Genomic DNA, 196793 nt, shown 5'->3' on the forward strand with positions numbered 1-196793 from the left:
GCCAGCAGGCGCGCATCACAAGGGTCGGTTTTCGCCCGCTGGCCAATGCTTTCGCGGTAGTGGCTCAGCCGATAAGCATCCACAACGTAAACCCGATGTCCCATTTCATGGGCCAGTTCGACCGTGTCCAAGTGGTAAATGCTGGTGGCTTCCAAAGCAATTGAGCTTTGCGCAGGCAGCGCCTTGAGCCAACGCCCAAGAGTCTCTCGGTCGTTGTTGATGTGTTGAGTGGTTTGCATGTCTTCGCGGTAAGCGACGATTTCGGCCTTGGCCACATCGATACCGATTACCGTTGGCGAGGTAAGGATTGTCATGACGAATCCTCGGAGCTAGGGTTTAAGGGCTTGTCGGGGTTTACCCTTGCGCTGGCTTGCCTCTATCGTCGGTTTTACCGATGAATTCCTTATCGGCGCTTCGGGTAGAAAGGGCGGGACGAGAAGTCTCCCACGGTCCGTACTGGCTAGAGTCGGAATCGAGCTTTTAGTCCCGCCCACCCCTTCAAGTCTAAACATACAAGCGAGCCTGCTCGCGATGGCGGTGCGTCAGTCACCAGTAATGGCAACTGATCCACCGCCATCGCGAGCAGGCTCGCTCCCACAGGGGTGAAGTTATGCAGGTTCCTTGGTGTCGGGTTTGGCCAGCAAGGTATAGATGCACGGCAACACGAACAGGGTGAACAGCGTCCCGATCGACATGCCTGTGGCAATCACCGTCCCGATATCAAACCGGCTGACCGCCCCCGCACCGGTGGCGATGATCAATGGGACCATGCCGAACACCATCGCTGCCGTGGTCATCAGTACAGGACGAAGCCGAATGGCCGCCGCTTCCTCCACCGCCTCGCGGGCCGTCAGGCCCTTTTCCTTGCGGAGCAGGTTGGCAAATTCGACGATCAGAATCCCGTGTTTGCTGATCAGCCCGATCAGCGTCACCAGCCCGACCTGGGTGTAGATGTTCATGCTCGACCAGCCGAGGAACAGCGGGATCAACGCACCGCAAATCGACAGCGGTACGGTCACCAGAATCACCAGCGGGTCGCGAAAGCTTTCAAACTGCGCGGCCAGTACCAGGAAAATGATTGCCAGTGCGAGGGCGAAGGTCACCCACAGCGCACTGCCTTCCTGAACGTATTGCCGTGATGCGCCGGCATAGTCGACGGCGAAGCCCGCCGGGGCTTCCTCCCGGGCGATCTGGCGCACGACATCGAGGGCTTCGCCCATGCTGACCAGCGGCACCCCTGAAAGAATGGCCGAATTGAGTTGCTGGAACTGGTTCAACTGCCGTGGTCGGGCACGGTCGGTCACGGTGATCAGGGTCGATAGGGCCAACAATTCGCCTTGGGTGTTCTTCACGTAATAGTTGTTGAGCCAGTCCGGGTTATCCCGGAACGGGCGTTCAACCTGCGCAATGACCTTGTAACTGCGGCCCTCGATGGTGAAACGGTTGATTTCCGCCTCACCCAGCAAGGTTGCCAGCGTTCCGCCCAGGTCTTGCATCGACACACCCATCTGCGCGGCTTTGGCGCGGTCGATATCGACCACCACTTCCGGTTTGTCGAAGGCCAGGTCGACGTCGACGAAGGCAAACTTGCCGGACTCCATTGCGCGCTTTTTCACCCGGTCCATCACCTGCAGCAGCAACGGGTAATCGTTGGCCGTATTGATGACGAACTGAAACGGCAGACCTTCGCCGGTGCCGGGCAGGGAGGGCAGGTTGAAACCGAAAACCTGCAACCCCGGGATGCTTTCCAGTTTTGCCTGGACTTCGGGGAGTATCTGCATTTGAGTGCGCTCGCGCTGGTTCCACGGCTTGAGCAAGAAGCCGCCGATCCCCGATTGCACGCCGTTGAAACCGTTGATCTGGAACGAAGAGTAATACTCGGGAAACGCCTTGAAGATCGAGATGAACTCGTCGGTGTAGGTGTTCAGGTAGTTGAGGTTGGTCGGTTGCGGGGCGTTGGCCAACATGAAGATGATGCCCTGGTCCTCGTCCGGTGCCAGTTCCGACTTGGTGAACTTGAGCAGCACCGGAATCAGGCACAACACAATGACCGCGAACACCAGCACCACCGGCCGGGTGTTGAGGGTGCCGTGGAGCATGCTCTGATAGCGGCGCTTGAGGCTTTCAAAAATCATGTCCAGGCGATGAGCCAGGCCGCTGGGGTTTTCATCGTGACGCAGCAGCAGCGCGCACATCATCGGTGACAGGGTCAGAGCAACGACCCCGGAGATCACCACCGCCCCGGCCAGCGTCAGGGCAAACTCCTTGAACAACGCCCCCGTCAGCCCCGTCAGGAAGCCAATCGGCGCGTAGACCGCCGCCAGGGTGATGGTCATGGACACCACCGGCATGGCGATTTCCCGGGCGCCTTCGATGGCCGCGTCAAAAGGCGTCTTGCCTTCCTCAATGTGCCGGTGAATGTTTTCCACCACCACGATGGCGTCGTCCACCACCAGGCCGATGGCCAACACCATCGCCAGCAGCGTCAGCAGGTTGATCGAGTACCCCATCATCTGCATGAAAAACATCACGCCGATCATCGACAACGGAATCGTGACCACCGGGATCAACACCGAGCGAAAGGCGCCGAGGAACAGGAACACCACCACAATCACGATCAGCACCGCCTCGAACAGGGTTTTCACCACTTCGTCGATCGAGGCCTGGATGAACAGAGTGGCGTCGTAGGCAATTTCACCTTTGAGGTTGGGCGGCAACTGGGCATCCAGGTCCGGCATGATCTTGCGCACTTCCTTGATCACGTCCAGCGGGTTGGCGGCGGGCGTGGCCTTGATGCCGATGTACACCGAAGGCGTGCCGCCAAAGGAGCTGATGGTGTCGTAGTTTTCCGCGCCCATTTCCACCCGCGCGACATCACGCAACAACACCCGACTGTCGCCATCGATCTTCAGTGGAATCGCCGCAAAGGCCTCGGCGGATTTGAGCTCGGTGTTGGCGTTGATGCTGGTCACCACGTACTCGCCTTTCACCTCGCCGGCGGCGGACAGGAAGTTGTACCGGCGTACTGCGTTGGTCACGTCGCTGGCGCTCAAGCCGAAACCGGCGAGCTTGACCGGGTCCAGCCACAGGCGCATGGCAAACACCTGATTGCCGAGAATCTCGGCTTCGGCCATGCCCGGCAGGGTCGCCAGTTTCGGCTGAATGACCCGTGACAGGTAGTCGGTGATCTGCGGGTTGCTCAGTTCCTTACTGAAGTAACTGATGTACATCAGTGCCGAGGCGTCGGCCGATTCCTTGCTCAGTACCGGGTCTTCGGCGTCCTGAGGCAGTTGGTTCTTCACCTCGTTGGCTTTGGCCAGCAGTTCGGTGAACAAACGGTCGCTGTTGGCGCCGATACGCGCGTAGATCGAGATCACCGAAAAGTTCTGGCGACTGACCGAGGTCATGTAGTCAATACCCTCGGCACTGGCCAGACTCTGCTGCATCGGTTGGGTGATGTAGCCCTGAATGGTTTCGGCGTTGGCCCCGGGGTACGCGGTCGTCACCGTGATCAGGGCGTTCTCCATGACCGGGTATTGGCGCAGCGGCAGTTTGCTCCAGGCCTGAAAGCCCAGCAGCACTATCAACAGGCTGACCACGGTCGCGAGGACCGGGCGGCGGATGAACGGGTCGGTAAAAGCCATGGGGGTTCCTTGATCAGTCCGCGCGCGGCTGACTGTTCTTCTCGGCTAGGGTCTTGTCGTCGCTGATCGCGATGTGAGCACCGTTGTCCAGTTTGATCTGGCCGGCTGTGACCACTTTTTCGCCGTCCTGCACACCTTTGGTAATGATCACCAGGCCTTCACGACGTTCACCGGTTTCAATGAAACGCCGTTCGGCGATCAGGATCGGCTCGCCCTTGTCGTTCTTTTCGACGCTACCGTCTTCGGCTTTTTTCTGCGCGACCACGTAAACCGAATTGCCGTAGAGGGTGTAGGTAATCGCACTTTCCGGTACGACGACGCGCGGCTGCGGGTTGGGCAACAGCACTTGCAGGCTGGCGAACATGCCGGGCAACAGTTTGCCGTCGGGGTTGGCCAGGGTGGCGCGCACCTGCATGTTGCGCGTACTGCTCTCGAGTTTCGGGTTGATCGCGCTGATGGTGCCGGGGAAGGTTTGGGACGGATAGGCCGCGACAATGATTTCAATCGGTTGGCCAATGGCGATTTTCGGCACCGACTGCTCGGGCACGAAGAAGTCGACATAGAGACTGCTGAGGTCTTGCAGGGTGGCAATCATGGTGCCGGTGGCAACATAGTCACCGACGTCCACCTGACGAATACCGATGGTCCCGCTGAACGGCGCCAGGATGCTTTTCTTGCCGAGCGCAGCCCTGAGCTGATTGACCGTGGCCCTGTTCTTTTTCTGCACGGCCGAGAGTCGGTCGAATTCGCCTTTGGAAATAGCCTGGCTGCCGACCAGTTGGCTACCGCGACCGTAATCGAGTTGGGCCAGCCCAAGGTCGGCCAGCGCCGTTTCCAGCAAGGCACTTTCCACGGCGCTGTCGAGCCGCAGGAGCGGTTGACCGGCCTTGACCTTCTGACCTGACTCGAATTGCAAATCGATGACGGTGCCGTCGGTCTCCAGGCTCAGATCCACGCCTTGCAAGGCCTTGAGCGTGCCGACCGTAGGCAGGCGGATTTGCCACGGACGTTCGGTAGCCGTGGCCACAGCAACACTGATTGGCGGTTTTGGCGCAGAGAAACCTTGAATCATCGTGTAGATGGAGAAGGCTTTATAACCGGCCAGGACCAGCACGATCAGCAGAACAACACCCAACATGATCAGCATGCGGCGACGCAGCATATTTCCAGTTCCTTGGAGAAATCAGGTGAGACAGAGAGGCACATTACCCTGAGTGCGCAGGTGATTCCACCTGGCACTTACAGCACTATCCCTGTAGCAGCTGGCGAAGCCTGCGTCCGGCGGCGCAGCCGTCGTAAAACCATGCACCTCGGTGTGTCAGATGCAACCGGGTGTCCGGAACGACGACTGCTGCGCCCGAGCGCGGACCGGCCGACGCAGGCTGCGCCAGCTGCTACACATGACGGTGTTTAGATAAGGTGCAGGTGGTTGTCCCAGAGCCCCGCTGGTAGTTCAAGGGGTTTTGCCACAAGGTTTGTCTGGCGGCAATCGTAGTAGCGGCAGCGACCCTGGCCTGAGGTCACGACAAAACCATCAGCGACGGTGCCGACTCCGGCGCAATCGGGCAGTGGTGCATCCAGGCGCACTTCACCGCTGTTCAGGTCCCAGATAAAAAAGCGGTTGCCCCGGGGGGCGGTCAAAGCCACCAGGCGCAGTTCACTGTGCACCGCGACACTGGCGGTGTAATGGCCCATCGCCTGCAACTGATGCTCGGGCACCGGGAACGCCACGAAGGGCTGACCGGGACGCTTGATCGCCAGCAGCTCCGAAGATTCGTGCGACGGCCCCATGAATTGCTGGCCGGCAACGATGGTGCCATCACTGGCGATCCCCAGATGCCGCACGCTGTTCATCTGCTGGGCGAGGGTTTCCTTGCTCAACAAGGTGCCGTCGCGCTGCATCAGCACCAGGCTTGGCTCCATGGCGTTGAGGTTCATCTCGACCCGGCTTTCGGCCTCCGTGCGAATGCCGCCGTTGGCCACGACCAGGGTTTCACCATCGGGCATCCACGACACCTGATGCGGGCCAATGCCATGGGTGGAAATCTCGCCGCTATGCACCAGCCGCTCACCCTCGAACTTATACACACCGAGCAAGCCGCGGCCGGGGTCGGAGGTATCATTCTCGGTGGCGTACAGCCAATTGCCACTCTTGTGAATCACCGCATGGCCGTAGAAATGCCGGTTCGGTTGCGAGGTCACGGTTTGCAGCAACGCGCCGTCCCGCAGGTCGATCAAGTAGCTCTCGGTGCCCGGACGACGGGCGACGAACAGCGCGATCGGCTGTGTCGGGTGGTTGATGATGTCGTGGCAGCGCTGGCCGACCTGGGTGGCGAACACCCGGGTGCCATCCAGCCGATAGCCGACGGCGTAATGCTTGCCATCGGTATCGTCCCGCGCCGACAGCAGCAACGGGCTTTTGTCCTTTTGCTTGAACAGCGTCCAGCCGCCCAGTGTCACTGCTCCCAGCAGCAAACTACCTAAAGTCAGAGCCTGACGTCGCAGCATGGCACTTGCCCTCATCAGTCACCGTCGTTGGCGTTGAAGCCCAGTTGAATGCCCAGCGCCTTGGCCAGTTCGCCTTCGTGCAGGCGATGGACGACGTTGAGGCTGTCGTAGAGATCGTTGAGTTGCTGGCGACCGGCATCGTCGTTGAGCATTTCGGTCAGCGAGCGCTGGTTGCTTGCGAACAGCTTCAGTGAGGCGGCGTAGGCGGCATCGATCTTGTCGGCCAACGGCTTTTGCTCGCTCGGCAACAGACCGCGCAGCCCTTTGTTGTCGACGCCTTCCCACACCGTTTTGGCGGCGGCAAGGCTAGCCTCCAGGCCTGCCAGGGACGACTGGCTGCGCCATGCATCGGCCTGGAACGGTTGCGGCACACCCTTCGACTGACGGCCCATCGGCGTGCCGAGTTTTTTCTTCAGGCTGTCGAGGGCGGTGACCTGCACGCGCAGCAGATCGGCGATGGCTTCGTGGGAGTCGGCGTAGCGCTGGTTCGGGAACTTGCTCATTTGCGCGAGCATGCCGTCGGTGTTGTTCCAGCTCTGCAGGATCTCTTCGGCCAGTTGTTTCTGGCGCTCGCCAATGGCCTTCAGCAGTGGGCAGTATTTGGCTTTTTGCGCGTCGTTGGCCACGTCTGGCTTGCTGTCGAACAGGATGTATTCATAGGCCGAGAGGCCCTGAACCACAACGCTGGACTTGGCCAGGGCGACGGCATCGATCTGCGGCTGAGCCGTCACCAGTTGCTCGACCTGACGGCCGACCAGGTTTTTCTTGTCCGGCCAGAACTGCACCTGCCACGAACGGTTGCCCTCGGCCAGCGGACCGATCAGCAGCGGTTGCAGCTCGGCCCAGGCTTTCTGCGCGTGCAGGAAGTCGGCGCGGGCGGTGTCGAGGTTTTCCTTGCCTTCGCAATAGGCGAGGGCGCTGACGGCCAATTGGCGGTCGGCTTCAACCCAGCGGGTGTACGTCGGCAGAATCACCGATTTGGCGATGGCGGCCGATGTCACGGCTTGCGGGTCCTGCGGTGAACAGGCGCCCAGTGCGAGTGCGGCAAGGCTGGTGAACAACAATTTGGGACGGAACATGTCGGGCTCCCGATTCTTTATACGTGTTTAAAGAGAATTCAAAAACGCCAGCAACGCAGCGCGCTGCTCGGCATTGAAAGACAAAACCTGCTCACGCGCAGCCTGAGCTTCGCCGCCATGCCAGAGCACGGCTTCGAGCAGATTGCGTGCACGGCCATCATGCAGAAACTGGGTGTGGCCACTGACCGCTTGCGTCAGGCCGATACCCCACAACGGCGGGGTGCGCCAGTCGCGGCCACTGGCCTGGAATTCAGTGCGGTTGTCGGCCAGGCCGTCGCCCATGTCATGCAGCAGCAGATCGCTGTAAGGACGAATCACTTGATTGGCCAGTTCAGGTTCGGCGGCATTGGCAGCGGTGGTGTATTTGGGCGTGTGGCAGGACTGACATCCCGCCTGGAAAAAAAGATTCTTGCCGGCCAGCACTTGCGGCGCACTGACATCGCGGCGGGCCGGTACGGCAAGGTTGCGGCTGTAGAACAGCACCAGACGCAGGATGTTGTCACTGACTTCCGGTTCGCCCTCGGGGCCGTTGCCATTCGGTGCCTGTTTGCAGGCGGTTTGCGCGTCTGTGCAGTCATCGAACGGTCTCAAGCTGGTCGTGAGACCCATATCGCCGGAAAACGCGTGAACATTCTGTTGATTAAGGTTCGGTTGCCCGGCTTTCCAGCCAAATCGGCCGAGGACAGTCTTCTGTTGCACGTCATCCCAGACCCGGTTCGGGCGTCCAGCAATGCTGTTTTTATCCTTCGCCTGCGCCTCGGCATTGGCCAGGATCGCCTCGTCGGGGATCGCTTCGAGCAGGCCCAGGCCAATCATGGGCGGGGCGACACGCGCCGAGAACCGGGTATCGGGGTGCATCGGGCCGTAGCCCAGTTGGGTGATGTTCAAGCTCGGCTTGCGCAGTTCGACTTCGGTGCCGTCCTTGAAACGCACCGGAACGGGCGTGTAATCGACACGCACTTTACCTTCCGGGGTTACGCCGGGCACGGCCATGTCCTGGAACTGGCCACCGTAGACCGGTTCCGGCACTACGCCGAGCTGTTCGATGACCTTGGCATAAGCCGGCGCGTCGGGGATCGACAGGCGCACCAGCATCGACACGGCATTCGGTGCGTCAGGCGCCGGCGGATGGCCGCGTCCGTCCTTGATGTGGCAGCCCTGGCAGGCGTTGGTGTTGAACAGCGGGCCGAGGCCGTCACGAGCGGTGGTGGTCGACGGGGCGATCACCCAGGGGTTGCGGAAGAAACTGTTGCCGACGCTGAAGTCCACGCGCCGTGACGGCGACAGGTTGGCGGAGGGCAGGGAAAACGAGTTCTGATCAGTCTTGCGCACGGTCGCGCTGCCACCGGACCGGGCTTCACCGGGTTCGGATTTGGTAAAACGCGGGGCGTCATCGCAGGCACTCAGGCACAGGGCCAGCAACAGTGCGGACAAGCGAAGAAGCAGCGGGGGCATCAGACATCCTGCAAGACGAGCAAAACAAAGGCGCAAAGTCTAACAGGGCAGGAGAGTTTGAATAAGAGGAATTATCGTTTACTTGATGTGGGGCAGGTGATCGTTCCCACGCTCTGCGTGGGAATGCAGCCCGTGACGCTCCGCGTCACATCAACAGCCGGACGCAGAGCGTCCGTTGAGGCATTCCCACGCAGAGCGTGGGAACGATCGGCGACCCAAAGGTCGCCTTCTTGTTCAGCCAGCGTTGATCAGAATTCGTGATCAGCGTTGTCCGGGTTCAGGTCGCTGATGCCCAGTTTTCCAGCGGCGGCTTCGATCGAACCGGTCTGCTTGACCAGGGATGCGATGGCGTCGCGGACGATCTGGTTGCCAGCGGTGTTGCCGGCAGCGATCAGCTGGTCGTAGTGCTCACCCTTGTTGGCGTGATCGACGATGACCTGCATCTTGGCTTCGGTTGCAGCCAGGTCGGCTTTCAGCGCGGTGTCGGCAGCCGGGTCGGCCTTGGCCACCAGGGACGACAGGCTGGCGCCGGTCATTTTGGTGCCGTCGACGCGGGTGTACTCACCCAGGTACACGTTACGAATGCCTTTGGCATCGTAGAACTGCGAGTTGTGGGTGTTGTCGCTGAAGCAGTCGTGTTCGTCTTCCGGGGAGTTGGCTTCCAGGGAAACCTTCATACGCTCGCCCGCCAGTTCGCCCAGGGACAGACTGCCCATGCCGAACAGCATTTTGCGCAGGCCCGAATCAACCGGTTCGGCTTCCAGGGTGGCGCGGTAGTTGTCGGCCACGTTTGGCTTCCAGTTAGCGACCATTTCTTCCAGGTCGCTGACCAGCAGTTGGGTCACGGCCTTCAGGTAAGCGCGACGACGATCATTGTGACCGCCGGTGGCGCCTTTGCCTTCCAGGTAGTCGGACGCAGGACGGTTGCCGGCGCCAGGGCCGGTGCCGTTCAGGTCCTGGCCCCACAGCAGGAATTCGATGGCGTGGTAGCCGGTGGCGACGTTGGCCTCGGAACCGCCCAGCTCGTTCAGGCTGGCGAGTTTGGCCGGGGTAATGTCTTTCACGTCGATCTTGTCTTCGCCGACCTGAACCTGGGTGTTGGCGATGATGTTGGCCGTGGCACCCGGGTTACCCAGTGCGTGTTCGTAGGATTTGTCGACGTAGTCGATCAGGCCTTCGTCCAGTGGCCAGGCGTTAACCTGACCTTCCCAATCGTCGATGATGGTGTTGCCGAAGCGGAACACTTCGCTCTGCAGGTAAGGAACGCGGGCAGCAATCCAGGCAGCCTTGGCGGCTTTCAGGGTGTCGGCGTTCGGCTTGGCAAGGAAGGCGTCAACGGCGGTTTGCAGGGTCTTCGCGGTGGATTCGGCATCGCTGTAAACGGCGAAGACGATGTCGGCGTAATGCGCGACAACGGCTTTGGCGGCAGCTTCATCGACCTTGCTGACAGCGGCCGGGGCGACAGCAGGTGCCGGTGCAGCAGCGGCAGTGCTGGCGGCCGGAGCAGGCGCAGCGGCGGTCTTGTCTTTGCCTTCGCCGCAACCGGCGAGGGAAATAGCGATGGCCAACAGACTGGCGGTAGCCAGAGGCATACGAATCATGGCGAACATCCTGCTTCAAGAGGGTGGACTGGCGCTTCACGTGCGCAAAACTGCGACATAATGCAAATCTTTCGCATTCTGTGTAAAGGGTTGCAGGTGGAAATATTTCTTATTCACGCAGGCGTTGTGTCGTATATCCGAAAATCGCAGCCTCGTTTCACTCGACAGCTCCTACAGAGTGAAACGAGGCTGCGATTTTCAAAGACCTACAAAATTGCCGCGTTACTACGCTGGGCCTGTTTCAGGTAGGCGCTTAGTTCCCGTGCCGGCAACGGTTTGCTGTAGAAGTAGCCCTGACCTTCGTGGCAGCCTTCGGAGATGATGTAGGCCTCCTGCTCGGCGGTCTCCACGCCTTCGGCAATCACTTGCATGCCCAGGCTCTTGCCCAGCTGAATGATCGCCCGAACGATGGTTGCATCGTCGTCGTCATCGAGCAGGTCTTGTACGAAGCTCTTGTCGATCTTGATCTTGTCCAGCGGCAGGCTTTTCAGATAACTCAGTGACGAATAGCCGGTGCCGAAGTCATCGATGGCGATCAACGCGCCTGAACGACGCAGGCTCAGCAGGTGCTGGGCGGCGGTGCTGATGTCTTCCATCAGGCCGGTTTCGGTGACTTCCAGTTCCAGGCTACGGGGGGGCAAGCGGTACATTTGCAGCAGGTTGTTCACCACTCGCGGCAGCTCGGCGTGGTGCAGCTGCACGGTAGACAGGTTCACCGCCATGCGCAGGTCGGGGAAGCCCTGATCGTGCCAGTCGCGCAATTGCTTGCAGGCCTGATCCAGCACCCACTCACCGATGGCGATGATGGTGCCGTTTTGTTCGGCCAGCGGGATGAACAGATCTGGCGGCACCAGCCCATGCTCGGGATGTTGCCAGCGAATCAACGCCTCGACGCCCACCACCCGGTGATCGCGGTAGCTGATTTGGGGTTGGTAGACGAGGTAGAACTGATCGCGGGTCAGTGCATCGCGCAGGTCCTTCTCCAGTTCGCGACGGCGGCGCATCTCGGTGTCGACACTGGCGATGTAGAACTGATAACGATTGCGCGAGCGGGTTTTGGCCAGGGTCATGGTCTGCTCGGCTTTTTGCAGCAGCTTCTCGGTGCTGTCACCGTCCTCGGGGAACAAGGTGATACCGATGGTCGCGCGCAGACGGATCTCCTGATGATCGAGGGCAAACGCCGCTTCCAGGTCATCGAGAATGTTTTGCGCCAGTTCGGCTGCTTCGTAAGGTTGTTCGATATCGGCCTGGACCAGGGCGAACTGATCGCCGCCAAGGCGGGCGAGGGCGCCGAGCCGGCCACTGTGGGCCCGTAGCCTGTCAGCCAATGCCAGGAGCAATTGGTCGCCGGTCTGATAGCTGAACTGTTCGTTGATGCCTTTGAAGTCGTCCAGGCCCACCACCAGCACCGCGACCCGGCGTTGCAATTTGCCGGCGTCGACCAGGATCTTGTCCAGTTGTTGTTGCAATTGCTGGCGGTTCGGCAAGCCGGTCAGGAAGTCGTACTGAGCCATGCGCAACAGGCTGTTTTCCGCTTCGTGACGCAGGTGGGTGTTGCGTTCGATGGATTCGAGCAACTGGTTGGCGGTGTTGATCCAGATGCCCAGTTCGTTCTTTTCGTGGCCCTTGAGCAGCGGGATTTTGTGTTCGCTGGGGCGATCCGGGTTGATTTCGGTCAGGTGCTGGATAATCCGCGACAACGGTTTGGTCAGCAGCCAGTGATACACCAGATACAGCACCAGGCCCATGGCCAGGGCGCGCAATACGCCGGAGATGAAGATGATGACCGAGCTGACAATGAACCCTTGCCCGTAGGTGGCGGTGTCGAGGGTGATGCTCAGGTCGCCGTAATATTCACTGTAAGGGCCGCGACCGACCAGTTGAGTGGTAAAGGTGCGTTCCTTGCCGAGGATCAGGTCGGTCAGCCAGCGGCTGTCGGAATGCTGCAGCTCGCGGGATTTTTGCGCGAGCATGGCTTCGCTGGGATGGCCGATGGAGGCCTGGCGCACGGCGTCGTCCTGGAACAGGCCTTCGATCACTTGCATGCCCATTTCCCGGTCGAGGCTGTAGACAGCCTGGGTCGAGGGGTCGCGGAACATGTCGAGGATACGTTCGGCATCGTTGGCTACGGCCTGGCGCGTCTTATAGGCGTCGAAAACGATTTGCGCGCAGCTCAAGACCACGCCAACGATCAATGCCGACAGGAGGACGACCCGAAGCAACTTCACCGACAAGCTGTTCTTGAGTTCCAGCTTCAAAGGGGGATTCCTTGTTCCGTGCGGGTAGCATCAAGTTGCCATGAGTATTGGCAATCCCGTGATGGCAGTCAAAGGGACAATCCATCACAGGAGGTTTTGCCTGTGGGCTTGGCCGATATGCTGTTGTCTGGGGTATTTGTCCTATTAGTACTGTGTCGGTTGTGGGGGCCTTCAACTTGAGGGGCGGGAGATAATTTTTCCTACGGGGTTGATGGTAGTCGGCTATGGCGTGGGGGCAAGGGGTCAAGTCTGGTTCTATTGTCAGAAATTGACCTGTTTTTACGGATGTATGTACGCCGTTTGTACTGTGGGAGCTGGCTTGTCGAGGGCCTGAATTCTGTGTAAACCGCTCCCACAAAGTCTGCACGGAACCTGTGGGAGCGAGCCTGCTGGCGATGCTTTTAATGCTTGAACATCACATGCCGAATGACGGTGTAGTCCTCCAGCCCGTACATCGACATATCCTTGCCGTAGCCGGACAATTTCTGACCGCCATGCGGCATTTCGCTGACGAGCATGAAGTGCGTATTCACCCAGGTGCAGCCGTACTGCAAGCGGGCAGACAAGCGATGCGCGCGACCGACATCCGAGGTCCAGACCGACGACGCCAGGCCGTAGTCCGAATCGTTGGCCCAGCCCAGCACCTGTGCTTCATCCGTGAATTTAGTCACCGACACCACCGGCCCGAACACCTCGCGGCGAACGATTTCGTCATCTTGCTGAGCGTCGGCCAATACGGTCGGTTCGAAGAAGTAACCGTTGCCGTCCACGGCTTTGCCACCGGTGATCAAGCGAATGTGCGGTTGCGCGATGGCGCGCTCGACAAACCCGGCCACCCGGTCGCGGTGTTGCGCGGTGATCAGCGGCCCCAGTTCGGTCGACGGATCATCCTGCACACCGTACTTGATGCTGCTGACCGCCTCGCCGAGCTTCTCGACGAACTTTTCGTAGATGCCGGCCTGCGCATAGATACGGCACGCGGCGGTGCAGTCCTGGCCGGCGTTGTAGAAGCCGAAGGTACGGATGCCTTCCACGGCAGCGTCGATGTCGGCGTCGTCGAAGATGATCACCGGGGCTTTGCCGCCCAGTTCCATGTGCATGCGCTTGACGCTGTCGGCGGTGCTGGAAATGATGTTGGAGCCGGTGGCAATGGAGCCTGTCAGCGACACCATGCGTACTTTCGGGTGTGTGACCAATGGGCTGCCGACGCTAGGGCCACGGCCAAACACCAGGTTGAGTACGCCGGCCGGGAAAATCTCCGACGCCAGTTCGGCCAGGCGCAGGGCGGTCAGCGGGGTTTGTTCCGACGGCTTGAGCACCACGGTATTACCGGCGGCCAGGGCGGGGGCGATTTTCCAGGCGACCATCATCAGCGGGTAGTTCCACGGCGCGATGGAGGCGATCACGCCCACCGGGTCGCGGCGGATCATCGAGGTGTGGCCCGGCAGGTACTCACCGCCCGCCGAACCGCTCATGCAACGGCTGGCGCCGGCGAAGAAACGGAACACGTCGGCAATCGCCGGGATCTCGTCGTTCAGCGCGGCGCTGTAGGGTTTACCGCAGTTGTCCGATTCCAGTTTGGCCAACTCTTCGCCGTGGGCTTCGATGGCGTCGGCGAGTTTGAGCAGCAGCAGCGAGCGCTCTTTTGGCGGGGTGTGCGACCAGCTGTCGAAAGCGGCATCGGCGGCGCGCACCGCGGCATCGACCTGCGCTTCGCTGGCTTCATTGATTTCGACCAGCACGCGACCGAGGGCCGGGTTGAACACAGGTTGGGCGGGGCCTTCGCCGTCGATCAGTTGGCCGTTGATCAAGAGTTTGGTTTGCATGGCATTGTCCTCTTCAAATCTGTTCTTGTTTTGAAACTGGCCCCTGTGGGAGCGTGCCTGCTCGCGAAAGCGGTTTAACATTCAACATTGATGCTGGCTGACACACCGCTTTCGCGAGCAGGCTCGCTCCCACAGGGGTAGTCGTTGTCCGTGAGTTAGTTATTTCCCGCCACTGCCCGCCACACTCTCGCCACCCCGGGTCAGGTAATAGGCGCCGAGGATCGGCAGCATGGTCACGATCATTACCAGCATCGCGACGACGTTGGTCACCGGCACGTCCCGTGGGCGACTGAGCTGGTTGAGAAGCCACAGCGGCAAGGTACGTTCATGGCCGGCGGTGAAGGTGGTGACGATGATTTCGTCGAACGACAGGGCAAACGCGAGCATACCGCCGGCCAGCAGTGCCGAGCCGAGGTTCGGCAGGACGATGTAGCGGAAGGTCTGCCAGCCATCGGCGCCGAGGTCCATGGACGCTTCGATCAAACTGTGCGAAGTGCGACGCAAACGGGCGATGACGTTGTTGTAGACGATCACCACGCAGAAGGTCGCGTGACCGACGATGATGGTGAACATCCCCGGCTCGATCCCCAGCGTCTTGAACGTCGCCAGCAACGCGATCCCGGTAATGATCCCCGGCAAGGCAATTGGCAGGATCAGCATCAGCGAGATGCCTTGCTTGCCGAAGAAGTCCCGACGATACAACGCCGCGGAAGCGAGCGTGCCAAGGACCATGGCGATCAAGGTCGCGACGGAGGCGATCTGCAGCGAGAGCTTGATCGCTTCCAGCACGTCCGGCCGTGAGAACGCCACGCCAATCCACTTCAGGGTGAACCCCTTGGGCGGAAAACTGAACGCCGCGTCTTCGGTGTTGAAGGCGTAGAGGAAGATGATCAGGATCGGGAAGTGCAGAAACACCAACCCGCCCCAGGCTGCGATTTTCAGACCCCATGAAGCCTTGTCAGAGTGCATCGAAGGCCCCCAGTCGTTTGACGATAGTCAGGTAAATGGCGATCAACACAATCGGCACCAGCGTGAAGGCTGCGGCCATCGGCATGTTGCCGATCGCACCTTGCTGGGCGTACACCATGCTGCCAACGAAGTAGCCCGGCGGGCCCACCAGTTGCGGCACGATGAAGTCGCCTAGTGTCAGGGAGAAGGTGAAGATCGAACCCGCCGCGATGCCCGGAATCGACAGCGGCAGAATCACTTGCATGAACGTCTGGCGCGGCTTGGCGCCGAGGTCGGCCGAGGCTTGCAACAAGGACGGCGGCAGACGTTCCAGCGATGCCTGGATTGGCAGGATCATGAACGGCAGCCAGATGTAGACGAACACCATGAAGCGGCCCAGATGCGAAGTCGACAAGGTGCTGCCGCCCACGCCGGGAATGCCCAACACGAACTGCAACACCGGCTCCAGTCCCAAGTGCTGGACGAACCACTGCGCGACGCCGCCCTTGGCCAGCAGCAAGGTCCAGGCATACGCCTTGACGATGTAACTGGCCCACATCGGCATCATCACCGCGATGTAGAAAAACGCTTTGGTCTTGCCGGTGGTATAGCGCGCCATGTAGTAGGCAATCGGGAACGCGACGATGGCACTGGCGATGGACACGACCACGGCCATGCTCAAGGTGCGCAGGATGATGTCGAAGTTCGATGGCTGGAACAGCGCAGCAAAGTTGGCCAAGGTCAGGTCAGGCGTGACCGCCATGGTGAAGTCATCGAAGGTGTAGAAACCTTGCCACAGCAGCACCAGCAACGAGCCGAGATAAATCGCGCCGAACCACAGCATTGGCGGCACCAGCAGCATCGACAGGTACAGGTTCGGCCGGCGGTACAGCAGGTTGGAAAACCTGCGCAACGGCGAACCGCTGGACGGGGTTTGAGGGATAGCCACGGTGTTCATTTCACACCCCGCCGGCAACGGTGTCGTGCAGTGGGATCATCGCTTCCCGTGCCCAGCGCGCGCTGATGCGTTGCCCGGTCTGGTGCCGGGCGCTGACATCCAGCCATTGATTGTTGGCCTGGCTGATGTTCAGGGTCTGGCCGTTTTCCAGTTTCATCTCGTAGCGTGTGGCGCTGCCCTGGTACTGAATGTCGTGCAGCAAACCGCTGACTTCAATCTCGTGGCTGGCCAGAGGGCCTTCGGCGAAACGCACGTGTTCCGGGCGAATCGAAAACGGCTGCGGATTGCCGCTCAACTGCTTCGCCAGATCGCCGCGAATCACATTGGAGGTGCCGACGAACTCCGCGACAAAGGTCGTCGCCGGTTTCATGTAGAGATTGCGCGGCGTGTCGACCTGCTCGATGCGTCCCTTGTTGAACACGGCCACGCGGTCAGACATCGACAGCGCTTCGGTCTGGTCGTGGGTGACGAAGATGAAGGTGATGCCGAGCTGGCGTTGCAGTTTTTTCAGCTCGCTTTGCATCTGTTCGCGCAGCTTCAAATCGAGGGCACCCAACGGCTCGTCGAGCAGCAGCACACGCGGGCGATTGACCAAGGCGCGGGCCAGAGCCACACGCTGGCGCTGACCGCCAGACAATTGCACCGGTTTGCGCTCGCCGTAGCCGCCGAGGGCGACCATGTCTAGGGCTTCTTCGGCGCGTTTCTGGCGCTCGGTTTTACCGACGCCTTTGACTTTCAATCCGTAGGCGACATTGTCGAGTACGTTCATGTGCGGGAACAGGGCGTAATCCTGAAACACGGTGTTGACGTCGCGCTCATACGGCGGCAGCCCGGCGGCTTCTTCGCCATGAATGCGGATCGAGCCTGCGCTCGGTTGTTCGAAACCGGCGATCAGGCGCAAACAGGTGGTTTTACCCGAGCCGGAAGGGCCCAGCATGGAGAAAAACTCGCCGTCCTGGATATCGATAGAAACCCGGTCTACGGCTTTCACTTCGCCGAACAGACGGGAAACGTTGGTGAACTGGACTGCAAGCGTCATGGTACGGTGCTCCAAAAAGACGAGGGCCGTCACAGCGGCGGCCCTGCCTGGACTTCTGAATTCTTCAGTGATGATCGTTCCCACGCTCTGCGTGGGAATGCCGCCGGTGACGCTCTGCGTCACTTCTGCGCGAATGGACGCGGAGCGTCCAGTGATGCATTCCCACGCAGAGCGTGGGAACGATCAACCGAGTGAGGGCTTATCTGCCGCCCATAATCGCAATGTAGTCCTGTGTCCAGCGGCTGTACGGCACGAACTTGCCGCCTTCAGCTTGTGGGGTTTTCCAGAAGGCGATCTTTTCGAACTGGTCGAAACCGTTGGTCTTGCAGCCTTCAGCGCCGAGCAGCTCACTGCCGGTGCACGCCGCTGGCACTGCTGGCAACGAACCAAACCAGGCCGCCACATCCCCCTGGACTTTCGGTTGCAGCGACCAGTCCATCCACTTGTACGCGCAGTTCGGGTGCTTGGCCTCGGCGTGCAACATGGTGGTGTCGGCCCAACCGGTGGCGCCTTCTTTTGGAACGGTCGAAGCAATCGGCTGCTTCTCGTTCATCAGGCCGTTGACCTGATACGGCCAGGCACCGGACGCGACCACGCCTTCGTTTTTGAAGTCGCTCATCTGCACGGTGGTGTCATGCCAGTAGCGGTGGATCAACGGCTGCTGGGCTCGAAGCAGATCGAGTACGGCTTTGTACTGCGCTTCCGTGAGTTGGTACGGGTCTTTGATGCCCAGTTCAGGCTGGGTGGCTTTCAGGTACAGCGCCGCGTCGGCGATATAGATCGGGCCGTCATACGCCTGCACGCGTCCCTTGTTCGGCTTGCCGTCGGGCAGGTTTTGCGCATTGAACACCACGCCCCAGCTGGTCGGCGCGGTCTTGAACACGTTGGTGTTGTACATCAACACGTTCGGACCCCACTGATAGGGGGTGCCGTAGGTCTGGTTGTTGACCACGTACCAAGGCGCATCTTTCAGGCGCGGATCGAGGTTCTTCCAGTTCGGGATCAACGCGGTGTTGATCGGTTGCACACGCTTGCCGGCGATCAACCGCAGCGAGGCGTCGCCGGATGCAGTCACCAGGTCGTAACCACCCTTGGCCATCAAGCTGACCATCTCGTCGGAAGTGGCGGCGGTCTTGACGTTCACCTTGCAGCCGGTTTCCTTCTCGAAACCGGTGACCCAGTCGTAGGCCTTGTCGCTTTCGCCACGTTCGATGTAACCCGGCCAAGCCACAATATCCAGCTGACCTTCGCCGGCGCCGACTGCTTTCAGCGGTTCGGCGGCCTGGATGCTGGCACTCGCCAGCAGCGCGGTAGTGATTGCACTGAGCAGTGCGGTCTTGTGCACGAACATGGGACACACCTCTTTGTTTTTTAGGTTTTTGTTAAGAGTAGCTGCAAGCGGCAAGCTTCAAGCTGCAAGACACAGCGATCTGCTTTTGGCTTGCAACTTGAAGCTTGCCGCTCAAAGCTCCCGGCTGTGCCGGGCCATGATGTGTCGCACCACGCTGTAGTCCTGCAGCGAATCGCTGGATAAGTCTTTGCCGTAGCCCGATCGCTTCAGGCCGCCGTGGGGCATTTCGCTGACCAGCATGAAATGGCTGTTGATCCAGGTGCAGCCGTACTGCAAGCGCGCCGCGACCTGCATCGCCTTGTCCAGATTCTGGGTCCAGACCGACGAGGCAAGGCCGTATTCGGAATCATTGGCCCAGTCCACCGCCTGTTCGAGTCCATCAAAACAGGTCACGGTGACCACCGGCCCGAACACTTCGCGCTGGACGATCTCATCGGTCTGCTTGCAACCGGCCAGCAACGTTGGCTGGTAATAGAAGCCGGCACCGGAATGCACCGCCGCACCGGTCACGCGTTCGATGTGCGGCTGACCGAGGGCGCGCTCGACGAAACTGGCCACTCGGTCGCGTTGGCGGGTGCTGATCAGCGGCCCGATTTCGTTGTCGGCATCGCGTTTGCCGGCGAAGCGCAGGCTGCTGACCGCCGCGCCGAGTTCGGCCACCAAACGGTCATGAATTCCGGCCTGTGCATAAATCCGGCACGCTGCCGTGCAATCCTGGCCGGCGTTGTAATAACCGTAAGTGCGCACGCCTTCGACCACCGCTTGAATGTCCGCATCGTTGCACACGATCACCGGGGCTTTGCCGCCCAGTTCGAGGTGGGTGCGTTTCAATGTTTTGGCGGCGGCCTGGAGGATTTTTTGCCCGGTGACGATATCCCCCGTCAACGACACCATGCGCACTTTAGGATGACTGACCAAATGGCTGCCAACGCCTTCACCGCCGCCGCAGACGATGTTGATCACGCCGCGTGGAAGGATCTCGGCCAGCGCAGGCGCCAGGGCCAGGATCGACAGCGGCGTGTGTTCGGAGGGCTTGAACACCAGCGTGTTGCCGGCGGCGAGGGCCGGGGCGATTTTCCACGCGGCCATCATGATCGGGTAATTCCACGGCGCGATTGATGCGACGACCCCGATAGGGTCGCGGCGCACCATGCTGGTGTAGCCCGGCAGGTACTCGCCGCTGAGCTGGCCCGTCTGGCAGCGCACGGCCCCAGCGAAGAAACGGAACACATCAACCGTGGCGCTCAAATCGTCCTGGCGGGCCAGGTGCAGCGGTTTGCCACAGTTCAGCGATTCGAGGCGGGCGAGGAGGTCGGCTTGTTTTTCGATGGCGTTGGCAATGTCCAGCAGCAGGTTTGAACGTTGCTGCGGCGTGGTCCGTGACCAACCGGCGAAGGCGTGGTGGGCGGCGAGGATGGCGGCTTCAACTTGCTCGGTGCTGGCTTCGGCGATGTGCGTCAGCACTTCCCCGGTGGCGGGGTTGAGGATCGGTTCGACAAAACCTTGGCCTGGGACCAACTCACCATCGATCAACAACGCGGTAAACAACGGGGTCTGCGCGCCAGCCATTTTTCGGGTTCTCTTTTCTTGTGTGGCCATGCTGCTCCCTGTGACTGGGGCCCGGCCGTCTTATATAGATGCATCAAGACTAGTGCTCGGGCCCGAGGTCGACAAATTCTAAATACTGAAGGCTGCGTTCGATTAAATAGATGGCTTTCGCCCGCCGTGGGGTTGCTCGCGGGCGACAGTCAGGAACGGGTCTACCAACGCCGGCCGCGCGGTGCCTCGGCGCCAGGCCAGGCCGACGTCGAGGGTCTGGCTCAGGTCGGCAATGGGCCGTGCTTCGATAATGTCGCCCTCCAGTGACCACGGGCGATACGTCATGTCGGGCTGGATCGACACGCCCAAACCTGCGGCCACCAGGCTTCGCACCGCCTCGGTCGAAGCTGTCCTGAGGGTGATGCGTGGTTGCAGCGATGCGGCGGACCACATGCGCTGAGCGTTGCGGTCCATTTCATCGACGTTCAGTTGAATCAGCGGTTCCCGCGCCACGTCGGCGAGATTGATGCTGTCGTGTTCCAGCAGAGGATGCTGGGCCGGCAGCCATAGGCGATGAGGGGAATGCGTCAGGACTTCGGTTTGCAGGGCGTGACGGTCTTCGAGGTTGGACAGGATCAGCACGCCGACATCGATCTCGCCGCTGACCAGCAAATGCTCGATGTAGGGGCGTTCATCCTCCATTACCCGAATCTCGACATTGGGATAGGCGCGCTGGAAACGGGTGAGCAAATCCGCGAGGTAATAACCGGCAACGAGGCTGGTCACACCGATGATCAACTGGCCGGCCACCTGATCGGTGCTCTGTTGCAGGCTGCGCTTGGCGTTGTCTACGGTGGCCAGGATCAAGTGTGCCTGGCGCAGGAATTGATGCCCGTGGTGGGTCAGCGTCATGCCCTTGGCGTGACGGTTGAACAGGCCGACGCCGATTTCCTGCTCCAGTTGCTGGATCGCCAGGGTCAGGGTCGATTGCGAAATAAACGCGGTTTGCGCGGCGGCGGAAATCGAGCCGGTCTCGGCCACGGCGATGAAATGACGAATCTGACGCAAGGTCATCATGTGGAAAATACCCGGTGGGCGGTTTTTATAGATTCACTTGAGTGTATATCGTTTTAATCGATGGGCTCCTGGGCGTTACAAGAGGTGAGCAACATCTGGAAGCACTCTCGCTGGAAGGGACAGGGCACTTTCGATCTAGGCTGGTGGCCTTAGTGTCCGGACATCCCTTTCCTGGAGGCAGAAAAAATGAATACCCGTGGATTGCTCGATCAATTGCTCAAGTCCGGTCAGGATCTGTTGCAGAACAAGGCCGGTAATCATCAGAACAAGGCGTCCAGCGGTGGCTCGGGTGGCCTCGGAAGTTTGCTCTCGGGTGCGAGCGGCGGTGCGATAGCGGCAGGCGCCATGGGCTTGTTGCTCGGCAGCAAAAAGGCCCGCAGCGTCGGCGGCAAAGTCGCCGTCTACGGCGGCCTTGCGGCATTGGGAGTGGTCGCCTACAAAGCCTTTGGCAATTGGCAGGCACAGCAGGGCACCGCGCCTAAGACTGAGCCGCAAACCCTCGACCGCTTGCCTGCGGCGCAAGTTGAACAGCACAGCCAGGCGATTCTCAAGGCGCTGGTCGCCGCAGCGAAAGCCGACGGCCACGTGGATGAACGCGAGCGTGCATTGATAGAAGGCGAATTCATCAAATTCGACAATGATCAGCAATTGCAGGGGTGGCTACATGCTGAACTCAGCAAACCACTGGACCCGGCGGAAGTTGCCCGCGCCGCCAGCACGCCGGAAATGGCCGCCGAAATGTACATCGCCAGCGTGATAGTGGTGGATGAGCAGAACTTCATGGAAAAGTCCTACCTCGATGAATTGGCGCGGCAGTTGAGGCTGGAGCCTGGGTTGAAGGCCGAGTTGGAGAAGCAGGTGCGTCAGGCTTCCATGTAGACCTATCCAGAGCCAATCAATGTGGGAACGAGCCTGCTCGCGATGGCGGTTTAACATTCAACATCATGTCGACTGACTCACCGCTTTCGCGCGCAGGCTCGCTCCCACTTGGGGTTGGTGTACTGGCTAACAGGTGATGTCACCACTTATCGGAATAACGTGACTACTGTCAGATCTGACAGTAGTCAGTTTCATTTCTCAAGCATCCAATGGCTCTGTCTATTACAGGCAGGAGCCATCACCGTGACAACGAAATCATCGCCCAATATCAGCAAAGACAGATTGACTGACCCCCGCGCCGTTCCGCAAAAGTCTTCACAGATAGGAGTCAGCACCGCAGGCGCTGAAATCCCGGTGGGTGCCGGGCCAATCACTGTCATCTTGAGACTTAAGGGTGACCTTGCGTTTGTCCTGAATAACCGAGAGAGCTCGGTCACCGTCATTGATGTCAAATCGGCAAAGCCAATCAAGACTATTGAAGTCGGCGCTGGCCCGAGAGGTGCCAGCGCCAGTCCAAATGGACGTGATGTTGTTGTTTGTCATGGCGCAACGGCTTCGGTCATCGATTGCAATAGCCTTGAAGTCAGGGCCGTTATTGAGGGCGTTTCAACCACGGCGAATACACCTTTTAGTCCGGATGGAAAATACGTTTATTTCTGTGCTAACGGAGCTCCGCAAGTCATTATTGTTGATGCGGAAAGTTTGGAAGTGGTTGATGGAATTACTATAGAAGGTCCTACTGATGTATTTTCAATTGTTATTAACCCGTACAGGCCTTTGGCGTACATCAGTAATACCGAGCTTGGTGAGGTCTTGATTTTCGATACGCAGACTATGGCATTAACCAAGAAGATTAAAGTTGGTGAAGGGCCTACTGGTCTTGCCATTTCTTCGGATGGCAAGCTTCTGGCGGGGTGCAATTTTCTTGATGATACGATTTCATTCATTAATCTCAATGATGACGCGATAGTCGCAACAGTGGGCGTTGGACCTAATCCGATTGCAGCGGTATTCAGTCCGGATGGGCGCCTTGCCTACATCGCCAATGGTGGGGGAGATACGGTGTCGGTTATTGATACTGAAAACTTTCAGTACGTTGAGGACTTGTCTGTTGGGCAAAATCCGTTCGATGTGGCGATCAATCCTGAGGGCACACGGGTATATGCAGCTAATGTTGGCTCTGACTCGGTTTCAGTCCTTAATACAGGCCCTTCAGAAGTTGTCGAAGACTTTGAATCTGTCGAGGCTGCGCAAATCGGAGAAGTAGGAGAAATAATGTTGACCGATATCTTCAAGGTGACACTGCTTGAAGTATCAGATCCGGAGCAATATCTGGCGATTTCCAATGCCGAGTGGGGTCGTGAGTGGGTAAGCGGGAATGCGCTTAATAATTATGACGCTCACACTGACAAGATGATGGCGTACTCTTTGGAGTTGAATGAAGGTACTGCAAGCACAATCAGATTTTGGATGGCTAACGGCAATAACACATCGCTGATCCCCTATCTGGATGTATGGTTTATGGGTGGACCGGACAATGTGCTTGATGCCCGGCATTTTTCATGGCCGCCGGATACCGCTTTCGAAATGCAGGTTGATTCTGGTGCCCTTCAAGGTATCCAGAGCATAAAAATCAGGACGAATGGACAGTTTGTCATTGATCAGATTGAAGTCGTGCGGGAATGATGGGCTAAAGATCAAAGGTTGTCGGGGGCGGTCAGCGACACCGCGTGATCGTTATTCGCGAGCAGGCTCGCTCCCACAATGATTGACCCAGACCCTTTTCCGCCAGGATGAGAATCGAAGCACACTGTCTTATAGATGAAACACTGCCCTCGGCTATACTCCCCGGCATTTGAGCCCCCCGAGGACAGACTGTGAAGAATTGGACGTTGCGCCAACGCATTTTGGCGAGTTTTGCAGTAATCATCGCCATCATGCTGTTGATGGTGGTCGTCTCGTATTCACGGTTGTTGAAGATCGAGTCCAGCGAAGCCAGTGTTCGCGAAGATGCGCTTCCCGGGTTGTATTACAGTTCGATGGTCCGCAGTGCCTGGTCCGAAAGTTATCTACGAATGCTCGGCATGCTTGGTCTGGAGCAAGGGCAGGACCTCAGCGCTGAGGAGGCTTCGGACTTCAAGGGCTACGCCTCGCGTCTGCAAGAGCAAATGGAGCTGTATCGCGAGACGGTCACAACCGATGAAGACAAAGTCGAGTACGCCGCGTTCGAAAAACTTCATGAGGATTACCACCGGACGCTGTCAGCCGTGATCGAGCTGTACAAACGCAACCAGGGTGCCGAAGCGATCAAGATGTTCAATGAAGAGCTGACCCCGACCTGGACGGCGGGCCGGACGAAACTCACGGACATTTTGCGCCACAACAAAGGCGTGGCAGACCGAGACGTCGCAGCCATCGATGACGCCGTCGTCACCGCCAAAATAGTCATGGGCATTTCCTTGCTGATCGCCGTACTGGCGGCCGCGCTCTGCGGCCTGTTGTTGATGCGCGCGATCATGGCGCCGATGAACCGTATCGTGAAAATCCTCGAAATCATGCGCACCGGTGACCTCAGCGGTCGTTTGAACCTGGAGCGCAAGGATGAATTTGGCGCGGTGGAAACCGGCTTCAACGACATGATGACCGAGCTGACCTCCCTGGTATCACAGGCCCAGCGCTCGTCGGTGCAGGTCACCACCTCGGTCACCGAGATCGCTGCCACGTCCAAGCAACAACAAGCCACCGCCACAGAAACTGCCGCCACCACCACTGAAATCGGCGCGACGTCCCGGGAAATTGCCGCGACTTCCCGTGATCTGGTGCGCACCATGACCGAAGTGTCCACCGCCGCCGATCAGGCCTCGGTGGCCGCTGGCTCTGGACAGCAAGGCCTGGCCCGCATGGAAGAAACCATGCACTCGGTCATGGGCGCGGCCGATCTGGTCAACGCCAAACTGGCGATCCTCAACGAGAAGGCCGGCAACATCAATCAGGTCGTGGTGACCATCGTCAAAGTCGCCGACCAGACCAACCTGCTGTCGTTGAACGCCGCCATCGAAGCCGAGAAGGCCGGTGAATACGGGCGCGGGTTTGCCGTGGTGGCCACTGAAGTGCGACGTCTGGCGGATCAGACCGCCGTGGCCACTTACGACATCGAGCAAATGGTGCGCGAGATTCAGTCGGCGGTGTCGGCGGGGGTCATGGGCATGGACAAGTTCTCCGAAGAAGTGCGCCGTGGCATGTCCGAAGTGCAGCAAGTTGGCGAGCAGCTGTCGCAGATCATCCACCAGGTTCAGGCACTGGCGCCGCGGGTGTTGATGGTCAACGAAGGCATGCAGGCACAAGCCACCGGGGCCGAACAGATCAACCACGCACTGGTGCAATTGGGCGATGCCAGCAGCCAGACCGTCGAGTCGTTGCGCCAGGCCAGCTTCGCCATCGATGAGCTGAGCCAGGTGGCCGTCGGGCTGCGCAGCGGCGTTTCGCGATTCAAAGTCTGATGAACGAACTCGCGGCCAAGCGCGGTACCGGGGTGCCGGTCAAACAATCATTGTTTCTGGTTTTTCGCATCGGCAGCGAACGCTTTGCCTTGCAGGCTATCGAGGTGGCGGAAGTGCTGCCGCGCCTGCCGCTGAAGCCGATTGCCAAAGCGCCGCACTGGGTCACCGGGGTATTTGCTTATCGTGGCGCGGTGGTGCCGGTGATCGATCTCAGTGCGCTGACCTTCGGCCAACCGGCGCAGGCCCGCACCAGCACGCGGCTGGTGCTGGTCAACTACTGTCCGGATGAGACGACCCCAACCCAAAGGCTAGGGCTGATTCTGGAGCAGGCGACGGATACGTTGCGCTGCAACCCGGCGGAGTTTCAGCCGTACGGCCTCGACAATCGTCAGGCGCCGTACCTGGGGCCGGTGCGCGAAGATGCACAGGGGCTGCTGCAATGGGTGCGGGTCGCCGATTTGCTCGATGAGCACGTTCGCGCGCTGTTGTTCCCGTCGCCACCCTTCGATCCGACGCTGCTTGAGGAGCAGGCATGAGCAGCGATCAACGGTTTTTCGATTTCCTCAAGGAGCGCATCGGTCTCGACGTAACGTCGGTAGGACCGGCGATCATCGAGCGCGCCGTGCGCCAGCGCAGCCTCGCGTCCAACTCGCTGACGGCCGATGAGTATTGGCACACGCTGCAACGTTCGCAGGATGAGCAGCAGGCGCTGATTGAAGCGGTGATCGTGCCCGAGACCTGGTTTTTCCGGTACCCGGAGTCGTTCGCTACCTTGGCGAAACTGGCCACCAAACGACTGGCCGAGATCAATAACATGCGCGCGCTGCGGATTCTCAGCCTGCCGTGTTCAACCGGTGAAGAACCGTACTCCATCGCCATGGCCTTGCTTGATGCCGGGCTCAAGCCACATCAATTCAAAGTGGACGGCATGGACGTCAGCCCGCTGTCGGTGGAAAAAGCCCGGCGTGCGCTGTACGGCAAAAACTCGTTTCGCGGTCAAGACATCGCCTATCGTGAGCGGCACTTCAGCGCTGAAGGCGAAGCCTTTCGCCTCAGTGGTCGCGTGCTTGAACAGGTGCGTTTGCAAGTTGGCAACCTGCTGGATCCGGCGTTACTGGCCAGCGAGCCACCGTACGATTTTGTGTTCTGCCGCAATCTGCTGATCTATTTCGATCAACCGACCCAGCAGCAGGTATTCGAAGTGCTCAAGCGCCTGACCCATGCCGAAGGCGTGTTGTTTATCGGCCCGGCCGAGGGCGGTTTATTGGGGCGTTTTGGCATGCGCTCGATTGGCATTGCGCAGTCGTTTGCGTTCAGCCGTCGGAGTGTCCCGGAGCCAGAACCGTTTCCCGTGTTCGTGCCGGCCCCGCTGCCGATGCGCCAACCAGCGCGCAGTGCGCCACCGCCCCCCGTGCGCCTTCGTCCGTTCGCTACCGTCACGCCGCCACCCCCGACGGCAAAAGGCTCGGACGCCGCCGCATTGCTGGCGAACATCGCTGTGCTGGCCAACGAAGGCAAAAGTGTTGAAGCCCGCGCCGCGTGCGAACAGTATTTGCGCAGCCACGAACCGGTCGCCCAGGTGTTTTATTGGTTGGGATTGCTCAGCGATGTCAGCTCAAACGCCTTCGAAGCCCAAGGTTTTTATCGCAAGGCGTTGTACCTTGAACCGCAACATCCTGACGCGTTGATGCACCTGGCAGCCTTGCTGCAATCCCGGGGCGATGCGGCGGGTGCCAGACGATTGCAGGACCGCGCCGCCCGCAGCGAGCGCGCTGACAGTGAGCGTAAACGATGAGCGCCTCCGACAGCTTTAGCGTCACCCACGAAGATGCCCAGGCTATCGACGATTGCTGGAACCGCATCGGTGTCCACGGCGACAAGTCCTGCCCGCTACTGACCGAACACATTCACTGCCGCAACTGCGCGGTGTACTCGGCCGCCGCCACACGCTTGCTCGACCGTTACGCCTTGCAGCAGGACGACCGCGTACAACACTCGGCAACGGTCGAAACCGAGGTGAAAACCCGTTCGTTGCTGATGTTCCGGCTCGGTGAAGAGTGGCTGGGGCTGACCACTCGCAGCCTCGTGGAAGTGGCGCCGCTGCAAGCCATTCACTCCTTGCCGCATCAGCGCTCCCGAGCCTTGCTCGGCGTGGCGAATGTGCGCGGTGCGCTGGTAGCGTGCCTGTCGCTGGTGGAGCTGCTCGGGCTCGATGCGACTAATAACGTGGCTTCCGGCGCGCGGATCATGCCGCGTATGCTGATCATCGCGGCCCACGGTGGGCCGGTGGTGGTGCCGGTGGACGAGGTCGACGGCATTCATGCCATCGACGAGCGAATTCTCGATGCCGCATCGCAATCGGGCACTCAGGCCAGCGGCAAATACACCCGAGGCGTGTTGCCCTTCAAAGGTCGCAGCTTGCGTTGGCTGGACGAAGAACAGCTGCTGTCCGCCGTGACCCGGAGCCTCACATGACCCCCGAGCAAATGCGCGACGCTTCGTTGCTGGAGCTGTTCAGCCTGGAAGCCGAGGCCCAGACCCAGGTGCTGAGCGCAGGCCTGCTGGCGCTGGAGCGCGACCCGACCCAGGCCGATCAACTCGAATCCTGCATGCGCGCGGCACACTCGCTCAAGGGCGCCGCGCGGATCGTCGGCGTCGACGCCGGGGTCAGCGTTGCGCATGTGATGGAAGACTGTCTGGTCAGTGCTCAGGAAGGGCAACTGTACCTGCGGCCTGAACACATTGATGCCTTGTTGCAAGGCACCGACTTGCTGATGCGCATCGCCACGCCCAACAACAGCCTGACACCGGCGGATATCGACACCTATGTGGCGTTGATGGCGCAATTGCTTGATCCGCTGGCACCCGCGGCGTCGATCAGCCTGCCCGTCTTGGCCGAGCGTGAGCCAGAGCAGCCGCGCGTCGAGCTGCCAGTCCCGCTCGTTGAGCCACCACTCGCTGCGTCGGTCGAGCCTCCACGCAAGGCCAAACGCACCACCGAAAACGGTGAGCGCGTACTGCGCGTGACGGCCGAGCGCTTGAACAGCCTGCTCGACCTGTCGAGCAAATCCCTGGTGGAAACCCAGCGCCTCAAGCCGCACCTGGCAACCATGCAGCGCCTCAAACGCACGCAAAACAATGGTCTGCGGGCGCTGGAAAACCTCAATGTGCATCTCAAGGATCACGCCTTGAGTCTGGAGGCCCGGGAAGCGCTCGAAGATGCGCGGCGTTTGCTGGCGCAGGCCCAGCAACTGCTGATCGAGAAGAACGCCGAGCTGGATGAATTTGCCTGGCAGGCCAGTCAGCGGGCGCAGGTGCTGTACGACACCGCGCTGGCCTGTCGCATGCGCCCGTTTGCCGACGTGTTGAGCGGGCAGGTGCGCATGGTCCGCGATCTGGGCCGAGACCTGGGCAAACAGGTTCGGTTGGAGATCGAGGGCGAGAAAACCCAGGTCGACCGCGACGTCCTGGAAAAGCTCGAAGCGCCGCTGACGCACTTGTTGCGCAACGCCGTGGATCACGGCATCGAATCCCCGGAGCAACGGTTACTGGCCGGCAAACCGGCGCAGGGACTGATTCGCCTGCGTGCCTCCCATCAGGCCGGTCTGCTGGTGCTGGAGTTGAGCGATGACGGCAATGGCGTCGATCTGGAAAAGGTCCGCCGCACTGTCGTCGAGCGGCAGTTATCCCCAGCCGAAACCGCCGCGCAGTTGAGCGAAGAAGAGCTGCTGACGTTTTTGTTCCTGCCGGGTTTCAGCCTGCGCGACAAGGTCACCGAAGTGTCCGGGCGTGGCGTGGGGCTGGATGCGGTTCAGCACATGGTCCGCGAATTGCGCGGCGCGGTGGTGCTGGAGCAGACGGCGGGCGAGGGCAGTCGTTTCCATCTCGAAGTGCCGCTGACGTTGTCGGTGGTCCGCAGCCTGGTGGTGGAAGTCGGTGACGAGGCTTATGCGTTTCCGCTGGCCCACATCGAGCGCATGTGCGACCTGGAGCCGGCAGACATTGTGCAAGTCGAAGGGCGTCAGCATTTTTGGCACGAAGGCCGGCATGTCGGGCTGGTGGCGGCGAGTCAGCTGTTACAGCGACCGGTCAACCAGAGCAGTCAGCAAACCCTTAAAGTCGTGGTCATCCGTGAGCGCGATGCGATTTACGGCGTGGCGGTCGAGCGTTTTGTTGGCGAGCGGACGCTGGTCGTATTGCCGCTGGACGAACGATTGGGCAAGGTGCAGGACATCTCCGCCGGGGCCTTGCTCGACGACGGCTCGGTGGTGCTGATCGTCGACGTCGAGGACATGCTGCGTTCGGTGGACAAATTGCTCAACAGCGGACGCCTGGAGCGAATCGCGCGCCACAGCAATCAGGTGACCGAAGTGGCGCGTAAACGAATTCTGGTGGTTGACGACTCACTGACGGTTCGCGAGTTGCAACGCAAGCTGCTGCTCAATCGCGGCTATGAAGTGGCGGTGGCGGTTGACGGCATGGATGGCTGGAACGCCCTGCGTTCCGAGAATTTCGATCTGTTGATCACCGACATTGATATGCCGCGCATGGATGGCATCGAACTGGTGTCGTTGTTGCGTCGTGACAATCGCCTGCAATCTCTGCCGGTGATGGTGGTGTCGTACAAGGATCGTGAAGAGGACCGTCGTCGTGGGCTGGACGCCGGGGCTGACTATTACCTGGCCAAAGCCAGTTTTCATGATGATGCCCTGCTTGATGCAGTGGTTGAGCTCATCGGAGGAGCACGCGCATGAAAATCGCCATCGTCAACGATATGCCCCTGGCGGTAGAGGCTTTACGCCGGGCATTGGCGTTTGAACCGGGGCACCAGGTGATCTGGGTGGCCGGCAATGGCGCGGAGGCGGTGCAGCTTTGCGCCGAAAATACGCCGGATCTGATTTTGATGGACCTGATCATGCCCGTCATGGACGGCGTGGAGGCTACCCGGCGAATCATGGCCGAAACGCCGTGCGCCATAGTCATCGTCACTGTGGATCGCCAGCAGAACGTGCACCGGGTGTTCGAGGCCATGGGCCATGGCGCGCTGGACGTGGTCGACACCCCGGCCCTCGGTGCCGGCAATGCCCAAGAGGCGGCGGCGCCGTTGTTGCGCAAGATCATGAACATTGGCTGGCTGATCGGTGACCGCAGCAATCAAGTCCGGCAGTCACCGAGCCCACTGCGCAGTTCCGCCTCGCGCCAGCGCCTTGTCGCCATCGGTTCATCCGCTGGCGGGCCGGCAGCCCTGGAAATTCTGCTCAAGGGGTTGCCGCGAGATTTTTCGGCAGCCATCGTGCTGGTCCAGCATGTGGATCAGGTATTCGCTGCCGGTATGGCCGAATGGCTCGGCAGCGCCAGTGGCTTGAACGTGCGCCTGGCGGTGGAAGGTGAAGCGCCCCAGGCCGGCACGGTGTTGCTGGCCGGCACCAACCACCATATTCGCTTGCTGAAAAACGGCACGCTGGCCTACACCGCCGAACCGGTCAATGAAATCTACCGGCCCTCGATAGATGTGTTTTTCGAGAGCGTGGCCAATTACTGGAACGGTGATGCCGTAGGGGTCTTGCTGACGGGCATGGGACGCGATGGTGCCCAGGGGCTTAAACTCATGCGCCAACAAGGTTACCTGACCATCGCTCAGGACCAGAAAAGCAGTGCGGTATACGGAATGCCAAAGGCGGCCGCAGCCATCGATGCAGCCATGGAAATTCGCCCACTGGACAAGATAGCGCCACGATTGCTGGAGATTTTTGCGAGATGACCACCGTTAGCAGCAATCCTGGTCCAAGTAGTACTTCAGGTGACCGCACATGAATGAATTACAGCTCGACGAATTCAAAACCAACGAAAACGCCGCCATGGTGTTGTTGGTGGACGATCAGGCGATGATCGGCGAAGCCGTGCGTCGCGGGTTGTCGAACGAAGAGAACATCGACTTCCACTTCTGCTCCGACCCGCACCAGGCCATCGCCCAGGCGATCCGGATCAAGCCGACGGTGATCCTTCAGGACCTGGTGATGCCCAGCCTGGACGGGCTGAGCCTGGTGCGCGAGTACCGCAATCATCCGGCGACCAAGGACATTCCGATCATTGTCCTGTCGACCAAGGAAGACCCGCTGATCAAGAGCGCGGCGTTTGCCGCCGGCGCCAATGACTATCTGGTGAAGCTGCCGGACAACATTGAACTGGTGGCGCGGATCCGCTATCACTCGCGTTCCTACACGATGCTGTTGCAACGCGATGCGGCTTACCGTGCGTTGCGGGTCAGCCAGCAGCAACTGCTCGACACCAATCTAGTGCTGCAACGGTTGATGAACTCCGACGGCTTGACCGGGCTGTCGAACCGCCGGCATTTTGATGAGTACCTGGAACTGGAGTGGCGACGTGCGCAACGTGACCAGAGCCAACTGTCGCTGCTGATGATCGATGTCGATTACTTCAAGTCCTTCAACGACAACTTCGGTCATGTGGAGGGCGATGAAGCCCTGCGCAAGGTGGCTGACGCGATCCGCGACGCCGGTGCTCGTCCGTCCGATCTGCCGGCCCGTTATGGTGGCGAAGAGTTTGCGTTGGTGCTGCCCAATACCACGCCGGGCGGCGCACGTCTGGTGGCGGAGAAACTTCGCCAAACCGTGGCGGCGCTGAAGATTGCGCATATTGCACCGACAGAAGGTTCAAACCTGACTGTCAGCATTGGCCTGTCTACCGTGGTCCCGCAACCGGGCAGCAACTGCCGGCAATTGATCTCGGCGGCGGACAAGGGGCTGTACCGTGCGAAGAACAATGGGCGAAATCAGGTGGGGATCGAGTGAGCTAATACGCGTTCTGTAGCAGCTGCCGAGCCTGCGAGGCTGCGTCCGGCGGCGAAGCCGTCGTAAAACCACAATTCGAAATTCCAGACAAACCGCGTGCGCAGGATTGGCGAGGACTTCGGTCGAGCGCGACCCCGGCCCGGACACAGCCTCGCGGGGCTCGACCGCTGCTACAGGGATGTTCCATTGTTTCAGCCATTCGTGCCTAAAGCCGCCGGGCGGACTGCCGTTTCCAGCCGTTTGCCGTTATACTCGCCGGCTTTCAAAAGTTCGCCAACGAGTGCTGCCCGCCATGGAAATCAACCCGATCCTTAACAGTATCAAGGACCTGTCCGAGCGCTCCGAAACTATTCGGGGGTATCTTTGACTACGATCAAAAGCATGAGCGTCTGACCGAAGTCAATCGCGAGCTTGAAGATCCGTCTGTCTGGAACAACCCGGCGTACGCTCAGGAACTGGGCCGCGAGCGGTCGCTGCTGGCACAGATCGTCGAAACCCTCGACGAGATGCACTCCGGCCTGGCTGATGCCAAAGACCTGCTGCTGATGTCCGCCGAAGAAGAAGACCAGGCCGCCGTCGATGACGTCGCCGCCGAAGTCGAGCGCCTGCGCGAGTCGCTGGAAAAACTCGAATTCCGTCGCATGTTCAGCGGTGAAATGGACGCCAATAACGCCTACCTGGACATCCAGGCCGGCTCCGGTGGCACCGAGGCCCAAGACTGGGCCAACATCCTGCTGCGCATGTACCTGCGCTGGGCTGACAAACGCGGTTTCGACGCGACCATCATGGAGCTGTCGGCCGGTGAAGTGGCCGGGATCAAGGGCGCTACCGTTCACATCAAGGGCGAATACGCCTTTGGCTGGTTGCGTACCGAGATCGGCGTGCACCGTCTAGTGCGCAAGAGCCCGTTCGACTCCGGCAACCGTCGTCACACCTCGTTCTCGGCCGTGTTCGTGTCGCCGGAAATCGATGACAACATCGAAATCGACATCAACCCGTCGGACCTGCGCATCGACACCTACCGCTCCTCCGGTGCCGGTGGTCAGCACGTAAACACCACCGACTCGGCCGTGCGTATCACCCACGTACCGTCCAATACCGTGGTCAGCTGCCAGAACGAACGCTCCCAGCACGCCAACAAAGACACCGCGATGAAAATGTTGCGGGCGCGCTTGTACGAGCAGGAAGTGCAGAAACGCAACGCCGCTTCCCAGGCCCTGGAAGACACCAAGTCCGACATCGGCTGGGGTCACCAGATCCGCTCGTATGTACTCGATGCGTCGCGAATCAAGGATTTGCGCACTAACATCGAACGCAGCGACTGCGACAAGGTGCTCGACGGCGACATCGACGAATACCTGGTGGCCAGCCTGAAACAAGGCCTGTAAGCGATGCAATACCGGATCGCCTGACTACGCGCGATCCCTGTGGTAGCGGCGGTGCGGCGATCCGACTTGCCCGCGATCCCCAGCCGCAGGCTGGGGACAACGAACCTGATGGAATATTTAAAGACATGAGCGACCTAGATCTCGACCCGCAAGCCCTGCAACAGGAAGAAAACTCCCTGATCGCCCTGCGCAAGGAAAAGCTTGCTGCCGAGCGCGCCAAGGGCAATGCCTTCCCGAACGACTTCCGCCGCGACAACTACTGCAATGACTTGCAGAAACAGTACGCGGACAAGACCAAGGAAGAGCTGGCAGAGGCTGCAATCCCGGTCAAGGTTGCCGGTCGCATCATGCTCAACCGTGGCTCGTTCATGGTGATCCAGGACATGACCGGTCGCATCCAGGTTTACGTCAACCGTAAAACCCTGTCCGAAGATACCCTGGCCGCGGTGAAAACCTGGGACATGGGCGACATCATTGCCGCCGAAGGCACCCTGGCGCGTTCCGGCAAGGGCGATCTTTACGTCGAAATGACCAGCGTGCGCCTGCTGACCAAGTCGCTGCGCCCGCTGCCGGACAAGCACCATGGCCTGACCGACACCGAGCAGCGCTACCGTCAGCGTTACGTTGACCTGATCGTCAACGAAGACGTGCGTCAGACTTTCCGCGTGCGTTCGCAAGTGATTGCGCACATCCGCACCTTCCTGATGCAGCGCGACTTCCTGGAAGTCGAAACGCCGATGCTGCAAACCATCCCGGGTGGTGCAGCGGCCAAGCCGTTCGAGACTCACCACAACGCGCTGGACATGGGCATGTTCCTGCGTATCGCGCCTGAGTTGTACCTCAAGCGCCTCGTTGTTGGCGGTTTCGAGAAAGTGTTCGAGATCAACCGCAACTTCCGTAACGAGGGCGTTTCGACTCGTCACAACCCTGAATTCACCATGTTGGAGTTCTACCAGGCGTACGCCGACTACGAAGACAACATGGACCTGACCGAAGAGCTGTTCCGTGAACTGGCGCAGCTGGTTCTGGGCAGCACCGACGTGCCTTACGGCGACAAAGTGTTCCACTTCGGTGAACCGTTCGTGCGTCTGTCGGTATTCGACTCGATCCTCAAGTACAACCCTGAGCTGACCGCTGCCGACCTGCAAGACATCGACACGGCTCGCGCCATCGCCAAAAAGGCCGGCGCCAAGGTGCTGGGCTTCGAAGGTCTGGGCAAGCTGCAAGTGATGATTTTCGAAGAGCTGGTCGAGCACAAGCTGGAGCAACCGCACTTCATCACCGAGTACCCGTTCGAAGTGTCGCCGCTGGCCCGTCGCAACGATGACAACCCGAACGTCACCGACCGTTTTGAACTGTTCATCGGCGGCCGTGAAATCGCCAACGCCTACTCCGAGTTGAACGACGCGGAAGACCAGGCCGAGCGTTTCATGGCTCAGGTCGCCGACAAGGACGCGGGCGACGACGAAGCCATGCACTACGACGCCGACTTCGTTCGCGCGCTGGAATATGGCATGCCGCCAACGGCCGGTGAAGGCATCGGCATCGACCGTCTGGTGATGCTGCTGACCAACTCACCGTCGATCCGCGACGTGATCCTGTTCCCGCACATGCGGCCGCAAGCGTAAGTGTTTCAATAAAAAAGCCGCCTTTTCAGGCGGCTTTTTATTGCCTGTCTGGTACAAACGTATCAATTTGTTGCTTTCACCTGAAAGGAAAGACCTGTCGTGAATCATGCAATGGCTCAAGAAGGTGCAGCGGATATCGCCACTGCGGTCGCTGAAAGTGTTCAGTACCAAGGCCGCAAGGCCAGCCGACAGGGGAGCGAACAGCGTCGACAGGTCATTCTCGATGCGGCGATGCGTATTGTCGTGCGCGATGGCGTGCGGGCCGTGCGTCACCGCGCGGTGGCCGCCGAAGCTGGGGTGCCGCTGTCAGCGACCACCTACTATTTCAAGGATATCGATGACTTGCTCACCGATACCTTCGCTCAGTACGTGGAACGCAGTGCCGCGTTCATGGCCAAACTGTGGGTAAACAATGAAGGCCTGCTGCGCGAGATGGTGCTCAGTGGCGACGGCACCCCGCAGGCGCGTTCGAAACTGGCGGACGATATTGCACGGTTGATGACGGACTATGTGCACCGCCAACTGATCAACCGTCGTGAGCACCTGATGGCTGAACAGGCGTTCCGCCAAGAGGCTTTGTTGAACCCGCGTCTGGCGGAGTTGGTGCGCGCGCATCAGCAGATTCTTCTCCAGGGTACGCGCCAGCTTTTCGAGGTATTGGGTTCGCGTGAGCCACAAGAGGATGCCAAAGTGTTGACGGCGATTATCGGACGGATGGAATATCAGGGCCTGCTCAACGACGCCGAGCCTGTAGGTGAAGTAGAAATGCTCGGTATCCTCAATCGTTACATGCACCTGGTACTCGCGTCGGTATGAGCTTAGCTCGGTCCCTGTAGCAGCTGCCGCAGGCTGCGTCCGGCGACGAAGTCGTCGTAAACCTGCCACCGTGTTCCTTCAGTTGATTCGGGATTCAGATTTTACGACTGCTTCGCAGCCGAACGCAGCCTTCGGCAGCTGCTACAGGACTGCGTGTGTTCATAGGGAGTGTTGAATGAAAGCCTGGCGCGTCGTGGTAATCGCCTTGTCGTTCCTGCTGCTCAGTGGCTGCCTGGTGACCTTCAAGGAGCCTCTGCCCGCAAGCGACCCCGCGCCCAAAGGTTTGCTCGGCAAATGGACCAGCACCAACGCGTGGGGCGAGCCGATGAATCTGGAGCTGACGCGCATTGGCGACAATCGCTATCAGGCCGTCAGCTACTTCAAGGCCAAACCCGGTGAACGTGAAGCGTATCCCTTCACCGTCTCGCGTCATGGCAGCCGCTGGTATCTGTCGGCGAAAGTGCCCGCCAGATTCGGCGGCCATTTCACCATTGCCGGTTTCGAGATCACGGACAAAAAAGAACTGGTGGTCTACAACCTCGATGTCGAGCAGATCAACCAGGCCCGCGGACAGGAAATCTTGAGCGGCGAAGGCTTCCAGACCGACGATGGCGACGGGGTCTTGGTCAACAACGCGATGGATCAGGTCTTCAGCTACCTTGACGATCCGGCCAATTCCGATGTTTTCGTCGAAGCCGTGCGTTATCAGCGCCTGGCCAAAAGCAAATAAACCCAGCACATAACGGTTTTACTACAGGAGTTACGGGTGGACGAATACCAGCAGACGATACGCATTTTGTCCGATCGCATTGTGCTGGCACAGACGCCGATTCGCGTCCTTGATGCGGTCAAGTGGGACGACAGCATCCGCCAAGGGTTCCTCAAGGCCAAGGGCAAGGAAATGCCGGCCATTGACCGCGATTACTACCTCAATCGGCCGCTGTCGTTTGACTCCAGCAAAGTGAAGCTGGAATTCCAGAACATCGAACGCGACATCACCCGTCAGCTCGGCCAGTTCAACCCGGTCGGCCAGATCATGCGCCGCATGTGCAAGGAATACCGGATGGTGGTGCGCATGCTTGAAGCGCGTGGTACCGAGGATTTCGGCCTGATTTCCCAGGAACTGTACGGCGCCGCCTCCGACGCGTTTCACGCCGGCGACCCGACCCTGGCCGATCTTGGGTTGATGCTTTCCGATTACCTGAACAACATCGACGGCCGTGGCGATCTCAAGGATGAGCCAAAAGTCCTCACGGCCAAGGAAGCCGTGCACTTGTTGCAAACCCGATTGAACAAGGTGTTTGGCGAGGCCGAAGAAACCATTCGGGTGTTCGAGTCCGACGGGATCGTCGCCGATGCGGCGGCCGGCGCCGACTACATCAAGATACGCACCGATGCGATGTTCAACGACCGCGACGTGCGTGCCCTGGAAGTGCACGAAGGCCTGGTGCATGTCGGCACCACGCTCAACGGCTTGAACCAGCCGATCTGCACTTTCCTGTCCAAAGGCCCGCCATCGTCGACGGTGACGCAGGAAGGCCTGGCGATCCTGATGGAAATCATCACCTTTGCTTCCTACCCGAGTCGCTTGCGCAAACTGACCAACCGCACCCGCGCCATTCACATGGTGGAGGAGGGGGCCGACTTCCTGCAGATCTTCGACTTCTTCCGCGAACAAGGCTTCGAAATGGCGGAAAGCTACGGTAACGCGAGCCGGGTGTTCCGTGGATCGGTGCCCAACGGCCTGCCATTTACCAAAGACTTGTCCTATCTCAAGGGCTTTATCATGGTTTACAACTACATTCAGTTGGCCGTGCGTAAAGGCAAGCTTGAGCAGATCCCGCTGTTGTTTTGCGGCAAGACCACCCTGGAAGACATGCGCACCATGCGCCAGTTGGTGGATGAAGGGTTGGTGGTGCCGCCGAAATATCTGCCGGATCAGTTCCGCGACCTGAACGCGCTGTCGGCGTGGATGTGCTTCTCCAACTTCCTCAATCACCTGAGCCTGGACCGGATCGAAGCGGATTACTCAAACATCCTGTAGCGATCATTAGATCCCCTGTGAGAGCGAGCCTGCTCGCGAATGCGATTCACCATTCAACATGGATGTTGACTGACACACCGCTTTCGCGAGCAGGCTCGCTCCCACAGTGGGGATGTATTCCAACCCATTTCTGCGAGGTTTCAACGGATGCGATTCCTCGGCATTTTTTGCCTGCTTCTGAGCTTGAGCGGTTGCAGCTCCCTGTTGTTCTATCCCGAGCCCGGACAGCTGTTCACCCCGCAAAAAGCTCATCTGGACTACCGCGAAGTCACCCTTGTCACCGCAGATGGCCTCAAGCTGAACGCTTGGTGGTTGCCGGCCAAAAAAGGGGTCGAGGTCAAAGGCACGGTGCTGCACTTGCACGGTAACGGCGGCAATTTGCCGATGCACCTGGGTGGGAGCTATTGGTTGCCCAAGCACGGCTATCAAGTGCTGATGATCGACTATCGCGGCTACGGGTTATCCGAAGGGAAGCCGAGCCTGCCGGCGATCTATCAGGACATTGACGCCGCGTTCAAATGGCTCGATCAGGCACCTGAGGTCAAAGGCAAACCTTTGATCCTGCTCGGCCAAAGCCTCGGTGGTTCGATGGCCGTGCACTATCTGGTTCAACACCCCGAGCGCCAGAAACAACTCAACGCCATGGTTCTTGACGGGGTGCCCGGCAGCTATCGCAGTGTCGGCCAATTTGTCTTGAGTACCTCATGGCTGACCTGGCCGTTCCAGGTGCCGTTATCCTGGCTGGTGCCGGACGGTGACAGCGCAATCAACTCGATAGCGCAGCTCAAAGGTGTGCCGATACTGTTCTACTACAGCATCGACGATCCGATCGTGCCCCTTTCCAACGGCATCCGTCTGTATCAAGCTGCGCCGCCGCCACGCGTGCTGCAATTGACCCGAGGCGGTCATGTGCAGACGTTGACCAACCCGGTCTGGCAAAAAGTCATGCTGCGTTATCTCGACGACCCGCAGCATTTCAACGGCCTGCGCCGCTTGGGTGAAATCCCCAATTACCCGGCACCCCCGATTTCAGAAGATGAACCATCAGAGAGCCCGCAATGAGTGAAGAACGAAACGCCATCCCGCTGATCATCACCGGTATCTGCAGCATCCTCGGCACCGTTGGCGCCTTGTGGTTCTACGGCTACCTGCATTTCGCCAAGCCTGAGGATGCGTTGCTGCTCAGCGACTTCACCATGCTCAAGACCTTGCCGGGTGAAGACTACAAAGTCTCCCTGGAGCCGGCCGCGCAAGTCGCCCAATGCATCGATGGCGTGCTGGTGCTGTTCGACACCGAGCAAAAAGGCCTGACCGGTGTGTTGGTCAACAACAAGAAAAAAGCCGTGCGTTGCATGGGGCAGGAAACGCCGCAGAAGCTGGAGCAGTAACCCGGATTTGAGATAATTAAAGTCCCACAGGGTTTTGAGTGATCTGCAAAGATAATAAAAGCCCCGGCAGATCGACTCAGCCGGGGCTTTTGTGTTTCAGCAGCTTTTGCTTAGTTCGCACTCACCGCCGAACGCGGGATCACCGGCTGGTTGTCATTGGAGATGGTCACCTCCACCCGACGGTTCATCGCCCGGCCCGACGCGCTGGAGTTCTCCGCGACCGGGTATTCCTTGCCGTAACCCTGAGCGACGATTCGCGCCGGATCAACGCCCATTTTCACCAGCGCCGTGCGCACAGAACCGGCGCGACGCTCCGACAACGACTGGTTGTGGCTCTCGGTGCCGGTGCTGTCGGTATAACCCTCGACAATCGCTTTACGATCCGGGTTTTCCGCGAGGAATTGCGCCAGTTTGTTGATGTTCACCAGACCATTGGATTTCAGGTCAGCCCGGTCCGTGGCAAACAACACATCACCAAAGGTCACCAAGGTGCCGCGGTCGGTTTGCTTGGCGTTCAGGCTGTTCTGCAACTGCTGGATCTGTGCATCTCGTGCATCAAGACGCGCCTGGGCACGTTGTGCCGACGCGTTTTTCAGGTTGGCTTCAGCGGTGCGCAGGGCGATGGTCTGCTTGGCCACTTCAACGCGCGAATTGGTCAGGTAGGCCAGTTGGTCGACCGTGGCCTGGTCTTCCTTGTCCTGATAGGCCTTGTCGGCTTTGTCCAGGTAATCACTGGCTTCCTTGGTTTCCAGTGCCGCGACCTTGCTGGCTTGCGGGTTGGTTTGCAGGCCGCTGTAGTTGGTACGCGCCTGTTCCAGGTTCGCGTTGGGCGGGGTGGAGCAGGCGGCCAAGGCAACACTTGCGGCGAGGAGAGCGGGGATCATCAATTGGGTACGCATAGTCGTTCGTCCTTTCTATCGGTAAGAGCTTCAGGTCTGGGGTCTGGATGCGCGCTTATTGCACGGTGCGCTGACTTTCCTGACGCAGTTCCTGAACACCTTGCTGAGAGTCCTTGAGCGTCTGTTGGGCTTTCATTGCCTGAGCCTTGCGTTCGGCGACGCGAGCGTCCCACTCGGCTTGTTCGGCCAGCAGTCTGGCCTCATCGTATTTTTTGTCGTGCATGGCGATTTCGGCTTGTTTGAACTTGTCTTGCGCGGACTTCATCTCCACGGCCGCGAACTCGGTGCCACCGGCACTCACTGCGTCGTTGACGGCGGATTGGGTGACGGCGTATTGCTCGGTCGGCGGGTTGCCTGCGCAACCGGCCAGGATGAAACTGCTGCCGATGGCCAGGGCCGCCAGTTTCAGGCCGCGCAAGTGAGTGATTGAGGTATTGGCAGTTCGGGTTTTCATGGTCTTCAACTCCATTGGAATAACTCCTGAAAAACTTGAATGTCCATCCTGGTCTGGAGCCGTAGCCGACATACTTGATGCGCGAAATGAAACGACCGTACCAGGCGTGGTTACTGGGTACGACCGGTGGCATTTTTTAAAAGTTCAGAGAAATTGATCCTGCATGGAAGAAAGCAGGCAAGGCTCTAAGTCGGGAACTTTGGTGATGAGAGGCGGTATCCCCGAGCTTTTTAACGCTCGGGAGCACACCATTTTTGAAGGGGATTACAACCCCTGTGGGAGCGAGCTTGCTCGCGATAGCGGAGTGTCAGACAACAAAAATGTTGAATGTCAGACCGCAATCGCGAGCAAGCTCGCTCCCACAGTTTTAGATCGGCAGAATCAGTGTTTTTGCTTGTCGCTACCGGCCGATAAATCGTGCAAATGACGCCGGGACAATGCAAGAAAACGCGGTGTGGGACCGACGTCTTCGTACAGCGGATCACCTTCTTCGTCAGTGGCCACAACGGTCGAGCCTTTCACGTAGGGAAAGCTTTTTTCGAGCTCCTCCAGGGCGGCGCCGATCAGTTCGCCCAAAAGCTCTTCGGGTTGGCGTTTGGGGTACATGTCGGTAATGGCCGCCAGCCGTGCGGCGGCTTCCACGTCCAGATGAATGGTGTAGCCCGTTTCAGTCAGGCGACCCTTGGCGTTTTCTTCCCAATGCTGGGCAAGCTCGCGAATTTTCATAGTGACCTCAGTGCGTTCCTGCTCGTGGCAGGCCGTGTCAGTGACCGGCATTGGCCGGCGAAAGCCGTCGTGTGGCTTTCCCTTCAGACTAGCTTCTACGCACGGAGTTTAAAGTCGCTTCGTCGTTTGCTTGTAAGAACGGCTTTACGGCGGCACTCTTGGGGCCAAAGCATGATGTTCATGGCCGCCCGGATTTTTGCTGGAGAACTGCTGATGACCGATATTGATGCACGCTTGCGCGAAGACGTTCACTTGCTGGGTGAGCTGCTGGGCAACACCATTCGTGAACAGTACGGGGACGGTTTTCTCGACAAGATCGAGCAAATCCGCAAGGGCGCCAAGGCCGACCGTCGCGGTTCCATGGACGCCGAACTGAGCGCCAGCCTCAACCAATTGAGCGAAGATGAGTTGCTGCCGGTGGCGCGGGCGTTCAACCAGTTTCTCAACCTGGCCAACATTGCCGAGCAATATCAGCTGATTCACCGCCGCGAAGCCTCGCAGCCTGCACCGTTCGAGGCGCGCGTATTGCCGGAACTGCTCGCCCGCTTGCGCACCGAAGGCCACAGCGCCGACGCCTTGGCCCGGCAGTTGGGGCGACTGGAAATCGAACTGGTGTTGACCGCGCACCCAACCGAAGTCGCGCGCCGCACGCTGATCCAGAAGTACGACGCGATTGCCGCGCAACTGGCTGCGCAAGACCACCGTGACCTTATCCCGGCTGAACGCGAGCAGATCCAGGCGAAATTGCAGCGCTTGATCGCCGAAGCCTGGCACACCGAGGAAATCCGTCGCACCCGCCCGACGCCGGTAGACGAAGCCAAGTGGGGCTTCGCGGTGATCGAACATTCGCTGTGGCAGGCGATCCCCAATTACCTGCGCAAGGCCGACAAAGCCCTGTATGACGCCACCGGCCTGCACTTGCCACTGCAGGCCGCACCGATTCGTTTCGCCTCGTGGATGGGCGGCGACCGTGACGGCAATCCCAACGTGACCGCTAGCGTCACCCGCGAAGTATTGCTGCTGGCGCGCTGGATGGCCGCTGATTTGTACGTGCGAGATGTCGATCAGCTGGCGGCAGAGTTGTCGATGCAACAGGCCAGCGAGGCATTAATAGCCAAGGCCGGGGACAGCGCTGAACCGTATCGTGCCGTGCTCAAACAGTTGCGCGAACGCCTGCGGGCGACGCGTAACTGGGCGCATGCAGCCTTGACGACAACCACCCCGGCACCGGCCGATGTGCTGCAAAACAACCGCGACCTGCTGGATCCGCTGGAGCTGTGCTACCACTCGTTGCATGAGTGCGGCATGGGCGTGATCGCCGACGGCCCGCTGCTCGACTGCCTGCGGCGGGCGGTGACCTTCGGCCTGTTTCTGGTGCGCCTCGATGTGCGTCAGGATTCGTCGCGGCATACCGCGGCCATGACCGAAATCACCGATTACCTGGGCCTCGGTCGCTACGAAGACTGGAGCGAGGACGAGCGCATTGCCTTCCTGATGCGCGAGCTGAACAGCCGTCGACCCTTGTTGCCGACGTATTTCAAGCCCTCCGCCGACACCGCCGAAGTGCTCGCAACTTGTCGGGAAATCGCCGCCGCGCCAGCAGCTTCGCTCGGTTCGTATGTGATCTCCATGGCCGGTGCCGCCTCCGACGTGCTCGCCGTGCAACTGCTGCTCAAAGAAGCTGGCGTGCTGCGGCCGATGCGCGTGGTGCCGCTATTCGAAACCCTCGCGGACCTCGACAACGCCGGTCCGGTGATCGAAAAGCTATTGCTGCTGCCAGGCTATCGCTCGCGCTTGCAAGGCCCGCAGGAAGTGATGATTGGCTACTCCGACTCGGCCAAGGATGCCGGTACGACGGCGGCGGCCTGGGCGCAGTATCGGGCGCAGGAACGCTTGGTCGACATCTGTCGCGAGCAACAAGTGGAGCTGCTGTTGTTCCACGGTCGCGGTGGCACCGTGGGACGTGGTGGCGGTCCGGCGCACGCGGCAATTTTGTCGCAGCCGCCGGGTTCGGTCGCCGGGCGTTTCCGCACCACCGAGCAAGGGGAAATGATTCGTTTCAAATTCGGCCTGCCGGACATCGCCGAGCAAAACCTCAATCTGTATCTGGCTGCGGTATTGGAAGCGACCTTGCTGCCACCGCCACCACCGGAGCCGGCCTGGCGCCATTTGATGGATGAATTGGCCGCCGATGGCGTGAAGGCGTACCGCGCTGTTGTGCGTGAGAACCCGCAGTTTGTCGAGTATTTCCGCCAGTCGACGCCGGAACAGGAGCTGGGGCGCCTGCCGCTGGGCAGTCGCCCGGCCAAACGCCGCGCCGGCGGTATCGAAAGCCTGCGCGCCATTCCGTGGATCTTCGGCTGGACCCAGACACGCCTGATGTTGCCGGCCTGGTTGGGCTGGGAGGCCGCGTTGAGCAAGGCGCTGGAGCGCGGTGAAGGCGAGTTGTTGGGGCAGATGCGCGAGCAATGGCCGTTCTTCCGCACCCGCATCGACATGCTGGAGATGGTCCTGGCCAAAGCGGACGCGGATATCGCCCGATCCTACGATGAGCGCTTGGTCGAGCCGGATTTGCTTCCTTTAGGTGTGCATTTACGCGACCTATTGTCGCAGGCGTGTGCTGTGGTCCTGGGGTTGACCGGTCAGTCGCAGCTACTGGCACATAGCCCAGACACCCTGGAATTCATCCGCTTGCGCAACACCTACCTAGACCCGCTTCATCTATTGCAGGCGGAGTTGCTGGCCCGTTCCAGGCAACAGGACATGGCCCAAGGCAGCCCGGTAGAACAGGCGTTGCTGGTGTCTGTGGCGGGGATTGCCGCCGGTTTGCGCAATACCGGCTAAGGTTTTTTGGCGTGGGAAGAGGCACTCGGCGCAGGCGTTCAGTGCCTGTGGGCGAGTGCCTGAAAAGGTCGAACACGCGACAGTTAATGATGGGGTTGCGACTTGGTGCACTGCATCGAAACGCCACATAAGGCGGTGGTTTCTCCGACTTTCGGCGGCTTGTGTGGGCAGGAACTGCTGTGTATCTTGATCAGCCTTTGGCCGTTTGGGCGGCCACGACCCTATTTTGAGATTGGCCCCACGAGGCGAATCTGACGTTATCCATATAAAAATTGAGGAGCACATCGATGCGCGTCATTCTGCTGGGAGCTCCCGGGGCCGGTAAAGGTACTCAGGCACAGTTCATCACCGAGAAATTCGGCATTCCGCAAATCTCCACCGGCGACATGTTGCGTGCAGCGGTCAAGGCCGGCACCGAGCTGGGCCTGATCGCCAAGAGCGTCATGGACAGCGGTGGCCTGGTCTCCGATGACCTGATCATCAACCTGGTCAAGGAACGCATCAGCCAGGCTGATTGCGCCAACGGTTTCCTGTTCGACGGTTTCCCGCGCACCATTCCTCAGGCTGAAGCCCTGGTGAAGGCCGGCGTCGAGCTGGACCACGTATTGGAAATCGACGTTAAAGACGAAGATATCGTCCAGCGTATCGCTGGCCGTCGTGTTCACGAGGCCAGCGGTCGCGTGTACCACATCGTCTACAACCCGCCGAAAATTGCCGGTAAAGACGACATCACCGGTGATGATCTGGTACAGCGCAAAGACGACACCGAAGAAACCGTGCGTCATCGCCTGTCGGTCTACCACGCCCAGACCGAGCCTCTGGTGAAGTTTTACCAGGAGCTGTCCGCCGCTCAAGGCAAGCCGAAGTACAGCCACGTCGAAGGTGTTGGCTCGGTTGAAGAAATCACCGGCAAGGTGCTTGAAGCACTGAGCTAAAAAAACGCTTCATCTTCTACGGCCCGCTTGCGGGCCGTAGTTGTTTATACTGGCGCACTTTTTCTGACCTCTCTTACGGAAACATCGATGAGCACCTTGCTGGCCCTGGACACCGCGACTGAAGCTTGCTCCGTTGCCTTGCTGCATGACGGCAAAGTCACGAGCCATTACGAGGTGATCCCGCGCCTGCATGCGCAGAAGCTGTTACCGATGATTCAGCAATTGCTCGCCGATGCCGGGACCACCCTGCAAGCGGTCGATGCCATTGCCTTCGGGCGCGGGCCGGGCGCGTTTACCGGTGTGCGGATCGCTATCGGTGTGGTGCAAGGCTTGGCGTTTGCGCTGGATCGCCCGGTGTTGCCGGTGTCGAACCTGGCGGTGCTGGCGCAACGGGCGTATCGCGAACACGGTGTAAGCCAGGTCGCGGCCGCCATCGATGCACGGATGGATGAAGTGTATTGGGGCTGCTACCGCGAGACGGCAGGGGAGATGCGCCTGGTGGGCAAGGAAGCGGTGTTGCCACCAGAAGTGGCGGCGTTGCCGGCGGATGCCAACGGCGAGTGGTTTGGCGCGGGCACGGGGTGGGGGTATGTCGAGCGCATTGCCGTGAACCTGACCGGGCACGACGCGGGCATATTGCCGCATGCCGAAGACCTGCTCACACTCGCGCGTTTTGCCTGGGAACGCGGTGAGGCGATTGTCGCGGATGAGGCGCAGCCGGTTTACCTGCGCGATAAAGTGGCGACGCCTAAGGCTCGTTGATTTTTCGCTACCGAGTGGGTCCCATCGCGAGCAGGCTCGCTCCCACAAGGGATTTGTGAACGCCGCAGATCCAGGGTAGGAGTGAGCCTGCTCGCGATAGCGGTATGTCAGCCAGTGCCAATCGTCAGTTTATTACCCCGGCTTTTAAACCTTTTCCATTTTCTGTGTTCTAGTTATCACCGAGCGGTTTGCGAAGTGGGTAATGCGCCACTAGACTGCCATCATTGATACCGGACATGTACTCATGCGTATAGACGGCGTTTCCTCTCAGTCCTATCCCATCAATCGCAAGCCTCGCAAAGGCCCTGTGGCGGAAGACGATTACGTCGATATCGACGGTGAGCTGGAAATCCCCTCCGAGGAGCAAATGGCTGCCCGTGCTGCCAAAGCCTCTGCGCAACGCCTGAGCAATCTCCCCGCTCGCCAGCAAGACATGATCTACCAGCGCGCCATGAGCAAAAACGTGGCCACGGCACTCGCCAGCTACCTGAGCACGGCCAGTTTTGTCGATTGGGATACGGATGTGCTGGGCCTTGACCTGTATATCTGATGTTGCTGCCTTACTACCTCGGCTGCCCGTCCTGGAGTGAAAACGCCTGGCGCGATTATCTCTATCCGCCTGATGCAAAACCCTCCGAATTTCTAAATCTCTATGCCCAAATATTCAACGCCGTAGAAGGCAATACGACCTTCTACGCGAGCCCGGCTGCCACCACGGTGCAGCGTTGGAACGAGGCCATGCCCGAACACTTTCGTTTCACGGCCAAGTTCCCCGGCGACATCAGCCACGGCGGTGACCTGCGCGAGCAACTGACTGCCGCCGAAACCTTCGTGCAATTGCTCAGCCCCTTGGGTGAGAGGGTTTCACCGTTGTGGCTGCAATTGTCGAAAAGCTTCACGCCGCAACGATTGCCCGAACTGGCCGCTTTCATTGATGCGCTGGAACGGCCACTGGCCGTCGAGGTGCGCCACGATGCGTTCTTTGCCAAGGGAGATGCCGAGCGAATGCTCAATCGCCTGCTGCTGGATCGCGGCGTCGAGCGCATCTGCCTCGATCCGCGCGCGCTGTTCAGTTGCACGTCGACCGATCCCTCGGTGCTCCACGCTCAATCGAAAAAGCCCAAAGTGCCGCCGCGTCCGGCGGCATTCACCCAGTTCCCGCAAGTGCGTTTCATCGGCCATCCCCAGTTGGAAGCCAACGATCCGTTTCTGCTGCCGTGGGTCGAAAAAATCGCCGCGTGGATCGAAGAGGGCCGCACGCCTTACATCTTCCTGCATACCGCCGACAACCTCTTGGCCGCCAAACTGGCGCAACGTTTTCACGCACAGTTGATGCTGCGATTGCCTGGCCTGCCGCCGCTGCCTGAGCTATACAGAGAGCCCGCAACGGAGCAACTTGGCTTGCTCTGAGGCGGATTCGTCCCCTTTACAGGAGCCTGCCAATGGATGCGCAAACACTTCGAGCCCAAGCGTTCAAAGCCCTGCACGAACGCGCTGGCGCTTTTGTCATTCCCAATCCGTGGGACGCAGGCTCGGCGAAGATGCTCGCCAGCCTGGGGTTCGAGGCGCTGGCGACCACCAGCGCCGGTTACGCCTTTTCCAATGCGCGCCCCGACGGCGCGATGACCCTGGACGATACGCTGGCGAATGTTCGGGCGATTGTCGCGGCGACGGATCTGCCGGTGGCGGTGGATCTGGAAAACGGTTTTGCCGACGACCCCGCCGAGTGCGCGCACAGCATTTTGCGCGCAGCCGAGGCCGGTGCTGTCGGCGGCTCGATCGAAGATGCCACGGGCCGTGAAGCGGCGCCGATCTACTGCTTCGAACATGCCGTGGCGCGCGTTGAAGCAGCGGTGGCGGCGGCGCGCAGCTTGCCGTTCCCCTTCATGCTGACCGCACGGGCGGAGAACTATCTGCATGGCAATCCCGATCTTGCCGACACCATTCGCCGGTTGCAGGCGTTCGCCGAGGCGGGGGCCGACGTGCTTTATGCACCGGGGCTGCGCAGTGCTGAAGAAGTGTTGGCGGTGGTCCGTGCCGTGGCGCCCAAACCGGTCAATGTGTTGATGTCCGGCGGGCTCAAGCTCACGGTCGAGCAGTTGAGCGAAATGGGCGTCAAACGCATCAGCGTCGGTTCGGCACTGGCCCTGGCGGCGTATGGCGAGTTTTACCGCGCGGCCGAAGAGATCAAGACCTCGGGCACCTTCGGGTTTACCTCGCGGTCCATGCCTTACGCGCAGGCTAATCAACTGTTCAAAGGCTGACAATGCGGGTTCGGTGGGGGCTGTTGTTGGTGCTGTTGATCATTGGCGCATTGGGCGTGAGTGTCTGGCGCGGCTGGATCTCCCTGCCACCGCAGTGGAACCCTTGGGCGCCGCTGGATGTGAAAGCAGAACCGAACGTGCTGACCCGCTTCAAGTTGATGCGTTTGCGTGATGACCCACAGTTGTGTGATCTGGCCTTGAGCAGTTCCGGATTGCGCGTGACCCGTCAGGCCGACAGTCCCGACGCTGCCTGCCCGTTGATCAACACCTTGCGGGTGCAGGGGGGTGAGATAGCCCTGAGCAGCAACTTTCTCGCCAGTTGCCGTCTCGCAGTGTCGTTCGCGCTGTTTGATCGACATGTCCTGCAACCCACGGCGCAGGCGGTGTATGGGCAGGCGATAACGCGGGTCGACCATCTCGGCAGCTTTGCCTGTCGTAATGTTTATAACCGAGAAAACGGCAGACTCAGTCAGCATGCGTCGGCCAATGCCTTGGACATTGCCGGTTTCCGTCTGGCGGACGGCCGAACCGTCAGCGTGCTCAAGGACTGGCCCAAGGACAATCAGGACTCACGGTTTCTACGCCAGGTCCGCGACGGTGCGTGTCAGATGTTCAGTGTGGTGTTGAGCCCGGATTACAACGCCGCCCATCACAATCATTTTCATGTGGATGTCGGGCCGTGGTGGGTGTGTCGCTAAGGACCTGTTATTGAAGGTCAGGCGGCGATGCGCAGGTTTTGCAGAACGATCGGGCGCGCCCAGCCGTTATCGAAGTCGAGTTGTTTCTGTTGTTCCACCAGCTCTTGGGCAGGGAACGGCGGGAAGGGTTTGTCCAGCAGATCCATTTCGAATTCGGCGATCGGCAGGTGCAACGGACGCGGTTGCGACGCCGGGCCGGCTGCTGGCACGGGTTGACCGGCAGTGAGCACGATCGGGCGGACCCAGCCGCTTTCGAAGTCCTGTTGTTTTTGCTGAGCGACGATTTCTTCCGCCGGGAACGGTGGGGCCTGTTTGTCGGCCAGGTCCATTTCGAACTCGGCAATCGGCAAAAACAGCGGCTCGGGAGGGCGAACCACGGTTTCGGTCACGTTGCATTCGCGCTGGGAGACGATGTGCGCCAACAACTCGCTGCCAACCGTGGGTTCGACCGGGCTTTCCAGATCAACCGGTGGAAACTTGAGCGACTCCGGCACCCCATCACCCGGCTGATCGGCCAGCGCCCGGGCAAAAAAATCTTGCCACAGGTGACTGACACCGCCTAGCGCCTGGGTGTTTCGCAGGTTGTAATCGCCGTAGGGCGAGATAAAACCTGTGATTGTGGGTTGAAAGTCTGACATTTCTCTCGGTCGACGCTCAGCTCTGGCAAAATGCCCGTTAGTTTTGTTATCGGCCGTTTTTGCCGATCATTAATTTTTTGAGCGTGTTTTCCGATGATTGATCAACCGGCGGTTTGCCGCATCCATGTCGAGGCCCTGGGCACGACCTTTCAGCCACAAGCCGAGCAATGGGCCGAGCGCCTGGGCTTGCCGTTGCAGGTGGATGACGGCGAGTTTGCCTTGCAGATCGGCGAGCAGGGGTTGCAGCTGCAACAGCTCGGGGCGGATGCGCCGGGGCCGGTGCGGGTGGACTTCGTTGAAGGTGGAGCGGCGCATCGGCGGTTGTTCGGAGGCGGTACGGGTCAGATGATCGCCAAGGCCGTTGGCATCGCGCAGGGCGTGCGTCCGCGTGTTCTGGATGCCACGGCGGGGCTAGGCAAGGATGCGTTCGTGCTGGCGAGCCTGGGCTGCGAGATGAGCCTGATCGAGCGTCAGCCGCTGATTGGTGCCTTGCTCGAGGATGGCCTGGCGCGCGGCGCGGAAGATTTCGACGTGGCGCCTATCGTGGCGCGGATGAAATTACTCAAGGGCAACTCAATCGAGGTGATGCGCAATTGGGAAGGCGAGCCGCCGCAGGTGATCTACCTCGACCCGATGTTTCCCCATCGCGAGAAAACCGCGCTGGTGAAGAAGGAAATGCGCCTGTTCCGGCCGTTGGTGGGGGATGACCCGGATGCGCCAGCATTGCTCGAAGCCGCGTTGGCGTTGGCCAGCCACCGGGTAGTGGTCAAGCGCCCGCGCAAGGCACCGTGTATTGCGGGGCCCAAGCCGAGTCATGCACTGGATGGCAAATCCAGCCGGTATGACATTTACCCCAAGAAAGCACTCAAGCCCTGACTCGACGCTGATCGTGCTGATCGTTCCCACGCTCTGCGTGGGAATGCAGCCCGGGACGCTCCGCGTCCCTTCAAAGCCGAACGCGGAGCGTCCGTTGAGGCATTCCCACGCGGACGGTTCGACGCCTCGACGTGGGAACGATCCTGTCAGGCTGTCTGTGGTCGATAAGCCCGCATAAACAACTCCACCACTTCCCGCACGTGCTCCTCGGCCGCATCCCCGGTCACCGGCTCGCCGCAGCCATACAACAAGCGAAAATTCCCCGCGCCCTTGAGCAGGCAAAAGAAATGCTCGGCCGCATTGCGCGGTTTATCGATGCTCAGCACACCGCTTTGATCAATCTTGGCCAGCAACCGCTCCATGCCATGCAGCATGCGTTGCGGCCCGGCTTCGAAGAAGATCAATGAGAGTTTCGGGTCCTGGCTGCCCAGGGTCATCATCAATCGGTGCAGGTTCACCGATTCGTCACTGTTGATCAGTTGATGAAACCCGCGCGCGATGTTCAGCAGCACCGTTTCTACGGCAATGCCTTCCGGTAATTCGAAAAACAGCGGCGGCAGTTGCTCCTCACATTTGGCCACCACGGCGGCGGAGAACAGCGTCTCCTTGTCGTTGAAGTGGCTGTAGACCGTCAGCTTTGAGACCCCGGCCTCCGCTGCGACGGCATCCATGCTGGTATTGGCATACCCCTTACTCAGAAACAGAGTTTTCGCCGCATCGAGAATCGCCTGGCGCTTGGCCAAATCCTTGGGTCTGCCTGGACCAATGGGTGCTGAAAGATTGTTCGACATATTCGTTTTTATTACTGGACTGGTGAGTTTGCTATTAATAACATACTCGTCAGTATAATTATTCCAAGCACCATTAGCGAAAGGTCCTTCACCATGTTCCGCTATGCCTTGCCCCTCGCGTTGCCAGTTTCCCTGGCTTTTTTTCTGTCTGCGTGTGGTCACGAAGAGGCGCCTCAAGTCACCATTCGCCCGGCCATGGTGGTGCAGCCAGAGCCTTCGGGGCAGGCGATGGAGAGCTATCCCGGTGAAGTGCGGGCGCGTTATGAGCCAGATCTGGCGTTTCGCATTGGCGGCAAAGTCAGCCGACGACTGGTCGAGGAAGGACAACGCGTCAAGGCCGACCAACCTCTGGCCGAACTCGATCCACAAGACGTACGCCTGCAACTGGACGCCGCCCGCGCCCAGGTCGCCGCCGCCGAGGCCAATCTGAGCCTGGTCCGCGCCGAGCGGGATCGCTACAAGACGCTGATGGACCGGCAGATGGTCAGCCGTTCGCAGTACGACAACACCGAAAACCTTTACCGCTCCGGTGAGGCACGCCTCAAGCAAATCAAAGCCGAATTCAATGTCTCGACCAATCAGGCGAGTTATGCGGTGCTGCGCGCGCCTCAGGATGGCGTGGTGGCCAAGCGGGCCGTGGAAGTCGGGCAAGTGGTGGCGGCCGGGCAAACTGTGTTCACCATAGCTACTGATGGTGAACGTGAAGTGTTGATCAGCCTGCCGGAACAAAGCTTTGGCCGCTTCAAGATCGGTCAGCCGGTGTCGGTAGAACTCTGGACCCAACCGGATCAGCGCTTTGCCGGACGCATCCGCGAACTGTCGCCCGCCGCCGATCCAAAATCGCGCACCTTCGCTGCTCGCATCGCGTTCACCGCCGGCAAAGTCCCGGCGGAACTTGGCCAAAGTGCCCGGGTGTTCATCCAGACCGCAGAAGCCATCGCGCTGTCGGTGCCTTTATCGGCCGTCACGGCAGAAAACGGTGCGACCTACGTTTGGGTGCTCGGTGCCAACAACACCTTGAAAAAAGCCCCGGTCCGCGTCGGCGCCTTCGGCGAGAAAACCGTGCCCGTGCTCGAAGGCCTGAACGCCAGCGACTGGGTCGTGGCCGCCGGTGTTCATGTGCTGCATGACGGGCAGCAAGTGCGCCCGGTGGATCGCTCCAACCGCGTGGTCAATCTGGCGGACAAGGAGTAATTCCCGATGGGTTTCAATCTTTCCGAATGGGCGTTGCGTAATCGTCAGATCGTACTGTTCCTGATGCTCCTGCTGGCCGTAGTCGGCGCACTTTCCTACACCAAACTCGGTCAAAGCGAAGACCCGCCGTTTACCTTCAAGGCAATGGTGATTCGTACCAACTGGCCGGGCGCCACGGCTCAGGAAGTGTCGCGTCAGGTCACCGAGCGCATCGAGAAGAAGTTGATGGAAACCGGCGAGTACGAGCGCATCGTCTCGTTCTCGCGTCCGGGTGAGTCTCAGGTGACGTTTATCGCGCGCGATGCCATGCACTCGGTGGACATTCCCGAGCTCTGGTATCAGGTCCGCAAGAAGGTCAACGACATCCGTCACACCTTGCCACCGGGGATTCAGGGGCCGTTTTTCAACGATGAATTCGGCACCACGTTCGGCAACATCTATGCCCTGACCGGCGACGGTTTTGATTACGCGGTGTTGAAGGATTACGCCGACCGCATCCAGATCCAGCTGCAACGGGTCAAGGATGTGGGCAAGGTCGACCTGCTCGGGTTACAGGACGAGAAGATCTGGATCGAGTTGTCCAACGTCAAGCTCGCCACCCTTGGCTTGCCGTTGGCCGCCGTGCAGCAAGCGCTTGAAGAACAGAACGCGGTGTCGACGGCCGGGTTTTTCGAAACCACCAGTGAGCGATTGCAGCTACGGGTTTCGGGGAATTTTCAGACCGTCGATGAGATCGAGAACTTCCCGATCCGCGTCGGTGATCGCACCTTCCGCATTTCCGATGTGGCTGACGTTCGACGTGGCTTCAACGATCCGCCCGCGCCGCGCATGCGCTTCATGGCCGAAAACGCCATCGGTCTGGCCGTGGCGATGAAGGACGGCGGCGACATTCTGGTCCTGGGCAAGGCACTGGAAATCGAGTTCGACCGTATCCAGAACAACCTCCCGGCCGGCATGCAACTGCGCAAGGTTTCGGACCAGCCAGCCGCAGTGAAAACCGGGGTCGGCGAGTTCATACAGGTGCTGGTGGAAGCCTTGGCAATTGTGTTGCTGGTGAGCTTCTTCTCACTCGGCGTACGCACCGGCATGGTGGTGGCGCTGGCGATTCCGCTGGTCTTGGCCATGACCTTTGCCAGCATGTATTACCTGGGGATCGGCCTGCACAAGATTTCCCTTGGTGCGCTGGTATTGGCGCTGGGCTTGCTGGTGGACGACGCGATCATCGCCGTGGAAATGATGGCGATCAAAATGGAGCAGGGTTTCGACCGCGTGAAGGCAGCGAGCTACGCCTGGACCAGCACGGCGTTCCCTATGCTCACCGGTACACTGATCACGGCCGCCGGGTTTCTGCCGATTGCCACCGCGCAATCGAGCACCGGCGAATACACTCGCTCGATCTTCCAGGTGGTGACCATCGCGTTGCTGGCCTCGTGGGTGGCGGCGGTGGTTTTTGTGCCGTATCTGGGGGAGAAACTCCTGCCGGATCTGGCGAAGATTCATGCCGCCAAACATGGCACGGGTCAGCCCGACCCATATGGCACACCGTTCTATCAACGTGTCAGGCGTCTGGTGGAGTGGTGCGTGCGGCGACGCAAAACGGTGATTGTGCTGACGATCCTGATGTTTATTGCCTCGGTGGCGCTGTTCCGTTTCGTGCCGCAGCAATTCTTCCCTGCGTCGGGCCGGCTGGAGTTGATGATCGATTTGAAACTGGCCGAAGGCGCCTCCCTGAGCAACACCGCCGATGAAGTCAAACGCCTGGAAGCCTTGCTGAAGGATCGCGCCGGTATCGACAATTACGTGGCCTATGTCGGCACCGGCTCACCGCGCTTTTACCTGCCGCTCGATCAGCAATTGCCGGCAGCGAGCTTCGCGCAGGTGGTGGTTCTGGCCAAGAGCATCGAAGATCGAGAAACCCTGCGCACCTGGCTGATCGAAACCCTCAACGAACAATTCCCGGCCTTGCGTGGGCGGGTCACACGCCTGGAAAACGGGCCGCCGGTGGGCTATCCGGTGCAGTTCCGGGTGACCGGAGAGCACATCGACGAAGTCCGCGCACTGGCCCGTAAAGTGGCGGCCAAGGTGCGCGAGAATCCGCACGTGGTCAACGTGCACCTGGATTGGGAAGAGCCCAGCAAAGTGGTGTACCTGAACGTCGATCAGGACCGCGCCCGAGCACTTGGCGTGAGCACGGCGAACCTGTCGAAGTTCCTGCAAAGCTCACTGACCGGTTCCAGCGTCAGCCAGTACCGTGAAGACAACGAGTTGATCGAAATCCTGCTGCGCGGCACCTTGCACGAACGCACCGAACTGTCGTTGCTGCCAAGCCTCGCCGTGCCGACCGACAACGGCCGCAGCGTTGCGCTGTCGCAGATTGCGACGCTGGAATACGGCTTTGAAGAAGGCATCATCTGGCACCGTAATCGCCTGCCGAACGTGACCATCCGCGCCGACATTTATGGCAAGGAACAACCGGCAACGCTGGTGAAACAGATCATGCCGACGCTCGATCCGGTTCGCGCCGAATTGCCGGACGGTTACTTGCTGGACGTCGGCGGCACGGTCGAAGATTCCGCCCGCGGGCAGAACTCGGTGAAGGCCGGCGTGCCGCTGTTCATCGTGGTGGTGCTTACTCTATTGATGCTACAACTGCGCAGTTTCTCTCGCACAGTGATGGTGTTCCTGACCGCGCCGCTGGGGCTGATTGGCGTCACGTTGTTCCTGATCGTGTTCCGTCAGCCATTCGGTTTTGTCGCCATGCTCGGGACCATCGCGCTGTCCGGGATGATCATGCGCAACTCGGTAATCCTGGTGGACCAGATCGAGCAGGACATCGCCGCCGGCCTCAAGCCCTGGCAGGCGATTATCGAGGCAACCGTGCGCCGCTTCCGGCCAATCGTATTGACCGCGCTCGCGGCCGTACTGGCCATGATTCCGTTGTCACGCAGCGTGTTCTTCGGGCCGATGGCGGTGGCGATCATGGGCGGGCTGATTGTGGCGACGGCGCTGACATTGCTGTTCTTGCCGGCGCTGTATGCGGCGTGGTTCAGGGTCGAGAAAGAGCCGGTCTGACTTCCTACATGTATTTCAGATCCCTCTGATATTGAGTCAGGGGAATCTGAATGCTGTACTCAAGCCTCAGTTTCACGAGTTTTTGAGACAGCAGTCATGAAGAAGTCACCAGCTTTAACGGGGAGGGCCGATCCGGTCTTCGACCTGTTGATGAAATCACCCCACAAGGAACGCCTCCCGGACTACCTGGCTCTGCTGAAGCCTCTGGATGATCAGGGGCGTTACCTTCCATTTGATGAATTGCGTTATCGCTGGGCGCCGGGGCTGGATTCCAGGTTGTGCTGGGCCTTGGTCAAAAAGGCCCGGACAGCTCAGTACTCCTGCCTGCTCCCCTTGGGTGATCCGGTCCAGTGGGGCAACTTCATGCTGACGCCGCTGGCGCAGAAAGCCATTTCGGCGGTCGATCGGCAAGCCACCACCGCCGCGCTGGAATACATGACCAGCCAGATCGGTGAGCGCGCACATTTCAGCTATCTGCTCAATGACCTGATCGAAGACGAGGCCATCAGCAGCAGCCAGCTCGAAGGCGCCGCAACCACCACACGAGTGGCCAAGGACATGCTCAAGCGTCATCGCCTGCCGCGTACACCCGATGAGCGAATGGTCATTGGTAACTACCAAATGATGAACTTTGCCTGGGAAAGGCGTTATGAACCGCTTAGCGTGGAGCTCATTACCGCGATGCACCGCGTGGGTGTCGAGGGCATTGATGATGTGCAGTATTCGCCCGGGGAATTGCGTGGCAACGATGATGTGGTGGTGCAGGACGGCGAGGGCAACACCGTGCATACACCACCGCCCGCAGCAGGACTGGTGTCACGATTGCAGCTGCTATCGAAGTGGATCAATCAGTCCCACAACGATATCAACCGTGGGGACTACCTCCATCCACTGGTCAAAGGGATCGCCCTGCATTTTGCCTTGGGTTACGAGCATCCTTTTCGCGATGGCAATGGTCGTGTCGCTCGGGCGCTGTTTTACTGGTTCATGTTCAAAAATGACTATTCGGCGTTTCGCTATATTGCGATCAGTGTTTTGCTGCGCAACGCGCCGGTGAAATACGGGCGCTCGTATTTGAATACCGAGGCCGATGAACTGGACCTGACTTACTTCATCGATTTCCAGTGTTCGGTGATTCTGCGGGCTGTCAGTGGCTTTACCGAGGTCTATCGGAACAGACTGGCCCAGGCCGCACCCGTTGCCTTATCCATCATGGAAGCCGTTTAAATGAAAAAGCCCGCTGAACCTGTAAAGGTCAGCGGGCTTTCTGTCGTGTGGTGGTCGCTAAAAGCTACAACGTCCCAAACACTTTCTTCGCCAGACTGGTCGCTGCCGCCGCAGGGTTCTGGCGGATGGTCTCTTCCTGTTTGCCTATCATCTCGAACAATCCGTTCAGGGCCTGCTCGGTGACGTAGTTTTCGACGTTGGCGTTCTTGGCATCCAGCACACCCATGGTCGCCGCCTGACCCGCGAAGGTGTTGTATTGTTTGGCCAGGCCTACCTGGTCGGTGGCTTGTTTCACAATCGGCAGGAACTTCGCGCGGATCTGCTCGCGGCTGGTTTTGTTCAAGTATTGAGTGGCCGAGTCGTTGCCGCCGCTCAAGATGCCTTTGGCATCGTCCACGCTCATCTTCTTCACTGCGTCCACGAGGATTGGCTGGGCTTGGGTCACGGCGATTTCAGCCGCTTTGTTCATGCTGGTTTCCAGTTCGTCGACCTGATCGCCCATGCCGAACTGCTTCATTTTGCTGGCGACCTTGCCGAGTTTGCCTGGCAAACCGATTTTCACGTCCGGGTTGTTGCTGAAACCACCCGGTGTGCCAAGTTGTTTGACCGCCAGTTGTGTGCCTTGGGTCAGGGCATCCTTGAGGCCGCCAGTGGCATCTGTTTGCGACAGGTCGTTGAGCGTCAGTGCCAGCGCACTGGCGGAGATCATCAAGCCTGCGCAGAGGCCGGAAAAGCGAAGGGTAGGGCGGAGCATGGCAGCTTCCTTGTTCGGAAAGAGGAGATTAGGTGACAGTGTCGACGTCGATAAGGGTCAGTCGGCCTGTGGCGCAGGCACGAGTTGATCCGCCGCATCTTCACTGCGATGCAATGCCACCTGACGGATCGACAAGCGAATCTCTGCCGGCAACACCCGTTTGGCCGCACCTTCGGCCAGTTCGCCGAGCAATTCGCGATAGCTCAACTTGCCGGCTTCATCGCGCTTGAGTACGTCGAGGTCCAACATGGTCTGGATGAAGTGACGGAACAGGCTCTTGTCGAAGAACTCCGGGGCGTTCAGGCCATGCAGGATCGACAGGCGCTGGGCCATGACCGTGCACAGGTCTTCGAGTTCTTCGGCGCTGATGCTGTTCTGGCCGCTGTTGAGCAGCAAAGAGACGGTCATGTAGAAGCGCTGCAAGGTCTGGGCGATGCTCTTCGACAACAAGGTCAGCAACACGAAATGCCGCGAACTTGGCGCCGGGCGCAGGTAGACATTGTTTTCGAACCGCAGCAGGCCTTGTTCGACAAACGCTTCCAGCCATTGGTCAATCACGGCGTCCAGCTCATCCATGGACCAGCGAATGAACAGTTCCGATTGCAGGTACGGATACAGCGCGCGGGTGTAGCGCAGGATCTGTTCGCGGCTCATGCGCGAGGCGCTCTGGAAGAAACTCGCCAGCAGCGCCGGCAACGCAAAGATGTGCAGCACGTTGTTGCGGTAGTAGGTCATCAAGACGGCGTTTTGCTCGTCCAGATACAAGATCTTGCCCAGGGCATCGCTCTGCTCGGACAGCAAATCCATGTCCTTCACGTGCTCGATCAGCGCGCGACCGTCACCCTCCGGCAACGTGGTGTGCGGCGAGTAAGGCACCTTGCGCAACAGCGCCAGATACAAATCGAGCACCCGTGCCATGGCGCGATCATCCAGCGCCAGACGGCTGGTGGAGAGCAACGCCAAGGCCACCAGGTTGACCGGGTTGATCGCTGCCGCTTCGTTCAGATGTTGCGCGACTTTCTCGCCGAGACGGTTAGTCGTTTCGTTGAGCCAGGCCGGTTTGAATTGCGGGCCGAGGGCCTGTTGGCGCCAGTCCGGCTGCTCGCTGTCAAGGAATTCCGCCAGTTTGATCGGTTCGCCGAAGTTTACCGCCACCTGGCCGAAGCGCTGTTTGAGCGCGCCGATGACTTTGAAAATATCGAAGATCGATTCTTTCTTTTTGGTCGCGCCACGCAGTTCGCCGAGGTAAGTCCGGCCTTCGAGCACGCGTTCGTAACCGATATAAACCGGCACGAACACGATGGGCATGCGCGACGAACGCAGGAAGCTGCGCAGGGTAATCGCCAGCATCCCGGTTTTCGGTTGCAGCATGCGACCGGTGCGCGAACGGCCGCCTTCGACGAAGTACTCGACCGGGAAGCCTTTGGTGAAGAGGGTGTGCAGGTACTCGTTGAACACCGAGGTGTACAGCGGGTTGCCCTTGAAGGTACGGCGCATGAAGAACGCACCGCCGCGACGCAGCAGGCCGCCGATCCCTGGCATGTTGAGGTTGATCCCGGCGGCGATGTGCGGCGGGGTCAGGCCATTGCGAAATAGCAAATAGGACAGCAGCAGGTAGTCGATGTGGCTGCGGTGGCAGGGTACGTAGATCACTTCGTAACCCGGGGCGACCTTTTGCACGCCTTCGATGTTGTTGACCTTGATGCCGTCGTAGATCTTGTTCCAGAACCAGCTCAGCACCACTTCCATGAAGCGGATCGCGGTGTAGGTGTAGTCCGAGGCGATCTCGTTGCCGTAGCGCAGGGCCTGGGCCTTGGCTTTTTCCGGGGAAATATTCTCGCGCTCGGCTTCGTCGAGGATCGCTTGCTTGACCAGTGGTTGATTGAGCAAGCCTTTGACCAGATTACGGCGGTGGGAAATGTCCGGACCGATGACGGCGGCTTTGAGGTTGCGAAAGTGCACCCGCAGGATCCGCTGGGCCATGCGCACGGTGCGCTCGTGTCCCTTGTTTTGATCGATCAGCTCACGCAGATGGATCGGCGCGGAGAACTGCACGCGGGTCTTGCGCCCCAGCACAATGATGCTCAGCAAGCGGCGTAGACGTCCGGTGACGGCCCAGCTGTCAGCGAAGAGCAGTTTCCACGGGCTCGATTCGCTGTCCGGTGACTGACCCCAGAACACGCTGACCGGAATGATCTGCGCATCTTCGGCGGCGTTCTGGCTCAGGGCACTGACCAGACGGGTCAGGGCTGGCGGCGCGCCGCGTTTGTCCTGGCGACCGAGCCAGTCGGGGTCTGGAGTCAGATAAAAGAATGCGGCAGGTTCCACCAACGTACCCACCGATACCGGCAACACCGGGCGGGGCAGGCCAGCCTTGCGGCATTCGGTATCGACCACGGCGAGGTCGGTCAGCGAGGGGTTTTGCAGGACGTAGAACACCGGGCGACTGCGGTCGAGGTCAAGGGTGAACGACGACTGGTTGATCGTCTCCGAGCGAACCCAGAGATACAACAGTCGGCGCAAGGTGCCAAACACAAGACGGCGGAACGGGGAGCGGGTCATACGGCTTCTGCGTGAGTGAAATAAAACCGAGCAGTTGCTCGGGGGGCTCACAGTGTGCCGGATTCATGGAAAATCGGCAAAAAAGCACTTAAGTAAACTCCGTTTGAGAGTTTTAGCGCCTGACATATACTCGGCGAGCCGACACTGGCTAAATAGTGGCATTTATCAGTGCAAGCAATGTTCCCGAGGCTTTCCTGCGAAAAGCCCGATCAATAATAAAAAAGGAGTATGAACAGATGGCAACACGTGAAACCGGCAACGTGAAGTGGTTCAACGACGCCAAGGGCTACGGCTTTATTCAACGCGAGGATGGCATGGACGTGTTCGTGCACTACCGCGCGATTCGCGGCGAAGGGCACCGTTCGCTGGCTGAAGGTCAGCCGGTTGAATATGCCGTGGTGACGGGCGAGAAAGGGCTGCAGGCTGAAGACGTTGTAGGCTTTTAAACCCGATCTTCAGATCACCCAAAACCAATGTGGGAGCGAGCCTGCTCGCGAATGCGGTTTATCAGTCAACATCTAAGTTGAATGACACACCGCATTCGCGAGCAGGCTCGCTCCCACATTTGACTCGCGTCTGTCTTACGCGGTTTTCCAGGTGATTTCTTCTTCACCGTCCGCGCTGATGCGCATCCAGCGATCCGCTGTTTCTTCACCTTCTTCCTCGACCCACGTACCCGGCGCGCAACGCACTTCGACGTTCAATGCGGCAAAGGCTGCGCGGGCGCAGGCGATGTCGTCTTCCCATGGGGTCTGGTCGCTGTCCAGGAACAGGCTGTTCCATTTGCCCACGGCCTTGGGCAGCCAGGTAACCGGTACATTGCCGGCCTTGCACTTGTAGGTTTGCCCTTTCTGAACCCAGTCGGTGCACGGGCCCAAAGCAGTGCCGAGCCAGGCCGCAATGGCCTTGTAGTCGACGTCGGCGTCTTTCAGGTAAATCTCGATATCGGGTTGGCGCATGGATGTCCTCACTGCGGGTCTGAAAAATCCATTCGCGGATTTAGCCGGCCTCAAGCTGTTTGCTCAAGACCAAAATTTAAGAGTTTATTGAAGAACAAAATAATCGTAGCGCATCGACACGGTGACCTCGAACGGCTCGGCCTGTTCGATGACTGCCGCCCGGCGTTCGGCACTGGCGCGCCAGCCGTGGGGTGTCATGGCCAACAGGTTCGCCCGGTCCTGACCGTTTGAAAGCGTCAGTTTGAATTCCAGGGTTTCGCTGTGTTGCAGCGCCATGCCTTCCGGCACCAAGGCCAGATGCTTGTCGTCGGTGTATTCACGCACTTCGTCGTACAACCGCTCGCGCAATTCCATCAAGTGGCCACTGGTCGGCCCGACTTTCATCAAGCCGCCACCGGGGCTGAGCAGGCGCTTGGCTTCTTCCCAGTCGAGCGGGCTGAAGACGCTGGCGAGAAACTGGCAACTGCCCGAAGCCAACGGCACCCGCGCCATGCTGGCGATCAACCAGGTCAGTTGCGGGTTGCGTTTACAGGCGCGTTTCACCGCTTCCCGGGAGATGTCCAACGCGTAACCATCGGCGTTCGGCAAGGCCTCGGCGATTTGCGCGGTGTAGTAACCCTCGCCACAGCCGATGTCGAGCCAGCGTTGTGGTGCATATTGCGCCGCCAGTTCGGCCAGACGCTTGGCCACCGGCGCGTAATGGCCGGCGTTCAAGAAGTCGCGGCGGGCTTCGACCATGGCCAGGTTATCCCCAGGGTCGCGGCTGTTTTTGTGCTGCACCGGCAACAGGTTCAGGTAACCCTGGCGCGCGCGGTCGAAACGATGCCCGGCGGGGCACGCCACGCCGTTGTCCACCGCGTTCAGCGGTTCGCTGCAGATCGGGCAGGCGAGCATCAGGCGAGCAACTTGATCAGGGTCTGGTAGTAGATTTCGGTCAGCACATCGAGGTCAGCGGCCAGTACGCGCTCGTTGACCTGGTGGATCGTCGCGTTGACCGGCCCCAGTTCAACCACTTGCGTGCCCATGGTCGCGATGAAACGACCGTCGGAGGTGCCGCCGCTGGTGGAGGCCTTGGTTTCACGACCGGTGATGTCCTTGATGCTCGATGCGACCGCGTCCAGCAACGCACCCGGTTCGGTGAGGAATGGCAGACCGGACAGCGCCCAGTCGATGTGCCAGTCCAGGCCGTGCTTGTCGAGAATGTCGGCGACGCGCTTTTGCAGGCCTTCAACGGTGGATTCGGTGGAGAAGCGGAAATTGAACACCGCCACCAGGTCACCCGGAATCACGTTGGTCGCGCCGGTGCCGGAGTTGACGTTGGAGATCTGGAAACTGGTCGGCGGGAAGAAATCGTTGCCGTGGTCCCAATGCTCTGCGGCCAGTTCAGCCAGGGCCGGGGCGGCGAGGTGGATCGGGTTCTTGGCGAGGTGCGGATAGGCCACGTGACCTTGCACACCGCGAACGGTCAGTTTGGCACCGAGGGAGCCGCGACGGCCATTCTTGACCACGTCACCCACCAGGGTGGTGCTCGACGGCTCGCCGACGATGCACCAGTCCAGACGTTCCTTGCGCGCGGCGAGGCGTTCAACCACAGCCTTGGTACCGTGATGTGCCGGGCCTTCTTCGTCGCTGGTGATCAGGAAAGCCACTTTGCCCTTGTGATCCGGGTAGTCGGCGACAAAGCGCTCGGCGGCCACGGTCATGGACGCGAGGCTGCCTTTCATGTCCGCCGCGCCACGGCCGCAGAGCATGCCATGTTCGTCGATCAGCGCGTTGAACGGGTCGATCTGCCAGGCGGTCACCGGGCCGGTCGGCACCACGTCGGTGTGACCGGCGAAGCACAGCACCGGACCGTCGTGTTTACCGTGGGTCGCCCAGAAGTTATCCACATCTTCGATGCGCATCGGTTCCAGCATGAAACCGGCATCGCCCAGGCGCTGCATCATCTGCTTCTGGCAATCGGCGTCGAGCGGCGTCACGGACGGACGGCGGATCAGGTCGATGGCGAGTTGAAGGGTCGGCGAAAGGTCGGCGTGGGCCGTCATGGAAAACTCCGGAAAACTGTAAATGTGGGAGCGAGCCTGCTCGCGATGAACGATGACACGGTCTGTATGACAAACCTCATCGCCTGCATCGCGAGCAGGCTCGCTCCCACAGGTATTGGGTCAAGCCATTGGGCGCAAGGCCTGCAAAATGGCGGTTATCTTAAAGCAAAACGGCGACCATTGGCCGCCGTTTAGTGCATCTGTACAGATTTAGACGGCTGGTACCGGCTCAGGCTCGGCGGCCGGTTTGGGCAGCGAAGACAGAAATGCCATGACCAGCGCCGCCAGATACGGCAACGACTGCACCAGCAACATGATCACCCAGAAGCGCATGTCGTTGCTCGGCAAGCCGTTCACCAGGAAGATCCCCAGCGCCGCGCCCCACAACAGCAGCATGATGAACACCTCTTCACGCGCTTCCGAAATGGCGACCCAGAAGCCATGGTTGTCGGCGTTTTTCGGCGTGCGGAAGAATGGAATGCTGCTGGTGAAGAAACCGTACAGCACCGCTTTGGCGATGGTGTGCGACAACGCGAGCCCGGCCAGAGCCGCGCAGAACGCATCTTTCAGGTTCACACCGACGGCGCGGCGATACAGGAAAATGATCTTGCCGACCTTGAACACGAACAGCGCTAACGGCGGGATCGCGAAAATCAGCAACGGTGGATCGACCCGCTGCGGCACGATAATCATCGCCGCCGACCACAACAACGCGCCGACCGTGAAGAAGATGTTCATGCCATCCGCAACCCACGGCAACCAGCCCGCGAGGAAGTGGTAACGCTGGCCACGGGTCAGTTCAGTGTCCTTGCCGCGCAGCAGGCTGCGCGTGTGACGCTTGATGATCTGAATCGCTCCGTAGGCCCAGCGGAAACGCTGTTTCTTGAAGTCGATAAAGGTATCGGGCATCAGGCCTTTGCCATAGCTGGTGTGGTAATACGCCGCCGACAGGCCTTTTTCGAACACGCGCAGACCCAACTCGGCGTCTTCACAGATGCACCAGTCAGCCCAACCGAGTTCCTCAAGCACCGAGCGTCGGGTCATGGTCATGGTGCCGTGCTGGATGATCGCGTCACGGTCGTTACGGGTGACCATGCCGATGTGGAAAAAGCCTTTGTATTCCGCGTAGCACAGCTTCTTGAAGGTGCTTTCGTTCTGATCGCGGTAATCCTGCGGCGACTGCACCACAGCAATTTTCGGGTCGGCGAAGTGCGGAACCATGTGCTTGAGCCAGTTCGGGTCGACGCAGTAGTCCGAATCGATCACCGCGATGACTTCGGCATCCTTGGCCGTGTGCGGAATCAGGTAATTCAGTGCGCCGCCCTTGAAACCGGCCAGCGGGGCAACGTGGAAGAACTTGAAGCGCGGGCCGAGGGTTGCGCAATAATCGCGTACCGGTTCCCAGACCGCCGGGTCCTTGGTGTTGTTGTCGATGATCAGGACTTCGAAGTCCGGGTAGTCGAGGTTGGCCAGGGCATTGAGGGTCTGTTTGACCATCTCCGGCGGCTCGTTGTAGCAGGGCACGTGGATCGAGACTTTCGGTCTGTAGTCCGAATCGCCCACCACCGGCAGGAATTCACGCCGGCGCTTGTGGGTCCAGACGGCTTCGGCCAGTTCATGGGCCTCGGTCAGCAAAACAATAAAGACCCCGAGTGCACCGAGGGCCAGGAGGAATCCGACGGTCAGGCTGAACCAGGTGCTGTATTGCTGGCTGTAGTCATAGCCGATCCACACCAACACCGAGCCGCACAGAAACGCGATGAAGGTCAGGAAGGTACGGCCACGTTGGCGCAGGGCCGAGCCATCAATCATCAGCAGGGTCAGGGACAGCAACGCCAACACGGCCGAACCGATCGCCAGCACCCGCCATTGCGGGATTGCGACCACCGGGCCTTCGAAGTTGAATTTCTGCTGGCGCGCGGCGTTGAACACACCCCAATACGCGCCCACCGAACCTTCGTCGCTGGCTTTCCACGGCTGGTCAAACGCTTCGATCACGAAGTAGTTGAAGCCCTGACGGTTGAGCTTGTTGACCAAGGTACGCAGGTAAATCGCCTGATCCGCCGGGCTGGCATCGGTGCCGCCACGCATACGACCGTTGCTCGGCCAGCCAACCTCCGAGAGCAGCAGTGGTTTTTTCGGGAACATCTTTTTCAGGTCGCGGGCGCGATCGAGAACGAACTGACCGGCCTTGTCCACCGGGATAAATTCCCAGTAAGGCAGGACGTGGGCCGCGATCAGGTCGACGTGTTTGGCCAGTTCTGGGTGTTCTTCCCAGACGTGCCACTGCTCGGAGGTGGTCACCGGCACTTTCACGGCCGCGCGGACGCGATCCAGCAGTACGCTGAGTTCGGCGGCAGTAATTTCCTTACGGAAGATTGCCTCGTTGCCTACAACCACACGAACCACGCTGCGCGAGGTGTTGGCGATTTCGATGGCGCGAGTGATTTCGCGCTCATTGCGCTCCTGGTCCGGGCTGATCCAGATCCCCAGGGTGACCCGCAGGCCGAATTCTTCTGCCAGTTTGGGAATGTCTCCCAAGGTGCCATCGACTGAGTAAGTACGGATGTTGTCCGTCAGCTTGCTCATGATCTCCAAGTCGCGACGCATTTGATCGTCGGTCGGGTATTGCTCTTTTTGTGGGTACTGGCCTTGCTGGTACGGCGAGTACGAGAAACCAGCGATCTGTTCAGGCCAGTTGGGGGCGGTGACCGGGCGATTGACTAGCGCCCAGAAGCCGGTAAACAAGGCTGCGATGGCGAGCACCACGACCAGGTTGAGTCCAAATTTACGCGATGACATGGTTATTTCGGGTTCCGGAGGCAGTGGAACGAAGGAACGGTCGGCAGGACGGCTGCCAAAGGACTTTTGGGCGCGCATCCTACACCGTGCTTTCACTTGCCGTACAAGAGGCAAGGAAAAGTCTGACGTTGGGCAATCCCGTTTCACATAAGTTCTTACACTTGTAGCCGGAAGGTTAAAAGTTCTCGCGCTGTGGCCCTATAATGCGCGCCGGTTTTTGGGGTATTGGTCATGAGCACAGAAGATCCGCGGTTTGCAGGCATCGCCCGTTTGTATGGCATTGAGGGGCTGGAGCGCCTGCGCGCGGCGCATGTGGCGATTGTCGGCGTCGGTGGCGTCGGTTCCTGGGCGGCAGAAGCCGTTGCCCGTTGTGGCGTGGGCGAGATTTCGCTGTTTGACCTGGACGACGTCTGCGTTAGCAACGCCAACCGTCAGTTGCACGCGCTGGACAGCACCGTCGGCAAACCCAAGGTAGAAGTGATGGCCGAGCGCCTGCGCGGGATCAACCCGGACTGCACGGTGCACGCGGTGGCGGATTTCGTCACCCGCGATACCATGGCCGAGTACATCACGCCGAACATTGACTGCGTGATCGATTGCATCGACAGCGTTAATGCCAAGGCCGCGCTGATTGCCTGGTGCAAGCGACGCAAGATCCAGATCATCACCACCGGCGGCGCGGGCGGGCAGATCGACCCGACGCTGATTCAGGTGTGCGACTTGAACCGCACGTTCAATGATCCGTTGGCGTCGAAAGTTCGTTCTACATTGCGCCGCGATTACAATTTCTCCCGCACAGTGACGCGCCATTACAGTGTGCCGTGTGTATTTTCCACCGAGCAACTGCGCTACCCGAAACCCGATGGCAGCATTTGCTTGCAGAAAAGTTTTGTCGGAGATGGCGTGAAGCTGGACTGTGCCGGCGGGTTTGGCGCGGTGATGATGGTGACGGCGACGTTCGGCATGGTCGCGGCGACCAAGGCTGTGGATAAGATTGTGGCGGGTGTGCGGCGCCCTTCGGATCGGGTTAAACCTGAGGCTTGATCGCCGAAAACGAGAAAAGCCCTGCAAGCGTAAACCTGCAGGGCTTCTCGGTCAGGCTGACCAGTTCATTAAGCCCGGCATAAAAGCCGGGTTTTTTGACTGGCGTCGAGCTTAAGCGGTGAAGGTTTTGCCTTCGAACTGCTCAGCCACGAATTTCCAGTTGACCAGGTTCCAGAACGCTTCAACGTACTTCGGACGCAGGTTGCGGTAGTCGATGTAGTAAGCGTGTTCCCAGACGTCGCAGGTCAGCAGCGGGGTGTCGCCGCTGGTCAGCGGGTTGCCGGCGCCGATGGTGCTGGCCAGGGCCAGGGAACCGTCAGCCTTTTTCACCAGCCAGCCCCAACCGGAACCAAAGGTGCCGATGGAAGTCTTGCTGAACTCTTCCTTGAACTTGTCGAACGAACCAAAGGCAGCGTTGATGGCATCAGCCAGCGCGCCTGTTGGTTGACCGCCGGCGTTTGGTGCCAGGCAGTTCCAGTAGAAGGTGTGGTTCCAGACCTGAGCGGCGTTGTTGAAGATACCGCCCGAGGAAGATTTAACGATTTCTTCCAGGGTCTTGCCTTCGAACTCGGTGCCTGGCACCAGGTTGTTCAGGTTCACGACGTAGGTGTTGTGGTGCTTGTCGTGGTGGTATTCCAGGGTTTCCTTGGAAATGTGCGGCTGCAGGGCGTCGTGTGCGTAAGGCAGCGGCGGCAATTCGAAAGCCATGATGATTCTCCTAATCAGGTCAGTTGCGGTGAGCGCAAGGCCGATCACGGGCGGCCAGACAAGCGCCGGGGAGTTTGTACTCTTTGCGGCGCAGGGAATCGGATCATAGCACCGGGGGTGCGGCATAACCACGCAACAACTGTGTGGAATAGAGGTTCCAGAGCCATTTGGAATAATTAAGGGGCGACGATTAATTGAAAGGCCACGGCAAACATCATCACCGCCACCAGCAGATCGAGAATTCTCCAGGTGCCAGGCCGTGCGAGCCAAGGCGCCAACCATGCCGCGCCCAACGCCAAGGTGAAGAACCACAGTAACGACGCACTCGCCGCGCCCACGACATAAGCGCCAGGCTCGGTTTGCTGCGCACCGAGGGAGCCAATCAGTAAAACCGTGTCCAGATAAACGTGTGGGTTGAGCAATGTCACTGCCAACGCGCTGAGCATGACCGCCCGCAGTGAGCGAGCAGTCTGGTTTTCACCCTGTTGCAGGCTCTGTTTCGAGCAGGCCCTGCGCAATGCCTGGCTGCCATACCAAATCAGAAACACCGCGCCTCCCCAGCGGGCAACCGCCAGCAATGTCGGGTTTTGCGCGAGCACGGTCGCCAGACCGAACACGCCTGCGGCGACCAGCAGTGCATCGCACGTCACGCACAACGCTGCCACCGGCAGGTGATGTTCACGCCGAAGACTTTGCGCCAGCACAAACGCATTCTGCGTGCCGATCGCCATGATCAGCCCGGCGGCCACCAACAGGCCGTTCACATAGCTTTGCCACATAAGGTTTACTCCGCGTTGGCTGCAAGGTCGCGCAGCACGCGCAGTGCGCGTTCGGCGTCGGCTTGACCGACAAACAGGTGGTCGTGGTAGTAACCGGCGATCACGTTGCAACTGATGCCGGCCTTGCCTAACGCGGTGGCGAAGGCGGCGGTCAGGCCGACGGCTTCCAGCGCCGAGTGAACATTCAAGGTGATCCAGGCCGCGACGTAATCGAAGCTGAAACCGGCCTGTTCGGCGTGGGAACGTTCCAGAATCACGGTCAGGCCTTCCTGCTCGCGAAAGCTGCCGACAATCTCAAGGCCCGCCGGCAGCTTGCCGTCGCGCAGGGTGCAAAACACATATTCGCCGGCGTTGAGTTGGGGGCTCATGCTGCGAAGCAGGGTTGCCAATGATGTTTCGCCAGCCATGTCGGTGTTCCTTGTTCAAGAGATCTTGATGGGCATTCTCCGCTGCTAACCTGTATAAGAAAAACCAATCATGCTGATCGCTCATTAGGAAAACTGATGTTCGACTATAAATTACTGTCTGCCTTGGCCGCCGTGGTCGAGCAAGCCGGTTTCGAACGGGCCGCCCAGGTGCTCGGGTTGTCGCAATCGGCGATCTCACAGCGCATCAAGCTGCTGGAGGCGCGGGTCGGCCAGCCGGTGCTGGTGCGGGTTACGCCGCCGGCCCCGACGGACATTGGCCGTCGCCTGCTCAACCATGTGCAGCAGGTACGTTTGCTGGAGCGCGACTTGCAGTCCCTGGTGCCGGCGCTGGATGAAGAGGGCCTGCCGGAGCGCCTGCGCATCGCCTTGAATGCCGACAGCCTTGCCACTTGGTGGGCGCAAGCGGTGGGCGACTTTTGCGCCGAACAACACCTGCTGCTGGACCTGGTCGTCGAAGACCAGACCGTCGGCCTCAAACGCATGCGTGCCGGAGAAGTAGCGGGGTGTCTGTGCGCCAGCGAGCGCCCGGTGGCCGGTGCCCGCAGCGTTCTGCTGGGGGCCATGCGTTATCGGGCGTTGGCCAGTCCGGCGTTCATCGCGCGCCATTTTCCGGACGGCGTTCGCGCCGACCGACTGGCGAAAACCCCGGCGCTGGTCTTTGGCCCGGACGATTTCCTGCAACATCGCTACCTTGCTTCGCTGGGGGTGGATGGCGGTTTCCAACACCATTTATGCCCCTCGTCTGAAGGCTTCATTCGTTTGACCGAGGCCGGTCTCGGCTGGGGGCTGGTCCCGGAATTACAGGTGCGCGAGCAACTGGAGCGTGGTGTTTTGAGGGAGCTTTTGCCAGATAAGCCCATCGACGTGCCGCTGTACTGGCATCATTGGCGCAATGGCGGTCAACTTCTGGGGTTGTTGACCGACCAATTGGTGCGTTCGTCGAAGCAATGGCTGGTGCCTTGGACGCAGCCGTAAGCGTCAAGCTGCAAGCGGCAAGTGAGCGCTTGCGGATCGTTTTTAACTTGCAGCTTGTGGCTTGAAGCTTACATCTGCATTTGTGGAGCACTACATGAAAATTCTGGTCACCGGCGCAAGCGGCTTCATTGGCGGACGCTTTGCGCGTTTCGCCCTGGAGCAGGGCCTGGACGTGCGGGTCAACGGTCGCCGGGCCGAAAGTGTCGAACACTTGGTGCGCCGTGGCGCCGAGTTTATTCAGGGCGACTTGAGCGACCCGGAACTGGCGCGCGAGCTGTGTTCAGACGTCGAGGCCGTGGTCCATTGCGCGGGGGCGGTGGGGTTGTGGGGACGCTATCAGGACTTTCATCAAGGCAACGTCCAGGTCACGGAAAACGTGGTCGAGGCTTGTCTGAAGCAGCGCGTTCGCCGGTTGGTGCACCTGTCCTCGCCGTCGATCTACTTCGATGGCCGAGATCGACTGGGCTTGACCGAAGAACAGGTGCCCAAGCGTTTCAAGCATCCTTACGCCGCGACCAAATTCCTGGCCGAGCAGAAAGTCTTCGGCGCCCAGGAGTTCGGTCTGGAAACCCTGGCCCTGCGCCCGCGTTTCGTCACAGGTGCCGGTGACATGAGCATTTTTCCGCGACTGCTGAAAATGCAGCGCAAAGGACGCTTGGCGATCATCGGTAATGGCCTGAACAAGGTCGATTTCACCAGTGTGCAAAACCTCAACGAGGCGTTGCTCAGCAGTTTGCTCGCCAGCGGCTCGGCCTTGGGCAAGGCCTACAACATCAGTAACGGAACGCCGATTCCCTTGTGGGATGTCGTCAATTACGTCATGCGCAACATGGAAGTCCCACAAGTGACGCGCTACCGTTCCTACGGTTTGGGCTACGCCGCCGCAGCGCTCAACGAAGGGGTGTGCAAGCTATGGCCGGGGCGTCCCGAGCCGACCTTGTCGCGACTGGGGATGCAGGTCATGAACAAAAACTTCACCCTGGACATCAGCCGCGCCCGGCATTACCTGGACTACGATCCGAAAGTCAGCCTCTGGGCCGCCCTCGATGAATTTTGCAGTTGGTGGAAGGCTCAGGACATCCGCTGACCTGCCAGCCTGGCCTGCCGGCACTGAACCGAGTCGGGTGTAGAGAGTCAATCGGTGCGGCTGTGGGGGTTATACTCGCCGCATAAAGCCATCACCTCGTTCTACAAAGGTTGATTCAATGTCCATGCGTAACGATGCCAACGACGATTTCGATGTACCGAGTCTGCGTGCTGACAGCCTCGACGATGATTACCCGCCTACCGTTCGTACTCGCGTGCATTCGCGGCCGGCGCCGGTGGTAAAAGTCAAAAGCGCCAGCACAGGCCCACTGTGGGCGTTGGTCGGAGCGTTGTTTTTTGCGTTTGCCGGCCTTGCCTGGTGGAGTTTTCAGCAGATCTCGCTGATGGAACAACAACTGGTGGCCACCCAGGAAAGTTTCGCGCGTATCAGCGAGGAAGCCGCAGGGCGCTTGCAGGACATTTCCGGCAAGGTCGTCGCCAGCCAGACCAACGTCACCAGCGACAGCGAAGCGCTGAAGCTGCAAATCAAAGTCCTGGAATCCAAACTGCTGGATCAAGGCAAACAGCAAGAAGGCGTTGTTGGGCAGGCCTCGGATCTGGACAAGCGTCTGGCGCAGATGACGGCACAAACCAGTGAACTGGATAAGCGACTGGCGCAACTCACCGCCCAGGACACAGAGCATCAGGCGGCCAATACGCAATTGCAGGCCCAGGTCAAAGCCTTGAGCGCTGAACTCACCGCCCTGAAAAGCGCGCCGGACGACAGCAGCAAATTCGACGCTCAGCTCAAGAGCCTGGGCGCCGACATTGCCGCGCTGAAAAAACAAGGCAACCCAAGCGCCGCTATCGAGCGTCTGGAGGAAGAGATAATTGTGCTCAAAAGCGTGCAGGACAACCGTCCGGCCGCTGCGCAAGGTTCCACCAATACCGCCGAGTTTGACGCGTTTCGCGGCCAGGTCACCCGTAATATCAACACTCTTCAGGCGCAGATCCAGAATTTGCAGCAACAACTTCGCGCACGGCAGTAGAGCCGCCACACCGCTCCTGTAGCAACTGGCGCAGCCTGCGTCGGCCGGTCCGCGCTCGGGCGAAGCAGTCGTGAAATCAGTCCACGCGTTTATCAGACAAATTGCGGGGTCGGGACACAGCCTCGCTGGGGCTCGACAGCTGCTACAAATTCGTAGATATCCAACGGCCGTCTACGCTCTTGAAACACCAATAAGATTGAGGGATGCACTATGGGGGTTCTGCAAAAACTGGCATTGCTGGGCGCGATGCTACTCCTGTGCCTCGGGCAGGCTCAGGCCGCCGGTACGGAAAAGGAAGACAGTCAGGCCGCCAAAGCCTTGCTGGAGAAGGCCCTGGCCTATTACCACGACAATGGCGACAAGGCTTTCGCGGCATTCAGTCGTCAGGGCGAGTTTGTCGACAAGGATCGCTACGTCTTTGTGGTCGACACCAAAGGTGTGATGCTCGCGAGCGGCGGGCCGTCTGCGGCGTTGATCGGACGTGATGTCACCGAAACCCTCGGGCCGGACTTGCAGAAAGCCTTCAAGGACGCGGTTAACGTGCCGGAGAGCAATGGTATTCAGGAGGCGGAATACCGCTGGCAGAACTGGGAGGACGGCAAAGTCGAGCGCAAACATGTGTACTTCCAGCGCGTCGGTCAACGGATTCTGGCGGTCGGTTACTACCTGCCACGGGCATCGGCGGAACAGGCAATGGCGCTGCTGAACAAAGCCGCGACCGATCTGGCCAAGGACGAGAAGGGTACGCTGACCGCGATCAACTCCCTCAAGGGCGGTTACTTGCAGGATGATCTGTATGTGTTCGTTGTCGACCTGAACACCCAACGTTACGTGGCCCACGGCACCAACCTGCGGCTGGTCAACACCGACTTTGGCGCGATCAAGGACCCGGAAGGCAATCCGGTGGGTGAGCCGATCCTGGCTTTGATGGCCAAGAAGGATTATGGCGATTACAAGTACCGCTGGAAAAACCCGGTGACCAACAAGATTGAAGACAAGCATGCCTACCTGAAAAAGGTCGGGCATTTCCTGGTGGCTGTCGGGTATTACAGCCCTTGATTTTCAGTGACTGACAGACCGATTTCGCGAGCAGGCTCGCTCCCACAGTAGATCGCCGGTTATCACAAAATTTGTGTACGCCAGAGATCAGGGTGGGAGCGAGCCTGCTCGCGATGGCCACAATTCGGTCCAACTATCGAACCTTATCCTCCCGCCCCCGCAACAACCTGTTTGGCATCGCAACCGCCGCCGCCAACCCCAGCAGCGACACCGCCGCGCTCACCATCAGCAAATGCCTGAACGTCAGCAACAACTCGGCGCGCAAAGCGTTTTGTGCATCCCCCGGTGCAGCGTTCAAGCCGTCGAGCAGGACATTGCCCGAACTGCCCTCGGCGATCAGCGACGAACCGGCCATGTGGGCAAAGTTCGAGTCCTGCAGCAACGCCAGCAACAGCGCCGACATCAACGCCACTCCCACCGCGCCGCCCAGCGAGCGAAACAGGTTGGTGGTGCTGGTCGCTACGCCGATATCACGCTGTTCCACCGCGTTCTGCGTGCCGACCAATGACGTCGGGAATTGCATGCCGCCAGCGATCCCGCACAACAACATGAACAGGCTACTGAGCCAAAAAGCCTGCGGCGGGCTGAACGCCATGCCCAGAATCGAGATCGGCATCAACGCCGCCCCGGTCAGGATCATCGGCTTGTAGCGACCGGTCACCGAAGTCCGACGGCCGGCAAAGTACGCACCGATCGGCAACCCCATGGCCAGTGGCAACAAGTGCAGCGCGGCGCTGTCGGCCCCGGCGCCGGTGACGCTCTGGAAGCGCAGCGGCATCAGCACGATCAGCGAGATCGCCTGGAAGCTGGTGAAGAAAATCGTGCACCAGCACAGGATCGCGTTGCGGTTGGCGAACAGATGCATCGGCAGCAACGGTTCCCGTGCCCGGCGTTCATGCCAGACGAACACCCCAAGCACCAGTACCGCACAGGCAAACAGTCCCAGCACCTCAGGGCCGCGCCACGAATGACCCTGGCCGACCTGAGTGATGCCCAGCAACAACGCGGTCAATCCGATGATCATCAGTAACGTGCCGAGGTAGTCGATGATCGGTTTGCGCTGCGGCACCGGCAGCCCGACCAGGGTGCGATTGGCCACTAGCCAGGCACCGACGCCCAGCGGCAGATTGATCAAAAACACCCAGCGCCAGGACAAGTACTCGGTCATGTAGCCGCCGAGCACCGGGCCGGCCACGCTGGCAACAGCGTACATGCTGCTGAAATAACCCTGATAACGCCCGCGTTCCCGGGGCGGGACGATGTCACCGATGATCGCCTGGCTGACCGAAATCATCCCGCCTGCACCGATGCCTTGAAGGATCCGCGCCAGGACCAATTGCTCCATGCTCTGGGCCATGCCGCAGAACAACGAGGCCAGGGTGAACAGCCCCATGCCGAACAGCATCAGCTTGCGCCGACCATACAAATCGCCGAGCTTGCCGTAGATCGGCACCGCCACCGTCATCGCCACCATGTACCCGGAAATCACCCAGGCCAGCAGGCTGACGTCCTTGAACTGAGCGGAAATCGCCGGCATCGAAACCGCGACGATGGTCTGGTCCAGCGCTCCAAGAAAGATCGCCAGCATCAGGGCGATCAGTACGCTGCGAATCGCTGGTTTGGGTAGGTCAGGCTGGTGGAGAGTGGTCACGGTAAAACCTGCGGGCAAAGATAGGCTCGCAGAAGCAAGGCGAGCAGGGATGCTCGCCAGTGTAAGTCGGTAGCTAGCTATTCGATAGCCTCATACGGAAGCCCGACGTAATTTTCTGCAATGGTTTTTCGACCGGCTTCAGAGCTGACAAAGTAGTCCAGCTCCGACTCGCTGATGCGCTGACTGAACGCGTCATGGTCATCGAAGCGGTGCAGCATCGAGGTCATCCACCAGGAAAACCGCTCGGCTTTCCACACGCGGCGCAGACAGATTTCGGAGTATTTCTCCAGCAAGTCCACGCGTCCTTCCCGGTAAACCTTCAACAGAATATTGAACAGTGTGCTGACATCACTGGCGGCCAGGTTCAGGCCTTTGGCGCCAGTGGGGGGGACGATGTGCGCCGCGTCGCCAACCAGGAACATCCGCCCGAATTGCATCGGTTCCACCACAAAGCTGCGCAACGGCGCGATGCTTTTTTCGATGGACGGGCCGGTCACCAGGTTATCGGCCATGGCTTGCGGCAGGCGCAATTTCAGTTCATCCCAGAAGCGCTCATCAGACCACTCCTGCACCTGATCCTCGGCGGGTACTTGAATGTAGTAACGGGTACGGGTTGCCGAGCGCATGCTGCACAGGGCAAAACCTCGCTCATGGCGGGCATACACCAGCTCTTCGTGCACCGGAGGCGTGTCGGCGAGAATGCCAAGCCAGCCAAACGGGTAGACCCGCTCGAAGACCTTCAGGCAGTCGTCCGGGATCGATTGGCGCGCCACCCCATGGAAGCCATCGCACCCGGCGATGTAGTCGCAATCGAGGCGGTACGTCTCGCCATCTTTCTCAAATGTGATGAAAGGTTCTGCGGTTTTCATCCCGTGCGGCATGACGTTGACGGCGCCGTAAATCGTCTGCGCTCCAGCCTCCCGACGAGCGGCCATCAGGTCGCGTGTGACCTCGGTCTGGCCATAGACCATCACGGTTTTGCCACCGGTCAATGCGTGCAGGTCAATGTGCACCTGGCGGCCATCGAGCGCCAGTTCGAAGCCGGTGTGCACCAGCCCTTCGGCATCCATGCGCCGCCCCACCCCGGCCTGACGCAACAGCTCTACCATGCCTTGCTCAAGGACGCCGGCACGGATGCGCCCGAGTACGTACTCCGGGGTCTGGCGTTCTAGAATGAGGGTGTCGATGCCGGCGTTGTGCAGCAATTGGCCGAGCAGTAAACCGGAGGGGCCGGCGCCAATGATGGCGATTTGGGTCTTCAGTGTTTTCATTGTTTTTTTAACTCGCAAGCTCCACGCGACAACGGCCGGTGAATTATTTTTATGGATCGAGTGCTTGCATTTTTCTCTTGCGAGTCTGTCAATTGAAGGGGAAAACTGAGCCGATACCTGTACATTCTGCCAATCAGTGCGATTATCGCCCGCAACCTCGAGGCCTTGATGAACAAGCCTGACCTGCCTTCGATTCCAGTGTTCAAGCTGTACGGTGAAAGCCTGGACTGGCCGACCCCGGACTTGCTGCACTGCGAAACCATTTCCAAACGCAGCCGCGAACACCAGTGGGAAATAAAACCCCACCGTCACGCCGATTTGTGCCAGTTACTCTTCGTCTTCAAAGGTCAGGCAGAGCTTGAAATCGAAGGTAAGCGCACGCAGCTGACTGAGCCGACGATTCTGATCCTGCCGCCGTTGTCGGTGCATGGTTATCGGTTTTCCGAGGACGTCGAAGGGTTTGTATTGACCCTGGCCGCGCCGCTGGTTGCCCATCTTCAGGCGCAACTGGGCAACTCGGTGAATGCGCTGGCCCAGGCCGAAAGCTACCCGGCGGGCAAGGACGGCGGCTACCTCAACAGCCTGTTTTCAGCGCTGCAAGACGAATACACCGGTCACCAGCCGGCGCGTGAAATGCTCATGCATTCCCTGGTCAGCGTGATCATGGTCTGGGTCAGCCGACAGGTGATCACGCGCCGTAATGCCAGCCAGCGACCGCAGCGCGCCCGGGAATACCTCAACGGCTTTATTCAACTGGTGGAAGAAACGTACCGCCAGCACGTCAAGGTCGAAGACCTGGCGCACCGGCTGGGGATTTCCGTGTCCCACCTCAACGGCACCTGCCGTGAACTGGCGGGACAACCGGCGTTACAGATCATGCACGAACGGCAATTGCTGGAGGCCAAGCGCTTGCTGACCTACACCAGCATGACCATTTACGAAATGTCCGACGTGTTGGGGTTTTCCGATCCGACCAACTTCACGCGCCTGTTCCGGCGTCGAGTGGGGATATCGCCCAAGGCGTTTCGCGACCGCTTGAAGGCCGATCAGGACAACGAGGCCTGATCCCCTTCGTTACTTCAGGGCATTGAGCGTTGCGTTGTGGGGGATGCAGCGCTCGAAGTTGCAGCTCGCAAATTCGCGGGGCAGAAGACGCGCCTGCTCGACCCTCCAGGCCGCGGTGCCATACAGCGCCAGCGTCACCGCGCAGGTGATGAAGATGGTGAGGTACCTTCTTGTTTTGATGTTCATGGCGTGGACCTCTGAACGAATACCCTTGGGTATTACCTTGAGCATAGGTCAGCGCCAGTGAGTTGCCACTAAAGCGGCATTGCATGTACCCCGATATTCAAAACGCTGATGAACCGCTGTGGGAGCGAGCTCCCACAGGGGTAACATCAAGGTTTTCGAGATTCAGCGCGACTGCGCCTGCTCCACCAACCATCCCAACAATTCCTGCAACTTCGACGAAGGTGCGGGCTTTTGTGGCAATACCAGGTAATACGCCAACCCCGTCTTCACCTTCAGTTCAAACGGCATGACCAGCCGTCCGGCGCTCAAGTCATCGCCAATCAACGACCAGTCCCCAATCGCGACACCCGTCCCCTGAGACGCCATCGACATCGCCAGGTCCAGGGTTTCGAAGTGCTGACCTTTGGCGACGTTGCTCAAGCGAACATTGGCCGTGGCCAGCCAGGCTTTCCAGTCCCGTTCATCCCGGGTGGGATGCAGCAGCATGTGCCGCTCAAGGTCTTCAGGTGTCTGCAACGGCACCGGACCGTCGAGCAACGGTTTGGAACAGACCGGCGTCAACTGTTCATCAAACAGGCGTTGAGACACCAGCGCGCTGTCCGGCGGCGCGCCATACATCACTGCCGCATCGAACTGTTCGCGATGAAAATCCACGCCGTGCTTGACCGTCGTGGTCAGTTCCACCGGCACGTCCGGACGCTCTCTCTGCCATTGCAAAAGACGCGGCAACAGCCAGCGCATGACGCAGGTCGGCGCCTTGAGTTGCAGGGTTTCGCGCTTCTCGCCGATCTGCTCCACCGCCTCGTCGATCAAGCCGAAAATCTGCTGCACCCGTGGCAGCCATTCGCGTCCTTCAGCCGTCAGGGCGAGGCCGCGAGCCTGGCGGATAAACAGCTCATAACCCAGATGATCTTCCAGCCCGGCGATCTGTCGGCTGACCGCGCCTTGGGTGATGTGCAGCTGTTCGGCGGCCCGGGTGAAATTGCAGCACTGCGCGGTAATCAGAAAAGTGTGCAGCGCCGGCAGGGGAGGCAGTCGTTTCATTGGGATCCAAGGTATGACGTGAGGACATGGCTAGTATGACTTTTTATCCATTGTTGCGGCTACGTGTCGCCCGTTCCAATGAGGCCATCCCTGGACCTGCCCACCCATCATAAACACTGCGCAGGCCCGGCGTCTCAAACGAACAAGAAGGGCAAAATCAGATGGCGACGTGCGGCGAAGTATTGGTCAAGTTACTCGAAGATTACGGGGTCGAGCAGGTGTTCGGCATCCCTGGGGTTCACACCGTGGAGCTGTATCGCGGGCTGGCCCGTTCGAGCATCAACCACGTCACTCCGCGTCACGAACAGGGCGCCGGTTTCATGGCCGACGGTTATGCGCGCACCAGCGGCAAACCGGGTGTGTGCTTCATCATCACCGGCCCTGGCATGACCAACATCACCACGGCGATGGGCCAGGCTTACGCCGATTCGATCCCGATGCTGGTGATCTCCAGCGTGCAATCGCGAAACCAGTTGGGCGGCGGTCGCGGCAAGTTGCATGAGCTGCCGAACCAGGGTGCATTGGTTGCCGGCGTGTCGGCGTTCTCCCATACCTTGATGTCGGCGTCCGAATTACCGGGTGTTCTGGCCCGCGCTTTCGCACTGTTTCAGGCGGGCCGTCCGCGCCCCGTGCACATCGAAATTCCGTTGGACGTGCTGGTTGAAGAAGCCGATGACCTGCTCAGCAGCGTACCGGTGAACATCGACCGCGCTGGCGCATCGCCGAGCGCCGTTTCACGCATGACCGAATTGCTGGCCAATGCGAAGCGTCCATTGATTCTCGCCGGTGGCGGCGCCATCGATGCCGCCGCCGAGCTGACGAAACTGGCCGAGCTGCTGGACGCGCCGGTGGCGCTGACGATCAATGCCAAAGGCATGCTCGAATCCAGCCATCCGTTGCTGATCGGTTCCACCCAAAGCCTGGTCGCGACCCGTGCACTGGTGGCTGAGGCGGACGTGGTATTGGCGATCGGCACCGAGCTGGCCGAGACCGACTACGACGTCACCTTCGCCGGTGGTTTCGAAATTCCTGGCCAATTGCTGCGCGTGGACATCGACCCGGACCAGACCGTGCGCAACTATCCGCCGCACGTGGCGTTGGTGTCCGACTCGCGCAATGCCGCCCAGGCTTTGCTGAGTGCGCTGTCCCAGCAGTCGCTGGCCGAGCGTTGCAACGATTGGGGGCAGGCCCGTGCCGCCCGTTTGCGTGAAGAGCTCGCCCAGACCTGGGATGCCCCGACGCTGGCCCAGACCCTCTTCCTTGACACGGTATTGAACGTGTTGCCGGACGCTGTGTTCGTCGGCGATTCGACCCAGCCTGTCTACACCGGCAACCTGACGTTCAACCCCGAGCGCCCACGTCGCTGGTTCAACTCGTCCACCGGTTACGGCACCCTCGGTTACGCCTTGCCGGCCGCAATCGGCGCCTGGCTGGGCGGTCGCGTTGAAGGCGGTTCGCGTCCACCGGTGGTGTGCCTGATCGGAGACGGTGGCCTGCAATTCACCCTGCCGGAACTGGCCAGTGCCGTTGAAGCGCGCACCCCGGTGATCGTGCTGCTGTGGAATAACCAGGGCTACGAAGAGATCAAGAAGTACATGGTCAATCGCGCCATCGAGCCGGTTGGCGTGGACATCTACACCCCGGACTTCATCGGTGTGGCCAAGGCACTGGGTTGCGCCGCGGAAGCGATCAGCGGCGTCGAGCAACTGCGCACTGCGCTGCGTGCCGCGGCCGATCGTCAAGGCCCGACCCTGATTGAAATCGATCAGACCCAGTGGATGAAGGCGGTGTCGAAATGACGTTCCCTACGACGCTGGACGGTCTGTTCATCGACGGGCAATGGTCGGCCGGCAACGAACACCTGCGCGTGATCAACCCGGCGACCGAGGCCTTGTTGACCACCGTCAATGGCGGCGATGCACAGGCCGTCGATCACGCGGTGAGTGCGGCGACCAAGGCCTTCGCCGAGTGGTCGAAAACAACCGGCGCCGAGCGTGGCGCGATCCTGCGAAAAATCGCGGCGGGCGTGCAGGCAGGTCGTGAGCAACTGATGCATTTGCAGTCGAGCAACAACGGCAAGCCGCTGTTCGAAGCGGCCATCGACGTCGATGACGTGATCGCTACCTTCGAGTATTACGCCGCTCTGGCCGAAGGCCTCGACGCTAAACAAGACAGCGCTGTTGAATTACCAAGCGACGATTTCAGCGCGCGCCTGCGCCGTGAGCCGGCCGGTGTGGTCGGCCTGATCGTGCCGTGGAATTTCCCGATGGTCACCACCGCCTGGAAACTCGCCCCGGCCCTGGCCGCCGGTTGCTGCGTGGTGCTCAAACCTTCGGAAGTGACGCCACTGCCAGAGATGGAATTGGCGGCGATCATCGCTGAGGCCGGTTTGCCAGCCGGCGTGTTCAACCTGGTGTGCGGCACTGGCCTGGCGGTCGGCGCGCCATTGTCGGCGGATCCGCGCATCGCCAAGATTTCCTTCACCGGCAGTAACGCGGTGGGTGTGCAGGTCATGCAGCGGGCGGCGGAAACCGTTAAAGGCGTGAGCCTGGAACTGGGCGGTAAATCCTCGCTGCTGGTGCTCGCTGATGCCGACCTCGACCTCGCCGTGGAAGTGGCCTGTGGCGGTGGATTCTTCAACGCCGGGCAAATGTGTTCCGCCACCAGTCGCGTGCTGGTCGCCGATGAACTGGCTGAAGAATTCCTGTTGCGGCTGAAGGCGCGCACCGAAGCCATTCGCGTGGCCGACCCGTTCGACCCGGCCGTGGAAATGGGCGCTCTGGTCAATCAGGCGCAATACCAGCGTGTGCTTGGCCACATCGATCGTGGTTTGAGTGCGGGCGCCAAGCTGATATGCGGTGGCAATCGTCCGGCTGACCTGCCGCGCGGCTATTTTTTGCAGCCGACAATCTTCACCGACGTGCCCCTCGACAGTGCGCTGTGGTGTGAAGAGATTTTCGGCCCGGTGATCTGCGTACGCCGTTTTGCCTGCGAAGCCGAGGCGATTGCCTTGGCCAACGACAGCCAGTTCGGTCTGGTGGCCAGCATTGTCACGCGCAATGCCGAGGCGGCTGATCGGGTCGCCAACGCCTTGCAGGCCGGGCTGGTGTGGATCAACGCGCCGCAAGTGATCTTCCCGCAGACCGCCTGGGGTGGTTACAAACAGAGCAGCATCGGCCGCGAGTTGGGGCCATGGGGTTTGCAGGCGTTCCAGGAAATCAAACACGTGATTCGCGCTATCTGACAGCACGGAAAAGGTGAGTGCATGCCTCTTGTTGAGGCATGCGCTGGCGTCATGGCTTCAATGAGTTTTTATCGATAGTCAGGTGTTTTACACGACCTCAGGATGAACTCGCTGGCTCAGCCAAGCCCCCGAAAATACGAGGGATAGCGCTGGTCCGGTCGCGCGGATGCAACAGTTTCGACCTGCCTTATACCTACAAAAACAAAGGGAGTCCGTAATGGGCGAACATGATCTGAACAGACGTCAATTCATCAAGACCGTGGGCGTAGCTTCGGTTGCAGCAGCGGCCATGAGCATGCCGTTCATCAAGGCCAATGCCAGCGACACACGTTTTGCAGGCAAAACCCTGCGTTTACTGACCTGGTCCGATGACACTGGCCTGGCAGCCCTGCGCAACATCGCAGCGACCTTCGAAGACAAGTACGGTTGCAAGGTCATCGCTGACCGCACCGGCAGCACCTCGGAAATGGTCGCCAAACTCAAGGCCGGCGGTGATCGTCCACAGTACGACATCATCACCCTGGCCGGCGTCGGCGCCGAAGGTCTGGCCGCCGCCAACCTGCTGGAAAAACCCGACCTCAACCGTATTCCCAACCTGGTCGACGTACCGGAAAAATACCGCACCGGCGCCAACGGCCACGGTATCGGTTACCTGCTGTGGTGCAACAGCCTGGTCTACAGCACTCGCACCCAGAAAGAAGCACCAACCAGCTACGCCGCCCTGTGGGATGCCGAGCAGTCGCCGAACATTTTCCTGCCGCCGCCAAACTGGACCGAGGCCATGGACCTGATCATCATCGCCGCCAAACTGGCCGGTGGTGACGAGCACAACATTGAGCCGGGCTTCAAGAAACTCGCCGAGCTGAAAGATCGTGTGGTGACCCTGGGTGAAAACCCGAACCAGATTGCCGAGCTGTTCCGCACCGGCTCCCTGGACATGGGCGGCTTGTACGCGCCGGCGTTCTTCCCGAAACAGATTCGTGATCCGGCCTACGGCCTCGGCGCTTCCTTCGGCATGAAGGAAGGTTTCTACACCGACCTGATGCTCTCGGTAATGCCGAAGAACCGTCCGGGCGACACCGACATGGCGTACGCCTTCATCAACCACTCCCTGGACCCGGTGGTGCAGGGCAAGATGGCTGAAGACATCTACAACGGCCCGGTCAACGCCAAGGCGATCATCTCCGCCGAAGCGCGCAAGAGCCCGTACATCCTCACGCCAGAGCAGATTGCCGAGAAGGCGATCATGCACGACAACGCCTTCCTGGCCACCGTGCATGACCAATGGATTCGTCGCTACACGGAAATCTTTTCTTCCTGATCGAGTGACAACCACAGGGTCTTCAGCCACTGAAGATCCCCTGTGGGAGCGAGCCTGCTCGCGATTGCGGACTGACATTCACCGATGATGTTGGCTGACACACCGCTATCGCGAGCAGGCTCGCTCCCACAAGGGGTCGATGTGGTTTCAAGGACTGTGTTTGTCAGCTGCTTTCCATTGACGAGACCCTTTGCTATGGAACACCAACCTCTGACTCATCCGGTAAGTGCCGCCGCCCCCGTGCGCGCGCAACGGGGTGTTTCGCCGACGACCCGCGCCTGGATTTTCCTGACGCCGTCGATGCTGTTTCTGGGTGTACTGATCGCCGCCAGCCTGCTGGTCCTGCGCATGAGCGTGGGCACCAAAGGCGCGGAATGGACCGGGTTCAGCCTGGCCAGTTACGCCCAATTGCTGGAACCGTATTACCTCAAATCCTTGCTGCTGACCCTGCGCCTGGCGCTGATCAGCGCGGTGATCGCTGTGGTGCTGGCGATCCCGGTGGCCTACACCATGTCGCGCCTGACCTCGCCGTTCGTGCGCCGGGTTTTCCTCGCAGCGGTGCTGTTGCCATTGCTGGTCAACCTGCTGCTGCAAAGCTACGGCTGGCTGGTGATTCTCGGACCTGGCGGCATGCTCAATCAGGCATTGATAGGCCTCGGTCTGATCAAGCGCCCGATCATGTTGCTGTACAACCAGAACGGCGTATTGATGGGCCTGGTGCAAACCGCGTTCCCGTTGGCCGTGTTGCCGATTGCCAGCGCCATGCGCGGTGTCGCCCGTACCTACGAAGAAGCCGCCGCGACCCTGGGCGCCAGTCGCTTTCAGGTGTTCCGTCAGGTGGTGCTGCCGATGAGCATGCCGGGGATTATCACCGGCGCAACATTGGTATTTGCCTACAACGCCAGCAGCTTCGTGGTGCCTTTGCTGCTCGGTGGCCGACGCGTGCCGATGCTGGCGGTGATGGTCCATGACCAGATCGCCCCGCTGATGAACTGGCCCGCCGCGTCCGCGGCCGGTGTGGTGCTGATTGTCACTACGCTGGCGATCATGACCTTGTCCGAATACATCACTGGCCGCCGTCGGCGCATGCTGGAGGCTTCGCAATGAGCACCCTGATCAAGAAGCGTTATGGCCTGCTGCCGGGCGAAACCGGCAAGTTTGCCGGCATCCTTTCCGGCTTCATCCTGTTGTTGGCGGTGTTGCCGATCCTGACCATGATCGTGATGTCGTTCAGCGGTGCGTCGAACCTCGACTTCCCGCCGAGCAGTTACAGCCTGCAATGGTACAAGGCCGCCTGGCACACCTTCGTGTCGCCAGACGCCAGCGACGTGCTGAGCCTGGGCAAAGCCATGACCACCAGTTTGATGGTGGCGTGCCTGACCATGGTCTTCGCCACGATCATCGCGGTGCCGGCGTCTTATGCGCTGACTCGTTGCGAGTTCCGTGGCAAAGCCGTGGCGCTGCAACTGATGTCGCTGCCGCTGGTGTTTCCGATGGTGGTGTTGGGGCTGGCGTTGCTGCTGGTGTTCGACAGCCTGCCGTTCCAGATCACCACCTCGCGGTTGGTGATTGCCCACGTGATCCTGGCCTTGCCGTTCGTGGTGAAAAACTGCACCGCGGCGATGCTGTCCATCGGCAGCGAAGTCGAGGAGGCCGCGCAAATGCTCGGTGCTTCGCCGACCCGGGCGATTGTCGATGTGGTGGTGCCGCTGATGAAGTCGGGGATTCTGGCGGGCATGCTGCTGGCGTTCATCGTCTCGTTCAATGAATTCACCGTGACCTATTTCCTCTACACCATCGACGTCATGACCGTGCCGATCTGGATGTACAGCCGCACCGTGTCTTCGCTCGACCCTACCGTTTTCTCGTTTGCCGTGCTGATCGTGCTGATCGACTTCGTCCTGATCTGGGCGTTGGAGAAGCTGGTCGGTGAAGGTGGCGTTTCGTTCTGATTTCTTGAGGTGATTCATATGTCTGGTCTGATTCTGGAAAACGTCGAGAAACATTACGGCTCGGCCTGCGCGGTAAAGGATGTAAACCTGCATTTGCCGGAAGGCAAACTGGTGTGTTTCCTCGGCCCGTCGGGCTGCGGCAAAACCACCTTGCTGCGGATGATCGCAGGTCTCGAAACACTGACCGGTGGCGAGATTCGCCTGGACGGTGAAGACATCGGCCACACCCCGGCGCATCAGCGTAATTTCGGCATGGTGTTTCAATCGCTGGCACTGTTCCCGCACATGACGGTGGGGGAGAACATCGCCTATCCGCTGAAACTGCGTGGCGTCAGCAAGGCTGATCAACAGGCGCGGGTGGTAGAGTTGCTGGAGCTGATTCAGCTGCAGGAAATGATTGATCGCCCGGTGGCAAAACTCTCTGGCGGTCAACGTCAGCGTGTAGCGATTGCCCGGGCGATTGCTTCGCGGCCGAAAATCCTGCTGCTGGATGAGCCGCTGTCGGCGCTGGACGCCAAGCTGCGCGAGTCGATGCAGGTGGAAATCCGTCAGCTGCAACAACGCCTGAACATCACCACGATCATGGTGACCCACGACCAGCGTGAGGCCATGACCATGGCCGATATCGTCGTGGTGTTGGGCGAACACCGCGTGCAACAAGTCGGCACACCGATTGAAATCTACCGGCACCCGGCCAACGAATTCGTCGCGGACTTCATCGGCTCGGGCAACATCTTCCCGGCTACGGCGTTGGGCAATGGCAAAGTCGGTTTGCCCGGTGGCGATGCACTGCAAGTGCCAATTTGCAGCAGCATCGTGGTTGGCGAAAAAGTGAAGATGCTGATTCGTCCGGAAGACCTGCAACTGTCGCACCCACAGGCGACGGCGGGGAATCGCTTGCTGGGCAAGGTGACGTTCGTGCGTGATATCGGCGCGACGATTGAAACCACCGTGGAGTGTTCCGGGGTGTCGTTTACCGCGCTGAGCACGCCGTGCCAGGGATTTGGGTTGAACATCGGCAACCCGGTGTCAGTGACGTTGCCGGCTGAGGCTTGCCGCGTATTGGGCGCCTGATCCGGATTTGATGTTGGCCTTGCTGGCCCCTTCGCGAGCAGGCTCGCTCCCACAGTGGATCTCCTGTGAACACCAAAGATCAAATGTGGGAGCGAGCCTGCTCGCGAAAGGGCCGGCACACGCCACACAAATCTCAGCTAGACATTCAACCGCAACCGCGCCAAATCCCGCAGCGGCGGAGCCCCGAACAACCTGCTGTACTCCCGGCTGAATTGCGAAGGGCTTTCATACCCCACCCGATACCCCGCCGCCGAAGCCTCCAATCCTTCGGCCAGCATCAACCGCCGCGCTTCCTGCAACCGCAGTTGCTTCTGATACTGCAACGGACTCATCGCCGTCATCGCCTTGAACCGGTGATGCAAGGTCGACACGCTCAGGTTCACTTCCTTCGCCAAATCATCGATACGCAACGGCTGCTCGTAGTTGCCGTTGAGCCACTTGATCGCCTGACTGATGCGATGGCTCTGGCTGTTGGCAATCGCAATTTCATACAGACGATGCCCCTGTGGGCTGCGCAATAACCGATAAAGAATCTCCCGACGAATCAGCGGCGCGAGCATGGCGATGTCTTTCGGCGTGTCCAGCAAACGCGCCAGACGCAACACCGCATCGAGCATCGCCGTGTCAATCCGTTCGACGTACAGGCCACGACCGGTGGGGCGGGTGGGTACGCCCAAGGGGCCGGCGTCGGCAATCAGTGCGCTGATTTCCGCCGGGTCGATGTCCAGGCGCACCGCAAGGATCGGCGCTTCGGGCGAGACATCCACCACCCGCCCGCTCAGCGGCATCGAGACCGACACCACCAGGTAATTCAGCGGATCGTAGTTGAAATGCTCATCGGCCAGCCGGACCTCTTTGCGCCCCTGCGCCATGATGCACAGCGCCGGTTGGGCGAGCACCGGGGCAAATTCATGGGACTGGCTATGGCGAGACATGAAGAGCGAACCGACGGCCGTCGCATAATTGCCATCCTCCTGCGTATTGCGGCGGATGATCGCGGCCAGTTCTGCGCGCTGTTTCTCCATGTCGGCGTCCAGCGGGGCTTGAAAATGATCGAGCGACGACATGCAAGGCATCCTCGGTGGGGCGTGGGTAGTGAGCCGAGCTTAAGTTTGTGCAAGACAATGCGCTAGACACATCCTGCCTCAACCTTGCCTGATTCTGCACGGAGTGAATTAACGGTGCCTCTACGCCGGGGCCGTTCAACGATAACTTGCTTGAATGCCCAGTTTCATTGGCTTGAATGCATTGGCCGGCGGTTACCGGGTTTTTGAGAAGCCGCGCAGGATTGTGCAACACACGGGCAGGAATCGACTAACCGCGCTGGAGCCTGTGCACTTAACCTTGGATCCTGTCGCAGCCCGTCCCACGGCTGCCACTCGAGTACCTGGGAGGGTTGAACATGTCTACGCAGATCCCCGTCAGCCATATGGCTTTTGTCCGTGCCCACGCCGGGCGTTCGATGGAACTCGGTGTGCGCCTGAGTGCCCTGATCGAGCCGTCGCGCAATGCACCGGGATGCCTGAGCTTTGCCCTGCAACAGTCGCAATGCGACCCCGAGTTGTGGTTGGTGTCCGGTTTCTGGGTGAACCAGCAGGCCATGACCGCGTACTTCAGCACCCCGGCAATGGAAGTGTTTGCCGAGTTGGTGCAAGACCTGGTGGTCAACAGCCTGGATTTTCATACCTTCAAGGAGGTATCGGCTGCCCAGGCGTTGGGTCAGACCCAGTCGTGGCTACACAAAATGGCGGGTTGAGGGTTTAATGAGGCCATTCTCAACCAACCAGGATTCGCGACATGGCACGTAAAGCCTTTGAACAGTTCGAAGCCGTTTCCGCAGTAGTACCGGGTGAAGGCGGTTACCACGCTGCCATTGCCGTCAAAGCCCTGGGTGGCGCGGGCGCACCGCGATTCCACAAAGTCCTTGAAGACCGTACTTTCAAGACGGCACATGAAGCCGATGAAGCCGCCGCCAAAGAGCTGACCCGCCTCAAGGACGTCAAGGAAAATACCGATCTGCTTTGGTAATTACCTGACCGCGCCGGGGCGATACATCTTGAACAACGCCTCCGGCCCCAGCTGAAAATAGTCCGCTGGCCCACCGCCGCGCAGAATCGGCTCTGCCGCGGCGGTGTCGTACACCCCATCCTTCAACAACCATTTGGCAATATGCACGGCGACCACTTCGCCGAGAATCAGCCAGCTCGGCACCACATTTCCGTCCGCGCGCTGCAATTGAATAATCTGCGTGACCCTGCACTCAAAGGACACCGGGCTTTCGACGACCCGTGGCACCTGGATGATTTTCGAAGGGGCGGGCGTCAGTCCCGACAACTCGAACTCGTTGACCTCAGGCCCGACCATCGCACAGCTCTGGTTCATCTGCTCGGCCAGTGGGCGAGTGGCGAGGTTCCAGGCAAATTCGCCGGTTTGCTCGATGTTGTTCAGGCTGTCTTTGCGCCCGACGCTTGCAAAACCAATGATCGGCGGAATGTAATTGAACGCGTTGAAGAAGCTGTACGGCGCCAGGTTCAGGCGGCCATTGGCATCCTGAGAGGAAATCCAGCCAATGGGACGCGGGCCGACGATGGCATTGAACGGGTCATGCGGCAGGCCGTGGCCGTTGGCGGGTTCGTAGAAGTGGATGTCGTCAGGCATGAGGTGTAATCCAGGAGCTTTCGTAAGACGCCCATGGTGCAAGGACGAGCCAATAATTTCCAGCGATGAGATCCAAATGTGGGAGCGGCGGTGCGGCGATCCCACAGGGGATTTTTGTTTATGCAGCGATTGCGGGACGCATCGGGGTTTTCCGGGTCTGCGCAATCGCCCCAAACAACGCTGTCCGCACCGCTTGCTGTGCTTCGAATGCCAGCGCCGCACGCTCGCGGCCTTCGCAAGCAATCGGCTTGAGCAGATGAATCTCCACATTTCCCCGATCATTGGCAAACAAGCGCATCAAGTGCGACAGCAGATCATCGTCACCAATAAATGGTGCCAGCGAATCAGGCTCGCCATCGCGCAGGTAACGAATCGCCACCGGTTGCAACTGCACCTCTGAATCGATCGCAGCCGACAGTAAGCGCCCATGAAACGTGCGCAACGAACGACCGTCGGTGGTGGTGCCTTCCGGGAACATCAGCAGCGGATGGGCCTGTTCCAGGTGGCGGGTCATTTGTTTGCGGATCAACTGACTGTCGCCCGACCCACGACGGATAAACAGACTGCCGGCCTTGGCCGCCAACCAGCCCGCCACCGGCCAGGTGCGCACTTCGGCCTTGGACAGAAACGACAGCGGCGTGAGCATGCCCAGCAGCGGGATGTCGGTCCACGACACATGATTGCTGACCCAGAGCATCGGTTGCTTGGGCAACTCGCCATGCACGCAGACGTGGAAAGGCAGGGCATTGCTCAACCGCGCCATGAAAAATCGCGACCAGCGCTGGCGGCGGACCATCGAGTGGGCAATGCCCATCCGCTCGAACAGCCCGAACACGCTGGCCATGCTCAAACCCAGTGAGACTACCACCAGCACCCGCGCAATCCGCGCGTACACCCGCAAGCGGCTCATCACATGGCCGCCTTGAAGTGCTTGGCGTAGCGCGGGCAGAGTTCGTCGCGCTTGAGCAGGATGAACACGTCGGCGACCTGGAAGTCTTCGTCCCAGCATGGCTCGCCGCAGATCTTCGCGCCGAGGCGCATGTAGGCCTTGAGCAGCGGCGGCATTTCGGCGATGACGTTGGAGGGGATCGCCAGGGTCGGCAAAGGTTTTTTCGGCTCGGCGCGCAGGTGTTCGCTGCACAGGTAGCGTTCACGCAGGCGCTGCATGATCGCGTGGGCCTGAATGCCGCCGTCCTGCATCGGAATGCTCGCGCACCCCATCAAATAGCTGTAGCCGCCCTGGTTCAACACGTCGGCCAGTTCACTCCAAAGCACGGCGATGGTACCGCCGTTACGGTAGGCCGGGTCGACACAGGTACGGCCAATTTCCAGAATCGGGCCTTTAAGGTGCACCAGGCCGTGCAGGCTGAATTCTTCTTCACTGTAGAACTTGCCCAGGCTGCTGGCCGCCGCATGGTCGAGCAAACGGGTGGTCGCCACCAGACGGCCGGTGTTCAAGTCACGCACACCGATATGGGCGCAGTGAACATCATAATCATCCATGTCCAGACCCCGTTCGGCGCCTTTGAGCCTGGCGTTGAACTCGCCGCTGAACACGTTGAAGCGCAAGGCCTGGGCTTCCTGCAAGGCAGTGCTGCCGATCAGTCGTTCGGCTTGCAGGCGGCGGTCGTTGCCGGTGTCGCTGATGCGGGCGATCTGAGTCATTGCAAATCTCCTTGCGGGCTGCTCACCTGACGTGGGTTACAGCGGATCGACTTTCTTTATGCAGCCGTTTTGTGCAAGGTCAGGCTATGTAGCCCCAGTGTCATCGCCATTAAGCTTTGGTGATGCTTATATGACAGCCTTTGAGGAGCCTCTTATGCCCTGGCAAACCCTGTTGAAGCGCCGCGAACGCCTGCCCGCCAACCCGGACCTGGCAGAAGGATTCGCGACCTTGCTGGATCAATTGGGCCCGGTGACACCGTTCGAGTTGGCGGTGGCGGGCGCACGCCTGATGGCCACGCCGGGGCTGGCGTTTCTGGTGGGGTATCAGGCGGCGTTGCGGATGCTCTGGCCGAGTGCACCGCTGAGCCTCGGCGCGTTGTGCGCGACCGAGCAGCGCAGCCTGCGACCGGCGGACATGCAAACCCGCCTCACCGATTTGCACCTGAGCGGGCGCAAGGATTTCGTCACCGCCGGCGATGCCGCCGAGTGGCTGTTGATCGCCGCCCGCAGTGAAGCGCCCGGCGAAGAGGCGCGCCTGAGTCTGGCGGTGGTCTACCCCGATGAACCGGGCGTGCGCCTGGAAAAACTCCCGGACATCGCGTTGATACCGGACATCAGCCACGGCCGATTGTTTCTCGACAATGCCCTGTGCGAGTTGTTGGCGGGGGACGGTTGGGATGCCTACGTCAAACCGTTCCGCACCCTTGAAGATGTTTACGTATTGAGCGCCATGACGGCGTGGCTGTATGGCATTGGCCAGGACAGTGACTGGCCGCAAGCCTTGCAACTGCGGTTGCTGGCGCTGCTGGCCGGGTGCGCGGAAGTCAGCCGCCAGGCACCGAACAACCCGGCCGGGCATGTGTTGCTGGGTGGGTTGTTTGCCCAGTTCGAGGGGCTCAAGGCCGAGATTGATCAGGCGCTGGCCGATGGGCCGCCGCATTGGGCGGCGATGTGGCAGCGCGATCGCATGGTGATGGATCTGGCGTCGGGGGCCAGGGGTAAGCGGTTGGTCAAAGCGTTGGCAGCGATCTGACTGGCCCCTTCGCGAGCAGGCTCGCTCCCACATGTTGAAATGCATTCCCCTGTGGGAGCGAGCCGGCTCCGGGCGGCGTTCCGACGATGGCGGCCTCAAGGGCAACACAAACTCCAAAACTGTCATCAACCTCAACTAGGCTCAGCGAGTTAATCCTCCCGAGCCCACGCCATGTTCAAAGGCTTGTCCCTGATCGTCATGCTACTGCTCGGCCTCACGGCCCACGCCGAAAACTGGCCAGCCGAACAATGGTCCATCGGCCCGCCAAGCTCCGGGCCTGCGCTTCAAACCCTGGAAACCTACGCCTTCCCACCTCGCGACGACAGCACCCGAAAAGGCATCCGCACCGACGCCTTGCTGGTGATTCGCGACGGCCAGTTGATCTACGAACGCTACGCCGGACCGACCACCGCCGACACGCCACACCTGACGTGGTCCATCAGCAAAAGCCTCATGGCCACGGTGATGGGGGTGGCCTATGGCGAAGGCCTGTTCAAACGCCAGGATTCGGTGCAGACATTTTATCCACCGATGCAAAAACACCCCGGTGTCACCCTGGCCGACCTGTTGCACTGGGCCTCGGGCCTGGACTGGCAGGAAGACTACGAATATGCCCCGTTAAAGTCCTCGGTGGTGGCCATGCTCTACACCCGTGGACATCAGGACATGGCCGCCTTTACCGCCGATCATGCGGAGTACGCCAAACCCGGTCAGGCCTTTCGGTACTCCAGCGGTGACAGCAATGTGCTGTCCGCCGCGCTGAAAAACATCGTCGGTCCGGCACGTTATCCGGACTATCCATGGACCGCGTTGTTTGAGCCTTTGGGCATCCGTCATGCCGTTTGGGAAAGCGATGCCACGGGCACCTTCGTCGCTTCCTCTTACGCCTGCCTCACGGCTCGGGATCTGGCGCGAGTCGGTTTGTTGATGGCCCGCGAGGGGCGCTGGCAGGATCGCCAATTGCTGCCCAAGGACTGGGTCGCCTTCAATCGCGAACCGTTTGCCCACTATCAAGCCCACCAGGACGAAGCCGTGGCCGGCGGCCACTGGTGGCTCAACCGCCCGGTGGAAGGGGCGGCACAACCCTGGCCCGATGCCCCCGCCGATACTTTCGCGGCGCTGGGCCATTGGGGCCAGGCGATGTATGTGATCCCCAGTGAACACCTGGTGATCGTGCGCTATGGCGATGATCGCGACGGCAGCTACCAGCACAACGATTTGCTCAAACTCGTGCTCAAGGCTTTTGCGCAACAGGTGCAGCCATGAAACGCCGCGGTTTCATTCGTCGCCGACCGTTCAGCACGTTGCTGTTGATCCTGCTCATCGCCTTGCTTGGCTGGGGCTGGCTGGAGCGGGTGGCGCTGCGGGCCTTCCCCGACATCATCAGCGCCTACACCGCCAAGGAGTATTGCTCGTGCCGGTATGTGATGAACAATGATGCCGGGTATTGCCACAGCTATGTAACGCAGTGGCTCCCCACCAGCCGCTTTGTCGATGACGCCACCCACAAACGCGTGACCGTCAGTGGCATGGGCCGCAGCAACAGCGCGGCGTGGCTCGGCGAACGCCAAGGATGCCGTCTGATTCCGTAGCAGCTGGCGAAGCCTGCGTTCGGCGGCGAAGCCGTCGTGAAATCAGGCGCCGCGGTGTTTCAGATTGTCCCAGTAGGCAGGATTTGACGACGGCTTCGCCGCCGAACGCAGGCTTCGCCAGCTGCTACAGGTTTGCATCTTGCTCACGGACGGTTAAGGTTCAGCACCGGATCATCTGTCCACGAGTCTCTATGTTCAACCGCTCCCTGCGCAAAACCCTCACGTTCCTGCTGTTGGCCGGCGTCACGCTGTCGGCCCATGCCGATTGGTATCTGGACGGTGAGTCCTCACGGCTGTCATTCATCAGCACCAAAAACGCCAACATTTCCGAAGTGCTGCGCTTTCTGGTGCTGCACGGCAAAGTCGACGCCAATGGCCTGGCCGAGGTGGAAGTCGAGCTGGAGTCGGTCAACAGCGGCATCCCGTTGCGCGATGAACGCATGCGCAAGGAGCTGTTCGAGATCCAGACCTTCCCCGAAGCATTGATCACCGCGCAGATTGACCTGCGTCCCATCAACGACCTCGCGCCTGGCGCGCAGTTGGAGTTGCGCTTGCCGCTGACCGTCAACCTGCATGGCAAGCAACACGCCTACAACGCCGAATTGCTGGCGACGCGTCTCGACGATCGACGTTTTCAGGTGGTAACGCTCCAACCGCTGGTCATTAATGCCGAGGACTTCGATTTGGCGCCCGGACTGGAAGCGTTGCGCAAGATCGCCGGTTTGTCGGTCATCAGTCTGTCGGTACCGGTCAGTGCGGTACTGATTTTCACGGCGCGCTGACATGGCCGGTGCAATTTTTCCCTGGCGTGAAGGCAACCACTTTGAGCTGCTGATCGACGGTCCGCAGTTCTTCCCGCGCATGCTGGTCGCGATTGCTCGTGCCGAAGAACAGGTCGAGCTGGAGCTGTATCTGGTGGAGGCGGGCGCCTGCGCCGAGGCCATGGTGCAAGCATTGGTTTCGGCGGCCGAGCGCGGTGTGCGCGTGCGCTGCCTGTTCGATGACTATGGCAGCCTGGCATTTACCCTGACCTTGCGTCAGCGCCTGATGGCGGCCGGGGTCGAGCTGCGTTTCTACAATCGCCTGAACTGGCGGCGTTGGATCGGCAACTTCTACCGCGATCACCGCAAGTTGTTGTTGGTGGATCAAAGCCTGGCGGTGGTCGGCGGCACGGGCGTTACCGATGAGTTCTGGACGCCGGGTGAGGACACCAGCGAATGGCACGAGGTGATGGTGGAAATCACCGGCCCCTTGGTCATTGACTGGCAGTTGCTGTTCGACCGCCAATGGATCGCCAACCGTCATCGGCGAGCCTGGAAACCGGCCGCGCATTTCGGCTTGCCGCGCCTGCCACGGGTGCCGTCCGTGGGGGAGGGCATGGGCCGGGTGGCCTATGCCGACGCCCGCCAGCACCGGGACATTCTGCAATCGCTGGTTCGCGCATTGAACAGCGGCCAGCAACGGATCTGGCTGGCGACCCCGTATTTCCTGCCGACCTGGAAAGTCCGCCGCTCACTGCGCCGTGCCGCCGCTCGTGGTGTGGATGTGCGCCTGTTGCTGACCGGGCCGCGTACCGATCACCCGTCGGTGCGCTATGCCGGGCATCGCTACTACCCGCGACTGCTCAAGGCTGGCGTGAGGATTTTTGAATACCAGCCGTGTTTCTTGCACCTGAAAATGGTCTTGATCGATGACTGGGTGAGCATCGGCTCGTGCAATTTCGATCACTGGAATTTGCGCTTTAACCTGGAAGCCAACCTTGAAGCGCTGGACCCAGGGCTGACGCGGGCCGTGGCAGGGAGTTTCGAGCGGGACTTTGCGCAGAGCCAGGAGGTCAGTCTGGAGGCATGGCAACGCCGACCGCTGTGGCGGCGGGTCAAGCAACGGGTCTGGGGATGGGTGGATCGGCTGGTGGTGAACCTGCTGGATGGCCGCCGATAGCCGTTAGATCGTTCCCACGCTCTGCGTGGGAATGCCTCTGGGGACGCTCCGCGTCCAGTGACGCGGAGCGTCACGGGCTGCATTCCCACGCGGAGCGTGGGAACGATCAGTTGCGGTGTTTCGGGGGTTAGAGCAATTCAAAGCTCTGCTGTGTCACGTCCTGTGAGTCCAGGCCGATCTGCACGTTGAACTTGCCCGGCTCGGCAGCGTACTTGAGCTGGGTGTTGTAGAACTTCAGATCGTCTTCGGTGATGGTGAAGTGCACGACTTTCTGTTCGCCGGCCTTGAGCATGACTTTCTGGAAGTTCTTCAGTTCCTTGAGCGGTCGGATCATCGAGCCGGTCACGTCCTGGATGTACAACTGCACCACGGTTTCGCCGTCACGCTTGCCGGTGTTTGTCACCGTGATGCTGGCGTCGAGCTTGCCGGTCTTGTTCAGTGTGGTCGACGACAGGGCCATGCCGCTCAGGCTGAAGTCGGTGTAGCTCAGACCGAAGCCGAACGGGAACAGGGGGCCGGTGGTGTCATCGAGATACTGCGAGGTGTAGTTGCCCGGTTTGCCCGGCGTGAACGGCCGGCCAATGCTCAGGTGGTTGTAGTAGGTCGGAATCTGACCCACCGAGCGCGGGATGGTGATCGGCAGTTTGCCCGACGGGTTGTAGTCGCCGAACAGCACGTCGGCGATGGCGTTGCCGCCTTCGGTGCCGGTGAACCAGGTTTCCAGAATCGCGTCAGCCTGTTCATTCTCTTCGAGAATCGACAGCGGACGGCCGTTCATCAACACCAGCACCAGCGGTTTGCCGGTGGCTTTCAAGGCGCGGATCAGTTCACGCTGGTTTTGCGGAATGTTGATGTCCGTGCGGCTCGACGATTCGTGGGACATGCCACGGGACTCGCCGACGGCGGCAACGACGATGTCAGCGTCCTTGGCGGCTTTCACCGCTTCGTCGATCATCACGTTGGCCGGACGCGGATCATCTACCACTTCCAGGGCGTCGAAGTTGAGGAAGTTCAGGTAATCCGTAATCTTCTTGTCGCTGGTGATGTTGGCACCACGGGCGTATATCAGCGTCGATTGCGCGCCCAGTGCGTTGGTCATGCCGTCGAACAGGGTCACCGATTGCGCAGGGCGACCATTAGCCGCCCAGCTGCCCATCATGTCGATAGGCGCTTTGACCAGCGGGCCGACCAAGGCGATTTTTGCGCTTTTCTTCAGCGGCAGGGTTTCGTTCTGGTTCTTCAGCAACACCATGCTGCGGCGTGCGACATCGCGGGCCTCGGCGCGGTGCAGACGGCTGTCGGCGTTGGTGTCGGCCGGATCATCTTCAGCCTTGCCGATGCGCAGGTACGGGTCCTTGAACAGGCCCATGTCGTACTTGGCGGCGAGCACTTCACGCACGGCATTGTCGATGTCGCTTTGCTCGATCTCGCCCGCCTTCAACAGCCCCGGCAGCTCTTTGCCGTACAGGGTGTCGTTCATGCTCATGTCGATGCCGGCCTTGATCGCCAGCTTCGCGGCTTCGCGACCGTCACGGGCAACGCCGTGCTTGATCAGCTCGAAAATTGCGCCGTGGTCACTGACCGCCAGGCCTTTGAAGCCCCATTCCTTGCGCAACAGGTCGTTCATCAGCCAGGTGTTGGCGGTGGCCGGCACGCCGTTGATCGAGTTCAAGGCAACCATCACCCCGCCGGCACCGGCGTCAATCGCCGCGCGGTAAGGGGGCAGGTAGTCCTGGTACATTTTGACCGGGCTCATGTCGACCACGTTGTAGTCGCGACCACCCTCAACCGCGCCGTACAAGGCAAAGTGTTTGACGCTGGCCATGATGCTGTCGGCCGCGTTGGCACCGGTGCCCTGGAAGGCTTTGACCATGACGCCGGCAATGCGCGAAACGAGGTAGGTGTCTTCACCGAAGCCTTCGGACGTACGGCCCCAACGCGGGTCGCGGGAGATGTCGACCATCGGCGCGAAGGTGAGGTCGACGCCGTCCGATGCAGCTTCCTTGGCGGCGATGCGCCCGGACAGGCCAATGGCGTCCATGTCCCAGCTCGAGGCCAGGGCCAGCGGGATCGGGAAAATGGTGCGGTGGCCGTGGATCACGTCGTAGGCGAAGAACATCGGGATCTTCAACCGGCTGCGCATGGCCGCGTCCTGCATCGGACGGTTTTCCGGGCGGGTGATCGAGTTGAACGTGCCGCCGATGTTGCCGGCCGCGATTTCCTTGCGGATCAGTTCGCGTGGCATTTCCGGGCCGATGCTGATCAGGCGCAACTGGCCGATCTTTTCATCGAGGGTCATCTGCTTCATCAGGTTGCTGATGAAGGCGTCCTTGTTCTCTAGAGGTGCGGGCGTCGTGGCGGCCAATACGTTATGACTGGCCAGGCTGACGAACAGGCCCAGCAAACACAGCTTCTTCATGAATGGTTTTCTCATAAGCCTAAACGGCTGTGAATACGCGCCGGTCAGCCAAAAGTTAGGGAGCGACTATTGTTGTTCAGGTAAATGCATGCACACTTGCGCAGAGTTTTGCGCTGGGGGCATCTTTTAGCCCATTGGCTCGATGCAATCCAGTGGCGGCGGCAGATTATGCCCCAAGTACCCGGTCAGAAGGGTACAGGTTGTTTTTCAACGGAATGTGCCAGGGAGTGACCCAGATGAATGCAAGACACCACTATCGCTCAAGCCTGCAGGTTGCAGCCTTGATGTGGCTGACCACATTGCTCGCGGGCTGTGGCATCAACACGATTCCGACCCTCGATGAGCAGGCCAAAGCCGCGTGGGGCCAGGTACAGAACCAGTATCAGCGCCGCGCCGACTTGATCCCCAATCTGGTAGAAACCGTCAAAGGCTACGCCAAACATGAAGAAGAAACCCTGACCGCAGTGATCGAAGCGCGGGCCAAGGCAACGTCTATTCAAGTGGACGCCAAGACGCTGGATAACCCGGAAAAACTCAAACAGTTCCAACAGGCCCAGGATCAACTGACCGGAGCCTTGAGCCGTTTGATGGTGGTGTCCGAGCGTTATCCGGACCTCAAGGCCAACCAGAATTTCCTCGCGTTGCAGTCGCAACTTGAAGGCACCGAGAACCGCATCGCCGTGGCGCGGCGTGATTTCATTCTCGCGGTGCAGAAATACAACACCGAAATCCGCACCTTTCCCGGTCGCCTGTGGCACGCGGTGATGTACAGCGATTTGCCGATCCGCGAAACCTTCGAGGCGACCACACCGGACGCCAACAAGGCGCCCGAAGTGAAATTTTGATCGGCTCAAGCATCACCACGGATGAGGTTGCCAATGCGCGTGTTGAAAGTGGGGCTGATGCTGGTGCTCTGGGTGTTCGCCCTGACGGCGCAGGCCGAGTTGACGTTTCCATCACTGACCGGACGGGTGGTCGATAACGCCCAGATGATCGAACCGTCGGTGCGCGAGCAACTGACCCAGCAACTAAAGGCCCATGAAACCGCCACCGGCGAGCAGTTGGTGGTGGTCACGCTGCCGGACTTGCAGGGCACCGACATTGCGGATTTTGGCTACCAACTGGGGCGCGCCTGGGGTATCGGTCAGAAAGATAAAAACAACGGCGCGCTGCTGATCGTCGCGCGCGACGAGCGTAAATTGCGTATCGAAGTCGGCTATGGCCTCGAAGACCGCCTGACCGACGCGCAAAGTTCGGTGATCATCAATCAGGTGATCACCCCCGCGTTCAAGGCCGGCAACTTCAGCAAAGGCATCAGCGACGGGGTCGCGGCGATGCTGGTGGTGTTGGGTGGCAGTTCGCTGGATGAACCGTCGACGGTCTATGAACCGCGTGGTGATGAGGACAGCGACTTCATGGCGCGCCATCCCGGCGTTTTTGTGTTTTTGGTGATGCTGTTCATCCTGACGTTTTTTGTCTTGCAGATGCTTGGCATTCTGCCGGCCGGCCGAGGTGGGTCGGGCGGTTCGGGCGGTGGTTTTGGCGGCGGTGGTTTTGGTGGCGGCGGTGGAGGTGGGGGCTTTAGCGGCGGCGGGGGCAGTTTCGGGGGCGGCGGTTCGTCGGGCGGCTGGTGATAACAATAATGAGCAGGCACTTTTAAACATGGCGTTACTGACTGAACACGAACAACGCAAAGTCGCCGAGGCGATTGCCCGGGTCGAACGGGACACCGACGCCGAACTGGTGACCGTGCTTGCCGCTCGCGCCGACGACTATGCATATATCCCGCTGCTGTGGGCCAGCCTGCTGGCGCTGATGGTGCCGGGGATCGTGCATTACCTGACCGGCTGGTTGACCCTGCACAGTTTGCTGCTGGTGCAATGGATCACCTTTATCGTGCTGTGCCTGGTGTTCCGCCTTCCGAAAGTCACCACGCACCTGGTTCCGCGCTCGGTACGGCACTGGCGCGCCTCGAACCTGGCGCGTCGGCAATTCCTGGAGCAGAACCTGCACCACACGACCGGCAGCACCGGGATGCTGATTTTTGTCTGCGAAGCGGAGCGCTATGTGGAGATCCTGGTGGATGAAGGGATTTCCAGGCGGCTGGACAACAAGAACTGGGAGGGGATTGTCGCGGCGTTTACCCGGCAGGTGAAACAGGGGCAGACGTTGCAAGGGTTCGTGACCTGCATCGAGGCGTGTGGTGAGTTGCTCAAAGTGCATGTGCCGGTGACGCAAGTGCGTAATGAACTGCCGAACCGGTTGGTAGTGTTGGGCTAGCCGCAACCCAATCCCCGTAGCAGCTGGCGAAGCCTGCGTCCGGCTGCGCAGCAGTCGTAAAATCAGCACACGCGGTGCATCAGGAACACCGTGCTCAGCGGTTTTACGACTGCTACGCAGCCGGACGCAGGCTTCGCCAGCTGCTACAGATCATGCCGTTCGGTAAATAACTGCGTGTCCCGAACGGCCATCCCCCCTAAAATACCCGCCATTCCCCGATTCGCTCCGCCCGAGGCCGTTTTGCCCATGTCCGTCACCGTCAACCCCGCCAGCCTCGCGCCGGATCACCACGCCCAGTTCATCGACCTGCTGCAAACCAGCCTCGACGCCAACGCCTTCATCAAGCTGGTGCTGGCCAAGTACGTCGGTACTGAAATGGATTTGCAGCGTCTGATCATCAAGCAGCTGACGGTCAAGGATCAGCCTTGCCTGTCCTTCGTCTACCGCTACAAAACCCGCGACATCACCAAAAATCTTCCGATTGAAGAGGGCGTGGCGACCATCGCCGCGCTGCTGCCGGCGTCGTTCAAAAATGCGCATTTGCTGTCATTGACTGACGAAGCCCAGCTCGAATACAGCAAAAAGGGCAAGTCTTCACTGTTCAAGAGCAAACCTCAGCAATTGCGTGAAGTGCCGTCCGCCGAACATAACCGCGAGAAGAACCGCTTCCTCGACCTGAGCCGGCCGTTCCTCGCGGACCTCGGCGTGACCAACAGCAAGCACGAACTGATTCCGGCGATGTCGCGCAAGTGGAAGCAGATCAACAAGTTCATCGAAGTCTTCAGCCATGCGCTGACCACTTCGCCGTTGGCGCTGGACAAGCCGGTACAGGTCGCGGATTTCGGTTCGGGCAAGGGTTACCTGACGTTCGCCATCCATGACTACCTGCGCAACACCTTGAACGCCGAAGGCATGGTGACGGGCGTCGAGCTGCGCGAGGAGATGGTCAACCTGTGTAACGCCGCCGCCGCGAAGCTTGAGCATCCGGGGCTGGTGTTCAAGTGCGGTGACGTGCGCAGCGTTGCGCCGAGCGAACTGGACGTGATGATCGCGCTGCATGCCTGCGACATCGCCACCGACTACGCGATTCACACCGGCATCCGCTCCGGGGCGTCGATCATCATGTGCTCGCCGTGCTGCCACAAACAGATCCGCCTGCAAATTCAGAGCCCGGCGCTGCTCAAGCCGATGCTGCAATACGGCTTGCACTTGGGTCAGCAAGCAGAAATGGTCACTGACAGTTTGCGCGCGCTGTTCCTCGAAGCCTGCGGTTATGAAACCAAGGTGTTCGAGTTCATCTCACTGGACCACACCAACAAGAACAAGATGATCCTGGCGGTCAAACGCGCCGAGCCGGTGGACCCGGCCCAGCTGTTGGTGAAGATTCAGGAACTGAAGGATTTTTACCACATCAGCGAGCACTGTCTCGAAACCCTGCTGCGGGCCGACGGCTACCTCTAAACACTGTGATCTCCTGTGGGAGCGAGCCTGCTCGCGAAGGCGGACTGACATTCAACATCTATGTTGGCTGTGACGGCCCCTTCGCGAGCAGGCTCGCTCCCACATGGGGTTTGATGGCGGTCTTGCGGCCCAACATGACGGTCACGATTACTCCGGCAGCAAACAGCCAGGTGATCGGCTCGATGTGTTCGCCGAAGAACAGCGCCGAGAAGGCGATGGTGAAGAAGATTTGCAGCAGTTGAATCTGGCTGACCCGGGCAATTCCGCCCATCGCCAGCCCGGCGTACCAGGCAAAAAAGCCGATGAACTGCGAGAACAGTGAGACATAGCCAAACGCCCACCAGGTCTTGGCCGAAATCTCGCCCTGATGTTGCAGCGCCAGGTACATCACCGGCCCGATCAACAGCGGCGTCGACAACACCAGCGCCCAGCAGATCACCTGCCAGCCGCCCATCTCCTTGGCCAGCCGCCCGCCCTCGGCGTAACCCAGACCACCCACCGCAATTGCCCCGAGCATCAGCAAATCACCGGCCTGAATGCTGCCGGCACCGCTGATCAGCGCGTAACCCAGCACCAACGCACTGCCCAGCGCGGCGCAGGCCCAGAACGCTTTTGACGGTCGTTCGTGGGACAACCACGCAGCGTACAGCGCCACACACAGCGGTTGCAGGCCATTGACCAAGGCACCGTGGGACGCTGGCAAGGTTTGCATGGCCCAGGCCGACAACACCGGAAAACCGAGAATGACGCCGGCGATCACCAGCGTCAGGCCTTTGACCTGTTTCCAGGTCGGCCATTTCTCCCGTCGCCACAGCAACAGCATCGCCGCCGGCACCGCCGCAAACAGCGCCCGACCGAGGCCATTGAGCAGTGGATGCAGTTCCTGCACGACGATCCGTGTGAAGGGCAGGGTGAGGCTGAAGATCACAACACCGAGCAGGCCGAGGGCCATGCCGGTGTTTTCGCGCGAGGACATGTTGGTAACCAGAGTTCAGAGTGGGGGAATTGTCTTCATCTAGCCACAAACCGCGTTGGCTGCGCTGTTACAGCTAGGCGCAGACTTATCCGTACAGTTTGAGGGCCCCATCGCGGGCAAGCCACGCTCCCACATTGGAATGCGATCACCTAATGTGGGAGCGTGGCTTGCCCGCGATGAACGATGACTCGGTCCATCAGGTAGTAGCTGGTTATTACCCGACCCTCTGGATAAGGACTACCTTGAATACTCCTGCGAATGTTCCCCCAGAGGAGTCCTCCCCATGGCTGCCAAGAAAATCCTGATGCTGGTCGGCGATTACGTCGAAGACTACGAAGTGATGGTGCCGTTTCAGGCATTGCTGATGGTCGGTCACACCGTCCATGCCGTTTGCCCGGACAAAACCTCCGGCCAGACCGTGCGCACGGCCATCCACGATTTCGAAGGTGACCAGACCTACAGCGAAAAGCCCGGCCACTTGTTTGCCCTGAACTTCGACTTCGCCAAAGTCGCGGAAACCGACTACGACGCACTGCTGATCCCGGGCGGCCGTGCGCCGGAATACCTGCGCCTGAATGAAAAAGTCCTGGACCTGGTGCGCGCGTTCGACAAGGCTGGCAAGCCGATTGCTGCCGTGTGTCATGGCGCGCAATTGCTGGCGGCGGCCGGCGTTCTCGAAGGGCGCGAGTGCAGCGCGTATCCGGCCTGTGCTCCGGAAGTGCGTCTGGCGGGTGGTACGTTCATCGACATTCCTGTGACGCAGGGCCATGTTCAAGGCAATCTGGCCACAGCCCCGGCCTGGCCGGCGCACCCGAGCTGGCTTGCCGGTTTCCTCGGGTTGCTGGGCACCCAAATCACGTTGTAACGAGGGACTTGTCCATGTGCGAGCTCTACGTCAAGGCCGATCCGATCCTTTACGAATCGCGCTCCCGCTCGCTGCGTATCTGCGGGGTGGTCACCACCCTGCGGCTGGAGAATCAGTTCTGGGACATCCTCAGCGAAATCGCCGAAGTCGACGGTATGACCACCAATCAGCTGATCGCCAAGCTGTATGAGGAGGTGATGGACTATCGCGGGGAAGTGGTGAACTTTGCGTCGTTTTTGCGGGTGAGTTGTATGCGGTATTTGAGTCAGCGGCGGGTGGTTGCGCCGGATTTGTCGGTGGTCCGGGCGGTGGCGAAGTAGCGAATACCGCGTTGACTCAATCGCTAACAGGATCGCTCCCACAAAGGGCCGGTGTACACCGATCCAATGTGGGAGCGAGACCGGCTTGCCGGCGATGGGGCCCGTCAAGCCACTGACAATCCAGCTGTCAGTCCGTCTCGATCCGCGAATGCTTGCGGGTATCTTTCATGGTCACATACACCAGCAACGACACGGCAATACACGCCGTCACATACCAGTAGTACCCGGTTTCCATGCCAATGCTCTTGAACCACAGCGCGATGTATTCAGCGGTGCCGCCGAAGATCGACACGGTCAGGGCGTATGGCAAACCGACCCCCAGTGCACGAATTTCGGTGGGGAACAGTTCGGCTTTCACCACGGCGTTGATCGAGGTGTAGCCGCTGACGATGATCAGCGCCGCCATGATCAGGAAGAACGCTCCCCACCAGGTTTGAACGGTGTGCAGCGTGGTCAGGATCGGCACGGTGAACAACGTCCCCAGAATGCCGAAGGCAATCAGGATCGGCCGACGACCGACTTTATCTGACAGCCCGCCGATGATCGGTTGCAGGCACATGAACAGGAACAGCGTGGCCGCCGAAATCGTGGTGGAGTCGGAAATGCTCATGCCGACCGTGTTCACCAGGTATTTCTGCATGTAGGTGGTGTAGGTGTAGAACGCCAGGGTGCCACCCATGGTCAGGCCGACCACGGTCATCAGTTCCTTGGGATGACGCATCAAGGTGCGCATCGCGCTTTCCTTGGCTTTCTCTTTCTTGGTGAACGACTCGGTTTCTTCCATGCCGCGACGCAGGTACAGCGCGACTACCGCGCACAACGCGCCGATGGCGAACGGGATGCGCCAGCCCCAGGCGTACAGTTCTTCGGTGGTCAGCACCTGTTGCAATACGATCAGTACCGCCAGCGCTATGAGTTGACCGGAGATCAGCGTCACGTACTGGAAACTGGAGTAGAAGCCGCGACGATCCTTGGTCGCCATCTCGCTGAGATAAGTCGCCGAGGTGCCGTACTCGCCACCGACCGACAGGCCTTGCAGCAAACGGGCGAAAATCAGCAGGATCGGTGCGCCGATGCCAATGGTTTCATAACCCGGGCTCAGGGCGATCAGCAGCGAGCCGAAACACATCAGGTACACCGAAGCCATCAGTGCTTTCTTGCGACCGGCCTTGTCGGCGTAGAGGCCCATCAGCCAGCCACCGATCGGGCGCATCAGGAAGCCCACGGCGAAGATCGCGGCGGTGTTCAGCAGCTGGGCGGTGGTGTCGCCCTTGGGGAAAAAGGCTTTGGCGAAGTACAGGGAGAAGGCGGCGTAAACGTACCAGTCATACCACTCGACCATGTTGCCGACCGAACCGCTGAAGATCGACTTGATGCGGCTGGCGGTGGTTCTTGCTTTGGCGGGCGCGGCAACCGACCCAAGGGGCAGGGCGTTTGAGTTATCCATTGAAGGATCCTTCATTTAATTGTTTTTGTGGAGCGCGTTTAAACGCGGCCTGTGGGGGCTATAGCAGGAGCTGTGCCAAGAGGCAGAGGGGCGGTTTAGAGGGGGTTTGAGGCTGGGATGAGCGGAAATCCGCTTATGGAGTTCGGGCTGGCAAGCGGAATTCCGCCGGAGCCGATCGTTCCCACGCTCCGCGTGGGAATGCCTCTACGGACGCTCCGCGTCCGGCTTTGGGGACGCAGAGCGTCCCAGGCTGCGTTCCCACGCGGAGCGTGGGAACGATCATTCGCCGAGGAACATCTCGCGCGTCAGTCCATGCCGCTGCATCTTTTCATTGAAGGTGCGGCGTGGCAGTTGCAGTTCCTCAAGTACCGCTTTCACATCGCCTTTGTGCCGGGTCAATGCCGCACGCAAACAATGCGCTTCAAACGCTTCCTGCTGCGCCGCCAGCGACTGTCCGGGATCAATCCCCTCCGGTTGCGGTTCGCCCAGCCCCAGCACTTGCCGCTCGGCGACGTTCGCCAGCTCGCGCACATTGCCCGGCCAGTCGTGGCTCAGCAGATGACTCAGCTGTGGACCGGTCAACGGTGGAAAAGTCCGGCCCAAACGCTCGGCGGCATTTTGGGCAAACGATTCGAACAGCAACGGAATGTCTTCGCGACGATCGCGCAACGGCGGCAGCCGCAACTCGGCGACGTTCAGTCGATAGGCCAAATCCTCGCGAAAACGCCCGGCTCGTGCCTCATCGAGCAGATCCGGTTTGGTCGCAGCGATGATCCGCAAGTCCACGCGAATGCTCTGGTTCGATCCCAGGCGTTCAAGCTTCTGCTCCTGCAACACCCGCAGCAATTTCACTTGCTGGGCCAGGGGCATGCTCTCGATTTCATCGAGAAACAGCGTGCCGCCATCGGCGTATTCCAGCTTGCCGATGCGTTTGCCTTGGGCACCGGTGAACGCGCCGCTCTCGTGGCCGAACAACTCGGCCTCGAACAACTGCTCGGGAATTGCCGCGCAGTTGAGCGCCACAAACGGCTTGTCGGCACGCGGCCCGAAGTCATGCAGGCAACGCGCAACCAGCTCCTTGCCGCTGCCGGTTTCACCCCGGATCAACACGTTGACCGGCAGTGCTGCCAGGTCCAGCACCTGTCGGCGCAACGTCTGTAAACCACGGGACACGCCGAGCAAGGTGGCATCGAGTCTGGCGCGGTTGTCGGCCAGTTCGTGCAGGGCACGGTTTTCCAGCACCAGCCGACGCTTGTCCAACGCCCTGCGCAAACTGCTCAGCAGGGTTTCCGGGCTGAAGGGTTTTTCCAGAAAGTCATACGCGCCATCGCGCATCGCTTCGACCGCCATCGGCACATCGCCGTGACCAGTCAGCAAAATCACCGGCAAGTCGGCATCGCGACGCTGCACTTCGGCCAGCAATTCCAGCCCGGTCATGCCAGGCATGCGCACGTCGCTGAGGATCACGCCGGGAAAGTGCGCGGGCAATTGCGACAGGCACTCATCGGCGCGGCTGAACAACTGCACTTCAAAACCCGACAGGCTCAGCCATTGTTCGACGGCGCTGCGAATGCTGCTTTCGTCGTCGACCACCATCACTGAATTCAGCATGAAACAGGCGCCTCCGGGTCGATGGGCAAGGTCAGGGTAAACACGGCGCCGGTTTCGTCATTGTCGGCACTCAGGCGGCCACCCGATTCGTGAACGATGGCAAACGATACCGCCAGACCAAGGCCCAGGCCATCACCCACCGGCTTGGTGGTGAAGAACGGGTCGAATACATTCGGCAAGTGTTCTTTGGCGATGCCGCCGCCGTTGTCGCTGACGCTCAGGCGCCACAATTGCTCGTCGGCTTCGAGGCGGATTTCCAGACGTTTGCAGGGCGTATCGTGCATGGCATCAAGGGCATTGCGCAGCAGATTGATCAGCACCTGTTCCAGACGAATCGCATCGCCGCGCACCCACGCCGGACGCGTCAGGTGCAATACGGTGCTGACCTGTTCGTCACGCACTCGGGCGTCGAGCAAGTGCAGCGACTGGTCGACCACCGCCGCCAGATCCAGCCGTTCGCGCAGGCCGCTGGGGCTTTTGCGGGCGAAGGTTTTCAGGTGGCCGGTGAGGGCCGCCATGCGCGTCAGCATCTCATCCACTGGCCTGAGCGCCTTGTAGGCGTCGTCGACCCGGCCGTGATCGAGCAGCAGCCTCAGAGTAGCAAGCTGCATGCGCTGGGCGGTCAGTGGCTGGTTGATTTCATGGGCGAGGGCGGCCGACATTTGCCCCAGGGCCGCGAGTTTGGCCGATTGCACCAGACCGTCTTGAGCGGTGCGCAAATCGCGGGTGCGCTCCTCTACCAGTCGTTCAAGTTCTTCGCGGGTGCGCTGACGCATTTTGGCCAGGCGCCAGCGTTGATTGAGGAACAGCAAAAGAAACACCAGCGCCAGCCACAATCCGGCAGCAGCGAGCGCGGCGTTGCGGCTGTCTTCAAAGGCGGCCTGGGGGCGGCGCAGCAGGTGCAGGGTCCAGCCTTCAGTGGTCAGCGGCAGCGATTCCCACAGATAATCAGCCGTGCCGTCGGGGCCCGCGACGCGCCTCAGATCACTGTTGTCGTTGAAGTGCTGCAGCGATTGATAATCCAGGGGCGTCAGCGCTTGTTTGTCATATTGGCGAGTGGCCTTGAGGGCGGCGTGATCGCTGTCGCTCAACGGTTGCAACAATCGATAGCGCCAGCCCGGCTGGTTGGCGATGAAGATGATCCCGCGTGCATCGCTGACCAGCAGGGTGTCGCTGCCTTGGCGCCATTCGCGTTCCAGTTCCGGAAACTCCAGCTTGACCACCATCGCGCCGAGAAACTCGCCGTTGTCGCCGGTGACCGCGCTGGACAGGAAATACCCCGGAATCCCGCTGGTCACGCCCACCGCATAAAAACGCCCGGTGCCTTGGGTGCGCGTCTCACTGAAGTACGGGCGAAAGCCGTAGTTGTGGCCGACATAGCTGCTGGGCAACCGCCAGTTGCTGGCAGCCACGGCGAGGCCGGTGCGGTCGAGCAGTTCGAGGGTCGAGGATTGCGCCGCGCCGTTGATTTTTTCCAGTTTGCGATTCAGCGCGTCCTGCTGTTCCGGCGATACCGTGCCGTTGAGGGCAGCGCGCAACTCCGGGTCCAGCGCCAGCACGGCAGGCAGGGCGCGGTAGCGGTCGATCAGGGTATGCAGGGAATTGGCGTACAGCGCCAGTTGCTGATTGGCGCGCGCGGCGTCTTCGACCAATGCCTGGCGCTCGGCGTGACGCATGGCGAAACCCGCCGCCAGCACGGCGCCGGCGATGATCAGCAAGGTGTACAGCGTCAGGCGTAACGCGCGTGAACGAGCAAACATGGTGTCTGAAACAATCAGCAGTAGGGGCGCGCACCATAACATGGAGTTGCGCCGAAAATTCAGGGCCCGGCGTTGCGGCGCAGGGCCTCAGGCGGCTCTTTTTTCGATGAGGTACCGAGAGACTCTTCCGGCCAGGTTTCTGGCCTGCTTGATCCCGCTTCGGGCGACTTTGAAGTCTTGCTCAAGGCTCGACCTGTCGAGGGCACCCGAGTTGACCGGCATATTGAGGGCGCCGATCAGCCGGTCATCGCTGACCGACGCGCCTGCCAGTGTTTCAAGGGCTTGGTTGACCTGCATTTCTACGTCATTGAGATAGGTGTCCAGCGCATCGAGATTGGACGTTATCCTGTCGAGATCGCCTTGACCAAGAGAATCATTGAGCGCTTCGGTCAATTGGGACGCCTGACGCGCGATGGCCAGGGTTTGTTTGAGGTAAGGCACCTTGAGGTGTTTGCCAATGACGCGGGCGGTGGTTTCGATGGCGGTTTTTGTCAGGCCTGCCGAATTTTCCGGGCTGAAGCTTTGTGCCACCGCTTTAACGCTGAATGGCTCGGCGCGGGATTTGCTTTTCAGGTTTTTCACCGAGATCGCTGACGGATCCGGGGTGATGGTGTAACCCAGTCCTGTTTCCTCGCCGAGTTTGTCCATGAGTTTGGCGGCCGCTTCAGCGGCAAAAATTCCTCCGACAGCCGCTGTTACGGGGACCACAACAGGTGCCGCCGGCCCCGTCAGGCTGCCGACGCCTGTACCCACTGCGGCGCCAGCCGCCCCCGCATGAAACGTGACGGCGAACGAAGCCACGCTAAAGAGCAATTTCTTGCCCGCCGTTTTGTAAATGTCACGGGTTCGAGTGAGGTTGTAGAGTTGATAATTGAGCTTCTTCAGTTCGCTGTTGACGGTCGATAGCGTGTTTGACGCGTCGATGATCTGTTGTTTTGCAGCGTCCTCCTTTTTCGTGCCGCTGCTGTCGACATAGCGCATCGGGTTGTTCGTCACAAACGCATAGAGATTCAACCCGTCCACATCCCATTCCGGATCGGCACTCACCCAACGTTGCAACCACGGCGCGTAGTAACGAGCTCCGTAGTAATAAAGCCCGCATTCATCCATTTCCTTGCCCGAATAACGGATGGTTTTGTAGTTGACCTCCAATGCAGATACCGCCGTCAACCAGGCCGTACCGCCATACGGGTAATAGCCTTCGTGGCTGATCAGTCGGGCGTTTTGATCCAGTTCCATGAGGCTGGAACCCAGGTGGTCGTCGAGGCTGTAGCGCAGTTGATCCTGGTCGACACCGTCGGGTTTCTTGCTGACCCAATGCAGGCAACGCACGCTGCCCCGACCGCCCGGCAAGGTGATGACGTGCAGCTCTTCGCCGTTGTCGCGGGTGCGGATTTCCAGCCCCGGCAGGTAAATGACCTGCTGGAAGTGGGTGGTCGATGACGTGTGGGTTTCGTGGCGCTTGAACACGCGCGCGCCCTGGCTGTAGCGAAAGAGTTCTTCATCGTTGGGCCCGTCGTAACGTTCAACCAGCGTCGCTGCGGCCAATTGATCGCGGTTGTTCCAGTGCAGGGGCCTTCCAGGGGACGAGGCCCGGAGGTTGCCATGGTGGTCCAACAAGGTGTCGAAATCAGGGACGGGATCTCCTTCTTTCCAGCGCACGCCACGGTTGCTGTTGGGGGCGATGAACATCCGGTGGGTGTAGCCGCCCAACGCACGCTCATGGACCAACTTGATCAGGTTACCGCCACGATCGTACGTGTAGTTCTGTGTGTAGTTGAGGTGGTTGTCGGGATCGCTCGGCAAAGGCTGACCCGGCAGATCAGAATGGGGTGCGGCGTCATGGCCGGTGGCGCTGGCCAGTTGATACAGCGAGTCATAGGTAAAAGCTCGATGACCATCGATGAGCTGGTTTTTGAAGTACACCGGTTTAAACGCGAGATCGTCGATGCGTAACAGGTTGCCGACCCGGTCATAACCGTACTGAAAGTGTTGGAGCAGGTTCTGGCCGGGCACACCGGCGGTCAGGGTATCGAGACGATCATCGGCCTCATCGTACGTCCAGGTGCTGACCACATTGTTGCCGGCCTGTTGCTCGATGATCTGACTGGCGGCGTTATACCGGGCGTTGGCCAGAACGGGCTGCCAGGTTCCTGTGGATTTGAGTTTCAGGTGAACTTGTTTCAATTGCCCCGTGAGGTCGTAATGCATCTGTTGCTGATGATCACCGGCATCGGTCTGGGTCAGCACCAAACCGAGCGGACTGAAAGTCTGATGACGGGTAAAAGTGCCGATATCGCTGAGCGTTCGGCTGTCGCGCAATGTCTGGTCGTGCAGGCTGATACTGTTGAACTCCAGCACGCCTGAGGGATCGACTTGCCTGATCAGTCGGCCGCGCAGGTTGTGCTCGGCGTCGGCCGAGGCATCGGCATAGGTGAAGGTTTCGACGGTCCCTTGAACGCTCTCTTCTGCGCCCACAATGCGCAACTGGTTGTCATAGGTGGTGCTCCAGTGGCTGCCTCGCTCATCCCAGCGCTGAAGAATCTCTCCGTCCACCCCGGCCAGGCTCAGGCGCCAGCCAACATCGACGCTGACGACCTTGACCGGCTCGCCGGGGAGGCGGTAAACGGTGGTCAGGTTGGGCACCTTTTCGAACAGTCGCGGGTCCCACTGCGCTACCAAATGACCGAGTCCGTCAAAGTGCTGGCGGGTAATCAGCGCCTCCAGCAGGCCGTTCTGGCGCAGGTAGGCCACCTGGCGAACGGGCAACCCGCGCGGCTCATGGGCAATGACTACGGGGGTACGATAGTCCGGGTTCGTGTTCATTTTTCAGGCTCGCCGTTGCGCCGGTTCATGCGGCTGACTCAGAGACAGTTCTATGCAACTGCTGTCTCGGTTTTCTGGGTTTTGGAACGGGTCTCTCCATCGTATTGACGACCTGGCTCAGTTCCGCCAACCGCTGATTGGCACCGTCAGCTTCGCTGGATTGCTCAACGACGGCCTTCGCCATTTCCAGCGTTTGACTGATTGCCTCAAATGGCTCCATGCCGGAGTTGAGCAGCTTCATGGCCTGGCGTTGAGCTTCGGAGCTGAGTTCACCCAGTTGTTTGTAGAACATGTCTTGAATTGGCTGCGGGTAGCTCGTGATGCTGTCCGCTAGCTGTTTGATTTTGTCGATGGCCTCCCGGCCGCTACTGACAATACTTTGTGCTCCCTCAATGACTTTGTTCGAGGTATCGACAGCCGTGCCCAAGCCATTTTTGATTTCTTGGGTATGTAGCGTTTGCGCCAGCTGCAATCCTTTCTTGAAAAAGTAATACCGCAGTAACGGCATGGCGATGGCGCCGACCACCATGCCGACCGCCGCACCAATGCCGGTGCCGATACCGGGTACGACGCTGCCGAGTGCCGAGGCCACGGTGGTACCGGCAATCGCGCCTTTCAAGATTGATTTGACGCCATGTCTGGACCGAAGGAATTTACCCAGCGTCATGCTCTGGCGAACCTCGGCAATGTCGGCGCCTTCGGGAATAAGGCCGTCGAATTCAGTGGCGAGGCTGTGCATCTGATCGGCAGCGTTCTTGGCTTTACCGAGTACACCTACGAAATCCCGCCCCAGTTCAAATACGGCTTTGAATGTGCCTGATCTGTCGACGTACAGAAGCGGGTTGTTGCCGACCATCGCATACAGATTCAACCCATCCACATCCCCCGCCGGGTCGGCACTGACCCAGCGCTGCAACCACGGTGCGTAATACCGGGCGCCGTAGTAATACAGCCCACTGTCATCCATTTCCTTGCCCGAGTAACGGATGGTCTTGTAGTCGACGTCGACTTGATTTCCAGCCGCCAGCCAGGCCGTGACGCCGAACGGGTAATAACCTTCGTGGCTGATCACTTGCCCTTGCCGGTCGAGTTCCATGGCACAGGAGCCCAAATGGTCTTCCAGGCTGTAGCGCAACTGATCGGCCTCGATCCCGCCGGGTTTGCCGCTGACCCAGTGCAGGCAACGCACGCTGCCGTGCCCGCCGGGCAGGGTGATCACATGCAGCTCTTCGCCATTGTCGCGGGTGCGGATTTCCAGCCCCGGCAGGTAGACCACCTGGTGAAAATGGGTGAGCGAGGAGGTGTGGGTTTCATGCCGCTTGAACACGCGCACGCCCTGGCTGTAGCGGTAGAGTTCCTGGTCGTCGGGGTCATTGTCGCGTTTGACCCGCGTGACGGATGCCAGCTCATCGAGGCTGTTCCACTGCAAGGTGTTGCCCGGTTGTAATTGCTGAAGATTGCCGTGATGGTCGAACAGTTCGGTAAAGACCGGTGCAGGATCACTCTCTTTCCAGCGCACGCCACGGTTGCTGTCAGGGTCGATGAACATCTCGCGGGTATGCGCGGCGCCATCACGGACATGACGCAAGGTGATCAGGTTGCCGCCGTGATCGTACTCATAGTCTTGCCGGTAGTTGAGCCGATTGCTCGGGTGGCCGGGCAGTGGCCGACCCGGAATGTCCGACGGTGGGGCATCGTCGTAACCACTGGCACGGGTCAGCCGGTACAGCGAGTCATAGGTGAAGTCGCGGTGGCCGTCGACCCGCTGGTTGGCGAAGTGGATCGGCTGGAACAGGCGGTCTTCGATACGGGTGATGTTGCCGACGCGGTCGTAGAAATAGTCGAGGTGTTGCAGCGCCGGCTCGGCGTTTTTTTGGCTGCGTTGGCTGGTCAGGCGCCCATCGGCCGGGTCGTAGGTCCAGGTGCTGAGCACATTGTTGCCGGCGCTTTGTTCAATGATCAGGCCGGCGGCGTCGTACTGCGCCTCTTTCAAAATCGCCTGCCAGGTCGGGCTGCCTTTTAGCCGCAGCTCAACCTGTTGGAGCTGGCCGCCGACGTCGTACTGCAACTGTTGCTGATGATCTCCGGCGTCGGTCTGGCTCAGTACCACGCCGAGCGAACTGAACGTGCGGCTGCTGCGGTAGGGCGTACCTTCGATCAGGATTCGCGTTTCACTCAGCGGCTGTCCCAGCAGGCTATAGCTGTCGACACTCAAGGTGCCGGAGCGGTCGAGCTGTTCGGTCAGCTGGCAACGCAGGTTGAAATCAGGATCAGCCGAGGCATCGGCATAAGCAAAGGTTTCGACGTTGGGCTGGGCGTTCTCTTCAATCGCGACCGGACGCAACAAGGGGTCGTAGCGGGTGCGCCAATGACTGCCGCGCTGGTCCCAACGTTGAAGCGTTTCACCGCCCACGCCGACCAGGCTCAAGCGCCAGCCGGCATCGACGCTATCGACCTTGAGCGGTTCGCCAGAGAGGCGGTAGACGGTGGACAGGTTGGGGTCGACACCGAACAACCGCGGGTCCCATTGCGCGACCCGTCGCCCGGCGGCGTCATGCCGCTGTCGGGTAATCAAGGTGTCCAGTGGCCCGCCGACGAGGTTGCGCAAGTACGCCACCTGACGGATCGGTAAACCCCGACTATCAATGACCGTCAGGTTCGGGGTGTGCCAATGAACCGAGAGAGTCACTGTTTGCCTGCCTTCAGCCCGGTATCAGGCTGCGCAACGTAGGTGTCGTTGAAATCCAGACTGGTTTTGTACCAAGGGTGGATGATTTCAAGTGCGACATCCTTTTTGGCGTTGATGACTTTGTTCAGGCGCCCCAGCACGTCGTAAAACTTCTGATCGTGATGGCCGAACTCACGCAAGGATTGGTCATTGATGTAGCAGTGCACATTGGCGAAGTACGGGCGAAACACGCGAACCGGCAATCCCTTGTTGTTGTATTCCACCCGTTCGCTGACGCGCCAGCGCGGGTTGGCGGGGGCGACCTTGGGCTTGCCGTCTTCAATCACCAGCTCACCGTTTTCCACCACGAAAGCCGGGCCGGGTTCGACCAGTTGTTTGATCTGCAATGGTCGGCCGAAACCATCCACGAAGGCTTTGACGATCTGGATTTGCTGAAGCACATCGTCAAAGTAGCGGTCGGCGGTGAGGACGACACTGTGCACGGGTTCGCGGGGAGCACTGTGGATCAAGGCAAGCAGTGCTTGTTCAGCCACGGTCAGGAACATGAGCCGAGACAGGCGACGCCGGGCGCTGGCGCGAATATGCAGGCTGGGTAGCACATCACCTTGCTCGATCCAGGCGGTCAGCCAGTCGGGTGTCTGCCTGACGGAGTCGGGGAGTTCGCCCATCCAGCTGAACAGGTCCTTTCGCAATACGCTCGCCGCGTTTTGCAGGGCGCCTTTCGGGTCTTCGATGGCAGGGCCCGGGCGAGGGTCGAGGGGGCGCACGTGCTCAGCGATAGGCCGAAAACCTGCGGGCTTGCCGTCTTCGGTGCCATGGAAACTGATGGCGAGCGGTTGGCCGGACGGTTCGTAAAGGGCTTCCTCGACATTTTCATTGGCATCGATACTGCGCATGAGTTGCAGCGCGTGATAGTCATATTCAAAACGTGCTTCACAACCGTCTGGCTGCCTGACGCTTTCCAGGAACAGGCGGTAGGCGTCGTAACGGGCTGTCGTGATGCCGTGACTCGGCGTTTCGTTGTACTCAAGCACCTTATAAAAGTTCTCGGGAACGTCGTACCTGGCGAAACCGTACCGGGATGACCACAAATTGCGTGCCTTGTCTTCCTCTTCGTCGGCGACTGGGTCCACACCCAGAATCAGGGGCATGTGCGAGTACCCGATCTTTTCCAGTTCGTCCCGGATAACCAGTGACGGCACGGTGTCGTAGGCGTCCAGCGCGGTCTTGTCCAGTTGGGCAATTTCCAGCGGCGCCCGCAGTGCCTCGAATTCCGCCTTGCCATCGGCCAGTGGGGTCTGATCGTCTGTCTTGAGGTAGCGATAGACGGATTGGGTGGTCAACAGTCGCTGAGCGACCCATTGGGGTGACGCGTACAGTTTGAGCAGCCCCTCAAAGGATATGCCTTCGGGGTTCAGCCCTTCGGGTGCAGACCCCTTGGGCAATATCAATGCATTGCCGCGTTGCTGCCAGGGCAGACCCAGTCGCCAGCCTTGCAAGTCCTGCTTCAAGTGAATGAACCGGGCGCGGGTTTCGTTCAGGTAATAAGACTGTTGTGCCGGGTCATGGGCATCAAGCCACCATTTCTTTTCATCGGCGTCGTCAAAGGGCGGTTCATCGCTCTCGGTTCGGCGTCGTGCATAGCTGACCGTGATGGCATGCACAGGCAGGCCGAACTCGTCATGGGCCAAGGTGATTTCATGTCGGCAAAGTGGGTCGTTGACGAAGCGTTCGTACTGGTAGCTGATCCTCTCCAGTGGCAAGAGCAGCATGATCGGGTAAGCGTCATGCTCTCCCTTTTTGCGCAGTTCGCGGACCTTGTAACGACTTTCCTCCACCGTGAAAGGCACCTCCGTGGCCGGATCGTCGTCGGCGGCGCAGGTTTCCACCCGCAGCACCGAACCTGCCAGGGCGTGTGCTATTGCTTGAGCGGTGGCCTCGTCGGCGGGCGGGACGGGATCATCAAAATCATCGTTGGGGTGATACTGGCAAAACAACGCGGGTTTTAAGGCAAGGGCCTCGGGATCACGGTTGAAGTAGCCATCGCGTGGCAGGTCGACCAGCCGTCCGGTATGAAACCAGGTGCGGATCAGTGAGGAGGCGGTAAAGCCGTTGTCGCCTTCGCGTGTGCCTGTTTCGCTGTCGGTCTGGCACAGCAGGCCGAAGCCGCGGAACTCCCGGTTCCGGCCATCGTAGTAACCCTGTTGGTACTGGAAAAACTGGTTCAGGCGGTTGCCGGTAATTTCGTCGAGCTGGCGTTGTTGCTTGACCACGGTCACCGGGAACGGCAAGCAGGAAATCGGCAAACGTTTAAGCGTGAGTATCCGGCCCTTTTCATCGAGCCATTCCTGTGCGGAACTGCGATAAACCACTCCTGTGCTGCAACCCATGTTGTTATTACTGGCGACCAGCATGTAAGGCTTGGCGCTGACGAAATCGTAGCGCCAGTGCCGTGGCGACATGTGCGGTACCGTCAGGATCAGGCTCGCGCAACCCAGGCCTTGCAGGTCGGCGAGGGTGACCTGGCACAGGTTGTCGTAACGGATGTTGTCGGGCCAAGGGACGGTGACGGGGATTTGCTCCAGACCATTGCCGCCGTGATTCAAATAGATCTCGAAACAGTCGGACTTCAGGTAAATCAGCGCCGGTGCACCGGAGCCATCCAGATCGGCGATCCGCACGCGCGCCGAGTCGAACGTCGCGTAATCGAAGGGCAGGGCGCTCATGACAAAGCCCTTGCCGAACCGACCATGCCCCAGGTTCGGCCAGCATTTTATTTCGTCGTGCCGGATGCGACACAGCTCGCTCATGTCGCTGCCCAGCAGGTTGCCCAGCATCACCAACTCGCTGCGCGAATGGCTGAATAGCGGCAGGCTATCGCTGTCCGGTTTACGCGGGACGTCCAGGCCTTGGCCGAAACCGTCCTCACGACGGTTCGGGTACAGGCGCACGCTCCGCGGGCCGATCAGCGCCATCGAGCTAAGACCATTGCCCATGAAGTCGCCGGACTGTGAAAACGTGTGGAAAAACTCCACCGGGAACGTCGTAAAGGGAATGAACCCTGACCAACTGCGATCCGGATTGAGGGTGTGGAAACCGCATGTGCCGGGTGAGGCGAGGATCCAGTCCAGGCGGCCGTCACCGGTCAGATCGGTCAGCGCCTGATAGGCGGGTTGATTGCGATCAGCCACCGGGATCTGCTGCAGCTGCGTCCATGGGCCGTAATGGATGTCATCGCCCCCCGTCATTGCGCGCAAGGGCTCGCGGTAGTACCAGCTCTGGTCGTAACGACAGAGAAAACCGGGCACGCCTTCACCGAACAGATCGACACATTGATGATGCGCACTGTCCTCGATGCCTGGCATGTTTTCGAACGGCAAGAACGGGCTCGACTGGGTATTGAGTTCGAAACCTGAATAGTCGAACTCCACCGGCGGCATGTTTTCCACGGCACCGCTGGCGTCGTACGCCTGATAGTGCGCCGCCACCAGTAGGGTGTAATCCAGCGAAGTTGTTTGGTACTGCAGCAGCAATCGCCGCACGAGCACCGGTTTTGCGCCCAGCTCCTGCGGGAAGTGATGAAACATCAGAACCTGATGACACAGGCGTCGGGTGCTCAGTTCGAAACCGTAGGTGTAGCTGTGGATGGGATCGCTGCGCAGCTGCCACTCGCCGAAACCCTCGCCGGGCGCATCGAATGGCGGCCCGTAGAGCGGTTTCTGTTGCAGGTCGAGCGTGCGCTCGCCGTAGTCGAACACCAGATGGAAATGCCAGTCCAGGCTCGCCGGGTTTTCCACCGTCCAGGCGTACAAGTCTTGGCTGGCCACCGCATTGCCGTAACACACACGGTGCAGGTAGCGCTGGGCACGATAGTCGTGCGAGTCATCGGGGCTATGAGCCTGATCTTCGGGCTTGTAGTCGAAACAGATGTGTTCGCCATGGGGGTTGATGCTTTCGAGCAGTAACCACACTCCGATACGCCGCGACGCGTCAGGATTGTCCGGGTCAACAGGTTCGACACGGCGCGTAGCCTCGGTCTTGCCATAGACATGCAGGCTGCCATTTGCTCCGTGTACCAGCCAGAAGGGCGGTTTTCCCTGCGGTTGCCAGAGCTCGATCAGATCGAATGAACTCTCGACACGCGGCCAGTAGCGCACCACGCGGTGCTCACCAACATCCAGCTGGCGATAGTGCGTTTCAATTCTGGAGATTGGCCTGCCCTCGTTATCCAGTTCGGGCATTAACTCCTCGCCACCGGGGCCGACCATGATGTCGACGTTGAGGTAATCGGGCACTCCTTTGCTGGTTCGGCGAGTGATTGCATTGATGCCCAAACGCCAACCAATGCCAAACGGCCCGTTACCGCCCTGACTGTCATAGCTCAGCGCCATTGCGGGATCGAACCCGCGCCCTCCTGAAAGGGGCAGCTGCAATTCGAATGAGGCTCTGCCCGTCACGCCGACGGATCCCCAGCTTTTGCCGATGGTGGCGATCGACGCGCTTTTGGCGATGGAGGGTTCAGTGATACTCAGAGACGCTCGGTCTTCCATGGGGCTGATCCTGTTTTTGGCCTGGCGCTCGCCCGTGACTCCGGTGTCGCTCAATGGATCAGACGCTAACAAGATGAGCGCCATTCGTAACCTGTCAGATCTGACAGGTCAAACGGGATGTTCTAGACCGAATAGTTGTAAACGCTTCGGTTTTAATGCCATGGGCATTATTTTTTGAGCAAAAAAAACGGCCGGGTCGTCTATCCAGACAACCCGGCCGCTGTTTAGTCCGCTAAGTGCTTACTGCACTTCTACGGCCAGGCTGTCACTGATCTTCTTCTGCCAGATGGCAGGACCGGTGATGTGAACCGACTCACCCTTGCTGTCGACTGCCACAGTCACTGGCATGTCTTTGACGTCGAACTCGTAGATCGCTTCCATGCCCAGTTCGGCAAAAGCCACCACGCGGGACTTCTTGATGGCTTGCGCCACCAGGTAAGCCGCGCCGCCGACTGCCATCAGGTAAACGGCCTTGTGGTCCTTGATCGCTTCGATTGCGGTCGGGCCGCGCTCGGATTTGCCGATCATGCCCAGCAGGCCGGTTTGCTCGAGGATCTGACGGGTGAACTTGTCCATCCGCGTTGCGGTGGTCGGACCGGCAGGGCCCACTACTTCTTCGCGCACCGGATCAACCGGGCCGACGTAGTAGATGAAGCGACCTTTGAGGTCCACTGGCAGGGTTTCACCCTTGTTCAGCATCTCGACCATGCGCTTGTGCGCCGCGTCGCGACCGGTGAGCATCTTGCCGTTGAGCAGGACGGTTTCGCCCGGCTTCCAGCTCTGCACTTCTTCCGGGGTCAGGGTGTCGAGGTTGACACGACGGGCCGACGGGCCGGCTTCCCAGACGATTTCCGGGTAAGCGTCCAGCGGTGGCGCTTCCAGGGATGCCGGGCCGGAACCGTCAAGCACGAAGTGGGCGTGACGGGTGGCGGCGCAGTTCGGGATCATGCACACCGGCAACGAAGCGGCGTGGGTCGGGTAATCCATGATCTTCACGTCGAGCACGGTGGTCAGGCCACCCAGGCCTTGGGCGCCGATGCCCAGTTGGTTGACCTTCTCGAACAGCTCCAGACGCATTTCTTCAATGCGGTTCTGTGGGCCGCGAGCCTTGAGCTCGTGAATGTCGATGGATTCCATCAACACTTCCTTGGCCATGACCGCGGCTTTCTCGGCGGTGCCGCCGATGCCGATGCCGAGCATGCCCGGTGGGCACCAGCCGGCGCCCATGGTTGGAACGGTCTTGAGCACCCAGTCGACGATCGAGTCGGACGGGTTGAGCATCGCCATTTTCGACTTGTTCTCGGAACCGCCGCCCTTGGCTGCCACGTCCACTTCCACGGTGTTACCCGGAACGATGGAGTAGTGGATAACGGCCGGGGTGTTGTCCTTGGTGTTTTTACGAGCGCCCGCCGGGTCGGCGAGGATCGAGGCACGCAGGACGTTTTCCGGCAGGTTGTAAGCCCGGCGCACGCCTTCGTTGATCATGTCGTCCAGGCCCATGGTGGCGCCATCCCAGCGCACGTCCATGCCCACACGGACAAACACGGTGACGATACCGGTGTCCTGGCAGATCGGGCGGTGGCCGGTGGCACACATGCGCGAGTTGATCAGGATTTGCGCAATCGAATCGCGCGCGGCCGGCGACTCTTCACGCAGGTACGCTTCGTGCATCGCCTGAATGAAGTCAACGGGGTGGTAATAAGAAATGAACTGCAGGGCGTCGGCAACGCTCTGAATCAGGTCGTCTTGCTTGATCACGGTCATGAGTCGCGCTCCTCTAAAAGACGGGAACATTCAATAAGGTGCTTGCAGCTTGGGTGCATCGGTCGGTTGCAAGCACCTTTCAAGGCACGCCGGGGCTGCTGGCGCGACGCTAAAAAGGCGCGGCAGTATAGCGCGCCTCGGTGGCGGGCACACCCGCCGGTAGTCAATCGTTGGTCGCATAACCCCGCGACCCTTGTAGCAGCTGGCGAAGCCTGCGTTCGGCGGCGAAGCCGTCGTCAATTCAGGCACCTCGGTGTCAGGCAGGCCGTGGACGCAGGTTTGCGACGGCTTCGCCGCCGAACGCAGGCTTCGCCAGCTGCTACGGGTAAGTTAGAAGGCGGAAAACGGGTCATGCTTTTGACGCCAGTTTTCTGTCTGGAAAATTGAATGGTCATTTATCCGGCTCACCACTAAAGTGGCACCCGGCCTGTAGAGTAGGACACTCAAACAGCTTCTTTCGCATAGTGAGTCAACGATTGACCCATAACGCCATTCAACAGCTTTTACTTAAACGCTTTGCCCTGGCAGCCGGCACTTACGCCCTGGCGCTGATGTTGCTGTGGCTGGCGTTTTTCACCGGTCAATACGACGAATCCCTGGCCCGCATGGCCGTTGGCACCGGATTGGTGATCATCAGCCAGGCGGCATTGTTCGCGGTGTTCTACAGCGGCTGCAACCTGCGTTTTTCCGACCCCAGCCTGACCGAAGTGCAAGTGTTGTTGGGGCTGGGGTGGCAAACCTGGCTGATCGCCAATCTGGATGAGGCACGGGGCGCGTTCCTGGTGTTTTACGTGCTGATCCTGTTGTTCGGGTTGTTCCATCTGTCGCGCCGAGCGTTGATGCGGTGTGCGTTGCTGGTATTTTTCAGTTTCAGTGCGATCACGCTGTGGGAGGGCTACCACCTTCAGCTCCGCGACCCGGCGCTGGCCGGGTTGCAAGCGTGTGTGTTGCTTATTGTGTTGATCTGGCTGGTGCTCTACGCCCGCTACGTCCAGGCTTCGCGCCAGCGCATGCGTCAACGGCGTTTCGCCTTGCAAGCGCACCAGGACACCCTGCGCGGGATGATGCGCCAGCTCGAAGACCTGGTCGCTACCGACGAACTCACCGGGCTGTTCAACCGCCGCCATTTTCTGCGTCTGGCCTCCCGCGAACTGAGCGCCATGGACGCCGGCGTGATGCATGGCCTGGCGCTGATCGATCTTGACCACTTCAAACGCATCAACGATGTGCATGGCCATGCGGCGGGCGACCAGGTCCTGCAAGCCTTTGCCGGTGTCGCGACCGCGTGCCTGCGCGACGGTGATGTGCTGGCACGTTATGGCGGTGAAGAGTTCGTGGTGCTGGTGCCCGATTGCGATGCCGAACGATTGACCGCGTGCTGTGAGCGATTGCGCATCGCTTTCACTGATGTCGAGCTGATCGGCCTCGACGTTGCCCACCTCAGTTTGTCGGTGGGCATGACCCTGCTGGAACTGGGCGATGATCTCGATGACGCCTTGCAGCGCGCCGATCAGGCGCTCTACCGTGCCAAGCGTGACGGTCGCAACCGATGTGCGGCGGCCTGGGAGAACGTCGATGCCTGAGTTGCGGGTCGGCGAGCGTCAGTGGTCGGTGGCGCCGGGAAGCAACTTGCTCGATGCCTTGAATCAAAACGGCGTGCCCGTCCCCTACAGTTGCCGTGCCGGCAGTTGCCATGCGTGCCTGGTGCAATGCGTACAAGGATTACCGAGCGACCACCGCCCCGATGCCTTGAGCGCAGACCAGCGTCAGCAGGGCTGGCGCCTGGCGTGCCAGTGTCAGGTGGTCGAGGATTTGCAGGTGCATACCTTCGATCCCCAGGTCGATGGTCGCCCGGCCGAGGTCGCCGCCGTCGATTGGTTGAGCGCCAGCGTGCTGCGCTTGCGTCTGACGCCGGAGCGTCCTTTTCGCTACAACGCCGGACAACATCTGGTGTTATGGGCCGGCAATGTGGCACGACCTTATTCCCTCGCCAGCCTGCCGGAAGAAGACCGCTTTCTGGAGTTCCACCTCGATTGCCGACAGCCGGGAGCGTTCAGCGACGCAGCCCGCCAGTTGAAAATCGGTGACTCGATCCGCCTCGGCGAACTGCGCGGCGGCGCTTTGCATTACGATCCGGACTGGCACACCCGGCCGCTGTGGCTGTTGGCCGCGGGCACCGGTTTAGGGCCGCTGTTTGGCGTATTACGCGAAGCGCTGCGACAGGATCACCAAGGCGCCATTCGTGTCATTCATCTGGCCCATGACGCCGACGAGCATTACCTGGCCAAACCGCTGCACGACATGGGCGAGGGCCGCGATAACCTGAGTGTCGAGTGCTGGACCCCGGCCGAGTTGCCGCAGGCATTGGCGCAACTGCGGCTTGTCTCCCGGCAAACCCTGGCCTTAGTCTGCGGAGCCCCCGACAGTGTCGACGCCTTTTCCCGGCGCCTGTACCTCGCGGGATTGCCGCGCAATCAACTGCTGGCCGATGTGTTCCTGCCTCGTGGTTGAGCGCTGATTTTTCAGACGCGAGACCTCCATGACCGAAGCCATCCAGATCGAACGCGAACGCGGTTTGCTGACGCTGCGCCTGAATCGCCCCGAGAAGAAAAACGCCCTGACCCGCGCCATGTACAGCCATCTGGCCGAGGCGCTGAAACAGGCTGACACCGACCCTGAAATCAACGCCGTACTGATCACCGGCAGTGCCGAGTGCTTCACCGCCGGCAACGACATCGCCGACTTCATCCAGCAACCGCCCGGTAGCCTGGACAGCCCGGTATTTCACTTCATGCTCAATTTGCTGGAATGCCGCAAACCGGTGATCGCCGCTGTGGCCGGCGCAGCGGTGGGGATTGGCACGACGATGCTGCTGCATTGCGACCTGGTGTATGTCAGCCGCGATGCTCGCCTGCGCATGCCGTTCGTCAATCTCGGCTTATGCCCGGAGTTCGGCTCCAGCCTGATCCTGCCGCGTTTGCTCGGGCATGCCAAAGCGGCGGAGTTGTTGCTGCTGGGTGAGGGGTTCAGCGGGGAACAGGCGGCAGAGTGGGGCATTGCCACCGAAGCGCTCGGCAGCGGCGAAGCGGCGTTGGCCAAGGCGCGGGAGATGGCGTTGCGCTTTGAGTCGCTGCCGCCGGAAGCGGTGCGCATCAGCAAGCAGTTGATGAAAGCGCCGGACCGGGAATTGATTCGCAAGGTGATCGAGGAAGAGGGCGCGTTGTTTACCCAGCGGTTGCGGTCGCCGGAGGCGCTGGCGGCGTTGACCGGGTTTATCAAGCGGCATTGATTTTTCGGGGACTGTGCCGGCGTCATCGCGAGCAGGCTCGCTCCCACAGGGGTTTTGTGAACACTGAAGATCCAGTGTGGGAGCGAGCCTGCTCGCGATGGGGCCTGCACAGACAACACAGCTGTTGAATAAGAAATCAAAAAGCCCCGCCATTCACATGGCAGGGCTTTTGTTTTTCAGCGGTCGGTCACTCAGACCATCGGGTCGCCAACGTGCAGGATTTTCATGCCGTTGGTGCCGCCGATGGTGTGGTAGCTGTCGCCCTTGGTCAGGATGACCCAGTCGCCTTTCGCCACAACGCCCAGTTTAAGCAACTCGTCGATAGCAGCCTGGCTGACTTGCTCAGGCGGCAGGGACGCCGGGTCGAACGGGACGGTGTAGACGCCACGGAACATGGCCGCGCGGGCCTGGGTTTCGCGGTGCGGGGAGAACGCGTAGATCGGCACCGACGAACGGATGCGCGACATGATCAACGGCGTGTAACCACTTTCGGTCAGCGCGATGATCGCCTTCACACCCGGGAAGTGGTTGGCGGTGTACATGGCCGCCAGCGCGATGCTCTGGTCGCAGCTTTCGAAGACCTTGCCGATGCGGTGGCTGGAGGTCTTGCTGGTCGGGTGTTTTTCAGCGCCGACGCAGATTCGCGCCATCGCCTGCACGGCTTCCAGCGGGTACAAACCGGCGGCACTTTCCGCCGACAGCATCACGGCGTCGGTGTAGTCGAGCACGGCGTTGGCCACGTCGGACACTTCGGCACGGGTCGGCATCGGGTTCTGGATCATCGACTCCATCATCTGGGTCGCAACGATCACAGCCTTGTTGTGGCGGCGTGCGTGCAGAATGATTTTCTTCTGAATGCCCACCAGCTCAGCGTCGCCGATTTCCACACCCAGGTCACCACGAGCCACCATCACCGCGTCGGACGCTTTGATGAGTGCATCGAGGGTGTCATCGTCCGCAACGGCTTCGGCGCGTTCGATCTTCGCCACCAGCCAGGCAGTACCGCCGGCCTCGTCGCGCAGTTGACGGGCGTATTCCATGTCGGCGGCGTCACGCGGGAAGGACACGGCGAGGTAGTCGACTTCCATCTCGGCGGCGAGCTTGATGTCGGCCTTGTCTTTTTCGGTCAGGGCCGGCGCGGTCAAACCACCGCCGCGACGGTTGATGCCTTTATGGTCCGACAGCGGACCGCCGATCAGCACGGTGCAGTTCAGTTCGGTGGCGGTGGCGGTATCCACGCGCATCACCACGCGGCCGTCGTCGAGCAGCAGCTCGTCGCCTACGCCGCAATCCTTGACGAGGTCCGGGTAGTCGATACCGACTACCTGCTGGGTGCCTTCGGTCAGAGGATGGCTGGTGGAGAAGGTGAATTGATCACCGATCTTCAGCTCGATCTTCTTGTTGGCGAATTTGGCGATACGGATTTTCGGGCCTTGCAGGTCACCCAGCAGGGCGACGAAGCGGCCGTGCTTGGCGGCAAGGTCACGCACCAGCTTCGCGCGAGCCTTGTGCTCGTCGGGGGTGCCGTGGGAGAAGTTCAGGCGGGCGACGTCCAGGCCAGCCAGAATCAGCTGTTCGAGAACTTCCGGCGAGTTACTGGCCGGGCCAAGGGTAGCGACGATTTTGGTACGACGGACGGACATGCAAAGACTCCTGAGTTCAAGCGCTGGGTGAGGCTACTATCATCTTTAGGTGTAGTCATTGTTCGTTTGCACTACTTATTGGCTTTTATCTTTAAACGATCGTTACAGGCCGCCTGAAGATTTTGCACAACGGGTCGATACAGAGCTCAAGACAGGAGAACCCCCCATGCGATTCGCGCTTATTGCCGTCCTTGCCCTCAGTGTGACGGGCTGCGCCCGTTGGTCGATGAACCACCATATGAATCTCGCCTACAGCGCCTACGATCGTGGCAATTGCGAGCAGGTCATACTCGAACTTTCAAAAGTCGAGCGCTCCAGCCGTGCGCGGCCTTATGTGTGGCCCGAAGTGTCGATGATGCGCGGCCAGTGCCTGGAAAAGCAGATGTTGTTTATCGATGCGGCGCAGACTTACCAGTACATCATCGAGACGTACCCGCACAGCGAATACGCCTACCGTGCCCGCGCGCGTCTGGAAACCTTGCAGAGCCAGGGACTTTACCCGCTGCGCAGCGCAGCGGCCGTGCGCCCGCCGTCCTACTGATTGCCGTTGTCATGCCATGGCTGGCTCACTGGCGGTGGTGAGCTATAGTCCAGGAGATCGGTTTTAGAGCCTTGCCTCTGAATCCGAGGTCATACCTGTGATCGGCAGGAGTCAGCGTCAGCGGTTACATGGACTGTCGCACCGGGATCGGGGAGAGCGCGCCTTCACTTCTATCAATCAAGAAGAAGACCCGTTCCGAAGCATTAGTGCGGCCCTGCTTAAGGGTCTTGCTGGGCCATTTGCGCATGTTTACCAACCGCCGGATCACGCGGCATCAGCTGCCGTACTTCCTCAAAGTGTTCAACAGCGTCACCGACAAACCCATCGGCTATCTCGGCAACGTGTCCGAAGAAGGGCTGATGCTGATCAGCCAGTTGCCCATGATGGTGGGCGTCGACTTCGACCTGCGTTTGAAAATCCCCTCCACTGATGGTTGCCAGCAGGTCATCGACCTGGCGGCGCGTTGCCTGTGGTGCCATGAAGACGAAACGCCGCAGCATTACGACGCCGGGTTCTACCTGCAACGGGCTCCACCGGAGTATCGGCAATTGGTGGAGGCGTTGAGGCAGTACTTCAGTTTTCAGCCGTTGCCTGCGTCTGCCTGAGTTTAGCGGCGCTCTCACTATTGCTATCGCGAGCAGGCTCGCTCCCACATGGGTATCGGGTGTTCACAAAAATTGTGGTCACCGAAAGTCCCCTGTGGGAGCGAGCCTGCTCGCGATGGCGTCAGCTCTGACAACAACAATTCAAAGGCTAAACGCTAGGCCGTCTTGATCGCCCGCTCGTTATCCAGCGATCGCTCCACCAGCATCAACCCCAACTCACTCATCTGATAAATCGCCATCGCCAGATGCCGTGGCCTGTCCTCCAGGCTTTCGGCCAGGTCGAGCAGCAGAATGCTGACCGACGAAAAGGTTTCGTAGGTCTGGATGGTCAGGGCTTCGGGATTGGCATCCGGGACAACGGTGAACATTTTCATGGCGCGGTCCTGGGAAGTGCGAAGGGAGTCGACGTCGGGTTTGAGGTAATGGTCGAGCGCCTTGTCGGCGGCGTGGAGCTTTCTTGAATCGAAGGTGGCGTAGGGGGAAACCGGGTCGGTTTCGGGGGGTGGATTGGGTGTTGGTTTGAACATGATCGATCTCCTTTATAGGGCTGCCACCGTCTCGCGACTAAACGAGGGGGGTGGCGGCTGTAAGCAGGTTAGTCGACCGGCGGAGATACGAATTCCGGCGCGCCCGAGGGCGCCCTGCGAACAGCCACCATCAAGTGCGGGGATAGGGAATACCCGACTGGATGACGCTTATACACATGTATCGAACCGCCGGGCGACTAAACCCGATCGCTGATTGGCAGCGACGCGGATCAAGTTACGGGGCAAGGCCAAGGTGCACAAGCCGGCGGATTCTGGCGGATGTGTAGTCCATTGCGCAAGGAGGTGTAGTCAATGGGCCGAGGGCTGAAAAAAGCAAACTTTATCGCGCTGAAATGGAGGGTGCCGCTCGTCGGAACTGTCATTTATTACAGGTAGATATGCGCTGACATCAACTGTAGAAAAGTGAGATCGAACACAAGCAGGCTTCTTCGTGGGGGAATTAGCGAAATGATCACAATTTTGTACCCGGAAATGAATGCCCTTCTTCCCTCGCGTACGTTTACCGTAAGAGGGGCGGCGAATGTTGGCTCCGTAGTATATATAAGAATTTCGGCACATGACTATGATCAGAAACACTATTCTGTAGGCGTTCCTAGCACTGGTTATTGGGAAATTGAAGTTAATACCGCGTCAGTGGGTAACATTCAATTGGCGTGGAGTTATGTTCCTAATAGTTGGCCTGCCTTTAACTACAGGTATTTTGTCAGGCCGTTGCCTCCGCCGACTGTAGACGATAAGCCGAGTTTCGAAAAGATTTCAGGGCGCTGTCTGCAAGATGGTGAGTATTCAGTTGGCGTGTTAGGGGTAGAGCTCATAGATCATATCAATGGGAACTCTTTGGGTGAGGTTCTAGTTAATGCTTATGGGACATGGGAGTTGGTGAATGATTTGCCCGCAGGAACATACCAAGTAAAGGTGAGGCACCGTCTTGAGGCAGTACTGCACGAAACGTTGTACTCCAGTTTGAGCCGTGTTTTTGAGTGTGTCGTCGGTCCCCCAGTATCCGATCCTCCAGTTATCGACGTTCCTGGTCCTAATGATGTCACTGATATGCGAGGATCGATATCTGGACGTGGCGCTGTTGCAAATACCATTGTCGAGGTTCTGAAGGACCTTGAACATTTGTTCAAAATCGGGGAAGGAACTGCAGGGGCGAACGGGCAGTGGATCGTAACAAGATTCGACAGGGATATGCCCCCCGGTCCGTTTTCGATTGTCGCGCGACAAATTGTCAGTGGGGTGCCTTCCGACGTCAGCGCAGCCCGGTCGTTCAAAGTCCGCCCTCCGGCATTGAATGGCGTCAACGTCACGACCCTGAGCGAAACCGTTTTGAAGTTTTCAGGCACCGGCCATCCCGGCGCAACGGTCGAGATCACTGTCGTCAGCGGGCCGGGAGGGACGCCGCCGCCCGCTGTCACAGTGACAGGTGGCCGGTGGGAAACGACCGTGACCAACTGGCCGTTTGGCTCGTACTCTCTGAAGGCGATTCAGAAAGTCTCCGACAATGCCAATGGCTGGATTGAGTCACTGCCTTACTTATTTCCCGTCAACCGGGTACTGCCGGATCCGACCGACATAGCGTTCACGGAGGAATACTGGCCGACCTTTTCCGGCAAAGGCTACAACCGCGCTACGGTGAAGATCGCTGATCCCGGTGGCAGCACCTTCCCCGCCCCCAATGCGCTCGTGTCCGCAGGCAAGTGGTCGAGCCGGGCATCCCAGGAGTGGGGCCCGACATTCAAGCGTGACGTTTATTTCAGGCAGTTTCTGGATGGTCAGCAATCGCCGACCTGGGTCCACCTCATCGTCACCATCCCACCGTTGGCGCCTGTCATTGGCCAAATGCAAGAGGACGGTTTGTCTCCAAAAATCTCCGGCACCTGCTCGTCGGGTGCTGTGGTGGAAGTCACGTTCAGCGACGCCCCCCTCACAAAGCACCCCGCCATCGTTACCGGCACAAACTGGACCTTTCAGCGAGAGACACCGTTTGCCCCGGATGTGCCTCACATCGTCACCGTCACCCAGTTCGTTGCCGGGCAAACGTCACCCTCTGCGTCCGTAACCTTCACGGTTTACACGCCGATGCTGAAACCGCTGATCTTTGAACCCGAACCTAGTTCGCAGGTCGGTCGCGATGTAACGGTAAAGGGGCGGAGCGGCATGGCCGGGGCCTCGATGCAACTGCGCGATGTTGTATCCGGTAGAGATCTGGGCGAACCAAAATTGCTGATCGCCGGCGGTGACTGGTCAATCGACCTCACCGTTCTTGAGTTTCGCGAGTACACCGCTGATGCGCAACAGACGCTCAATCAGCGCGAGTCTGAGCGAAGCGACATGCTCAAGTTCGAGGTGGTGCTGCTGCCTCCCGTCTTTACGCAGCCAACGGAAAGCGGCGATCAGCCACGAACCGCGACGCTTGAGGGGGAAGGCATGCCGCTCGGACGGGTCGAGGTCTGGCTGGCGGGCGATACCGGGCCTTTGCTGAGGAATATTCCCGTGGACAGCGATGGCCACTGGAAAGCCGAGGTGACCTTGCCGGTGGGGGCCAAAATCATCTGGGCCAGGCAAACTTTCGATGGACAGATCTCCAAAGACAGCCCGCCGTTGAACTACAACGTCGTGCCGGCGGCCCCGTATATCGAAACCCCGGCACTGGACGAGCACATTGGTCGGCGGGTGGTGATATCCGGTTTCGGCGTGCCGGGGGACCGCGTGACGGTGAAGCTGGGTGGCGCTGTTTCAAAGGTGCTGGGACGCAGTCCGGTGCTGGAGGATCGCACGTGGTCGGTGACGGTGATGCTGAATCTGCCTGGTGGCCGCTATGGCCTGGTGGCCGTGGCGTCGTGCGACGGCTTCGAATCGGCCGACTCCCCCGAACGGTCGGTCGTGCTGGGTGCTTTTCTGCCTTCCATCGATGTACCGGCGGCGGGACGCTGGGTCAGTGATCCGGTGCGTTTTGAAGGGCAGGGCAAACCGGGAATAGGGCAGCTCATGAGCTGGTACAACCCTGATCTGAAGTGGGTGTTGAACGTTGACGTCAGCCCCAGTGGCTGGCGGGGCAGTGCGGCGCAGCCGTTGCCCGACGGTGGCAATTGGTGTCGGTTCGAGCAAACCCTGACCGGCAGTAAAGTGGGTGAGACGGTTTCCGACTGTGCGGAAATTAAACGCTTCGACGTCGACGTGCTCCATTCACGAAAGCCTGATAACGATCCTCCGATGAGCGGTCATTTATGCTGTCATTTATGACAGTAGACGGTGATCGCCTTCAAGCGCCAAATCTCTTCAATCAATCGCACGGCCTGACAAGCTTGTCAGGCTGTTCAGGACTGTTATCGGCTCAAGGAACCTGACCATGGCTGACTCTCGCCCCGCCTCGCAATTGCTGAACCAGGTCTTCAGTGAAGAACAACGCACACAGTACGCTGCTCTGAACACTTACATCGAAGACGGTGGCTCGATTTTTCCACTGGTGGAAAAGGGTGTGCTGGGGCTGGTGAGGGACTTCAACATGAGCCCCGATGACGCCCGCCGGTTTTTGCGGCGGGCCAACAGCATGGCCATTTATGTGCGGCGACAATTCATCGAGCACAGCCTGCGCAGTCATGAAACAGATGAGGTCGGGGCGACCAGTGGTTTGTTGTCGATGGTTTCGGGACCCAGTTTCGAGATGCTGTTCAGACCAGAATTCGACAGTTTTTGCCCACCGCAGGCGCTGGAATCTCTCGCTTCGCCAGTGGCGTATCTGATCGAGCTGTTGAGGTGGATCGAGCAGCGTATCGAGTCCGTTTCGAGCAGTAACGAAAAGCTGCCGCTGCATGATCGGCGCAAGGACCTGAAACCGCTGCCGGTCGATCAAAATGCGGTGTATCGATCGGTGTCTGCGGTCGACATCATCGTCCCGGTGCTGGAAACCTTCATCGCCGAGCACGATGCCAGACTGGATGTTGAAGACGCGATGATCGAGGCGCGATACCCCAATGGGCTGCCTTATTATCAGCACTGGGAGACCTTGGATGCGGTCGCCCATCACCAAGGGCTTTCGGTCGGCAATTTTGTGCACTTGGTGGACAACTCAGCCCCTTATTTTTTGCAACGCCAGGCGTGGGATGCCGACGCGGGGCGTGCCCTGGCCCACGCATCACGGCTGGGGCCCTATCAGCGGCGGTTGCTGACGGAGCCGCCCGTAGAGTCCGAGAGTCGCGAGGGTTTTTATTCGCAGAACTTCGGTGCATGGGGCGTGGCGTGGCAGAACCTTAACCAGGTGCCATTCTTCGGTGAGCGAACCAAACTCGACACCCCGGGGCTGGAGGCCTTGCTGTCGGTACGAGGTTTCGCCCCCGTGCGCTCTGCCAACGTGACGTACTCGCAAAGCAAGCCTGTTGAGCCGGAAAGCGGGCGTTCCGGTTCGGTTTATCTCAATGCCAATAGCCACCCTGCGGTCAGCATTACGGGTAGCGGAACCGGCCCTTCATTCCTGCATAAATTATCAGCGGATCCCATCAGCGACGTGGGTCTTGACCGATACGACCGAATGAACCGTAAGTTGCGTCTGGATCAGTGGCTGGGGCTGCCCAGCGATCAGGTGGATAAGTTGTTGGCGGCGGCCATGAGGGCTGAATGGCGCAGTAGCGCATCAGACAATGCCTGGTGGATCACGGAAAAAGTCGTGCACGCACTGGGTCTGTTTCAGTCGTTACGCGAGCGCTACGGGTGTACGGCGCCAGAATTTGCCGCGTTTATCGACGAGTTGTCGATTTACGGTCGCGGTGAAGCGCTCTCTCAGTTTGATCAAGTCTTCAATGGCCAGGGCGACTACCGCCAACCCATGTTGCTCGATGACGGTGAGTTCTCGGTGTTGCCGGTCCAGGGCGATTCCGAATTGACGATCACCCAGTTGTGCAGTGCGTTGGGGATCGACCTGCAGACCTACCGATACCTGGCCATGGCGATTGCCGGTGCGCATGGCGTCACCGACAACAAACTCAAGCGCACCCCCGCAGTCATTTCCAGTTTTTATCGCCTGGTGAAGCTGCCCCGTCTGTTGGGCATGACGCCCGTCGAGGGCGTCCTGATGCTGACGTTATTGGGGGGGGAAGACTGGCTCTACGGTCTGGCGGGTACTCCCCTGATCCATTCGACCCGAGTTGATACGCCCGATGTGCTGAACCTCATTTATGCCCTGCATTCCTGTGTGGGGTGGTGCGCAGACCGCAAACTTGCGGTGCTCTGGATGTTGCAGCACATCTCGCAACCCCAGGCGTTGGCCACCGCTTCTGACGATGAGCGCCAGTTGTTTGAAAAAGTGCGCAGCCTGTTGTCAGGCGCTCAGTTCACCCACTCGGCGTTACTGATGGCAGGGGTGCCACCGCTGGCGAACGCAAGCTGGCTGGATTTGCTGACGATGCTGGTCGATGCTGACGGACTGGTCCTGGCGTATGGGGGTACGCAAGCCGAGTACCTGGCCTTTGCCCGGATGGCGCTCGACGGGGCGGTGAAGGATGGCCTCGGTGACAGCGATGAAGTCGTACGCGCTGCCATTGTCGAGAAAATGCTCGCCGTGCTTTTGCAGGCCTACGAGGCTCAGGCGTCGGTGGTCAAGGAGTCGCTGGCGGTTTATGCGGGCGTCAACGCCGAGCAAGCATTTCAAGTGCTGGCCTGGGCCAATGCAACGGTGCACCAATTGTTGCGTCAGGTATTGGAACGCACCCTTTCGGAACGGGAAGACTCCCTGCGGGGACGCAACGAGCAGCCTGACCCCCTGCTTGTACTCTTGGCCGATGTACGCCGTCGCAGTGCGGTGGTGGCGAAACTCGATCTCGGTGCCCAGCTGTTGCAGGACTACCTGGATTACGGCCACAAGGCCTGGCTGGATCAGGAGGACAAACATGCGTTCACGGTGAGGACGCTTTACTACCTGACGGTGCTCACCCGGGCGTTTGAGTTGAGTGAGAAGCCTGCGCAGAAACTGCTCGATTATCTGCGTGAGGTCAATGCCTTGCCTGACCACCTGAGCGTTGATGCTGAGCGTCTGGCCCAGCAAGCGGCTGCGATTCGCCTGGCCGAGTTTTTCGACTGGAGTGTTCAAGAGGTGCGCGAGTGTGTCAATCGCATCGACCCTATGCTCAAGATCCTGAAAAACCTGACCCAACTGGATTTGTTGATGCGCATTCGGGTCATGGCGACGAAGACCGGCATGGATGCCTTGACGATTTTTTTGATCGGCACCCTGCCCGAGGCGGTGGACAAGTCGAAGTACAAGGATGCTGCCGAGCATGCGTTGCTGAGCCTGTCCGGATCCCCTGTGCCTCAGATGGCGTTCACCGAGGATTTGCAGCAGCTCGTTACCTTGACCTGTGATTGGGACAAGCTCGAGGTGGTGGCCAACAAACCCGGCGAGAAAATCACCTTCACCGTGACCCTCAAGGACATCGACGAACAGCCGTTGAGAGGTGTCAAGGTTTACTGGCTTGCCAGGCTGGGCAGTATTGCCACCAAGAAAACGGACGTCAATGGCATGGTCAAGGCAGAGTTTTTGCCCGGCAAGGTCATGGGCACGGACACCCCGCAGTTCTGGCTGGACCTGTTCAAGCCGCAGTACGCCCCCACCATCCATGTTGTCGCTGAAGCGAGTTCCCTGCAGTTTCCGCCTTCGCGCATGTCGCCGGTGCCGTTGGGCACCGTGGCCCACGGTCAGGAAGTCGAACTCTACGCCACGTTGATGGACCGATATCTAAACCTCGGGAAAAACCGCCTCGTGCGATGGAGCTACAGGGCTGTGGACGGCACCCGGCTGCCTGTGCTGGATATCCGGCCGGTGCAGTCCTACACCAACCAGGAGGGCGTGACGCGAGTGTTTGTCTCCAGCCCTACCGGCGGAGAGTTTGCGATCAGTGTGCTGTCCGAAGCAGGGGAATCCATGGCTCATTTCGAACCCATCACGTTCGACGGCGAGGAGGCAGGCCAATGAACGCTATCGCTGACTGGACCTGCGTTTCCGGTTCACACCCTCAGGAGAAAGGACTATGGCACTGAACAATATGGCTGGCCTGCTCGAAAAGCGCCGTGATGCGCTGGTCGAGTTCTGCATCGGGACGTTCGGGAGCGGAGATTCGCCCAAGTACAGCTTCCTGAAAACCCCGGCAGACCTGTTCGAACTACTGCGCATCGATCCCCTGGACAACTACCCGGTTCAAAGTTCCTGGGTGGCCGAAGCGACGAGCTGCGCCCAGAAGTTTATCCATGCCGCGTACCGCAAGCTGGAGCCAGGCTATGCGACGATCGAGTTCGATAAAAGAGATCTGGCGACTTGGGAGCTTTACAGCAATTACCCGGATTGGGCCGCGCGGCAACTGATCGCGATCTACCCGGAAAATTTCATGACCCCCTTTGTGCGACAGCGCAAGACCAGTCTGTTCAAAACCCTGGAAAACAATCTCAATCAGACCCGCCTGAACAGCGATTCGGTACAGGCAGCCCTGCAGGACTACCTGAAAACGTTCGAGCAGACCTGCAACCTGGATGTGATCAGCAGCTACATGGACGGTGCCTCGCCGGCACGCGCCGATTATTACTTTGTCGGTCGCCAGCGGGTGCCGCCTTACCAGTATTTCTGGCGCAAGGCTGAGGTGGAACTCTCGCCTGCCGATGTCGCCCTCAATCCCGCGGTGTGGAATGAATGGCAGCCGGTGGATATTCCGGCAGGGGCCAAGGTGCTGGACATTCGCCCGGTGTTCTGGAGCGGGCGGCTGTGCCTGGTGTGGGCCGAGTGGCGGGACAAGGTTGAGGGATCGGATGGCCAGAGCGTACCTCACCGGTTGGACATCAATCTGGCATTCATGAACCAGAACGCCCAGTGGTCGGCACCGTTGATCATGCACAGTTCTTCGCAAACCACAGATTACTCCGAGGACAAAAACGCTCGACTGATTGCCACCGTATGGGCCGATCATCACAACCCCAAGGGCAAGTTGGGGGTGTTGTTGACGAACCGCAAAGGGGACGGGAGTGAGGCCGGTCTGAAAGTGACAGCGGTACGCGATGTGCTTTTCCGTCCCTTGCCCGAAGATGATGGCGGCTGGCTGGAGCACGCCGCGGACAAACGCTTTGTCACCGCCGAAACGGTGCAGCATCCATTGCTGAACCAGCCGACCATCGCCACCACTGTGGCCACGCCGGGGACCCTGACGCCATACCTGGATGTGCAGGCCGTGGCGTTTCGCGACGGTATCTACGATGTGCTGATTGTCCAGGGACTTTTGAGGCCCACGGGTAATACCAGTACCAGTAACGTTGAATTGGAATTGGCGTTGAAAAACTCAGCCGAAGGCGACCCGGACCCGATTAAAACCTCCCAGCCACTTGCCGGTGGCTGGGGCACCGAATGGCAAATCTTCAAGCGGGGGAAAGGTGCATGGGGGGCGCCGACCTTTACTTTTGGCAGTGCAGAATATGGAGTTAAAGAATTTGCATTGACGATTGCCAACGTAACGGACTTCAACCCGGCGGCATTGCTCAAAAACACTTCCAATGCAGCGCAGTTTATTGCTTTCAACCAGCCAGACTGGGCGCTTGAATTCACCCGCCTGAATTCGCTGTTCGGCCCCGAGCTGGTGCAACGCTCCAGTATTTCCGTGGATGCGGTACTTGATTGGGACACCCAGTTTCTGTCGGAACCGTCGCCCGGTTCTGTAACGATGAACGAACAGAACGGTGCATTCGACGGCGCCAATGGCTTGTTTTTCTGGGAGCTGTTTTTTCATTTGCCTCATCTGGTCGCGACGCGTCTGCGCACCGAAGATCGTTTTCTGGAGGCGCAAAAATGGCTGCATTACCTGTTTGATCCGCAAGCGCCGGCGGACATTACAAAACCGGTAGATCCCAAACCGCTTTACTGGCGCTGCCGGCCATTGAACGTCGTCATAGGCAATGTGGGCTTCGAAACCCGCGCACCGACCGATCCGGACGCCATCGGCTATTCCGCGCCCTACCATTTCCAGATTCTGGTGTTTACTGAATACGTCAAGAACCTTGTGGCCTGGGGCGATTGGTATTACCGCCAGCTCACCCGTGACAGCCTGGTAGCCGCCAAGTTGTGTTACGTCCAGGCCGAATTCTTCATGGGGAAGGCCCCCACGGTGCGGACAGTGAACCGTTGGGAAACCGACACGGTGGAGGGCCTTTTGGCCAAGAGCCTGTCGCGGCCAGCGCTTGAGCAGTTTGAACAAACCCTCGGGTTCAGCCTGGCGGACTTTCCTGCCGGCGCCGACGAACCGCCCGAGCTCGGGTTACTGGCGAACAATCCTTTCAAACTCCCGATCAATGAGCTGTTGCTTGCGCTGTACGACTTGCCCGGCCAACGCCTGCATAACCTGCGCAATAATCTCACCCTCGACGGCAAGCCGAGGGAGATCCCGCTTTTCAGCCCTCCCACCGATCCCAATCAATTGTTGCAAGACCTGGCGGCCGGGGGCATTGGCGCACCGAGACCCATGGGCGGACGTCTGGTGATCGGTGCTTTCCGTTGGCGCGTGATGTTCGAGGCGGCGTTGCGTGCCGTGCAAACCCTGCAGGAATACGGCAACCAGGTGCTGCGCTTGCTTGAGCAGCGGGATCGGATCGAGCAGGAAGAAATGCAGCAAGACCATCTGGTGAAACTGGGCACCTATGCCCAGACCGTGCAGGAATATGCCATCGACCAGTTAAAGGCGAATGTGCTCGCGCTGGAGCAAAGCCGGGCCGTGGCGGCGGATCGGGCCGATGCCTATGCGGCACTCTATGACGAAAATGTGTCGGCGGTTGAATACGAGGTCATGGAAAGTCTGCAGGAGTCAAAAAAACTGTCGCTGGTGTCCTCAAGCATCAAGCCCGCAGCCGGGGCGCTGGCTGCTCTGCCCAATGTGTTCGGATTGGCCAATGGTGGATTTCGCCCCGACGAAATCATCAATGCGGTGTGCTTCGGATTGGACATCGCTTCGGCGGTCAAGCAACTGGACGCGGACAAACAAGCCACCACCGAAGCTTACCGCCGTCGCCGTAACGAATGGGCGCTGCAGCGCAATCAAGCAGCCGCGGAGATCCGGGCGATCGATGAGCAGATCGGCGCTCAAAAGCATGCCGTCGAGGCGGCCAAAGCCAGCCTGCAGCAGACCCTCACGGCCAACAGCCAGGCGCTGACGGTTTACAACTTCCTCAAGAAGCGTGCGACCAATGCCGAACTGTTCGGCTGGTTGCTGGGCCAGTTCAAGGCCCTGCACTATCAGGCGTACGATGCGGTCGTCAGTTTGTGCCTCAACGCCCAGGCTTCGTTGAACGCGGAAACCGGCGATTACGACGCGAATCTCCCCTTGCCCCAGGTCTGGCTGGATAACCGTCACGGCTTGACCGCAGGCGAACACCTGCGTGGGCATTTGTTGCGCATGGAGCGTGAATACCTGCAACGCCATGAGCGTCGGCTGGAGTTGGTCAAAACCGTATCCTTGCGGCAATTGTTCGACGACAAGGTCGAACCGCAAGTGGGGATCGACAATTGGACGTCTGCGCTGCAGCAGTTGCAGGACCGGGGGACACTGGAATTCAAGCTTACCCAGCTGCTGTTCGATCGCGATCATCCGGGGCATTACTGCCGACAAATCAGCTCGATCGAGGTCGATCTGCCGGTGCTGACCGGCCCTTACAAAAATGTACAAGCAACCTTGCTGCAGATCAGCAGCATGATAGCGACCAAGGCATCGAGTCAGTCTGTGAGGTATTTGCACAACCCGGACGGTGCCACAGGCCCGGCCGATGTGCAGGTCAACCTGCGCAGCGGTCAACAAATCGTCTTGTCGATGGGGATTGCCGATAACGGCATGACGGCCATGAAACCTGATGAAGGGTTGCTCAACCCCTTCGAAAACACCGGGGCAGTGTCGCGCTGGACGATGAATTTTCCACGGCCGACGAAAGCGTCGCAGCACGCCATGCTGCTGACGTTGACGGACATCATTCTGCGGATCCGTTTTACGGCCAAAGCCGGCAAGCCAACCTTCGCGCGAACCGTCGAAGACCTGGTGACCCAAGCTGAAAACCCGGAGCAAAACCCAAGCGTCGAAGGAGCCGTCCGTCATGAATGAACCGATCATCCAGGCCAATGAAAGTCTGATCCGCAATGGCGATTTCGAGCAGGGGTTTTCCCATTGGAAGAAAGGTCCGATAAATCCAAGCTGGTTGAGTAGAGCAAGTGAATTCCATGAAGGCGAATTTATTCCTTTACTGAAGTCTGGAAACAAGTCTTCGGTCAGTCAGTCGTTGGAGGTCCCAAAGGATCCCATTGAGCAAGCGCGCTATGTCCTCAGTTTCTGGTGCGAGACACGGCACACCGAAGCGGGCAAGCTGAAAATCAGCATCGATGGGCAGCAAGAAACATTGGAAATCCTGTTGCCGCCGGGTGCATCACGGGATGTCGAGGAGGATCAGGCGCGACTGAGGAACGGTCAGCCGCTGGAGTTCAATCCGATCAAGTACAGAGTTGAACTGGCGCTGCCATTCAGTGCCGGGGACACCCTCACTGTCGAGGTGTCCAGCCCGGCCAATGCCCCCACTGACCCCGTCTCGGGCATCTGCATCACCTGTATCAATTTTCAATTGCATCTGGAACCAGCGGTGATGCAAAGGCTGATGCTGGATGAAGAACCTGTGTCACCTGCTGAGACGCTGTACATGTGCCAGGGGGCCTCCGCGAGCCTGGCTCACCGGTTGAAATTCCTGCCCGCGCCAGACAATGCCTGGCGGGACACCCAGGCAGCGTTAAGCAGTGACGACAATCCGTTTGGCGCGGTTGTCGCAGTGCCGGACTGGGGCGTGGATCATCCGCTAGAGGATCAGTGGCAACTTGATTGCCCGTTGATTGGCGATGAAGAGCCCTACCTGTTCTCGATGAACCTGCTTAACCAGTACACCGCCGAGCCTTACCCGGTGAATGTGTCGTTGGGGCATCATCGGTTGGTGTTCCGCGACGTGCTCGAGGCGAAGTATTACCCGGTGCTCGAATACGGGCAGGGTGTACGGCTGGGTGTTCAAGTGGCGTCGTACTACACCGGCCAGTCCCTCAGCGGGCGAACGGTGACCTGGACACTTGCCGGCCAAGGGGTGAAAGGCGCTGGAATCACGAATGACCAAGGCTGGGCTTACTTCGATTTTGAACCGCAGGCACATGGCAACGTTGTTATTCAGGCCTCTGTCGACAGCCCCTATTACGCCGCTGGTGTGGTCACTCAGTCGTTAGACGTCCGGGTATTGGCGACGGATCCGTGGAAAGACGTATTGGCGGTCGTCGATGGCGATGAGAAGCGTTGGGAGGAAAAAACCGGCTATCCCAATCGGGGCTCGGATTATCCCGTGACGATAAAACTGGCCGCAGACAGCCCGTTGCTTGGCACGGAACTGTTGTTGCGCTGGAGCGGTGATTCCCATGAGCAACTGGGGGTTATTGTCAGCCCGGCGCTTGAGCATTCGGTGCCGGTCATCGGCCGCGAAATGGCCTGGAACCTGACGAGCGAGGATCGTCTTGACGGTTGGTTTTATCTGGCGCTGGTCTGCTCGAAGCTGCTGCTGCCTTCACCGAAAAAAACCATGTCGCTGGCGCGCAATCGGGTCAAGGTCGGTGAAGTGCGCGAGGCCAACAAGTTTCCAGTGGTGGATGAAAACGAAAGCGTGCTGTTGCGGGTGCAGGTGCTGCATGAGGTGGGCAGAGGCGACGGTGAGCCGGTGATTAACGCGCTGGTGGACTGGCTAACCCCTGAGGGCACGATTTCGACCCGATCCGGTGCCGGTGGCTGGGCCAGTGTGCCGTATACGCCGAACGTCGCCGGGGATCAGGTTGTCACGGCCAGCATCAAGGCCCATGCCGAGGCCGTTGCGATTGAACAGCCTTTTAATGTGAAGGCAATTGCGACCAGCCCCTGGAAGAGTGAAGTCAAGTTCCTGCTGGATACGGTTGAAGTCTTGCGCAATACGCTCGGCGTGGTGTGTCGGCGTGGCCAGGCACATATCTTGAAGGTTGTGCCGGTCGCTGGCAGTGCGTGGCTTGGCAAAAACATCAGTTTGCATTGGCGAGGTGCAGACCCGGATATCGGATTGGTGCCCAGCGATTTGGGTTTGCCCAAGCTTCTCGTGGCAGCAGGCGTGGAATGGAACCTGGTCTCACAAGCGAATGACAGCCTCAGCAGTCTGTTTGAGCTGGAGCTACGCCTTGAAGGCGAATTAACCGTTCGAGAGCTGTCCGGGCGCTTGATGTCCGGGGATCTGACGGAAGAAGTGAGCCTGATGCTGGACCAGATTCCGGCAGCGCTGGACGGTCAGGCGTTCTATCCCTGCCTGGGGGCGACTCATCGTTTTAACGTGTTGCCCAATGCGCTGAGCCCGTTGGTGGGGCTGGAATCTTTGCTGACGTGGTTGGGGACGCCGGCCGATCAGTTGGGAGCAACCGTTCAACCTGCCCTGAACCTGCGGCAAAACCTGAGCGATGGGGGCGTGACCTGGACGCTGGACTTCACCGCCAGTCAGACACCGGGTGATTTTGCCCTGGCCCTGGCACTGCCTCAGTTGAACTTCGTTGCCACCGCCAAGCCGATGGCGCTGGCGCACAACAAAATCAGAATCGAGGCGTGTCGCGAGTCGCCGGTGGATCCGGTGGTAGGGCAGGAATCTGCGTGGCAGTGGGTTCAGGTGTTCTCTCATTTCACCCGGCACGCTGTGAATCAGGTGCCCGTGACATGGACGACGCCGCAGGGGCCAAGGGTGGTGCATACCGATAACGAAGGTTGGTCCGGTATTGATTTTTCGCCGGTAATCGATGGGGCACATGAAATTCAGGCGTTGGTGATCAGTGCTTTCGACAGCTTTGAAGATAAACGCGCGATGGGGGTTACGGCACTGGCGAGCGATCCGTGGGAGGGGCTGTCGGTCAGGTTTGACGGCGGACCGGCTCACGCCTGGGGTGAAAAGACCTACTTCCCGCGTCGTAAGGGTGAGCACACCTTTAAGCTGTTCGCTCCTCAGAACAGCCCGTTGTTTGATCGTGTCTTGACGCTCGGTATGACGGGGACCGGGCCTGGCGAACTGGGTATCCAGTTTTTACCGGCAGCGTTGGGGGTGTCACGCATGTTTTACCACGTGGGCTTGCAGTACACGTTCAAGGCGGGCGATCTGAAGGACGCGAGTTTTGCATTGCGATTGTCATCGGAGCGACTGGCGAGTCTTTCGCCAGCGAACGCGATGTCATTGGGGGAAGGTGCACAGGTGGTGAAAATCGCCGGGAACAGCCGCGTTGATCAGACGCTGGATTGGGGCCAGGAATTTTTTGGGCAGGTCACCGTAGTGTCTGTCATCAGTGGCAAGGCGATGGTGGGGTGGACGGTGACGTGGCGTAGTCCTGATCTTGGGGTTGTGACTTCAGTGACTGATTATTACGGTGTGGCGAGAGTTCGCTTCGTTCCCGAAACTCCTGGAGAGGCTGAGTTGACGGCAACGGTGGGGGATAGGGAGTCGGTTGCGTTGTCGTATTTCCTGAATGAGCCACGGGAAATACAGACTCTGTCCAGTCCGGATCCTGCCGGATTTCCCGGAGATGAGGTCTCGGCCGACGCTATCGTTGTCTCAGCTATCACTGGCGAACCTTTGTGGGATGTAGAGGTAATGTGGGACTTCCCGGGCGTGACGATTGCACCAACGAGAACTAACAAAGAAGGGAAAACGAGTGTGATGTTCAGGCTTTCAGCGAACATGCCGAGTGTTTTGGGAGCCTCTGTGCGAGGTGGAAAGGCGGGATGGGATACGGCACTGCTAATGTTTACTGTTGAGGATCGGCAGCTAGCCTTTGTTTAACTCATCGGCAATGGCCAATATTATGTAGGGCAAACGGCGCGCCTCAGCTGTCGGCTGGTTGATAACACCACTGGAGAAGGTGTCGTAGGTGTAGACGTCGCCTTTTTCAACAATGGCGTATTCGATGTTTATGTGAAATCGGCTGATCAAGGCGTCTTGAGTAGACATTATCAATCGGATCGATATCAGCATTACGAAGTACTCATGCGGTTCCTAAACTCTGACGGTACAGTTAACGTTGAACAACGTGCAGGTATCGTATTCCTGGAGCGCTAGGGGTCCATTGATGGACGTAATTGCTCATAGCGCTGCCGCCTTCTTCCACCCCAAATACCGCGTCACCAACTCGGCCCCTAACTCCTGGGGTCGAGCATCCACCACCAGCACTCCATGAGCCTTCAACCGCTCATGGAGCTGCGCCCGGTCATTCAAATAATCCACCGTCCCGCAATAGGCCAGCGCCTCTGGCAAGGTCTGCACCGGGGCGTGCCGTAGATTATCGAGCAAGTCCTCACGCAGGCTCGCCACCAACACCCTATGCAGCTTGCTCAAGCGTTTAACCGCAGTCAGCAATTCTTCATCGTCTTCATCCCGCAGGTTGGTCACCAGCACCACCAGTGCCCGACGTTTTTGTCGGGCCAGCAGTTGAGTTGCCGCGGCCTGGTAATCGGCGGGGCGTTGGGTACTGTCGAGGTCGTACACGCTGTTGAGCAAAACGTTCAATTGGCCAGTGCCTTTGACCGGGGCCAGGTAATGCGCGCGGTCACTGGCGAACGTACTCAAGCCCACCGCATCACCCTGGCGCAGGGCGACATAGCTGAGCAACAGGCACGCGTTGAGGGCGTGATCGAAATGCGCGAGTTCGCCGTCCTGACTGCGCATGCGCCGACCGCAGTCGAGCATGAAGATGATTTGCTGGTCACGCTCGTCTTGATACTCACGGGCAATCGGCGTGCGCTGGCGTGCCGTGGCTTTCCAGTCGATCTGGCGCAGGCTGTCGCCTTCACGAAACTCGCGCAGTTGATGAAACTCCAGACCCAACCCGCGACGTTGCTGCTGGCGCACGCCCAATTGGCTGAGCCAGTTATCCACCGCCAGCAGTTCGCCGCCGTAGAGGCGAGCGAAATCAGGGTAGACACGGGTGCTGTCGACCACGTTCAGCAGGCGTTTGTCGGACCATAAACCCAAGGGGCTCGGCAGGCTGATTTCGCAGTGATCGAAGCTGAAGTGACCGCGCTTGAGTGGACGCAGCCGATAGCCAATTTCACTCTGTTGGCCGGGTTGCAGTTCTACCCGGAGCGGCAGGTTTTCGAAGCTCAGGCCATCCGGTACATGATCGAAAATGTCGGCGTTGAGTGGTTGCGTAAAGTCATGCTCGACCTCCAGCTGCACTTCGCCCCAGCGGCCGAGCGCGAGGCTGCCGGGCATCTGCCGTCGCACACGAGGCGAGGGCAGGCGCTTGAGGCGGATGGCGTCGAGAATCGCCAATGCCAGCAACGCCAGCAGCAATCCCCAGTTGATCGATAACAGGGTCGATGGAACGTCGATTTCCAGTGCCCGCAAGGTGCCCAGCACGATGCCGATGGCCAGCAGGATCGCGAGCCAGATCAGCAACAGGCGCGAGGGTTTCACAGGCGCGGTGCCGGCACTTGATCGAGCAGTTGCTTGAGCACCTGATCGACGTCCAGCCCTTCGATATCCAGCTCCGGTGCAATGAGTACACGATGGCGCAGCACCGCCAAAGCGCAGCCTTTGATGTCATCCGGAATGACGAATTCGCCACCGCGCAACAACGCCCGTGCTCGAGCGCAGCGTACCAACGCAATGGATGCCCGAGGCCCGGCGCCGAGGGTCAACCCCGGCCAGGTGCGGGTGCTGCGGGCCAGGCGCACGGCGTAATCGAGCACCTGATCGTCCATCGGCAAATCACTGGCAATACGCTGCAGAGCCAGCACGTCCTTGGCCTGCAACACCGTGCGCATCGGTTGCACATCGAGCATGTCGGCGCGGGTCGAACGGCTGACCTGGCGGACCATGTTCAGCTCCTGCTCGGCATCGGGGTAATCCATGCGCACCTTGAGCATGAAGCGGTCGAGTTCGGCTTCGGGCAGGGGGTAGGTACCTTCCTGTTCGATCGGGTTTTGCGTGGCGAGCACCATGAAGGGTTGCACGATGGGCAAGGCACGGCCTTCGAGGGTGACCTGGCGTTCCTGCATGGCTTCGAGCAGCGCGGCCTGGGTTTTCGCCGGGGCGCGGTTGATCTCGTCGGCCAGTAGCAGGTTGGTGAATAGAGGACCTTTGCGCAGCTTGAACTGCTCGGTGTTCAGGTCGTAGACCGCGTGCCCGGTCACATCGCTGGGCATCAGGTCTGGCGTGAACTGGATGCGCGCGAATTCGCCGCCGAAGCAGCGGGCGAGGGCGCGCACCAGCAATGTCTTGCCCAACCCCGGTACGCCTTCGAGCAGCACATGACCGCCTGCGATCAGCGCGGTGAGGACGTCGTCGATCACCGTGTTCTGGCCGATCACCGCTTTCTGCAATTCCCCGCGCACGGCCTGGGCCAATTGACTGGCGCGCTGGCGTTGCTGGGCGGCGTGAGTCGGCGAGCCTGGCTCGATCTGTTCACTCATAGCGTGTTCCTCAAGGTTTGCAGGTGGGCGACCTGACGGCTGAAGTGAGCGCTGGACAGCCGCTGCTTCGGTCGCGGGCTCATGGCCTGGCTGATAGCATGTGTGGATTGGCCGGTCAGGCGTGCGAGCACCAGCCATTGCTCGGCAACGCCGAGTTGCTCAAAACCGGGATGACGACGCCGCACGCGGCGCAGGATGTCTTGTTGCAAGGCTTGCAACAGGTGTTGCTGGCCGTTGCGGCGCAACATGAAATCAGCGCTGGCGCGCAGGTGTTCCTGTAACTGACGGCGGCCTTTCGCAGCGGGCTCCTGCAATGGACCCTGGCGCACCCCCGCATGCCAGAAGCCAAGTCCGATCAGCGCTATCAGGGCCACCAGCGCCTGCGGGAAATATCGCCACAGCAAGGTCAGCAGGCTGTCGTGTTCGATGTTGAACAGCAACGTCACGCTTGTGTCCGCCGTCAGATACCAGAGCAGCCAGGCATTGTCGTACTGGTCGATGGCCGGGGTTTTCCACAGGTCGGCGTCGGTGACCACAATGATCGAACCAAGCCCGTGGTTGAGCTGCATCATGTGTGTGGCCTTGCCGCTGTTAGCCCAGGCTTGGGCGAGGTTTTTCGGGTCATCGAGATGGAACGTCGTGTCGAAATTCGCGTAGGCCGGAGCTTCTTCATCTTCCAGATACAGCTTGGTCAGTTTGGGATAGCGGTCGTCGAGGATGTCCGGTGGCGGCTCCTTGAGGTCTTTGCTCAGCGACTGGTGCAACTGCACCCGGTCGAGCAGCAGGTCGTTGCTCTGCCCGGTCTTTTCATCCCAAAGGGATTGGGCCACAAATAAAATACGCCCGCCGGCCCGGGTCCAGTTCAAGACCTGATCAATCTGACGCGGGGTCATGTTGTAGCGATTTCCGAGCAACAACAGGCTGTGCTGATGGGGATCAAGGGTGGGCAGCACGTCAAGACCATTGGCGTGGCTGACGGTCAGGCCCTGCTTGCGCAAAAAATGTTCAGCGGCGAGGTAGGGGTTGGCCTGCGCTTCAGGCGATGGGCCGTGATCGATTTCTGCCGGATAGGGCGTGGCTTTCAGGTATAGATAAATACTCAGCGCACCCACCAGCAGGGCGATGAATACACCAATCACCTGCCACAATCGCCGGCTCAATGGGCCGCTCCCGGGCCGAACAAAGCTCGCCAGCCCTCACACAGTTCCTGTTGCAGATGCGCGGGTGGCAGGCGATGACCGTAGGCCATGTTCTGCCAGTGAGCGGTCAGCGTCTTGCTAAACGCCAGCAAGGCCGGTTGCTGCAGTTGTTCGACGCGCCGCAGTACTTCGCCTTCGGTGTCGGCGGGTTTCAACGCCATGTGGTGATCGTGCAGCAAGTGGCTGAGCAGGGCGCGATAGAGCAAACCGAGGGCCACTCGCGGGTTGGTTTGCCAGAGACTTTCCGCACTGGCGGCAATGTCGGCGGGCAGGGTTTCACGGTCGAGGTCCAGGCCAAAAGCCTGTTGCGGTAATGGTCGGGCGACTTTTTTTTGCAACGCGGGTCGATAACTGACAAACGCCTGCAACCAGTCACGGTAATGCCAGATCAATAAGCCGATACCGCCGATAATCGCGCCCCACAGCAGTACTTCGATCAGGGTGGCGAGGAAGCTGAAACGCTGGCTGTCGAGCAGCGCTAAAAACGCCTTCAGCCATTGCGGTGTTTTGCCGTCATCCGGGGTTTGGCCCTCGGGTTTGTCTTCGCCAAACTGATAGCGGGTGACCGTTTCCTTGTTCTTGAACGGTGGATGGTCGAGGAGGGCTTTGATGCTGTCTTTTGAAGCCTGGCTGGTCAGCGGTTGATGGAGCAGTCGAGGACTGTTCGGAGTGATGGCCGTTTCGGCGGCCCAGACGTGTTGCGCACCAGGCACCCACAGGATTGCCGCGAGCAACAAGCTGAGGGCGGTTGTAGTGAGACGTTGGCGTAATCGGCGAAACACCAGTTCAATATCCCAGGCCTCCAGCACCGTGCGCCGGTTCAGGTAAAGGCTGAAGCCACAGGCGACATAGACCGGCTCCCAGACAATCAGCACCAGCACGTAAAAAGCATTGGTCAGGTGTTCCAGCCAGCGCCAGTCCTGCACGGCGGCGGTAATCAAGGTCTGCCAGCTCCAGTCGAGTTCAACCTGCTGTGGCAGGAACAGGTAGAACAACACCATCAAACCAATCCACAGTGCGCTTTCCAGATGCACGCCGATAACGGTCAGCCATTTCGCCGCGCTGGCATTGCGCTGCTGCAAGACCTGCAACCGCTGTTGTCGCGCCTCGCCACTCAGACCTTCAAGTTGCACCACCGGCATTACAAAGCTGCGGCTCAGGCTCAGGCGACGCGAGGTCAGGCTGGCCAGCAGTTGCGGCTTGAGCAGACGTGGCCATTCGCGCAGCGCCTGTTTCAACGTCGGTGTTTCGCCGAACAGGCTTTTGGACAGGATGAACAACGGCAGGCGCTCGAACGCCGGTTTGAGCCACCAGAAGATGAATACGGCGAGGGACGGCGAATCCCAGAACATCGCACTGAGCAAGGCGAAGACCGGCAAGGTCACGATGGCCCAACTGGTCATCAACAGGCGTCGATGGCGCTGGCTCAGCAGCACGCCCAGGTCCATGGCTTCCCAGGTGGTGCGCGGGCGGATCACGACCGTGGCATCACTCAGGCGCATGGCGAGCCCGTCCGGCAAACAGCAGATACGTCGCGACCAACGCCCACAGCGCGGCGCCGACCAGGTATTTGGTCATCGGCTTTGGGGCGGTCATCGAGGACCAGTAAGCTTCGATAAACGCCGCAATCAACAGGAGCAACATGACGCCGCAGATCAGCAGCACACTCTTGCCCGCCGCCAGTCGCAATGCTTCGGTGCGCGTCAGGCGTCCCGGTGCAATCAGCGCCCAACCCAGCTGCAGGCCGGCGGCTCCGGCCAGGGCGATGGCCGTCAGTTCAAAAGCGCCGTGCCCGATCACGAACGACCAGAACGATTGCCCAAAGCCGACATGCGTCAGGTGCCCGGCCACTGCACCGATCATCAAGCCGTTGAACAGCAGGAAAAACGCGCTGCCCAGACCCAGCATCAACCCGCTGGCAAAGGTCTGAAAGGCGATGCCGATGTTGTGCATGATGTAGTAACCGAACATCACCCAGTCTTCACTGGCGGCGCGTTCCGTTGTGCGTCCCAAATGGCCGGCGACCGGGTCGTACATACTCTGCAATTCGCTGACCTGTTCGGCCGGAATCAGGTTGTAGACCAGGTCCGGGAACAGGTACACCAGCAGCGCGAAACCGCTCAGGCTGCCAAAAAACATCAGGCTGGCGGCGAGCACAAAGCGCCATTGTTCGCGCACCAGTCGCGGAAATCCGGCCAGGATGAAACCCGCCACGTTGGCGCCCAGTCGACTGCGATGCCGATACAGCTGTTGATGCCCGCGCAGCACAAGCTGCTGCAAGGAGTCGATCAGAAAACTGCTGTAACCCCGTTCCTGCGCCAATGCCAAATGTTGGCAAAGGCGACGATAGTCCTTGGGGAAACCGCCGATCCGGGACGCGCCCTTGCCGTGCTCCAGCTGACCCAGCATCAGGGAAAACTGTTCCCACTCGGCCTTGTGGCGCTGTTCGAACAGACTCTGCTTCATGCCGGCCCCAACAAGCCACGGGCGATGCCGTTGAGTTCTGCCACGGCGCGCGGCGGGTCGACCTGCAACGGTTGCGCGAGAATCGAGGCGAGCTCAAGGGTGCGAGCCTCCGAGAGTTCACCCTGGCGTTCGGCAAAACCGAGGATGGCGCGCTGTTCGGACAGCGTCAGGGCAAAAACCGGGCGCACAGGCGTGGCTTCGGGCAGTTGCGGTCGGGTGCGCGGTTGTTCGCGGTAGATCACCAGCGTGCCGGCAGCGAGGTCGCCGAGACGCTTGAAGGTGGGATCTTGCAGGCAGCTGATGGCACCGAGGAAGTAACCGAAGGGCAGCATGTCGACAAATCTGAGCAGGTTGCGCAGCAGCGAAGCGGACCAGCCGACCGGTGTGCCGTCGTCCTGTACCACGCGCAAACCCATCCACTGTTTGCCCGGTGAGCGGCCCTGATTGAGCACTTCGAACAGCACCATGTACCACCAACTCACTGCGAACAGCAGGAGCGAGCCCAGCCCCGCGCCAACTTTCCCGAGCAGCGACAGCACGATAAACAGCAAACCGAGGATCAGCCCGCGCAACCCGAGGTCGATGGCAAAGGCCAGCGCACGCACCATCAACCCGGCGGGACGCAGTGGCAAGTCGATGCCTTCGGGCGTTTCGACTTGATACCGCGTGTCCAGTGGCGGGTACAGCGTTGCTTTCCCTGGCAGTGCTGTGGTCTCGAGCATGGGCAACCTGTGTGGCCTGTTCGGGATTGGAAGTCTGTTCGATGCTAGCAGCCTCTCGGGGGAAAACGACATAACTATGTATTGCACGGTGAGTGGCCACAGGTGATTGAATGACAAGTTACTGGCCGGGGCGGGATATGAACGCCTAGACTTCGTCGATCTTCAGTTCAGGAACAGCCCGTGACCTCAATCTTCTGGTACGACTATGAAACCACTGGCATCAACCCCCGTTGCGACCGACCGCTGCAAGTCGCGGGGATTCGCACCGACTTCGATCTCAATGAAATAGACGAACCGGTCAATCTTTACTGCCAGCCCAGTGATGACATCCTGCCGCATCCAGCGGCCTGCGCCATCACTGGAATAACGCCAGGTCAACTGGCCGGGCAGGGCTTGAGCGAAGCCGATTTCATGACCCGGGTGCATGCCCAGTTGGCGGCGCCTGGCACGTGCGGTGCGGGTTACAACACGCTACGTTTCGACGACGAGATGACCCGTTACAGCCTGTATCGAAACTTTTTCGATCCGTATGCTCGCGAGTGGCAGGGCGGCAACAGTCGCTGGGACCTGATTGATGTGGTGCGTGCGGCATATGCCTTGCGTCCGGATGGGCTCGTCTGGCCCACGGACGACGAGGGCCGGGTGACGCTCAAACTCGAACGCCTGACCGCCGCCAACGGCATTGATCATGGAAATGCCCACGAAGCGTTGTCGGACGTTCGCGCCACCATCGCGCTGGCGCGTCTGATTCGTGAAAAACAGCCAAAGTTGTATGACTGGCTATTCAAGTTGCGCAGCAAGCAAAAGGTGATGGACCAGATTCGCCTGTTGCAACCGATGGTGCATATCTCCGGGCGCTTTTCGGCTGCCCGCAGTTATGTCGGTGTGGTGCTGCCACTGGCCTGGCACCCGCGTAACAAGAACGCATTGATTGTCTGCGACCTGCACCTGGATCCCCAGGGGTTACTGGATCTGGATGCCGAGACCTTGCGACAGCGGCTGTACATCCGTCGTGATGACCTGGCCGAAGGCGAATTGCCCGTGCCGCTTAAACTCATCCACATCAACAAGTGCCCGGTGGTCGCACCGTTGTCTGTTCTTCGCCCCGACGATCAGCAACGCCTGGGGCTGGACATGGCGCTTTATCAGGAACGAGCGCTGCGGCTAATCGACGCACAACAAGTTTGGCAAGATAAAGTGCAAGCGATTTATAACCGCGAAGATTTCACCCCAAGCCAGGATCCCGAACAACAGTTATACGATGGTTTTATCGGTGACCGGGATCGGCGTCTTTGCGAGCAAGTCAGAGCCGCGGACCCTGCGCAGTTAGCACAAGAGCAATGGCCTTTCGATGACGAACGTTTACCTGAATTATTGTTTCGATATCGCGCACGCAACTTCCCCGATACGTTGAATTCCGAGGAGCAAGAGCGCTGGCGATTATTCTGTCAGAAACGTTTGTCAGCACCCGAGTGGGGGGCGCCTCATACCCTGAAAAGTTTTACAGAGGCCGCGGCCCAATTGAACGAAACTGCTACACCGTTGCAGCGCGCAGTGCTGAGTGATTGGCAATGTTATGTCGAGGTATTACGAAAACGTATGAATCTTTGAAAACGAAAACAGACATGTCCGAATCACGGGCATAAAAAAACGCCAGCATTCGCTGGCGTTCTTTTTTGTCACGGATTCATCTGCGACAAGCTCTACGGCTTAGCCCAGCAGAGTAGCCCAGCCTTCAACCACGTCGCCGCCCCACTTGGCTTTCCACTCTTTCAGAGTTTTGTGGTTGCCACCTTTGGTTTCGATGACTTCGCCGTTGTGCGGGTTTTTGTATTGTTTAACTTTGCGAGCACGCTTGGTGCCAGTAGTTTTTACTGCGCCGCCGCGTGGAGCCTTGGATTTGGACTCTGGATCCAGCAGCGCGATGATGTCACGCAGGGACTTGGAGTATTCGCCCATCAGGGTGCGCAGTTTGCCTTCGAATTCCAGCTCGGTTTGCAGTTTGTCGTCTTGGGACAGGTTCTTCAAACGGGCTTGCAGCTCTTTGATAGCTTCTTCGGTGGCACGGTATTCGTTGATCAAGGACATGAGGACTACCTTATGTTGGAGGCTGGATGGCAGGGAACAGTGTGGCAATAATAGTCAGGGTGTTTCATCAAGTAAACATTTAACCGGCGTTTTAATTAAATTACTTATGATGAACAGGGCGAAAATTGAAGAGATCATTAAATAGTGTGGGCAGATAACACAGATATTCACAAATGGACTCTTGATATTGACTAAAAGATCACCAACGCGCAGGGCATGGGTGCTTCAGAATGGGCTCCTCAGCCCGGAGTGCCGGACAAGGCGTCATCAATACTGCAGTTTTGCTGCGCAATCGCTAGAATGGCGGCCTTTGCGAAGTTCTGGAGTTTCCCCCTCATGCGCACTTTTCGGCTGGTGATTGCTTGCCCGGACCGCGTCGGCATCGTTGCTAAAGTCAGTAACTTTCTGGCGTCACATAACGGCTGGATCACCGAAGCGAGCCATCACTCGGATAATCTCAGTGGCTGGTTCTTCATGCGTCACGAAATTCGTGCCGACTCGCTGCCTTTCGGTATCGAGGCTTTTCGCGAAGCCTTCGCGCCGATTGCCAAAGAGTTCTCGATGGACTGGCGCATCACCGATACCGCGCAGAAGAAACGTGTGGTGTTAATGGCCAGCCGTGAATCTCACTGCCTGGCCGATTTGCTGCACCGCTGGCACAGCGATGAACTGGATTGCGAAATTTCCTGCGTGATTTCCAACCATGACGACTTGCGCAGCATGGTCGAGTGGCACGGCATTCCTTATTACCATGTGCCGGTCAATCCGCAGGACAAAGAGCCGGCGTTTGCCGAAGTCTCGCGTCTGGTCAAGCAGCACGATGCCGAAGTGGTCGTACTTGCCCGCTACATGCAAATCCTGCCGCCGGCGTTGTGCAGCGAATATGCCCACAAGGTCATCAACATTCACCACAGCTTCCTGCCGTCGTTCGTCGGTGCCAAGCCCTATCACCAGGCCTCCATGCGCGGTGTGAAGCTGATCGGTGCAACGTGTCACTACGTGACCGAAGAACTGGACGCCGGCCCGATCATCGAGCAGGACGTGGTGCGTGTCAGCCACAGTGACAGCATCGAAGACATGGTGCGTTTCGGCCGTGATGTCGAGAAGATGGTGTTGGCGCGCGGTCTGCGTTATCACCTGGAAGACCGGGTGTTGGTTCACGGCAACAAGACGGTCGTGTTCTAAACTGCGCAAATGATCGTTCCCACGCGTGGGAACGATCAGGTCACTCAAGCCCTTCGCCGTTTCTGCATTGAGGATATGACCATGGCCGATCCACTCGATAAAGCCACGTCCAATGCCCCCGCCACATTGGGCGAGGGTTGTTTGAGTCGCTATGACCCGGATGACATGAGTCCCGAAGACGGCACGGAGTTTCCCGGTGCTGCCGAGTTATGGGAGCAGTTACAGCAAGAATCCGAAGACACGATCAAGCCTGCTTGAGCTTCATCAACTTCCTCAGCAGCGGCCGCCCCAGCATCAGCAGAAACACCGGGCCACCCGCTATCAGGTAGAAGTAATAAGTCACTGCCCGCCAGATCAGAATGGCCGCCGCCGCAGTCGACTTCCCCACCATGGGCGCCAGCAAGGCCGCCGACGTCAATTCCGCCGCCCCGGCACCGCCCGGTAACAGGCTGAATTGCCCTGCGCTGAGCGAAAGCATCTGGATCAAAAAGCACCAGGCCCATTGCAGATCCGACTCAAGCCCGCGTAATGCCAGATACAACACACTGTAGCGCAGGAACCAATGCAGGCAGGTCAATGCAAACACTGTGGTTAATGTCTGAAAAGGCAATTTCAATGTGTCAGTGAACGCGGCGAGGAAGTGCAGAAGTTTGCGTGCCCAACGCAGGCGCGTCGTGCTTTTTACATCCAAGCGAACCAGTAATCGGCCGCTCAGGCGAATCAGCTGCCGATGATAGCGGGCGACCATCACGCAGCAGATCAACCCGCCGAACAGCGAAATGACGCTGACCGTCAGCAGCCACTCCATACGTTCGCTGAGGTGCTGAAACAGGGCATAAATCAAAATACCGCTCAGTGCACAAAGAAAAAACAGCAGGTCACTCAGTTGATCCATGGCGAATACTGCGCTGCTCCTGGCCGGTTGTACGCCATTGCGCGCCAGCAACGCCATGAGTGCCAGCGGTCCGCCACTGCCGCCGGGGGTGGCGCAATAGGCGAACTCGGTGGCCATCACCACGCCGAGGCTTTTGACCGGGCTGACCTTGTCACGCTGATCGCCCAGCAACAGGTGCAAGCGCAGGCTGTTCACCAGCCAGCACAACACAATCATGCCGAACATGATCAGCAGCCAACTCAATGGAAAGCTTTGCAGCCGCGACCAAGTCTGGTTACCTCCGAGCAACAGCGGGATCAGCACCGCAGCCAACAGGGCGACGAACAGCACAATCCCCCGGCTCATGCTGCGCGGCCGACTGGCGCGCGTTGCAAAGCCAGCCATTGGGACTTGGTCATCGGCACGCGCCCTTCATCGAGCAAGCGCTTGAGGGTTTGCAGCCAGTAGTTGCGCGAAAACGCATGGCGCATGTCCACCGGGTGCAGGCCCAGGCGAATGACCGGCGCCTGCTGCCAATGCTGTTCGCGTCGATCGCTGAGCAGTTTCGACACGCCCCGGCGCCAGGCACTGCGGGCGCTCCAGACCAGCCCGGGTGCATCAATCGGAGTGAAATCCGGCAGTCGATATAAATGCTGCGAGTCGCTGGTGTAGCGCAGTGGCAATTGGCGCAACGCCTGGCGCGTGCCTTCGCTCATCAACCAGGCCGGGGCGACGAAACCTTGCAGGGGCCAGTGGTAACGCTCAAAGACCTCGATTCCGGCGTGCAGCCGGGCGAGCGCAGCGTGTTGCGGCAGACTATAAAACTCGCCTTCGTGGGTGTAGATACGACGCATGAACCAGTCTCGCGGGTTGCCGGGCGGCGGTTCCTCATCGCAATGAAAGTAGCCGTGCAATGCCAGTTCGTCCCCTTTGGCGATGCGCTGGTTGAGCACCCGTCGAAACTCCGGGTGAGCGTCAAGGCTGTTGTGTTTGTGAAAATCCGGGACGACCAGCCAGGTCATCGGTACGTCACCCAAGGCGTCGACCGCTTCAACGAAGGGTTGATAGTCGGCCCAGGTTGGCGGCGCAACGTCGTGTAATACCAGTAGCACGCAGGGCGGGTTCATCAGATTAACCATTGGCGCTCAGCGGCCATTGGCTGCCGAGTACGGCGTGATAGTGCCCCAGCAGACTGTTGACCACCGTGTCCCAGTTATATCGCCGCTCGACATGACTGCGCGCCGTTTTGCCCAGCGCCACGCTGTCCTGGCTGAATAATTCACGAACAGCATTGGCCATCGCCACCGGATTGTTCGGCGCGCACAACAAGCCGCAGGGTGCGGTAACAATTTCCGGAAAGGCGCCGGCCGCCACCGCCACCACTGGGATGCCGCTGGCCATGGCTTCGAGTATCACCAGCCCGAACGTTTCCTGGTCGCCGGCGTGCAGCAACGCATCGGCACTGGCCATCAATCGCGCCACTTGCAGGGGCGGGCAGAACCCATCGACCACCGTGACGTTGTCCGGCACGGCGGCCGGCATCGACGAGCCCACCAACAGCAGATGATAGCGCCGCCCCAGACGCACCATGCAATCGAGCAGCACCGGCAGGTTTTTTTCTTTGGAACCGCGGCCGGCGAAAATCAACAGATGAGTATTTTCATCAATGCCCAATTCGGCTCGCAGGCCAGGGTCCCGAGCATCGGGATGGAAGGTTTGCAAGTCGACGCCCAAGGGTTGGACAAACACGTTCTTCACCCCCAGCCCGCTTAATTTGTCGGCCATGACCCGGCTCGGCGCCAGCACCCGGTCGAAGTTGCCATAGAGCTTGCGGACGTAGGCTTCGACGTTCGGTGTGACCCAATTGCCCATCCGATTGCTGGCCAGCAGCGGCAAGTCCGAGTGATAAAAGCCGATGACCGGAACGTCCAGTTGGCGTCGCGCATCCAGTGCTGCCCACGCGGTGAGATATGGGTCGCCCACTTCGATCAGATCGGGCTGTAAATCCTGCAGGACGTTTCGCCAGGGGGCGAGACGGAGGGGGAAGCGATAACCCTTGCCAAAGGGCAGGGCAGGGGCTGGAACCGTGTAGACGCCATCCGTTTCACTCAGGTGAGCGCCCGGAATCAACAGGCTATGGCGGATGCCTGGCTTGGTGCCAAGGCGGCGGTGCTTGGCATCCAGGTACGTGCGCACGCCACCGCTGGCAGGGGCGTAGAACATGGTGATGTCCGCGATATGCACGATGAACAGTCCTCCGGGTCTGTGTTCTCCCTCGGTTGACCTTTATGAAGAATAGTTGTTCGGTTGGGGTTTTGCGGCGGGGTGTCAGCGGGGTTTTGTGGTGTTTGATAGACCGCTATCGCGGGCAAGCCAGCTCCCACAGTGGGTAGTGATTACCTTGTGGGAGCTGGCTTGCCCGCGATGAGGCCTTATCAGACGTTAGATTCGGAAACTGCCTACCAATTGCTTCAGACGCGAAGCCTGCTGCTCAAGATCAGAGCATGCGCGCAAGGTCGAATGAAGGTTTTCAACGCCTTCCTGGTTCAGCGTGTTGATTTCGGTAATGTCGACGTTGATCGACTCCACCACCGCGGTCTGCTCTTCAGTTGCCGTGGCCACCGACTGGTTCATCCCGTCGATTTCACCGATGCGCAACGTCACGCTGTTCAACCGCTCACCCGCCAGGTTGGCGATTTCCACGCTGTCCTGACTGTGGCGCTGGCTATCGCTCATGGTGCTGACGGATTCACGGGCGCCGACTTGCAGCTCCTCGATCATGGTCTGCACTTGTTGTGCCGATTCCTGAGTGCGGTGCGCCAGGTTGCGCACTTCATCGGCCACCACGGCGAAACCACGACCGGCTTCACCGGCGCGGGCTGCTTCGATGGCCGCGTTGAGTGCCAGCAGGTTGGTTTGTTGGGAAATGCTGGTGATCACTTCGAGAATCTGGCCGATGTTCACGGTTTTGCTGTTCAGCGATTCGATGTTGGTGCTCGATGCGCTGAGCATGCTCGACAGCTGATTCATGGCGGCAATGCTGCGATCCACCACCTGCTGGCCGTCTTCGGCCAGGCTGCGGGCATCGCTGGCCTGGCTCGACGCTTGCGCGGCGTTACGGGCGATTTCCTGGGCGGCGGCCCCCAGTTGATTGATCGCTGCGGCAACGCTGCTGGTGCGTGTAGCCTGCTGGTCGGAATTGAACATCGAGGAGTTCGAGGCGGCCACGACACGCAACGCCACTTCGTTGACTTGCCCGGTGGCCGAGGAGACTTCGCGAATCGAGGTGTGAATACGTTCCACAAAACGGTTGAACGCGGTACCGAGGATACCGAACTCATCGTTACTCAGGATGGTCAGTCGCTTGGTCAGATCGCCTTCACCGTCGGCGATGTCGGCCATGGCGCGGGTCATCACGTGCAGCGGCTGGATCAGGATGCGGATCAACATGCTCAACAGCGCGATGATGATCGCCACGGCAGTAATCGTCGCGACCACCGCCGAAGCGCGGAAATCGCTGAGCATCGAAAAGGCTTTGTCCTTGTCCACCGACAAACCGATGTACCAGTTGACCGACGGCAGGCCTTTGATCGCGGTGAAGGTGACGATGCGGGTTTTGCCGTCGATCTCCACTTCACTGTAGGCGCTGCCGATGCGCGGGGTGTTTTTCGGGAACGCCTCGCTCAGGGATTTCATCACCAGGGTTTTGTCCGGGTGGACCAGGATCTTGCCGTCGGCGCTGACCAGGAAAGCATACCCCATGCCGTCGAAATCCCGGGCGCTGAGGGTGTCGATCAGGGTTTGCAGGCTCAAGTCGCCGCCCACAACTCCGACGCTTTCTCCGGCTTTGCGCGAGGCGGTGGCGATGGAAATGATGGTCTGGCCGGTGGCCGCGTCGATGTACGGTTCGGTCAGGGTCGCGGTGTTGCTGCTTTGCGCGCCTTTGTACCAAGGGCGAACCCGTGGGTCGAAGCCGGCGGGCATCTGGGCGTCCGGGCGAATCGTGAAGCTGCCGGTGGCATCGCCCAGGTAGGACGCCATGAACGTCGACGTCAGGGCTTTCTGCTCAAGCAGGCTGGAGACGGTGGACGGTTCAGGATTGATGGCGATGTTTTGGGCGAGGTTGTCGATCAGCAGGATTCGGCCGCTCAACCAGGTCTGGATGTTATTGGCGGTGACGTCACCCATCTCACTGAGGTAGTTGTTCAGGTTTTCGCGGATGGCGTTGCGCTGTAAATAGTCGTTGTACAGCGTGAACGAGGCGAAGGCGGCAATAACAACGAGGGCGGCGGCAAGCAAAATCTTATGGCTGAAGCGCAGGTTTTTGTTCATGGCTTGGGGTTCCGCTAAGGTCTTAATGTCCAACGCGTGCTTTTATAAAGGCACGCAAAGTGGGCACTGTTGAAACCAAGCTGATATTTCCGTTCTCTCCTTAGGGAATTACCGACGCTGATTTCTGTGCAGTCTCGGTTTTTGTATCGGCCGAGCCGGATCAAAGATTAACCATGGGTGACAAAATGCCTGACTCATTGCAACTCGTTCTCGGCGCCGACCTTGCCGGCCAGTCCATCGCCCAGGCCATGCGCCTGGCCAATCGTCACGGTCTGGTCGCAGGCGCTACCGGGACGGGTAAAACCGTCACGTTGCAGCGCATGGCCGAAGCCTTCAGCGACGCTGGCGTGGCGGTGTTTGCCGCCGACATCAAGGGCGATCTGTGTGGGCTCGGTGCCGCCGGCAACCCGCAAGGCAAGATCGCCGAGCGCATCGCCGGGATGCCTTGGCTGAATCACAAGCCTCAGGCGTATCCAGTCACCCTGTGGGACATTCATGGGCAGTCCGGTCATCCATTGCGCACCACCTTGAGTGAAATGGGCCCGTTGTTGCTGGGCAGTCTGCTGGAGCTGACCGATAGCCAGCAGTCGGCGCTGTACGCGGCGTTCAAGGTGGCGGATCGCGAAGGGCTATTGCTGCTCGATCTCAAGGATTTGAAGGCGCTGCTCAATCACTTGCGTGACAACCCGCAATTGCTCGGTGATGACGCCGCGTTGATGACCACCGGCTCAAGTCAGGCGTTGTTGCGGCGTCTGGCGACGCTGGAGCAACAAGGCGCCGAAGCGCTGTTCGGCGAGCCGGCGCTGCAACTCGAAGACATCCTGCAGCCGGGCGCTGACGGTCGCGGGCGCATTCACCTGCTCGATGCCAGTCGTCTGGTTCACGAAGCGCCGAAGGTGTACGCGACCTTCCTGCTCTGGTTGCTCGCTGAACTGTTCGAGCAATTGCCGGAGCGCGGTGATGCGGATAAACCGCTGCTGGCCTTGTTTTTCGACGAGGCACACTTGTTGTTCGCCGGCACGCCCAAGGCGTTGCAGGATCGATTGGAGCAAGTGGTGCGACTGATTCGCTCCAAAGGCGTGGGCGTGTATTTCGTCACCCAATCGCCGGGTGACTTGCCGGACGACGTGCTGGCTCAGTTGGGATTACGCGTCCAGCACGGTTTGCGCGCGTTCACGGCCAAGGAACAGAAATCCTTGCGCGCCGTGGCCGAGGGTTTCCGGCCGAACCCGGCGTTCGATGCCTTGTCGGTATTGACCGAATTGGGGATTGGCGAGGCGCTGGTCGGTACGCTGGCCGATAAAGGCACGCCGGAGATGGTCCAGCGCGTATTGATCGCGCCGCCGCAATCGCGGATCGGGCCGTTGAGCGAGGCCGAACGTGCGGCACTGATCGCCGGTTCGCCGTTGCAGGGGCGTTATGACAGGCCGATTGATCGAGAGTCAGCTTATGAAGTGTTGATAGGGCGCAAGGGGCTGGCACCCGACCCCGAGGCGGCACCGGCCAAACCTGTGCCCGAGGAGCCAAGCTTCACCGACCAGGCCGGGGAGTTTCTCGGTACAGCGGCCGGACAGGCAATAAAATCGGCCATGCGACAGGCGGCCAATCAATTGGGCCGACAATTGGTGCGTGGGTTGATGGGTTCGCTGCTAGGTGGCAAAAAACGCCGCTAGCCATTGGACACCGTAGTACCTGTGGGAGCCAGCAAGTTCGCTCCCACAGAGGGCTGTGTCAGACCTTGGGTTTTGCGTGCGCCGCGAGGCGTTCCAGCGCCGCCCGCAGATTCGGATCGCTGATCCCGTCCGCCGTCGCCTGAATGGTCGCGCCCGCATCCGTCGACAAACTGATGGTATGCCCCGCAGCCCCTTGCTGGACGGTCGGTGGCTGAACCTTGAACAAAATCCGGGTCAAACTGGCGAACTCGTCAAACATCTGTAACTGGCGTTGCAGACGCTTTTGCTGATAACGCAGTCGGGTAGCCCAATGTCCGTCGGTGACGATCAGCAACAGACTGCCTTCACGCCACGACGCCACATGGCAATGTTCGCGAGCGGCCGGTTGCAATTGGCTTTCGAGCAGACGTTGTAAATGACCCAGGCGTTGAGCGTGGCCAAAAATGGCTTTCAGCGGCTTGGCTTCGCGAAGCAGAACGGCGGGGGCTCTGGCCGTAAGGGGGCGAAATGCCATGATCAGACACCTGAAGTAACAGAGCCGCCATGGTAGCAGAAAGCACCACCTGTACCTGAGCCATTGCTTTGCGCGCGCTTTACCCATTAAATCAACGAGTAACTTCTGCCGTGAATGGCTTGAAGTTCTGCAAAAAGCCCTTATTTTAAGTGAGCCCCGTTATAGCGCAGTGCATGCATCGTGGAACAACGCCACTTTCCTCACCATCGTTTCCGGGTAGAATGCTCGTTCGCATGCGGCCATGAGGGCTGCACGGGCGACTCACGGGGCCGCCCTCCATCCCTTTAGTGTGGAAGATCCTGCCGATATGTTTGCGCCTTTGTTAAAGAAACTTTTTGGAAGCAAGAACGAGCGTGAAGTCAAACGCATGCTCAAGACGGTGCAACTCGTCAATGCCTTCGAAGAGCAAATGGTGGCCCTTTCGGACGATCAATTGCGTGCCAAGACTGATGAGTTCAAGGCCCGCATCGCCAAAGGGGAATCCCTCGACAAGCTGCTGCCAGAAGCCTTTGCGGTCGCCCGCGAAGCCGGCAAGCGCGTCATGGGCATGCGCCACTTCGATGTCCAGCTGATCGGCGGCATGACCTTGCATGAAGGCATGATCGCGGAAATGCGTACCGGTGAAGGCAAGACCCTGGTGGCAACACTGGGCGTTTACCTCAACGCACTGTCCGGCAAGGGCGTGCACGTGGTGACGGTGAACGACTACCTGGCCCGCCGTGACGCCAACTGGATGCGTCCGCTCTACGAGTTCCTCGGCATGACGGTCGGCGTGGTTACGCCTTTCCAGCCGCCGGAAGAGAAACGTCTGGCTTACGCCGCCGACATTACCTACGGCACCAACAACGAATTCGGTTTCGATTACCTGCGCGACAACATGGCGTTCAGCATGGAAGAAAAATTCCAGCGCGAACTCAATTTTGCCGTCATCGACGAAGTCGACTCCATCCTCATTGACGAAGCCCGTACGCCGCTGATCATCTCCGGTCAGGCCGAGGACAGCTCCAAGCTGTACATCGAGATCAACAAACTGATCCCGACGCTTGAGTTGCACGTCGAAGAAGTTGAAGGCGAGGTCACCAAGGCCGGCCACTACACCGTCGACGAGAAGACCCGTCAGGTCGAACTCAACGAAGCCGGTCACCAGTACGTCGAAGAAACGCTCACCAGCATCGGTCTGCTGGCTGAAGGCGAAAGCCTGTATTCGGCACACAACCTGGGCCTGTTGACTCACGTCTATGCCGGTCTGCGTGCGCACAAACTGTTCCACCGCAACGTCGAGTACATCGTGCAGGACGGTCAGGTGGTCCTGGTCGACGAACACACCGGTCGCACCATGCCGGGCCGTCGTTTGTCCGAAGGCCTGCACCAGGCCATCGAAGCCAAGGAAAACCTGAACATTCAGGCCGAGAGCCAGACCCTGGCATCGACCACGTTCCAGAACTACTTCCGCTTGTACAACAAGCTGTCCGGCATGACCGGTACGGCCGACACCGAGGCGTTCGAGTTCCATCAGATCTATGGCCTGCAGGTCATGGTCATTCCGCCGAACAAGCCGCTGGCTCGTAAAGACTACAACGACCTGGTGTTCCTGACGGCCGAAGAGAAGTACGCGGCCATCGTGGCCGATATCAAGGAAAGCATGGCGGCGGGCCGTCCGGTGCTGGTGGGTACGGCGACCATCGAAACCTCCGAACACATGTCCGGCCTGCTCGTGAAAGAAGGCATCGAACACAAGGTTCTGAACGCCAAGTTCCACGAAAAAGAAGCCGAGATCATTGCTCAGGCCGGTCGCCCGGGCGCACTGACCATCGCCACCAACATGGCCGGTCGTGGTACCGACATCTTGCTGGGCGGTAACTGGGAAGTGGAAGTGGCTTCCCTGGAAGATCCAACGCCTGAGCAGATTGCCCAGATCAAGGCCGACTGGCAGAAGCGTCACCAGCAAGTGCTCGAATCGGGCGGTTTGCAGGTGATTGCGTCCGAGCGTCACGAATCGCGCCGTATCGACAACCAGCTGCGTGGTCGTGCCGGCCGTCAGGGCGACGCCGGTTCCAGCCGCTTCTACCTGTCGCTGGAAGACAGCCTGATGCGCATCTTCGCCTCTGATCGGGTGAAGAACTTCATGAAGGCCCTGGGCATGCAGCCAGGCGAGGCGATCGAGCACCGCATGGTGACCAACGCCATTGAAAAGGCTCAGCGCAAGGTTGAAGGCCGTAACTTCGACATTCGCAAGCAACTGCTGGAGTTCGACGACGTCAACAACGAACAGCGTAAAGTGATTTATCACATGCGTAACACGTTGCTGGCCGCTGACAACATCGGTGAAACCATCGCCGATTTCCGTCAGGACGTGCTCAACGCCACCATCAGCGCACACATTCCTCCACAGTCGCTGCCTGAACAGTGGGACGTGGCCGGTCTGGAAGCTGCATTGCAGAGCGACTTCGGTGTGGCGCTGCCGATCCAGCAATGGCTCGACGAAGACGATCACCTGTACGAAGAGACCCTGCGCGAGAAGCTGATGCAAGAGCTGATTGCGGCGTACAACGAGAAAGAAGATCAGGCGGGCGCCGAAGCGCTGCGCAGCTTCGAGAAGCAAATCGTACTGCGCGTCCTGGACGACCTGTGGAAAGACCACCTGTCGACCATGGACCACCTGCGTCACGGCATTCACTTGCGTGGCTATGCACAGAAGAACCCGAAGCAGGAATACAAGCGCGAGTCGTTCACGCTGTTCTCCGAGCTGCTGGATTCGATCAAGCGCGATTCGATCCGTGTGCTGTCCCACGTTCAGGTTCGCCGCGAAGACCCGATCGAGGAAGAACAACGCCTGCGTCAGGAAGCCGAAGCGCTGGCTGCACGCATGCAGTTCCACCACGAAGAAGCACCGGGCCTTGAACACGTGGAAGAGCTGGGTGAGGAAATCGATGTCGCCCTCGCCGTCGCACCGGTTCGCAACGAGCAGAAGCTGGGCCGTAACGAGCTGTGCTATTGCGGTTCGGGCAAGAAGTTCAAGCATTGCCACGGGCAGATCCAGTAAAACCCGTTTCAATCGCTGAAATACCCGCGCCGCGACCGGCATCAGCCGTCGCGGCGTTTTGCCATTTAACACCGCCGTCCATCGTATGACGGTGATGACTACATTTTTTAAGGAGCGCATTCATGGCTGTTGGTCTTGGTCCTTTGCCAACGTTGCACCCGGTTGCCGGTTTTGAACTCGGTATCGCCTCGGCCGGCATCAAGCGCCCGGGGCGCAAGGATGTCGTGGTCATGCGTTGCGCCGAAGGCTCCACTGTCGCTGGCGTTTTCACGCTCAACGCCTTTTGCGCCGCGCCTGTGATCCTGGCCAAGCAACGTGTGCAAGGCCCGGTGCGTTACTTGTTGACCAACACCGGCAATGCCAACGCCGGCACCGGCGAACCGGGCCTGGCCGCCGCCGAGCGTACGTGCGCCAAACTGGCCGAGCTGACGGGCGTTGATGCCAGCCTGGTGCTGCCGTATTCCACGGGTGTGATCGGCGAGCCGCTGCCGGTCGAGAAAATCGAAGGCGCGCTGCAAGCAGCCCTCGACGACCTGTCGATCCACAATTGGGAAGCTGCCGCTACCGGCATCATGACCACCGACACCCTGCCAAAGGGTGCCAGTCGCCAGTTTCAGCATGACGGCGTGACCATCACCGTCACCGGCATCAGCAAGGGCGCGGGCATGATCCGTCCGAACATGGCGACCATGCTCGGCTACATTGCCACCGACGCCAAAGTCTCCCGCGACGTGCTGCAAAACCTGCTGCTGGACGGTGCCAACAAATCGTTCAACCGCATCACCATCGATGGCGACACCTCGACCAACGACTGCTGCATGCTGATCGCCACCGGTCAGGCTGCGCTGCCGGAAATCACTCGTGCCGAAGGCGAGTTGTTTGCCAAGTTGAAGCAAGCGGTTTTCGAGGTGTGCATGGACGTGGCCCAGGCCATCGTTCGCGACGGCGAAGGCGCCACCAAGTTCGTCACTGTTGAAGTCAACGGCGGCGGCAATCACCAGGAATGCCTCGACGTAGGCTACACCGTGGCGCATTCGCCGCTGATCAAGACGGCCTTGTTTGCTTCCGACCCGAACTGGGGGCGCATTCTGGCCGCCGTTGGCCGTGCCGGCGTACCGAACCTGGACGTGAGCAAGATCGACGTGTTCCTCGGCGAGGTGTGCATTGCCAGCCAAGGCGCGCGCGCCGCGACGTACACCGAAGCCCAGGGCGCTGCAGTGATGCAGCAGGAAGAGATCACCATCCGTATCGAATTGGGTCGCGGCGCTTGCAGCGAAACCATCTGGACCACCGATTTGTCCCACGAGTACGTGAAGATCAACGCCGAGTACCGTACTTAAGACTGAGTCGCCCCAATCGCGGGCAAGCCCGCTCCCACAGGATCTGCGCTAACTCTGTGGGAGCGGGCTTGCCCGCGATGACGGACGACAAGACACTGAAGTTTCTGGTCCGTGCCCCTCATCAAAAAGGCCCCGAACATGAGCCTCCACCTGATCATCGGCGACAAACTGCATTCCTCCTGGTCTCTGCGCGGTGCTCTGGCACTCGACCTGACCGGTGCTGCTTACACCGAAGAACTGATCAAACTGGGTCAGCCCGACACCCGCGAACGCCTGCTCAAACATTCGCCAACTGGCAAAGTCCCGCTGCTGAAAACTGAACACGGCACCATCGCCGACTCCCTGGCGATAGCCGAGTACCTGGCCGAGCAATTTCCCGAGGCAGGTCTCTGGCCAAAAGACACTGCCGCCCGTGCACAAGCGCGTTCGGCCTGTGCCCAGATGCACGCCGGGTTCTTTGCCATGCGCGGCAACATGCCGTTCGACCTGAGTCGCGATGCACCGCTGTTGCAGATACCTGATGATGTTCAGGCCGAGATCCAGCGCATGCTGGCGTTGTGGGCAGAATGCCGCGAGGCGGCGACCGACACCGGGCCATTCCTGTTCGGTGGTGCGACCCTGGCTGATGCTTACTTCGCACCGATTGCCGTACGCCTGCGCACCTATCAGGTGAAATTGCCGGTAGCGGACGAGGCCTACGTCGAAACGATTTACCAATGGCCGGCTTTCAAAGCCTGGCAGAAAGCAGGACTGGAGGAGGTTGGGCAGTGAAACGAGTCCACGTAGCCGCCGCCGTTATCCGTGATCACAGCGGCAAGATCCTTATTGCGCGCCGTGCCGACACTCAGCACCAGGGTGGTTTGTGGGAGTTTCCCGGTGGCAAGGTCGAGGACAACGAGTCCGTCGAAACCGCACTGACCCGTGAGCTTCAGGAAGAGCTGGGTATTGTGGTCAGCGCCGCGCGACCGCTGATCAAGGTTCATCACGACTACCCGGACAAGCACGTATTGCTGGACGTCTGGGAAGTCTCGGCCTTTACCGGCGAACCCCATGGCGCCGAAGGCCAGCCGTTGGAGTGGGTGTCGCCGCGCGATCTGTTGAACTATGAGTTCCCGGCGGCCAATCAACCCATCGTCGCCGCCGCACGCTTGCCGGCCGAATACTTGATTACCCCGGAAGACCTGGAAACCCCGGCTTTGTTGCGCGGTATCCAGAAAGCCATCGCGGGCGGGATCAAACTGATCCAGCTGCGGGCGCCCAACGGCTACGATCCCAAGTATCGCGACCTGGCGGTGGACGCGGCGGGGCTATGTGCCGGCAAGGCGCAGCTGATGATCAAGGGGCCGTTCGAATGGCTCGGCGATTTTCCGTCCGCGGGTTGGCACATCACCTCGGCCCAGTTGCGCAAGTACGCGGCGGCGGGTCGACCACTGCCAGCGTCGCGCTGGTTGGCAGCCTCGTGTCATAACGCTGAAGAACTGGCGTTGGCCGAACAGATGGGCGTGGACTTTGTGACCCTGTCACCGGTGCAAAAGACCCAGACACATCCGGATGCGCAGCCGTTGGGTTGGGAGCAGGCTTCGGTGTTGATCGAAGGCTTCAGCAAGCCGGTGTTCCTGTTGGGCGGTGTTGGGCCGGCAGAGCGGCAACAAGCCTGGGAAGCCGGGGCGCAAGGTGTGGCGGGGATTCGGGCGTTCTGGCCTGAGGCCTGACCTGATCGTTCCCACGCTCCGCGTGGGAATGTATCCCTGGACGCTCTGCGTCCGCTTTTGGGACGCGGAGCGTCCCTTGCTGCATCCCACGCGGAGTGTGGGAACGATCATAAAGCCTTAGGTTTTGCGGCCGCTTGCCACAAAATTTCGGCAACCCCCTGCCGCTTGGCAATCACCCGCGCCACCACAAACAACAGATCCGACAACCGATTGATATACGCCAATCCAACCCCGGCCAGCGGCTCGATCGCATTCAACTGCTGGCACCGTCGCTCTGCGCTGCGCGCCAGGCTTCTGCACACATGGGCCTGAGCGATCAGCGCTGAACCGCCCGGCAGAATGAAATTCTCCAGGGGCCCCAACTCTTCATTCCACTGATCAATCGCCGCCTCCAGTCGTTCGATTTCCGCCGCGTCCAGCGCCTGGTACACCGGCATAGCCAGCTCGCCGCCGAGGTCGAACAACCGGTGCTGGCAGGGCGCCAAAACTTCGATCACCTCGTTCAACCCAGGATACGTGACGCTTTCTGCGGCCAAGCCAGTCAGCAGTACACCGACCTGACTGTTCAGCGAATCGACTTCGCCAATGGCCTCGATCCGCGGGTGGTCCTTGGGCACTCGGCGGCCATCTCCGAGCCCGGTTTCACCTTTGTCGCCAGTGCGGGTGTAAATCTTCGACAGGCGAAAGCCCATGGGTTACCTCGATAGCTGATTGAGTTCTTGAGCAACGACCTGCGTACCCGACAGGGGCAGACGCAAGGTGAAGCAGGTGCCTTGGCCCGGTGTCGACTGCACTTCCATCTGGCCCTTGTGATTGTTGGTGATGATGAAATAGGAGACCGACAGGCCCAAGCCAGTGCCCTGGCCGATTTCCTTGGTGGTGAAAAACGGTTCGAACGTACGTTTGCGCACGTTTTCGCTCATGCCGATGCCATTGTCTTCGACCTGGATTTCCGCCCATGGCGGATTCAGTCGGGTCCGCAAAATGATCCGCCCCGGTTCGCTGTCGTCCTCACGCTGGTGAATGGCCTGGGCCGCGTTCTTCAACAGGTTGAGCAGCACTTGTTCCAATTCGTTGGCCGTGCCAGGCACCGGACCCAGATCCGGATCGAACTGGCGATTGATCGCCTGTCCCTTGAAGTCGAAACCGATCGCGAGGTCAAAGTCGTTACCGGCGATTTCCACCGCTTGATCGATCAGTGCCGGCAGATCACAGGGGGCCATTTGCCGGGTGCTGCGGCGGCTGAAGCTGAGCATGTGCGTGACAATCTTCGCCGCGCGGGCCCCCGCCTGCTGAATGCCATCCAGCAATTTCGGGACTTCGCGCACTTGCAGGTAACGGTTGACCGTTTCCAGTTCGATACCGATCTGTTCAGCTTGCTCCATGTTCTTCGGCAGATCGGGTGACAGGCGTCGGCGAATGTTCTGCACGTTATGCAGGATCGCGCCCAACGGGTTATTGATCTCGTGGGCCATGCCGGCGGCGAGGCCACCGACCGAGAGCATTTTTTCCGACTGCACCATCATTTCTTCCAGGGACAGCCGCTGAGTGATGTCGTCGATCCGGATCACCACGCCGCGCCCGGCACCGCCCATCAGCGGGTAAAAGGTCAGGGCGTAGTGTTTGGGCTCATCATCCTTGAACCAGGTCACGCGCTCGATCTTGGCCACGGTGTGCTGCTCGACGGTTTGCTTGAGCTGTGGCAGAAACGGCTTCAGCGGTTCGAAGGCGAGGAAGATCGGCTGGTTCAGGGCCTCGTCCAGACGCGTGCCGGACAGGGCGCTGGCCTCCTGATTCCACTGGGTCACGTAGAGCTGTTCGTCGAGGGCGATCAGCGCCGACGGCATGGAGTCGATGATGCTGTTGAGGTAGTTCTGGAAACCGGTGAGTTTCTTTTCAATTTTGCTGCGCACCTGGACTTCGAGTTCCAGCTTGCGATTGGTATGGCGGGTTTCTTCGGCCAGGCCTTGAGCCTGGTCGTAAGCCGCCTGGGAGTCGTCCCGGGCACGCTTGAGTTGCTGCTCCCGGGCTTCGATTCGCGAGAGCATGGTGTTGAACGCCTCGGCGAGGCTGCCGATTTCGTCGTGGTTGCCACGGGAGGCCCGCAGCGCGTAATTCTCCTCGCGGGTCACTTGCCGGGACAGTTCTTCGAGCTCATGGATCGGGCGCGTGATCAGGCGTTTGATTTGCCGGGCGATCACCAGCCACAACAGCACGCTGAAGATCAGAATGCCCAGGCTGGCAGTCAGGGTGCCGGTGTAGAACGCCATCGGCAGCTCGCTGCTGGCCACCAGCAGTAAATGGCCGGGCTCTGTGCCGGGACGGGGCAGGGTGATCAGTTGATTGCTGCGAAACTCGGTCGCTTGCCAGGCTTCAATTTGCTGAAAGTGCCTCGGCAGGCTCAGTTTGTCGCCATGCTGCAACTGCGCCAGCCGTTCGCCCTTGCCGTCATAAAGGGCTGCCGCACGAAGGGGGGAGTAGCTGTCGAGTTCGTTGAGCAAACGTTCCGCGTTTTGTGGTGACTTTAAGGCATCGGCCACCATGCCGGGGTTGGACACCAGTCGGCCAATGGTCTGCAAGGCCTGGGGGGCCATGCTTTCCTGGGAGATGTAATACGACGCACTGATGAACGTCAGATTGGCGACCAGCAGTATGGTGATCAACAGCACCAGCAGGGCGGCCAGCAACTTTTGGCCGACGGGGAGGTTTTCGAGGCGCTGGCGCAATGGCATCAGGTTCGTCGCTGAAAAGGAACAAGTGGCCAGCGTAGCCGCTGCTCAGTCGCCGGGCAATCCAAGGCTGTGCAGATGGCCGATCAGCCGTTGCTGTAATTGATGGAGGTGGGGCAGGTTCAGTTGGTGCCGCGTAGCTACTTTGCAGACATAACCCAACAGGTAGGAGATTTCGGTGCGACGTTGATTCGCGACATCCTGGTACATCGAGGAGTAATTGGCCGCCGTGGCGTGGATCACCCTTTCGACTTCCTGTTGCAGGTTTTCTGCCGCCGCGGGCTGACCACAACGCCCCAGCAACTCGCTCAATTCATCGCAGAGGGTCGCGACTTCGCACTGGTGCTCCTGCAATCCGCCATTGCGGCAATTGTGCAGGACGGTCAATGGATTGATTGCACAGTTGAGCGCCAGCTTGCGCCACAGCCGTGTGAGGATGTCGGTGCTCCATTCATGGGGAATCCCGGCGGCGGTCAGGTCATCCAGCCAGATCGGCGCAACCGGATGGCCGGCGTCCCCCAGCCAGGTGTAACCGTGACCTGCGAACACCACACGCCAGTCGCCATCGCGAAACGCACCTTCAGTACTTGATGCACTCACACAACGTGCCTGTGGCACTTGCGCCGCGACCGCGTCCTGGCTGCCGAGGCCGTTCTGCAACAGGACCAATTCAGCGTCGGGCGTCAGGCGTGGCGCCAGTTGCGCGACGGCTTTCTCGGCGTCATAGGCCTTGCAGGCCACCAGCAGGCGACTGATCGGTTCATGGCTGTGCGGTGTCTGGCCGGGAATGTCATAAGTAGTGGCATCGCCCTGTTCCACCAGCGTAAGCCCACCCGCCGTCTGATAGGCCCGCAAGCGTTGCTCATTGCGAACGATCAGCCTGACCGGCAAACCGGCCCGCGCCAGACGCGTGGCCCACAACGTGCCGAGGCTGCCGGCACCTAGAACATGCCAAGGGGTCGACATCAGCTTTTTACTCGGTTTACGGCAGGCATGTGAGGCTCGCAGTATGGGTTGGAAAAGACCCGTTATAATGAGCCCGATTTTAACCGCAAGCCAAGCGCGCGCCATCGCTATCGAGTGCGCCTTTTTATTGGAGAGATTACATGCCGTCGTTCGACGTGGTATCCGAACTGGACAAACACGAAGTCACCAACGCGGTCGAAAACGCCGTCAAGGAACTCGATCGTCGTTATGACCTGAAGGGCAAGGGTACTTTCGAGTTCAAGGAAAAGGACCTGACCGTCAACCTGACCGCTGAAGCCGATTTCCAGCTTGAAGCGATGATCGAGATCCTCAAGCTGGCGCTGGTCAAGCGCAAAATCGACGTGCAGTGCCTTGAAGTCAAGGATGCCTACGCGTCGGGCAAGCTGATGAAGCAGGAAGCGGTCCTCAAGGAAGGCATCGACAAAGAGCTGGCGAAGAAAATCGTCGCTCACGTCAAAGACGCCAAGCTCAAGGTCCAGGCCGCCATTCAGGGCGAGCAAGTGCGCATTACCGGCAAGAAGCGTGACGATTTGCAGGAAGCCATCGCGGCCCTGCGCGCCAAGACCTTCGATATGCCGCTTCAGTTCAACAACTTCCGCGACTGACACCTGACGCGGGAACCTCTCGGCGCTTTCGGCGTCCGAGGCCCAAGCAGCGGCAGAAACGATCGGGCCGGAGACGGCTCGGTTTTTCTGTCGCTTTATTTTTTGTGTGCCGGATAACCGGAAAATCAAGGAGAACGTAGATGGACTTAAATGCTGAGGTAAACAACCTGGTCAAGATGTCCCAGGCCTGGATCCCGATGATCATGGAATATGGCAGTCGTGTACTGCTGGCCGTGATCACCCTGGCGGTCGGCTGGTGGCTGATTAACAAAGTGACGCAAAAGCTCGGTGGTCTGTTGGCGTTGCGTAACGCCGACCTTGCGCTGCAAGGGTTCATCAGCAGCCTGGCGAACATCATTCTCAAGGTTTTGCTGATCGTCAGCGTAGCGTCGATGATCGGCGTGGAAACCACGTCGTTCGTCGCGGCTATCGGTGCGGCGGGTCTGGCCATCGGTCTGGCCTTGCAGGGCAGCCTGGCAAACTTCGCCGGCGGCGTGTTGATTCTGTTGTTCCGTCCGTTTCGTATTGGTGACTGGATCGAAGCCCAAGGTGTTGCTGGCACAGTCGACAGCATTCAGATCTTCCACACGGTACTGCGCACCGGCGACAACAAAACGATCATCGTACCCAACGGCAACTTGTCGAATGGCATCATCACCAATACCAATCGTCAACCAACGCGCAAAGTAGTATTTGACGTGGGTGTGGATTACGAAGCGGACTTGCAGAAGGCCCGTGAAGTTTTGCTGGAACTGGCCAAAGATCCGCGTGTATTGGCAGATCCGGCACCTCAGGCTGTGGTTTCTACTTTGGGAGACAGTTCGATCACTCTTTCGCTTCGAGTCTGGGTAAAAACCGCCGACTATTGGGATGTGATGTTCATGTTCAACGAACAGTCCCGTGATCGTTTGAAAACTGCCGGTATTGACATCCCGTTCCCGCAGCGGGTTATTCGCGTAGTGCAGGAATCTGCGGTGCAGTGATTGTTTTTTGATCATGTCTGACTGTTAAGTCCGGCATGTTCTGAACGGATCGGATTGTTTGAGCGCAATGTTGCAGCCAACAAAAAAGGCCCATCCGAAGATGGGCCTTTCTTTGATTACCGGGTGCTGACTTTCTGCAATTACAGAATGTTGAGCGGGTAGTCGGTGATCAGGCGGAACTCATTGATATCGCCTTCGCCTTGGTCAGCATTGGCGGAGTGCCATGCTTGACGAATACGGAAGGACAGATCTTTGGCTGGGCCGTTTTGGATGACGTATTTGACTTCCAGGTTGGTTTCGTGGTGTTTGCCGTCTGCGCCGTACAGACCAGCGTAGGCGCTGCCCGCTGGAGTGTTGGTGCCGTCGATGTCCTTACCGTACACGTAACGGGTCATGAAGCTCAGACCAGGAACGCCGTACTCAGCCATTTTCAGGTCGTAACGGGCTTGTGCCGATTTCTCGCCAGGACCGTTAAAGTCGGAGTACTGAATGGAGTTGGCGAGGAAAATCGAGTCGCCACCGCGGTTGTTCTTGCCCACGCCGATGTAGTCGAACGGTTCATCACCGTTAACCTTCTGGAAGGCCAGGGTGATGGTGTGCGCATTCAGGAACGAGTAAGCAGCGGCCAGCGAGTAGGTGGTGTTGCTGATTTCGCCTGCGTTAGCGTTACCGGTGTCCTGAGTGTTGTAGATGTTACCGTCGAAGTTCAGGGACTGAGTGCCACCCAGTGCGAGGGTGTAGTTCGCGTTGGCGTAGTACTGGTTCCAGATGTTATCGAGCTGGGCGCCGTAGAGCGAAAGGCTCAGAGCATCGGTGACGCCCCATTTGCCGCCGGCGTAATCGATGGTGTTGGCTTCTACGCCAGCGTAGGTAGCCCACAGGCCGCCGTCACTAGCGTTTCTGTCCTGGCTGGACGCCGAGTAGAAGTGACCGCCTTCCAGGTCAAGGTTGTTGATTTCGCTGCTCTGCAGTTGGAAACCGGTGGCAGTTTGAGGAAGGATACGGGAACCGCCAACAGCGAACACTGGAGCAGTGCTTGGCTGCATTTCACCGAATTTCAGCTCGGTTTTGGAGACGCGGACTTTAACGGCGCCGCCGGCTTTGCCTTGGCTGTCATTGACTTCGCCATCAGCGTCGCGGCTCATGTTGCCGGTGCCGCCCTCTTCGTCGGTACCATCCAGCTTGATTGCCAGGTAACCGAATGCATCAACGCCTACGCCGATCAGGCCCTGGGTGTAACCGGAGCTGTAGTTACCCCAGATGCCCTGGGTCCAGTCTTTTTGGTCAGTAGCGCCATCTTTGCGGTCACGGTTGAAGTAGTAGTTGCGAACCAGCAAGTTCAGCGAGCTGTCTTCAACAAAACCCTTGGCTTCAGCCTGGTCACTTACGAAAGGTGCGGCCGTAGCCAACTGGGTACTGGCTGCTGCTGCAACTGCCAGTGCGATCATGCTCCACTTCATCACGCGCATCGTGATTTGCTCCTTTGGTTTTAGAAGAGTACTGCCGTCCCACCTGATTTATTATCTGGGCGGCTCTTTCTTTTTGTGTCGGCGCAAACTTATATCACGCCGACTCTATTGGCGATACTTGCGTATCTATCCTTTCGGCTTCTTTACGACCCTGTCGCAAACAAGTCGGTAGATGTCGCAAATTTACAGCATCAATGCAAGCGGGCCGGCAACTTTAGCGTTGTTTTCCAGGGCTTGAACTTCGGTAAAAAGAGTCCCTTGGTGCAACGTTTGAATCTCCATCGGGCAACCCTGCCGCTGTTTTTATTAGCCTTGAGCCTTCCACATCCCGCGGAGGTATTCAAGGCGATGTGGGTGTGAATGCAACAAACGTGCACAAATCATCACTTTGTTGCCTTTTTTTCTTCTGGCCTGCTACTCGCTGTAAAAACCTCATAAAACCGGGTGTTTCAAGCGCGTTTTATTCGGCTTGACGCAAAGGTTTGCGTCGTGTCTCAGCATGCAGGTCGACGGCGTGACCATTAAAAACGTTACCGGTTCACCCCGCAAGTGAGTAGATCGCGGATGCGGACGCGCTCAGCGTAGACGCACTGTACGGTTTTGGTGCAGAAAATTCTGATGACTGTACGAAATTCATACAGTGCTGTCTTTTGTCCGAATCGAACACCTCGTTGTTAATCAGTCATTTCGGTGTTTTTGGTCTGATGATGGGTTCTGTATTGGTGCGTATCGGCAAAAATGCTTCATGTCGGGGCGCGCGTCTGTTCGTGAAGCCAGTGCCGTTCGCAGGTATGCTGCTGTCCTGTCGCTTGGTGCGCCGTCCCTCGGAAGGGGCGCTAAGCTGAAAAATGAGAACCCGGCGGGAGTGCGCACAGTGTTCGCTTTAGATCCACGGCTTCAACAAGACACACTACCGATCGGGGATTTCCCGCTCTGTCGGTTGCTGTTGTCCAACGACTCGAATTACCCCTGGTTCATCCTGGTGCCTCGTCGCGACGATATCAGCGAGATATTTCAGTTGAGTGTCGCCGAGCAGCAACAGCTGTGGCAGGAGACAACGGCGTTGGCTGAAACGCTGAAGGATTCGTTCGATGCCGACAAGTTGAACATCGCGGCGTTGGGTAACGTTGTCAGTCAGCTCCACATGCATGTGATTGTGCGCAAGCGGGACGATGCAGCCTGGCCTGCTCCGGTCTGGGGCAAGCTGCCGGCCACGCCCTACGCAGCGGAGCAGATCGCAGCGATTCGCGAACGACTGCGTCTGGTATTAGCCGAAGACTTTACGTTTCTGGAGGGTTGAGTCATGAGCCTGGAAGATCGTGTTACCGATCTGGAGAGCCAGTTGGCGTTTCAGGATGACGCACTTCAGTCATTGAGTGATGTGCTGGCGACGCAGCAGCGTGCGGTTGAACGCCTGCAGCTGCAAATGGCTGCACTGCTCAAGCGACAAGAGGAAATGGCCGGCCAATTCGAAACCTTCGAAGAAGAAGCTCCACCGCCGCATTACTGACTTTTTATGATAAAGAAGCAGGCAATAAAAAACCGCGAACAGCCAGGCTGTTCGCGGTTTTTTTTGCCTTGAATCAGCGACGCGGCAGGGCGGCGATCACATCTTCGGCTTGCAGGCCTTTGTCACGATTCATGACGGAGAACTCCACACGCTGGCCTTCGACCAGAACGCGGTGACCTTCGCCACGAATGGCGCGGAAATGCACGAAAATATCATCGCCGGAATCGCGGGAGATAAAGCCGAAGCCTTTGGAGGTGTTGAACCACTTGACGGTGCCGGTATCGCGGTTGCTCATGTCATAGCTTGGCGAGGCGGTGGTCGGTGAAGATTTGTAGAAGCTGATGCTCAGATGCAGTAAAACGGCGAACAGGGCAGCTAGCAGGCTGAAGAGGACGGCAGGTTGACCGGCGATTTCAGGCATCGGTGCGAGCAAGGTCAGAACTTGCAGGAAGACCGCCAGAACCAGCAGCACGCTGACCAGGTTTTGCAGTTGATGGCGCGGGCCTTTGTTCCAGTAAGGGATAACCGGAGCAAGGGTGAGGTTCAGCATGCCGAAAAACGCCAGGTACAGCGCATCGGGTTGTTGCAGGTAAGGGACCGCTTCAGCTCGCAGGCTGGGGATGAAGGACAGCAGCAGGGCGGCTGCGCCCGTTAGCAGGTGGACGATTTTCAACATTTTGATTAACTCGCATTAAGACGGATCACAAGGAAGAGCTGATGGAGCACGGTTCGCTTCAGAACAATAAGAGGCGTTGGACACGTACCCGGTATCAGCCTATGCGCTGCCCCCGGAAAAATAGGCGGTAGCGACACACTGCCTATTTAACAGCAAAGCCTGCGGCTACTCAAATCAGGCAGTCCGGCGGTGCTGAGGATGAGGTTGGCGTGCCCGGCACCGACGGCAGGATCAAACAGCATCCAGGGGGAGGGCAGGAGGCGGTTAGGCCCTTGGGTGTATTTGCGTTCTGGCGTTTTACTTCATCAAGTCGCTTTTGCGTCGAGTAAAACGCACCTGCGCACGTAGGAAAATGGCCGGCCTAGGACGGTCTCCATGATCCTCCTTCAGCTGTTGGCTTATCCTACGTGGATGGTCATAAAGTCATCTGGATATACCTTTGCGCCTGCGCTTTTATAAGGCAACAGATGTAGCTCTTATAGAAGGCAAGGATGGCAAAGGAGTGTCAGCGATATGGTTTACGAAGACAGGCTGGGTGATGGGAGTCTCGTCACGACCAGGGATATAAGGGTTGATCCGTTCGTCAGCGAATTTGATATGGGGTTGGCCCGGCCTTTATCCCGCTCGGTACGCTTGAATGGTTTTGCGACCTGTTTGCGGCTTGAACAGGTCTACTGGGATATTTTGGGCGATATGGCCAAGGTCAATTGCTGTTCTGTCAGTGCGCTGCTGTCCCACGTGGACCGCGAAGTGCATTTGCGTCACGGCGGGGTCAAGAACTTTACCGGACTGGTGCGGGTTGTCTGTGTCGTGCACAGCCTTAAGGAAGGGGGCTGCATTGCAATGCCCTAGTCGCAACGGCGTATGGGATTGAGTGTCAGTCTGTGCAGTCTTACGGCTGCACAGGCTGCATTTAATGGATATAATCCCGCTCTTTGCCGCAAAAGCCAGCGAATGCGGTAGCAATCTGATCGCCGAGACAACCCCCATGCCGATGTACGACTATCAATGTGCTTCCTGTGGTCATCAGTTGGAAGCCATTCAAAAGATCAGCGCAGCACCGCTGGTCGACTGCCCTGCCTGCCAGGCGCCAGAGCTTAAAAAGATGCTGTCCATGCCAGGCTTCCGCCTTAGCGGTACTGGCTGGTACGAAACCGATTTCAAGACCGGCTCGAAGAAGAACCTGGCCGGCGGCGACAAGGCTGACTAGGGTTCAGGGCCTGAGTTGAACCACACGCGTGAGCGCTTGCATCATCGGGAACCTTTATTAAGGGCCGGGGGTGCCGGTCTCCAACCGAATTTCGATTACGAGAAGTGAAACCACTACCATGATGCGCAGCCATTATTGCGGCCAACTGAACGAAAGCCTGGAAGGCCAGGAAATTACTCTTTGCGGTTGGGTTCACCGTCGCCGTGACCACGGCGGGGTGATTTTCCTCGATATCCGTGATCGTGACGGTCTGGCCCAGGTGGTGTTCGACCCGGACCGCGCTGAATCCTTCGCCGCCGCCGATCGCGTGCGCAGCGAGTTCGTCGTGAAGATCACCGGCAAGGTGCGCCTGCGTCCGGCCGGTGCCACCAACGCCAACATGGCGTCGGGCATGATCGAAGTCCTCGGCTACGAACTGGAAGTGCTGAACGAATCGGAAACCCCGCCGTTCCCGCTGAACGAGTTCTCCGACGTCGGCGAAGAAACCCGCCTGCGCTATCGCTTCCTTGACCTGCGTCGCCCTGAAATGGCCGAGAAGCTGCGTCTGCGTTCGCGCATGACCACCAGCATCCGTCGCTACCTGGACGAAAACGGCTTCCTCGACGTCGAGACGCCGATTCTGACCCGTGCCACCCCTGAAGGTGCCCGCGACTACCTGGTGCCGAGCCGTACTCACGCCGGTTCGTTCTTCGCCTTGCCGCAATCGCCGCAGCTGTTCAAGCAACTGCTGATGGTGGCCGGCTTCGACCGTTACTACCAGATCGCCAAGTGCTTCCGCGACGAAGACCTGCGGGCCGACCGTCAGCCTGAATTCACTCAGATCGACATCGAAACCAGCTTCCTCGATGAAAAAGACATCATGGGCCTGACTGAAGGCATGATCCGCAACCTGTTCAAGGAAGTGCTGGGTCTGGAATTCGGTGAGTTCCCGCACATGACCTTCGAAGAAGCCATGCGTCGTTACGGCTCCGACAAACCGGACCTGCGTAACCCGCTGGAGCTGGTTGACGTTGCCGACCAACTGAAAGAAGTCGACTTCAAGGTATTCAGCGGCCCGGCCAACGACCCGAAATGCCGTATTGCCGCTTTGCGCGTTCCAGGCGCGGCGAGCATGCCTCGCAAGCAGATCGACGACTACACCAAGTTCGTCGGCATCTACGGTGCCAAGGGCCTGGCGTACATCAAGGTCAACGAGCGCGCCAAAGGCGTTGAAGGTCTGCAATCGCCGATCGTCAAGAACATTCCTGAAGCCAACCTCAATGTGATCCTCGATCGTGTTGGTGCGGTTGACGGCGACATCGTGTTCTTCGGTGCCGACAAAGCCAAGATCGTTAGCGAAGCCCTGGGCGCGCTGCGGATCAAGGTAGGTAACGACCTGGACTTGCTGACCTGCAAGTGGGCGCCAATGTGGGTCGTCGACTTCCCGATGTTCGAAGAGAACGACGACGGCAGCTTCAGCGCCTTGCACCACCCGTTCACCGCGCCGAAGTGCACCCCGGAAGAACTGGAAGCCAACCCGGCGACCGCTCTGTCCCGTGCCTACGACATGGTCCTGAACGGCACCGAACTGGGTGGCGGTTCGATCCGTATCCACCGCAAGGAAATGCAGCAGACCGTATTCCGCCTGCTGGGTATCAACGAAGCGGAACAGGAAGAGAAATTCGGCTTCCTGCTCGACGCCCTGAAATACGGCGCACCGCCGCACGGTGGTCTGGCCTTCGGTCTGGACCGTCTGGTGATGCTGATGACCGGCGCCCAGTCGATCCGTGAAGTGATCGCCTTCCCGAAAACCCAGAGCGCGGCAGATGTCATGACGCAGGCACCGGGTCAGGTGGACGCCAAGGCACTGCGCGAACTGCACATTCGTCTGCGCGAAACGCCAAAGGCTGAGTAAGGCTGACCGCAAAGGCGCATCCTTTTGGGTGCGCCTTTTCTTTAGGTCGAGATTTATTGGTTGCTGGCCGACACTGTGTGTGGCGGGCAATGTTTCAAAGAGAATTCGGAGCGAGTTATGGCGGGTCATTCCAAGTGGGCGAACATCAAGCACCGCAAAGAACGTCAGGATGCCAAGAAGGGCAAGATTTTCACCAAGTGGATTCGTGAACTGACCGTTGCTGCCCGTCAGGGCGGCGGGGATCCGGGCTCCAACCCGCGCCTGCGTCTGGCGCTCGACAAAGCCCTTGGCGCGAACATGAGTCGCGACATCATTGATCGCGCGGTCGCACGCGGCGCCGGTGCTGCCGACACCGACGACATGGTCGAGTTGAGCTACGAAGGCTATGGCCCGGGTGGTGTGGCGGTGATGGTCGAGTGCATGACCGACAACCGTAACCGCACAGCCGCCGCTGTTCGCCATGCGTTCAGCAAATGTGGCGGCAACCTCGGCACCGACGGTTCCGTGGCCTATCTTTTCGAGCGCAAAGGGCAGATTTCCTTCGCGCCAGGCATTGATGAAGACGCTTTGATAGAAGCGGCTATGGAAGCCGACGCCGATGACGTGGTCACCCACGAAGATGGCTCGATTGACGTGTTCACTTCTTTCGCGGGCTTCTACTCTGTTCGCAATGCGCTGGAAGCGGCCGGTTTCAAGGGTGACGACGCAGAAATCGTCATGCTGCCGACCACCAGCGCCGAACTGGACCTGGAAGGCGCCGAGAAGGTGCTCAAGCTGATCGATATGCTCGAAGACCTGGATGACGTGCAGAACGTCTATTCCAATGCCGATATACCAGAGTCGGTGGCTGCACAGCTCGGTTAAGGGTGACTAAGATCAAGTGTGGGAGTAGCTCCCACATTGGTTATTGGCTGTATTGAAGTGCTCTTACCTAACCCGCAGGCGTTATGACTTTAATTCTTGGTATCGACCCCGGTTCGCGTATTACCGGTTATGGCGTAGTGCGCGATACCGGGCGTGGCTGTGTGTACGTGGCGTCGGGCTGCATTCGCACGGGCTCGGGAGAATTGCATGAGCGTCTGCAAATCGTTTATCGCGGCGTGCGTGAAATCATCCAGACTTATGGTCCGGTCACCATGGGCATCGAAAAGGTGTTCATGGCGCGCAATGCCGACTCCGCGTTGAAACTGGGTCAGGCTCGCGGTGCTGCAATCGTTGCCGGTGCCGAAGAAAGCCTGGAAATCGCCGAGTACACCGCAACCCAGGTCAAGCAGGCAGTGACCGGCACTGGCGCAGCGAATAAAGAACAGGTGCAGATGATGGTCATGCACATGCTGAAATTGACCAGCAAACCGCAAATTGACGCCTCAGATGCTCTGGCCATTGCCATCTGCCATGCTCACACCCGTTCCAGTTTGTTGCCCCATGGCCTGGGGACGGCACGCAGTCGTGGCGGGCGCTTGCGTCTCTGATAGCATCAGCAGTCATTTTTATGGAATGAGGGTTTTCGTGTCTGTGTCGTCGACGCGAGCTCTTGTTCTGTTGGTCGCCAGGCATTGATCTGGCCAACGCTCAAGGATCTGAAACGTGATTGGACGCTTGCGCGGCACACTGGCTGAAAAACAGCCACCGCACCTGATTCTGGATGTAAACGGTCTGGGGTATGAGCTGGAAGTGCCCATGACCACGCTGTATCGCTTGCCGTCGGTCGGTCAACCGCTGACCTTGCACACCCACTTGGTCGTACGCGAAGACGCGCAGTTACTCTATGGTTTCTTCGGCAAGCGTGAGCGAGACTTTTTCCGCGAGTTGATCCGTCTCAACGGCGTAGGGCCGAAATTGGCGCTGGCGTTGATGTCGAGTCTGGAAGTCGATGAACTGGTACGTTGCGTGCAGTCCCAGGACACCTCGGCGCTGACCAAGGTGCCAGGCGTGGGCAAAAAAACCGCCGAACGTTTGTTGGTGGAACTCAAGGACCGCTTCAAAGCCTGGGAAACCGTACCAGCGATGTTCGCCCTGGTGCCAAACCAGCCAGGTGGACCTGACGCGCCGGCGCCAGTCGCCACCGCCGAGAATGACGCGGTCAGCGCGCTGATCTCCCTGGGTTACAAGCCACAGGAGGCCAGCAAGGCGATTTCTGCGATCAAGGAGAAAGGTTTGAGCAGTGAAGACATGATTCGTCGTGCCCTGAAGGGAATGATTTAAGTGATTGAAGCTGATCGTCTGATTACCGCCGCGCCCGGTCCTCGTGATCGCGAGGAAGTCCAGGATCGGGCGATTCGTCCTGTCAGCCTGGCCGAATACATCGGCCAGCCGACGGTTCGCGAGCAAATGGAGTTGTTCATCCAGGCCGCCCGTGGGCGTAACGAGTCGCTGGATCACACGCTGATCTTCGGTCCGCCGGGCCTGGGTAAAACCACCTTGGCGAACATTATCGCCCAGGAAATGGGGGTGTCGATCAAGAGCACATCGGGGCCGGTGCTTGAGCGTCCGGGGGACCTGGCGGCACTGTTGACCAACCTTGAGCCCCATGACGTGCTGTTCATCGACGAAATCCATCGTCTGTCACCGATCGTCGAGGAAGTGCTGTACCCGGCCATGGAAGATTTCCAGCTCGACATCATGATTGGTGAAGGGCCGGCCGCGCGTTCGATCAAGCTTGATCTGCCGCCTTTCACCCTCGTCGGTGCAACCACCCGTGCCGGTATGTTGACCAATCCCTTGCGTGATCGCTTCGGGATCGTTCAGCGCCTGGAGTTCTACAGCACTGCTGATCTCGCCACGATTGTCAGCCGTTCGGCGAGCATTCTTGGTTTGCCGCTGGACCCGGAAGGTGCCTTTGAAATCGCCCGGCGTGCCCGCGGTACGCCACGGATCGCCAACCGTCTGTTGCGTCGGGTGCGCGATTTCGCCGAAGTGCGCGCCAAAGGGCACATTACCAAGCCGATTGCCGACCTTGCGTTGAACCTGCTGGACGTCGACGAGCGTGGTTTCGACCACCAGGACCGGCGTCTGCTGTTGACCATGATCGAGAAGTTCGACGGTGGTCCGGTCGGGGTGGACAGCCTGGCCGCCGCGATCAGTGAAGAACGCCACACCATTGAGGATGTGCTGGAGCCTTACCTGATCCAGCAGGGCTACATCATGCGCACCCCCCGGGGGCGTGTGGTGACCCGGCATGCGTACTTGCACTTCGGTTTAAACATTCCGTCACGAATGGGCGAAATGCCCGTCGTAGACGAGTTCCTTGATGCCGTGGACGATTAATAATCTTTGCGCACTGATATATTCGGCGTTTGTGCGGTCCCAGGACCGTACTTTGGCCGTAAAGCCGCAGATCAATGAAAAACAGTTGCCTGGCCGGATTGGCAACCTGAGGAGTAAGCACTAGAGTATGCGCGCGCAAAACGGGCTTGAGCCGTTCGTACATCGTTGTCGCGTTTATTACGAGGACACCGATGCGGGCGGCATCGTGTATTACGTCAATTACCTCAAGTTTATGGAACGGGCTCGAACCGAAAGGCTCCGAGATCTGGGCTTTGCCCAATCGGCGCTGGCAGGGGAGGACCTGTTGTTTGTCGTGCATTCCAGCGAAGCGCGTTACCACGCGCCGGCGCGACTGGACGACGAGCTTCTGGTAAGCGCTGAAGTAATCGAATTGAACCGTGTCAGCCTGCGCTTCAAACAGCAGGTCAGGCGGGCTACGGATAATGTGCTGCTCTGCGAAGGGCAGTTTTTGGTGGCCTGTGTGCGCACTGAAAGTTTAAAACCCCGGGCCATTCCCGAAGCTCTACGTGCGGCCTTTGCCGACGTGAGCGGCGCGGGTACACACTCAAAGCAGGAGATTAAGCGTGGAAGCTAACGTCGTCGACCATACCTCCATGTGGAGCCTGGTCAGCAATGCCAGTATCGTGGTGCAACTGGTAATGCTGATCCTGGTAGCCGCATCGGTCACCTCATGGATCATGATCTTTCAGCGCAGCAATTTGCTGCGCGCCGGTCGACGTGCCCTGGAGAGCTTTGAAGAGCGCTTCTGGTCGGGTATCGACCTGTCCAAACTCTACCGTCAGGCCGGCAGCAACCCTGATCCGGACTCGGGCGTCGAGCAGATCTTCCGTGCCGGTTTCAAGGAATTCTCCCGTCTGCGCCAGCAGCCAGGCGTCGATCCGGAAGCGGTCATGGAAGGTGTGGCCCGTGCCATGCGCGTTGCCATTTCCCGCGAAGAAGAAAAGCTTGAGCAGAGCTTGCCGTTCCTCGCCACCGTCGGTTCCGTCAGCCCGTACATCGGTCTGTTCGGTACGGTCTGGGGCATCATGAACTCCTTCCGTGGTCTGGCATCTGCCCAGCAAGCGACCCTGGCCACTGTGGCCCCTGGTATTGCCGAAGCACTGATTGCGACCGCGATCGGTCTGTTCGCCGCCATCCCGGCCGTAATCGCTTACAACCGTTTCGCCGCTCGCAGCGAAACCCTGCTGGGCCGTTACTACACCTTCGCCGATGAATTCCAGGCGATCCTGCACCGCAAAGTGCACACCAGCGAAGAATAAGCAGGTAATTTCCAATGGCTTTAATCGCTCGAGCTCGCAAAAAGCGCAAGCCGGTTGCCGAGATGAACGTAGTGCCTTACATCGACGTGATGCTGGTACTGCTGGTCATCTTCATGGTGACCGCGCCAATGCTCAATCAGGGCGTGAAAGTTGATCTGCCCAAGGTTTCCAGCGAAGCCTTGCCGCAGGACAACAACACCCAGGTCCTGACCATTTCGATCAAGGCTGACAAGACCTACTACTGGAACCTTGGCAGCGAAGTCGACACCGAAAAGCAGCAGGACAAGGCCATGACGTTGCCGCAGATGACGGACGCGGTGACCAAGATCATTCGTGCCGGCACGGAAGGCGGCAAGCGCACTCAGGTGTTCATTCGCGGCGACAAGACCGTCGACTACGGTTCGGTCATGGGCGCCATGGGCGGGTTGCAGAAAGCCGGGGTCGGTAATGTTGGCTTGATTACCGAGGCGCCCTGATGCAGCAACAACGAGAGCCAACAGCCTCGGAAAGCTACTTCTGGCCTAGTGTCTGGGCGATTGGCTTGCACCTGCTGGTGTTCGGCATGCTGTTTGTCAGTTTTTCCATGACGCCTGAGTTGCCGCCGGCCAAGCCGATTGTCCAGGCGACGCTGTACCAGCTGAAATCGAAAAGTCGGGCGACCACCCAGACCAATCAGAAGATTGCGGGTGAGGCGCAGAAGTCTGCTGCGCGACAAACCGAAGCCGAACAGTTGGAACAGAAGAAGGTCGAGCAGGAAGCGGTGAAGGCAGCGGAACAAAAGAAAGAAGAGGCTGCTCAAAAGGCCGAGGAAGCCAAGAAGGCCGACGAGTCGAAGAAAGCGGATGAGGCGAAAAAGGCTGATGAAGCCAAGAAAGCCGATGAAGCGAAGAAGACCGCCGAAGCCAAAAAGGCCGAAGAGAAACAATTGGCTGATATAGCCAAGAAGAAAGCCGAAGAAGAAGCCAAGAAAGCTGCTGAAGAAGAGGCCAAGAAAGCGGCCGCTGAAGAAGCGAAGAAGAAAATCGTCGAAGACGCGAAGAAGAAAGCCGCCGAAGACGCCAAGAAAAAAGCTGAAGCTGAAGAGGCGAAGAAGAAAGTCGCCGAAGACGCGAAGAAGAAAGCTGCTGCCGATGCTGCGAAGAAAAAATCGCAGGATGCGGCCCGTAAATCGACCGAAGACAAAAAGGCTCAGGCCTTGGCCGATTTGCTTTCCGACACGCCGCAGCGCCAGCAGGCCTTGGCGGATGAACAGGGTGACGAAGTCGCCGGCAGCTTCGATGATCTGATTCGTCTTCGTGCGGCGGAAGGCTGGGCTCGTCCACCTTCGGCACGCAAAGGTATGACAGTCGTGCTGCAAATCGGCATGTTGCCGGATGGTACGGTGACTTCGGTCAACGTGGCCAAGTCCAGCGGTGACGGTCCGTTTGACGCATCCGCTGTAGCGGCGGTCAAGAATATTGGACGTTTGATAGAAATGCAGGGAATGAAGCCGAGCGATTTCGCTCCGTATCGTTCATTCAAGATGACATTCACGCCTGAGGATTTAGCCCCGTGAGAAACCTTCTTCGAGGAATGCTTGTCGCTATCTGCTGCCTGGCAGGGATGGCGATGGCAGATGAGAAAAACATTCTGGTTACCAGCGGCAGTGATCGGGCGACCCCGATCGCCGTCGTTCCGTTCGCGTTCCAGGGCGGTGCCGTGCTGCCGGACGACATGGCCGAAATCATCGGTAACGACCTGCGCAACTCAGGTTACTACTCGCCGATTCCAAAGCAGAACATGATCAGCCTGCCGAGCCAGGCCAGCGAGATCATTTTCCGTGACTGGAAGGCCGTTGGCGCCCAGTACATCATGGTTGGCAGCATTGTCCCGGCAGGCGGTCGCCTGCAGGTGCAGTACGCTCTGTTCAACGTCGCCACCGAGCAGCAAGTGCTGACCGGCAGCGTGTCGGGCAGTACTGAGCAACTGCGCGACATGTCGCACTACATCGCCGACCAGTCGTTTGAAAAGCTGACCGGTATCAAAGGTGCGTTCTCGACGCGTCTGTTGTACGTGACGGCCGAACGTTTCTCCGAGAAGAACACGCGCTACACGCTGCAACGTTCGGATTATGACGGCGCCCGCGCCGTGACCCTGCTGCAATCGCGCGAGCCGATTCTGTCGCCGCGTTTTGCACCGGATGGCAAGCGCATCGCCTATGTGTCGTTCGAGCAGAAGCGTCCACGCATTTTCGTGCAGAACATCGACACCGGTCGCCGTGAGCAGATCACCAACTTCGAAGGCCTGAACGGCGCTCCAGCCTGGTCACCGGATGGCAATCGCCTGGCCTTCGTATTGTCCAAGGACGGCAACCCGGACATCTACGTGATGAACCTGGGCTCGCGTCAGATCAGTCGCGTCACCAACGGTCCCGGTATCAACACCGAACCGTTCTGGGGTAAGGATGGTTCGACCATCTACTTCACCTCCGACCGTGGCGGCAAGCCACAGATCTACAAAACCAGCGTCGGTGGTGGCGGTGCGGAACGTGTGACCTTCGTGGGTAACTACAACGCCAACCCTAAACTTTCGGCTGATGAAAAGACCCTGGTGATGATTCACCGCCAGGATGGCTTCACCAATTTCAAGGTGGCGGCCCAGGATTTGCAGCGCGGTAGTGTAAAGATACTCACTGATAGCACTCTGGACGAGTCGCCTACTGTCGCGCCCAACGGCACCATGGTAATCTACGCCACCCGCCAGCAGGGCCGGGGAGTCTTGATGCTCGTGTCCATTAATGGACGCGTAAGGCTCCCGCTTCCTACCGCACAAGGCGAAGTCAGAGAACCTTCCTGGTCCCCTTACCTGAACTGACGCGGCGCTACACGTTGTACTTAACACATTGGGGTTCATTAGGAGTTTCACGATGGAAATGCTGAAGTTTGGTAAATTTGCTGCGCTGGCCCTGGCCATGGCTGTAGCTGTAGGTTGCTCGTCCAAAGGCGGCGACAATGCCGGTGAAGGCGCAGTAGATCCAAACGCTGGTTACGGCGCAAACACTGGTGCCGTTGATGGTTCCCTGAGCGAAGAAGCTGCTCTGCGCGCAATCACCATCTTCTACTTCGAATACGACAGTTCGGACCTGAAGCCAGAAGCCATGCGCGCTCTGGACGTTCACGCGAAAGACCTGAAAGCAAACGGCGCTCGCGTTGTTCTGGAAGGCAACACCGACGAACGTGGTACTCGTGAGTACAACATGGCACTGGGCGAGCGTCGTGCGAAAGCCGTTCAACGCTACCTGGTACTGCAAGGTGTTTCCCCAGCTCAGCTGGAACTGGTTTCCTACGGCGAAGAGCGTCCAGTTGCTACCGGCAACGACGAGCAGTCCTGGGCTCAAAACCGTCGCGTCGAACTGCGTAAGTAATTCGTCATGCGAACGTGCCGTCGTGCTGTAACTGTCTTGGCTCTCAGTCTCGCACCGCTTGCGGTGTGGGCTGCGGTTCCTGTGGTCGATAACAACTCCGGTTATAACAATAGCGGGAGCAGTTATCCGCCTGCGGGTTACGGTACGAACGGCGCCTATGCCGGGGGAGGGGTTTCGACCCCTGTCTCGGCACAGGGCGAGCTGTTCAACCAACTGCAATCCATGCAGGAGCAGATCTCACGCCAACAGGGTGTGATCGAAGTTCTGCAAAATGATGTAGCGCGCATGAAGCAAGAGAACCTGGAGCGATATCAGGATCTTGATCGGCGCATAGGAACCGGCGTTGCACCTGCCGCGACTCCTGAAAATTCTTCCACCGGTGGTGATTTGAACGCCCCCGGTGCAGCAGCTGCTGGCGCAAGTGCGGGAGCGGCTGCCGCTCATGCGCCTGCCGCAGGTAGCGAACCGGCTGATCCGGCGAAGGAAAAGCTGTATTACGACGCAGCCTTCGACCTGATCAAAGCCAAGGATTTCGACAAGGCCAGCCAGGCTTTTGCTGCCTTCCTGCGCAAATACCCGAACAGCCAATACTCGGGCAATGCCCAGTACTGGTTGGGTGAAGTGAACCTGGCCAAAGGCGATCTGCAAGGTGCAGGTCAGGCGTTCGCCAAGGTTTCACAGCTGTACCCGAAGCACGCCAAAGTGCCTGATTCGTTGTACAAGCTGGCTGATGTGGAACGCCGCCTCGGTCACACCGACAAGGTAAAAGGCATTCTGCAGCAGGTTGTGTCGCAATACCCGGGCACTTCCGCCGCTCAGTTGGCCCAGCGAGACTTGCAGCGCATGTAAGGCTGTCAGATCCCGTTTTGAAGAAACCCGCGCTTGTCGCGGGTTTTTTCGTTAGAATTCACCCCCTTTTTATGAAACACGCTTTTTGGGATCTGCGCGGTGGCGGGGTTCCTTTAAGTGCCTGACGGAGGCGGACAGCCTGTTTAGCTGTTATGCCCGTGGCGACTATGCAAGACACATTGAGAATTACCGAAGTTTTTTACTCGTTGCAGGGTGAAACGCGGACTGCCGGGCTGCCCACAGTATTTGTGCGCCTGACCGGTTGCCCGCTGCGTTGCCAATACTGCGACAGCGCCTACGCGTTCACTGGCGGCACCATTCGCCCGCTCGACGACATCCTCGAGCAAGTGGCCGGTTTCCGCCCACGTTATGTGTGTGTCACCGGTGGCGAACCGCTGGCCCAACCTAACGCCATCCCATTGCTCAAGCAGTTGTGCGACGCCGGTTACGAAGTGTCACTGGAAACCAGTGGTTCGATCGATATCTCGGCAGTAGATGCTCGGGTCAGTCGCGTTGTCGACCTGAAAACCCCGGGTTCGAAGGAGGCACACCGCAACCGCTACGAAAATATCGAGCTGCTCACACCTAACGACCAGGTTAAGTTTGTCATCTGCTCGCGGGAAGACTACGACTGGGCCGTGTCCAAGTTGATCCAGTACGGTCTTGATCGTCGCGCCGGCGAAGTCCTGTTCTCGCCTAGTCACCATGACCTGAATGCTCGGGACCTGGCGGATTGGGTGGTGGCGGACAACCTGCCAGTGCGTTTGCAATTGCAGCTGCATAAATATCTTTGGAATGACGAGCCGGGGCGCTGAAATGACGGAACAACTGAACACAGCTGAAAAACGTGCGGTCATCCTGCTCTCCGGCGGTCTGGATTCGGCGACCGTCGTGGCCATGGCTCGTGCCGAGGGTTACAGCTGCTACACCATGAGCTTCGATTACGGTCAGCGCTCTCATGCCGAGTTGTACGCTGCCGAACGCGTCGCGCGAGACCTTGGTGTAATCGAGCACAAAGTCATCGGCCTGAATCTGAATGGTATGGGCGGTTCGGCGCTGACTGACCGCAACATCGACATTCCGGAGGCGCTGGGGGAGGGCATTCCAGTCACTTACGTGCCAGCGCGCAACACGGTGTTCCTGTCGCTGGCATTGGGCTGGGCCGAAGTGCTGGGTGCGCGCGACATCTTTATTGGTGTCAACGCGGTGGATTACTCCGGCTACCCGGACTGCCGGCCCGAGTTCATCGAGTCCTTCGAGCGCATGGCCAATCTGGCCACCAAGGCTGGTGTAGAGGGCAATGGATTCCGTATCCAGGCGCCTCTGCAGAACCTGAGCAAAGCGCAGATCGTCGAGGCGGGCGTGAAGCTTGGGGTCAATTACGGGCTGACCGTTTCCTGCTATCAGGCGGACGATAATGGCCATGCGTGCGGCAAATGCGACAGCTGCCGACTGCGTGCAGAAGGCTTCGCGGCGGCCGGAATCAGTGACCCAACACCTTATTTTTGATTTATTTCAAATTAGGTGTTGAATAGTCCTTAAAAATCAGTATTATACGCGCCACCACACAGCGGGTCGTTAGCTCAGTTGGTAGAGCAGTTGGCTTTTAACCAATTGGTCGTAGGTTCGAATCCCACACGACCCACCATTTTTGTAGCAGTTTTAAAAGTCTGGAAGGCCCACGCAAGTGAGGATTTCCGGATTTTTTTTTGCCTGCGATTTAAGGTCGGCCAGGTTCCGGGCTGCACCGTATGGCGCAGGCAGGTCAGAATCATCTTTTGCATCCACGGGATATTCTGTAGCCTTGCGCAGCTTCAACGCTGTCCGTGCCTGATGAATACTCACTCTCCCGGCGGTACCCTGATGGGTCCGGAGCCGGGTGTATACTCGACTTTCGCGCAAATGCGCCTGCAGGTCTTGCGAACATGACGCAGATTTCCGAACGCCTTCTGGTTCAGGCTCACCTCGACGCCAAGCAGCCCAAGCCGCTGACCGCCGAGGAAGAAGCCTATTACCGTACCGCCATCGCCGCCGAGCTCAAGGCTCAGGACGCGGTGCTGGTTGCCCACTTCTATTGCGATCCGGTGATTCAGGCCCTGGCCGAAGAAACCGGTGGTTGCGTCTCCGACTCGCTGGAGATGGCCCGCTTCGGCAATGCACACCCGGCCAAGACCGTAGTGGTCGCCGGGGTGAAATTCATGGGCGAAACCGCAAAAATCCTCAACCCTGAAAAACGTGTGCTGATGCCAACCCTCGAAGCGACCTGCTCGCTGGACCTGGGTTGCCCGGTGGATGAGTTTTCGGCGTTTTGCGATCAGCACCCGGAACGTACCGTCGTGGTCTATGCCAATACCTCGGCGGCGGTCAAAGCGCGAGCGGATTGGGTGGTGACGTCCAGTTGTGCGCTGGAGATTGTCGAAAGCCTGATGGATAACGGCGAGACCATCATCTGGGGCCCGGACAAACACCTGGGTACCTACATTCAGCGCCAGACCGGTGCGGACATGCTGCTATGGGATGGTGCCTGCATCGTCCACGAGGAGTTCAAGTCCAAGCAGCTGGAAGACATGAAGGCGCTGTACCCGGATGCGGCGATTCTGGTGCACCCAGAGTCGCCAACCGCGGTGATCGAACTGGCGGATGCCGTCGGCTCCACCAGTCAGCTGATCGCAGCGGCCCAGAGCCTGCCGAACAAAACGCTGATCGTCGCCACTGATCGCGGCATTTTCTACAAAATGCAGCAGATGTGCCCGGACAAGGTCTTCATCGAAGCGCCAACGGCCGGTAACGGCGCTGCGTGCCGCAGTTGCGCGCACTGCCCGTGGATGGCGATGAACACCCTTGAGCGCACGCTCAAGAGCTTGAAAGAGGGGACGAACGAGATCTTTGTTGATCCGGCGTTGATCCCTCAAGCGATTCGGCCGTTGAAGCGCATGCTCGACTTCACGCAGGCTGCGCGGATGAAACTGGCCGGCAACGCTTGATTCGTTGACCGTTGGTAAAAAAAACGCCCCGATTTGATCGGGGCGTTTTTGCATCTGGCGGTTTACTTGGTTTTCTTCGGAATCCGCACCAGCTGCGTATTGGAGTAGATGTCATGCCAGCTGCGCTTCTGCTTGTCGAACAGCGACCAGAAGAATCCCAGCCCACCGCATAGCCAGGACGCTATCGACACCACAAACCGCAACAGAGCCTGCCACAGGCTGATGGACGAGCCATCGGCATTCTGTACGCGGATGCACCACACTTGCATGCCGAGGGTCTGGCCTGACCAGGTCCAGAACTTGGCGAAGAAGCCGAACAATACAAACAGCAGCACGGTCGAGAGCAATGGATCACCGTCCAGTGCGCCAGCTTCGGTCAGGGTGCGCATTTTCTCTTCGCCGAGGATCGCCATCTGGATCATCTTGTAAATACCGCTGGTGACGATCAGCAGGGCGGTACACAACAGGAAGTCATAGAACATCGCTGCCAGGCGACGACCCAGGGTGACGGCGGGAAACTCGCCCTGGGGGTTGAGCAGGTGTTTCGACATGGCAGCCTCTGGACAGAAAAAAAAGCCATTTTACGGATTTACGCGCACAAAAAAGCCCCTGATGTCAGCATCAGGGGCTTTTTCGTTACAGGAGTTTAAGCTTCTGCTTGTACTTCGTCAGCCTGCATGCCTTTCTGGCCTTGCACAGCAACGAAAGTCACTTTCTGGCCTTCTTTCAGGCTCTTGAAGCCATTGCCCTGGATGGCGCGGAAATGCACGAACAGATCCGGACCGCTTTCAGGAGTGATAAAACCAAAACCTTTCTCGTCGTTAAACCACTTGACGGTACCGCTCTGACGTTGGGACATTTCTTATTTCCTTTGACGCTAAAATTAATGACAGTCGCTTTCTCATGAAAGAGTACTGGGGCTGGTTGCAGGAGAGTAAGAAGACGTCGAACGGGATGTAGCTAACTTGTAGGCTACTGCCCAGGTCACGATTCCAAGCGACCCATGCAAACACAGTGGACAAACTCTACGCCAACTACGGGAGAAAAAACAAGCCCCGTCAGAGGCCCGGTTTTCCTCAGGTTGAGCACACTAGTCGATCCACTAGTGCGGTCTTATTCTTTGTTGTCGTTCACTTGTTTTCGAACGTTATAAGCAGCGTTCAAAAACGAATGATGCGCACTGTTTTATGGCGGTTGCGTTACACATTAGTGCACTGTTAACGCAACCGCGTTACTTATAGAAACAGTCAATCAACCGCGATAGTAGCGTTGAGCAACAAATGGCATTTTGCTTACAAGCAAAGGCACCTTTTTCCCACGGACAATCGCCCATACGGGGGTATCGATAGCGATATAGGCGCTGTCGACGTAACCCATGGCCAACGGGGCACCGAGTGTCGGGCCGAAGCCACCGCTGCAAACAGTACCGATGATATCGCCGGCTTCGTTGACGATTTCCGCGCCTTCACGCACTGGCGTGCGTTCCTGGGGCAGCAGACCGACGCGCTTGCGGCTGACACCGCCTTGTTGTTGTGCGAACACGGTTTCAGCGCCAGGGAAGCCGCCAGCCCGCGCGCCATCGGCACGACGAGGCTTGGAGATGGCCCACAGCAGGCTGGCTTCGATGGGGGTGGTGTCGGTATTCATGTCATGGCCATAGAGGCACAGGCCGGCTTCCAGACGCAACGAGTCGCGAGCACCGAGGCCGATGGCCTCTACTTCAACTTCAGCCAGCAGCGAGCGGGCAAGGGCTTCGGCGTTGGCGGCCGGTACCGAGATTTCGAAACCGTCTTCACCGGTGTACCCCGAACGGCTGACAAAGCAGTCAACGCCCAGCAGTTTCACGCGGGCGAACTGCATGAAGGTCATTTTCGTCACTTCGGGTGCCAGGCGCGCGAGCACGGTGACCGCGGCCGGACCTTGCAGGGCCAGCAGGGCGCGTTCTTCGAACAAAGGCTCGATGGTGCACTGCTCGCCAATGTGCTTGCGCAGGTGCGCCAGGTCCTGATCCTTGCAGGCCGCGTTGACCACCAGGAACAGTTCGTCGTTACCGAGGTTGGCGACCATCAGGTCGTCGAGGATGCCACCGGTTTCGTTGGTGAACATCGCGTAACGCTGCATGCCCACTGGCAGGTCGATGATGTCCACCGGCACCAGGGTTTCCAGAGCCTTGGCGGCATTGGCGCCGGTCAGGCGGATCTGGCCCATGTGCGAAACATCGAACAACCCGGCCTGATCACGGGTGTGCTGGTGTTCTTTCATCACGCCGAGCGGGTATTGCACCGGCATGTCATAGCCGGCGAAGGGCACCATGCGCGCACCGAGTTCGATGTGCAGGGCGTGCAATGGGGTTTTCAGCAATTGTTCGGTGGACATATTCAGCTCCTGAAAAAGTGTGCGAATGCGCGTGAGCATCAGCACTCGATAATGTTGACCGCCAAACCGCCACGGGCGGTTTCCTTGTATTTGCTTTTCATGTCGGCGCCGGTCTGGCGCATGGTGCGGATGACCTTGTCGAGGGAGACGAAGTGCTGACCGTCGCCGCGCAGGGCCATGCGTACCGCGTTGATCGCTTTCACCGAGCCCATGGCGTTGCGCTCGATGCAAGGCACTTGCACCAGCCCGCCAATCGGGTCGCAGGTCAGGCCGAGGTTGTGTTCCATGCCGATTTCGGCGGCGTTTTCCACTTGCTGTACGGTGCCGCCAAGAACCTCGCACAGGGCGCCGGCGGCCATCGAACAAGCCACGCCGACCTCGCCCTGGCAACCGACTTCGGCGCCAGAGATCGAGGCGTTTTCTTTATAGAGAATGCCAATGGCCGCCGCAGTCAGCAGAAAGCGCACGACGCCATCTTCGGTAGCCCCAGGAATAAAGCGCATGTAGTAATGCAACACTGCCGGGACAATGCCTGCCGCACCGTTTGTGGGTGCGGTCACGACGCGTCCGCCGTTGGCGTTTTCTTCGTTGACCGCCAGTGCGTACAAGTTGACCCAATCCAGCACCGACAGCGGATCGCGCAACGACGATTCCGGGTTTTTGCAAAGTTGTCGATGCAGGGCTGCGGCGCGACGTTTGACCTTCAACCCTCCGGGCAGAATGCCTTCGTTGCGGCAACCGGCATCGACGCAGTCTTGCATCACTTGCCAGATCTTCAGCAGGCCGGAGCGGGTCTCCGCTTCCGGGCGCCAGGCGCTTTCGTTGGTCAGCATCACCTGGCTGATGGACAGGCCGTAGGTGGTGCAATGACCGAGCAGATCCTTGGCGCTTTTGAACGGGAAGGTCAGGGGTGTGGCGTCTTCGACGATGCGGTCGGCACCGGCGGCGTCTTCATCGACCACAAAACCACCGCCGACCGAGTAGTACTCGCGGCTGCGGATCTGCAGGCCGGCAGCGTCGAAGGCACGAAAGATCATGCCGTTGGGGTGATAGGCCAACGGTTTGCGAATCATCGCCAGGTGTTCTTTCTCGTTGAACGCAATACTGTGTTCGCCGAGCAGGTTCAAGCGACCGTTGTCACGGATGTTTTGCAGACGAGCGGCGACGGTTTCGGTATTCACGGTGTCCGGGTGTTCACCTTCCAGGCCGAGCAACACAGCCTTGTCGCTGCCGTGCCCCTTGCCGGTAGCGCCGAGCGAGCCGTAGAGCTCGACTTTGACACAGTTGGTGGCTGCCAACAGCCCTTCACGGCGCAAACCTTCGGCGAACCGCGCGGCTGCGCGCATCGGACCGACGGTGTGGGAGCTGGAGGGGCCGATGCCAATCTTGAACAGGTCGAACACGCTTAACGACATGGTTGGGCTCCGGAGTCGCAGATGTCAGCAGCAAGCTACAAGCTGCAAGTAAGAGCCCGCAGGCTTTTAACTTGTAGCTTGAAGCTTAGAGCTTGCAGCTGCTTTAGGCGTAAAGCTCGATCGATGGGCAGGCGCAGATCAGGTTGCGATCGCCAAACACGTTGTCGACGCGACCGACCGGTGGCCAGTATTTGCCTTCGATCAACGATGCAACCGGGTAAACCGCTTGCTCACGGCTGTAAGGATGCGTCCACTCGCCGACGATTTCCGCCGCGGTGTGCGGAGCGTTCTTCAGCGGGTTGTCGTCCTTGTCCAGCGTGCCGTTTTCCACGGCGCGGATTTCTTCGCGGATGCGGATCATGGCGTCGCAGAAGCGATCCAGTTCTTCCTTGGATTCGCTTTCGGTCGGCTCGATCATCAGCGTGCCGGCAACCGGGAACGACATGGTCGGTGCGTGGAAGCCGAAATCGATCAGGCGCTTGGCGACGTCATCGACACTGATGCCGCTGCTGTCTTTCAGTGGACGCAGGTCGAGGATGCATTCGTGCGCCACCAAGCCGTTGCTGCCGGTGTACAGCACTGGGTAATGCTCTTCAAGGCGACGGGAAATGTAGTTGGCATTGAGGATCGCCAACTGCGAAGCGCGTTTGAGACCTGCGCCGCCCATCATTCGAATGTACATCCAGGTGATCGGCAGAATGCTCGCGCTGCCGAACGGTGCTGCGCAAACGGCGCCTTCCTTGCGTTCCATCTGGGCGTGGCCCGGCAGGAACGGCGTCAGGTGCGATTTCACGCCAATCGGGCCGACGCCCGGGCCGCCACCGCCGTGTGGAATGCAGAAGGTTTTGTGCAGGTTCAGGTGCGACACGTCGCCGCCGAACTTGCCCGGTGCGCAGAGGCCTACCATCGCGTTCATGTTGGCGCCGTCGATGTACACCTGGCCGCCGTTGTCATGAATGATGCCGCAGATTTCGCGGATGCCTTCTTCGAACACGCCATGGGTCGACGGGTAGGTGATCATCAACGCGGCGAGGTGCTCGCGGTGCTCGATGGCTTTGGCGCGCAGGTCTTCGATGTCGACGTTGCCGCGTGCATCGCAAGCGGTCACGACCACACGCATGCCAGCCATGTTGGCGGTGGCCGGGTTGGTGCCGTGGGCCGACGACGGGATCAGGCAGATGTCGCGGCGGTCTTCGCCACGGCTCTGGTGATAGGCGCGAATCGCCAGCAGACCGGCGTATTCACCTTGCGAACCGGCGTTCGGTTGCAGCGAGATCGAGTCGTAGCCAGTCGCGGCGCACAGCATCGCTTCCAGTTCGTCGGTCAGCTGCTGGTAGCCGGCGCTTTGCTCGGCCGGGGCGAATGGGTGCAGGGCACCGAATTCAGCCCAGGTCACCGGGATCATTTCGCTGGCAGCGTTGAGTTTCATGGTGCACGAACCCAGCGGGATCATGGTGCGGTCCAGTGCCAGGTCCTTGTCGGCCAGCTTGCGCAGGTAGCGCATCAGCTCGGTTTCCGAGTGATAACGGTTGAACACCGGGTGGCTGAGGATCGGCGACTGGCGAACCAGCTCAGCCGGGATTGCGCTTTTCACCGACGCGGCGAGGGCGGCGAAGTCTGGCAGGGCTTTGCCGTCAGCCAGCACGCTCCACAGGGTCTCGATGTCGGCCTGGGTGGTGGTTTCGTCGAGGGACAGGCCCAGACGCTGAGCATCGACCACGCGCAGGTTGATTCGCTGGGCGCGCGCCTGATCGTGCAGCTTGGCGGTGTTGGCGCCGGTGTTCAGGGTCAGGGTGTCGAAGAAAGCGGCTTGTTCGACGGTCAGGCCCAGTGCGCTCAAGCCTTTGGCCAGAATGGCGGTCAGGTGATGTACGCGGTTGGCGATCTGGGTCAGGCCTTTCGGACCGTGGTACACGGCGTACATGCTGGCGATGTTGGCCAGTAATACTTGGGCGGTGCAGATGTTGCTGGTGGCCTTCTCGCGACGGATGTGTTGCTCACGGGTCTGCATGGCCAGGCGCAGGGCCGGCTTGCCGAAACGGTCCACCGAGACACCGACCAGACGGCCCGGCATGTCGCGCTTGAACGCATCTTTGGTGGAGAAGTACGCCGCGTGCGGACCACCGAAGCCCAGCGGCACACCGAAACGTTGGGCGCTGCCGATGGCCACGTCGGCACCGAATTCACCCGGCGGCGTCAGCACGGTCAGGGCCAGCAGGTCAGCGGCCACGGCGACCAGAGCGTTGGCGGCGTGGAAGCGTTCGGTCAGTTCGCGGTAATCGAACACGTCACCGTTGCTGGCCGGGTATTGCAGCAGGGCGCCGAAGAACGGCGTCACGTCAGTCAGTTCGAGCTCGTCGCCGACCACAACGTCGATGCCCAACGGCTCGGCACGGGTGCGCAGCACGTCGAGGGTTTGCGGGTGGCAATGCACGGAGGCGAAGAAGGCGTGGCTGCCCTTGTTCTTGCTCAGGCGTTTGCAGAAGGTCATGGCTTCGGCAGCGGCGGTGGCTTCGTCGAGCAAGGAAGCGTTGGCAATCGGCAGGCCGGTCAGGTCGCTGATCAGGGTCTGGAAGTTCAGCAGCGCTTCGAGACGGCCCTGGGAGATTTCCGGCTGGTACGGGGTGTATGCGGTGTACCAGGCCGGGTTTTCCAGCAGGTTGCGCAGGATCGGCGACGGCGTGTGGGTGCCGTAGTAGCCCTGACCAATGAAGGTCTTGAACAGCTGGTTTTTATCGGCGATGGCTTTGATCGAAGCCAGGGCCTTGGCTTCGCTCAAACCGTCTTCCAGGCCCAGGACGCTGGTGCCTTTGATGCTGTCCGGGATCACGCTGGCGCTCAGGGCTTCCAGCGAGTCGAAGCCGAGGCTGTTGAGCATCGCTTGCTCGTCGCCGGCACGCGGGCCGATGTGACGGGCGATGAATTCGTTGGCGGTGGTCAGGCTTACAGAAACAGAAGGTACTTGGGTCATGTCAGCGCTCCTCAGGCTTCGGCGTTGGCTTTGATCAGACGGTCGTAGGCGTCCTGGTCCAGCATTTTGGCGACCGCCGAGGCGTCGCTTGGCTGGAAGCGGAAGAACCAGCCTTCGCCCAGCGGATCTTCGTTGACCAGTTCAGGGCTGCTGTCGAGTGCCGGGTTGACTTCCAGCACTTCACCGTCCAGTGGCATGTAGACGCCGCTGGCGGCTTTTACCGATTCCACGGTGGCGGCTTCAGCGCCTTTGTCGTAGGACTGCAGCTCAGGCAGTTGTACGAAAACTACGTCGCCCAAGGCGTTCTGTGCGAAAGCGGTGATGCCGACGGTAACGGTGCCGTCAGCTTCGGTGCGCAGCCATTCGTGATCTTCAGTAAAACGCAACTCGCTCATGGGAACTCCTAAGGGGGCCAGACTCGTCTGGTGGACGCTATTGAATGCTTGGGCAAAAAGCCCTGTTATGACGGACTACATAGCAAGAACGCGGCCAATGTTGATTTTGTCCTTATTAATCAATGTTTTATTGATTTTTTTGGGCGGGTGAAACGTGTGCGCTGTAGCGAAATCGATACGGGCAGGGGCAGGGAAGAAAGCCGAGGTGGATCAAAGCCTTGTACAGCCGTGATTGAAGAGGGGTGTAGCGATATCGTTCCGCTGTAGCGCTTTCAGTACGGGTGGGGGTCGTTTTTGAGCAGGATTTCCCGGCACAACACAAAACCTGTGGGAGCCAGCCTGCTGGCGATTGCGGTATTACAGGCGATAAAGATGTCGACTGACATGGCCCCATCGCCAGCAGGCTGGCTCCCACATCTATGGTTACCCCCTTTTCTGCAATACTGTTTTTGATGCCGTGTTTGGCTTGCTTTCATCTATCCGGCGTCTGAGTGGGGTTGTGGCCCCGCGCCTCGATGAGAATCGATGCCCGACGATCCTAATTAGTGGAA

General features: G+C 59.4%; 163 protein-coding genes and 1 tRNA gene. 92 read left to right on the forward strand and 72 right to left on the reverse strand.

All coding sequences use genetic code 11. The annotated features are described in order from the left end of the window. The 15 genes from J2Y56_RS06885 to J2Y56_RS06955 form a co-directional block, all read right to left on the reverse strand. Window positions 1-314, reverse strand: a 314-nt coding sequence (locus J2Y56_RS06885; protein WP_310349426.1) for a transposase, incomplete at its 3' end; no start/stop codon positions are given. Window positions 315-608: 294 nt separating this feature from the next. Then, entirely contained in the window at window positions 609-3644 is a 3036-nt protein-coding gene (locus tag J2Y56_RS06890; protein WP_007948601.1) for a multidrug efflux RND transporter permease subunit, read from the reverse strand. Between the two features lie 13 nt (window positions 3645-3657). Further along, the gene (locus J2Y56_RS06895; protein WP_007948602.1) at window positions 3658-4806 is read right to left on the reverse strand and encodes an efflux RND transporter periplasmic adaptor subunit; all 1149 of its coding nucleotides are present in this window, start codon (window positions 4804-4806) and stop codon (window positions 3658-3660) included. Between the two features lie 248 nt (window positions 4807-5054). Continuing rightward, the gene (locus J2Y56_RS06900) at window positions 5055-6152 is read right to left on the reverse strand and encodes a DUF1513 domain-containing protein (protein ID WP_310349428.1); all 1098 of its coding nucleotides are present in this window, start codon (window positions 6150-6152) and stop codon (window positions 5055-5057) included. A 14-nt stretch (window positions 6153-6166) separates the two neighbouring features. After that, a complete protein-coding gene (locus J2Y56_RS06905; protein ID WP_007948604.1) occupies window positions 6167-7231 on the reverse strand; it encodes an imelysin family protein in 1065 nt (354 codons plus the stop codon). Window positions 7232-7258: 27 nt separating this feature from the next. Then, on the reverse strand, window positions 7259-8686 hold the full coding sequence (locus tag J2Y56_RS06910) for a di-heme oxidoredictase family protein (protein WP_310349430.1): 1428 nt from the start codon (window positions 8684-8686) through the stop codon (window positions 7259-7261). Window positions 8687-8934: 248 nt separating this feature from the next. Further along, a complete protein-coding gene (locus J2Y56_RS06915) occupies window positions 8935-10287 on the reverse strand; it encodes an imelysin family protein (protein ID WP_310349432.1) in 1353 nt (450 codons plus the stop codon). 206 nt (window positions 10288-10493) lie between these two features. After that, window positions 10494-12545: a bifunctional diguanylate cyclase/phosphodiesterase gene (locus tag J2Y56_RS06920; protein ID WP_007948607.1), complete on the reverse strand. Its 2052-nt coding sequence runs from the start codon at window positions 12543-12545 to the stop codon at window positions 10494-10496. Window positions 12546-12946: 401 nt separating this feature from the next. Then, a complete protein-coding gene (locus tag J2Y56_RS06925; RefSeq protein WP_310349434.1) occupies window positions 12947-14371 on the reverse strand; it encodes a gamma-aminobutyraldehyde dehydrogenase in 1425 nt (474 codons plus the stop codon). A 159-nt stretch (window positions 14372-14530) separates the two neighbouring features. Then, entirely contained in the window at window positions 14531-15340 is an 810-nt protein-coding gene (locus J2Y56_RS06930; protein WP_007948690.1) for an ABC transporter permease, read from the reverse strand. Continuing rightward, window positions 15330-16277, reverse strand: a complete 948-nt coding sequence (locus J2Y56_RS06935; RefSeq protein ID WP_310349436.1) for an ABC transporter permease — start codon at window positions 16275-16277, stop codon at window positions 15330-15332. Before J2Y56_RS06935 ends, J2Y56_RS06930 begins: the two co-directional genes overlap by 11 nt. Window position 16278: 1 nt before the next feature. Then, complete coding sequence (locus tag J2Y56_RS06940) at window positions 16279-17316, reverse strand: ABC transporter ATP-binding protein (protein ID WP_007948692.1); 1038 nt, start codon at window positions 17314-17316, stop codon at window positions 16279-16281. Between the two features lie 199 nt (window positions 17317-17515). Continuing rightward, a complete protein-coding gene (gene ydcS, locus J2Y56_RS06945; RefSeq protein ID WP_007948693.1) occupies window positions 17516-18667 on the reverse strand; it encodes a putative ABC transporter substrate-binding protein YdcS in 1152 nt (383 codons plus the stop codon). A gap of 111 nt (window positions 18668-18778) precedes the next feature. After that, window positions 18779-20266 (reverse strand): gamma-aminobutyraldehyde dehydrogenase, encoded by a 1488-nt coding sequence (locus J2Y56_RS06950; RefSeq protein WP_310349439.1) that lies wholly within the window; start codon window positions 20264-20266, stop codon window positions 18779-18781. Between the two features lie 102 nt (window positions 20267-20368). Further along, window positions 20369-21283, reverse strand: coding sequence for a LysR family transcriptional regulator (locus tag J2Y56_RS06955; protein WP_310337222.1), 915 nt, complete (start codon window positions 21281-21283; stop codon window positions 20369-20371). Window positions 21284-21469: 186 nt separating this feature from the next. On the opposite strand from J2Y56_RS06955, the gene J2Y56_RS06960 reads away from it, so the two are divergent. The 16 genes from J2Y56_RS06960 to J2Y56_RS07035 all read left to right on the forward strand — a co-directional run bounded on the left by J2Y56_RS06960 (window position 21470) and on the right by J2Y56_RS07035 (window position 39738). Next, complete coding sequence (locus tag J2Y56_RS06960; protein WP_310349440.1) at window positions 21470-22162, forward strand: tellurite resistance TerB family protein; 693 nt, start codon at window positions 21470-21472, stop codon at window positions 22160-22162. Between the two features lie 243 nt (window positions 22163-22405). Beyond that, window positions 22406-23848 carry a YncE family protein gene (locus J2Y56_RS06965; RefSeq protein WP_310349442.1) on the forward strand — a complete coding sequence of 481 codons (1443 nt, stop codon included), beginning with the start codon at window positions 22406-22408 and terminating at the stop codon, window positions 23846-23848. Window positions 23849-24039: 191 nt separating this feature from the next. Beyond that, window positions 24040-25662, forward strand: a complete 1623-nt coding sequence (locus tag J2Y56_RS06970; protein ID WP_310349444.1) for a methyl-accepting chemotaxis protein — start codon at window positions 24040-24042, stop codon at window positions 25660-25662. After that, window positions 25662-26198 (forward strand): chemotaxis protein CheW, encoded by a 537-nt coding sequence (locus J2Y56_RS06975; protein ID WP_007948700.1) that lies wholly within the window; start codon window positions 25662-25664, stop codon window positions 26196-26198. The genes J2Y56_RS06970 and J2Y56_RS06975 overlap by 1 nt, the downstream gene beginning before the upstream one ends. Further along, window positions 26195-27457 carry a protein-glutamate O-methyltransferase CheR gene (locus J2Y56_RS06980; RefSeq protein ID WP_310349446.1) on the forward strand — a complete coding sequence of 421 codons (1263 nt, stop codon included), beginning with the start codon at window positions 26195-26197 and terminating at the stop codon, window positions 27455-27457. Before J2Y56_RS06975 ends, J2Y56_RS06980 begins: the two co-directional genes overlap by 4 nt. Beyond that, complete coding sequence (locus tag J2Y56_RS06985) at window positions 27454-28137, forward strand: chemotaxis protein CheW (RefSeq protein ID WP_310349447.1); 684 nt, start codon at window positions 27454-27456, stop codon at window positions 28135-28137. The genes J2Y56_RS06980 and J2Y56_RS06985 overlap by 4 nt, the downstream gene beginning before the upstream one ends. Beyond that, on the forward strand, window positions 28134-30416 hold the full coding sequence (locus J2Y56_RS06990; RefSeq protein ID WP_310349448.1) for a hybrid sensor histidine kinase/response regulator: 2283 nt from the start codon (window positions 28134-28136) through the stop codon (window positions 30414-30416). The genes J2Y56_RS06985 and J2Y56_RS06990 overlap by 4 nt, the downstream gene beginning before the upstream one ends. Continuing rightward, window positions 30413-31423 carry a chemotaxis response regulator protein-glutamate methylesterase gene (locus J2Y56_RS06995; protein WP_310349449.1) on the forward strand — a complete coding sequence of 337 codons (1011 nt, stop codon included), beginning with the start codon at window positions 30413-30415 and terminating at the stop codon, window positions 31421-31423. The genes J2Y56_RS06990 and J2Y56_RS06995 overlap by 4 nt, the downstream gene beginning before the upstream one ends. Window positions 31424-31472: 49 nt before the next feature. Continuing rightward, window positions 31473-32474: a PleD family two-component system response regulator gene (locus J2Y56_RS07000; protein WP_310349451.1), complete on the forward strand. Its 1002-nt coding sequence runs from the start codon at window positions 31473-31475 to the stop codon at window positions 32472-32474. Between the two features lie 292 nt (window positions 32475-32766). Further along, a protein-coding gene (gene prfB, locus J2Y56_RS07005; protein ID WP_122837662.1) for a peptide chain release factor 2 occupies window positions 32767-33862 on the forward strand; the annotation gives its coding sequence in 2 pieces (ribosomal slippage) (window positions 32767-32838 and window positions 32840-33862; 1095 coding nt in all). A 125-nt stretch (window positions 33863-33987) separates the two neighbouring features. Beyond that, the gene (gene lysS / locus J2Y56_RS07010; protein WP_310349454.1) at window positions 33988-35490 is read left to right on the forward strand and encodes a lysine--tRNA ligase; all 1503 of its coding nucleotides are present in this window, start codon (window positions 33988-33990) and stop codon (window positions 35488-35490) included. A 99-nt stretch (window positions 35491-35589) separates the two neighbouring features. Further along, on the forward strand, window positions 35590-36306 hold the full coding sequence (locus J2Y56_RS07015) for a TetR/AcrR family transcriptional regulator (RefSeq protein WP_007948306.1): 717 nt from the start codon (window positions 35590-35592) through the stop codon (window positions 36304-36306). Between the two features lie 175 nt (window positions 36307-36481). Then, window positions 36482-37036 (forward strand): hypothetical protein, encoded by a 555-nt coding sequence (locus J2Y56_RS07020; RefSeq protein ID WP_007948307.1) that lies wholly within the window; start codon window positions 36482-36484, stop codon window positions 37034-37036. Window positions 37037-37072: 36 nt separating this feature from the next. Then, the gene (locus J2Y56_RS07025; protein ID WP_150779412.1) at window positions 37073-38350 is read left to right on the forward strand and encodes a flavohemoglobin expression-modulating QEGLA motif protein; all 1278 of its coding nucleotides are present in this window, start codon (window positions 37073-37075) and stop codon (window positions 38348-38350) included. 147 nt (window positions 38351-38497) lie between these two features. Continuing rightward, the gene (locus J2Y56_RS07030; RefSeq protein ID WP_310349456.1) at window positions 38498-39412 is read left to right on the forward strand and encodes an alpha/beta hydrolase; all 915 of its coding nucleotides are present in this window, start codon (window positions 38498-38500) and stop codon (window positions 39410-39412) included. Beyond that, a complete protein-coding gene (locus J2Y56_RS07035; protein WP_007948310.1) occupies window positions 39409-39738 on the forward strand; it encodes a hypothetical protein in 330 nt (109 codons plus the stop codon). The genes J2Y56_RS07030 and J2Y56_RS07035 overlap by 4 nt, the downstream gene beginning before the upstream one ends. A gap of 110 nt (window positions 39739-39848) precedes the next feature. Here the strand turns inward: J2Y56_RS07035 and J2Y56_RS07040 are convergent, their stop codons facing one another. From J2Y56_RS07040 to J2Y56_RS07050, 3 genes are all read right to left on the reverse strand, one after another. Further along, window positions 39849-40637 carry an OmpA family protein gene (locus tag J2Y56_RS07040; RefSeq protein WP_007948311.1) on the reverse strand — a complete coding sequence of 263 codons (789 nt, stop codon included), beginning with the start codon at window positions 40635-40637 and terminating at the stop codon, window positions 39849-39851. A gap of 55 nt (window positions 40638-40692) precedes the next feature. Next, window positions 40693-41106: a DUF4398 domain-containing protein gene (locus tag J2Y56_RS07045; RefSeq protein WP_310337204.1), complete on the reverse strand. Its 414-nt coding sequence runs from the start codon at window positions 41104-41106 to the stop codon at window positions 40693-40695. Between the two features lie 366 nt (window positions 41107-41472). Beyond that, window positions 41473-41817, reverse strand: a complete 345-nt coding sequence (locus tag J2Y56_RS07050) for a hypothetical protein (protein WP_007948314.1) — start codon at window positions 41815-41817, stop codon at window positions 41473-41475. A gap of 213 nt (window positions 41818-42030) precedes the next feature. Here J2Y56_RS07050 and ppc point away from each other — a divergent pair, with 213 nt between their 5' ends. The 7 genes from ppc (at window position 42031) to J2Y56_RS07085 (ending at window position 49320) form a co-directional block, all read left to right on the forward strand. Next, window positions 42031-44661, forward strand: coding sequence for a phosphoenolpyruvate carboxylase (ppc, locus tag J2Y56_RS07055; protein ID WP_007948315.1), 2631 nt, complete (start codon window positions 42031-42033; stop codon window positions 44659-44661). Between the two features lie 287 nt (window positions 44662-44948). Continuing rightward, window positions 44949-45596, forward strand: coding sequence for an adenylate kinase (adk, locus tag J2Y56_RS07060; protein WP_007948316.1), 648 nt, complete (start codon window positions 44949-44951; stop codon window positions 45594-45596). A gap of 87 nt (window positions 45597-45683) precedes the next feature. After that, window positions 45684-46358 carry a tRNA (adenosine(37)-N6)-threonylcarbamoyltransferase complex dimerization subunit type 1 TsaB gene (tsaB, locus tag J2Y56_RS07065; RefSeq protein ID WP_310349458.1) on the forward strand — a complete coding sequence of 225 codons (675 nt, stop codon included), beginning with the start codon at window positions 45684-45686 and terminating at the stop codon, window positions 46356-46358. 244 nt (window positions 46359-46602) lie between these two features. Beyond that, window positions 46603-46908: a hypothetical protein gene (locus J2Y56_RS07070; RefSeq protein WP_310349460.1), complete on the forward strand. Its 306-nt coding sequence runs from the start codon at window positions 46603-46605 to the stop codon at window positions 46906-46908. Next, window positions 46908-47768: a DUF72 domain-containing protein gene (locus J2Y56_RS07075; protein ID WP_310349461.1), complete on the forward strand. Its 861-nt coding sequence runs from the start codon at window positions 46908-46910 to the stop codon at window positions 47766-47768. The genes J2Y56_RS07070 and J2Y56_RS07075 overlap by 1 nt, the downstream gene beginning before the upstream one ends. 32 nt (window positions 47769-47800) lie before the next feature. Further along, window positions 47801-48622, forward strand: coding sequence for an isocitrate lyase/phosphoenolpyruvate mutase family protein (locus tag J2Y56_RS07080; protein WP_310349463.1), 822 nt, complete (start codon window positions 47801-47803; stop codon window positions 48620-48622). Window positions 48623-48624: 2 nt separating this feature from the next. Next, window positions 48625-49320, forward strand: a complete 696-nt coding sequence (locus J2Y56_RS07085; RefSeq protein WP_310349465.1) for an extensin family protein — start codon at window positions 48625-48627, stop codon at window positions 49318-49320. A gap of 17 nt (window positions 49321-49337) precedes the next feature. On the opposite strand, the gene J2Y56_RS07090 is transcribed toward J2Y56_RS07085, so the two are convergent. After that, window positions 49338-49958 (reverse strand): energy transducer TonB, encoded by a 621-nt coding sequence (locus J2Y56_RS07090; protein ID WP_310349467.1) that lies wholly within the window; start codon window positions 49956-49958, stop codon window positions 49338-49340. A 93-nt stretch (window positions 49959-50051) separates the two neighbouring features. Here J2Y56_RS07090 and J2Y56_RS07095 point away from each other — a divergent pair, with 93 nt between their 5' ends. Further along, the gene (locus J2Y56_RS07095; protein ID WP_310349468.1) at window positions 50052-50834 is read left to right on the forward strand and encodes a class I SAM-dependent methyltransferase; all 783 of its coding nucleotides are present in this window, start codon (window positions 50052-50054) and stop codon (window positions 50832-50834) included. A gap of 146 nt (window positions 50835-50980) precedes the next feature. On the opposite strand, the gene J2Y56_RS07100 is transcribed toward J2Y56_RS07095, so the two are convergent. Continuing rightward, entirely contained in the window at window positions 50981-51625 is a 645-nt protein-coding gene (locus J2Y56_RS07100) for a TetR/AcrR family transcriptional regulator (protein WP_310349470.1), read from the reverse strand. Window positions 51626-51718: 93 nt separating this feature from the next. Here J2Y56_RS07100 and J2Y56_RS07105 point away from each other — a divergent pair, with 93 nt between their 5' ends. The 3 genes from J2Y56_RS07105 (at window position 51719) to J2Y56_RS07115 (ending at window position 57118) form a co-directional block, all read left to right on the forward strand. Continuing rightward, window positions 51719-52819 (forward strand): efflux RND transporter periplasmic adaptor subunit, encoded by a 1101-nt coding sequence (locus J2Y56_RS07105; RefSeq protein ID WP_310349472.1) that lies wholly within the window; start codon window positions 51719-51721, stop codon window positions 52817-52819. Between the two features lie 6 nt (window positions 52820-52825). Then, window positions 52826-55891 carry an efflux RND transporter permease subunit gene (locus J2Y56_RS07110; RefSeq protein WP_310349474.1) on the forward strand — a complete coding sequence of 1022 codons (3066 nt, stop codon included), beginning with the start codon at window positions 52826-52828 and terminating at the stop codon, window positions 55889-55891. A gap of 96 nt (window positions 55892-55987) precedes the next feature. Beyond that, the gene (locus J2Y56_RS07115; protein ID WP_310349475.1) at window positions 55988-57118 is read left to right on the forward strand and encodes a Fic family protein; all 1131 of its coding nucleotides are present in this window, start codon (window positions 55988-55990) and stop codon (window positions 57116-57118) included. 64 nt (window positions 57119-57182) lie between these two features. Here the strand turns inward: J2Y56_RS07115 and J2Y56_RS07120 are convergent, their stop codons facing one another. Together J2Y56_RS07120 and plsB are read right to left on the reverse strand one after the other, a co-directional pair. Continuing rightward, a complete protein-coding gene (locus tag J2Y56_RS07120; protein WP_310349476.1) occupies window positions 57183-57872 on the reverse strand; it encodes a DUF4197 domain-containing protein in 690 nt (229 codons plus the stop codon). 57 nt (window positions 57873-57929) lie between these two features. Next, on the reverse strand, window positions 57930-60434 hold the full coding sequence (gene plsB, locus J2Y56_RS07125) for a glycerol-3-phosphate 1-O-acyltransferase PlsB (protein ID WP_007948330.1): 2505 nt from the start codon (window positions 60432-60434) through the stop codon (window positions 57930-57932). Window positions 60435-60670: 236 nt separating this feature from the next. Between plsB and J2Y56_RS07130 the strand changes: the two genes are divergently transcribed. Next, window positions 60671-60880 (forward strand): cold-shock protein, encoded by a 210-nt coding sequence (locus tag J2Y56_RS07130; RefSeq protein WP_310349478.1) that lies wholly within the window; start codon window positions 60671-60673, stop codon window positions 60878-60880. A gap of 135 nt (window positions 60881-61015) precedes the next feature. On the opposite strand, the gene J2Y56_RS07140 is transcribed toward J2Y56_RS07130, so the two are convergent. The 4 genes from J2Y56_RS07140 to J2Y56_RS07155 all read right to left on the reverse strand — a co-directional run bounded on the left by J2Y56_RS07140 (window position 61016) and on the right by J2Y56_RS07155 (window position 66240). Further along, window positions 61016-61393 carry a hypothetical protein gene (locus J2Y56_RS07140; RefSeq protein ID WP_007947690.1) on the reverse strand — a complete coding sequence of 126 codons (378 nt, stop codon included), beginning with the start codon at window positions 61391-61393 and terminating at the stop codon, window positions 61016-61018. 84 nt (window positions 61394-61477) lie between these two features. Next, a complete protein-coding gene (locus J2Y56_RS07145; protein WP_007947691.1) occupies window positions 61478-62287 on the reverse strand; it encodes a putative RNA methyltransferase in 810 nt (269 codons plus the stop codon). Continuing rightward, a complete protein-coding gene (dapE, locus tag J2Y56_RS07150; protein WP_007947692.1) occupies window positions 62287-63438 on the reverse strand; it encodes a succinyl-diaminopimelate desuccinylase in 1152 nt (383 codons plus the stop codon). Before dapE ends, J2Y56_RS07145 begins: the two co-directional genes overlap by 1 nt. 210 nt (window positions 63439-63648) lie before the next feature. Continuing rightward, on the reverse strand, window positions 63649-66240 hold the full coding sequence (locus tag J2Y56_RS07155; RefSeq protein WP_310349480.1) for a glycosyltransferase: 2592 nt from the start codon (window positions 66238-66240) through the stop codon (window positions 63649-63651). Between the two features lie 231 nt (window positions 66241-66471). Here J2Y56_RS07155 and tcdA point away from each other — a divergent pair, with 231 nt between their 5' ends. After that, window positions 66472-67284: a tRNA cyclic N6-threonylcarbamoyladenosine(37) synthase TcdA gene (tcdA, locus tag J2Y56_RS07160; protein ID WP_007947694.1), complete on the forward strand. Its 813-nt coding sequence runs from the start codon at window positions 66472-66474 to the stop codon at window positions 67282-67284. Window positions 67285-67395: 111 nt separating this feature from the next. Here the strand turns inward: tcdA and J2Y56_RS07165 are convergent, their stop codons facing one another. From J2Y56_RS07165 to J2Y56_RS07175, 3 genes are all read right to left on the reverse strand, one after another. After that, window positions 67396-67992, reverse strand: a complete 597-nt coding sequence (locus J2Y56_RS07165; protein ID WP_007947696.1) for a superoxide dismutase — start codon at window positions 67990-67992, stop codon at window positions 67396-67398. Between the two features lie 176 nt (window positions 67993-68168). Then, the gene (locus J2Y56_RS07170; RefSeq protein WP_007947697.1) at window positions 68169-68771 is read right to left on the reverse strand and encodes a LysE/ArgO family amino acid transporter; all 603 of its coding nucleotides are present in this window, start codon (window positions 68769-68771) and stop codon (window positions 68169-68171) included. Between the two features lie 5 nt (window positions 68772-68776). After that, window positions 68777-69178, reverse strand: coding sequence for an ACT domain-containing protein (locus tag J2Y56_RS07175; protein ID WP_007947699.1), 402 nt, complete (start codon window positions 69176-69178; stop codon window positions 68777-68779). Between the two features lie 96 nt (window positions 69179-69274). Between J2Y56_RS07175 and J2Y56_RS07180 the strand changes: the two genes are divergently transcribed. The 4 genes from J2Y56_RS07180 to J2Y56_RS07195 all read left to right on the forward strand — a co-directional run bounded on the left by J2Y56_RS07180 (window position 69275) and on the right by J2Y56_RS07195 (window position 73308). After that, window positions 69275-70174, forward strand: coding sequence for a LysR family transcriptional regulator ArgP (locus J2Y56_RS07180; protein WP_007947700.1), 900 nt, complete (start codon window positions 69275-69277; stop codon window positions 70172-70174). Window positions 70175-70268: 94 nt separating this feature from the next. Then, window positions 70269-71261 carry an NAD(P)-dependent oxidoreductase gene (locus tag J2Y56_RS07185; protein ID WP_007947701.1) on the forward strand — a complete coding sequence of 331 codons (993 nt, stop codon included), beginning with the start codon at window positions 70269-70271 and terminating at the stop codon, window positions 71259-71261. Window positions 71262-71379: 118 nt separating this feature from the next. Continuing rightward, a complete protein-coding gene (locus J2Y56_RS07190) occupies window positions 71380-72249 on the forward strand; it encodes an ATPase (protein WP_310337178.1) in 870 nt (289 codons plus the stop codon). Window positions 72250-72459: 210 nt separating this feature from the next. Beyond that, entirely contained in the window at window positions 72460-73308 is an 849-nt protein-coding gene (locus J2Y56_RS07195; RefSeq protein ID WP_007947703.1) for a cache domain-containing protein, read from the forward strand. Window positions 73309-73441: 133 nt separating this feature from the next. Here J2Y56_RS07195 and J2Y56_RS07200 read toward each other — a convergent pair whose 3' ends face one another. Next, window positions 73442-74959 carry an MDR family MFS transporter gene (locus J2Y56_RS07200; RefSeq protein WP_310337174.1) on the reverse strand — a complete coding sequence of 506 codons (1518 nt, stop codon included), beginning with the start codon at window positions 74957-74959 and terminating at the stop codon, window positions 73442-73444. Window positions 74960-75036: 77 nt separating this feature from the next. Next, complete coding sequence (gene pobA / locus J2Y56_RS07205) at window positions 75037-76230, reverse strand: 4-hydroxybenzoate 3-monooxygenase (RefSeq protein ID WP_310349482.1); 1194 nt, start codon at window positions 76228-76230, stop codon at window positions 75037-75039. A gap of 168 nt (window positions 76231-76398) precedes the next feature. On the opposite strand from pobA, the gene J2Y56_RS07210 reads away from it, so the two are divergent. Beyond that, a complete protein-coding gene (locus tag J2Y56_RS07210) occupies window positions 76399-77295 on the forward strand; it encodes a helix-turn-helix domain-containing protein (RefSeq protein ID WP_007945665.1) in 897 nt (298 codons plus the stop codon). 9 nt (window positions 77296-77304) lie between these two features. On the opposite strand, the gene J2Y56_RS07215 is transcribed toward J2Y56_RS07210, so the two are convergent. Next, window positions 77305-77481, reverse strand: coding sequence for a hypothetical protein (locus tag J2Y56_RS07215; RefSeq protein ID WP_007945664.1), 177 nt, complete (start codon window positions 77479-77481; stop codon window positions 77305-77307). Window positions 77482-77643: 162 nt separating this feature from the next. Then, window positions 77644-78525 carry a LysR substrate-binding domain-containing protein gene (locus J2Y56_RS07220; RefSeq protein WP_007945663.1) on the reverse strand — a complete coding sequence of 294 codons (882 nt, stop codon included), beginning with the start codon at window positions 78523-78525 and terminating at the stop codon, window positions 77644-77646. Window positions 78526-78686: 161 nt separating this feature from the next. On the opposite strand from J2Y56_RS07220, the gene J2Y56_RS07225 reads away from it, so the two are divergent. From J2Y56_RS07225 to J2Y56_RS07250, 6 genes are all read left to right on the forward strand, one after another. After that, the gene (locus J2Y56_RS07225; protein ID WP_310349484.1) at window positions 78687-80324 is read left to right on the forward strand and encodes a 5-guanidino-2-oxopentanoate decarboxylase; all 1638 of its coding nucleotides are present in this window, start codon (window positions 78687-78689) and stop codon (window positions 80322-80324) included. After that, a complete protein-coding gene (locus tag J2Y56_RS07230) occupies window positions 80321-81769 on the forward strand; it encodes an aldehyde dehydrogenase family protein (RefSeq protein WP_310349487.1) in 1449 nt (482 codons plus the stop codon). Before J2Y56_RS07225 ends, J2Y56_RS07230 begins: the two co-directional genes overlap by 4 nt. 217 nt (window positions 81770-81986) lie before the next feature. Continuing rightward, the gene (locus J2Y56_RS07235) at window positions 81987-83090 is read left to right on the forward strand and encodes an extracellular solute-binding protein (protein ID WP_007945660.1); all 1104 of its coding nucleotides are present in this window, start codon (window positions 81987-81989) and stop codon (window positions 83088-83090) included. A gap of 195 nt (window positions 83091-83285) precedes the next feature. After that, window positions 83286-84197 carry an ABC transporter permease gene (locus tag J2Y56_RS07240; RefSeq protein WP_007945659.1) on the forward strand — a complete coding sequence of 304 codons (912 nt, stop codon included), beginning with the start codon at window positions 83286-83288 and terminating at the stop codon, window positions 84195-84197. Next, window positions 84194-85042, forward strand: a complete 849-nt coding sequence (locus J2Y56_RS07245; RefSeq protein WP_310349490.1) for an ABC transporter permease — start codon at window positions 84194-84196, stop codon at window positions 85040-85042. Before J2Y56_RS07240 ends, J2Y56_RS07245 begins: the two co-directional genes overlap by 4 nt. 18 nt (window positions 85043-85060) lie before the next feature. Continuing rightward, window positions 85061-86116 (forward strand): ABC transporter ATP-binding protein, encoded by a 1056-nt coding sequence (locus J2Y56_RS07250; RefSeq protein WP_223520316.1) that lies wholly within the window; start codon window positions 85061-85063, stop codon window positions 86114-86116. Window positions 86117-86253: 137 nt separating this feature from the next. Here the strand turns inward: J2Y56_RS07250 and J2Y56_RS07255 are convergent, their stop codons facing one another. Continuing rightward, window positions 86254-87183 carry an AraC family transcriptional regulator gene (locus J2Y56_RS07255; protein ID WP_310349495.1) on the reverse strand — a complete coding sequence of 310 codons (930 nt, stop codon included), beginning with the start codon at window positions 87181-87183 and terminating at the stop codon, window positions 86254-86256. Between the two features lie 335 nt (window positions 87184-87518). On the opposite strand from J2Y56_RS07255, the gene J2Y56_RS07260 reads away from it, so the two are divergent. After that, on the forward strand, window positions 87519-87872 hold the full coding sequence (locus J2Y56_RS07260) for an antibiotic biosynthesis monooxygenase family protein (RefSeq protein ID WP_310349497.1): 354 nt from the start codon (window positions 87519-87521) through the stop codon (window positions 87870-87872). Window positions 87873-87913: 41 nt separating this feature from the next. Beyond that, entirely contained in the window at window positions 87914-88144 is a 231-nt protein-coding gene (locus J2Y56_RS07265) for a hypothetical protein (RefSeq protein ID WP_007945652.1), read from the forward strand. On the opposite strand, the gene J2Y56_RS07270 is transcribed toward J2Y56_RS07265, so the two are convergent. The 3 genes from J2Y56_RS07270 to olsB all read right to left on the reverse strand — a co-directional run bounded on the left by J2Y56_RS07270 (window position 88145) and on the right by olsB (window position 90439). Continuing rightward, the gene (locus tag J2Y56_RS07270; RefSeq protein ID WP_007945650.1) at window positions 88145-88774 is read right to left on the reverse strand and encodes a flavin reductase family protein; all 630 of its coding nucleotides are present in this window, start codon (window positions 88772-88774) and stop codon (window positions 88145-88147) included. Between the two features lie 118 nt (window positions 88775-88892). Continuing rightward, on the reverse strand, window positions 88893-89684 hold the full coding sequence (locus J2Y56_RS07275; RefSeq protein ID WP_310349500.1) for a lysophospholipid acyltransferase family protein: 792 nt from the start codon (window positions 89682-89684) through the stop codon (window positions 88893-88895). After that, window positions 89684-90439, reverse strand: coding sequence for an L-ornithine N(alpha)-acyltransferase (gene olsB, locus J2Y56_RS07280; RefSeq protein WP_310337162.1), 756 nt, complete (start codon window positions 90437-90439; stop codon window positions 89684-89686). The genes J2Y56_RS07275 and olsB overlap by 1 nt, the downstream gene beginning before the upstream one ends. 154 nt (window positions 90440-90593) lie before the next feature. Between olsB and J2Y56_RS07285 the strand changes: the two genes are divergently transcribed. The 5 genes from J2Y56_RS07285 (at window position 90594) to J2Y56_RS07305 (ending at window position 95005) form a co-directional block, all read left to right on the forward strand. Beyond that, window positions 90594-91472 (forward strand): acyl-CoA dehydrogenase family protein, encoded by an 879-nt coding sequence (locus tag J2Y56_RS07285; protein ID WP_310349503.1) that lies wholly within the window; start codon window positions 90594-90596, stop codon window positions 91470-91472. A gap of 171 nt (window positions 91473-91643) precedes the next feature. Then, complete coding sequence (locus J2Y56_RS07290; RefSeq protein WP_310349505.1) at window positions 91644-92738, forward strand: serine hydrolase; 1095 nt, start codon at window positions 91644-91646, stop codon at window positions 92736-92738. Next, a complete protein-coding gene (locus J2Y56_RS07295) occupies window positions 92735-93064 on the forward strand; it encodes a hypothetical protein (RefSeq protein ID WP_007945643.1) in 330 nt (109 codons plus the stop codon). The genes J2Y56_RS07290 and J2Y56_RS07295 overlap by 4 nt, the downstream gene beginning before the upstream one ends. Window positions 93065-93255: 191 nt before the next feature. Then, complete coding sequence (locus J2Y56_RS07300; protein ID WP_310349508.1) at window positions 93256-93846, forward strand: YceI family protein; 591 nt, start codon at window positions 93256-93258, stop codon at window positions 93844-93846. 1 nt (window position 93847) lies between these two features. Further along, on the forward strand, window positions 93848-95005 hold the full coding sequence (locus J2Y56_RS07305; RefSeq protein ID WP_310349510.1) for a phosphatidylserine/phosphatidylglycerophosphate/cardiolipin synthase family protein: 1158 nt from the start codon (window positions 93848-93850) through the stop codon (window positions 95003-95005). Window positions 95006-95132: 127 nt separating this feature from the next. On the opposite strand, the gene bglX is transcribed toward J2Y56_RS07305, so the two are convergent. After that, on the reverse strand, window positions 95133-97424 hold the full coding sequence (gene bglX, locus J2Y56_RS07310; RefSeq protein ID WP_310337158.1) for a beta-glucosidase BglX: 2292 nt from the start codon (window positions 97422-97424) through the stop codon (window positions 95133-95135). 236 nt (window positions 97425-97660) lie between these two features. Here bglX and J2Y56_RS07315 point away from each other — a divergent pair, with 236 nt between their 5' ends. The 4 genes from J2Y56_RS07315 to J2Y56_RS07330 all read left to right on the forward strand — a co-directional run bounded on the left by J2Y56_RS07315 (window position 97661) and on the right by J2Y56_RS07330 (window position 101165). Next, a complete protein-coding gene (locus J2Y56_RS07315; protein ID WP_310349512.1) occupies window positions 97661-98269 on the forward strand; it encodes a LemA family protein in 609 nt (202 codons plus the stop codon). A gap of 33 nt (window positions 98270-98302) precedes the next feature. Then, the gene (locus tag J2Y56_RS07320) at window positions 98303-99058 is read left to right on the forward strand and encodes a TPM domain-containing protein (protein WP_310349514.1); all 756 of its coding nucleotides are present in this window, start codon (window positions 98303-98305) and stop codon (window positions 99056-99058) included. A 28-nt stretch (window positions 99059-99086) separates the two neighbouring features. Next, entirely contained in the window at window positions 99087-99704 is a 618-nt protein-coding gene (locus J2Y56_RS07325; RefSeq protein ID WP_007945637.1) for a TPM domain-containing protein, read from the forward strand. 246 nt (window positions 99705-99950) lie between these two features. Then, complete coding sequence (locus J2Y56_RS07330) at window positions 99951-101165, forward strand: SAM-dependent methyltransferase (protein ID WP_310349518.1); 1215 nt, start codon at window positions 99951-99953, stop codon at window positions 101163-101165. A 58-nt stretch (window positions 101166-101223) separates the two neighbouring features. Here J2Y56_RS07330 and J2Y56_RS07335 read toward each other — a convergent pair whose 3' ends face one another. After that, on the reverse strand, window positions 101224-102141 hold the full coding sequence (locus J2Y56_RS07335) for a DMT family transporter (RefSeq protein WP_150779363.1): 918 nt from the start codon (window positions 102139-102141) through the stop codon (window positions 101224-101226). Window positions 102142-102424: 283 nt separating this feature from the next. On the opposite strand from J2Y56_RS07335, the gene J2Y56_RS07340 reads away from it, so the two are divergent. Then, the gene (locus J2Y56_RS07340; protein ID WP_007945634.1) at window positions 102425-103006 is read left to right on the forward strand and encodes a DJ-1/PfpI family protein; all 582 of its coding nucleotides are present in this window, start codon (window positions 102425-102427) and stop codon (window positions 103004-103006) included. A gap of 14 nt (window positions 103007-103020) precedes the next feature. Next, window positions 103021-103326: a ribbon-helix-helix domain-containing protein gene (locus J2Y56_RS07345; protein WP_007945633.1), complete on the forward strand. Its 306-nt coding sequence runs from the start codon at window positions 103021-103023 to the stop codon at window positions 103324-103326. 127 nt (window positions 103327-103453) lie between these two features. Here J2Y56_RS07345 and J2Y56_RS07350 read toward each other — a convergent pair whose 3' ends face one another. The 7 genes from J2Y56_RS07350 to J2Y56_RS07380 all read right to left on the reverse strand — a co-directional run bounded on the left by J2Y56_RS07350 (window position 103454) and on the right by J2Y56_RS07380 (window position 119973). Then, window positions 103454-104773 carry an MFS transporter gene (locus J2Y56_RS07350; RefSeq protein WP_007945632.1) on the reverse strand — a complete coding sequence of 440 codons (1320 nt, stop codon included), beginning with the start codon at window positions 104771-104773 and terminating at the stop codon, window positions 103454-103456. Between the two features lie 279 nt (window positions 104774-105052). Further along, window positions 105053-106384 (reverse strand): sigma-54 dependent transcriptional regulator, encoded by a 1332-nt coding sequence (locus tag J2Y56_RS07355; protein WP_310349521.1) that lies wholly within the window; start codon window positions 106382-106384, stop codon window positions 105053-105055. Then, window positions 106378-108186: an ATP-binding protein gene (locus J2Y56_RS07360; protein WP_310337152.1), complete on the reverse strand. Its 1809-nt coding sequence runs from the start codon at window positions 108184-108186 to the stop codon at window positions 106378-106380. Before J2Y56_RS07360 ends, J2Y56_RS07355 begins: the two co-directional genes overlap by 7 nt. Before the next feature lie 45 nt (window positions 108187-108231). Further along, window positions 108232-110970, reverse strand: coding sequence for an RHS repeat-associated core domain-containing protein (locus tag J2Y56_RS07365; RefSeq protein WP_310349523.1), 2739 nt, complete (start codon window positions 110968-110970; stop codon window positions 108232-108234). A 25-nt stretch (window positions 110971-110995) separates the two neighbouring features. Continuing rightward, window positions 110996-113659 (reverse strand): RHS repeat-associated core domain-containing protein, encoded by a 2664-nt coding sequence (locus J2Y56_RS07370; RefSeq protein ID WP_310349525.1) that lies wholly within the window; start codon window positions 113657-113659, stop codon window positions 110996-110998. Then, window positions 113656-118209, reverse strand: a complete 4554-nt coding sequence (locus J2Y56_RS07375) for a SpvB/TcaC N-terminal domain-containing protein (RefSeq protein ID WP_310349527.1) — start codon at window positions 118207-118209, stop codon at window positions 113656-113658. Before J2Y56_RS07375 ends, J2Y56_RS07370 begins: the two co-directional genes overlap by 4 nt. A gap of 240 nt (window positions 118210-118449) precedes the next feature. Beyond that, window positions 118450-119973: a fumarate hydratase gene (locus tag J2Y56_RS07380; protein ID WP_007945624.1), complete on the reverse strand. Its 1524-nt coding sequence runs from the start codon at window positions 119971-119973 to the stop codon at window positions 118450-118452. Between the two features lie 476 nt (window positions 119974-120449). Here J2Y56_RS07380 and J2Y56_RS07385 point away from each other — a divergent pair, with 476 nt between their 5' ends. The 3 genes from J2Y56_RS07385 to J2Y56_RS07395 are packed head-to-tail and all read left to right on the forward strand — an operon-like array spanning window position 120450 to window position 123262. Then, window positions 120450-121556, forward strand: a complete 1107-nt coding sequence (locus J2Y56_RS07385; protein WP_007948760.1) for a diguanylate cyclase — start codon at window positions 120450-120452, stop codon at window positions 121554-121556. Continuing rightward, on the forward strand, window positions 121549-122484 hold the full coding sequence (locus tag J2Y56_RS07390) for an iron-sulfur-binding ferredoxin reductase (protein WP_310349529.1): 936 nt from the start codon (window positions 121549-121551) through the stop codon (window positions 122482-122484). Before J2Y56_RS07385 ends, J2Y56_RS07390 begins: the two co-directional genes overlap by 8 nt. 28 nt (window positions 122485-122512) lie before the next feature. Next, window positions 122513-123262: an enoyl-CoA hydratase-related protein gene (locus tag J2Y56_RS07395; protein ID WP_310349531.1), complete on the forward strand. Its 750-nt coding sequence runs from the start codon at window positions 122513-122515 to the stop codon at window positions 123260-123262. 191 nt (window positions 123263-123453) lie between these two features. On the opposite strand, the gene pyk is transcribed toward J2Y56_RS07395, so the two are convergent. Then, window positions 123454-124905, reverse strand: a complete 1452-nt coding sequence (gene pyk, locus J2Y56_RS07400; protein ID WP_007945893.1) for a pyruvate kinase — start codon at window positions 124903-124905, stop codon at window positions 123454-123456. A gap of 166 nt (window positions 124906-125071) precedes the next feature. On the opposite strand from pyk, the gene J2Y56_RS07405 reads away from it, so the two are divergent. After that, a complete protein-coding gene (locus J2Y56_RS07405) occupies window positions 125072-125446 on the forward strand; it encodes a tol-pal system YbgF family protein (RefSeq protein ID WP_007945892.1) in 375 nt (124 codons plus the stop codon). Between the two features lie 245 nt (window positions 125447-125691). Then, window positions 125692-126051 (forward strand): PilZ domain-containing protein, encoded by a 360-nt coding sequence (locus J2Y56_RS07410; protein WP_310349533.1) that lies wholly within the window; start codon window positions 125692-125694, stop codon window positions 126049-126051. Between the two features lie 155 nt (window positions 126052-126206). Here J2Y56_RS07410 and J2Y56_RS07415 read toward each other — a convergent pair whose 3' ends face one another. Then, the gene (locus J2Y56_RS07415) at window positions 126207-126578 is read right to left on the reverse strand and encodes a DUF6124 family protein (protein WP_310349536.1); all 372 of its coding nucleotides are present in this window, start codon (window positions 126576-126578) and stop codon (window positions 126207-126209) included. A 468-nt stretch (window positions 126579-127046) separates the two neighbouring features. On the opposite strand from J2Y56_RS07415, the gene J2Y56_RS07420 reads away from it, so the two are divergent. The 4 genes from J2Y56_RS07420 to J2Y56_RS07435 all read left to right on the forward strand — a co-directional run bounded on the left by J2Y56_RS07420 (window position 127047) and on the right by J2Y56_RS07435 (window position 141461). Next, complete coding sequence (locus J2Y56_RS07420) at window positions 127047-129845, forward strand: hypothetical protein (RefSeq protein ID WP_310349537.1); 2799 nt, start codon at window positions 127047-127049, stop codon at window positions 129843-129845. A 106-nt stretch (window positions 129846-129951) separates the two neighbouring features. Next, a complete protein-coding gene (locus J2Y56_RS07425; protein ID WP_310349540.1) occupies window positions 129952-133566 on the forward strand; it encodes a Tc toxin subunit A in 3615 nt (1204 codons plus the stop codon). Window positions 133567-133621: 55 nt separating this feature from the next. Further along, the gene (locus J2Y56_RS07430) at window positions 133622-137710 is read left to right on the forward strand and encodes a neuraminidase-like domain-containing protein (RefSeq protein WP_310349542.1); all 4089 of its coding nucleotides are present in this window, start codon (window positions 133622-133624) and stop codon (window positions 137708-137710) included. Continuing rightward, window positions 137703-141461 (forward strand): hypothetical protein, encoded by a 3759-nt coding sequence (locus J2Y56_RS07435; RefSeq protein ID WP_310349543.1) that lies wholly within the window; start codon window positions 137703-137705, stop codon window positions 141459-141461. Before J2Y56_RS07430 ends, J2Y56_RS07435 begins: the two co-directional genes overlap by 8 nt. On the opposite strand, the gene J2Y56_RS07440 is transcribed toward J2Y56_RS07435, so the two are convergent. The 7 genes from J2Y56_RS07440 to J2Y56_RS07470 form a co-directional block, all read right to left on the reverse strand. Continuing rightward, window positions 141447-141629: a hypothetical protein gene (locus J2Y56_RS07440; protein WP_310349545.1), complete on the reverse strand. Its 183-nt coding sequence runs from the start codon at window positions 141627-141629 to the stop codon at window positions 141447-141449. The two genes, J2Y56_RS07435 and J2Y56_RS07440, sit on opposite strands and share 15 nt — an antisense overlap. Window positions 141630-141761: 132 nt before the next feature. After that, window positions 141762-143093 (reverse strand): DUF58 domain-containing protein, encoded by a 1332-nt coding sequence (locus J2Y56_RS07445; RefSeq protein WP_310349547.1) that lies wholly within the window; start codon window positions 143091-143093, stop codon window positions 141762-141764. Next, window positions 143090-144091, reverse strand: coding sequence for a MoxR family ATPase (locus J2Y56_RS07450; protein WP_310349548.1), 1002 nt, complete (start codon window positions 144089-144091; stop codon window positions 143090-143092). The genes J2Y56_RS07445 and J2Y56_RS07450 overlap by 4 nt, the downstream gene beginning before the upstream one ends. Beyond that, entirely contained in the window at window positions 144088-145251 is a 1164-nt protein-coding gene (locus tag J2Y56_RS07455) for a DUF4350 domain-containing protein (protein ID WP_007945879.1), read from the reverse strand. Before J2Y56_RS07455 ends, J2Y56_RS07450 begins: the two co-directional genes overlap by 4 nt. Beyond that, window positions 145248-146792 carry a DUF4129 domain-containing protein gene (locus J2Y56_RS07460; RefSeq protein ID WP_310349549.1) on the reverse strand — a complete coding sequence of 515 codons (1545 nt, stop codon included), beginning with the start codon at window positions 146790-146792 and terminating at the stop codon, window positions 145248-145250. The genes J2Y56_RS07455 and J2Y56_RS07460 overlap by 4 nt, the downstream gene beginning before the upstream one ends. Continuing rightward, complete coding sequence (locus J2Y56_RS07465; RefSeq protein WP_007945877.1) at window positions 146779-147756, reverse strand: stage II sporulation protein M; 978 nt, start codon at window positions 147754-147756, stop codon at window positions 146779-146781. Before J2Y56_RS07465 ends, J2Y56_RS07460 begins: the two co-directional genes overlap by 14 nt. Then, on the reverse strand, window positions 147753-148478 hold the full coding sequence (locus tag J2Y56_RS07470) for an RDD family protein (protein ID WP_007945875.1): 726 nt from the start codon (window positions 148476-148478) through the stop codon (window positions 147753-147755). The genes J2Y56_RS07465 and J2Y56_RS07470 overlap by 4 nt, the downstream gene beginning before the upstream one ends. A gap of 180 nt (window positions 148479-148658) precedes the next feature. Here J2Y56_RS07470 and sbcB point away from each other — a divergent pair, with 180 nt between their 5' ends. After that, entirely contained in the window at window positions 148659-150089 is a 1431-nt protein-coding gene (gene sbcB / locus J2Y56_RS07475; RefSeq protein ID WP_310349551.1) for an exodeoxyribonuclease I, read from the forward strand. Window positions 150090-150188: 99 nt separating this feature from the next. Here sbcB and mvaT read toward each other — a convergent pair whose 3' ends face one another. Continuing rightward, window positions 150189-150566 carry a histone-like nucleoid-structuring protein MvaT gene (gene mvaT, locus J2Y56_RS07480; protein WP_007945872.1) on the reverse strand — a complete coding sequence of 126 codons (378 nt, stop codon included), beginning with the start codon at window positions 150564-150566 and terminating at the stop codon, window positions 150189-150191. Between the two features lie 336 nt (window positions 150567-150902). Here mvaT and purU point away from each other — a divergent pair, with 336 nt between their 5' ends. After that, complete coding sequence (purU, locus tag J2Y56_RS07485) at window positions 150903-151751, forward strand: formyltetrahydrofolate deformylase (RefSeq protein ID WP_007945871.1); 849 nt, start codon at window positions 150903-150905, stop codon at window positions 151749-151751. A gap of 81 nt (window positions 151752-151832) precedes the next feature. Next, the gene (locus J2Y56_RS07490) at window positions 151833-152009 is read left to right on the forward strand and encodes a hypothetical protein (RefSeq protein WP_007945870.1); all 177 of its coding nucleotides are present in this window, start codon (window positions 151833-151835) and stop codon (window positions 152007-152009) included. Here J2Y56_RS07490 and J2Y56_RS07495 read toward each other — a convergent pair. From J2Y56_RS07495 to J2Y56_RS07510, 4 genes are all read right to left on the reverse strand, one after another. Next, a complete protein-coding gene (locus tag J2Y56_RS07495) occupies window positions 151996-152991 on the reverse strand; it encodes a lysylphosphatidylglycerol synthase transmembrane domain-containing protein (RefSeq protein WP_310349554.1) in 996 nt (331 codons plus the stop codon). The genes J2Y56_RS07490 and J2Y56_RS07495 overlap by 14 nt on opposite strands. Beyond that, complete coding sequence (locus J2Y56_RS07500; protein ID WP_310349556.1) at window positions 152988-153764, reverse strand: DUF2334 domain-containing protein; 777 nt, start codon at window positions 153762-153764, stop codon at window positions 152988-152990. The genes J2Y56_RS07495 and J2Y56_RS07500 overlap by 4 nt, the downstream gene beginning before the upstream one ends. Then, a complete protein-coding gene (locus J2Y56_RS07505) occupies window positions 153757-154878 on the reverse strand; it encodes a glycosyltransferase family 1 protein (RefSeq protein ID WP_081502787.1) in 1122 nt (373 codons plus the stop codon). The genes J2Y56_RS07500 and J2Y56_RS07505 overlap by 8 nt, the downstream gene beginning before the upstream one ends. A 189-nt stretch (window positions 154879-155067) precedes the next feature. Further along, the gene (locus J2Y56_RS07510) at window positions 155068-156957 is read right to left on the reverse strand and encodes a methyl-accepting chemotaxis protein (RefSeq protein ID WP_007945866.1); all 1890 of its coding nucleotides are present in this window, start codon (window positions 156955-156957) and stop codon (window positions 155068-155070) included. Window positions 156958-157142: 185 nt separating this feature from the next. Here J2Y56_RS07510 and J2Y56_RS07515 point away from each other — a divergent pair, with 185 nt between their 5' ends. After that, complete coding sequence (locus J2Y56_RS07515; protein ID WP_310336151.1) at window positions 157143-158630, forward strand: helicase HerA-like domain-containing protein; 1488 nt, start codon at window positions 157143-157145, stop codon at window positions 158628-158630. 58 nt (window positions 158631-158688) lie between these two features. Here J2Y56_RS07515 and J2Y56_RS07520 read toward each other — a convergent pair whose 3' ends face one another. Continuing rightward, on the reverse strand, window positions 158689-159144 hold the full coding sequence (locus tag J2Y56_RS07520) for a DUF721 domain-containing protein (protein WP_007945864.1): 456 nt from the start codon (window positions 159142-159144) through the stop codon (window positions 158689-158691). Between the two features lie 307 nt (window positions 159145-159451). Between J2Y56_RS07520 and secA the strand changes: the two genes are divergently transcribed. The 4 genes from secA (at window position 159452) to J2Y56_RS07540 (ending at window position 165239) form a co-directional block, all read left to right on the forward strand. Further along, on the forward strand, window positions 159452-162187 hold the full coding sequence (gene secA, locus J2Y56_RS07525) for a preprotein translocase subunit SecA (RefSeq protein ID WP_310349558.1): 2736 nt from the start codon (window positions 159452-159454) through the stop codon (window positions 162185-162187). 122 nt (window positions 162188-162309) lie between these two features. After that, on the forward strand, window positions 162310-163527 hold the full coding sequence (gene argJ, locus J2Y56_RS07530; protein WP_007945862.1) for a bifunctional glutamate N-acetyltransferase/amino-acid acetyltransferase ArgJ: 1218 nt from the start codon (window positions 162310-162312) through the stop codon (window positions 163525-163527). Between the two features lie 138 nt (window positions 163528-163665). After that, a complete protein-coding gene (locus J2Y56_RS07535) occupies window positions 163666-164298 on the forward strand; it encodes a glutathione S-transferase family protein (RefSeq protein ID WP_310349560.1) in 633 nt (210 codons plus the stop codon). After that, the gene (locus J2Y56_RS07540) at window positions 164295-165239 is read left to right on the forward strand and encodes a Nudix family hydrolase (RefSeq protein WP_150779330.1); all 945 of its coding nucleotides are present in this window, start codon (window positions 164295-164297) and stop codon (window positions 165237-165239) included. Before J2Y56_RS07535 ends, J2Y56_RS07540 begins: the two co-directional genes overlap by 4 nt. Before the next feature lie 107 nt (window positions 165240-165346). Here J2Y56_RS07540 and J2Y56_RS07545 read toward each other — a convergent pair whose 3' ends face one another. The 3 genes from J2Y56_RS07545 to J2Y56_RS07555 are packed head-to-tail and all read right to left on the reverse strand — an operon-like array spanning window position 165347 to window position 168934. Further along, window positions 165347-165931, reverse strand: coding sequence for a cob(I)yrinic acid a,c-diamide adenosyltransferase (locus J2Y56_RS07545; RefSeq protein WP_310349561.1), 585 nt, complete (start codon window positions 165929-165931; stop codon window positions 165347-165349). A gap of 3 nt (window positions 165932-165934) precedes the next feature. Further along, window positions 165935-167971 carry a HAMP domain-containing sensor histidine kinase gene (locus J2Y56_RS07550; protein ID WP_007945858.1) on the reverse strand — a complete coding sequence of 679 codons (2037 nt, stop codon included), beginning with the start codon at window positions 167969-167971 and terminating at the stop codon, window positions 165935-165937. A gap of 45 nt (window positions 167972-168016) precedes the next feature. Beyond that, window positions 168017-168934, reverse strand: a complete 918-nt coding sequence (locus J2Y56_RS07555) for a putative 2-dehydropantoate 2-reductase (protein WP_310349564.1) — start codon at window positions 168932-168934, stop codon at window positions 168017-168019. 140 nt (window positions 168935-169074) lie between these two features. On the opposite strand from J2Y56_RS07555, the gene J2Y56_RS07560 reads away from it, so the two are divergent. Together J2Y56_RS07560 and J2Y56_RS07565 are read left to right on the forward strand one after the other, a co-directional pair. Next, entirely contained in the window at window positions 169075-169560 is a 486-nt protein-coding gene (locus tag J2Y56_RS07560; RefSeq protein ID WP_007906601.1) for a YajQ family cyclic di-GMP-binding protein, read from the forward strand. A 140-nt stretch (window positions 169561-169700) separates the two neighbouring features. Beyond that, on the forward strand, window positions 169701-170543 hold the full coding sequence (locus J2Y56_RS07565) for a mechanosensitive ion channel family protein (RefSeq protein ID WP_007945856.1): 843 nt from the start codon (window positions 169701-169703) through the stop codon (window positions 170541-170543). A gap of 140 nt (window positions 170544-170683) precedes the next feature. Here J2Y56_RS07565 and J2Y56_RS07570 read toward each other — a convergent pair whose 3' ends face one another. Beyond that, complete coding sequence (locus J2Y56_RS07570) at window positions 170684-172012, reverse strand: OprD family porin (protein WP_007945855.1); 1329 nt, start codon at window positions 172010-172012, stop codon at window positions 170684-170686. Between the two features lie 874 nt (window positions 172013-172886). Between J2Y56_RS07570 and J2Y56_RS07575 the strand changes: the two genes are divergently transcribed. Both J2Y56_RS07575 and J2Y56_RS07580 read left to right on the forward strand, forming a co-directional pair. Then, window positions 172887-173312: an HIT domain-containing protein gene (locus J2Y56_RS07575; protein WP_007945852.1), complete on the forward strand. Its 426-nt coding sequence runs from the start codon at window positions 172887-172889 to the stop codon at window positions 173310-173312. A 3-nt stretch (window positions 173313-173315) separates the two neighbouring features. Then, complete coding sequence (locus tag J2Y56_RS07580) at window positions 173316-173522, forward strand: SlyX family protein (RefSeq protein WP_007945850.1); 207 nt, start codon at window positions 173316-173318, stop codon at window positions 173520-173522. Window positions 173523-173595: 73 nt separating this feature from the next. Here J2Y56_RS07580 and J2Y56_RS07585 read toward each other — a convergent pair whose 3' ends face one another. Next, window positions 173596-174198, reverse strand: coding sequence for a cold-shock protein (locus J2Y56_RS07585; RefSeq protein WP_310349565.1), 603 nt, complete (start codon window positions 174196-174198; stop codon window positions 173596-173598). Window positions 174199-174711: 513 nt separating this feature from the next. Here J2Y56_RS07585 and J2Y56_RS07590 point away from each other — a divergent pair. The 18 genes from J2Y56_RS07590 (at window position 174712) to nadA (ending at window position 189085) form a co-directional block, all read left to right on the forward strand. Further along, entirely contained in the window at window positions 174712-175050 is a 339-nt protein-coding gene (locus J2Y56_RS07590; RefSeq protein ID WP_007945848.1) for a ribbon-helix-helix domain-containing protein, read from the forward strand. A 136-nt stretch (window positions 175051-175186) separates the two neighbouring features. Then, complete coding sequence (locus J2Y56_RS07595) at window positions 175187-175408, forward strand: FmdB family zinc ribbon protein (RefSeq protein ID WP_010457489.1); 222 nt, start codon at window positions 175187-175189, stop codon at window positions 175406-175408. 118 nt (window positions 175409-175526) lie between these two features. After that, window positions 175527-177302, forward strand: a complete 1776-nt coding sequence (gene aspS, locus J2Y56_RS07600) for an aspartate--tRNA ligase (RefSeq protein WP_007945846.1) — start codon at window positions 175527-175529, stop codon at window positions 177300-177302. A 117-nt stretch (window positions 177303-177419) separates the two neighbouring features. Next, on the forward strand, window positions 177420-178166 hold the full coding sequence (locus tag J2Y56_RS07605; protein ID WP_007945845.1) for a YebC/PmpR family DNA-binding transcriptional regulator: 747 nt from the start codon (window positions 177420-177422) through the stop codon (window positions 178164-178166). A gap of 83 nt (window positions 178167-178249) precedes the next feature. Then, complete coding sequence (gene ruvC, locus J2Y56_RS07610; RefSeq protein ID WP_007945844.1) at window positions 178250-178774, forward strand: crossover junction endodeoxyribonuclease RuvC; 525 nt, start codon at window positions 178250-178252, stop codon at window positions 178772-178774. Window positions 178775-178889: 115 nt separating this feature from the next. Further along, complete coding sequence (ruvA, locus tag J2Y56_RS07615) at window positions 178890-179507, forward strand: Holliday junction branch migration protein RuvA (RefSeq protein ID WP_007945843.1); 618 nt, start codon at window positions 178890-178892, stop codon at window positions 179505-179507. After that, the gene (ruvB, locus tag J2Y56_RS07620) at window positions 179508-180569 is read left to right on the forward strand and encodes a Holliday junction branch migration DNA helicase RuvB (protein WP_007945842.1); all 1062 of its coding nucleotides are present in this window, start codon (window positions 179508-179510) and stop codon (window positions 180567-180569) included. 127 nt (window positions 180570-180696) lie between these two features. After that, window positions 180697-181164 (forward strand): tol-pal system-associated acyl-CoA thioesterase, encoded by a 468-nt coding sequence (gene ybgC / locus J2Y56_RS07625; protein ID WP_007945841.1) that lies wholly within the window; start codon window positions 180697-180699, stop codon window positions 181162-181164. Then, window positions 181154-181849 carry a protein TolQ gene (gene tolQ, locus J2Y56_RS07630; RefSeq protein WP_007945840.1) on the forward strand — a complete coding sequence of 232 codons (696 nt, stop codon included), beginning with the start codon at window positions 181154-181156 and terminating at the stop codon, window positions 181847-181849. The genes ybgC and tolQ overlap by 11 nt, the downstream gene beginning before the upstream one ends. 23 nt (window positions 181850-181872) lie before the next feature. Next, window positions 181873-182325, forward strand: a complete 453-nt coding sequence (gene tolR / locus J2Y56_RS07635) for a protein TolR (protein ID WP_161807482.1) — start codon at window positions 181873-181875, stop codon at window positions 182323-182325. Then, entirely contained in the window at window positions 182325-183404 is a 1080-nt protein-coding gene (gene tolA / locus J2Y56_RS07640; RefSeq protein WP_150779136.1) for a cell envelope integrity protein TolA, read from the forward strand. The genes tolR and tolA overlap by 1 nt, the downstream gene beginning before the upstream one ends. 17 nt (window positions 183405-183421) lie before the next feature. Continuing rightward, on the forward strand, window positions 183422-184702 hold the full coding sequence (gene tolB / locus J2Y56_RS07645) for a Tol-Pal system beta propeller repeat protein TolB (protein ID WP_405046846.1): 1281 nt from the start codon (window positions 183422-183424) through the stop codon (window positions 184700-184702). A 52-nt stretch (window positions 184703-184754) separates the two neighbouring features. Then, window positions 184755-185252 carry a peptidoglycan-associated lipoprotein Pal gene (gene pal / locus J2Y56_RS07650; protein WP_007945836.1) on the forward strand — a complete coding sequence of 166 codons (498 nt, stop codon included), beginning with the start codon at window positions 184755-184757 and terminating at the stop codon, window positions 185250-185252. A gap of 6 nt (window positions 185253-185258) precedes the next feature. Beyond that, window positions 185259-186101, forward strand: coding sequence for a tol-pal system protein YbgF (gene ybgF / locus J2Y56_RS07655; RefSeq protein WP_150779135.1), 843 nt, complete (start codon window positions 185259-185261; stop codon window positions 186099-186101). A 167-nt stretch (window positions 186102-186268) separates the two neighbouring features. Beyond that, window positions 186269-186916: a 7-carboxy-7-deazaguanine synthase QueE gene (gene queE, locus J2Y56_RS07660; protein WP_007949414.1), complete on the forward strand. Its 648-nt coding sequence runs from the start codon at window positions 186269-186271 to the stop codon at window positions 186914-186916. Window position 186917: 1 nt separating this feature from the next. Next, on the forward strand, window positions 186918-187610 hold the full coding sequence (gene queC, locus J2Y56_RS07665; RefSeq protein WP_007949415.1) for a 7-cyano-7-deazaguanine synthase QueC: 693 nt from the start codon (window positions 186918-186920) through the stop codon (window positions 187608-187610). Window positions 187611-187673: 63 nt separating this feature from the next. Then, window positions 187674-187749, forward strand: a tRNA-Lys gene (locus J2Y56_RS07670). 277 nt (window positions 187750-188026) lie between these two features. Further along, window positions 188027-189085, forward strand: a complete 1059-nt coding sequence (nadA, locus tag J2Y56_RS07675) for a quinolinate synthase NadA (protein ID WP_310349567.1) — start codon at window positions 188027-188029, stop codon at window positions 189083-189085. 62 nt (window positions 189086-189147) lie between these two features. Here nadA and J2Y56_RS07680 read toward each other — a convergent pair whose 3' ends face one another. The 6 genes from J2Y56_RS07680 to gcvH form a co-directional block, all read right to left on the reverse strand. After that, entirely contained in the window at window positions 189148-189636 is a 489-nt protein-coding gene (locus tag J2Y56_RS07680) for an RDD family protein (RefSeq protein WP_007949417.1), read from the reverse strand. A gap of 95 nt (window positions 189637-189731) precedes the next feature. Further along, on the reverse strand, window positions 189732-189944 hold the full coding sequence (locus tag J2Y56_RS07685) for a cold-shock protein (RefSeq protein WP_003175786.1): 213 nt from the start codon (window positions 189942-189944) through the stop codon (window positions 189732-189734). A gap of 392 nt (window positions 189945-190336) precedes the next feature. After that, window positions 190337-191461 carry a glycine cleavage system aminomethyltransferase GcvT gene (gcvT, locus tag J2Y56_RS07690; protein WP_310349569.1) on the reverse strand — a complete coding sequence of 375 codons (1125 nt, stop codon included), beginning with the start codon at window positions 191459-191461 and terminating at the stop codon, window positions 190337-190339. A 38-nt stretch (window positions 191462-191499) separates the two neighbouring features. Next, window positions 191500-192876, reverse strand: a complete 1377-nt coding sequence (locus J2Y56_RS07695; RefSeq protein ID WP_007949421.1) for an L-serine ammonia-lyase — start codon at window positions 192874-192876, stop codon at window positions 191500-191502. 103 nt (window positions 192877-192979) lie between these two features. Then, window positions 192980-195847: an aminomethyl-transferring glycine dehydrogenase gene (gcvP, locus tag J2Y56_RS07700; RefSeq protein ID WP_310349571.1), complete on the reverse strand. Its 2868-nt coding sequence runs from the start codon at window positions 195845-195847 to the stop codon at window positions 192980-192982. 11 nt (window positions 195848-195858) lie between these two features. Further along, a complete protein-coding gene (gcvH, locus tag J2Y56_RS07705) occupies window positions 195859-196242 on the reverse strand; it encodes a glycine cleavage system protein GcvH (RefSeq protein WP_310349574.1) in 384 nt (127 codons plus the stop codon). Between the last annotated feature and the right edge of the window lie 551 nt (window positions 196243-196793).

The sequence above is a fragment of the Pseudomonas sp. BE134 genome (assembly GCF_031456105.1).
Classification (GTDB): Bacteria; Pseudomonadota; Gammaproteobacteria; order Pseudomonadales; family Pseudomonadaceae; genus Aquipseudomonas.

Coding starts and splice junctions, on each gene's coding strand:
- J2Y56_RS07165 (WP_007947696.1), bottom strand. CDS start 67,992: ATGGCTTTCGAATTGCCGCCGCTGCCTTACGCACACGACGCCCTGCAG.
- J2Y56_RS06960 (WP_310349440.1), top strand. CDS start 21,470: ATGAATACCCGTGGATTGCTCGATCAATTGCTCAAGTCCGGTCAGGAT.
- J2Y56_RS07680 (WP_007949417.1), bottom strand. CDS start 189,636: ATGTCGAAACACCTGCTCAACCCCCAGGGCGAGTTTCCCGCCGTCACC.
- J2Y56_RS07330 (WP_310349518.1), top strand. CDS start 99,951: ATGTCCGTCACCGTCAACCCCGCCAGCCTCGCGCCGGATCACCACGCC.
- J2Y56_RS07235 (WP_007945660.1), top strand. CDS start 81,987: ATGGGCGAACATGATCTGAACAGACGTCAATTCATCAAGACCGTGGGC.
- tolB (WP_405046846.1), top strand. CDS start 183,422: ATGCTTGTCGCTATCTGCTGCCTGGCAGGGATGGCGATGGCAGATGAG.
- J2Y56_RS07215 (WP_007945664.1), bottom strand. CDS start 77,481: ATGAACATCAAAACAAGAAGGTACCTCACCATCTTCATCACCTGCGCG.
- J2Y56_RS07500 (WP_310349556.1), bottom strand. CDS start 153,764: ATGGTTAATCTGATGAACCCGCCCTGCGTGCTACTGGTATTACACGAC.
- J2Y56_RS07300 (WP_310349508.1), top strand. CDS start 93,256: ATGTTCAACCGCTCCCTGCGCAAAACCCTCACGTTCCTGCTGTTGGCC.
- J2Y56_RS06890 (WP_007948601.1), bottom strand. CDS start 3,644: ATGGCTTTTACCGACCCGTTCATCCGCCGCCCGGTCCTCGCGACCGTG.
- J2Y56_RS07430 (WP_310349542.1), top strand. CDS start 133,622: ATGGCACTGAACAATATGGCTGGCCTGCTCGAAAAGCGCCGTGATGCG.
- J2Y56_RS07580 (WP_007945850.1), top strand. CDS start 173,316: ATGAGCCTGGAAGATCGTGTTACCGATCTGGAGAGCCAGTTGGCGTTT.
- J2Y56_RS07035 (WP_007948310.1), top strand. CDS start 39,409: ATGAGTGAAGAACGAAACGCCATCCCGCTGATCATCACCGGTATCTGC.
- J2Y56_RS07080 (WP_310349463.1), top strand. CDS start 47,801: ATGGATGCGCAAACACTTCGAGCCCAAGCGTTCAAAGCCCTGCACGAA.
- J2Y56_RS07350 (WP_007945632.1), bottom strand. CDS start 104,773: ATGGATAACTCAAACGCCCTGCCCCTTGGGTCGGTTGCCGCGCCCGCC.
- ruvC (WP_007945844.1), top strand. CDS start 178,250: ATGACTTTAATTCTTGGTATCGACCCCGGTTCGCGTATTACCGGTTAT.
- J2Y56_RS07170 (WP_007947697.1), bottom strand. CDS start 68,771: ATGTGGCAAAGCTATGTGAACGGCCTGTTGGTGGCCGCCGGGCTGATC.
- J2Y56_RS07685 (WP_003175786.1), bottom strand. CDS start 189,944: ATGTCCCAACGTCAGAGCGGTACCGTCAAGTGGTTTAACGACGAGAAA.
- J2Y56_RS07195 (WP_007947703.1), top strand. CDS start 72,460: ATGGGGGTTCTGCAAAAACTGGCATTGCTGGGCGCGATGCTACTCCTG.
- J2Y56_RS07075 (WP_310349461.1), top strand. CDS start 46,908: ATGTTGCTGCCTTACTACCTCGGCTGCCCGTCCTGGAGTGAAAACGCC.
- ybgF (WP_150779135.1), top strand. CDS start 185,259: ATGCGAACGTGCCGTCGTGCTGTAACTGTCTTGGCTCTCAGTCTCGCA.
- J2Y56_RS07305 (WP_310349510.1), top strand. CDS start 93,848: ATGGCCGGTGCAATTTTTCCCTGGCGTGAAGGCAACCACTTTGAGCTG.
- J2Y56_RS07515 (WP_310336151.1), top strand. CDS start 157,143: ATGCCTGACTCATTGCAACTCGTTCTCGGCGCCGACCTTGCCGGCCAG.
- J2Y56_RS07460 (WP_310349549.1), bottom strand. CDS start 146,792: ATGCGCCTGAGTGATGCCACGGTCGTGATCCGCCCGCGCACCACCTGG.
- J2Y56_RS07115 (WP_310349475.1), top strand. CDS start 55,988: ATGAAGAAGTCACCAGCTTTAACGGGGAGGGCCGATCCGGTCTTCGAC.
- J2Y56_RS07230 (WP_310349487.1), top strand. CDS start 80,321: ATGACGTTCCCTACGACGCTGGACGGTCTGTTCATCGACGGGCAATGG.
- pobA (WP_310349482.1), bottom strand. CDS start 76,230: ATGAAAACACTGAAGACCCAAATCGCCATCATTGGCGCCGGCCCCTCC.
- ybgC (WP_007945841.1), top strand. CDS start 180,697: ATGCGCGCGCAAAACGGGCTTGAGCCGTTCGTACATCGTTGTCGCGTT.
- J2Y56_RS07050 (WP_007948314.1), bottom strand. CDS start 41,817: ATGAAAATTCGCGAGCTTGCCCAGCATTGGGAAGAAAACGCCAAGGGT.
- gcvT (WP_310349569.1), bottom strand. CDS start 191,461: ATGTCCACCGAACAATTGCTGAAAACCCCATTGCACGCCCTGCACATC.
- J2Y56_RS07490 (WP_007945870.1), top strand. CDS start 151,833: ATGGCCGATCCACTCGATAAAGCCACGTCCAATGCCCCCGCCACATTG.
- J2Y56_RS07225 (WP_310349484.1), top strand. CDS start 78,687: ATGGCGACGTGCGGCGAAGTATTGGTCAAGTTACTCGAAGATTACGGG.
- J2Y56_RS07590 (WP_007945848.1), top strand. CDS start 174,712: ATGGTTTACGAAGACAGGCTGGGTGATGGGAGTCTCGTCACGACCAGG.
- J2Y56_RS07255 (WP_310349495.1), bottom strand. CDS start 87,183: ATGTCGTCGCTCGATCATTTTCAAGCCCCGCTGGACGCCGACATGGAG.
- gcvP (WP_310349571.1), bottom strand. CDS start 195,847: ATGACCCAAGTACCTTCTGTTTCTGTAAGCCTGACCACCGCCAACGAA.
- J2Y56_RS06895 (WP_007948602.1), bottom strand. CDS start 4,806: ATGCTGCGTCGCCGCATGCTGATCATGTTGGGTGTTGTTCTGCTGATC.
- J2Y56_RS07030 (WP_310349456.1), top strand. CDS start 38,498: ATGCGATTCCTCGGCATTTTTTGCCTGCTTCTGAGCTTGAGCGGTTGC.
- J2Y56_RS07185 (WP_007947701.1), top strand. CDS start 70,269: ATGAAAATTCTGGTCACCGGCGCAAGCGGCTTCATTGGCGGACGCTTT.
- J2Y56_RS06990 (WP_310349448.1), top strand. CDS start 28,134: ATGACCCCCGAGCAAATGCGCGACGCTTCGTTGCTGGAGCTGTTCAGC.
- J2Y56_RS06975 (WP_007948700.1), top strand. CDS start 25,662: ATGAACGAACTCGCGGCCAAGCGCGGTACCGGGGTGCCGGTCAAACAA.
- J2Y56_RS07545 (WP_310349561.1), bottom strand. CDS start 165,931: ATGGGCTTTCGCCTGTCGAAGATTTACACCCGCACTGGCGACAAAGGT.
- nadA (WP_310349567.1), top strand. CDS start 188,027: ATGACGCAGATTTCCGAACGCCTTCTGGTTCAGGCTCACCTCGACGCC.
- J2Y56_RS07535 (WP_310349560.1), top strand. CDS start 163,666: ATGAGCCTCCACCTGATCATCGGCGACAAACTGCATTCCTCCTGGTCT.
- J2Y56_RS07440 (WP_310349545.1), bottom strand. CDS start 141,629: ATGTCTACTCAAGACGCCTTGATCAGCCGATTTCACATAAACATCGAA.
- J2Y56_RS07695 (WP_007949421.1), bottom strand. CDS start 192,876: ATGTCGTTAAGCGTGTTCGACCTGTTCAAGATTGGCATCGGCCCCTCC.
- J2Y56_RS06900 (WP_310349428.1), bottom strand. CDS start 6,152: ATGCTGCGACGTCAGGCTCTGACTTTAGGTAGTTTGCTGCTGGGAGCA.
- J2Y56_RS07425 (WP_310349540.1), top strand. CDS start 129,952: ATGGCTGACTCTCGCCCCGCCTCGCAATTGCTGAACCAGGTCTTCAGT.
- J2Y56_RS07375 (WP_310349527.1), bottom strand. CDS start 118,209: ATGGAAGACCGAGCGTCTCTGAGTATCACTGAACCCTCCATCGCCAAA.
- J2Y56_RS07345 (WP_007945633.1), top strand. CDS start 103,021: ATGTGCGAGCTCTACGTCAAGGCCGATCCGATCCTTTACGAATCGCGC.
- J2Y56_RS06995 (WP_310349449.1), top strand. CDS start 30,413: ATGAAAATCGCCATCGTCAACGATATGCCCCTGGCGGTAGAGGCTTTA.
- J2Y56_RS07365 (WP_310349523.1), bottom strand. CDS start 110,970: ATGAACACGAACCCGGACTATCGTACCCCCGTAGTCATTGCCCATGAG.
- tolA (WP_150779136.1), top strand. CDS start 182,325: ATGCAGCAACAACGAGAGCCAACAGCCTCGGAAAGCTACTTCTGGCCT.
- J2Y56_RS07420 (WP_310349537.1), top strand. CDS start 127,047: ATGATCACAATTTTGTACCCGGAAATGAATGCCCTTCTTCCCTCGCGT.
- mvaT (WP_007945872.1), bottom strand. CDS start 150,566: ATGTCCTTGATCAACGAATACCGTGCCACCGAAGAAGCTATCAAAGAG.
- J2Y56_RS07510 (WP_007945866.1), bottom strand. CDS start 156,957: ATGAACAAAAACCTGCGCTTCAGCCATAAGATTTTGCTTGCCGCCGCC.
- J2Y56_RS06930 (WP_007948690.1), bottom strand. CDS start 15,340: ATGCACTCTGACAAGGCTTCATGGGGTCTGAAAATCGCAGCCTGGGGC.
- J2Y56_RS07270 (WP_007945650.1), bottom strand. CDS start 88,774: ATGCCTGACGACATCCACTTCTACGAACCCGCCAACGGCCACGGCCTG.
- J2Y56_RS07565 (WP_007945856.1), top strand. CDS start 169,701: ATGGACTTAAATGCTGAGGTAAACAACCTGGTCAAGATGTCCCAGGCC.
- ppc (WP_007948315.1), top strand. CDS start 42,031: ATGACCGATATTGATGCACGCTTGCGCGAAGACGTTCACTTGCTGGGT.
- J2Y56_RS07155 (WP_310349480.1), bottom strand. CDS start 66,240: ATGTCATCGCGTAAATTTGGACTCAACCTGGTCGTGGTGCTCGCCATC.
- J2Y56_RS07190 (WP_310337178.1), top strand. CDS start 71,380: ATGTCCATGCGTAACGATGCCAACGACGATTTCGATGTACCGAGTCTG.
- J2Y56_RS07325 (WP_007945637.1), top strand. CDS start 99,087: ATGGCGTTACTGACTGAACACGAACAACGCAAAGTCGCCGAGGCGATT.
- tcdA (WP_007947694.1), top strand. CDS start 66,472: ATGAGCACAGAAGATCCGCGGTTTGCAGGCATCGCCCGTTTGTATGGC.
- J2Y56_RS07145 (WP_007947691.1), bottom strand. CDS start 62,287: ATGCTCGCCTGCCCGATCTGCAGCGAACCGCTGAACGCGGTGGACAAC.
- J2Y56_RS07360 (WP_310337152.1), bottom strand. CDS start 108,186: ATGTTATGGTGCGCGCCCCTACTGCTGATTGTTTCAGACACCATGTTT.
- J2Y56_RS07295 (WP_007945643.1), top strand. CDS start 92,735: ATGAAACGCCGCGGTTTCATTCGTCGCCGACCGTTCAGCACGTTGCTG.
- J2Y56_RS07410 (WP_310349533.1), top strand. CDS start 125,692: ATGTTTACCAACCGCCGGATCACGCGGCATCAGCTGCCGTACTTCCTC.
- J2Y56_RS06915 (WP_310349432.1), bottom strand. CDS start 10,287: ATGATTCGTATGCCTCTGGCTACCGCCAGTCTGTTGGCCATCGCTATT.
- J2Y56_RS07570 (WP_007945855.1), bottom strand. CDS start 172,012: ATGCGCGTGATGAAGTGGAGCATGATCGCACTGGCAGTTGCAGCAGCA.
- J2Y56_RS07390 (WP_310349529.1), top strand. CDS start 121,549: ATGCCTGAGTTGCGGGTCGGCGAGCGTCAGTGGTCGGTGGCGCCGGGA.
- J2Y56_RS06905 (WP_007948604.1), bottom strand. CDS start 7,231: ATGTTCCGTCCCAAATTGTTGTTCACCAGCCTTGCCGCACTCGCACTG.
- aspS (WP_007945846.1), top strand. CDS start 175,527: ATGATGCGCAGCCATTATTGCGGCCAACTGAACGAAAGCCTGGAAGGC.
- J2Y56_RS07595 (WP_010457489.1), top strand. CDS start 175,187: ATGCCGATGTACGACTATCAATGTGCTTCCTGTGGTCATCAGTTGGAA.
- J2Y56_RS06985 (WP_310349447.1), top strand. CDS start 27,454: ATGAGCGCCTCCGACAGCTTTAGCGTCACCCACGAAGATGCCCAGGCT.
- J2Y56_RS07040 (WP_007948311.1), bottom strand. CDS start 40,637: ATGCGTACCCAATTGATGATCCCCGCTCTCCTCGCCGCAAGTGTTGCC.
- tsaB (WP_310349458.1), top strand. CDS start 45,684: ATGAGCACCTTGCTGGCCCTGGACACCGCGACTGAAGCTTGCTCCGTT.
- J2Y56_RS07465 (WP_007945877.1), bottom strand. CDS start 147,756: ATGAAGCAGAGTCTGTTCGAACAGCGCCACAAGGCCGAGTGGGAACAG.
- J2Y56_RS06950 (WP_310349439.1), bottom strand. CDS start 20,266: ATGGCCACACAAGAAAAGAGAACCCGAAAAATGGCTGGCGCGCAGACC.
- J2Y56_RS07495 (WP_310349554.1), bottom strand. CDS start 152,991: ATGAGCCGGGGGATTGTGCTGTTCGTCGCCCTGTTGGCTGCGGTGCTG.
- J2Y56_RS06935 (WP_310349436.1), bottom strand. CDS start 16,277: ATGAACACCGTGGCTATCCCTCAAACCCCGTCCAGCGGTTCGCCGTTG.
- J2Y56_RS07260 (WP_310349497.1), top strand. CDS start 87,519: ATGTCTACGCAGATCCCCGTCAGCCATATGGCTTTTGTCCGTGCCCAC.
- J2Y56_RS07085 (WP_310349465.1), top strand. CDS start 48,625: ATGCGGGTTCGGTGGGGGCTGTTGTTGGTGCTGTTGATCATTGGCGCA.
- J2Y56_RS07275 (WP_310349500.1), bottom strand. CDS start 89,684: ATGAGCCGCTTGCGGGTGTACGCGCGGATTGCGCGGGTGCTGGTGGTA.
- lysS (WP_310349454.1), top strand. CDS start 33,988: ATGAGCGACCTAGATCTCGACCCGCAAGCCCTGCAACAGGAAGAAAAC.
- J2Y56_RS07290 (WP_310349505.1), top strand. CDS start 91,644: ATGTTCAAAGGCTTGTCCCTGATCGTCATGCTACTGCTCGGCCTCACG.
- J2Y56_RS07315 (WP_310349512.1), top strand. CDS start 97,661: ATGAATGCAAGACACCACTATCGCTCAAGCCTGCAGGTTGCAGCCTTG.
- ydcS (WP_007948693.1), bottom strand. CDS start 18,667: ATGTTCGTGCACAAGACCGCACTGCTCAGTGCAATCACTACCGCGCTG.
- J2Y56_RS06925 (WP_310349434.1), bottom strand. CDS start 14,371: ATGCAAACCAAACTCTTGATCAACGGCCAACTGATCGACGGCGAAGGC.
- J2Y56_RS07020 (WP_007948307.1), top strand. CDS start 36,482: ATGAAAGCCTGGCGCGTCGTGGTAATCGCCTTGTCGTTCCTGCTGCTC.
- J2Y56_RS07095 (WP_310349468.1), top strand. CDS start 50,052: ATGATTGATCAACCGGCGGTTTGCCGCATCCATGTCGAGGCCCTGGGC.
- J2Y56_RS07110 (WP_310349474.1), top strand. CDS start 52,826: ATGGGTTTCAATCTTTCCGAATGGGCGTTGCGTAATCGTCAGATCGTA.
- J2Y56_RS07435 (WP_310349543.1), top strand. CDS start 137,703: ATGAATGAACCGATCATCCAGGCCAATGAAAGTCTGATCCGCAATGGC.
- J2Y56_RS06955 (WP_310337222.1), bottom strand. CDS start 21,283: ATGATGACCTTGCGTCAGATTCGTCATTTCATCGCCGTGGCCGAGACC.
- J2Y56_RS07180 (WP_007947700.1), top strand. CDS start 69,275: ATGTTCGACTATAAATTACTGTCTGCCTTGGCCGCCGTGGTCGAGCAA.
- J2Y56_RS07265 (WP_007945652.1), top strand. CDS start 87,914: ATGGCACGTAAAGCCTTTGAACAGTTCGAAGCCGTTTCCGCAGTAGTA.
- secA (WP_310349558.1), top strand. CDS start 159,452: ATGTTTGCGCCTTTGTTAAAGAAACTTTTTGGAAGCAAGAACGAGCGT.
- J2Y56_RS07335 (WP_150779363.1), bottom strand. CDS start 102,141: ATGTCCTCGCGCGAAAACACCGGCATGGCCCTCGGCCTGCTCGGTGTT.
- bglX (WP_310337158.1), bottom strand. CDS start 97,424: ATGAAGAAGCTGTGTTTGCTGGGCCTGTTCGTCAGCCTGGCCAGTCAT.
- olsB (WP_310337162.1), bottom strand. CDS start 90,439: ATGACTCAGATCGCCCGCATCAGCGACACCGGCAACGACCGCCGCCTG.
- J2Y56_RS06910 (WP_310349430.1), bottom strand. CDS start 8,686: ATGCCCCCGCTGCTTCTTCGCTTGTCCGCACTGTTGCTGGCCCTGTGC.
- J2Y56_RS07605 (WP_007945845.1), top strand. CDS start 177,420: ATGGCGGGTCATTCCAAGTGGGCGAACATCAAGCACCGCAAAGAACGT.
- J2Y56_RS07380 (WP_007945624.1), bottom strand. CDS start 119,973: ATGACCGTGATCAAGCAAGACGACCTGATTCAGAGCGTTGCCGACGCC.
- J2Y56_RS07220 (WP_007945663.1), bottom strand. CDS start 78,525: ATGAAACGACTGCCTCCCCTGCCGGCGCTGCACACTTTTCTGATTACC.
- dapE (WP_007947692.1), bottom strand. CDS start 63,438: ATGACGGCCCACGCCGACCTTTCGCCGACCCTTCAACTCGCCATCGAC.
- J2Y56_RS07105 (WP_310349472.1), top strand. CDS start 51,719: ATGTTCCGCTATGCCTTGCCCCTCGCGTTGCCAGTTTCCCTGGCTTTT.
- J2Y56_RS07415 (WP_310349536.1), bottom strand. CDS start 126,578: ATGTTCAAACCAACACCCAATCCACCCCCCGAAACCGACCCGGTTTCC.
- J2Y56_RS07120 (WP_310349476.1), bottom strand. CDS start 57,872: ATGCTCCGCCCTACCCTTCGCTTTTCCGGCCTCTGCGCAGGCTTGATG.
- J2Y56_RS07130 (WP_310349478.1), top strand. CDS start 60,671: ATGGCAACACGTGAAACCGGCAACGTGAAGTGGTTCAACGACGCCAAG.
- J2Y56_RS07245 (WP_310349490.1), top strand. CDS start 84,194: ATGAGCACCCTGATCAAGAAGCGTTATGGCCTGCTGCCGGGCGAAACC.
- purU (WP_007945871.1), top strand. CDS start 150,903: ATGCGCACTTTTCGGCTGGTGATTGCTTGCCCGGACCGCGTCGGCATC.
- J2Y56_RS07340 (WP_007945634.1), top strand. CDS start 102,425: ATGGCTGCCAAGAAAATCCTGATGCTGGTCGGCGATTACGTCGAAGAC.
- J2Y56_RS07520 (WP_007945864.1), bottom strand. CDS start 159,144: ATGGCATTTCGCCCCCTTACGGCCAGAGCCCCCGCCGTTCTGCTTCGC.
- J2Y56_RS07140 (WP_007947690.1), bottom strand. CDS start 61,393: ATGCGCCAACCCGATATCGAGATTTACCTGAAAGACGCCGACGTCGAC.
- plsB (WP_007948330.1), bottom strand. CDS start 60,434: ATGACCCGCTCCCCGTTCCGCCGTCTTGTGTTTGGCACCTTGCGCCGA.
- adk (WP_007948316.1), top strand. CDS start 44,949: ATGCGCGTCATTCTGCTGGGAGCTCCCGGGGCCGGTAAAGGTACTCAG.
- J2Y56_RS07100 (WP_310349470.1), bottom strand. CDS start 51,625: ATGTCGAACAATCTTTCAGCACCCATTGGTCCAGGCAGACCCAAGGAT.
- J2Y56_RS07175 (WP_007947699.1), bottom strand. CDS start 69,178: ATGGCTGGCGAAACATCATTGGCAACCCTGCTTCGCAGCATGAGCCCC.
- pyk (WP_007945893.1), bottom strand. CDS start 124,905: ATGTCCGTCCGTCGTACCAAAATCGTCGCTACCCTTGGCCCGGCCAGT.
- argJ (WP_007945862.1), top strand. CDS start 162,310: ATGGCTGTTGGTCTTGGTCCTTTGCCAACGTTGCACCCGGTTGCCGGT.
- J2Y56_RS06980 (WP_310349446.1), top strand. CDS start 26,195: ATGAGCAGCGATCAACGGTTTTTCGATTTCCTCAAGGAGCGCATCGGT.
- J2Y56_RS07250 (WP_223520316.1), top strand. CDS start 85,061: ATGTCTGGTCTGATTCTGGAAAACGTCGAGAAACATTACGGCTCGGCC.
- J2Y56_RS07405 (WP_007945892.1), top strand. CDS start 125,072: ATGCGATTCGCGCTTATTGCCGTCCTTGCCCTCAGTGTGACGGGCTGC.
- J2Y56_RS07070 (WP_310349460.1), top strand. CDS start 46,603: ATGCGTATAGACGGCGTTTCCTCTCAGTCCTATCCCATCAATCGCAAG.
- J2Y56_RS06940 (WP_007948692.1), bottom strand. CDS start 17,316: ATGACGCTTGCAGTCCAGTTCACCAACGTTTCCCGTCTGTTCGGCGAA.
- J2Y56_RS07355 (WP_310349521.1), bottom strand. CDS start 106,384: ATGCTGAATTCAGTGATGGTGGTCGACGACGAAAGCAGCATTCGCAGC.
- J2Y56_RS07320 (WP_310349514.1), top strand. CDS start 98,303: ATGCGCGTGTTGAAAGTGGGGCTGATGCTGGTGCTCTGGGTGTTCGCC.
- J2Y56_RS07240 (WP_007945659.1), top strand. CDS start 83,286: ATGGAACACCAACCTCTGACTCATCCGGTAAGTGCCGCCGCCCCCGTG.
- J2Y56_RS07555 (WP_310349564.1), bottom strand. CDS start 168,934: ATGTCGACCCCTTGGCATGTTCTAGGTGCCGGCAGCCTCGGCACGTTG.
- J2Y56_RS07210 (WP_007945665.1), top strand. CDS start 76,399: ATGAACAAGCCTGACCTGCCTTCGATTCCAGTGTTCAAGCTGTACGGT.
- J2Y56_RS07560 (WP_007906601.1), top strand. CDS start 169,075: ATGCCGTCGTTCGACGTGGTATCCGAACTGGACAAACACGAAGTCACC.
- J2Y56_RS07045 (WP_310337204.1), bottom strand. CDS start 41,106: ATGGAGTTGAAGACCATGAAAACCCGAACTGCCAATACCTCAATCACT.
- J2Y56_RS07585 (WP_310349565.1), bottom strand. CDS start 174,198: ATGTTGAAAATCGTCCACCTGCTAACGGGCGCAGCCGCCCTGCTGCTG.
- J2Y56_RS07395 (WP_310349531.1), top strand. CDS start 122,513: ATGACCGAAGCCATCCAGATCGAACGCGAACGCGGTTTGCTGACGCTG.
- queC (WP_007949415.1), top strand. CDS start 186,918: ATGACGGAACAACTGAACACAGCTGAAAAACGTGCGGTCATCCTGCTC.
- J2Y56_RS07450 (WP_310349548.1), bottom strand. CDS start 144,091: ATGAGTGAACAGATCGAGCCAGGCTCGCCGACTCACGCCGCCCAGCAA.
- queE (WP_007949414.1), top strand. CDS start 186,269: ATGCAAGACACATTGAGAATTACCGAAGTTTTTTACTCGTTGCAGGGT.
- J2Y56_RS07285 (WP_310349503.1), top strand. CDS start 90,594: ATGCCCTGGCAAACCCTGTTGAAGCGCCGCGAACGCCTGCCCGCCAAC.
- J2Y56_RS07470 (WP_007945875.1), bottom strand. CDS start 148,478: ATGCTCGAGACCACAGCACTGCCAGGGAAAGCAACGCTGTACCCGCCA.
- J2Y56_RS07000 (WP_310349451.1), top strand. CDS start 31,473: ATGAATGAATTACAGCTCGACGAATTCAAAACCAACGAAAACGCCGCC.
- J2Y56_RS07090 (WP_310349467.1), bottom strand. CDS start 49,958: ATGTCAGACTTTCAACCCACAATCACAGGTTTTATCTCGCCCTACGGC.
- J2Y56_RS07550 (WP_007945858.1), bottom strand. CDS start 167,971: ATGCCATTGCGCCAGCGCCTCGAAAACCTCCCCGTCGGCCAAAAGTTG.
- pal (WP_007945836.1), top strand. CDS start 184,755: ATGGAAATGCTGAAGTTTGGTAAATTTGCTGCGCTGGCCCTGGCCATG.
- gcvH (WP_310349574.1), bottom strand. CDS start 196,242: ATGAGCGAGTTGCGTTTTACTGAAGATCACGAATGGCTGCGCACCGAA.